Annotated in this window: 235 protein-coding genes, 4 tRNA genes, 1 pseudogene and 1 riboswitch (2 of these 241 cut by a window edge); of the genes and pseudogenes, 54 read left to right on the plus strand and 186 right to left on the minus strand. The window is 29.0% G+C overall.

Features of this window, described 5'->3' with window-relative positions:
* The 6 genes from prfA to VJI95_RS04105 all read right to left on the minus strand — a co-directional run.
* A protein-coding gene (gene prfA / locus VJI95_RS04080; protein WP_324010352.1) for a peptide chain release factor 1 crosses the window boundary here: on the minus strand, positions 1–127 show its 5' portion. 944 nt of this gene lie to the left of the window's left edge; 127 of the gene's 1,071 nt are visible here — the first part of the coding sequence; the start codon lies at positions 125–127; its stop codon lies beyond the left edge, outside the window.
* A 287-nt stretch (positions 128–414) separates the two neighbouring features.
* The gene (locus VJI95_RS04085; RefSeq protein WP_324010353.1) at positions 415–2,025 is read right to left on the minus strand and encodes an ABC transporter ATP-binding protein; all 1,611 of its coding nucleotides are present in this window, start codon (positions 2,023–2,025) and stop codon (positions 415–417) included.
* Between the two features lie 50 nt (positions 2,026–2,075).
* Positions 2,076–3,671: an ABC transporter ATP-binding protein gene (locus tag VJI95_RS04090; protein WP_324010354.1), complete on the minus strand. Its 1,596-nt coding sequence runs from the start codon at positions 3,669–3,671 to the stop codon at positions 2,076–2,078.
* Between the two features lie 379 nt (positions 3,672–4,050).
* Entirely contained in the window at positions 4,051–5,355 is a 1,305-nt protein-coding gene (gene grdH, locus VJI95_RS04095; protein WP_323999349.1) for a betaine reductase selenoprotein B, read from the minus strand.
* A gap of 11 nt (positions 5,356–5,366) precedes the next feature.
* Positions 5,367–6,692 (minus strand): glycine/sarcosine/betaine reductase component B subunit, encoded by a 1,326-nt coding sequence (locus VJI95_RS04100; RefSeq protein WP_324010355.1) that lies wholly within the window; start codon positions 6,690–6,692, stop codon positions 5,367–5,369.
* Between the two features lie 24 nt (positions 6,693–6,716).
* Complete coding sequence (locus VJI95_RS04105) at positions 6,717–8,213, minus strand: BCCT family transporter (RefSeq protein ID WP_324010356.1); 1,497 nt, start codon at positions 8,211–8,213, stop codon at positions 6,717–6,719.
* 415 nt (positions 8,214–8,628) lie between these two features.
* Here VJI95_RS04105 and VJI95_RS04110 point away from each other — a divergent pair, with 415 nt between their 5' ends.
* The 3 genes from VJI95_RS04110 to VJI95_RS04120 all read left to right on the plus strand — a co-directional run bounded on the left by VJI95_RS04110 (position 8,629) and on the right by VJI95_RS04120 (position 10,906).
* Positions 8,629–9,282: a TetR/AcrR family transcriptional regulator gene (locus tag VJI95_RS04110; protein ID WP_323999346.1), complete on the plus strand. Its 654-nt coding sequence runs from the start codon at positions 8,629–8,631 to the stop codon at positions 9,280–9,282.
* 116 nt (positions 9,283–9,398) lie between these two features.
* A complete protein-coding gene (locus VJI95_RS04115) occupies positions 9,399–10,004 on the plus strand; it encodes a TetR/AcrR family transcriptional regulator (RefSeq protein WP_323999345.1) in 606 nt (201 codons plus the stop codon).
* A complete protein-coding gene (locus VJI95_RS04120; RefSeq protein ID WP_324010357.1) occupies positions 10,004–10,906 on the plus strand; it encodes an alpha/beta fold hydrolase in 903 nt (300 codons plus the stop codon). The genes VJI95_RS04115 and VJI95_RS04120 overlap by 1 nt, the downstream gene beginning before the upstream one ends.
* Positions 10,907–10,960: 54 nt before the next feature.
* Here the strand turns inward: VJI95_RS04120 and VJI95_RS04125 are convergent, their stop codons facing one another.
* The 62 genes from VJI95_RS04125 to VJI95_RS04430 all read right to left on the minus strand — a co-directional run bounded on the left by VJI95_RS04125 (position 10,961) and on the right by VJI95_RS04430 (position 76,078).
* Entirely contained in the window at positions 10,961–11,341 is a 381-nt protein-coding gene (locus VJI95_RS04125; protein WP_324010358.1) for a hypothetical protein, read from the minus strand.
* 67 nt (positions 11,342–11,408) lie between these two features.
* A complete protein-coding gene (locus VJI95_RS04130; protein ID WP_323999342.1) occupies positions 11,409–12,494 on the minus strand; it encodes an MGDG synthase family glycosyltransferase in 1,086 nt (361 codons plus the stop codon).
* 49 nt (positions 12,495–12,543) lie between these two features.
* A complete protein-coding gene (gene rpoC, locus VJI95_RS04135) occupies positions 12,544–16,185 on the minus strand; it encodes a DNA-directed RNA polymerase subunit beta' (RefSeq protein ID WP_323999341.1) in 3,642 nt (1,213 codons plus the stop codon).
* A gap of 23 nt (positions 16,186–16,208) precedes the next feature.
* Positions 16,209–19,967, minus strand: a complete 3,759-nt coding sequence (gene rpoB / locus VJI95_RS04140; RefSeq protein ID WP_323999340.1) for a DNA-directed RNA polymerase subunit beta — start codon at positions 19,965–19,967, stop codon at positions 16,209–16,211.
* A gap of 488 nt (positions 19,968–20,455) precedes the next feature.
* Positions 20,456–20,632, minus strand: a complete 177-nt coding sequence (locus tag VJI95_RS04145) for a hypothetical protein (RefSeq protein ID WP_323999339.1) — start codon at positions 20,630–20,632, stop codon at positions 20,456–20,458.
* 98 nt (positions 20,633–20,730) lie between these two features.
* Entirely contained in the window at positions 20,731–20,910 is a 180-nt protein-coding gene (locus tag VJI95_RS04150; protein WP_324010359.1) for a hypothetical protein, read from the minus strand.
* Positions 20,911–21,049: 139 nt separating this feature from the next.
* A complete protein-coding gene (locus tag VJI95_RS04155) occupies positions 21,050–21,514 on the minus strand; it encodes a GNAT family N-acetyltransferase (protein ID WP_324010360.1) in 465 nt (154 codons plus the stop codon).
* 69 nt (positions 21,515–21,583) lie between these two features.
* The gene (locus VJI95_RS04160) at positions 21,584–21,904 is read right to left on the minus strand and encodes a DUF1294 domain-containing protein (RefSeq protein ID WP_324010361.1); all 321 of its coding nucleotides are present in this window, start codon (positions 21,902–21,904) and stop codon (positions 21,584–21,586) included.
* A gap of 49 nt (positions 21,905–21,953) precedes the next feature.
* Positions 21,954–22,379: a Fe-S cluster assembly sulfur transfer protein SufU gene (gene sufU, locus VJI95_RS04165; RefSeq protein ID WP_233056199.1), complete on the minus strand. Its 426-nt coding sequence runs from the start codon at positions 22,377–22,379 to the stop codon at positions 21,954–21,956.
* Positions 22,369–23,598 (minus strand): aminotransferase class V-fold PLP-dependent enzyme, encoded by a 1,230-nt coding sequence (locus tag VJI95_RS04170; RefSeq protein ID WP_324010362.1) that lies wholly within the window; start codon positions 23,596–23,598, stop codon positions 22,369–22,371. Before VJI95_RS04170 ends, sufU begins: the two co-directional genes overlap by 11 nt.
* Before the next feature lies 1 nt (position 23,599).
* Positions 23,600–24,631 carry a SufB/SufD family protein gene (locus VJI95_RS04175; RefSeq protein WP_324010363.1) on the minus strand — a complete coding sequence of 344 codons (1,032 nt, stop codon included), beginning with the start codon at positions 24,629–24,631 and terminating at the stop codon, positions 23,600–23,602.
* Positions 24,632–24,642: 11 nt separating this feature from the next.
* Positions 24,643–26,058: a Fe-S cluster assembly protein SufB gene (gene sufB, locus VJI95_RS04180; RefSeq protein ID WP_324010364.1), complete on the minus strand. Its 1,416-nt coding sequence runs from the start codon at positions 26,056–26,058 to the stop codon at positions 24,643–24,645.
* A gap of 2 nt (positions 26,059–26,060) precedes the next feature.
* Entirely contained in the window at positions 26,061–26,801 is a 741-nt protein-coding gene (gene sufC, locus VJI95_RS04185; protein ID WP_323999331.1) for a Fe-S cluster assembly ATPase SufC, read from the minus strand.
* Positions 26,802–26,897: 96 nt separating this feature from the next.
* On the minus strand, positions 26,898–27,257 hold the full coding sequence (locus tag VJI95_RS04190; RefSeq protein ID WP_324010365.1) for a hypothetical protein: 360 nt from the start codon (positions 27,255–27,257) through the stop codon (positions 26,898–26,900).
* Positions 27,254–28,537: a DUF1576 domain-containing protein gene (locus tag VJI95_RS04195; protein ID WP_324010366.1), complete on the minus strand. Its 1,284-nt coding sequence runs from the start codon at positions 28,535–28,537 to the stop codon at positions 27,254–27,256. Before VJI95_RS04195 ends, VJI95_RS04190 begins: the two co-directional genes overlap by 4 nt.
* 387 nt (positions 28,538–28,924) lie before the next feature.
* Positions 28,925–29,452, minus strand: a complete 528-nt coding sequence (locus VJI95_RS04200) for an isochorismatase family cysteine hydrolase (protein ID WP_324010367.1) — start codon at positions 29,450–29,452, stop codon at positions 28,925–28,927.
* Between the two features lie 21 nt (positions 29,453–29,473).
* Positions 29,474–30,562, minus strand: a complete 1,089-nt coding sequence (locus tag VJI95_RS04205; RefSeq protein WP_324010368.1) for a type II secretion system F family protein — start codon at positions 30,560–30,562, stop codon at positions 29,474–29,476.
* A 1-nt stretch (position 30,563) separates the two neighbouring features.
* Complete coding sequence (locus tag VJI95_RS04210; RefSeq protein ID WP_324010369.1) at positions 30,564–31,754, minus strand: GspE/PulE family protein; 1,191 nt, start codon at positions 31,752–31,754, stop codon at positions 30,564–30,566.
* An 8-nt stretch (positions 31,755–31,762) separates the two neighbouring features.
* Complete coding sequence (locus VJI95_RS04215) at positions 31,763–32,569, minus strand: HAD family hydrolase (protein WP_324010370.1); 807 nt, start codon at positions 32,567–32,569, stop codon at positions 31,763–31,765.
* A 47-nt stretch (positions 32,570–32,616) separates the two neighbouring features.
* Entirely contained in the window at positions 32,617–34,443 is a 1,827-nt protein-coding gene (gene glmS, locus VJI95_RS04220; RefSeq protein ID WP_324010371.1) for a glutamine--fructose-6-phosphate transaminase (isomerizing), read from the minus strand.
* A 188-nt stretch (positions 34,444–34,631) separates the two neighbouring features.
* A complete protein-coding gene (locus VJI95_RS04225; protein ID WP_324010372.1) occupies positions 34,632–35,081 on the minus strand; it encodes an ASCH domain-containing protein in 450 nt (149 codons plus the stop codon).
* Between the two features lie 24 nt (positions 35,082–35,105).
* Positions 35,106–35,642, minus strand: a complete 537-nt coding sequence (locus VJI95_RS04230; RefSeq protein ID WP_324010373.1) for a GNAT family N-acetyltransferase — start codon at positions 35,640–35,642, stop codon at positions 35,106–35,108.
* A gap of 355 nt (positions 35,643–35,997) precedes the next feature.
* Positions 35,998–36,282 carry a CC/Se motif family (seleno)protein gene (locus VJI95_RS04235; protein ID WP_323999317.1) on the minus strand — a complete coding sequence of 95 codons (285 nt, stop codon included), beginning with the start codon at positions 36,280–36,282 and terminating at the stop codon, positions 35,998–36,000.
* Positions 36,283–36,346: 64 nt separating this feature from the next.
* Positions 36,347–37,303: an RluA family pseudouridine synthase gene (locus VJI95_RS04240; RefSeq protein WP_324010374.1), complete on the minus strand. Its 957-nt coding sequence runs from the start codon at positions 37,301–37,303 to the stop codon at positions 36,347–36,349.
* Positions 37,304–37,410: 107 nt separating this feature from the next.
* Positions 37,411–37,995 carry a TetR/AcrR family transcriptional regulator gene (locus VJI95_RS04245; protein WP_324010375.1) on the minus strand — a complete coding sequence of 195 codons (585 nt, stop codon included), beginning with the start codon at positions 37,993–37,995 and terminating at the stop codon, positions 37,411–37,413.
* Between the two features lie 95 nt (positions 37,996–38,090).
* Positions 38,091–40,151, minus strand: coding sequence for an elongation factor G (gene fusA, locus VJI95_RS04250; protein WP_324010376.1), 2,061 nt, complete (start codon positions 40,149–40,151; stop codon positions 38,091–38,093).
* Positions 40,152–40,374: 223 nt separating this feature from the next.
* Positions 40,375–41,247, minus strand: a complete 873-nt coding sequence (locus VJI95_RS04255; RefSeq protein ID WP_324010377.1) for a hypothetical protein — start codon at positions 41,245–41,247, stop codon at positions 40,375–40,377.
* Between the two features lie 2 nt (positions 41,248–41,249).
* Positions 41,250–42,971, minus strand: a complete 1,722-nt coding sequence (locus VJI95_RS04260; RefSeq protein ID WP_324010378.1) for a T7SS effector LXG polymorphic toxin — start codon at positions 42,969–42,971, stop codon at positions 41,250–41,252.
* A gap of 247 nt (positions 42,972–43,218) precedes the next feature.
* Entirely contained in the window at positions 43,219–44,052 is an 834-nt protein-coding gene (locus VJI95_RS04265; RefSeq protein ID WP_324010379.1) for an RnfABCDGE type electron transport complex subunit B, read from the minus strand.
* A 10-nt stretch (positions 44,053–44,062) separates the two neighbouring features.
* Positions 44,063–44,638 (minus strand): electron transport complex subunit RsxA, encoded by a 576-nt coding sequence (rsxA, locus tag VJI95_RS04270; RefSeq protein WP_324010380.1) that lies wholly within the window; start codon positions 44,636–44,638, stop codon positions 44,063–44,065.
* Positions 44,638–45,252, minus strand: a complete 615-nt coding sequence (locus VJI95_RS04275; protein WP_324010381.1) for an electron transport complex subunit E — start codon at positions 45,250–45,252, stop codon at positions 44,638–44,640. Before VJI95_RS04275 ends, rsxA begins: the two co-directional genes overlap by 1 nt.
* 10 nt (positions 45,253–45,262) lie before the next feature.
* Entirely contained in the window at positions 45,263–45,841 is a 579-nt protein-coding gene (locus tag VJI95_RS04280; RefSeq protein ID WP_323999301.1) for an RnfABCDGE type electron transport complex subunit G, read from the minus strand.
* Positions 45,841–47,298: an RnfABCDGE type electron transport complex subunit D gene (locus VJI95_RS04285; RefSeq protein WP_324010382.1), complete on the minus strand. Its 1,458-nt coding sequence runs from the start codon at positions 47,296–47,298 to the stop codon at positions 45,841–45,843. The genes VJI95_RS04280 and VJI95_RS04285 overlap by 1 nt, the downstream gene beginning before the upstream one ends.
* A gap of 10 nt (positions 47,299–47,308) precedes the next feature.
* Positions 47,309–48,634 (minus strand): electron transport complex subunit RsxC, encoded by a 1,326-nt coding sequence (gene rsxC, locus VJI95_RS04290; protein WP_442953985.1) that lies wholly within the window; start codon positions 48,632–48,634, stop codon positions 47,309–47,311.
* A gap of 392 nt (positions 48,635–49,026) precedes the next feature.
* A complete protein-coding gene (locus VJI95_RS04295; protein WP_323999296.1) occupies positions 49,027–49,251 on the minus strand; it encodes a helix-turn-helix transcriptional regulator in 225 nt (74 codons plus the stop codon).
* A gap of 88 nt (positions 49,252–49,339) precedes the next feature.
* Positions 49,340–49,675 (minus strand): SdpI family protein, encoded by a 336-nt coding sequence (locus tag VJI95_RS04300; protein ID WP_323999295.1) that lies wholly within the window; start codon positions 49,673–49,675, stop codon positions 49,340–49,342.
* Between the two features lie 281 nt (positions 49,676–49,956).
* Positions 49,957–54,876: an Sgo0707 family adhesin gene (locus tag VJI95_RS04305; protein ID WP_324010384.1), complete on the minus strand. Its 4,920-nt coding sequence runs from the start codon at positions 54,874–54,876 to the stop codon at positions 49,957–49,959.
* A 321-nt stretch (positions 54,877–55,197) separates the two neighbouring features.
* A tRNA-Leu gene (locus tag VJI95_RS04310) sits at positions 55,198–55,283 on the minus strand.
* Positions 55,284–55,310: 27 nt separating this feature from the next.
* Complete coding sequence (gene sdaAA / locus VJI95_RS04315; protein ID WP_324010385.1) at positions 55,311–56,192, minus strand: L-serine ammonia-lyase, iron-sulfur-dependent, subunit alpha; 882 nt, start codon at positions 56,190–56,192, stop codon at positions 55,311–55,313.
* Between the two features lie 8 nt (positions 56,193–56,200).
* On the minus strand, positions 56,201–56,863 hold the full coding sequence (sdaAB, locus tag VJI95_RS04320) for an L-serine ammonia-lyase, iron-sulfur-dependent subunit beta (protein ID WP_324010386.1): 663 nt from the start codon (positions 56,861–56,863) through the stop codon (positions 56,201–56,203).
* The gene (locus tag VJI95_RS04325) at positions 56,863–57,810 is read right to left on the minus strand and encodes a TIGR01212 family radical SAM protein (RefSeq protein ID WP_324010387.1); all 948 of its coding nucleotides are present in this window, start codon (positions 57,808–57,810) and stop codon (positions 56,863–56,865) included. Before VJI95_RS04325 ends, sdaAB begins: the two co-directional genes overlap by 1 nt.
* Entirely contained in the window at positions 57,810–58,250 is a 441-nt protein-coding gene (locus VJI95_RS04330) for a peroxiredoxin (protein WP_323999131.1), read from the minus strand. The genes VJI95_RS04325 and VJI95_RS04330 overlap by 1 nt, the downstream gene beginning before the upstream one ends.
* On the minus strand, positions 58,240–59,100 hold the full coding sequence (locus VJI95_RS04335) for a Cof-type HAD-IIB family hydrolase (protein ID WP_323999133.1): 861 nt from the start codon (positions 59,098–59,100) through the stop codon (positions 58,240–58,242). The genes VJI95_RS04330 and VJI95_RS04335 overlap by 11 nt, the downstream gene beginning before the upstream one ends.
* Positions 59,101–59,154: 54 nt before the next feature.
* The gene (locus VJI95_RS04340) at positions 59,155–59,451 is read right to left on the minus strand and encodes a DUF1292 domain-containing protein (protein WP_323999134.1); all 297 of its coding nucleotides are present in this window, start codon (positions 59,449–59,451) and stop codon (positions 59,155–59,157) included.
* 643 nt (positions 59,452–60,094) lie between these two features.
* Entirely contained in the window at positions 60,095–60,817 is a 723-nt protein-coding gene (locus VJI95_RS04345; protein ID WP_324010388.1) for a hypothetical protein, read from the minus strand.
* Positions 60,818–60,957: 140 nt separating this feature from the next.
* Positions 60,958–61,593 (minus strand): V-type ATP synthase subunit D, encoded by a 636-nt coding sequence (locus tag VJI95_RS04350; protein ID WP_324010389.1) that lies wholly within the window; start codon positions 61,591–61,593, stop codon positions 60,958–60,960.
* 13 nt (positions 61,594–61,606) lie between these two features.
* A complete protein-coding gene (locus tag VJI95_RS04355) occupies positions 61,607–62,983 on the minus strand; it encodes a V-type ATP synthase subunit B (protein WP_323999139.1) in 1,377 nt (458 codons plus the stop codon).
* The gene (locus VJI95_RS04360; protein WP_323999141.1) at positions 62,976–64,745 is read right to left on the minus strand and encodes a V-type ATP synthase subunit A; all 1,770 of its coding nucleotides are present in this window, start codon (positions 64,743–64,745) and stop codon (positions 62,976–62,978) included. The genes VJI95_RS04355 and VJI95_RS04360 overlap by 8 nt, the downstream gene beginning before the upstream one ends.
* A gap of 16 nt (positions 64,746–64,761) precedes the next feature.
* Positions 64,762–65,070: a V-type ATP synthase subunit F gene (locus VJI95_RS04365; protein WP_004832801.1), complete on the minus strand. Its 309-nt coding sequence runs from the start codon at positions 65,068–65,070 to the stop codon at positions 64,762–64,764.
* On the minus strand, positions 65,063–66,049 hold the full coding sequence (locus VJI95_RS04370; protein WP_324010390.1) for a V-type ATP synthase subunit C: 987 nt from the start codon (positions 66,047–66,049) through the stop codon (positions 65,063–65,065). The genes VJI95_RS04365 and VJI95_RS04370 overlap by 8 nt, the downstream gene beginning before the upstream one ends.
* A gap of 13 nt (positions 66,050–66,062) precedes the next feature.
* Positions 66,063–66,614, minus strand: a complete 552-nt coding sequence (locus tag VJI95_RS04375) for a V-type ATP synthase subunit E (RefSeq protein WP_323999144.1) — start codon at positions 66,612–66,614, stop codon at positions 66,063–66,065.
* Positions 66,615–66,648: 34 nt separating this feature from the next.
* Positions 66,649–67,134, minus strand: a complete 486-nt coding sequence (locus VJI95_RS04380) for a V-type ATP synthase subunit K (RefSeq protein ID WP_323999145.1) — start codon at positions 67,132–67,134, stop codon at positions 66,649–66,651.
* Between the two features lie 41 nt (positions 67,135–67,175).
* On the minus strand, positions 67,176–69,119 hold the full coding sequence (locus tag VJI95_RS04385) for a V-type ATP synthase subunit I (RefSeq protein ID WP_324010391.1): 1,944 nt from the start codon (positions 69,117–69,119) through the stop codon (positions 67,176–67,178).
* Positions 69,106–69,432: a hypothetical protein gene (locus tag VJI95_RS04390; RefSeq protein ID WP_324010392.1), complete on the minus strand. Its 327-nt coding sequence runs from the start codon at positions 69,430–69,432 to the stop codon at positions 69,106–69,108. The genes VJI95_RS04385 and VJI95_RS04390 overlap by 14 nt, the downstream gene beginning before the upstream one ends.
* Before the next feature lie 413 nt (positions 69,433–69,845).
* A complete protein-coding gene (locus tag VJI95_RS04395) occupies positions 69,846–70,163 on the minus strand; it encodes a nitrous oxide-stimulated promoter family protein (protein WP_324010393.1) in 318 nt (105 codons plus the stop codon).
* Between the two features lie 4 nt (positions 70,164–70,167).
* Positions 70,168–71,199 carry a S66 family peptidase gene (locus VJI95_RS04400; protein WP_324010394.1) on the minus strand — a complete coding sequence of 344 codons (1,032 nt, stop codon included), beginning with the start codon at positions 71,197–71,199 and terminating at the stop codon, positions 70,168–70,170.
* A 60-nt stretch (positions 71,200–71,259) separates the two neighbouring features.
* Positions 71,260–71,730, minus strand: coding sequence for a metallophosphoesterase (locus VJI95_RS04405; protein WP_323999151.1), 471 nt, complete (start codon positions 71,728–71,730; stop codon positions 71,260–71,262).
* A complete protein-coding gene (gene rdgB, locus VJI95_RS04410; protein ID WP_323999152.1) occupies positions 71,711–72,313 on the minus strand; it encodes an RdgB/HAM1 family non-canonical purine NTP pyrophosphatase in 603 nt (200 codons plus the stop codon). The genes VJI95_RS04405 and rdgB overlap by 20 nt, the downstream gene beginning before the upstream one ends.
* Entirely contained in the window at positions 72,313–73,740 is a 1,428-nt protein-coding gene (gene gatB / locus VJI95_RS04415) for an Asp-tRNA(Asn)/Glu-tRNA(Gln) amidotransferase subunit GatB (RefSeq protein ID WP_324010395.1), read from the minus strand. The genes rdgB and gatB overlap by 1 nt, the downstream gene beginning before the upstream one ends.
* Before the next feature lies 1 nt (position 73,741).
* The gene (gene gatA / locus VJI95_RS04420) at positions 73,742–75,148 is read right to left on the minus strand and encodes an Asp-tRNA(Asn)/Glu-tRNA(Gln) amidotransferase subunit GatA (RefSeq protein WP_324010396.1); all 1,407 of its coding nucleotides are present in this window, start codon (positions 75,146–75,148) and stop codon (positions 73,742–73,744) included.
* A complete protein-coding gene (gene gatC, locus VJI95_RS04425) occupies positions 75,148–75,432 on the minus strand; it encodes an Asp-tRNA(Asn)/Glu-tRNA(Gln) amidotransferase subunit GatC (RefSeq protein ID WP_041954591.1) in 285 nt (94 codons plus the stop codon). Before gatC ends, gatA begins: the two co-directional genes overlap by 1 nt.
* A gap of 100 nt (positions 75,433–75,532) precedes the next feature.
* The gene (locus VJI95_RS04430; RefSeq protein ID WP_324010397.1) at positions 75,533–76,078 is read right to left on the minus strand and encodes a MarR family winged helix-turn-helix transcriptional regulator; all 546 of its coding nucleotides are present in this window, start codon (positions 76,076–76,078) and stop codon (positions 75,533–75,535) included.
* A gap of 106 nt (positions 76,079–76,184) precedes the next feature.
* Here VJI95_RS04430 and VJI95_RS04435 point away from each other — a divergent pair, with 106 nt between their 5' ends.
* Positions 76,185–76,955 carry a biotin--[acetyl-CoA-carboxylase] ligase gene (locus VJI95_RS04435; protein WP_118059118.1) on the plus strand — a complete coding sequence of 257 codons (771 nt, stop codon included), beginning with the start codon at positions 76,185–76,187 and terminating at the stop codon, positions 76,953–76,955.
* A 14-nt stretch (positions 76,956–76,969) separates the two neighbouring features.
* Here VJI95_RS04435 and fabZ read toward each other — a convergent pair whose 3' ends face one another.
* From fabZ to VJI95_RS04625, 38 genes are all read right to left on the minus strand, one after another.
* A complete protein-coding gene (gene fabZ, locus VJI95_RS04440) occupies positions 76,970–77,401 on the minus strand; it encodes a 3-hydroxyacyl-ACP dehydratase FabZ (RefSeq protein ID WP_324008434.1) in 432 nt (143 codons plus the stop codon).
* A gap of 1 nt (position 77,402) precedes the next feature.
* On the minus strand, positions 77,403–78,635 hold the full coding sequence (gene fabF / locus VJI95_RS04445) for a beta-ketoacyl-ACP synthase II (RefSeq protein WP_150263241.1): 1,233 nt from the start codon (positions 78,633–78,635) through the stop codon (positions 77,403–77,405).
* Positions 78,636–78,642: 7 nt separating this feature from the next.
* Positions 78,643–79,377: a 3-oxoacyl-[acyl-carrier-protein] reductase gene (fabG, locus tag VJI95_RS04450; RefSeq protein WP_150263242.1), complete on the minus strand. Its 735-nt coding sequence runs from the start codon at positions 79,375–79,377 to the stop codon at positions 78,643–78,645.
* Entirely contained in the window at positions 79,370–80,266 is an 897-nt protein-coding gene (locus VJI95_RS04455; protein WP_324010398.1) for an ACP S-malonyltransferase, read from the minus strand. Before VJI95_RS04455 ends, fabG begins: the two co-directional genes overlap by 8 nt.
* Positions 80,267–80,270: 4 nt before the next feature.
* Complete coding sequence (locus VJI95_RS04460; RefSeq protein ID WP_324010399.1) at positions 80,271–81,350, minus strand: NAD(P)H-dependent flavin oxidoreductase; 1,080 nt, start codon at positions 81,348–81,350, stop codon at positions 80,271–80,273.
* Positions 81,343–82,287, minus strand: a complete 945-nt coding sequence (locus tag VJI95_RS04465) for a DUF561 domain-containing protein (protein WP_324010400.1) — start codon at positions 82,285–82,287, stop codon at positions 81,343–81,345. The genes VJI95_RS04460 and VJI95_RS04465 overlap by 8 nt, the downstream gene beginning before the upstream one ends.
* A gap of 9 nt (positions 82,288–82,296) precedes the next feature.
* Positions 82,297–83,244, minus strand: a complete 948-nt coding sequence (locus VJI95_RS04470; protein WP_324010401.1) for a beta-ketoacyl-ACP synthase III — start codon at positions 83,242–83,244, stop codon at positions 82,297–82,299.
* Complete coding sequence (locus VJI95_RS04475) at positions 83,244–84,161, minus strand: acetyl-CoA carboxylase carboxyltransferase subunit alpha (protein ID WP_118059126.1); 918 nt, start codon at positions 84,159–84,161, stop codon at positions 83,244–83,246. The genes VJI95_RS04470 and VJI95_RS04475 overlap by 1 nt, the downstream gene beginning before the upstream one ends.
* Positions 84,161–85,027, minus strand: a complete 867-nt coding sequence (gene accD, locus VJI95_RS04480; protein ID WP_004832778.1) for an acetyl-CoA carboxylase, carboxyltransferase subunit beta — start codon at positions 85,025–85,027, stop codon at positions 84,161–84,163. The genes VJI95_RS04475 and accD overlap by 1 nt, the downstream gene beginning before the upstream one ends.
* Positions 85,011–86,378 (minus strand): acetyl-CoA carboxylase biotin carboxylase subunit, encoded by a 1,368-nt coding sequence (gene accC, locus VJI95_RS04485; RefSeq protein WP_324010402.1) that lies wholly within the window; start codon positions 86,376–86,378, stop codon positions 85,011–85,013. Before accC ends, accD begins: the two co-directional genes overlap by 17 nt.
* A gap of 1 nt (position 86,379) precedes the next feature.
* The gene (gene accB / locus VJI95_RS04490; RefSeq protein ID WP_324010403.1) at positions 86,380–86,817 is read right to left on the minus strand and encodes an acetyl-CoA carboxylase biotin carboxyl carrier protein; all 438 of its coding nucleotides are present in this window, start codon (positions 86,815–86,817) and stop codon (positions 86,380–86,382) included.
* A 42-nt stretch (positions 86,818–86,859) separates the two neighbouring features.
* Positions 86,860–87,087 carry an acyl carrier protein gene (gene acpP, locus VJI95_RS04495; RefSeq protein ID WP_004832775.1) on the minus strand — a complete coding sequence of 76 codons (228 nt, stop codon included), beginning with the start codon at positions 87,085–87,087 and terminating at the stop codon, positions 86,860–86,862.
* 199 nt (positions 87,088–87,286) lie between these two features.
* Positions 87,287–87,805 carry a biotin transporter BioY gene (locus VJI95_RS04500; protein WP_323999172.1) on the minus strand — a complete coding sequence of 173 codons (519 nt, stop codon included), beginning with the start codon at positions 87,803–87,805 and terminating at the stop codon, positions 87,287–87,289.
* A gap of 181 nt (positions 87,806–87,986) precedes the next feature.
* Positions 87,987–88,586, minus strand: a complete 600-nt coding sequence (locus tag VJI95_RS04505; RefSeq protein ID WP_324010404.1) for a hypothetical protein — start codon at positions 88,584–88,586, stop codon at positions 87,987–87,989.
* A 72-nt stretch (positions 88,587–88,658) separates the two neighbouring features.
* A complete protein-coding gene (locus VJI95_RS04510) occupies positions 88,659–89,105 on the minus strand; it encodes a hypothetical protein (protein WP_324010405.1) in 447 nt (148 codons plus the stop codon).
* Between the two features lie 18 nt (positions 89,106–89,123).
* Positions 89,124–89,708: a DUF3841 domain-containing protein gene (locus VJI95_RS04515; RefSeq protein ID WP_324010406.1), complete on the minus strand. Its 585-nt coding sequence runs from the start codon at positions 89,706–89,708 to the stop codon at positions 89,124–89,126.
* Positions 89,709–89,925: 217 nt separating this feature from the next.
* On the minus strand, positions 89,926–90,420 hold the full coding sequence (locus VJI95_RS04520; protein WP_324010407.1) for a D-glycero-alpha-D-manno-heptose-1,7-bisphosphate 7-phosphatase: 495 nt from the start codon (positions 90,418–90,420) through the stop codon (positions 89,926–89,928).
* A 57-nt stretch (positions 90,421–90,477) separates the two neighbouring features.
* Positions 90,478–91,587: a metal ABC transporter permease gene (locus VJI95_RS04525; protein ID WP_324010408.1), complete on the minus strand. Its 1,110-nt coding sequence runs from the start codon at positions 91,585–91,587 to the stop codon at positions 90,478–90,480.
* A complete protein-coding gene (locus VJI95_RS04530; RefSeq protein ID WP_324010409.1) occupies positions 91,584–92,468 on the minus strand; it encodes a metal ABC transporter permease in 885 nt (294 codons plus the stop codon). The genes VJI95_RS04525 and VJI95_RS04530 overlap by 4 nt, the downstream gene beginning before the upstream one ends.
* 3 nt (positions 92,469–92,471) lie before the next feature.
* Positions 92,472–93,182, minus strand: coding sequence for a metal ABC transporter ATP-binding protein (locus tag VJI95_RS04535; protein WP_323999179.1), 711 nt, complete (start codon positions 93,180–93,182; stop codon positions 92,472–92,474).
* Positions 93,183–93,247: 65 nt separating this feature from the next.
* A complete protein-coding gene (locus VJI95_RS04540; RefSeq protein WP_323999180.1) occupies positions 93,248–94,210 on the minus strand; it encodes a metal ABC transporter solute-binding protein, Zn/Mn family in 963 nt (320 codons plus the stop codon).
* A 399-nt stretch (positions 94,211–94,609) separates the two neighbouring features.
* Positions 94,610–95,095 (minus strand): DUF1307 domain-containing protein, encoded by a 486-nt coding sequence (locus VJI95_RS04545; protein WP_324010410.1) that lies wholly within the window; start codon positions 95,093–95,095, stop codon positions 94,610–94,612.
* A gap of 446 nt (positions 95,096–95,541) precedes the next feature.
* Positions 95,542–96,018 carry a YehR family lipoprotein gene (locus tag VJI95_RS04550; RefSeq protein WP_324010411.1) on the minus strand — a complete coding sequence of 159 codons (477 nt, stop codon included), beginning with the start codon at positions 96,016–96,018 and terminating at the stop codon, positions 95,542–95,544.
* 106 nt (positions 96,019–96,124) lie between these two features.
* Positions 96,125–96,598 (minus strand): YehR family lipoprotein, encoded by a 474-nt coding sequence (locus VJI95_RS04555; protein WP_324010412.1) that lies wholly within the window; start codon positions 96,596–96,598, stop codon positions 96,125–96,127.
* Between the two features lie 106 nt (positions 96,599–96,704).
* The gene (locus VJI95_RS04560; protein WP_324010413.1) at positions 96,705–97,199 is read right to left on the minus strand and encodes a YehR family lipoprotein; all 495 of its coding nucleotides are present in this window, start codon (positions 97,197–97,199) and stop codon (positions 96,705–96,707) included.
* Positions 97,200–97,347: 148 nt separating this feature from the next.
* Positions 97,348–97,821: a YehR family lipoprotein gene (locus VJI95_RS04565; protein ID WP_323999188.1), complete on the minus strand. Its 474-nt coding sequence runs from the start codon at positions 97,819–97,821 to the stop codon at positions 97,348–97,350.
* 139 nt (positions 97,822–97,960) lie between these two features.
* Positions 97,961–98,509 (minus strand): LemA family protein, encoded by a 549-nt coding sequence (locus tag VJI95_RS04570; RefSeq protein WP_324010414.1) that lies wholly within the window; start codon positions 98,507–98,509, stop codon positions 97,961–97,963.
* A gap of 47 nt (positions 98,510–98,556) precedes the next feature.
* Positions 98,557–100,272 (minus strand): DUF2207 family protein, encoded by a 1,716-nt coding sequence (locus tag VJI95_RS04575; RefSeq protein WP_324010415.1) that lies wholly within the window; start codon positions 100,270–100,272, stop codon positions 98,557–98,559.
* 53 nt (positions 100,273–100,325) lie between these two features.
* Complete coding sequence (locus VJI95_RS04580; protein WP_324010416.1) at positions 100,326–102,026, minus strand: DUF2207 domain-containing protein; 1,701 nt, start codon at positions 102,024–102,026, stop codon at positions 100,326–100,328.
* Between the two features lie 7 nt (positions 102,027–102,033).
* A complete protein-coding gene (gene gltX / locus VJI95_RS04585) occupies positions 102,034–103,482 on the minus strand; it encodes a glutamate--tRNA ligase (RefSeq protein ID WP_324010417.1) in 1,449 nt (482 codons plus the stop codon).
* A 170-nt stretch (positions 103,483–103,652) separates the two neighbouring features.
* Complete coding sequence (locus VJI95_RS04590; protein WP_324010418.1) at positions 103,653–103,982, minus strand: nuclear transport factor 2 family protein; 330 nt, start codon at positions 103,980–103,982, stop codon at positions 103,653–103,655.
* A gap of 49 nt (positions 103,983–104,031) precedes the next feature.
* Positions 104,032–104,946 carry an alpha/beta hydrolase fold domain-containing protein gene (locus tag VJI95_RS04595; RefSeq protein ID WP_324010419.1) on the minus strand — a complete coding sequence of 305 codons (915 nt, stop codon included), beginning with the start codon at positions 104,944–104,946 and terminating at the stop codon, positions 104,032–104,034.
* Positions 104,947–104,975: 29 nt separating this feature from the next.
* A complete protein-coding gene (locus VJI95_RS04600) occupies positions 104,976–105,707 on the minus strand; it encodes a class I SAM-dependent methyltransferase (protein ID WP_324010420.1) in 732 nt (243 codons plus the stop codon).
* A 57-nt stretch (positions 105,708–105,764) separates the two neighbouring features.
* Positions 105,765–106,124, minus strand: coding sequence for a DUF6176 family protein (locus VJI95_RS04605; RefSeq protein WP_324010421.1), 360 nt, complete (start codon positions 106,122–106,124; stop codon positions 105,765–105,767).
* Between the two features lie 54 nt (positions 106,125–106,178).
* Positions 106,179–107,036: a transglutaminase domain-containing protein gene (locus tag VJI95_RS04610; protein WP_324010422.1), complete on the minus strand. Its 858-nt coding sequence runs from the start codon at positions 107,034–107,036 to the stop codon at positions 106,179–106,181.
* A gap of 229 nt (positions 107,037–107,265) precedes the next feature.
* Positions 107,266–107,691, minus strand: coding sequence for a hypothetical protein (locus tag VJI95_RS04615; RefSeq protein WP_324010423.1), 426 nt, complete (start codon positions 107,689–107,691; stop codon positions 107,266–107,268).
* The gene (locus VJI95_RS04620) at positions 107,681–107,890 is read right to left on the minus strand and encodes a helix-turn-helix transcriptional regulator (protein ID WP_324010424.1); all 210 of its coding nucleotides are present in this window, start codon (positions 107,888–107,890) and stop codon (positions 107,681–107,683) included. Before VJI95_RS04620 ends, VJI95_RS04615 begins: the two co-directional genes overlap by 11 nt.
* 326 nt (positions 107,891–108,216) lie before the next feature.
* Positions 108,217–109,110, minus strand: coding sequence for a flavodoxin domain-containing protein (locus VJI95_RS04625; RefSeq protein WP_324010425.1), 894 nt, complete (start codon positions 109,108–109,110; stop codon positions 108,217–108,219).
* 417 nt (positions 109,111–109,527) lie between these two features.
* On the opposite strand from VJI95_RS04625, the gene VJI95_RS04630 reads away from it, so the two are divergent.
* Positions 109,528–111,012: an amino acid permease gene (locus VJI95_RS04630; protein ID WP_324010426.1), complete on the plus strand. Its 1,485-nt coding sequence runs from the start codon at positions 109,528–109,530 to the stop codon at positions 111,010–111,012.
* Positions 111,013–111,075: 63 nt separating this feature from the next.
* On the plus strand, positions 111,076–112,545 hold the full coding sequence (locus VJI95_RS04635) for a glutamate decarboxylase (protein ID WP_324010427.1): 1,470 nt from the start codon (positions 111,076–111,078) through the stop codon (positions 112,543–112,545).
* Between the two features lie 237 nt (positions 112,546–112,782).
* On the opposite strand, the gene VJI95_RS04640 is transcribed toward VJI95_RS04635, so the two are convergent.
* From VJI95_RS04640 to VJI95_RS04650, 3 genes are read right to left on the minus strand one after another with little or no spacing between them, the layout of a single operon-like run.
* Positions 112,783–113,259, minus strand: a complete 477-nt coding sequence (locus VJI95_RS04640; protein WP_324010428.1) for a GNAT family N-acetyltransferase — start codon at positions 113,257–113,259, stop codon at positions 112,783–112,785.
* Between the two features lie 21 nt (positions 113,260–113,280).
* Positions 113,281–116,502, minus strand: coding sequence for an FtsX-like permease family protein (locus tag VJI95_RS04645; RefSeq protein ID WP_324010429.1), 3,222 nt, complete (start codon positions 116,500–116,502; stop codon positions 113,281–113,283).
* 1 nt (position 116,503) lies between these two features.
* Positions 116,504–117,208 carry an ABC transporter ATP-binding protein gene (locus VJI95_RS04650; RefSeq protein WP_324010430.1) on the minus strand — a complete coding sequence of 235 codons (705 nt, stop codon included), beginning with the start codon at positions 117,206–117,208 and terminating at the stop codon, positions 116,504–116,506.
* Positions 117,209–117,525: 317 nt separating this feature from the next.
* Here VJI95_RS04650 and VJI95_RS04655 point away from each other — a divergent pair, with 317 nt between their 5' ends.
* Both VJI95_RS04655 and VJI95_RS04660 read left to right on the plus strand, forming a co-directional pair.
* The gene (locus VJI95_RS04655; RefSeq protein WP_323999207.1) at positions 117,526–117,951 is read left to right on the plus strand and encodes a hypothetical protein; all 426 of its coding nucleotides are present in this window, start codon (positions 117,526–117,528) and stop codon (positions 117,949–117,951) included.
* A gap of 36 nt (positions 117,952–117,987) precedes the next feature.
* Positions 117,988–118,533 (plus strand): DUF6648 family protein, encoded by a 546-nt coding sequence (locus VJI95_RS04660; RefSeq protein WP_323999208.1) that lies wholly within the window; start codon positions 117,988–117,990, stop codon positions 118,531–118,533.
* A gap of 41 nt (positions 118,534–118,574) precedes the next feature.
* On the opposite strand, the gene radA is transcribed toward VJI95_RS04660, so the two are convergent.
* A complete protein-coding gene (gene radA, locus VJI95_RS04665; RefSeq protein ID WP_324010431.1) occupies positions 118,575–119,942 on the minus strand; it encodes a DNA repair protein RadA in 1,368 nt (455 codons plus the stop codon).
* A 178-nt stretch (positions 119,943–120,120) separates the two neighbouring features.
* On the opposite strand from radA, the gene VJI95_RS04670 reads away from it, so the two are divergent.
* Positions 120,121–121,413 carry a 2-hydroxycarboxylate transporter family protein gene (locus VJI95_RS04670; protein ID WP_324010432.1) on the plus strand — a complete coding sequence of 431 codons (1,293 nt, stop codon included), beginning with the start codon at positions 120,121–120,123 and terminating at the stop codon, positions 121,411–121,413.
* Positions 121,414–121,615: 202 nt separating this feature from the next.
* On the plus strand, positions 121,616–122,770 hold the full coding sequence (locus VJI95_RS04675) for an NAD(P)-dependent malic enzyme (protein WP_323999211.1): 1,155 nt from the start codon (positions 121,616–121,618) through the stop codon (positions 122,768–122,770).
* A 129-nt stretch (positions 122,771–122,899) separates the two neighbouring features.
* On the opposite strand, the gene VJI95_RS04680 is transcribed toward VJI95_RS04675, so the two are convergent.
* Positions 122,900–124,078, minus strand: coding sequence for a M20 metallopeptidase family protein (locus VJI95_RS04680; RefSeq protein ID WP_324010433.1), 1,179 nt, complete (start codon positions 124,076–124,078; stop codon positions 122,900–122,902).
* 80 nt (positions 124,079–124,158) lie between these two features.
* Positions 124,159–124,839, minus strand: a complete 681-nt coding sequence (locus VJI95_RS04685) for a YczE/YyaS/YitT family protein (protein WP_324010434.1) — start codon at positions 124,837–124,839, stop codon at positions 124,159–124,161.
* 395 nt (positions 124,840–125,234) lie between these two features.
* On the opposite strand from VJI95_RS04685, the gene dnaX reads away from it, so the two are divergent.
* The 6 genes from dnaX to VJI95_RS04715 all read left to right on the plus strand — a co-directional run bounded on the left by dnaX (position 125,235) and on the right by VJI95_RS04715 (position 130,405).
* Complete coding sequence (gene dnaX / locus VJI95_RS04690) at positions 125,235–126,869, plus strand: DNA polymerase III subunit gamma/tau (protein WP_324010435.1); 1,635 nt, start codon at positions 125,235–125,237, stop codon at positions 126,867–126,869.
* A gap of 46 nt (positions 126,870–126,915) precedes the next feature.
* Positions 126,916–128,070, plus strand: a complete 1,155-nt coding sequence (locus VJI95_RS04695) for a serpin family protein (protein WP_324010436.1) — start codon at positions 126,916–126,918, stop codon at positions 128,068–128,070.
* Positions 128,071–128,374: 304 nt separating this feature from the next.
* A complete protein-coding gene (locus tag VJI95_RS04700) occupies positions 128,375–128,716 on the plus strand; it encodes a YbaB/EbfC family nucleoid-associated protein (protein ID WP_324010437.1) in 342 nt (113 codons plus the stop codon).
* A 2-nt stretch (positions 128,717–128,718) separates the two neighbouring features.
* Positions 128,719–129,327, plus strand: a complete 609-nt coding sequence (gene recR / locus VJI95_RS04705; protein WP_323999217.1) for a recombination mediator RecR — start codon at positions 128,719–128,721, stop codon at positions 129,325–129,327.
* A gap of 23 nt (positions 129,328–129,350) precedes the next feature.
* Positions 129,351–130,067 carry an AzlC family ABC transporter permease gene (locus VJI95_RS04710; RefSeq protein ID WP_323999218.1) on the plus strand — a complete coding sequence of 239 codons (717 nt, stop codon included), beginning with the start codon at positions 129,351–129,353 and terminating at the stop codon, positions 130,065–130,067.
* Positions 130,068–130,087: 20 nt separating this feature from the next.
* Positions 130,088–130,405, plus strand: a complete 318-nt coding sequence (locus VJI95_RS04715; protein ID WP_323999219.1) for an AzlD domain-containing protein — start codon at positions 130,088–130,090, stop codon at positions 130,403–130,405.
* 71 nt (positions 130,406–130,476) lie between these two features.
* Here VJI95_RS04715 and pepF read toward each other — a convergent pair whose 3' ends face one another.
* The 3 genes from pepF to VJI95_RS04730 all read right to left on the minus strand — a co-directional run bounded on the left by pepF (position 130,477) and on the right by VJI95_RS04730 (position 133,802).
* Positions 130,477–132,270 carry an oligoendopeptidase F gene (gene pepF / locus VJI95_RS04720; protein WP_324010438.1) on the minus strand — a complete coding sequence of 598 codons (1,794 nt, stop codon included), beginning with the start codon at positions 132,268–132,270 and terminating at the stop codon, positions 130,477–130,479.
* Between the two features lie 82 nt (positions 132,271–132,352).
* On the minus strand, positions 132,353–132,850 hold the full coding sequence (locus VJI95_RS04725) for a DNA-3-methyladenine glycosylase I (RefSeq protein WP_324010549.1): 498 nt from the start codon (positions 132,848–132,850) through the stop codon (positions 132,353–132,355).
* A 295-nt stretch (positions 132,851–133,145) separates the two neighbouring features.
* Complete coding sequence (locus VJI95_RS04730) at positions 133,146–133,802, minus strand: hypothetical protein (protein WP_324010439.1); 657 nt, start codon at positions 133,800–133,802, stop codon at positions 133,146–133,148.
* Positions 133,803–134,091: 289 nt separating this feature from the next.
* On the opposite strand from VJI95_RS04730, the gene brnQ reads away from it, so the two are divergent.
* The gene (gene brnQ / locus VJI95_RS04735; RefSeq protein ID WP_324010440.1) at positions 134,092–135,372 is read left to right on the plus strand and encodes a branched-chain amino acid transport system II carrier protein; all 1,281 of its coding nucleotides are present in this window, start codon (positions 134,092–134,094) and stop codon (positions 135,370–135,372) included.
* Positions 135,373–135,456: 84 nt separating this feature from the next.
* On the opposite strand, the gene rpsD is transcribed toward brnQ, so the two are convergent.
* Positions 135,457–136,056 carry a 30S ribosomal protein S4 gene (gene rpsD, locus VJI95_RS04740; RefSeq protein WP_029950238.1) on the minus strand — a complete coding sequence of 200 codons (600 nt, stop codon included), beginning with the start codon at positions 136,054–136,056 and terminating at the stop codon, positions 135,457–135,459.
* Between the two features lie 111 nt (positions 136,057–136,167).
* Positions 136,168–136,905, minus strand: coding sequence for an elongation factor P 5-aminopentanone reductase (gene ymfI, locus VJI95_RS04745; protein WP_324010441.1), 738 nt, complete (start codon positions 136,903–136,905; stop codon positions 136,168–136,170).
* Positions 136,906–137,141: 236 nt separating this feature from the next.
* Here ymfI and VJI95_RS04750 point away from each other — a divergent pair, with 236 nt between their 5' ends.
* Both VJI95_RS04750 and hpf read left to right on the plus strand, forming a co-directional pair.
* Positions 137,142–137,327, plus strand: a complete 186-nt coding sequence (locus tag VJI95_RS04750) for a hypothetical protein (RefSeq protein ID WP_323999225.1) — start codon at positions 137,142–137,144, stop codon at positions 137,325–137,327.
* Between the two features lie 251 nt (positions 137,328–137,578).
* Entirely contained in the window at positions 137,579–138,103 is a 525-nt protein-coding gene (gene hpf, locus VJI95_RS04755) for a ribosome hibernation-promoting factor, HPF/YfiA family (protein ID WP_323999226.1), read from the plus strand.
* A gap of 353 nt (positions 138,104–138,456) precedes the next feature.
* On the opposite strand, the gene VJI95_RS04760 is transcribed toward hpf, so the two are convergent.
* From VJI95_RS04760 to VJI95_RS04830, 15 genes are all read right to left on the minus strand, one after another.
* Positions 138,457–139,044 (minus strand): hypothetical protein, encoded by a 588-nt coding sequence (locus VJI95_RS04760; protein ID WP_323999227.1) that lies wholly within the window; start codon positions 139,042–139,044, stop codon positions 138,457–138,459.
* A gap of 101 nt (positions 139,045–139,145) precedes the next feature.
* Positions 139,146–139,967, minus strand: coding sequence for an undecaprenyl-diphosphate phosphatase (locus VJI95_RS04765; protein ID WP_323999228.1), 822 nt, complete (start codon positions 139,965–139,967; stop codon positions 139,146–139,148).
* A 148-nt stretch (positions 139,968–140,115) separates the two neighbouring features.
* Complete coding sequence (locus VJI95_RS04770) at positions 140,116–140,613, minus strand: QueT transporter family protein (RefSeq protein WP_323999229.1); 498 nt, start codon at positions 140,611–140,613, stop codon at positions 140,116–140,118.
* A gap of 264 nt (positions 140,614–140,877) precedes the next feature.
* Positions 140,878–141,213 (minus strand): carboxymuconolactone decarboxylase family protein, encoded by a 336-nt coding sequence (locus VJI95_RS04775; protein WP_323999230.1) that lies wholly within the window; start codon positions 141,211–141,213, stop codon positions 140,878–140,880.
* A 131-nt stretch (positions 141,214–141,344) separates the two neighbouring features.
* Positions 141,345–141,707, minus strand: coding sequence for a winged helix-turn-helix domain-containing protein (locus VJI95_RS04780; protein WP_323999231.1), 363 nt, complete (start codon positions 141,705–141,707; stop codon positions 141,345–141,347).
* An 11-nt stretch (positions 141,708–141,718) separates the two neighbouring features.
* A complete protein-coding gene (locus VJI95_RS04785) occupies positions 141,719–142,471 on the minus strand; it encodes a formate/nitrite transporter family protein (RefSeq protein ID WP_323999232.1) in 753 nt (250 codons plus the stop codon).
* A 58-nt stretch (positions 142,472–142,529) separates the two neighbouring features.
* Complete coding sequence (locus VJI95_RS04790) at positions 142,530–143,000, minus strand: hypothetical protein (protein ID WP_323999234.1); 471 nt, start codon at positions 142,998–143,000, stop codon at positions 142,530–142,532.
* A 10-nt stretch (positions 143,001–143,010) separates the two neighbouring features.
* Positions 143,011–143,388, minus strand: a complete 378-nt coding sequence (locus VJI95_RS04795) for a YtxH domain-containing protein (protein ID WP_323999235.1) — start codon at positions 143,386–143,388, stop codon at positions 143,011–143,013.
* A gap of 307 nt (positions 143,389–143,695) precedes the next feature.
* Positions 143,696–144,439 carry a hypothetical protein gene (locus VJI95_RS04800; RefSeq protein WP_324010442.1) on the minus strand — a complete coding sequence of 248 codons (744 nt, stop codon included), beginning with the start codon at positions 144,437–144,439 and terminating at the stop codon, positions 143,696–143,698.
* A 119-nt stretch (positions 144,440–144,558) separates the two neighbouring features.
* A complete protein-coding gene (locus tag VJI95_RS04805; RefSeq protein ID WP_323999237.1) occupies positions 144,559–145,128 on the minus strand; it encodes a TetR/AcrR family transcriptional regulator in 570 nt (189 codons plus the stop codon).
* Between the two features lie 145 nt (positions 145,129–145,273).
* The gene (locus VJI95_RS04810) at positions 145,274–146,389 is read right to left on the minus strand and encodes an ATP-NAD kinase family protein (protein WP_324010443.1); all 1,116 of its coding nucleotides are present in this window, start codon (positions 146,387–146,389) and stop codon (positions 145,274–145,276) included.
* 134 nt (positions 146,390–146,523) lie between these two features.
* Entirely contained in the window at positions 146,524–147,081 is a 558-nt protein-coding gene (locus VJI95_RS04815; protein WP_324010444.1) for a hypothetical protein, read from the minus strand.
* 13 nt (positions 147,082–147,094) lie between these two features.
* On the minus strand, positions 147,095–147,319 hold the full coding sequence (locus VJI95_RS04820; RefSeq protein ID WP_324010445.1) for a hypothetical protein: 225 nt from the start codon (positions 147,317–147,319) through the stop codon (positions 147,095–147,097).
* 20 nt (positions 147,320–147,339) lie between these two features.
* The gene (locus VJI95_RS04825) at positions 147,340–147,909 is read right to left on the minus strand and encodes a hypothetical protein (protein ID WP_324010446.1); all 570 of its coding nucleotides are present in this window, start codon (positions 147,907–147,909) and stop codon (positions 147,340–147,342) included.
* Positions 147,910–147,963: 54 nt separating this feature from the next.
* Positions 147,964–149,811 (minus strand): lipase family alpha/beta hydrolase, encoded by a 1,848-nt coding sequence (locus VJI95_RS04830; protein WP_324010447.1) that lies wholly within the window; start codon positions 149,809–149,811, stop codon positions 147,964–147,966.
* 975 nt (positions 149,812–150,786) lie between these two features.
* Here VJI95_RS04830 and gcvT point away from each other — a divergent pair.
* The 4 genes from gcvT (at position 150,787) to VJI95_RS04850 (ending at position 155,884) form a co-directional block, all read left to right on the plus strand.
* Complete coding sequence (gene gcvT / locus VJI95_RS04835) at positions 150,787–151,890, plus strand: glycine cleavage system aminomethyltransferase GcvT (protein ID WP_323999245.1); 1,104 nt, start codon at positions 150,787–150,789, stop codon at positions 151,888–151,890.
* 26 nt (positions 151,891–151,916) lie between these two features.
* Entirely contained in the window at positions 151,917–153,260 is a 1,344-nt protein-coding gene (gene gcvPA, locus VJI95_RS04840) for an aminomethyl-transferring glycine dehydrogenase subunit GcvPA (protein WP_324010448.1), read from the plus strand.
* Position 153,261: 1 nt separating this feature from the next.
* Positions 153,262–154,710: an aminomethyl-transferring glycine dehydrogenase subunit GcvPB gene (gene gcvPB / locus VJI95_RS04845; protein WP_323999247.1), complete on the plus strand. Its 1,449-nt coding sequence runs from the start codon at positions 153,262–153,264 to the stop codon at positions 154,708–154,710.
* Between the two features lie 154 nt (positions 154,711–154,864).
* Complete coding sequence (locus tag VJI95_RS04850; protein WP_324010449.1) at positions 154,865–155,884, plus strand: oxidoreductase; 1,020 nt, start codon at positions 154,865–154,867, stop codon at positions 155,882–155,884.
* 131 nt (positions 155,885–156,015) lie between these two features.
* On the opposite strand, the gene VJI95_RS04855 is transcribed toward VJI95_RS04850, so the two are convergent.
* Positions 156,016–156,714: a hypothetical protein gene (locus tag VJI95_RS04855; protein WP_324010450.1), complete on the minus strand. Its 699-nt coding sequence runs from the start codon at positions 156,712–156,714 to the stop codon at positions 156,016–156,018.
* Between the two features lie 179 nt (positions 156,715–156,893).
* Positions 156,894–157,163 (minus strand): hypothetical protein, encoded by a 270-nt coding sequence (locus VJI95_RS04860; protein ID WP_324010451.1) that lies wholly within the window; start codon positions 157,161–157,163, stop codon positions 156,894–156,896.
* A 358-nt stretch (positions 157,164–157,521) separates the two neighbouring features.
* On the opposite strand from VJI95_RS04860, the gene VJI95_RS04865 reads away from it, so the two are divergent.
* The gene (locus VJI95_RS04865; protein ID WP_324010452.1) at positions 157,522–158,895 is read left to right on the plus strand and encodes an alanine/glycine:cation symporter family protein; all 1,374 of its coding nucleotides are present in this window, start codon (positions 157,522–157,524) and stop codon (positions 158,893–158,895) included.
* A 71-nt stretch (positions 158,896–158,966) separates the two neighbouring features.
* Here VJI95_RS04865 and VJI95_RS04870 read toward each other — a convergent pair whose 3' ends face one another.
* The 9 genes from VJI95_RS04870 to VJI95_RS04910 all read right to left on the minus strand — a co-directional run bounded on the left by VJI95_RS04870 (position 158,967) and on the right by VJI95_RS04910 (position 168,047).
* Complete coding sequence (locus VJI95_RS04870) at positions 158,967–159,305, minus strand: hypothetical protein (protein ID WP_324010453.1); 339 nt, start codon at positions 159,303–159,305, stop codon at positions 158,967–158,969.
* 261 nt (positions 159,306–159,566) lie between these two features.
* Positions 159,567–161,159 carry an ABC-F family ATP-binding cassette domain-containing protein gene (locus tag VJI95_RS04875; RefSeq protein ID WP_324010454.1) on the minus strand — a complete coding sequence of 531 codons (1,593 nt, stop codon included), beginning with the start codon at positions 161,157–161,159 and terminating at the stop codon, positions 159,567–159,569.
* A gap of 124 nt (positions 161,160–161,283) precedes the next feature.
* Positions 161,284–162,594, minus strand: a complete 1,311-nt coding sequence (locus VJI95_RS04880; protein ID WP_324010455.1) for an NCS2 family permease — start codon at positions 162,592–162,594, stop codon at positions 161,284–161,286.
* A gap of 342 nt (positions 162,595–162,936) precedes the next feature.
* Positions 162,937–163,551, minus strand: a complete 615-nt coding sequence (locus VJI95_RS04885) for an SAP domain-containing protein (RefSeq protein WP_324010456.1) — start codon at positions 163,549–163,551, stop codon at positions 162,937–162,939.
* A gap of 35 nt (positions 163,552–163,586) precedes the next feature.
* Positions 163,587–164,516 carry an alpha/beta hydrolase gene (locus VJI95_RS04890; protein WP_324010457.1) on the minus strand — a complete coding sequence of 310 codons (930 nt, stop codon included), beginning with the start codon at positions 164,514–164,516 and terminating at the stop codon, positions 163,587–163,589.
* 106 nt (positions 164,517–164,622) lie between these two features.
* Positions 164,623–165,477 (minus strand): lipoyl synthase, encoded by an 855-nt coding sequence (lipA, locus tag VJI95_RS04895; protein ID WP_323999271.1) that lies wholly within the window; start codon positions 165,475–165,477, stop codon positions 164,623–164,625.
* 10 nt (positions 165,478–165,487) lie between these two features.
* Positions 165,488–166,474, minus strand: coding sequence for a lipoate--protein ligase (locus VJI95_RS04900; protein ID WP_324010458.1), 987 nt, complete (start codon positions 166,472–166,474; stop codon positions 165,488–165,490).
* A gap of 98 nt (positions 166,475–166,572) precedes the next feature.
* Positions 166,573–167,376, minus strand: coding sequence for a metal ABC transporter permease (locus tag VJI95_RS04905; RefSeq protein ID WP_323999273.1), 804 nt, complete (start codon positions 167,374–167,376; stop codon positions 166,573–166,575).
* Entirely contained in the window at positions 167,376–168,047 is a 672-nt protein-coding gene (locus VJI95_RS04910) for a metal ABC transporter ATP-binding protein (protein WP_323999274.1), read from the minus strand. Before VJI95_RS04910 ends, VJI95_RS04905 begins: the two co-directional genes overlap by 1 nt.
* 388 nt (positions 168,048–168,435) lie before the next feature.
* Here VJI95_RS04910 and VJI95_RS04915 point away from each other — a divergent pair, with 388 nt between their 5' ends.
* From VJI95_RS04915 to VJI95_RS04950, 8 genes are all read left to right on the plus strand, one after another.
* Positions 168,436–168,936 (plus strand): Fur family transcriptional regulator, encoded by a 501-nt coding sequence (locus VJI95_RS04915; protein WP_323999275.1) that lies wholly within the window; start codon positions 168,436–168,438, stop codon positions 168,934–168,936.
* Positions 168,937–169,023: 87 nt separating this feature from the next.
* Positions 169,024–169,100: transfer RNA gene (locus tag VJI95_RS04920), tRNA-His, on the plus strand.
* A 5-nt stretch (positions 169,101–169,105) separates the two neighbouring features.
* Positions 169,106–169,189 (plus strand) — tRNA-Leu (locus VJI95_RS04925).
* Positions 169,190–169,269: 80 nt separating this feature from the next.
* Positions 169,270–170,172 (plus strand): ribonuclease H-like domain-containing protein, encoded by a 903-nt coding sequence (locus VJI95_RS04930; RefSeq protein WP_324010459.1) that lies wholly within the window; start codon positions 169,270–169,272, stop codon positions 170,170–170,172.
* Positions 170,173–170,273: 101 nt separating this feature from the next.
* Complete coding sequence (locus VJI95_RS04935; RefSeq protein ID WP_324010460.1) at positions 170,274–170,753, plus strand: CarD family transcriptional regulator; 480 nt, start codon at positions 170,274–170,276, stop codon at positions 170,751–170,753.
* A gap of 9 nt (positions 170,754–170,762) precedes the next feature.
* On the plus strand, positions 170,763–171,833 hold the full coding sequence (locus VJI95_RS04940; protein WP_323999279.1) for a PIN/TRAM domain-containing protein: 1,071 nt from the start codon (positions 170,763–170,765) through the stop codon (positions 171,831–171,833).
* A 30-nt stretch (positions 171,834–171,863) separates the two neighbouring features.
* Positions 171,864–172,298 (plus strand): hypothetical protein, encoded by a 435-nt coding sequence (locus tag VJI95_RS04945; protein ID WP_323999281.1) that lies wholly within the window; start codon positions 171,864–171,866, stop codon positions 172,296–172,298.
* A 17-nt stretch (positions 172,299–172,315) separates the two neighbouring features.
* Entirely contained in the window at positions 172,316–172,768 is a 453-nt protein-coding gene (locus VJI95_RS04950; protein WP_323999282.1) for a hypothetical protein, read from the plus strand.
* A gap of 196 nt (positions 172,769–172,964) precedes the next feature.
* On the opposite strand, the gene VJI95_RS04955 is transcribed toward VJI95_RS04950, so the two are convergent.
* The 5 genes from VJI95_RS04955 to VJI95_RS04975 form a co-directional block, all read right to left on the minus strand.
* Positions 172,965–174,188 carry a hypothetical protein gene (locus VJI95_RS04955; protein ID WP_324010461.1) on the minus strand — a complete coding sequence of 408 codons (1,224 nt, stop codon included), beginning with the start codon at positions 174,186–174,188 and terminating at the stop codon, positions 172,965–172,967.
* A 3-nt stretch (positions 174,189–174,191) separates the two neighbouring features.
* Positions 174,192–174,578 (minus strand): hypothetical protein, encoded by a 387-nt coding sequence (locus VJI95_RS04960; protein ID WP_324010462.1) that lies wholly within the window; start codon positions 174,576–174,578, stop codon positions 174,192–174,194.
* 342 nt (positions 174,579–174,920) lie between these two features.
* Positions 174,921–175,175, minus strand: coding sequence for a DUF3343 domain-containing protein (locus VJI95_RS04965; RefSeq protein WP_324010463.1), 255 nt, complete (start codon positions 175,173–175,175; stop codon positions 174,921–174,923).
* Complete coding sequence (locus tag VJI95_RS04970) at positions 175,175–176,449, minus strand: double-cubane-cluster-containing anaerobic reductase (RefSeq protein WP_269720695.1); 1,275 nt, start codon at positions 176,447–176,449, stop codon at positions 175,175–175,177. Before VJI95_RS04970 ends, VJI95_RS04965 begins: the two co-directional genes overlap by 1 nt.
* Before the next feature lie 21 nt (positions 176,450–176,470).
* Positions 176,471–177,286: a 2-hydroxyacyl-CoA dehydratase family protein gene (locus VJI95_RS04975; RefSeq protein WP_324010464.1), complete on the minus strand. Its 816-nt coding sequence runs from the start codon at positions 177,284–177,286 to the stop codon at positions 176,471–176,473.
* A gap of 401 nt (positions 177,287–177,687) precedes the next feature.
* Positions 177,688–177,801: riboswitch (FMN riboswitch) on the plus strand.
* Between the two features lie 50 nt (positions 177,802–177,851).
* Here VJI95_RS04975 and VJI95_RS04980 point away from each other — a divergent pair.
* Positions 177,852–178,454: an ECF transporter S component gene (locus VJI95_RS04980; protein ID WP_323999995.1), complete on the plus strand. Its 603-nt coding sequence runs from the start codon at positions 177,852–177,854 to the stop codon at positions 178,452–178,454.
* Between the two features lie 71 nt (positions 178,455–178,525).
* Here the strand turns inward: VJI95_RS04980 and yjeM are convergent, their stop codons facing one another.
* Together yjeM and VJI95_RS04990 are read right to left on the minus strand one after the other, a co-directional pair.
* The gene (gene yjeM, locus VJI95_RS04985) at positions 178,526–180,022 is read right to left on the minus strand and encodes a glutamate/gamma-aminobutyrate family transporter YjeM (protein ID WP_323999997.1); all 1,497 of its coding nucleotides are present in this window, start codon (positions 180,020–180,022) and stop codon (positions 178,526–178,528) included.
* Positions 180,023–180,530: 508 nt separating this feature from the next.
* On the minus strand, positions 180,531–182,123 hold the full coding sequence (locus tag VJI95_RS04990) for an ABC transporter ATP-binding protein (protein WP_324010465.1): 1,593 nt from the start codon (positions 182,121–182,123) through the stop codon (positions 180,531–180,533).
* Positions 182,124–182,310: 187 nt separating this feature from the next.
* On the opposite strand from VJI95_RS04990, the gene VJI95_RS04995 reads away from it, so the two are divergent.
* Complete coding sequence (locus tag VJI95_RS04995) at positions 182,311–182,436, plus strand: hypothetical protein (RefSeq protein WP_302050446.1); 126 nt, start codon at positions 182,311–182,313, stop codon at positions 182,434–182,436.
* A 62-nt stretch (positions 182,437–182,498) separates the two neighbouring features.
* Complete coding sequence (gene uraA, locus VJI95_RS05000) at positions 182,499–183,764, plus strand: uracil permease (RefSeq protein WP_324010466.1); 1,266 nt, start codon at positions 182,499–182,501, stop codon at positions 183,762–183,764.
* Between the two features lie 698 nt (positions 183,765–184,462).
* On the opposite strand, the gene VJI95_RS05005 is transcribed toward uraA, so the two are convergent.
* From VJI95_RS05005 to VJI95_RS05025, 5 genes are all read right to left on the minus strand, one after another.
* Complete coding sequence (locus VJI95_RS05005) at positions 184,463–184,924, minus strand: flavodoxin (RefSeq protein ID WP_324010467.1); 462 nt, start codon at positions 184,922–184,924, stop codon at positions 184,463–184,465.
* Between the two features lie 37 nt (positions 184,925–184,961).
* Positions 184,962–186,272, minus strand: a complete 1,311-nt coding sequence (gene rho / locus VJI95_RS05010; RefSeq protein WP_324010468.1) for a transcription termination factor Rho — start codon at positions 186,270–186,272, stop codon at positions 184,962–184,964.
* A 1-nt stretch (position 186,273) separates the two neighbouring features.
* Positions 186,274–187,254 carry a class II fructose-bisphosphatase gene (glpX, locus tag VJI95_RS05015; RefSeq protein WP_324010469.1) on the minus strand — a complete coding sequence of 327 codons (981 nt, stop codon included), beginning with the start codon at positions 187,252–187,254 and terminating at the stop codon, positions 186,274–186,276.
* 12 nt (positions 187,255–187,266) lie between these two features.
* Complete coding sequence (gene fsa / locus VJI95_RS05020) at positions 187,267–187,908, minus strand: fructose-6-phosphate aldolase (RefSeq protein WP_324000010.1); 642 nt, start codon at positions 187,906–187,908, stop codon at positions 187,267–187,269.
* A 111-nt stretch (positions 187,909–188,019) separates the two neighbouring features.
* The gene (locus VJI95_RS05025; RefSeq protein WP_324000012.1) at positions 188,020–188,298 is read right to left on the minus strand and encodes a DUF1648 domain-containing protein; all 279 of its coding nucleotides are present in this window, start codon (positions 188,296–188,298) and stop codon (positions 188,020–188,022) included.
* A gap of 141 nt (positions 188,299–188,439) precedes the next feature.
* Here VJI95_RS05025 and VJI95_RS05030 point away from each other — a divergent pair, with 141 nt between their 5' ends.
* The gene (locus tag VJI95_RS05030) at positions 188,440–189,132 is read left to right on the plus strand and encodes a class I SAM-dependent methyltransferase (RefSeq protein ID WP_324010470.1); all 693 of its coding nucleotides are present in this window, start codon (positions 188,440–188,442) and stop codon (positions 189,130–189,132) included.
* 115 nt (positions 189,133–189,247) lie between these two features.
* Here the strand turns inward: VJI95_RS05030 and VJI95_RS05035 are convergent, their stop codons facing one another.
* The 25 genes and pseudogenes from VJI95_RS05035 to VJI95_RS05155 all read right to left on the minus strand — a co-directional run bounded on the left by VJI95_RS05035 (position 189,248) and on the right by VJI95_RS05155 (position 208,859).
* A complete protein-coding gene (locus VJI95_RS05035; protein WP_324000015.1) occupies positions 189,248–190,510 on the minus strand; it encodes a hypothetical protein in 1,263 nt (420 codons plus the stop codon).
* A gap of 32 nt (positions 190,511–190,542) precedes the next feature.
* A complete protein-coding gene (locus VJI95_RS05040) occupies positions 190,543–191,382 on the minus strand; it encodes a KilA-N domain-containing protein (protein WP_324010471.1) in 840 nt (279 codons plus the stop codon).
* Positions 191,383–191,528: 146 nt separating this feature from the next.
* Complete coding sequence (locus tag VJI95_RS05045; protein WP_324010472.1) at positions 191,529–192,761, minus strand: MFS transporter; 1,233 nt, start codon at positions 192,759–192,761, stop codon at positions 191,529–191,531.
* Positions 192,762–192,772: 11 nt separating this feature from the next.
* Complete coding sequence (locus VJI95_RS05050; RefSeq protein ID WP_324010473.1) at positions 192,773–193,603, minus strand: CPBP family intramembrane glutamic endopeptidase; 831 nt, start codon at positions 193,601–193,603, stop codon at positions 192,773–192,775.
* A 2-nt stretch (positions 193,604–193,605) separates the two neighbouring features.
* Complete coding sequence (locus tag VJI95_RS05055; RefSeq protein WP_324010474.1) at positions 193,606–194,211, minus strand: TetR/AcrR family transcriptional regulator; 606 nt, start codon at positions 194,209–194,211, stop codon at positions 193,606–193,608.
* Between the two features lie 182 nt (positions 194,212–194,393).
* Positions 194,394–195,026: a DUF421 domain-containing protein gene (locus tag VJI95_RS05060; RefSeq protein ID WP_324010475.1), complete on the minus strand. Its 633-nt coding sequence runs from the start codon at positions 195,024–195,026 to the stop codon at positions 194,394–194,396.
* A 17-nt stretch (positions 195,027–195,043) separates the two neighbouring features.
* Positions 195,044–195,301 (minus strand): SemiSWEET family transporter, encoded by a 258-nt coding sequence (locus VJI95_RS05065; RefSeq protein WP_324010476.1) that lies wholly within the window; start codon positions 195,299–195,301, stop codon positions 195,044–195,046.
* A gap of 452 nt (positions 195,302–195,753) precedes the next feature.
* Entirely contained in the window at positions 195,754–197,091 is a 1,338-nt protein-coding gene (locus VJI95_RS05070) for an MATE family efflux transporter (RefSeq protein ID WP_324010477.1), read from the minus strand.
* 4 nt (positions 197,092–197,095) lie between these two features.
* Positions 197,096–197,689, minus strand: a complete 594-nt coding sequence (locus tag VJI95_RS05075; RefSeq protein WP_324010478.1) for a TetR/AcrR family transcriptional regulator — start codon at positions 197,687–197,689, stop codon at positions 197,096–197,098.
* 461 nt (positions 197,690–198,150) lie between these two features.
* Positions 198,151–198,753, minus strand: coding sequence for an alpha/beta hydrolase (locus tag VJI95_RS05080; protein WP_324010479.1), 603 nt, complete (start codon positions 198,751–198,753; stop codon positions 198,151–198,153).
* Positions 198,754–198,763: 10 nt separating this feature from the next.
* A complete protein-coding gene (locus VJI95_RS05085; RefSeq protein WP_004832651.1) occupies positions 198,764–199,540 on the minus strand; it encodes a hypothetical protein in 777 nt (258 codons plus the stop codon).
* Positions 199,541–200,063: 523 nt separating this feature from the next.
* On the minus strand, positions 200,064–200,555 hold the full coding sequence (locus VJI95_RS05090) for an SF0329 family protein (protein ID WP_324010480.1): 492 nt from the start codon (positions 200,553–200,555) through the stop codon (positions 200,064–200,066).
* Between the two features lie 26 nt (positions 200,556–200,581).
* A pseudogene (locus VJI95_RS05095) lies at positions 200,582–200,956 on the minus strand (DUF6608 family protein); the annotation flags it as partial.
* A gap of 175 nt (positions 200,957–201,131) precedes the next feature.
* Entirely contained in the window at positions 201,132–202,370 is a 1,239-nt protein-coding gene (locus tag VJI95_RS05100) for an acyl-CoA thioesterase/bile acid-CoA:amino acid N-acyltransferase family protein (RefSeq protein WP_324010481.1), read from the minus strand.
* On the minus strand, positions 202,360–202,794 hold the full coding sequence (locus VJI95_RS05105) for a MarR family transcriptional regulator (RefSeq protein WP_324000037.1): 435 nt from the start codon (positions 202,792–202,794) through the stop codon (positions 202,360–202,362). Before VJI95_RS05105 ends, VJI95_RS05100 begins: the two co-directional genes overlap by 11 nt.
* 254 nt (positions 202,795–203,048) lie before the next feature.
* Entirely contained in the window at positions 203,049–203,333 is a 285-nt protein-coding gene (locus tag VJI95_RS05110; protein WP_324000039.1) for a hypothetical protein, read from the minus strand.
* Positions 203,334–203,471: 138 nt separating this feature from the next.
* On the minus strand, positions 203,472–203,915 hold the full coding sequence (locus VJI95_RS05115; RefSeq protein ID WP_324000041.1) for a GNAT family N-acetyltransferase: 444 nt from the start codon (positions 203,913–203,915) through the stop codon (positions 203,472–203,474).
* Positions 203,916–204,014: 99 nt separating this feature from the next.
* Positions 204,015–204,773: an EFR1 family ferrodoxin gene (locus VJI95_RS05120; protein ID WP_324010482.1), complete on the minus strand. Its 759-nt coding sequence runs from the start codon at positions 204,771–204,773 to the stop codon at positions 204,015–204,017.
* A 31-nt stretch (positions 204,774–204,804) separates the two neighbouring features.
* On the minus strand, positions 204,805–205,938 hold the full coding sequence (locus VJI95_RS05125) for an alpha/beta hydrolase (protein ID WP_324000045.1): 1,134 nt from the start codon (positions 205,936–205,938) through the stop codon (positions 204,805–204,807).
* Positions 205,925–206,146 (minus strand): AbrB/MazE/SpoVT family DNA-binding domain-containing protein, encoded by a 222-nt coding sequence (locus VJI95_RS05130; protein WP_314939215.1) that lies wholly within the window; start codon positions 206,144–206,146, stop codon positions 205,925–205,927. The genes VJI95_RS05125 and VJI95_RS05130 overlap by 14 nt, the downstream gene beginning before the upstream one ends.
* A 96-nt stretch (positions 206,147–206,242) precedes the next feature.
* On the minus strand, positions 206,243–206,770 hold the full coding sequence (locus VJI95_RS05135; RefSeq protein WP_324010483.1) for a hypothetical protein: 528 nt from the start codon (positions 206,768–206,770) through the stop codon (positions 206,243–206,245).
* A 132-nt stretch (positions 206,771–206,902) separates the two neighbouring features.
* On the minus strand, positions 206,903–207,790 hold the full coding sequence (locus tag VJI95_RS05140) for a fructose bisphosphate aldolase (protein WP_324010484.1): 888 nt from the start codon (positions 207,788–207,790) through the stop codon (positions 206,903–206,905).
* Positions 207,791–207,944: 154 nt separating this feature from the next.
* Positions 207,945–208,328: a HicB family protein gene (locus VJI95_RS05145; protein ID WP_324010485.1), complete on the minus strand. Its 384-nt coding sequence runs from the start codon at positions 208,326–208,328 to the stop codon at positions 207,945–207,947.
* A 31-nt stretch (positions 208,329–208,359) separates the two neighbouring features.
* Positions 208,360–208,548 (minus strand): type II toxin-antitoxin system HicA family toxin, encoded by a 189-nt coding sequence (locus VJI95_RS05150; RefSeq protein WP_324010486.1) that lies wholly within the window; start codon positions 208,546–208,548, stop codon positions 208,360–208,362.
* A 71-nt stretch (positions 208,549–208,619) separates the two neighbouring features.
* Complete coding sequence (locus VJI95_RS05155; protein WP_324010487.1) at positions 208,620–208,859, minus strand: SemiSWEET transporter; 240 nt, start codon at positions 208,857–208,859, stop codon at positions 208,620–208,622.
* A gap of 119 nt (positions 208,860–208,978) precedes the next feature.
* Here VJI95_RS05155 and pip point away from each other — a divergent pair, with 119 nt between their 5' ends.
* The 17 genes from pip to VJI95_RS05240 all read left to right on the plus strand — a co-directional run bounded on the left by pip (position 208,979) and on the right by VJI95_RS05240 (position 219,147).
* Complete coding sequence (gene pip, locus VJI95_RS05160; RefSeq protein ID WP_324010488.1) at positions 208,979–209,920, plus strand: prolyl aminopeptidase; 942 nt, start codon at positions 208,979–208,981, stop codon at positions 209,918–209,920.
* A gap of 25 nt (positions 209,921–209,945) precedes the next feature.
* Positions 209,946–210,224 (plus strand): hypothetical protein, encoded by a 279-nt coding sequence (locus VJI95_RS05165; protein ID WP_324010489.1) that lies wholly within the window; start codon positions 209,946–209,948, stop codon positions 210,222–210,224.
* Positions 210,221–210,496 carry a hypothetical protein gene (locus tag VJI95_RS05170; protein ID WP_324010490.1) on the plus strand — a complete coding sequence of 92 codons (276 nt, stop codon included), beginning with the start codon at positions 210,221–210,223 and terminating at the stop codon, positions 210,494–210,496. The genes VJI95_RS05165 and VJI95_RS05170 overlap by 4 nt, the downstream gene beginning before the upstream one ends.
* An 8-nt stretch (positions 210,497–210,504) precedes the next feature.
* Positions 210,505–210,876, plus strand: a complete 372-nt coding sequence (locus VJI95_RS05175) for a DUF6483 family protein (RefSeq protein ID WP_324010491.1) — start codon at positions 210,505–210,507, stop codon at positions 210,874–210,876.
* Between the two features lie 109 nt (positions 210,877–210,985).
* A complete protein-coding gene (locus VJI95_RS05180; protein ID WP_324010492.1) occupies positions 210,986–211,369 on the plus strand; it encodes a hypothetical protein in 384 nt (127 codons plus the stop codon).
* A 612-nt stretch (positions 211,370–211,981) separates the two neighbouring features.
* Positions 211,982–212,314: a hypothetical protein gene (locus VJI95_RS05185; RefSeq protein WP_324010493.1), complete on the plus strand. Its 333-nt coding sequence runs from the start codon at positions 211,982–211,984 to the stop codon at positions 212,312–212,314.
* Positions 212,315–212,317: 3 nt separating this feature from the next.
* Entirely contained in the window at positions 212,318–213,532 is a 1,215-nt protein-coding gene (locus VJI95_RS05190) for an Mbeg1-like protein (RefSeq protein ID WP_324010494.1), read from the plus strand.
* Between the two features lie 649 nt (positions 213,533–214,181).
* Positions 214,182–214,568 (plus strand): hypothetical protein, encoded by a 387-nt coding sequence (locus tag VJI95_RS05195; RefSeq protein WP_324010495.1) that lies wholly within the window; start codon positions 214,182–214,184, stop codon positions 214,566–214,568.
* Positions 214,569–214,571: 3 nt separating this feature from the next.
* A complete protein-coding gene (locus VJI95_RS05200; protein WP_324010496.1) occupies positions 214,572–214,958 on the plus strand; it encodes a hypothetical protein in 387 nt (128 codons plus the stop codon).
* Positions 214,959–215,075: 117 nt separating this feature from the next.
* Entirely contained in the window at positions 215,076–215,411 is a 336-nt protein-coding gene (locus VJI95_RS05205; RefSeq protein WP_324010497.1) for a hypothetical protein, read from the plus strand.
* 3 nt (positions 215,412–215,414) lie between these two features.
* Positions 215,415–216,632 (plus strand): hypothetical protein, encoded by a 1,218-nt coding sequence (locus tag VJI95_RS05210; RefSeq protein WP_324010498.1) that lies wholly within the window; start codon positions 215,415–215,417, stop codon positions 216,630–216,632.
* Entirely contained in the window at positions 216,608–216,979 is a 372-nt protein-coding gene (locus VJI95_RS05215; protein WP_324010499.1) for a hypothetical protein, read from the plus strand. The genes VJI95_RS05210 and VJI95_RS05215 overlap by 25 nt, the downstream gene beginning before the upstream one ends.
* A gap of 14 nt (positions 216,980–216,993) precedes the next feature.
* Entirely contained in the window at positions 216,994–217,311 is a 318-nt protein-coding gene (locus tag VJI95_RS05220; RefSeq protein WP_324010500.1) for a hypothetical protein, read from the plus strand.
* Positions 217,312–217,430: 119 nt separating this feature from the next.
* On the plus strand, positions 217,431–217,916 hold the full coding sequence (locus tag VJI95_RS05225) for a GAF domain-containing protein (protein WP_324010501.1): 486 nt from the start codon (positions 217,431–217,433) through the stop codon (positions 217,914–217,916).
* 10 nt (positions 217,917–217,926) lie between these two features.
* Positions 217,927–218,529, plus strand: coding sequence for a YdcF family protein (locus tag VJI95_RS05230; protein ID WP_324010502.1), 603 nt, complete (start codon positions 217,927–217,929; stop codon positions 218,527–218,529).
* A 118-nt stretch (positions 218,530–218,647) separates the two neighbouring features.
* Positions 218,648–218,724 (plus strand) — tRNA-Pro (locus VJI95_RS05235).
* A 204-nt stretch (positions 218,725–218,928) separates the two neighbouring features.
* Positions 218,929–219,147: a DUF1858 domain-containing protein gene (locus VJI95_RS05240; RefSeq protein ID WP_313961343.1), complete on the plus strand. Its 219-nt coding sequence runs from the start codon at positions 218,929–218,931 to the stop codon at positions 219,145–219,147.
* Positions 219,148–219,668: 521 nt separating this feature from the next.
* Here the strand turns inward: VJI95_RS05240 and VJI95_RS05245 are convergent.
* The 6 genes from VJI95_RS05245 to VJI95_RS05270 form a co-directional block, all read right to left on the minus strand.
* Complete coding sequence (locus VJI95_RS05245; RefSeq protein WP_324010503.1) at positions 219,669–220,373, minus strand: TrmH family RNA methyltransferase; 705 nt, start codon at positions 220,371–220,373, stop codon at positions 219,669–219,671.
* Between the two features lie 13 nt (positions 220,374–220,386).
* The gene (locus tag VJI95_RS05250; protein ID WP_324010504.1) at positions 220,387–222,126 is read right to left on the minus strand and encodes a DEAD/DEAH box helicase; all 1,740 of its coding nucleotides are present in this window, start codon (positions 222,124–222,126) and stop codon (positions 220,387–220,389) included.
* Positions 222,127–222,445: 319 nt separating this feature from the next.
* On the minus strand, positions 222,446–224,023 hold the full coding sequence (locus VJI95_RS05255) for a S1C family serine protease (RefSeq protein ID WP_323999472.1): 1,578 nt from the start codon (positions 224,021–224,023) through the stop codon (positions 222,446–222,448).
* Positions 224,024–224,310: 287 nt separating this feature from the next.
* Positions 224,311–225,495: a glycine C-acetyltransferase gene (locus tag VJI95_RS05260; protein ID WP_324010505.1), complete on the minus strand. Its 1,185-nt coding sequence runs from the start codon at positions 225,493–225,495 to the stop codon at positions 224,311–224,313.
* Between the two features lie 24 nt (positions 225,496–225,519).
* A complete protein-coding gene (locus VJI95_RS05265; RefSeq protein ID WP_323999468.1) occupies positions 225,520–226,467 on the minus strand; it encodes an NAD-dependent epimerase/dehydratase family protein in 948 nt (315 codons plus the stop codon).
* Positions 226,468–226,791: 324 nt separating this feature from the next.
* Complete coding sequence (locus VJI95_RS05270) at positions 226,792–230,190, minus strand: ABC transporter ATP-binding protein/permease (RefSeq protein WP_324010506.1); 3,399 nt, start codon at positions 230,188–230,190, stop codon at positions 226,792–226,794.
* Positions 230,191–230,554: 364 nt separating this feature from the next.
* Between VJI95_RS05270 and purD the strand changes: the two genes are divergently transcribed.
* Positions 230,555–230,686 carry the 5' portion of a phosphoribosylamine--glycine ligase gene (gene purD, locus VJI95_RS05275; protein ID WP_324010507.1) on the plus strand. 1,095 nt of this gene lie beyond the right edge of the window, so only the first 132 of its 1,227 coding nucleotides appear in the window; its start codon is at positions 230,555–230,557; its stop codon lies beyond the right edge, outside the window.

Consider the following 230,686-nt stretch of genomic DNA (forward strand, 5'->3'; position numbering starts at 1 on the left):
GCTTCATATCGCCATGTTCTTTAGCAAGTTTTTGCCAAACATTCATATCTTTCATAATTTCAGGATCTATGATTTTCTTTTCAAGTTCCTCAAATTTTTCCACTAATAATTCTAATTTATCAAACAAAGTATATCTCTCCTTTTGTAACTACAATCAACTTTAATTTATCTTAACAATTTATTTTTATCTAAAATATGTAGCTTTATCAACAAGTGTAAAGCTAATAATTAAATCACAAATCCTTTTTGATTATTTTTTATGCTTGTTATGATGAAATATAAGTAGCTTTGCCATTGGGCGCAAAGCTACCTATATTATATCACATATATACACATATTGTAAATTTTTTTCACTAAAAAATCTGCTATAAAACAACCCGACACATAAGTATCGGGAATGAAATTCTTTTATCTTTATTTAGAAAGTTCTAAATTTTTGTTATTTATAGTATAAATTTCATCAGCAATTTCTTCATAAAGCAAATCGTGAGCTATTAAAATCATTATGCTTTTTCTCTTTTCTTCTTCTAGAAAATCTCTTAAAATAGCTTTTGATTCAACATCTAAATTTGCTGAAGGTTCATCAAGTAAAATAATACTCTTTTCTTGCATAAATGTTCTTATCAAAAATAGTTTTTGCTGTTCTCCAAGTGAAAGATTTGCAGGATTTGTTTTAACTTCATAATTTTCATCTTTTGCATTAAATCTTTTCAAAAGATTTCGCATCTTTGAAATTTGTTCTTCCCTTTCTATCTCAGTTAAAACTATATTTTCTCTAACAGTTCCGTTAAACAACATTGCAGGATTATATAAGTAGGAAATATCCTCTTTTTTATCCTCGGATATTCTAAAATATCCACCTTTTTCCTTAATTTGTTTTATGGAATAAACTCCTGCAAGTAAATTTAAAAGCGTAGTTTTTCCTGTTCCATTATCACCTTTTAGAATATAAAGCCCATTTTTAGAAATTGTAAAATCATCTATTTTAAATAATAACTCATCTTTTGCATTTGTAATTTCGACATTTTTAATTTCTATAGAATTTTCTTGTTTTACAAAAAGTTTTGAATAATTATTTTCTTCATTTTCATAGTTTAAAAAGTTTCTAATTCTTTCAAAACTTGCTACTGAAGAATTTGCATTTGCCTTTAAATTTGCAATGGACGTTATCGGAGTATAAATCATTTGAGCATATTGTAAAAACATAATCAATGTTCCAATAGTAAAAATTCCTCTACGAACAAAACTTGCCCCCAAGATTAACACTATAAAAGGACTAAGAGTTGAAATAAATTTTGGAAATTCCATATTTAAAATTAAAAATTTATGTTTTGTACCTGTAATATTCCAACGTTTTTCTGCTATATAATTAAATTTCTTAAAAAACAAGCCCCAAGCCTTAAACAACTCAATACTTGTTTTTTTATAAACAACATCTTCTTCTTGCTCAAAAATTTTGTCATTTAATTTCATCTCTTCACTTGCAAGTTTTTCCATTCGATTTTTATTAAAATAATTTCCAAGATAATAAATCGGTATTAATACAAAAGTTATTATTGCAAGTATGTAATTAATTTTTATCAGTATAAGAGCTACTAATAAAATCTTTATAGAATCCACTACTAAATCTATTTTTAAATTAATATATGTATAAATTACAGCTATATCATAATTCAAAAGATTCAATACCTTAGCCTTGCTCATCCCCTCATAGTCCGGTGTATTTATCTTAGAAATCTTTTTTACAATTTGTTTTTGATATTTTAAAGCAGTTTTATTACAAAATATCTGATTTAGATAATCACATAAATAGCTAATTCCATGAACAAAAACTGCAAATACAATTATCCCAAATATGTATAAATATAACTTTCCACTGTCCATATTCCCTACATTATCAAGAATACTCTTAAAAATATAAGGAAAAATAAGTGAAATAAAATAAACTCCCAGCGAAAAAATACATAGAAAAATAACACTGGATTTTTTTAACTTAATCGGCAAATAGAATTTTGAATTTTTCATTAGAAAACAACTCCTCCTTAGGAAATATATATTTAACTTAGATACATTTATCAGTTTTTTATTATATTAATTTTTTCTCCTGTAAATTCTAAAATATAGTCATACATTATTAAATTTTCTTCTGAATAATTGTGAGAAATATTAATAAACCCTAAGTTTTTATCACTTAAAATCATTTTTTCAATTATTGAAATTGAATTTTTATCAATATTGCTCATGTCCTCATCAAATACCAAAAAATTACTATTTCTAAGTAAAGCTCTAGCAATTATAATTTTTTGTTTTTCACCACCGGAAATTGAAAGATTCAATTCATTCAAATTTTCGTTTCTATTTTCTATAAGTTTTTTATCCAAATTCACTTTATTTAAAATATCATAAATCAAATTATCCGCAAATTTTTTAAATAAAGTTATATTTGAAACTATATTTTCATTGAATAGGAAAGAATTTTGTTCAACATAGACAAGATTTTTTGAAATATTAGGATAATCCTTTATATTTTTACCATTTATCTTTATATTTCCACTATAATTTTCAAACTCCCCAAACAATAATTTCAAAATTGTACTCTTACCGGATCCATTTTGACCTCTTATGAGATACTTTTTCCCACTTTCAAAAACATTTGAAAAATTATCAATAATATATTTATTCTCATTATAAGAGAAACTTACATTTTCAAATTCAATTTTCTCAACTCTCTCTTGCTTATTTTCTTCAAACTCACAATCGGATAAGGTATTAAATAAATCATTTTTAACTTTCTTTATAGAAAATACAGTTATCAAATAGCTGGAAATGGTATTAATCGGATAGATTAACAACTCTGATAATTGCAATATGGCAATAAAAGCACCTATTGTTTCTTTTCCGCTGACAATAGAGCTGATTACAACATAATAAATTAGAAACTGGGATATAAACGAAATTGCTCCCATGCTAATTTCTAGAACTGCATTTTTTATGCTATATCTATAAGCATATTTTTGTTCATCAGATGAGATAGACTCCATTTTATCATTTATATTTTTTTCTACGGAATATCTTTTTATAGTGCCTATTCCCTCAACAATATCGTAAAAAGCTGTATTTAATCGTCTTAGTCCTAAAATGCTCTTTTCCCTTATTCTTTGCATATCTATTTCAAAAAAATAAGGAATTAGAATTGATATAATATTTGTTCCTAGAATAATAAATGATGCAATAATATTTAATGAAAACAGCAAATACATATACCAAATAATAGATACTGCTTGAAATATAATATGTGGTATTGTTAAATAGTATTCTTCTACAACAGATTCTATCTCATTATTATAAATAGAATAAAGCTCTTGAGGATTTTCTCCCTTTTTACCTTTAAACAAAATTCCTCTGACAAAAAGATTTCTAAGCTTCATGTATAATAATCTTCTATACTTAGCATTCAACAATTTACCAACAAATTCAGAACACAATACTAAAACTATTAGTAGTGCATATTTTACAAAATATCCAAAAATTTTATCAAATTGTTTTTCTGTAATACTATCAGTAATTTCCTTAATTATCATTGGCATATTAGCATTTGAATAAACTGTAAAAATACTAAAAATAACAATTAATATAGAATATAAATAAATATTTTTCTTTAATTTTTTCATAATAACTAATACTCCATAAATTTCAATTATACAAAATAATTTTTCAATATTTTACATAATCATTGTATCATAGTAAATGAGTTTTTTCAACGATTTAATAGTTTCTTATCTTTGTCTATAATATAGCTCTTGAATAAAAAAATAGCTATGCAAAAATTTTACATAGCTTATTTTCTATAAATTTTAAGTGTGGTATTTACATCCTAATAATATGATTGTGATTAGTGTGTTTATATTTGTTATTTTAAATCTATTCAAAATAATTATTACTTAAGAAGTAAATGTATTTTCAATATACCCTTTCTTAATAAAAAATATTTATTTTATAAAGATTTCTTCTAAAAATATTAAATCTTAAATCTATTCTTTATCATACTACTTAAATTTTAAATACAGTTTGTTCTTTAATATCAGTTGTTAATGCTTCTAAAGCTAATTTTGTTCTTGAGTAACGTAACTTATATTGTTCTTCTTTACTTGTACTAGGATCTCCTAGTGGATAAGGAATTGATATTGTAGGAACAATTCTATTTGTTCCTACTGTAATAGCAACTGGAACCAAATTACACATTTGTACGATTGGAATTCCTGCCTTTTCAATTTCTTTTACTATCGTTGCTCCGCAACGTGTACAGGTACCTCAAGTAGAAACCATAATACATGCATCAACTCCTGCCTCTTGAAGTTTAGCTAGCATTTCATGTCCCATTCTCTTTGCTTCTGCTTGTGTAGTTCCAGTTCCTACTGTTGAATAAAAATATTCATGTAACTCGCCGAATACACCTTCCTTTTTAAGCTCAACCAGCACATCCCAAGGAACAATTACATTAGGATTAGCATCTGCTGCCGCAGGGTCAAATCCGGCATGAATTGTTTTAAATTCTCCACCTTTTAATCTTTCCATTGATGAACAGTTATAACGTCCCCATCTTGTTGCTGATGCAGATTGAATCCTATCAGGATTGTCAACAGGAACAATACCTCCTGTGTTTAATACGGCAATTTTAGCTTTTTTCAAATCTTTTATAGGACTTGCTATTGGTACTAAATCTTTTTTAGGGATTGGAAGTTCTGTAATATATTCTTCTCCTGCAATCTTCTTAAGAAGCATATCAACTCCACGTCTTGCTGCTGAAACAGGTTCTTCCAACCAAACTTGATGTCTAATTCCCCTTTCGAAATATCCTTCAACTTTTGCACCTTTTGTTTCTTTTCCTAACAATATTTTATTTACATAAAGAGCCATTTTTTCTGTATCCTTTTTAACAAAAGCGGCTGAATTTCCTCCTTCAAAAATGGGCATCTTAAGTTTAAACATTTCTACACCTGGATTTTCAACATGCATTGAAGTTACAACAGGAACGTTAAATTTTTCTTTTACTGCTTCACAGATGTTTCCACAAGCAACACCATAACGTCCAGCTTGAAATGCAGGTCCTGCTATAAATACATCAAACTCAATTTTTTCCAACATTCCTAAAATTTCATTGATAGCATCTTGAGTATTAGAACCCATGTAGTTATCTCCACAAACAACTGTATGAGTTATTTCAGCATCCAATTTTGATTGTAGCGCAATACCGGGACCAATTTTTCCCTCTTTTAATTCAGGTTTGTAATCAGCCTTATCTTCTCCACCAATACCAGCAAAGAATTGATTTATATAATGAACAACTTTTTTCATATTAACACCCCTTAAAATTCTTTCATAGTTTTTATAGACCATCCTGCAATAGCGTCTCCACAGAACATTGCATTATTTTCCATAATTATAGAACCATCTTCTTTTACTGATGAACCTAGAATTTCATCAAAAGGCCAACCACCTGATAATCCATCTCTCGCAAGAGCTTCAAGTTCTCCAATAACTTTCTTTCTTGGTGGCAACTTAATTAATTCAGAAACATTTCCTGAAGAAACTAATGCATTAGCTTTTTCATCCAAAACTACAAGCGGTTGAGATGCTCCATCACGACCTGTACATTCATTACTGATACCTACAGTTTTAACTCCAATATCTTCTAAAGCTACTATACATCTAATATAATCAGTATCAGGATTACCATATCCCTCTTCCGTGACTATTGCAGCTTCAGCTCCCAAATATTTTGCTATATTAGACATTATAATTGCTGATCTTTCTTTTTGATCTAAAGCAACATTTAAGTTAGACATTATAACTCCTACAAAGTTAATTGTTTTTCCGTGTTCTTTATATAGTTCTCTGATTGTTGGGAAATTTTGAAAATCATAAGTTGACCATTTTGATGAACAAGGCATAAAACTTCCTGAAATTATAGCTCCATCAAGCACTTCACATGGATTCATAAATGTAGGTACAAAATGATTCATATCCCATCCATAAATTAAATCATTATATCCCATTTCTTCCATTTGTGATTGAGGTTGCATTACCAAAACAACTTTAGGTAAACTATTTATTTTTTCACTTCTATTCAAGACTGGATCAAATTCAAAAACTTCTGTCTCTTCTGGATTTAATTCTTTTACTGTTTTTCCTAAATATTCCGCAAATTTGTGAGTTGCCCATCTAATTGCATGATTTTTCTTTTGTTGTTCATGTCTTTCAAATTCTTCATCAGTATCTGCAACAATGCAAATGTTAATTAACTGCCCAAATATAGTGTATTTTTGCCCTTCTCCGCACATATCAATCAATCCGTCTCCAAAACTTCCCCAGTGCATACCTACACCAAGAACACTTACACCTTTAAGAGCATGAAGTTTACCTTCTCCACAAGGAACTATATCTCCTGTTACACCCGGAAATAAGGTTCTTCCATCAACTCTAACTCGAGGTTCAACTGCTTCTTTTATAGGAACAATTCTAACATCTTCTCCCGGTTTTGCAATTTCTATATCAACTTCTGTGATATGTTCGTCTTGTAAAATAAATTTACAAGCCTCTTTTTTGTTAATTGTTAAAATTCCGTTTTCAAAGAAAGTTTTATCTCCAAAAACAACATCTTTAACATGAAATTTACCTATTTCTAATTTCATAGAAAACCTCCTTATTTTAAATTACTATATTTTATTATCTATTACAAACTCATCTGTTTTCAATGCTTTCACAAGGGAATACATACTTAACAACATTATAAATGCAAACGGAAATGCAGCTATAATTGAGATAGTTTGTAACATTTTTAACCCATTTGTTGAACCTATCATAAGTGATAATGCAAGAGCTGACTGAACAACTCCCCAAATTGTTTTCTTTGTATTTGTAGGATTCAAATCTCCTTCTTGCGATAACATCCCTAAAACAAAAGTTGCAGAATTTGCTGACGTTATAAAGAATGTGAACAAAAGGATTATAGCAACAAATGATAGAATAGCCCCAAAAGGAATTTCACTCATTACTATAAAGAATGCAGTTGCTGAGCTTTTACTTGCTTCAAGTAAAACTTTTCCAGCAGTAGAAAAGTCAATTCCTGCAAAAATTGAAAACCAAATAAATGAAACTATTGTAGGAACCAACATAACTCCTGCAATAAACTCTTTTATGGTTCTTCCTTTAGAAATTCTTGCAATGAAAATACCTGTAAATGGTGCCCATGCAATCCACCAAGCCCAATAAAACACTGTCCAATCTCCAAACCATGAACTTTTTCCAAAAGCACCAACTTCCAATGAATTTTGAACAAAATTTTGAATATAAAGTCCTGTTCCCTCAACGAAAGTTCTTAATATTTTAACAGTTGGTCCGAGAAGAAATGATCCAGCTAACAAAACTACAACCAAAATTAAATTCAAATCCGAAACAGCTTTAATTCCTTTTTCAACACCTGAAATAGCTGTCCAAGTATAAATTAAAGTAATTGAAATAACTAAAATTATCTGAACAATAGGAGTTTCAGGAACTTTGAACATATAATTCAATCCACTGTTGATTTGTTGGGTTCCAAGTCCTAAAGAAGTTGCCATTCCTGCAGCAGTAGCAAATACAGCCAAAATATCAATTATTTTCCCTAATGGACCTCTAACTCCTTTTTCCCCTAATATAGGAATAAATATACTACTTATTAAACCTGGTTTTCCTTTTCTAAATTGCATATAAGCAAGTCCTAACCCTAATATACAATAATTCGCCCAAGGATGAAGTCCCCAGTGTAAAAATGATTTTGTAATTGCAAACTTAGCTGCTTCTTCTGTCATTCCTTTCCCATTTATTGGATTTAGATAATGACTTAAGGGTTCAGATATTCCAAAGAATACTAATCCAATTCCCATACCAGCAGAAAATAACATTGCAAACCAAGATGCATTTGAAAATTCCGGTTTTGAATCATCTCCACCTAACTTTATGTTTTTATACTTACTAAAGAATCCAATCCAAATTGCAAACACAATGAACGAAGTCATAGTAAAAGTGTAAAACCAGTTAAAATTTGTAGATAAAAATTTAAAAGATGCATTACCAGCCGTTTCAAAAGATGACGGACTTAAAAAGCCCCAAAAAACGATTGCTAATGTCAATACTATTGAAGCATAAAACACGGTATTACTTTTTTTGTTCATTTTTTCCTCCTTTTTTCTTTTTTAAATTCTTTTTTCTATCCTTTAAAATATAAAAAAACCACAAAAATTTCAAACTCTTAATTTTAATCACAGCAAATCTTTTTAAATTAATTTATTTTATAATCATGATTATTTTTTAACCTATAATAAATATATCATAAATTTTAATCGTTTGCAATAGATTTTTATAAAAAAGTAATTTTATTTTTCTATTATTTTATTTTAAGTTGATATTAGATTATCAATTTTTTTCTAATTGAATTACTTTAAACGATATATAACAATTCAAAAAATATATTTTAACAAAAAAATACAAAGTTGGTTAATATTAATATATTTTTTAAATACTAAAATTGTTATATTTGATATTATCTCAATTTTATGTTAGAATAGTACGGTATATAGGAGAGTTGATATGAATGCTTTAGATAAAAAAATGATACAAAAATCTCGAATGGTAAAATATTTTGTTGATGCCACGATAGATATAATAGAAAAAGATGGCTATGATGCTGTTACAATACGAAAAGTTGCCGATATAGCCGGATATAACAGTGCAACCATTTATAATTATTTTGACAACTTAGAACATTTATTATTTTTTGCATCAATGCATTATTTACAAGAATATATAGATGAACTGCCAAGTTATGTAAAATCAGCAAATGATTCTAGGGATATATATTTACTTGTTTGGCAATGTTACACAGATTGTGCTTTTAGAAGACCTGAAATTTATTATACTATTTTCTTTTCAAACTTAAAACAAAATTTAGAACAGTATGTTGAAAGTTATTACAGTTACTTTCCTTTAGATATTAAACAATATCCAAAAGCAGTTAGAGAAATGCTTTTGTCTAAATCTATAAAAACAAGAAGCTTTTATTTGATGCAAGATTGTATTGAAGAAAATATAGTTTCAGAAGAGAGAGCTGAAATTATTGATAATTTAGTAATTTGTGTATTTGAAAGTATGCTATTAAAAGTTTATAGTGAAAGTATAAGTGCTTCTGTCGCAAAAGAACTTGTAAATAATTATATAATTGAAATATTTGATAAAATGAGATAAGTATTTATCTCGTTTTTTTATAGGAAAATTTAGAATTATTTTGAATATAATATATTTGTAAAATAAAAACTCTTAAAACTTGACAGCTAATCATAATTAGCTCGAGAGGAGAATTTATGAATACTAAAGATAAAATAATGTATGAAGCCTTAAAACTTTTTGCTCAAAAAGGATACTCTGATGTTTATGTAAAGGACATTGCAATGATGGTTGGTATTAAGGCTCCTAGCTTATATAAACATTTTAAAAGTAAACAAGAAATTTTTGAGAGCTGTATAGAAATATTTTATAAAAAAATGAATGAGAAACGAGATATACTTTTATTGCCTAGAAATTCTAACAACAGTGATATGTATCTTAATAAAAAAAGAGAAGATATTATTGAAATTTCAAAGGAATTATTTGAGTTTTATATTTTAGATGAAATCGCTTCAAATTTTAGAAAAATGTTAATAATAGATCGTTATAGAGAAAGTCAAATCAATGATTTGTATGAAAAAATCTTTTTAAATGAACCCATAAAATATCAAACACAAGTGTTTTCTCAATTAATCCCACCTAAAAAACTGAAATCTACCAGTGCAGAAGATATAGCTAAAATATTTTATTCCCAAATCTATTTTTTACTTCAAAAATATGATTGTAAAAAAGAAAGTTTAGAAGATGGAAAAAAAGAGCTTGAACACTTTATAAACCTATTTTGTAATACTTTGGAGTTGTGATGAAAAATTTAAAACTATTATTTGTTATTATAATTATATCTATATCATTTTATACTATAATTATGAGTATTAAGCTGACTATTGATTTAAAAGACGCTAAAGAACAATTAAAAAGCTATCAACCGAGTCAAATGATTCTATCTTATGGAAATATAGAATATCTCGACAGAGGAGATGGAGAAGTTTTACTAGTCTGCCATGTTATCTTTGGAGGTTTTGATCAGGGTTATGAAAGTTTAAAAGATTTAACTAAAGATTTTAGAATATTGTCCCCATCACGTTTTGGATACCTAAACAGTCATGTATTAGGAAAAGGAACTCCTGAAGAACAATGTAAAGCATATATTGAGCTTTTAGATAAATTAAATATCGATAAAGTATTTATTGTAGGGACTTCAGCAGGAGGAACTGTAGCAATTCGTTTTGCACTGGACTATCCAAATAGATGTAAAGGACTTATTCTATACAGTTCTGCAATGCCTGAGACAGAAAAACCTAAGAAAATAAATTTATATCAAGCACCTCCTAATTTTTTATGTAATAATCTTCCTATGTACTTGATTAGTCCTTTCTTTAAAACTATTATGGGTATGGAAAGGAATGTAGTCAAAACAATGTTACCAATTGATAAAAGAAAAAAAGGAGTAAAAATAGATGGAGAAATTACTAATCCAGATATGGCAGTGAATTATGATAATTATATTATTGAAGAAATTGAAATCCCAACATTAATTTTTCAATCAAAAGATGACAAAATAACAAAATATGAAAAATTTATTACTTCAGTAAAAAGATTTAAAAATAGCACTTTGAAAATATTTGAAACTGGTGGTCATCTTTTAGTAGGGCATGAAAAAGAAATTAATGACACAGTAAAAAATTTTATTAATGCTCATAAGTAAGTAATAAACAACAAAAAATGAGAGTTAACAAACTCTCATTAAAAATATATAATATTATTTTTGGGATCCTCCACTTTTTGATTCTTTTACATTCTTAATATAATTTTCAGCAGCCTTTCCTAATTTAATTACTTCTTCTTTATCAATTTTGTCTTCTTTAACTTGAGCAATTAAATTTTCATATTTTTTTTCAATGCTTTCTTTGTCAGAATCCTTTAAATTAGGAATTATCAATTCAAGTGCTTTTTGTTCTTCTAAAGCCTTAATAGTTTTATTCTTTTCTTCTTCAGAAGCCTTTTCCTTCTTAGGTTCTTCTTTTTTTTCTTCCTTCTTTTCTTCTGCTTTCTTGTTTTCAGCTGGTTTTGATTGACAAGCAACCATTGATCCCATTAGGAATATAGCCATAGCAGAAATTAAATATTTTTTAATTTTCATATAAAACCTCCTAAAAATCTTTGTCCACAATGGATTATACTATAAGAAAACATTTTTGTCAATGAATTTAACTAATTTTTTCAACTAATTCTGCAATTTTATCTACAGAAAATCCATCTGCAATATCTTTCATATTCAAAGCCATATATTCTACTCTTCTTCGATTTTTGTAAAACTTTTTTATTTCCTTTATAACAGCATCAACACTATTTGCATAAACACCTATTTCTTCCTCGACAATAAAATTTTTATTTTCTTCTTCATGTCCTGGAATAAAAAATGGGATTATAAGAGGAATATTTTTAATAATTGCCTCTGAAACTGTAAGTCCACCAGGTTTTGTAATCAAAATTTGATTTTCTTCCATCAGTCTTGCTATTTCATTTGTATAACCTAAAATTTCAAGTCTATTTTCATCTACGAACAGACTGTATTTTTTCTCAAGTTTTTCTTTTAATTCCTCATTTTTACCACAAACCATAGTAAGTTTGATATCATTTGAAATATCAAGTATCGGCATTATATATTCTGAAAAATCATTCATTCCCAAAGTTCCAAATATAGTTAAAATATTAAAGCCATCCTTTTTTTCAAAATGTCTTTCCTTAAAACTATCACTTATAGGAATTCCAAAAGCACAAATCCTATCTTGTTTTATTCCGTCGTCAATCATTCTATTTTTCGTGAATTCACTTGCTACAACATAATAATCCACATAGTCACTAAAATACATCTTATGTGTTATAAAATCTGTAATTACAGAAATGAAAGGAACATCATAATATTTTTTTTGCTTTATATGTTCCATTACCCCGATTGCAAAAACATGAGTACCTATAACTACATTAGGTTTTCTTTCTTCTAAAATAGGTAATATTTTATTGCTTAACATATTTAAAATCGGTTTTGAAAAAATATTTTGCGACTGTGTTATATTCGTTCCTTTGTATATAAGTCCGAAAATTTCGGGAGTTTTTGTTACTATTCCCAAATATCCACCAACAAGTAAACTATCTAACTTTTCAGAAATTCCTTTTAATAAATCTATTTCTTCTACATCAAAATCTCTTTGTTCGAGCTTTTCTCTTATATTATTAGCTGCCTTATTATGTCCACCACCAAAAGATGCTGTCAAAATTAAAGCTTTTTTCATCTTAATCCTCACTTTATAGAAAGAGTCGGAAAATTTCCGACTCTAAATATTATTCTTCAACTTTTTCCACGATTTCAACTTCTTCAGTTTCAACTTCTGTTTCAGTTTTTTCTTCTAATTCTTCTTCGATTGAATCGTCAACTTCTTGAATTTCTTCAGAATCACTATGTTCAAGAGTTTCTTCTCTAGCAAGTCTTTCTTCTTCCTCTAGTGTTTCATAATCAATTTCGATAGATTTATAGACTTTCATACCAGTTCCGGCAGGGATAAGTTTACCTAAGATTACATTTTCTTTTAATCCTATTAGTCCATCTGCTTTTCCTTTAATAGAAGCATCAGTTAAAACTCTAGTTGTTTCTTGGAATGATGCTGCTGATAAGAAACTTTCAGTAGCAAGCGATGCCTTAGTAATACCTAACAATACATTATCAAAAGTAGCTGGCATCTTGTCTTCTTCAAGCATTTTTCCATTAACAGCTTCTACTTCTCTGAAAGGAACTAAGCTTCCTTCTAAGAAATTAGTATCTCCTGAAGTATCGATTTTAACTTTAGAAAGCATTTGTTTTATAATGATTTCGATATGTCTATCATCGATGTCTACCCCTTGATTACGATAAACTTTTTGAACTTCTTTAGTGATATATTCTTGAACTCCTGTTGGACCTTTAATGGCTAAAATGTCATGTGGATTTATAGAACCCTCAGTAAGCATATCGCCTGCCTTGATTTCTTCTCCATCTTTAACTTTAATTCTAGCTCCATAAGGTATAGCATAAATTCTTTCATCACCATCGTCGGCAGTTACAACTATATCATATCTCTTCTTATTATCAACTAATTTTACAGTACCATCAATTTCAGTTATATAAGCAAGTCCTTTTGGTTTTCTCGCTTCGAAAAGTTCTTCAACACGCGGAAGACCTTGAGTGATTCCAACACCGGCAACCCCACCAGAGTGGAATGTTCTCATTGTAAGCTGAGTACCAGGTTCACCGATTGATTGAGCAGCTATAATTCCTACAGCTTCCCCAATGTTAACTGGATTTCCTGTTGCAAGGTTACGTCCGTAACATTTTGCACAAACGCCATGTTTGGATTTACAACCTAGAACAGAACGAACTTTTATTTCTGTAATTCCAAGTTTTTCAACTTTTTCTGCTAGACTTTCAGTAATCATTTCATTCTTATGAATTAAAATTTCTCCTGTAGTAGGATTTAATACGTCTTCGAATGAATGTCTACCTACAATTCTATCAGCAAGTTTTTCAACTATAGCATTTCCATCTTTAAAGTCTGTAGCTAATACATATTCATCTGTACAACAATCATCTTCTCTAACAATAACATCTTGAGAAACATCTACAAGTCTTCTTGTTAAATATCCAGAGTCAGCCGTTCTAAGAGCAGTATCTGAAAGTCCTTTTCTTGAACCATGAGTTGAAATAAAGAACTCTTGTACAGAAAGACCTTCTCTAAAGTTTGCTTTGATAGGAATTTCTACGATTCTACCAGTAGCAGAACTCATAAGTCCACGCATTCCCGCTAACTGTCTAATTTGATTAATATTACCTCTGGCTCCTGAGTCAGCCATGATTGAAATACTATTTGTAGGATCTTGCTTTTCAACAAGAATCTTTGTAATATCTTCTGTGGCTTTTGTCCAAACAGAGATTACATATTCATATCTTTCTTGCTCAGAAACTAAACCATCTCTAAACAATTCTTCATAAACTGCAATCTTTTGTTCTGCTTCTTTAAGAATTTCCCATTTTTCTTCCGGAACTATTACATCATTCATTGAAATTGAAATAGCTCCAACAGTTGAATATTTATATCCTGTAGATTTTATATAGTCTAAAACTTCAGCAGTTTTTATATTTCCATGTTTTCTAAAACATTTATCTACAATTTTACCAAGCATTTTTTTATCTACAAGTCTATCAACTTCTAATGAGTATTTATCTTTATTTCTATCAACAAATCCTAAATCTTGTGGAAGATGTTCATTAAATATAAATCTACCAACAGTTGATTTTACGATTTGACTTTCACCTGTTTCTTCATCTCTATATAACACATTAACAGTATCATGAATTTTAACATTATTTGTAGAATAAGCCTTAAACATTTCATCATAATCCATAAATGAACGAAGAGCTTGTTCTTCAACAGTTCCACTTGTTAAATAATATGACCCCAATACCATATCCTGAGTAGGAGTTGTAATAGGCTTACCATCTTTTGGTGCCAAAATATTATTTGTAGAAAGCATTAAAAGTCTTGCTTCAGCTTGTGCTTCAGTTGATAAAGGTAAATGCACAGCCATTTGGTCGCCGTCAAAGTCGGCATTATATGCAGTACAAACCAATGGATGTAATTTTATTGCCTTTCCTTCAACTAAAACTGGTTCAAATGCTTGAATACCAAGTCTATGAAGAGTCGGTGCTCTGTTTAGAAGTACAGGATGATCTTTGATAACTTTATCCAAAATATCCCAAACATTTGAATTTAATCTTTCTACATATTTTTTCGCACTCTTAATATTATGAACAATTCCGTCTTCCACTAATTGTTTCATAATGAAAGGTTTGAATAATTCAAGAGCCATTTTTTTAGGAAGTCCACATTGGTGGAATTTTAAATCCGGACCTACTACGATTACAGAACGTCCTGAATAGTCAACACGCTTTCCGAGTAAGTTTTGTCTGAATCTTCCTGTCTTTCCCTTTAACATATCTGATAAAGATTTAAGCTCTCTATTTCCCGCCCCTGTTACAGCTTTTCCATGTCTACCATTATCAATTAATGTATCAACAGCTTCTTGTAACATTCTCTTTTCATTTCTCATAATGATTTCCGGAGCATGAATTTCTATAAGTTTTTTCAATCTGTTATTTCTATTTATAACACGTCTATACAAATCATTTAAGTCTGAAGTTGCAAATCTACCACCTTCAAGTTGAACCATAGGTCTTAAATCAGGTGGAATAACAGGGACAACATCAATAATCATCCATTCAGGTCTATTTCCTGATTTTCTGAAAGCTTCACAAACTTCAAGTCTTCTTGAAAGTCTAATTTTCTTTTGACCAGTTGCATCAACAAGACCCTTTTTCAATTCATTTGAAAGCTCATCTAAATTTATATTTTCCAAAAGCTCTTTAATAGATTCAGCACCCATTCCAACTCTGAAATTTTCTGCACCGAATTTTTCACAAGCTTCTCCGTATTCGCCTTCAGTTAGCAATTGTTTAACATAAAGGTCAGTATCTTTTGCATCAAGAACAACATAATTTGCAAAATATAGGATTTTTTCAAGAGCTCTTGGGCTCATATCCAATATAAGACCCATTCTTGAAGGTATTCCCTTAAAATACCATATATGAGAAACTGGAGCAACAAGTTCAATATGTCCCATTCTTTCGCGTCTTACTTTAGCCTTTGTGATTTCAACTCCACATTTTTCACATACGTTTCCCTTGTATTTTATTCTTTTATATTTACCACAATTACATTCCCAGTCTTTTACCGGTCCAAAAATCTTTTCACAGAAAAGTCCATCTTTTTCCGGTTTTAAAGTTCTGTAATTTATAGTTTCTGGTTTTTTAACTTCTCCTCTTGACCAACTTCTTATCTTATCAGGTGAAGCTAAGCCAATTTTCATTGCATCAAAATTATTTAATTCCAACAAGGAGTCCACTCCCTTCCTCTATGTTATTGATCAATATCTTCTTCTATAAATATTTCGTCTTGTTCTACTTCTTCTGAACTACTTTTTCCTTTTTCATCTTTATCCTCTAAGAAACTAAGGTCAAAACCGTCAAAATCTTCTTCCTTATTTCCAGACTGATCATAGAATGAATCAAAGTCAAAATCTTCTTCCTCTTCTTCGTTGGCATACTCTTCATTTAAAACAAGTTGAGCCTTGATTTCATCGGAATTTTCTCTAAGTTTGATTTCTTCTCCTTCTTCATCAATCAATTTAACATCTAAGCATAATGATTGTAATTCTTTCATAAGAACTTTGAAGGATTCAGGAATACCCGGTTCAGGAATATTTACACCCTTAACAATTGATTCATAAGTCTTAACTCTACCTACAATATCATCACTCTTAACAGTCAACATTTCTTGTAAAGTATGACTCGCACCATATGCTTCCAATGCCCAAACTTCCATTTCCCCAAATCTTTGTCCACCAAATTGTGCCTTACCACCAAGTGGTTGTTGTGTAACTAAAGAATAAGGTCCGATAGATCTTGCATGAATCTTTTCATCTACCAAATGGTGAAGTTTTAACATATACATATAACCAACAGTTACAGGATTGTCAAATTCATCTCCAGTTCTTCCGTCTCTAAGTTTTATTTTTCCTGATTCAGGACAACCAGCAAGCTTTAATGCATCAAGAACATCAATATCACTTGCTCCGTCAAATACAGGTGTTGCAACTTTCCAACCAAGTCTTTTAGCTGCAAGTCCTAAATGCACTTCAAGTACTTGTCCGATGTTCATACGAGAAGGTACCCCTAATGGATTAAGAACGATTTGTAAAGGAGTTCCATCTGGTAAGAATGGCATATCTTCTTGAGGCATTATTCTTGAAATAACCCCTTTGTTACCATGTCTACCACACATTTTATCCCCTACATTAATCTTTCTCTTAGTGGCTACATAAACTCTAACTACTTCATTAACTCCTGGTGGTAATTCATCTCCATTTTTTCTACTGTAACATTTAACATCTACAACAATACCAGTTTCTCCATGAGGAACTCTTAAAGAAGTATCTCTTACTTCTCTAGCTTTTTCTCCGAAAATAGCTCTTAAAAGTCTTTCTTCAGCACTTAACTCAGTTTCTCCCTTAGGTGATACTTTACCAACTAAGATATCTCCCGAATTAACTTCAGCACCGATTCTTATAATACCATTTTCGTCCAAGTTTTTTCTCATATCTTCACCGATATTTATAACATCTCTTGTGATTTCTTCAGAACCTAATTTAATTTCTCTAGCTTCACATTCATGTTCTTCAATGTGTAGTGAAGTTAAAACGTCATCTATAACAAGTTGTTCATTTAACAACATCGCATCTTCATAGTTATAGCCTTCCCAGTTCATAAATGCCATTAAAATATTTTTACCTAATGCGATTTCTCCATTTTCAGTTGAAGGACCGTCGGCAATAATATCTCCGGCATTAATTCTGTCATTTTCACTAACTATAGGTCTTTGATTGATTGTTGTTCCTTGGTTTGAACGTTTAAATTTAAGTAATCTATATTTATCAACTACATTATCTAAATCTCTTTTGATATGAATTTCATCACTATCAACTCTAGTAACAATTCCTGAATTTTTCGCAACAATAACAACACCACTATCTCTTGCTGCCTTATGTTCTATACCAGTTCCTACAATAGGAGCTTCAGTAACAAGTAGAGGCACCGCCTGTCTTTGCATGTTTGAACCCATCAATGCACGAGTAGCATCGTCGTTTTCAAGGAAAGGAATCATCGCTGTACCAACTGATACAATTTGTTGTGGAGAAACGTCCATAAGTTGAATTGTATCTCTTGGATAAATATCATTTTCGCCATTAATACCACGACCACTTACTCTTTCGTTTACAAAACGTCCATTTTCATCAAGTGGTTCATTGGCTTGAGCAATAATAACTTCATCTTCTTCATCGGCTGTTAAATAAACAATATCCTTTGTAGCAATTCCGTTATTTACAACACGATATGGTGTTTCAATAAATCCATATTGATCAACTCTTGCATAAGTTGTAAGAGAAGTAATAAGACCAATGTTTGGACCTTCTGGAGTTTCTATCGGACAAATTCTTCCGTAGTGACTTTCATGAACGTCTCTTACTTCGTATCCTGCTCTATCTCTACTAAGACCACCAGGTCCTAAAGCTGATAATCTTCTCTTATGAGTAAGTTCTGCAAGTGGATTGTTTTGATCCATGAATTGTGATAATTGTGAAGAACCGAAGAATTCTTTTAAAGATGCAACAAGAGGTCTTATATTAATAAGTCCTTGTGGCGTAGCAAGATCTGGATCTTGAGTTGACATTCTTTCTCTAACAACTCTTTCCATTCTTGATAAACCAATTCTAAATTGATTTTGTAAAAGTTCTCCAACGGCTCTAACTCTTCTATTTCCTAAATGGTCAATGTCATCACAAATTCCAAGACCATAGAATAAGTTAAATTCATAACTTACAGTAGCTTCAATATCATCACGAATAATATGAGTAGGAGAAAGCTCTTTAACCCTATTTCTTACAGCTCTCTTAACTTGTGTTTCATATTCTTCGCCTTCATATTCTGATGCAGCTTCTAAAATTTCCATCATAACCGGATAGTAAATTTTTTCTGAAAGTCCGTTGCATGAAATATCAAATCCCAATTCAAACGCACTAATATCAACAAAGTGGTTGCCAACAACGATAATCTCTTTGTCTTCAACTTTTACATGAACTCTCTTATATCCTGCATTTTCAATTTTTTCAGCAAGTTCTTCTGAAATATAATCTCCAACACTTGCGATTTTTTCCATTTCACCGAATTTATCAGTCTTGAAAATATCTTCAGCTAAAATTGTTCCTATTAATCTATTTCTTAAAGCTAATTTCTTATTAAATTTATATCTACCAACTTTTGCAAGATCATATCTTCTTGGATCGAAAAGTAAATTATGTAATAAACTTTCCCCACTTTCAACAGTAGCAGGATCCCCCGGTTTTAATTTTCTATAAATTTCAAGAATAGCTTCTTGATAACTCTTTGTTATATCTTTTTCCAAAGTAGTATGAAGTTCTTTAATATCTCCGAAATTTTCAACCATTTCTTCATTTGTTTCATATAACAACGCCCTAATCATAGTTGTTATAGGCAATTTTCTTGTTCGGTCAATACGAACACTTACAACTCCGTTTGTGTCGGTATCATATTCTAACCAAGCACCTCTGTTCGGAATTACTGTTGAAGAAAATAACTTATTACCTGACTTGTCAATTTCTTCTCCATAATATACACCCGGACTTCTAACAAGCTGACTTACGATAACTCTTTCAGCACCATTAATAATAAAAGTCCCATTGTCAGTCATCAAAGGAATTTCTCCCATAAACACTTCTTGTTCTTTAACTTCACCAGTATTGTTGTTTGTTAAACGAACATCTACTTTTAGAAGTGTTGAATAGTTCATATCCCTATCCTTACATTCTTGTTCTGAATACTTTGGAGCATTTTCTAAACGATAATTTAAAAATTCCAACTTCATCGCTTCGGAATAGTCCCTAATTGGACTAATATCGTCAAAAACATCTCTAATTCCTTGCTTAATAAACCAATCATAACTATCAGTTTGAATGGCAATTAGGTTTGGAAGATCCAAAACATTTTGAATTTTTGAATAACTAACCCTTTCTGTGATTCCATACTTTTCAGTATGTGTCATAAAGCTTCACCCCTTTGAAAAATTAAAAAAAGATAAAAATACATATTATCCCACTATTACATTATTATCTTTAAATTCTAACAGATTTTTTATAAAATGTAAAGTCTTTTTTTGGAATTTTTTTACTTTTTTACACAAAAATTTACCCTTGAACCTGATAATTTTAATTTCACATTATGAATACTTTAATTAAATACTATATTGTGGTATAATACAGTTGTAAATATATTGTTTTGATAGTTCAATAAACTACTATTTAATATTAATCTAAAGGAGGCAATTATGAGAAAAAAATGGATGAATTATTTAACAATCACTATAATAGTATTTTTAATTATATTTCATTTCAAAGAGCTTTCCACTATAACATTTGTCTGCTTTGGAATAGTATTAGCCTCTCATTTATACGATCTATTTAAAGATAAATTTTAATTTAATTTCAGAATCAAAAAAGGAAGTAATTTTTATCACTTCCTTTAAATAATTTTTTATTTCTTTTCTAACTTTGACTCCAGTTCTTTTATTGTATTATTTAATTCATCCATTTTAGATATCATTTTTTTATTATTTTTCTTAATTGTTCTCTCTACACTGTAAATTGAAAATACTATCACAGTACATTGTATAGATAATAATGTAATCTGTAATCCATCTAAATTACTCATATTAAACCCTCCTATTAAGCCAATAATCTTTAAAATTCATATTTGATTTCATATTCTATAAATAAGTTTTAAAATAAATATAAATCAGAAAACGATTTCTAACTAACATTATTTTTTTGAAATTCTAATTCCAAGATATTTTTATTTAATTCATCTATTTTAGACAACATTTCTTCTTTGCTTTTCTTAATTGCTTTTTCCACACTATAAATAGAAAATACAATTGCACAACATTGCACTGATATTAACCCCAATATTATTATTACTGAATCGGACATATAAACACCTCCACATACTATATTTATATAATTAGATTAATAAGAGTATAAATAAACCATCGCTCTACTCTTACAACTTAATTGTATACTTGTAAATGAAAATTGTCAATACTGATTACTGTGTTTTGAAAAAATATTTTTATAATTTTTTCCTAAATTCATATGCTGAATATTTTATATCAGTTCCTGATTTAATAAATTCAGTTTCTTTAAAAATTTCAAATCCATTCTTAAAACAAATCTTCAAAGATGAAATATTATCTTTTGCAATTAATGTGTTTATAATTTCTGCATTATGTAATTTTAAAAATTTACACAAACCATTAACGAGTTCCGCCCCATATCCTTTATTCCATTCGGTTCGCTTTATCGAATATCCAATACCCCATATTCTCTTACTCTTTTCAACTTCAAAAGCACAAGCTGTTCCAATTATTTCATCATTTTCTTTTTTAAAAACAGAAAAATAGAAATCGTCAGTCCATTTTTCTGAATTTTCCAACTCATCTTTCAATATATCTCTAAGTTCATCTCCATTTTTGTAAAATGGATTACATATATTTCCCGGATATTTCATTTCCCCATTCTTTTGCTGCGTAGTCACAATCAGAAAACCTCATATCCGCTATATTCAATCTTTCTGTATAAAATCTAATATTCCTCATAACATCACCTAAAATATGTATTTATATAAATAATATAAAATCAATACTTTCACGACAAAAAACAGTGGTACTAAAATCCTAAATTTCAGCTTTTTAGTTTTATGTCTAAATATTTGCATGGATAGAAAAGCTCCGATAGAGCCGAACAAAAAAGCTGATAATAATAAATTATTCTCTGAAATTCTATTCTTGCCTTTTATAGCTTTTCTTTTATCAATATAAAATATTGTAAAAGATATTAAATTCATTATAAAAATTATAGAAATCAATAATTTATAGTTGTTTAACAAACTGCCCAAAAGCAAATATAAGATGAAAAAAATTCTCATATACCCTCCTAAACAAAAAAGTCGCAACTCAAAAGAGCTACGACCTTATTTAATTAGCTTCGATTATATTTTTTAATGTATGCCAAGCAAGAACTGCACATTTAACTCTTGCAGGCATTGTAGAAATATTTTGAAGAGCTATAGCATCCTTAAGTTTTTTAAGCTCATCTCCCTCAAGCCCTTCTGTAATCATTGCCAAAAATGTTTCACAAAGTTCTTTTGCTTCATCTAAAGTTTTTCCCTTTATTAAATCAATCATAAGTGATGTTGAAGCTTGAGAAATAGCACAACCTACACCAACATAAGAGGCATCTTTGATAATACCGTCTTCAATATCCAATTGTAATGTAATTTCATCTCCACAACTTGGATTATGACCTTTTTCTTCGTGTGTCGGATGATTTAAGTATCTTTTGTTTTTTGTATTTCTACTTTCTTCTGTTATTATCTCAGTATAAATTTCTCTAATGTCCAAGATGTAATATTCTCCTTACTTCTTTTAGTTTTTCAATGAAATATTCTACTTCTTCTTTAGTGTTATAGAAAGAAAAACTTACTCTACAAGTTGCATTTTCTTTTAAATATCTATGCAAAGGCTCTGCACAATGATGTCCACTTCTTATTGCAATTCCAAAGCTATCAAGTATTGAAGATACATCATGTGGATGTACTTCTTTTACATTAAAAGCTATTACAGGACATCTATTTTCGTCCTCCGTAGTATAAGTCTTTACGAAATCTAACTTTTTCATTTCTTCAAAAGCAAAATTCATAAGTTCTCTTTCCAATTTTTCTATATAATCAAATCCCAATTCTTCAAGATAGTCAATAGCGGCTCCAAGAGAAGCAACAGCTCCTACATTTTGTGTCCCTGCTTCAAAACGTCCTGCAGGTAAAAGATATGTTGAATAATCTTCATATACATATTCAATCATATCTCCTCCATAAAGGAATGGATCCATTTCTTTTAGAAGTTCAAACTTTCCATAAAGCACGCCTACACCCATTGCACTTAACATTTTATGTCCTGAAAAAACTAAGAAATCAATATCTAAATCTTGAACATCCAATTTTTTATGTGCAACAATTTGTGATGCATCAACTAAAACTTTTGCCCCATTTTTATGTGCAATTTCAATAATCTTTTTGATGTCAGGCATTGTTGCTACCACATTTGATGCAGCAGTTATACAAACTAATTTTACCTTTTCAGAAATTTTTTCTTCAAAAGATTTCATATCCAATTGAAAATTATCATCAAGATAAATATACTTAAGTTTAGCACCTGTCTTTTCTTTTAAAAATTGCCAAGTACATAAATTACTATGATGTTCCATAATACTAAGTATTATTTCATCATCTTTTTTCAATTTATTAAGATGACAATGAGCGACTAAGTTAAGTGCCTCACTTGCATTTTTTGTAAAAATTATTTCAGTAGTTCTCTTTGCATTAAGAAAATTTTTAACTTTCTTTCTTGTTCCCTCATAAATATCAGTCGCAGACATACTAAGGTAATGACTACCTCTATGTGGACTTCCATTTTGATAAGAATAATAATTTGTTATAGTTTCAATAACAGCTTGTGGCTTTTGGCTTGTAGCTGCATTGTCTAAATATATAACTTTTTTACCAACTTTTTCTTCATTCAAATATGGAAAATCTTTTCTAATATCAAGAATAGTTTTAGTCATATTATACCTCCGAAAGTTTTTTGGATAAAGTTGTATAAACTCTCTTTCTTATTTCTTCATTTTCTATCAGATCAATAGTTTCAGCAAATTTTGATTCTAATATCAATCTCTTTGCTTCAGATTCGCTAAAACCACGACTCATAATGTAGAACAATATATTATCATCAATTTCCCCTGCACTTGCTGCATGAAGTCCTTCAACATCATCTTCAGTACAAAGCAAAATTGGAACTGCAACATTTTTTATATCATCTGAAAGCAATGTTACATATTCTTGCTCAGATCCTTTTGAAGTAGATGACCCACGTTTAAAGTCGATGGTAACTTTACAAGTCTTTTGAGCTCTATCAGCTAATGCTCCCTTAATTGCCAAATCATAATTTGTAGCACGTCCTCTTTGAATTGCCACATAGTTATAATCTAGTTTTTGTTCGTTTTTACCGAAATAAATAGAATTTACATTAACATTTGAATTATTGTCAACAAGATCACCAATATAGGATAGATAATTTTCTTTTCCTCCTAAATCAACTTGAACAAATTCAACATTCGCATTTTCTTTAACTTTGTAATAAACACTTTGAATACTCAAAATATCTAAAGAAAATCTTTGAGAAATGTAAATTTTAACATCACTATTTTTTTCAGCTTCAACTTCTATGATAGAATGTCTAAAACCTTTAATATTTTCTTTTGAAAAATAATCCAAAGTTAAATTTAAAGTTGAATTTTCTTCGGCTCTTATTTTTATAATATCAATTAATTGATTATTTTCGTCGTTTAACTCTAATGAAACCACTTGATTTAAAGAATTATCTTCTGTTGAAATAAAATCCAATTCAAGATTTGTAAATTTTTTTAATTTTTCAGTTAATTCATTTGAAAATGAAAATTTTTCATAAGAAAAATCAAGATTTTTGTTTTCACCCTTAATTAAAGAATATTCTTTTGAATTTAGATTAGGCAATAGCACTTCTGTATTATTAACTCTTGTTGCATTCCAAGTGTTACTTGGTATAAAATTTCCTCTCATACAGACACCCCCTAACCAATAGTTCCTTCAAGTTCAAGATTAATCAGTGCATTCATTTCAACAGCATATTCTAAAGGCAATTCCTTTGCTATCGGTTCAGCAAAACCTCTTACAATCATAGCTTTTGCTTCTTCTTCAGGAATGCCACGAGTCATAAGGTAGAAAATTACATCATCATTAATCCTACCTATTTTTGCTTCATGTCCTAAATCAATGTCTGATGTTTGAATATCTATAACAGGAATTGTATCTGATTGAGATTCTTGATCCAACATTAAGGATTCACAAGTTACAGTTGATTTACAACCATGACAATTAGGTTTTACACTTACAAGTCCTCTGTAAATTGCAACTCCATTACCCTTAGATATGGATTTTGAATTTATTGATGAGCTTGTTCTTGGAGCTGCATGAATTACTTTTGCTCCAGTATCTAAGTACTGATCATTCCCTGCAAAAGTGATTCCTGTAAATTCACTCTTTGCTCCTTCTCCTCTCAATACACTCATCGGATATAACAAACTTACCTTTGAACCAAAAGATCCTGAAACCCATTCAATAGTTCCATTTTCATCAACCATAGCTCTTTTTGTATTTAAGTTATACATATTTCTTGACCAGTTTTCTATTGTAGAATATCTTAAGGTTGCATTTTTCTTTACGAAAAGTTCAACCGCTCCTGCATGAACATTTAAAACATTGTATTTTGGAGCTGAACAGCCCTCAATAAAATGGCAATAAGCTCCCTCTTCAATAATAATTAAAGTATGTTCAAATTGCCCTGCACCCGGTGCATTAAGTCTGAAATATGATTGTAGTGGAATGCTTACATTGACTCCCTTTGGAACATAAACAAAAGAACCACCACTCCAAACTGCATAATGTAATGCAGCATATCTATGATCTTCAGGTTTTATACAAGTCATAAAATATTCTTTTATTATATCAGGATATTCTCTTACAGCAGTTTCAAAATCAGTGTAAATTACACCTTGATTTTTCATTTTTTCAGTCAAATTGTGATAAACAACTTCACTGTCGTATTGAGCTCCAACTCCTGAAAGTGCACTTTTATATTCTGCTTCTGGGATTCCAAGCGCATCAAATGTTCCCTTAATATCCTCAGGTAACTCATTCCAATCTTCACTCATCTTTGCATCTGGACGAATGTAAGTTGTAATCTCATTTATATCAACAGGAGATAAATCGGGTCCCCAGTTTGGATTTTTAGAATTTTCAAAAACTTCCAATGCTTTAAGTCTTAATTCCAACATCCAGTCAGGTTCATTTTTCTCCTTAGAAATTTGCATAACAATATCACGAGTTAAGCCTTTTTCAGTTTTTGAAAAATACCTTACTTCGTTTTTTATATCATAGACACCTCTGTCCATTTCTTCTACTTGTGTTTTTTTTCTTTCTGATGTCATAACTACACCTCTTGCTCAACCCAAGAATAACCTTCTTTTTGGATTTTATCAATCAAAGAAGCGTCTGATGTTTTTACAATTTTGCCATCATATAAAACATGAACATAATCCGGTTTAATTCTTGATAATATTGCTCTATGATGCGTTATAATCAAAATTGATTTATTCTCACTTTTAAATTTTTCAACATTTTCAGAAACAACTTTAACTGCATCAATATCAAGTCCAGAGTCTGTTTCATCCAACATTACAAGTGAGGGATTTAACATAACCATTTGCAAAATTTCAGTCTTCTTCTTTTCTCCACCAGAAAAACCAACATTCAAATATCTTTGGGCATAAGAAGTATCCATTGTTAAATTTTCCATTTTTCCTTCAAGCTCTCTTTGAAATTCAATAACACTTTCTTTTTCTCCTGTTATTGACATTCTTGAAGCTCTAATGAAATTTGAAACGGTAACTCCAGGAACTTCTTCCGGATTTTGAAAAGACATAAACATTCCAAGTTTTGCTCTTTCATCTGCCCTTAATTCATTTATATTTTCACCCTTAAAAAGTATATCTCCAGATGTAACTTCATAATTAGGATGAGCCATAATAGAATTGGTAAGTGTAGATTTACCAGCTCCATTAGGTCCCATAATAACATGAACCTTTCCTTCAAAAATATCTAAATTGATACCTTTTAAAATTTCTTTATCTCCAACATTAACATGGAGATTTTTTACCTCTAATATTTTCATATATGTTACTCCTTATAGTAGTTTTATTTAGCATAATTGTAGTACCCAAAGAGTAAGACAATAAACTAATATGTATAACTCAACAAATATTAAAGGCTAGAATTTTCTAACTAACAAAATAGTCAAAAGACCATCGTCAGAATAAGAAACTATTGCTTCGTCAACCATAGATCCCAATGCATCTATATTTGATATATCACTTGAATTACTTCCCAAGCCTATTAAATTATCATAATAATTTTCAAACTCTGGAAGTCTTGCAGAATTCGAAATTCTATTTAATTCGTCCAAATCTTTCGGTTTTATTTTAACATTTCCCTCAGCAATAACTCTTAGAGAATTTTTTTCTATTTTAAAATCTATTTTTAAATCTTGAACTCTTTTACTAAAATAATAATGAACGAGTCCACTAACAATTAACTTAGCACAATTTTCTTCATTTTTTATTGTATTCAAAACCATTCCTCCCCTGTTTTATCAAAAAATCTCGAATTTCTAATTGACTCAAAAATTGGAACTAAAGTTGCAGCAACAAATCCACCTGAAAATCCGTTGTTATAAAGATTTAATCCCCCATGTAAAAGCCCTACGCTAGAAACAATAGAAACATGACAGAAACCTGCAAACATTCCAGCAATAAATCCATACTCTCCAGCAACTGGAGCTAAATTTGTTGCAAATAAAATAGTAACTGTTGCAGAAACACTATGTGGATCATAAATATTTAAAAAGTATGCAATTAATGTTCCTACAAGAATTGGTAATACATTCCTTATGTGCTTTCCAAATATTCCAAAGCCAAAAATTGTAAATATCCCACCAAGAATAGGTCCGTTTAAAGGTTGATTCATAATCAAAACATAAGTAGTATATAAAATTGCCAGTGCAGACATATTAATCATGCTGACCCCTCTACCATAAATATTCCCAAAATCAGAAGGTGCCCTACCACTATTTTTTAATAAATTTCCTAAATTTTTAAAACTAAATCCATTCAGATAAAATCCTAAAGCAAAAACTATAACAAAAAAAACATACATTATAATTGCAATCCGTAAATTTCCATCACTTACAACATTTACATTTTTAACTTCTAAATTAAAAGATTTAAAAACCCCTTGAATAAAAAGTCCAATAACTCCACATGTAAACCCAATATTATATAGACTGTAACCTTGATGAAAACGTAAAAATGAAGATGAAAGTGCCGGAATAATAATTCCAATTAAAATACCGACTGCATAAGAAATAAATAGTCCTTTAAAAAACGGAAGTCCAATTCCAAAACAGAGATAACTTACAACAGGGCCAAGAGCAGTACCAAATAGACTATTCATTGTCAATGTATTAAATTTTAAACCTTCGATTTTACCATAAAGGTAAACTCCAAAAGTTATTGGAATTGTATTAAATAGATTTTTTCCAAAAAGGGAAAAACCAAAAAGCGTAAAAAGCGCAGCTATAATGGGGCCTGTCAATAATTGTTTTCTTCTCCACAACACAAAAGATGCAAGTAACATAAGAAACCCAGCATTTAAAAAGGTTGCTCCTATTCCTCCTACTGCCATATAGTCAGTAAGTAAATGACTTGGAGATTTTAAAATATTAATATATCCGTATAAAATTTCTTTAGGACTGTCAAAAAGAAATCCTACAGACATCGATAAAATAGAAAATATAAATATCGCATCATATCTATAATGGTTTTTTACATATATTTTTTCTCTACTCAACACATTTCCTCCAAAATTTTCTCACATATATTGTAACATATTAAAAAAGAAATGTGAATAACTAAAGTACTTAAATATAAAAAAGATTATAAAATTTAGTCGCTACACAAAAATTATTTATTTTCTTATCGATATTTATTATTAATAACAAGTTTTAAAAATATTTTTCTCCTCTAGTCGTATTAAATAAAGACGTTCTCGTCGCTAACTAAATTATACAACTTATATTAATAATTTTCAAGAATAATACTGGACTTAATTATATTTATAATAAAGTTATATATAGCAAAAAAGCAAGTTAGTTTTAAAATAACTTGCTTTTTATTGTGAAACAACGAGGTTCCCGGCTACCCATCCGATGTGAATAATCGTGGAAGGGTGGGGTTCTTATTAAATAAATTCTTCCTTATATTCATCTAAATACAAAACATTTACCATATTTGACCAATTTAGTATTGACCCTATAAAATCTTGAATATCTAATCCAGGCATTTCATAAGTATTTTCATCACAAACCGTTCCAGTTGCATCTTCTATAAAATAGACCTTAAAATTTTTATCAGCAGCAACTATAGACGTAAACAAACAACAATATTCAGTATTAAATCCACAAATTACCAATTCTGTGATGCCTTCATTTTTTAAAATTTTTTCAAGATTAGTATTAAAAAATGAGTCTGGCATACTTTTCTCAACTATATATTTTGCATTTATATCCAAATTATCTATTATTTCAATACCTTCACAATTTTTGTATAAAGGGCTTTCAACACTTTCATCCAGATGTTTTGTAAAAACAATTGGCATATTTTTACATTTAAAATCCTTAATCAACCACTTAATTTTATTTATTTCATTACTACAATCTCTTTGACTTATTATCCCCTTCTGTAAATCAATTACAAGTAATGCTCTCATATATTCCCTCCATTAAAATAATTATTCTATACTTATTCCGTTTGATAAATCAAAAATCGGTATTGCTATTGCAAATACTATAAATGCAACAAATAGAGAGATTAAAATAATTATTACGGGTTGTAAATATTGTAAAATTTTATCAACTGAATAATTTATCTTTGAGTCATAATATTCCGTTGCACTTTCCAGTATTTCAACTAAATTTTCACTACTTTCTCCTATTGCAAGCATATTAATAAATGCCGGATTAAAAATTAAATCATTCTCTAGTGCCTTTGAAATTAAATTACCACTTTTTATTTCTATTATTGCATTTTCCAAATGTTCTTTTATAAATAAATTTCCTGTAGAGTTTTTAATTATCTCTAAACTGTCAACTATATTTATATTTCCATTTAACAAAATGGTAAAGTTTTTTGCGATTATGGATGTGATATAGTTTTGATAATGCGACTTTATATATGGGATTTTAAAAAGTAATTTCCCAAAAAATCTTCTAACTTTATACTTTTTTAAAATTAATTTTAAAAATACAATAAAAATCAAAATCCCTAAAATTACAAATAGATAATTATTTTTTATAAAATCCATACTTTTAATTAAAAATTTTGTAATAGCCGGTAATTCAATATTACTGTCATTAAAAATATCTAAAAACACAGGTATTACATTATTTAAAAGGAAAATTAAAACTACAACGGTAACAGACAACAAAATAATCGGATAAGTTAATATACTTATAAGTTTTTGTTTTAATTTATACTTTTTCTCATAATAAGATGAAAGATATAAAAAAACTTCTGAAAGCCTTTCAGAACTTTCTCCGGACTTTATTAAAGCTAAAAATAAATTGTCAAATTTATTGACCTTTAAAAAGGAATTATACAAATCATTACCACGCAATAAATTTTCATAAACTTCTGAAAAAATTCTCTTTAAATTCTTATTAGGAGAAGTTTTTGAAAGTAAGTTTATCGTTTCGGCAGTATTAATATTTGATTTTAAGAGAAGTCCCGCCTCTTTTAAAGAAATGCTTAAATCCAATAAATTGTGTTTATTTCCTATTTCCATATTCAAAATATTAGAAACTTTTTCTTTAAAGCCCATTTTAAAATTCTCCCAATGAAAATAAAATCTTATTTACTTCTTCAAAACTCGTTATCCCATCTGCAATTTTTCTTAACCCGTTTTTATATAAACTTTCATTTCCATTTTTCCTAAAATATTCATAAAGTCTTACACTATTACAATTTCCATTTATTATTTCTTTTATCTCATCATCTAAAATTAAAGATTCCAAAATTAAAGTTCTACCAATATATCCTCTATTGCAATGTTCACAACCACATTTTTCATAAATATATTCAGGTATTTCAAGATTGTTTTTCTTAAAAATCTCTTTTTCAAAATCTGTTAATCCCTTTTTAATTTTACATTTTGGACAAAGTTTTCTGACAAGTCTTTGAGAAAGAATTGCTATTACCCCTGATGAAATAACATAATTTTCTATTCCTAAATTTAAAAGTCTGATTATTGCTGAAACTGTATCTGCAGTATGCAAAGTTGTAAAGATAAGATGCCCTGTTATTCCCGCCCTTAGAGCTATATTTGCAGTTTCTCTATCTCTCATTTCTCCAACTAATCCAACTTCGAAATCTTGTCTTAACATTGCCCTAAGACCTGTTGCAAAATCAAGTCCCAGAGCCGAATTTATATTTATCTGATTTATTCCACTAATCCTAACTTCAACAGGATCTTCTAAAGTAATTATGTTGATATTTTCATTTTGTAATTTTTTTACAAATGAATACAATGTAGATGACTTTCCACTTCCCGTAGGACCACTTATGATTAGAACTCCATTTGGACTTTTTATTATATTTTCAATCAATTGTCTTTCTTCATCATATAATCCTAAATTTTCTATATCGATTTTAAAATTTCCAGCATTTAAAATTCTCATTACAATTTTTTCGCCCAAAATTACAGGAACTGAAGCAATTCTAATGTCAACTAAATTTCCATTATAATCAAAATCTAGCCTACCATCTTGTGTCATTCTCTTAATTGTAATATCCATTTTTGAAATAATCTTTATACGAGAAATAATAATTGGAGCATTTAAACTATTTATTTGATAAATGTCAATTAGCTCTCCGTCTATTCTAAATCTTATATAAAAATTGTCTTCTCTAGGCTCAAAATGTATATCTGAAGCATTATTCTTTATTGCATTTAAAATAACTTCATTTACAAAATTTTCTACATTCTCAATTTTTTCAACAAAATTCTTTTCCATAATTTCCTCTAAACAAATTTTCTTATAGCTTTTGCAACCCCATCATTTTTATTCGTGTCAGTTATATAATCAACATTTTTCTTAACATTTTCCATTGCATTTCCCATTGCAATAGAAAGCCCACAAATATTGAGCATTGGTATATCATTTTCTCCATCACCCATTGCAATAGTTTCAGATATATCAATATTGTTAAGTCGACATATTTCTCTTAAACAAGAGCCCTTATCCGTATCTTTTGCCATTAACTCAAGAAAAAATGGAAGAGAAAAAGAAATGGTGTATTCATTCTTTATGGTATTGGTAAATTTATCGTCCAATTCTTTTAATACATCATATTCTTGACATATTCCTATTTTCAAAACTTTTTCTTCCAATTTATTATCTTTAATATATTGTTTTACATCTTTAACTCTAGCTATTTTTGGATTTATAAATTTTGAAATAATTTCAACATATTCATCTTTTGAATCTTTTGTAAAAATAAAGTCCTTTAAGAAAACTATAGGTGAAAAACTATTATCTTCAATAATATCTAAAATATCGAAAAGATACTTTTTTTCCAAGCTCTTTACGAATTTTGGGACTTCACTATAAGTTGTAGAGATTAAACTACCATTTAAGGCTCCATAGTAAGTATCTAAATTTAAACTTTTTAAAATTTCCTTGATTGTAAATTCTTCTCTACCTGAAATAAAAGCGATTTTAACACCTTTGTTCATCGCATAAAATAAGCTGTCTTTAACTTCTTCAGATATTTCGTGATCCTCGTTAAAAGTAGTGCCATCCATATCAAGTGCTATTAACTTATACATAATCCTCTCCTTTATATAAAAAAAGGGACTTCCCAGTCCCTTTAAATCTATTCAACCGTAACAGATTTTGCTAAATTTCTTGGCTTGTCAACATCATTTCCCTTTGCTAATGATGCATAGTAAGCAATAAGTTGACTTGCGACAACTGAAATTATAGGCATTAAAATTTCGATAGTACCAGGAATTAATATTCTTTCATCAGAAACATCAAGATTGTTATCTAAATGAGTTATTTCAAAAACTTTAGCTCCTCTAGCTTTCACTTCTTTTACATTTGAAATAATCTTTTCATATAATCTTTCTTGAGTTGCAATTACAAAAACAGGCGTTCCGTCCTCAATCAATGCAATAGTTCCATGCTTTAACTCTCCAGCTGCAAAGCTTTCAGTGTAAATATATGAAATTTCTTTTAATTTCAATGCACTTTCCATAGCAGTATAGTAGTCAAGACCTCTTCCTAAATAAAAACAAGTAGTCTTATCCTTTAATTCTAATGCAATTTTTTTATAAATTTCTGTATCTTTTAATAATAATTCTATTTTGCTTGGTAATTCCTTTAAATGATTAATTATTTTCTTATATTCATCGTCAGAAATTGTTCCTAAAATTTCTGCAAATTTTAAAGCAATCATATAAAGAGCTGTAACTTGTGTTGTATATCCTTTAGTACTTGCAACAGCAATTTCTGGACCTGCCCAAGTATAGAATACATTGTCAGATTCTCTAGCTATTGAAGAACCTACAACATTTGTAACACTCAAGATAGTTGCTCCTTTAGCTTTAGCTTCTCTTAGAGCAGCCAAAGTATCAGCAGTTTCTCCAGATTGACTTATTATTATAACTAAAGTTTTATCATCAATCATTCTGTCAGAATATCTAAATTCAGAAGCAACATCAACAATTACTGGAAATCCCAAAGCCTTTTCTAAAATTTCTCTACTTACAAGACCTGAATGGTAAGCTGTACCACAGGCAACAACATAACATTTATTGAACTTTTTCAAATTTCCTTCTAAAAGATTTTCCATTCCATCTAGGATTAATTTATCATTTTCATTTAATCTTCTACAGAAAGTTTCTTCTATTACTTTTGGTTGTTCGTAAATTTCTTTTAACATAAAATGATCATATCCGTCCTTAGTAGCTGATTCAACAGACCAATCAATATGTTTAATTTCTCTAGTTACAACATTATTTTTTTCGTCATAAATAGTATATTTTCCATCTTTAAAATGAATTAAATCACCATTTTCAAGATAGATAACATCTCTTGTATATTTTAAAACTGCAATAACATCTGATGCAATATAAAATTCGCCATCTCCAATACCTACAATCAATGGACTTTCTTTTCTTGTTCCGATAAGTTCATTAGTATCTTGTCTTAAAATACCAAAGGCATAACTACCCTTAACCTTTTCTCTCATTTTAAAAACAGTGCTTAAGAAATCTCCATCATCCAAGTCTTCCAATAATTGTGGAATAACTTCTGTATCAGTTTCAGATTTAAAAACAAAATTTTTCTTTAAAAGTTCTTCTTTTAAAAGCAAATAATTTTCTATTATTCCATTATGAACAACTGCAAATTTTGAATTCATACTCAAATGCGGATGTGAATTTTCATTTGATGGAACTCCATGTGTAGCCCATCTTGTATGACCTACTCCAATATTTGAAATTTTATTTTTATATTCACTTTCTAATTTTTCTCTTAAATTACTAATTCTTCCAACAGTTTTAACAACATCTATCTTATTATTTTCTAAAAATGCAATTCCTGATGAATCATATCCTCTGTATTCTAAAGTTTCCAGTCCATTTAAAATTATATCAATGGAATTTGAACTGCCAATATATCCAACAATACCGCACATAAAATTTCCTCCTAACAATAATTTTACTGCTACTTATTGACATATTTTATCATATTTTACAATTATTTTCAAGTGACCAACTAGCCTAGATTGATAAATCCAGTAGTCTACTATTTTGATATTATAAATTTTTAACAAGTTCAGCAAACAAAAAAACAGTAAATCATCTAATTTACTGTTTTCATTAATTAATACACTTTTTCAAATACTTCACATACCATTGGAGCTTGTTCATAAAATTCTTTACCTACATTTTTAAATTCTTCCTTAAAAAATTCATCATGAACTCTTTTCCAATACTCATAACTCCTATCACCCTCACCTTCAAGAAAAGCATGATTAGATGATATTACATTATATTCTAAAATATATACCTCTCTTGTAACGGTAATACATATAGGCTCATCTGAACCATTTAAAATAATATTGTATTCACCAACTTTTGGAATTTCTTCATCTTCTTCGTATAAATCATAAGCTCCTGTTGTGGCAGTTTTAATCCCCTTATTGACTAAATCAGCTAACTCATCAGCCATTTCTTTAGTATTTCCAAAACTCCATGCTTCATATTTTGTATCTAACGGAATATTCTTTTCCTTACAAAAACTTTTCCAATATTCTTTAATTTTATCATTCATAAATCTAATCCCTAAAAATACCTATTATTCAAACAAATCTATCCAATATCTTTCTAAATAAACTTTATCTTTTAGCTCATAAACAGTAGATTCATAAATTCCTCCATTGTTTATAATTACTCTTTTACTCGCTTCGTTTTCCTTTAAACAGGTTATTAATATTTTTTCAAATCCCATTTCTTTACATATGGGTAAAATTTCTTTTAACATTAGAGTTGTATAACCTTTTTTTCTTTCAGAATGACATACTGAATATCCAATATGGCCACCATATTTTTCAAAAAAGTCATTTAGATAATGCCTTATTTGAATAACACCTATAATTTTTTTGTCATCTTCCCTAATAAAAATAAATTGAGTTTGTGGTACATATTCTTTTGGACAGGTATTCTCGGATGAAAAATCTTCAATCTGTTTTATCCAGTCAGAAATATTTTCCGTTTTCCTTAAAGATAGGCAACCATCCATATCTCCACCATTTGTTAAAAATTCCTGTCTAAAATTTTTTATTTCGTTTTCGTATTCCATTGTAGGAATAATCAATTTAAAACCTTTAGCCATATTATCATCCCTATATCTAAAATCTGTCATACATAACAATTATTTTATAATTGCTATTAAATATTTCAAACCGTAAAAATTTGTAGAAGAAATTTCAACAAATGCATCTTTTGGAATTTTCCTACTTACATATACATTATATTCATCTACCTTAAAAAAGTCAAAAGCATTAGTATTCTTTGGTATACCAATCGAAACCGATGGTTTTAATTCAGTTGAACAGTTTCAGTTACTCCAACCCTTAAGTTCAACAATTATATCTCTTTGATTTTCTTTTAAAAGTTTGTTTGCTTCTTTATTTATAACAACTTTAATAAAAACCACCCCTAACAAAAAAGACTGAATTAACAGCCTTTTAAACAATTATTCCATTAACTACTAAATTTTCAATAAAAAGAAAACTCATAGTTGAAACATTAACAGTATCATTAACTGCATTTATTCCATTCATAACATACACATCTATACCATCTACATTTTCTAATGTGTATTTTTCTAAATCTAAAGGTCTACCTAATGAAGCCATTGGTTTTAAAACAACACCACTTCAAGAACTACAACCTTTAACATCAATGGTAATGATATTATTATTTTTTTTGTTCAAAAATCTTTTAGCTTTTTCATCAATTAAAATTTTCATAATACTCTCCTATAATGTTCTGATATGAAGAATATACCCATCACAAAAGTTATATAACTTTCTATCAAAATATTTTTCGAATTATATTTTTATAAATATCATCCATTGGAGCAAAAAATTCTTTATTATTAAGATAACTCAAATCTCCAACAATATCTTTAAAAATTATTGTTTCCGCATGTAAAAATTGGCTTCTTAAATCAAAATTATCTCTAAAAAACTTATTTATCTCTGATTTCCCATATTTAATATCACCTATAATAAAGAATCCCTTACTACTTAAATGACTTCTAATCTGATGTGTTCTTCCGGTAATAAGTTTTATTTTAAGCAGACTAAAATCATCATTATTTTTTTCTACATAAACTTCTGTTATTGAGTCTTTCCCATTTTTAGAAATAGTTGATTTATTTTTTTCTTCGTTTTTTTCAAGTCTTTCATTAATTACAAAATTTTTCTTAACTTTTCCAATCACAATAGTTTTATAATACTTTTCAATTGACTTTTCTTTTATCCTATTTAACTCTCTAAGTGCCATTGAATTTTTAGCACCTATAACAAGACCTGAAGTATTTCTATCCAATCTGTTAATTATTGCGGGAACAAAAGTTTTTTCAGCTCTAGGATTATACTCTCCATTTTCAAGCAAATATCCAATCATAAAATCAACCAGATTATTCCCATAATCTTCCTTAGAAGATGCATGAGATAATAAATTTTTAGGCTTGTTCATAACTATAATATTTTCATCTTCATAAACAATATCTAGCTTTTTTGAATATGAATATTTCTTTAACTTTGAAACAATCAACTTTTCTAATTCTTCCTCGTAAATAAAAATATTGATTACATCATTTTCAGCTAAAATATAGCTTGAATCAACCTTTTTTCTATTAACTTTTATCTTTTTTGTTCTTAAAAATTTTTGAATCATAGAAGTACTTGCATTATTCAAATATTTTTTTAAAAATCTGTCAATTCTTTGTCCCGAATCATTTACATTAACTTCAATATCTCTCATAAATCTCTCACTTATCTAAAATTTCAAATCAATAAAACAAATTATAAACCATAAATTTTTTTATGTCAACAAAAAATCTCAAAGCAAAACTTTGAAAACATCTTAATCTACTCCTCTGAATTCTCTAAATATTCTCGAATAAATTTTTTAAGAAGTAATCTATTCTTTAAAAACGAATTTTTAGCACTTAGTATTTCTCTTCCCAAAACTAAACTGTTCATAAAATCTGTTAAAAAGTCATATTCATAATAATTAAAGGAAAAACCAAACTTTTCATAAATTTTTTTTAACTCAATGAAAGTTTCTTCTTTCAATTTCAAGAATAATTTTTCTAAATTTTCATCGTATTGCTTCTCTTGAAGAAACATAACATAAACTTTAGATAGTTCATTATCATCTAAAATTTTATCCGTCATCATTTCTGCAACAGCATCATATTTATTCAAATTTTTATTACTTGTCAAAAAATTATCTACTATATTATATCTATATTCACAACCATCTTCCATTAAATCAAAGAGCATGTCAGAAATGCTTTTATAATATCTATAAACTCCACCCTTGCTCATTCCACTCTCTGAAATAACATCCTCCATAGTTGTGTTATGAAATCCCTTACGAAGAAAAACATTTTTAGCTGCATATCTTATCTGCCATTTTCTCTCCTCTGCAGGTAATCTTTCATTACGCATATACTCTCTCCTTTAGTTCTTCATATGTAAAAAAATCCACCCTTACGTAATGTGTTATATAGTAGAAGGGTGGATTTATATAATTATCTACTTATCTATTTTTCTGCTTTTGATTCTTCAATAATCTTTTCCGCAATATTTGCAGGAACTTCTTCATACCTATCAAATTCCATTGTAAAGTCTCCTCTTGCTTGAGTCATTGATCTTAAATCTATAGCATATTCAAAAAGTTCTGAATGTGGTGCTTCTCCAATAACAAGTTGAGTTCCATCTTCAAGCATTTCCATACCTAAAACTTTTCCTCTTCTCTTATTTAAGTCGCCCATTACATCTCCCATATAACTTTCTGGAATTCTAACTTCCACTTTCATTATAGGCTCAAGTAAAACAGGATGTGCTTGTTCCATACCTTTTTTAAATGCTAGAGAAGCAGCAATTTTAAATGCCATTTCATTTGAGTCAACAGGGTGATATGAACCATCATAAAGAGTTGCCTTAACATTTACAACAGGATATCCTGCTAAAATTCCTTTTTCAAGACTATCTCTAATACCTTTTTCAACAGCAGGGAAGTAATTTCTAGGAACAGCTCCTCCAAAAACTTCTTCAGTGAATTCAAATTCTTCTGTTGAAGGTTCAAATCTCACAAATACATCTCCGTATTGACCTGCACCACCTGATTGTTTTTTATGTTTTCCTTGAACATCCGATTTTCCTTTAATAGTTTCTCTATAAGCAATTCTCAAAGGAATAATATTTGTTTCTACACCATAAACATTTTTAAGTTTATCTAAAACTATTTGAAGTTGAACATTTCCTTGTCCACCTATTAAATGCTGTTTAGTTTCTATATTTCTTTCAGATACAAAGCTTGGATCTTCTTCATGTAATTTATGAAGAGCTTGTGATATCTTATCTTCATCATTTTTAGATTTAGGTTCTATTGCAAAATAAAGATTTGGTTTTGGATATTTAATCTTCTTATAAAGAGTTTTATTTTGCTTATCACAAATAGTATCTCCTGTTTCAGTTAAATTAAGTTTTGAAACAGCTCCAATATCTCCTGCAACAATTTCTGATGTTTCTATTTGAGTTTTTCCTCTTAGGAAGAAAAGACCAGCAGCCTTATCCAATTCATCTTTAGTTGAATTGAAAATTTCAGTATCTTTAGTGATTTTTCCACTCATAACTTTAAAAATAGAAATTCTTCCAACGAATGGGTCAACAATAGTTTTGAAAATAACCGCTGAGAAAGGTTCATCTACACAAATCTTTCTAACGTTATCATCTTCATTTCTAAAGCCTCTTTTTGCTCTTTCGTCGTTTGGAGCAGGCATATAATCTGTTATAACATCAAGTAACATATCAATTCCAGCACCTGTTGTCGCTGAACCACAAATCAAAGGAACAGCTGAACCGTTCAACAATGCGCTTGTAACGCCCTTCATAAATTCTTCATGGCTAAATTCTTCTCCATCAAAAAACTTTTCCATAAGTTCATCATCGGTTTCTGCAACAACTTCCACTATTGTATCATAAACATGATTTACTTCTTCAATTCTTATTTCAGGAATTTCAACTTCTTTTCTTTCAAATCCATCATATTCATAAGCTTTTTTATTTAAAACATCAATAATACCTTTAAAATTTTCACCTTCACCTAATGCAAGTGTAAATGGAATAACTTTTTTACCAAAAGTTATATGTAAATCACTAACCACTTTTGCGAAGTTTACATTTTCCTTATCCATTTTATTTACAAAAATGATTCTTGGCAACTCAATACTTTCAGTATATTTCAAGACCTTTTCAGCCCCTACTTCTATACCATTTTGTGCATCCAAAATAACTAAAGCAGCTTCTGATGCTCTAAGAGAGCTATAAACTTCCCCACTAAAATCAAAATATCCCGGAGTGTCAATTAAATTTATCTTAAAGTCTCTCCATTCAACTGGTGCAATTGCAGTTGAAATAGAAACTCCTCTTGAAATTTCTTCTTTATCAAAGTCAGTTACGGTGTTTCCGTCCTCAATCTTACCAAGTCTTTTCAAATTGCCCGTTTTATAAAGTAAAGCCTCACAAACTGAAGTCTTACCACTGGCACTATGTCCAACTAATGCAAGATTTCTAATCTTTTCTGTCGAATATGATTTCATATCTAATTCCCCCTAACATATTGTAAAATAGATAAATTAATACCTTAAAGATATTATAATATGGAAATGTTTTCAAGTCAAGTTTTTTTATAAAAAAACTATAACTCATTTCTCGTCTAATTAAATTCATTATTTTAAAATATACACTTTTACTCTTGTTCTTTCCAAAAGATTTAACCACAAACTAATTTTGTAAATGCAAAAAAATATTAATAGTAAATAATTAAACTACTTTAACTGACTTAACAAATTTTTTAAAATCTTTCTTTATTTTTTCTTGTAATTCTAGTGGAGTATTTACTAAATCAATTTCAAATGTAAGCTCTAGTACTTCTTCTCCATCTTTATATAAGTATGAATGTTTTTCTATCTTTTTATTTTTTCCAGAAATTTCTACATAGTATTCTTTGTCGTCAATCTCTTTATACTTAAAAGATTTTAAATCCCCATGCCATCTTGTCCATGTTTTCTTTATATCTTCACTTGAAAAACTTTCATATGCAGTATCTATCATAAATCCTATATAGTTATTTTCATATTCTTCATGAATATATATTTGATAAGCATCTGTATGTCCATCTTCTATATCAATGTATTCATCCGGCAGAAGTTTATAACTAACTTTTGAATCATCTGCAGTTTCAAATCCACCACATTCAAAATCTATATCCTTAGAATTTAATGCTAAATTACGTACAGTTTCTCCCAAAACTTCCGGATTGACTGGTAACAATAACTCTACAATATTATTAGGATTCTTACTTCCAATATATCCTTTCCCAATACTAACCCAAAGTTCAACCTTAATCCTATCATCATATTTTAAAATCTGTATGAATTTATATTTTTTACAAAATGTATTATAAGATTTTATTCCTGTTACTGTCCAAAAATCTTTTTTAGAATTTTTATGTTTTGAATTTTCTGAATACTCTAATTTAGTTAATATCTCATTTCCAAATTCTGTATTAGTCATTGAATATGAATAAATTTTATCTTGATATTGCCTTACCCATAATCCTCTTTCATCCCTAAGACTGTGAACTATTAATATATTATCACTTACATATACTGATGTGCTTGCTTTTGATATCATTTTTAATTTCCCCCAACTATTATTTTTACTATTATATTGTTTAGTTTCCCATATTCAATAGCATTGTTAATACAATTTATTTGGCTTTCGTTAAGCGTTACATTTGGAACTACTACTTCTAAGCATTTAAATGAATAATCTTCAGGAGTAACATCTATATTATTCTTACTACCTCTTTCAAAATCAATTAACTTATTAATATCACTTTTAATGGTATATTCCAATCTTTTTCCAGTTAAATAAGATTCTGCCGATAAATCTCTACTTTTTATACTTGTTATTACCCTATTTTCTAGTCTATCAATAACAGGAAAATTATGTCCTAAATTGTTATTACCCTCCATGCGATCAATAATTATTCCTCTTGATGTAGGCAATTCATTCCAAGTTTCGTCACTAACTATAATTTTCTTTATTTTTACATCAATTTTTGAAAATGAGTCGTCTAATTTAAAAGTCCTATTCAAAGTAAAATCACTAGCAATTTTTGAACCTGCATATGCTCCTAGCATGGAAGCTATAAACTGTCCAATTCTTGCATTTTCTTCTGAAAATCCAAGTTGTTTCAGTCCATAATAGCCAACCTTTCCTCCAACCCATGCTCCTGCACTTCCTGCTAAAAATTGAATACTTCCTTTAACAATACTATTTGTTTTTCCTATTGGTATAAGTATTGATGAACCTGTTGTAAAAATCTGTCCTAATCCATGGTACAATTTATCATTTCCTAAAAATACAGTATCTCTTATAGGATTAATAGCACCTGTTTTGTTATCTCCTAAAGAGCCATAAATTACATCTTGACCAGCTTCTGTCATATTAGATACTGAATATGCTACTGTTCCTGTTCCACATATTTTCCCAGCAAAAGCTACTAATGGTATTGCTGATCCTCCCGTTGCTACTATTGCTGCTGTTCCAACTAAAAGTATAAGTCCTCCAACAATTAAGTTTTTTATCCCTTTATTTCTTCTCTCTTTTGCGAAAATTTGTTCCCATCTAACTTTATCTCTTTTGTCTGCCTCTTCTATTATATTTTTCCTATTGGAAAGATATCTATTAGAATTATCTAAAGCAACAGCTAATTCTTTTGCAAAGTCTATTTTAGCTAAGTCTCCTGATTGGTAGGTGCTTATATCACGAGCTTTATTGCTATAGTTTCCCATGAAATTTCTTGTAGATACCAATAACTCCTTGAAAAGTTTTAAATCTTGCGATTGATGCAATTTCTCATATGAAACTATTCTGCTATTAAGAGTGTCTAACCCACTAATTAAAAAATTATAGTTAGAAATCATAGTATCATGACTATTTCCACTGTAACTTATTAAGTCAGAAACTTTATTTTTTGTTGCTACTAGTAAATCTATCTGATTTGCAAAATTACTTCTAGAATAGGACAATTCATTCCTTAAGTTTACAAAAGTTTGTTCAGAGAGCTTTGCTTTAGAATCACTATCTATATTATAGTATCCATCTTTATATAACAAGTAAGAATAAGCATAATCCTGAATTAAATTTTGCATCGAAACTAACAAAGTTCCGTGAACTTCACATAGATATACTTTAATGCTATCCATTGTCTCTCCCTTAAGAGAAGAGTCATCAGAAAAATTTTTAATTGCTTTTAAAAGATTATTTATTGAATTATTCCAAATTGCTATGGAATTGGAGAGTTCTCTTTGAACATTGGTTATATCTTCAAAATGAATTTTATATTCCACTTCAATATCCCCCTATCTATCATAAACTAAAAATCCTTTTCAACTTACTATGTAAACATATTAGTTAAATTAAGTTTTGAAACTAACATACATTTATTATATCATTAATATAATATAATATTATCTATTATGTAAATTTAATATGTACACTCATTAAACAGCATTTCTATATCTTATATTATTATATCATTAATATAAAAATAATACAAAAAGAGAAGAAATCATTAAATTTCTTCTCTAATTAAGTTTATGCTACTTCATTTACTTTTTCAGCCATTTTCTTTATTAATCCTGGATGAATTGCATTTGTAGGACATTTATCTGCAGCTTGTAAAAGTAAATCTTCCTCTAAACCTTGTTTATAATTTACAACAGCCAAATTGTTTTCAATTACAAATGCTTCAGGATATACTCTTGCACACATTTTACAACCGATACATCCAACTTTACAAGCATTTTTAACAACATTTCCAGCTGCAAAGCTCTTACATTTTACCATAACTGTTTGTTCATAAGGAACTAAATCAATTAAGTTCTTTGGACAAATTTCTATACATTTGTTACATGCTGTACAATTTTCTTTATTTACAACTGCAAGTCCATTTATCATATCTATTGCATTGAATCCACAAACATCTTGACAAGTACCACAGCCCAAACATCCATAAGCACAAGTCTTACTTCCTCCTTGCATTGAGTTGTTTACTCTACAATCTCTAATGCCAGTATATATGTATTTTTCTTTCGCGAAATCCTTGTCACCTTGACACATTACACAAGCTACCATTCTTTGAACATCGCCAGCTTCAGTTCCTAAAAGTTTTGCAAGCCTTGCAACTAAGTCAGCTCCACCAACAGGACAAGCATTTATTCCTGCTGATCCTTCAGCAATAGCCTTCGCAAGACCATCACAACCCGGAAAGCCACAAGCACCACAGTTTGCGCCTGGTAATTCGTTTCTAACTTGTATAACTTTTTCATCAACTTTTACAAAAAATACTTTTGATGCAAATCCGAGTATCAATGCAAATAAAATACCTAAAACACCAAGTAACAAAACCGGTATCATTATATCATTCATAATCTCACCTCTATACTAATCCCGCAAATCCATAAAATGCCAAAGACATAAGTCCAATGGTAATTAATGTAAGAGGAACTCCTTCAAGATTTTTAGGAACTTCTGTCAATTCCAACTTTTCTCTTATAGAAGCCAAGCACACAATGGCTAATAAAAATCCAAGTGATGCCCCCATACCATTAAATATTGTTTCTAACAAATTATATTCTTTTTGTATATTTGTAATTGCAACTCCTAAAACTACACAGTTTGTAGTTATAAGTGGAAGGAAAACTCCCAATGCATTATAAAGATTTGGACTCATCTTTTTGAGTACCATTTCAACAAATTGTACTAAAGTCGCTATTACAAGTATAAACACAATTGTTTGTAAATATTCAAGTCCTAAAGTATCCAATAATGTTTTTTGAATTACCCAAGTTACAGCACTTGAAATTGTAATTACGAATGTAACTGCCATACCCATACCAAATGCAGTTTCAACTTTATTTGATACACCAATCAATGGACAAATTCCCAAGAATTGTCCTAAAACATAGTTATTTACTAAAATTGATGCAACTAAAATTTTTAATATTGTACCCATTAGTTACCTCCTTCTTTTTTAGCATTAACTTTTCTACTTATCATATTAAATCCTGCTACTAAAAGTCCAAGAATAATAAAGGCTCCTGGAGCTTGTGTGATAACACCTATACTTACATAATTTTTCCCAAGAATTGGAAATCCTAACCAAGTCCCATTACCTAAAATTTCACGAACACTTGCCAGTACAATCAATGCACAAGTAAAACCAACTCCTTGTCCTATTCCGTCTATCATTGATGAAAAAACCGAATTCTTTGATGCAAAAGATTCTGCTCTTGCTAAGATTAAACAGTTTACTACTATTAGTGGTATAAAAAGTCCCAAACTATCATATAGTGCAGGTATGTATGCTGATAAGAACATTTGTACTAATGTTACGAATGTCGCTATAATTACAACATACGCAGGTATTCTAACTTTATCCGGAATAAACTTTCTAAGGATTGAAATTACAATATTTGAACAAGTTACTACAAATATTACTGATGAACCCATCCCTATTGCATTTACAACGCTTGTTGTTACGGCTAATACTGAACACATCCCAACAAGTTGAACAAGTACAGGGTTATTTGAAAATATACCATCAAAGAAAATCTTTTTTAATTTCATATCATCCCTCCTACTTTTCAAGTTCTTGTAATGCGTCTATTGCAGCATTTAACCCATTTAGAACGGCATTAACACTTATTGTTGTTCCTGTTATTGCTTGAATATCATTATCTGCATCTGGATTTAAATTTTTAACTAAATGCTCAGTAACTTTATTTCCAACAACACTTTTAGCATATTCGTCAGTTGTTACTCTACTTCCAAGTCCAGGTGTTTCACTATGTTTTAAAACTTTGAAACCAACTATAGTTTTATTTTCAATATTTACAGCCATAAGCATTGAAATATCTCCACCATAACCATTTTTCCCCAATGTTTTAAAAACATATCCAACTGTTTTATCTGATTTCTTCGCAACTTCTATCTTTTCTATGTTTTTTATCTTTGTTTTTATTGTATTAAGTTTTGCTTCTTCTAAAGTTTCAAACTTATCTGCATCGGCAAAAACTTCTTTTAAAGCTGCCTCATATTGAGCCTTTTCTCTTGCTTTAATCACCGGAGAAGTAAAACTATTTGCAAATGCAAGAACGAAACCTGCAATTGCAGTAATTAAAAACAATCTGACTGTCAATTTAATAGTTTCTTTCATTACTTTTTAACTCTCCCTTCTCCAAAAACTTTAGGGACACAATATTTTTCTAAAAGTGGTGTTAAAATATTCATAAATAGGATAGAATAACTTACACCTTCAGGTAAATTACCAAAGTTTCTTATAAGTGCGGTAATTATACCACAACCCATAGCGAAAAATACTTGAGCCTTTCTATTAACGGGAGCTGATACATAATCAGTAGCCATAAAGAATGCCCCTAATATTAGTCCACCCATTAAAAGTTGAACTGGTAAATTTGCTACAGGAGTTCCTGTAAGAGCTAAAACAACTGCTGTTGTAGATATAAATACTAATGGAATTCTAAGTTGAATAACTCCTCTATACAATAAATATCCAGCTCCAATCAATAAGCATATAGTTGAAACTTCACCAATACAACCTCCTCTAACACCTATGAATGCTTCAAGAAAATTTACTTGAGTTCCCTTTGATAAAGGTGTCGCAAAAGTTGTAGCATCTAGTGAAGAATAAGTTGAGGAATTTATTAAATTTGAAATCCCTGAGTTAGGTGCAACGTAATTTGCCATCGCCGTTGGGAATGATGCCATTAATGCAGCTCTTGCAGCAAGTGCAGGGTTCATAAAGTTCATTCCAAGTCCCCCGTATAATTGCTTAACGATTATAATGGCAAATATACTTCCAAGTGCAACCATCCAGTAAGGAATAGTAACCGGAACATTGAAAGCTAAAAGCATTCCAGTAATTACTGCTGAATAATCTTTTATAGTAATTGATTTATGTGTTAATTTTTCGTAAAGATATTCAGAACCTACAGCAAAAACTACTGACACTAATGTAACCAATAAGGCTCTAAGCCCAAAGAAATAAATTCCAGCAAGTAATGTTGGTATTAAAGCTATAACAACATCTCTCATAACAGTACTTACTGTTGCTTCACTTCTCAAATGAGGAGATGATCCTACAAATAATTTGATTTGAGGTTCTTCATTACGTCCACCTCTTGCAGGTCTTTCTCTTCTTTCTCTTGCAGGTTTTTCTTCTGAAGCTTCACCACTTTCTGCTGACCTCTCTCTTCTTTCTCTTGTAGGTCTTTCAGATCTCTCTCTAGGTTCTCTAGGAGTTCTTTCGCGTCTTTCTCTAACTGGTCTTTCGCTTTTTGCCTCTTCTCCTGATTCTGAATTTTCTGTTGTTTCAGAACTTGTTGATACCTCATCAGAGGCAACCCTTGAGCTTCTTTCTCTTGCAGGACGTTCCACTCTTTCTCTAGGCTCTCTAGGAGTTCTTTCACGTCTTTCTCTAACTGGTCTTTCAGTTTTTGTTTCTTCTGAAGTAGAAGTTTCTTCAACATTTTCAGTTGCAACCTGTTTTACTTCTTCAACTTTTTCAGACACGATTTCAGTTTCTCTTGTATCTATATCTGTTCCCTTTTCCAATTCAGAAGGGGCTTCAACTTTTAAATCTTTTTCGTCCATAGTACCCTCCTTATGCTCTCTTTCCTTTACCTTGTTTTCTAACTTCGGCTTTTCCAAGTCTAATAGTTTCAACTAAAGGTCTGTTTGATGGACAAATATATGAGCAGGAACCGCATTCAATACAATCCATTAAATGTAATTTTTCCGCATCTTCAACTCTATGTTTCAAAGTATAAAGCTGTAAATATAAAGGCTGTAAGTACACAGGACATATATCAACACATCTACCACATCTTATGCAAGGACTTACAGCTTTAGGAGCGCTTTCTTCCTGAGTCATAAAAAGTAGTCCACCCATAGCTTTACCTGTAGTAACATTAGGAGTATATTGTGTTTCACCCATCATCGGTCCACCTGAAATAATTTTTCCAGGTTCACTTTCATATCCTCCAATAAATTCTACAATATCAGAAACTTTTGATCCTACTCTAACCATAACATTTTGTGGTTCTTTTAGTGCATGTCCTGTCATAGTAACCAATTTTTCATATAGAGGTTTCCCATGCAAAACAGCATCTTTAATTGCAATTGCAGTATTAGCATTTATTACTCTTATACCAACCGCAGAAGTAGAAGCTCCTGAAGGTACAACTATTCCAGTTGTAGCTTGAATAAGTCTTTTTTGATCTCCTTGAGGATATTTAGTCTTTACAACACTTACAGTTACCTCAGGATAAGACTTTGACGCTTCTTTTAACTTGTCAATAGCAAGTGGCTTATTGTCTTCGATACCTAAAATACCTTTTTTTGCCCCCATTGCCTTCATTGCAAGTAAAAGTCCCATAACAACTTTTTCAGGATATAATTCCATCATAAGTTGATCACTTGTTAAATATGGCTCACATTCAGCGCAGTTTATTATTATGTAATCTGTAATTTGTCCTTCTCTAGCTGTCAACTTTACATGAGTAGGAAATCCTGCGCCCCCAAGTCCGACAATGCCGGCTTCTTTTATGGCGTCTATTATGTCTGTCGCGCTTACTTCGTCAATAGTTAAATTCTTTTCTTCATATCCCAATTCGTCCAAACCGTCATTTTCGATAGTTACTCCTTGACACATAACACCTGTTGCAGTCATAATCTCATCAATAGACTTAACTTTCCCACTAACGCTTGAATGTACATTTGCAGAAATAAAAGCTGATGCTTCTCCAATTTTTTGTCCAACTTTTACCAAATCATTTTTGCTAACCAAACAAGTAGCGGGTGCTCCTGAGTGTTGTAATAGAGGTATTGTTACTATCTTAGGAACAAAACCAAAATTGACAGGTTTCGAATTAGTCAACTCTTTAAAGTCGTGGATATGCTTTCCACCTTTAAAAGTGTTCACACTCACTTTATTCACCTCTTTTTATTATCACAATTTTTAAAACCTCTGTATAAACAAAATTAACAATATCAATAATTGCTAGTACAGAAAAACAAAATTTTAAAAACTTGTATTCATAATTATTTTACAACATTTTTACTTCAATGTCAATTTAAAATTAGGTAGTAAAGCGATTTAATTGTTATGATACAATTGATGTGAGACCAAGGGTACAAAAAAAGATTGGGATTTTATTTCCCAATCTCCAGAGTGCAGACAAAGCATAAGTTTTGTCTGTGCTTTTTTTACAAATTAAAAGGCTGAAGATCTTTTACTCCCAAACCCTATACTGAACCTTAATAAAAAAAGAAGCAATATTAATGAAACTGCTTCTTCAAAAATATATTCATCACAGAATATCATTCGCAACCTTTATGGCAATAAGTCTCGTTCCCATCCAAATCAAATATTTTATAAATACACTCCCCCAGTACTTCTGATATATCATTGGCTAGTTTCAAGCTCGGAACAACTTTACCAGTTTCTATTTTATTTATGCTCACTCTCGAAACTCCTACCTTTTTAGCCAAACGATGTTGTGATAGCCCTAATGGTTTTCTATATTCTTTAATTCTATTTCTCACTATTTAACAATCACCTTCCATATAATAATTTAATATAAAATCCTATTAATTATCTTCAAAAATCAATAATATCACATTGAATACAAAACTACACTTCTTTAATCTTTTTATTTACGAATAAGGTTAACGCAATCATACTGATAATACTAATAGATGTAACAATTAAAGAATTCCATTCCATTGAAACTATTTTAATATATCTCATTATAGCGACAAAAATAAATAAAACTATCCCTACTCTAAAACAATATTTCCCACATAACAAATTTGCTTTCTTCCAATTTTCTTCATTTTTCATTGATAAAGAAGTCCTCATTCCCGAATAACGATTAATATCACCATTAGCAATTTTTTTCCACCATGGATATGAAACAATCATTAGAACCGGTATGATATAATCTATGACCATAAAGAAATATTTCATGCTAAATCACCTCCACTTGTCTAATTACTACTAATTGTTCTAACTTGCTACATGTATCCAATATTGAACAAATAAACACTGCTTTCTTGTATTTCAAATATTTTTCATCATTCTTATGTAGCATTTTCAACATCTTCTTTTATATTATTATACTACTTTTTCCTTATTTTCTCCACTAAAAAAGTGCCAATGTTTTATCATTGACACCTTTGTCATCAGTCTGAAGATTGGGATTTTTATTCCCAATCTCTTCTCTATCAAATATTTACTTTTTCAAGAATTTATTTCTTTTTCTTTCTTCTATATCTGATCTTCATCGCACCTAGTGCTCCTGTTGATAATCCCAATAATACTGTATACAATGCTGTGTTTACTCCGTATCCTGTTTTTGGTATTGCTGGCTTCGGTCTTAATGGTGTTAGATTTGTTGTTTCATTTGTATCAAATTTATTACTTCCATCTGCTACATTTGCCTTATTTAAGATTCTTTCTCCATTTACATTTGCGTTTACTTTTACCTTGAATGTAACTTCTACTGTTTCTCCATCTGCTACTTTTTCCTTTGTCCAAGTAATTTCTCCATCTTTGTAAATTCCACCATTATCTGCTGATCCTTCTACATATCTCGTATGTTCTGGTATCATATCCTTTATTACAACCTTTTGGACTTTTCCTGTTGTATTCTTGTAAGTTATCTTGTAAAGTAGTTCATCTTTTCCCCTTACTCTCTTACCATCAATACTTGTCTTATCATCTTGACTATTGAATACATCCTTAAAAGGTCTTGTTGCTGTTGGATTTGTTGTTTCATTTGTATTGAAATTATTATTTCCATCAACTACATTTGCCTTATTTAGAATCTTTTCTCCACTTACATTGTCATCTACTTTTACCTTAAATGTAACTTCTACTGTTTCTCCATCTGCTACATTTTCTTTTGTCCAAGTGATTTCTCTGTCTTTGTATACTCCAGCATTATCTGCTGAATCTTTTACATAAGTTGTATGTTCTGGTATTCTATCTTTTATTACAACTTTTTGTACTTTTCCTGTAGTATTCTTGTAAGTTATTTTGTAAAGTAATTCTTGCCCTGCTTTTACTTCCTTACCGTCTATACTTGTATTTGTATCTTTACTATCAAAAACATCTTTTAATGGTTTTGTAGAAGTTGGATTTGTTGTTTCATTTGTGTCAAATGTATTACTTCCATCTGCTACTTTTGCCTTATTTAAGATTCTTTCTCCATTTACATTGTCGTCTACTTTTACCTTAAATGTAACTTCTACTGTTTCTCCGTCTGCTACATTTTCCTTAGTCCAAGTAATTTCTCCGTCTTTATAAATTCCTTTGTTATCTGCTGAATCTTTTACATATGTTGTATGAGCTGGAATCTTATCTTTTATTACAACCTTTTGTACCTTTCCTGTTGTATTTTTGTAAGTTATTTTGTAAAGTAGTTCTTGGCCTGCTTTTACTTCATTACTATCTATACTTGTCTTATCATCTTTACTATCAAAGACATCTTTTACAGGTTTTGTCGCTGTTGGATTTGTTGTTTCGTTTGTATCGAAATTATTATTTCCATCAACTACATTTGCTTTATTTAAGATTTTTTCTCCATTTACATTGTCATCTACTTTTACCTTAAATGTAACTACTACTGTTTCTCCGTCTGCTACATTTTCTTTTGTCCAAGTGATTTCTCCATTTGCAAAAGTTCCACCATTATCTGCAGAATTTTCTACATAACTTGTATGTTCTGGGATTCTATCTTTTATTACGACCTTTTGAGCTTTTCCTGTTGTATTCTTGTAAGTTATCTTGTAAAGTAGTTCATCTTTTGCCTTTACTTCCTTACCATCTATACTCTTTGTAGTATCTTGACTATTAAATACAGACTTAACAGGTTTTGTCGCTGTTGGATTTGTTGTTTCATTTGTATCAAATTTATTACTTCCATCAGCCACTTTTGCTTTATTTAAGATTTTTTCTCCATTTACATTGTCATCTACTTTTACCTTAAATGTAACTTCTACTGTTTCTCCATCTGCTACATTTTCTTTTGTCCAAGTGATTTCTCCGTCTTTGTAAATTCCTTTGTTATCTGCTGAATCTTTTACATATGTTGTATGAGCTGGAATCTTATCCTTTATTACAACCTTTTGTACCTTTCCTGTAGTATTCTTGTAAGTTATCTTGTAAAGTAGTTCTTGGCCTGCTTTTACTTCATTACTATCTATACTTGTCTTATCATCTTTACTATCAAAGACATCTTTTACAGGTTTTGTCGCTGTTGGATTTGTTGTTTCATTTGTATCAAATGTATTACTTCCATCAACTACATTTGCTTTATTTACAATCTTATCCCCATTTACATTGTCATCTACTTTTACTTTAAATGTAACTACTACTGTTTCTCCATTTGCTACATTTTCCTTTGTCCAAGTAATTTCTCCGTCCTTGAAGACTCCATTATTATTAGCTGATCCTTCTACATAAGTTGTATGAGCTGGAATCTTATCCTTTATTACAACCTTTTGTTCTTTTCCTGTAGTATTCTTGTAAGTTATCTTGTAAAGTAGCTCATCTTTTGCTTTTGCTTCTTTACCATCTATACTTGTTTTACTATCCTTAGGATTAAAGACATCCTTAACTGGTTTTGTTGCTGTTGGATTTGTTGTTTCATTTGTATCAAAATCATTACTTCCATCTACTACATTTGCCTTATTTAGAATCTTTTGTCCATTTACATTGTCATCTACTTTTACTTTAAATGTAACTACTACTGTTTCTCCATCTGCTACATTTTCTTTTGTCCAAGTGATTTCTCCATTTGCAAAAGTTCCACCATTATCTGCAGAATTTTCTACATAAGTTGTATGAGCTGGAATCTTATCCTTTATTACAACTTTTTGAACTTGACCAGTTGTATTCTTGTAAGTTATCTTGTAAAGTAATTCATCTTTTGCTTTTACTTCCTTACCGTCTATACTTGTATTTGTATCTTGACTATTAAATACAGACTTAACTGGTTTTGTCGCTGTTGGATTTGTTGTTTCATTTGTATCGAAATTATTATTTCCATCTGCTACATTAGCTTTATTTAATATTTTATCTCCATTTACATTATCATCTACTTTTACCTTAAATGTAACAACTACTGTTTCTCCATTTGCTACATTTTCTTTTGTCCAAGTGATTTCTCCGTCTTTGAAGACTCCATTATTTGTTGCTGAACCCTTTACAAAAGTTGTATGTGCAGGTATTTTATCCTTTATTACAACCTTTTGTACTTGTCCTGTAGTATTCTTGTAAGTTATCTTGTAAAGTAGTTCATCTTTTGCCTTTACTTCCTTACCATCTATACTTGTATTTGTATCTTGACTATTAAATACGTCCTTAACTGGTTTTGTTGCTGTTGGGTTTGTTGTTTCATTTGTATCGTAACTATTTTCACCATCATTTACAGTTGCATGGTTTTTAATTACTTCTCCATTAACCTCTTTATCAATCTTAACTTTAAATGTAACTGTCCATGTTTCTCCAGGTGCAATCTTCTTATTCCATTTTACAGTTCCATTTTCAAAAGTTCCATTATTATCTGCAGATACAAAGCTTGTATGATTAGGAAGTTTATCTGTAATTGTTGCATCAACTTCTGTATACTTGGTATTTGTATATTTTATTGCATAAGTAAGCTCTTGTTCTGGATTAACAGTTTTACCATCTATATTTACTGTAGACTCACCTGTATAAACTTCTTTTTGAGGTTTAGTAGGAGTTGGTGGTATTAATTTTGTTTCAACAGTATTGGCAAACGCAGGAATCCCATCAAAATACATTCTTGCAGTGGAGTTAATTACCTTGTCATCACCATTTACTAAAGCTTTTTCATTTGTCTCAGTATTATAAACAATTTCATAAACTTTTCCAGCTTTATCTCTACTAAATAAAGATTTATTAATAATATCTATTTCTATAGTGGGTGGCACCCCTTGAGCTTCAACCTTTGTTAATTTATAATCAACATTCTCAGTTAAAATTTTTCCGTCTAATTTTACTTGTGCAGATTTAAAATCTACTTTCTTATCAAATTGATCAGTAAATTTTAATGTCTTTATATCGTCAATTATATCAACTCCAGGTCTTGGAACAGTATAAGTAACTGTATAGTTTATTGGTTCGCCAATTCTCTTAGGAGCTTCTTGCCTGTCAACAACTTTTTTAGGAGTTTTTTCTGGATTGTTATAGTAAGGTACTTCTGCAAAGAATTTGAAAAGTCCTCCACTAGTAGCTGCCGTATTAAAACCGAAAGATACTTTGTTGTTTACAGAACGCATAACGAATCCGGTTTTATTAAATTCGTCAGGACCTGATGTTCCTTGAGAAGATATTGTTGATTTTGGACGCCAGTAATGCCAAGCTCCTTCGTCATACTCTATTAAATCATACTGTTCATTATATACTAATTTATCAATTGTTTGAGTATAATTTTCTACTAACATACATTCATAAAATGTAGTCTTATGATTATTTGCTATAGTATTACCAGGTTTTACGTCTATGTCTGTAGGTACCATTGTTAGTTTAACATCACAAGGTGTTCCATCATCATATTCTAATGTAACAGTACAATTTGTTTTTGTATTGAAACCTTGTTCATTGTTATCATTGAAATTAGGATGATCAGGATAAACATAGTCCATCAACTGAATACCACTATCTCCCCAGTTTTGGTCGACTGTTAAAAATGGCACTCCAGCATTCTCATTATTAAAATTATCTTGTTTCCCATAATATTGAGTAGGATTTAATTGTAAACGATTAACCTTAACTCTTACATTTACCTTTTTCCCATTAATTCTTCCAGCGTCTGTAAATAGCAATTCTAAAACATCGTTGAAATTTTGTTGGTGTGGAGTTCTATTAAATTTGTGCATAAACACAGTACTCTCCTTCCAATTGCCATTTGGAACGACATGCTTTTTCAATACGCTTTGACTCATATGAATAACTTTCATATTTTCTTGTCTACATTTAAACTCATACAAATCTAGTTTTGATAAGTCTAAATCGGTATGAGAGACTTCAGGTTTAGCTCCAGGTGCCGCTTCTGTAGTAACACTTGAAATAAAAACCTGAAAAACCATACAAATCATCATAAATAATGACATAATTCGTTTTGAAATTTTCTGTTTCATTATTTCTTGTTCCTTCCATAATAAATACTAAACTTTCAAGTAAAATTTCCTTAAATCTCACTTGAATAAAAGTTAACTACTAAATTTACATTTTAAATAAATACAGGCTATTATTTCAATGTAAACCGATATAAAAGACTCCCCATCTTGTGTAGAAAAGCCTAAAATCTACACAAGAAGTCCCTTTTGAAGATTATAACATAATTTCAGCTTAATGTCCACAATTATTGAAATAGGTTCAGTAACTAAGGCTGAGGATCTTTTACTCCCCAACCTTAGTTACTGAACCTAAAAAAACTCCATTAGTTTAACTAACGGAGTTGGTGCAGAAAAAGGGATTCGAACCCTCACAAGCTTTGCTCACTACCCCCTCAAGATAGCGTGTCTACCAGTTCCACCATTTCTGCATAAATAGGACTTAAAAAAGTCCGTTATTAACTTAATCTGTTTGGAAATACTTTACATTCCATTTTTTTTGCAGATGGACAAGCTGCACATCCACCTAAAGCTGTTTCTCTCAATGTTTCAGGTAAGGCATTTCCAACTTCATACATTGCTTGAACTACTTCATCGAAAGGCACTATACATTCAACCCCCGCAAGCGCAATATCACTTGCAACTAGAGCATTAATAGTTCCTGTTCCATTTCTTAAAGCACAAGGAAATTCTACAAGGCCTGCTACCGGATCACAAACCAATCCCAATACTGAAAGCATTGCAAATGATGATGCTGTCAAAGATTGTTCAGCAGTTCCTCCATGCAATTCTACTATTGCTGCTGCACTCATTGCTGCCGCAGCTCCACATTCAGCTTGACAACCACCTTCAGCTCCAGAGATTGTTGCATTTGTTGCAATAATTCTTCCAATAGTTCCAGAAACTAAAAGTGCCATTAGCATTTCATCATCTGTAAAATTATATTTATCTTGAATCCAAGAGAGACTTCCAGGTAAAATTCCAGCACCTCCAGCTGTAGGTGCAGCTACGATTTTTCCCATCCCTGCGTTTACTTCAGAAGTTGAAAAACCTCTAGCAATTGCAGTAACCATAGACTCTCCTAAGATGCTTTTTCCACTTTGTGCATATCTTAAAATTTTCTTTGCATTCCCACCAGTTATCTTGAATGGATTGATTTTATCATTCGTTATAACATCAGATGCTGAAGCCTTCATTACCTCATAGGTTTCCCTAAGCATCCCTAAAAGTTCTTCTTCTGTTATACCCATTTCTTCTAGTTGATGTTCTAATGCAATTTCACTGATTTTTTTATTTTTTTCTTTACATAAATTTAATAATTGTGCTCCTGAAGAAATCATATAACCTCCTATAATGGTTTTAAAATCATACATTCTAACATATCTGGTAATTTACTTATTCTATAAATAGCCATTTCATCAATTCCACCATCAATTTCCATAACCGCAGATGCAACTCCCTCTTCTCTATTCATAATCAAACTACCTATATTTATCTTGTTCTCAGCTAAAATCGTACTAACTTGTGCAATCATTCCGTATCTATCATTATATTTAAGGATTATTGTATTATAGACTCCTCCAAATTTAACATCAACCCCATTAATATTTGTTATTTCAATGGCTCCACCACCAATTGAAGAGCCTATTACATAAAAGCTCTCTCCGTTTGGATCAATAAATTCAGTTTTAACAGTATTTGGATGTGCATATAACAAATCCATAGGAACGAAAGAAAATTCTATCCCTCTACTTTTTGCAATAGTTAAAGAGTCCCTTATTCTTTCATCATCAGTATCATATCCCAATATTCCACCAACCAAGGCTCTATCCGTACCATGTCCTTGATATGTATTTTTAAAACTTCCATGTAAATGAAAAATTACTTTCTTTATATCTCTTGCATAAATAATTTTTGCAATTCGTCCAAGCCTACAAGCTCCTGCAGTATGAGAACTTGAAGGTCCAATCATTATAGGACCAATAACGTCAAAAAGTCCATAGTTTTTCATTATTTTTTCACTACTCCTTCAAAATTATTAAACAAATCTCCCTGTTTAAAATTATTCCTTTCCATTTTTTCTAAAATTTCATCTCTAATTTTCCACCAACTCGTACTCCAATTACAAAACAAACTATTTTCTTCAGGAACACGACCAAGTAGTCTTTGTAAAACTATTTTTTCATCTAAATTTCTTAAAAAAGAAATAACTAAATCAATAAATTTTTCCTTACTTATTAATTCTATTTCACCATTTGAATACATTTCTCCCAAGACCGTATTTTTTACGATATAGAGTGAATGTAATTTTACCTCTTCAACTTTTAGAGCGGATAAAATCTTTGCAGACTCCACCATATCCAATTCATCATCCCAAGGAAGCCCAACTATTATATGACTACAAACTCTAAATTCAAATTTGTGAATTAAATTAACAGCATTTATAAATTCAGCCAATGTATGTCCTCTATTTAGTTTTATTAAAGTTCTATAATTTACAGTCTGTAATCCAAGCTCAAAGTCTATTTCTAACTTTCTGTTCTTTTGAAAATTCTTTAAAAATAACAATTGTTCTTCTAAAATACAATCAGGTCTTGTTGATAGAGAAACCCCAATTATGTCCTCATCAACAATACTATCTGCAATCATCTTTTTAAAATCTTCTATTCCAAGATATGTATTAGTAAAATTTTGAAAATAGACAATAAATTTTTTTGCATTATATTTTTTTGATATATAAGCCTTATTTCTCAAAACCTGTTCTCTTACGGGCATAGAAATATTACAATTTTCAAAAGAACCGCCTTCTTCTCCACAAAAAATACAACCACCTGTTGCAATATTACCGTCTCTATTTGGACAGCTCAAATTTAATTTAACAGGCAGTTTATAAACTTTTTCTCCATAAATGTCTTTAAGATATTTTGAATATGTTCTGTAAAAATCTTCCTCTAACATTATAATTCCTTCAATGCTTCTAAAACTTTTATAGCATGATCCTTAGCCTTTACATTTCTAAACTCTTTTAAAATATTTCCTTTATCATCTAGAATAAAAGTGGATCTAACAGTTCCCATATACTCTTTACCACACATTTTTTTAAGTTTCCAAACATCAAAATGCTCTTGAATAGAAATATCTTCATCAGATACTAATTCAACACTTAAATTATGTTTTTCAATAAATTTCTTGTGGCTAGCTAAAGAATCTTTACTAACACCGATTATAACGGCATTTAACTTTTCAAATTCACTTTTAAGTTCACTAAATTGGATAGCTTCCAGAGTACAACCTGAAGTATTATCCTTTGGATAAAAATACAATACTATCTTTTTTCCTCTATACTTATCTAAAGAAAATTCTCCATTTATTCCATTAAACTTTAAATTACAAGCCATTTTTTTCTCCTAAAACATCTTTAAATAATTTCTTCAACTCAAAATATACCCCATCTTCATTATTTGTAAATTCAGTAATATTATTTGTCAAAGATTTTAATTCATCAATCCCGTTTTTCATTGCAAAACCAATTCCTGAATTTTTAATCATAGACTTATCATTAAATTCGTCACCAAAAGATACAACATCTGAAAGACTAATATTCTTGCTCTTAAGATAATTAGTTATAGCAACCCATTTATCAGCTTTTTCAGATTGAAATTCCAAAACTTTTTTTCCATTTGGAATCATATATCTATTTTTAACCAAATTATGTTCATCCTTGAATAATCCATAAAATTCATCAATCTTTTCTTTTTGATCTAAGAAAGCTATACATAAGACAGTTTCTAGAGACTTTATATCAACCTGACTAAAATATCTGATGCTGTCTGTGGCAATCTTTTTATCTGCAATATTTTCTTCGAAATGACTTTTCTTAGGTTGTCCGTCTTTTATGGCTAAATGATAACCATCAACAAAAGAATCTACATAAACATAAGGATTCATTCCACAATCCAGAGCCTTATTATAAACTTCTAAAAATTTAGAATTATTTACATATTCAACATTAACTAATTTACTAGATTCCTTAAATCTGCTCATCGCTCCATTATTTGCACAGACCATAATATCTCTTTTTAAAGGTTGTAAAAAGCCTGATGCCATATAAAAATGTCTTCCTGTAGCGATTACAACTTCTATCCCATTTCCTATTAAATTATCCAATAAAGCAAAGCTCCGAGAAGATATTTTTTTGTCATCATCTAACAGAGTTCCATCTAAATCTAAACAAATTGCTTTTAACATAAAAACCTCTTTCAAAAAAATAAAGTGCCGATAACGGCACCTTATAGACTAATTCTATTCGTCGTCTTCTTCAACTAAAGCGTCAAACGCATCAGAAACCTTGTTGAATTCTTCATCATCCTCGATTTCTTCAACTTCAAATTCTCCGTCTTCTTTTTCTATATATTTGCAAAGTAATATACTTCCATCTTCTTGACTTTGAAGAGCCATATATTCTTTTTCTTCAACTTCAAAAACTCCTATAACTTCAAAAGTTTCTTCTTTTCCATCTTCATTTTCAAAAACTAATAATTCAGCTTCCATTTCTTCTTCGCAACCACAACCACAGCCGCAGCCTTTGTTTTCTTCCATTTTGTATGTCCTCCTTAAAATTTTTAAAATCTTAAATTTTAAATCGATAAAAGATATTTCTCACAAAATTATGAAATATTTATCTACAATAATAATACCACATTTTTTAAAAAAAGCATAGCTTTTTAAAATATTTTTTAAAAAATATTTTATTCACAATTTTTTTATTGCGAAGCAACAAGGTTCTCGGGCACCCACCCGATGCAAAGCATCGTGGAAGGGTGAGGTTCTTATTGATAATGTTAAAATAACCAATTTTTTCCCGATTTCCTACCTAAAACAAAAAGTTATCCCACATTTTTATAAAAGTTATCCACAAAATAAAGGTCAAAATATCCACTTATCCACAAGTTATTCAACTTATCCACAATTTTATAAAAAACTCTTTACTTTTTTTATTATCATTTAATCACTTATAATATCATTTTTAAGTGCTAAATTTATAAAAGAATAAAAATACAAATAAACTTGATTTATAATATTACGAACTGGAATATTTTTCACTAGACTATTATTAACAACAATAAAAAAGTTTATCAAATATAAATCTGATAAACTAATTTATTAAACTATTTAATTTTATAGAATTTAATCTATATCTTACTAGTAGATAGAAAAATTCACAATTTTTCAACTCACTTTATTATTTATTTTTAAATAATCTTAAATAAAGAGTATAAACTATATAACCAAATCCTGCAATTGATGCTAAATAAACTAGAATAGATATATATAGCATAACTGTTGATAAATGATTAAAAGTTGACTTTAAAAGCAAACTAGCTACTACAACAATAATATTTACTCCTATAAAGTATAAATTCTTAGTAAGTTTAAAAAAGTCTTTTTTCTTATCAAGAACTGTACTTTTGTAAAACATAATTGCAATTAATACTATTGATAGGAAAACTAAAAAGTGAGAAAAATCTCTAAGATTAGCAATTGTCTTTATAGAATTTGCTCTAGAAGCAACTTTTGTTAATCCAGATAAAGCATCATCTGACTTATTTCCTGTAGCATTAAAACCTCCCAAACTTATAAGCTTAATAATCATATAAACTAAATCAAGTATGAAAACTACTGAAATACCACACATAATATATTCTAATAAATTTTTCTTAGAAACAAATTTATCAAAACTTTCTTTAATGTCAACTTGACTTTCTTCAATTTCATCAGATTTAGTATTAGATTCAACAACTTTTTCTTCAACTGCCTTTTCTTCAATTACCTTTTCTTCAATATCTTTTTTTTCGATATTTTCGTTAACAGTCTCTTCTTTTTTAATTTCTTCAGCTGAACCTTCTTCATGTTTTTCTTCTAAGTTTTCTTTAGCATCAAAATCATCATTTTTTAAATTATCCATAATATCACTCCTTAAAAATAATTTATATAATTGCATTTATTATACTATTTTATTATACTATTATATAAAAACTTTTGCAAGTGATTTAATCATAGTATATAAAGATTTAAAAAAGCTGTTGCAAATCGCAACAGCCTTTTTTATACTTGTTTAGCTATTATATCCTTAACTTTCATAAGTCTTGTAATAGTAGCTCTTTCGTTTTCATCTAGTTTCATTCTGATGAATTTAATAGTTTCTTCCAAATCCGGAATTGTTCTGTACTCAAGAGCATTTACTCTTCTACGAGTCTTTTCAATTTCATCTGCCATTAATTGACAAGCTTTTTCAACTTCTGCAAGTTCTAAAAGCTTATCCATTACTGAATGTAATTCTAAAATTGCATCATCTAGTTCAGAGGAGGTTTGAGCATAACCATAAGGAAATATTGCTCCACTTGATCCTGTTCTGTCAAATTCCATTTTAGGAATATTTACACTCATTACATTTTTTGTTTCAATAGCAACGGATACTTGTTCTTTCGGAAAGGCCACAGCTTGTTCCAAAAATTCGGGACTCATAACAGCACTTGCTAAAAGAAAAGATTTAAATGAATTCGAAAGTTCTTCTTCAACTTCAAGACGAAGTTTTTTATTCTTTCTAATCATTTCTATAAATCTTCTCATAAGTTCATCTTGTTTATCTTTAAGAAGTTTATGACCTCTTTTAGCAGTTACAAGTCTTCCTTTGAGATTAGAAAGAGCCATACGTGTAGGATTTACATTTAGCTTTGCCATCTATATCTCCCCTTTATTCTGTCTTTCCTAAATATTTATCAATATATTCCTCTCTAATTCTCTTAAGTTCTATTCTTGGAACTATACTTAATAATTCCCAACCTAAGTTTAAAGTTTCTTCTATCGTTCTGTTTGTTTCATATCCTTGGTCAACATATTTCTTGTCAAAAGCATCTGCAAATTTTGCAAAAGCTTTATCTGCTTCTGATAATGCAGATTCACCTAAGATTACTGCCAATTCACGAGCCTCTCTACCAGAAGCATAACCTGCATAGATTTGGTTCATTGTATCAGCATGATCTTCTCTTGTCTTTCCTTTCCCGATACCTTTATCTTTAAGTCTTGATAATGAAGGAATTACAAAAATTGGTGGTTGAATACCTTGTTTATATAATTCTCTTGAAAGAATAATTTGTCCTTCTGTGATATATCCTGTAAGGTCAGGTATTGGGTGAGTAATATCATCTTCTGGCATTGTTAAAATAGGAATTTGTGTAATGGAACCAGGTCTACCTTTAAGTCTTCCTGCTCTTTCATAAATTGTTGAAAGGTCAGTATATAAATAACCTGGATAACCACGACGACCTGGAACTTCTTTTCTAGCTGCAGAAACTTCACGAAGTGCTTCTGCATAATTTGTAAGGTCAGTTAAGATTACCAAAACATGCATTCCCTTTTCAAATGCTAAATATTCTGCACAAGTAAGAGCCATACGAGGAGTTGCAATTCTTTCAATCGCAGGGTCATTTGCTAGGTTCATAAACAACACTGCTCTATCTATCGCACCTGTTTTCGTAAAGTCGTCAATAAAGAATTGAGCTTCTTCAAAAGTAATTCCCATTGCTCCAAATACTACGGCAAATTTTTCTCCACCACCAAGCACCTTAGCTTGTCTTGCAATTTGTGCTGCTACATTGTTATGTGGAAGACCTGAACCTGAGAAAATAGGTAATTTTTGTCCTCTAACCAATGTATTAAGTCCATCTATTGTAGAAATACCTGTTTGAATAAATTCTGAAGGATAGTCTCTTGATACGGGATTGATTGGAGAACCGTTAATATCTATCTTCATTTCAGGAATAATCTTTGGCCCCTTATCAATAGGATTACCAAGACCGTCAAAAATTCTTCCAATCATATCTTCAGAAACACCAAGTTCAAGAGGATGGCCTAAAAATCTACAAGAAGTATCTCTTAAGTTAATTCCTGAAGAGCCTTCAAACAATTGCACCATTGCCTTATCTCCATCAATTTCAAGAACTTTTCCTCTTCTCTTTTCTCCATTTTGAACTCTAACTTCAACTAATTCTTCGTATTTTACACCTTCAACACCTTCAACAACCATCAAAGGTCCTACTACTTCTTTTACTGTCTTATACTCTTTAAGCATTAGAGTTACCTCCTTCGCTTATTAATTTTTCTATATCAGCCTTAACTGTTTCAAATAATTCATCAAACTTTTCCAATTCATTTTCAGAAATATTTTTACTTCTTGTTATTCCTTCACGTGATTCAATCTTCAAAATTTCGTCAAGATATACTCCTGAATCCAAAGCTTTTTTAGCTTCATCATAGAAACCTAAAATAAGATTTAACATTTTGAATTGTTTTGGAAGAGAACAATAAGTATCAACTTCATGGAAAGCATTTTGTTGTAAGAAATCTTCTCTTAAGGACTTAGCAACTTCAAGCTTTAATTGATCTGCTTCTGAAAGTGAATCTCTACCTACAAGACGAACTACTTCTTGCAAATTGGATTCTTCTTGTAAAAGTGCCATTGATTGTATTCTATGTGCAGAGAATTTTCTATCAATACTTTCATCCATAAACTTATCCATCTTATCTTGATATAATGAATAAGAATTCAACCAGTTAATAGCTGGGAAATGTCTTCTATAAGATAATGCATAGTCAAGTCCCCAGAATACTTTTACAATTCTAAGAGTGGCTTGTGAAACTGGTTCAGAAATATCTCCACCTGGAGGAGAAACCGCTCCAATTACTGTTAAAGCACCTTCTCTATCTTCGCCTAAACATTTTACAAAACCAGCTCTTTCATAAAAGTCTGCAACTCTTGATGCAAGATATGCTGGATAACCTTCATCACCAGGCATTTCTTCAAGACGACCAGACATTTCACGGAGCGCTTCCGCCCAACGAGAAGTTGAGTCAGCCATAAGTGCTACTGAATAGCCCATGTCTCTAAAGTATTCTCCAATAGTAATACCTGTATAGATTGAAGCTTCACGAGCAGCTACCGGCATATTTGAAGTATTTGCTATAAGTACTGTTCTTTTCATAAGTGATTGACCAGTCTTAGGGTCAAGAATTTCAGGGAATTCCATAAGAACGTCTGTCATTTCATTTCCACGTTCTCCACAACCTACATAAACTACAATTTCTGCGTCAGCCCATTTAGCAAGTTGGTGTTGAACTACTGTTTTTCCTGAACCAAAAGGTCCTGGTATCGCTGCAGCTCCACCCTTTGCAACTGGGAAAAATGTATCAATGATTCTTTGACCTGTTACAAGTGGCCTAACCGGATCCAATTTTCTAGAATATGGACGGCCACGACGCACTGGCCATTTTTGAATCATATTTAATTCTTTAATTCCATCTTCAGTTTCTATTTTGCAAATTATTTCATCAACTGTATGATAACCAGGTAAAATTTCAACAATCTTTCCATTTATTCCTGGTGGTACCATAATCTTATGTGAAACAACTGTTGTTTCTTGTACTGTTCCGATGATATTCCCTTCTGAAACTTCATCTCCAACATCTACTGTAGAAACAAAATCCCATCTTTTTTCTCTATCCAACGGTGATACACTTATTCCTCTTAAAAGAAAATCACCCGCTTTTGCTTGTAAAGCTTCTAGAGGTCTTTGTATCCCGTCAAACATTTGTTCTAACATTCCAGGTCCAAGTTCAATAGAAAGTGGACTACCTGTTGAATAAACATCATCTCCCGGTCCTATACCGGTAGTTTCTTCATAAACTTGAATTGAGGCTCTATCACCTCTCATTTCTATAATTTCTCCAATGAGCTTATTATCAGAAACTTCAACAACATCATATACGTTCGCATCTTCCATTCCTTCTGCAACTACAAGAGGTCCGGAAACTTTAATAACTTTACCGACTTTCAATATAAGCCCTCGCTTTCTATAATATATTTGATCCAACAGCTTTTTCAACATTCTTGTTGATATTTTCTAAGCCTATATTCAAACTACCTCTGTTGCTAGGTATTAAAATTACTGCTGGAATAACTTCGTTGTTATATCTTTGAATAGTTTCGGGAATATCTTTTGCTAATTGTTCAGTAATATAAATAATCCCATATCCTTCTTTTGCTAGTTTGTCAATAATTCTTCTGGCATCATTTCCTTCGATTGCAGTAAAAACATGAACTCCAAGAGCTCTAAAGGCAAGAACAGAATCCTTATCGCCAATTACAGCTATCTTATACATAAACTTCACGCAACCTTTCTTTTATAAAATCAGCAGATAAATCATTGACTTTTCCTACTAATATAAGTCTTAAATTTTTAATTTCCAATTCTTTAGCAAAAAGAAAACTAAAAATAACTTCTGCTCCATAATGGATTGATTTAGTTTTTCTTACTATTTCAACTAAATAATCATCCATCTTTTTTTCAAAACTATTAAGAGAATTAGTATTTTTATATTCTTCTATGATTTTTGCTAAAACTCTACCAATCTTATAAGCTTTAAGCTTAATAGGTAAAATTTCTATATCATCATAGAACATCTCTAAAATCCTTTCAGTTTCGACATCTCCACCTTCGATTAAAACTTTTTTCAAAGTTTCTTTTACTTGATTTTGTTTTCTACATCTTATAAAAGTTCTAAGATTAATAAAATCAATCATAGCTCTAAAATACTCAGAAATCATATCAAGTTTAAATTCCTCAGCTAGGCTCAAAACTTTCTCAAAATATTTTTTATCTATAAAAATGTCAATGTCTTGAGGATCTTTTGTTGTCTCATAAAATTCTAAACTTTCTTTAAAATCTTTTGATAATCCCTCATCATCCTTCAAGGCTAATTCTCTGAATGTTTCAATTCCATTTTCATCTAACATACAGTACATTGAGTTAAACTTTTCTTTTAAAATATACTCTTTTACCAAAACTTTTAAGTTATGATAATTGTATTTGCAAGAAAGTATCTCAACTAAAGATTTATCAGGAGAAATTTCCATAACATCTCTGTATGTCTTATTCAAAACATCAGATAAAACTGCTTCATAGTTTTCAGGTCTGTCTAATTTTGAAAGTTCACTTGAATAAGAAGTTTCATTAAGTAGCTTAATAGCATCTTCAAGACTTTTTGCATCAGCAAGTCTATAAAGTTGTTGTTTAGTAAGGAGTTTTTTCTCAGCATAACGAATTCTAACACTTGATTGGATAAAATCTTCTCTATCCATAATACACCTCCTATTAGCTAAATAATCTAATTGCAACTTCTTTCTCCAAGTCTTCCTTTTGTAAATCTATTAGACTTGAAAATTCATTATTTAAAATTATTTTTCCATTCTTTAATGAAAATCCACTTTCAACAGTTTCATCTGCAACTTTAATGCCAAATAATTTTTCCCCTGCAAGTTTCTTTTCACTTTCAGTAAGAATAATCTCACTATCTTCTTTAACCTCTAAAGTTTTTAGTGAATTTTCAACAAATTTCAAATAATCTTCATGATTTAGTGTTTTTAATCTTTCTTTAGTTAATTCAAAAACTTTATTTATCATTTCTTGTTTTGCAACCAAAATCATATCTCTTGCTGTTAAACTAGAGTTTGAAATTATTCTGTCTTTTGATTGCACGCCCTCTACTTTTGCTTTTTCAATGATCTTATCAGCTTTTTTTTGAGCTTCACTTTCTGTTTTTCCAACAAGATCCGCAACTTCACTTTTAGCATCTTCTACTATTTTTTTAGATTCATTTTTAGCATCTTGAAGGATTTCATCTATAATATTGTCCAAATTAGACATTCAATCACATCCTTTTTAAATTATTTAATGCTTATTAACTGAATGAAATGCTTGAAAGTAATAAGAATGACATTGCAAATGCTAAGATAGCGTAAGTTTCAACCATTACTGCAAGGATAATACCTTTTGTTTGATGTTCTTCATTTTTAGCTAAGATATTAATACCAGCAACAGCAACTCTTGCTTGATAATAAGCTGATTTTAATCCTACGATACCAACAGGTAGAGAAACCATAACATAATATAAACCTTCAACTAAGTTCATATCAACTCTTAATTTGAACATTATGAAAAGTCCAATTACGAATCCGTAAAGTCCTTGTGTACCTGGCAATAATTGTAATACCATTGCTTTACCAAATTTTTCAGGTTCATCAATAACTAATCCAGCAGCAGCTTCCCCTGCCATTTGAACACCTCTTGCAGAACCAATTCCCGCTAATAATACAGCAAGCGCTGCTCCTAATATACCAAATACTACTCCACCATTTTGTGCTAACACAGCCATAAAATCTTTCATTACAAAATCTCCTTTTCATTTTTTTATTTTTTATTTTAGAATTATTTTACTTCTATATATTTCTTATCACTTCTAAATTTCTTAAATGCTTTTCCGCCACCTTCATAGAATTTACTAAAGAATTCTACATACATAAGTCTTGAAGTGTGAACATAAGCTGATAAGAAACTTAAGAATATATTAAACATTTGAGCAAATACAAAAATTATTACTCCGAAAATTATTCCTAGTATGCCTCCATTTACAAGCATTTTTACAATTATATTGATTGCTACTGCAATAAAACCACCCGCAAGTCCAAGAGCCATAAGTCTAAGATATGATACAAAATCTCCGATATATGATGTTATTCCATAAAGTGAATACAATCCCCCAGCAATTCTTCCAGCTATGCTTTTTGAATCTCTGGCTCCAAATGCAATGATTCCCAACATTCCAACTATCATTCCATAAAATGCTATTGTATTTACAATACTTGGTAAAGTTACCACCTTACCAACAATAACTAAAATAACAGTTGTCAAAGTTAGGTACCAAAGGAATACATCGTAGAATGCATCCATAGGCTTTCCATTTTTAATTAAGACATAAGCTTTCATTCCTAAACCAAAAGCTAAATGTACTCCACCAAATGCTAAAGACAACATCAGAACTGTCATAAAATCTTTTGATGAGTCCAATATTTGAGTTGGTAAAGTAATCAAATCTCCGAAAGCTGAACCGTAAATTAATCCCCATATCATAGTTGAAAAACTAAGTGCAAAGAAAAATTTTAAAAATTTTTTTGTTGAATCATTAAACTTTAATGTCTTTAAAGCTATTCCTGAACCTATGAATAGAATTAACCCATAAGCAAAGTCCGCGACCATCATTCCAAAGAAAATCCAATAAAATATTGATAATATAAATGTTGGATCTACTTCATCATACTTTGGAAGAGCATACATACTTGTAACCGATTCAAAAAGTGATGCTATTTTATTATTCTTCAAAATGATTGGAACATCAGGATCATCTTTTTTAGCGTCCTCTATTTCCAAATAAAGCTTAGAGACTGAAACACTTTCAAGTAAAGCCTTGAAATTAGTCTCCTTATCAGCAGGTATATATCCTTGAATGATATCCAACTTATCAGTAGCTTTAAAATTTGAAACCACTGTATTTCTAAGTACTAAATTTTGATAATACTCATAAATGCTTTGCATTTTTTGAATATTTCCAGTAAAAGCTTTAATTTTATCAGTCAATTTGTAATTTTCTTCTTCCAAAATTTTCTTTTCAGCTTCTAGCTTTTCAATTTCTTCAGAAACCACACCTTTGATTTCAAGATTAACTTCAGAAAAACCGTTTACTCTTAAATTTTCAAGTACCGTTTCATTCTCTTTCTCATTTGTAAAGATAATACAATATGAATTTCTTCCGACTATTTCTACTTCCTCAAAATAAGTTAATTTTAAATCAACTGTAGATTCTTTGAACTTTTCAAGATTCTTAGTCGGTATATACCCCATAATAAATTTTAATTTTCTAAATGAATTTAAGTCCTTAATAGGTTCCTTAATAGAGTTCCATGGTGATATTTCCTTTATGGAATTGTCTATAGCTGTCAATCTTTGATTGTTTGAATCTATTTTTTTACTTATTTCACTCAAATTATTAAAATCTGGAATGTAATCATAAGAATTAGCCTCTTTTTCAAGTTCACTAAATGTATAAACAACGGGACCTTTTTTCAGAGTGGATAAACCTTTCTCCTTTTCAATAAATCTTCCTACATAATCAATCATCCATTTAATTCTAGTAGATTCCTCAACATAGTTATTATCTACTGTCGAGATTTCTACATCTTTAAGATAATCAAATTGTTCAATAGGATCAGATTTTGAAAAGTTTACGTAACCGAATCTCTGAAGCTCTTCTAACAATCGCTTTCTTTCAGCTTCAAAAGCAAACAAAGTGAATTTCTTCATCTTAACTATTGCCATTTACACTCACAATCCTCTCTACTATTGAATTAACCACAGATTCTAATTTCTTTTCATCAACAGATTTGATGTGTTCAACTTCTCTTTTAGCTTTTTCAATAACAGGTTTTGCCAACATTTCTCCTTCATTGATTAAGCCGAATTTGATTTCTTCAGCTTTTTTATTCGCTTCGCTAAGGACTTTTTCAGAAATATTTTCACATTCGTTCTTTGAATTTTTCCTCAAAGTCGTAGCTTCAAGTTTTGCTACATCTATTAAAGATTTTGCTTCCAATTCAACATCTTTAACTCTGTTTATAGCATCAGTAGTCATTTCATCACCTCCTAATTTTAAATAGAATTTTAAATCAAATTTCAGAAATAACATTTTTATAATAAATGCATAAAATTCATGTAATTTAAAACCTATTTTGTTTGTTACGTTAAAATAAAGTTGTAATTTTTTCAAAAACAAAAAACTCTCCCCCATTTTAATCGTAAGATTATTATAAACTTTTTTATTGCTTTTTTCAAGGGATTTTTTTAATAGTTTATAATAAATTATTTTTATTTTACCCCTGAATTTATTAAATTAAATATATTACAAAAACAAATTAAAGTCAATGATAATTATAAAAGAAATATGTTAAATAAATATTAAAAATTCAATAAAAAACAACTTTTACGACAATATTTCACTTTATATACTTTATATTAAAATTTTTTATGTTGAAAAATATATATTATCTATTTTTTTAACTTGCTTAACATGTGAGAAATAACTAATAATGGATGATGAAGTAACATTCTTGGTCCCGAAAATTTCATAATCTTTTTTACTTTTTCTTTCATTTCAGGACTATAGCAAGAATTTTTACAATTCGAGCAAAAAGTTTTTGTCTCCATATATTTACAATTATCAATTCTTTTTAAAGAATAATTTAAAACCCCCCTACATTCATCACATAATTCACCCTTTTTATGATTTTTTCTGCAATAGAGTTTTACCATTTCAGTTATTACTTTTTTCTCTCTATCTCTTTTCTTTTCAACGCTTTTTTTCATATCTTTATTCTTTGAATTCTATAATTTGCCTTTCAATATCCACTTTTGCATTTACTCCAAAAGGAATGATACATCTTGGAGTGCTATGCCCAATATTGATATTATATACAATTGACAACTCTTTATTTCTTATTTCATCAAGAATAATTTTTTTATACTCATTATAATATTCTTCATTTTGTGGTTTTCCAACAATCAAACCTGAAATAACATCAAATATTCCATATTCTTGAAGTTTAAGAATCATCTTTCTAAATAGCTCAGGTTTAGGTCTTTCTTCGCTAGTTTCTAGAAGCAAGATTTTATTCTTCCACTCATTTAAACTTGGAAATAAACTATATTTTTTACAAAGATATACTGTATCTTCATGTCTTGAATTATCAAAAATATCAAATATCGTTTCAAGACATCCTCCCAATATTTGACCTTCAAATTTTGCTTCTCCTCTTATCAATTCAAATCCGCTATTATGATGTTCTTCCATAGAAATTCCTATAGCTTTTTCACTAAAATCTTCCCTCTCTGTATACCAAACATCGCTAGGATATATTTCTTTAATTTTTCCGGTATTAATTAATTCTTCAAAGAAATGCTTTGAATATGGTAGCATTTCATTTGACAATTCACAGACATCAGGTAAAAATGCTTGTCCATAGAATGTTTTTATTCCCACTTTGTTAAGCATAAAATGATTCATTGTAGTATCGGAAAAACCTAAAAATATTTTCTGCTTTACTGCCTTTTTTAATTCATTATTTTCGAATAGATAAGGCAATAATCTATAAGTATCGTCCCCACCTATTGCACATAATATCATATCAATTGAATCATCTTTAAAAGCATTTATTAAATCTTTTGCCCTTTCCTTAGGATTATTTTTTATAAAATCAATGCCTTTTTTAGAATTTGGTAAAAATTCAACTTCAATTCCATATTTTTTAAGTCTTTCAATTCCTAATTCAACTTCATGAGCAACAAAATCTTCACCCAATATTCCACTGGATAAACTTACTATTCCTATTTTCTTTACTTTCATATATTCCTCCATAGAAAAAATCAGCTAAAGAACCGACCAAATGGTCGGTTATAAAGCCGATTATTTTAAATTTATTCTATTTACACTTTTTTCGATTAAGTTTACGATATAATATCCCTTTGTATCTCCCTGTCTTGGCATTGTTGTACTACCAGGATTTAAAACTGTTATTCCTTCAACTTTTTCTCTTAAATGAACATGAGTATGCCCGAAAAGAGCATAATCCACCCCTAATTTTTTAGCTTTCTCAACTATTTTATCAATTCCATTGTTAACATCATAATTATGTCCATGTGTCAAAAAGAATTTTTTTCTTCTAATCTCTAAAACTAAATCTTCTGGAGTATCTTTGGAATTTTCATCACAATTTCCAGCAACCACATAAACTTCCATACCTGTTATCTGTTCTATTTTTCTTGCATCTTCTACATTATCCCCAAGATGAAGAACAACATCTACCTTATTTCTTTGCAAACTGTATGCAACAGGAAGTACAATTCCATGAGTATCACTAACAACTGCTACTATCATATCTATCACCTAAAATATTTTTTAAATCTTCTAAAGCTCTTTTTCTATGACTAAATTTATTTTTTTCTTCTGCACTTATTTCTGCCAAAGTTTTTTCCATATTTTCAGGAATAAAAATCTTATCATATCCAAAGCCATTTTCGCCTCTTTCATCTTCTGAAATAGTTCCCTTTAAAATTCCCTTTGCGACAAATTCTTCTCCATTTTCATTAACAAAGACAATTACAGTTTTAAAATAAGCACTTCTATCAGGCTTTCCTTCAAGATTTTTTAAAAGTTTCTCTCTATTTGCTTCACTATTTCCATGTTCTCCTGAATATCTTGCAGATAAAACTCCAGGTTCTCCGTTTAAAGCATTTACAAAAAGTCCTGTATCGTCAGCTAAAACAGCAAAGGAACAATATTCTCTTAACTTTTCAGCTTTTAGCTTTGAATTTTCCTCAAGTGTATCATAAATTTCTTCAAATTCTTCATTTACACCCAATTCGCTTTTAGTTACTATTTCAAAATTGAATTTACTTAAAATTGCAAGCATTTCCTTGACTTTATTTTTGTTATCCGTAGATAATGCTACCTTTTTCATTAAACTAACCTTTCTAAAATTAATTCATTGAATTTTTGAGGATTTCCCTTGCCTTTTGAAGCCTTCATACATTGTCCCATCAAAAAGCCTAATGCTCTGTCTTTTCCGTTTTTATAGTCTTCAATTGAAGACGGATTATTTTTTAAAACCTCTTCAACTATTTCAATCAATGCACTGTCATCTGAAATTTGGATTAGTCCTCTTTCTTCAACAACTTTTAGCGGATCAAAATCTCCCTCTTCAAATAATTCTCTAAGAAGTTTTTTGCCAACATTTGCATTAATCTTGTTTTCTTTAACTAATTTTAAAAGACTTGCAAAAGATTCAATATTTAAAGGAATTTCTTCAAATTCAATTTCCAAATCTTTAACTCTTCTTAAAACATCAGAAAGCAACCAGTTTGAAACAAGAGTTGCATCGTCAACCTTTTTAACTGCTCTTTCAAAATATTCAGATAAATATTTATTTTGAGTTAATACATTTGCATCATATTCTGAAAGTTTGTATTCAGTTAAAAATCTATTTTTCTTATTCTTTGGAAGCTCTGGCATTTTTTCCTTAATAGCTTCAACAAAGTCTTCTTCAAGTTTGATATAAGGAATATCAGGCTCAACACTAAATCTATAATCATTTCCCTCTTCTTTATGACGCATAATTATAGTTTCAAGCTTTGATTCATCCCAACGTCTTGTTTCTTTTTCGCCTGCTATTTTATTTTTAACATTTTCTATATGTCTTTTTTGTTCATATTCCATAGCACGAAGAGCAGCTTTGAATGAATTTAAATTTTTAATTTCAGTAATTTTTGTCTTAAATCCACTTTCTTCATCAACTACATTTAAGTTTACATCACAACGAAGTGATCCTTCTTCCATTTTAACATCTGAAATTCCAAGATATTTTATAGTTTCTTTTAGATTTGTTAAAAAGGCAATTGCCTCTTCAGGACTATTCATATCAGGTTCAGATACAATTTCAATTAATGGAACTCCTGCTCTGTTATAGTCCATTAGAGTATGTCCGTTTTCGTTGTGGATTGACTTTCCTGTATCCTCTTCAATATGAATTCTCTGTAATCTAAGTTTTTTTACTCCATTTTCGGTATCAACTTCTATATATCCATTTTTACAAATAGGAGTTCTCTCTTGAGTTATTTGATAACCCTTTACTAAATCAGGATAAAAATATTTTTTTCTATCCATTTTCATATCCATAGAAATTTCACAATTAAAGGCATTACCCGCCATTATTGCATATTGAATCGCTCTTTTATTTATTCTTGGAAGAGTTCCCGGATGACCTAAACAAATAGGACAAACATTTGTGTTTGGAGGACAACCATATTCATTTTTACAACCACAGAACATTTTTGTATCAGTTTGTAACTCAACGTGAATTTCAAGTCCTATTATTGTCTTTAAACTCATATTAAAGCCCCCTTTCAAAATTCATTGCAAGATTTAATAGTCTTTCATCATCAAATCTCTTACCTATAAATTGAACACTTCCACCGATTTTTTTAAGATTTAAGGGAATGGAAATAGCAGGAAGCCCAGCAAAATTCACAGGCACGTTAAAAGTATCACCTGCATAAGATTTTAAAGCATCGTCCTTTTCTGCTCCAATCTTGCTTGGTAGACAAGTTGTTGTAGGAGTTAAAATAAAATCATATTCTGAAAGAACTTTATTAACTTCTTTACTTATCAAATCTCTAACTTCCAAGCCTTTTTTGTAAAGTGCTTGATTATTTGAACTTGCAAGGTAGAAAGTTCCCATTGCAATTCTTCTCTTAACTTCTTCTCCAAAACCTTCGCTTCTAGTATTTGTGAAAAGTTCTCTTGTTGAGTCGTAATTTTCAGTTCTATATCCATATCTGATACCGTCAAATCTTGACATATTACTTGAAACTTCAGAACTCATAACAACATTATACACATTTGTAGAATGTTTAATATATTTAAAATCTACTTCTTCAATTATAACTCCTTGATTTTTTAAATTTTCAATCGCCTTTTTATAATCTTTTAAAATAATTTCATCAATTTCATAGCTTTCAATATTAGAAACTGTTGCAATTTTAATACCTTTTAAAGTAAAATCTTTATCTTCCTTAATATCTACTGCATCTCTCATTGTAACAACATCCATTTTATCAAAACCACCAATAGCATTTAAAACAGGTAGAATTGATTTAACGTCATTTGATAAAATTCCTACTTGATCCAAACTACTTGCCATAGAAACAACTCCATATCTTGAAATCATTCCATAAGTAGGTTTATATCCTACACAAGCACAAAATGATGCAGGATTTCTAACAGAACCACCTGTATCGGATCCTAAACTAATCATAGCTAAATCTGCACTTACACTACTTGCAGAACCTGAAGATGATCCACCAGGAATTAAGCTTTCATCAAGAGGGTTTTTTGTAGGTCCAAAATAAGAAGTCTCTCCTGAACCCCCCATTGCAAATTCATCCATATTAACTTTTCCTAGAATAACAGCGTCTTCTTTCAAAAGTCTATCAATAATTGTAGCATTAAAAATCGGATTATAATTTTCCAAAATTTTTGAACCACAAGTACTCTTATATCCTTTAACTAAAATATTATCCTTAATAGAAACTGAAACTCCAAAAAGAGAGCCCAATTTTTCTTTATTTTTTAATTTGTTATTTAAAAATTCAACTCTTTCCATAATTTTTTCTTTAGAAAAATCAAGAAAAATATTCAAATCTTTTTTATCTTCAATTCTCTTTATAACATCAGTATAAAATGAAATCAAATCCACCTTACCACTGATAAAATCTTCTCTTATACTTAAAATATCCATTATTTCACAACCCTTTGCAATCTAAAATATCCATACTCTTTGTCACTTGCATTCAAAAGTGCATCTTCCCTTGAAATACTTTCTTCAACAACATCTTCTCTCAAAGGACTGTTATGTTCAACAACAATTTCTAGAGCTTCACAATCTGAAGTATCAAGTTCCATAATTTCATTGGCAAAAACTAGAACATCATCGAACTTTTTAGCAATAATATCAAGTTCTTCTTCTTTTACATTCAAGTTTGCAAGATAATAAATTTTCTTTACTTCTTCCTTACTAACCATAAAAATCTCCTATCTGAAATATTAATTATCATGTATTATTTTAACATATTTTGACTAAAAAAACAAAAGAGGCTGTAACGAAACAACCTCTATTTTTCATCTAAATATTATCCTTAATCTTTCCTTTTATCCTATTTAATTTCTTAATCTTTTTAAATTTTGTCTCCTTAACTTTAGGCTCATCATTTTTTTGCGTCATTTTCTTATATTCTGTTTTAAAATAATTCAAAATGGATTCAAAACTTTTATTTAAAATTTCATTATCTGATAAATTTAAGTCCTCTAATGCACGATCAATTAAATTTTCATGGAATTCATCATGTATTTTCAAAACTTCTCTAGCCTTATCTGTTATTTCAACTCTAACAACTCTTCTATCATCTTTATCAACATATTTTGTTAGGTATCCCTTTTTTATAAGTCTGCTGGCATTAACCGAAAGAGTTCCCTTTGTAACCAACATAGCATCTGCGATATTACCTATTGTGTTATTTTTAATCTTTGAAACATTTTCAAGCAAATGAACTTCATACATTGTCAAAGGCACACCTTTTTCTTTCATATATTTTTCCTGTATATATAATATAAAATTAAACAAATCTACTAATAATTCATTTAACGTTTGTCTTGTGTTACTTTCAGCCATTTTTACCCTCCTAACTTATATTAAAAGTATATAACAGTATTTTACTTTAGTCAATATAAAAACTCAGTATAGTTGTTTTTTTCTAAAATTTATGTATAATTAATATATGAAAAATTTACAGAACAACTTAAATATACAAGAAATTCAAAAAAATCTAAAGTATAAACATAATATTGAAATTTTTGATAGTATTGATTCAACAAATAAGTATTTAAAATCAAAGATAAACGAAAAAAATTATGGTACTATTGTAATAAGTAATGAACAGACTAATGGTTACGGAAAAAATGATAGGCAATTTATATCTAATAAAGATACTGGAATATATATGTCTATTTTAATTAATCCGAATTGTTTAATTGAAGAGTCTTTAAAAATAACAATTTTAACCAGCGTTGCTGTTCTTTCAGCAATAAAATCCGTCTATAATTTAGATGTAAAACTAAAATGGGTCAATGATATAATTTTAAATGATTTAAAGGTTGGAGGAATTCTTTGCGAAAGTCAAATCAACCTAAATAACAATATAATTGACAATATGATTGTTGGAATAGGAATAAATGTAAAAAATTTTGAGTTCCCTCCAAGTTTAAAAAACATCGCTACATCTATTGAAAATAATACAAATATTAAAATTTCAAGAAATGAATTAATTTCTGAAATAATCAACTTTTTTGATTTATATTTTATAGATAATAAAAACTATCTCGACCTTTACAAAGAAAATTCTTATGTTCTTGGAAAAGACATTACCGTAATTCAAAATGATAGACAATTCTTTGCAAAAGCGATAGATATTGAGGACAACGGTGCATTAATAGTCCAAGAACAAGAAAAAATCATCAAATTAATAAGTTCTGATATAAGTATAAGATAACTTATACTTATTTTTTAATTCCCAACTGAACAGATTATTTCCCCACTACAAACAGTTTTATTTTCAACCATTGCACAAACTTCTGCAATGTAAATATTTGCTTTGTTATTCACAAGTTTTACTTTTAAAGTTAGTACATCTCCAGGTAAAACCATTTGTTTAAATCTCATTTTATTAATACCTGCAAAATAACCAATTTTATTTTTGTTTTCTTCTTTACTAAGCAATAAAACACAGCCTGTTTGTGCCAAAGCTTCGACAATTAAAACACCCGGCATAACATGTTTATTTGGAAAATGTCCCATAAATTGCATTTCATTTGCGCTGACACATTTTGTCCCAACTATTTCTGTCTTTTCTTCATTTATATAGTCAATTCTATCTACTAGTAAAAACGGATATCTATGTGGTATTATTTCTTGAATTTCATTTGAATTATAAACCATATTAATCCTCCCATTTCTTTAAAATTATACTCGCATTATGTCCACCAAAACCCAAAGAATTACTCATTGCATATTTTATATTTTTTTCTAATCCTTTATTTTTTACGATATTCAGATCACATTCTTCATCAATTTCATTTGTATTCAATGTTGCAGGAATATAAGAATTTTTTAATGATAAAGTTGTGATTAATGCTTCAACAGCACCACTTGCACCAAGCAAATGTCCTGTTGCAGATTTTGTAGAACTAACTAATACATCTTTATAATTTTCTCCAAAAGCATATTTTATTGCTAAAGTTTCTGACTTATCATTTAAAGGTGTACTAGTACCATGAGCATTAATATATTCTATATCTTTTGGATTCAATCCCGCATCATTAATCGCATTTAACATTGCCTTTCCTGCTCCACTTCCATCACTTAAAGGAGCTGTTATATGATTAGCATCACAAGAGTTTCCATATCCTACAACTTCAGCATAAATTTTAGCATTACGTTTTAGGGCATGTTCCAACTCTTCAAGAACTAGTACTGCACTTCCTTCTCCCATTACAAATCCATTTCTTTCTTTATCAAAAGGAATACTCGCTCTATTTTTATCAGTACTTTCACTTAAAGCTCTCATACTTGCAAATCCTGCTACAGAAAGTGAAGTTATAGAAGCTTCACTTCCTCCTGTAAAAACAATATCCAAATATCCATCTCTAATTTTTAAAAATCCCTCACCTATTGCATTTGTAGCGGCTGCACAAGCCGTAACAACACTACTGCAATATCCTCTTGCATCTAAATCAATAGCCACAGTTCCAGCTCCTATATTTATCAATGCCATAGGAATAAAATATGGAGAAACTCTACTTGGTCCTTTTTCATTCAATACATTTTCACAATTTGAAATAGTTTCTATTCCACCTATTCCACTTGCTAAAATAACTCCAGTTCTATCTCTATCAAAATCTTTAAGATTTGAATCTTCAAAGGCTTGTTTAGTAGCAATCCTTGCGAATTTTACAAAACGATCATTAAATTTTAAATCACGCTTGTTATAATACTTGTCAAAATCTAAATCTTTAACTTCCGCTGCAAGTTTTACCTTATGTTCACTTGTATCAAATAATGAAATTTCATCGATTCCACATTTTCCATTTTCTATAGAACTCCAAAGTTCTTCCTTATCATTTCCGATTGGCGAAACAACTCCCAATCCACTTATAACAACTCTTCTTTTCATATCACACCTACATTATCATTCCACCGTCAACATTAATTACTTGACCCGTTATATATTTTGATTCATCACTAACTAAAAATTTAACCACATTTGCTACATCTTCAGGACTTCCCATCTTATTCATAGGGATTGATTTTAATATCCCTTCTTTTACATTTTCAGAAAGAACATCCGTCATTTCTGTTTCTATAAAACCGGGAGCAATGGCATTACATCTTACATTTAGTGAAACTAATTCTCTTGCAACAGATTTTGTAATTCCTAAAATTCCAGCTTTACTTGCTGCATAATTAACTTGTCCAATATTTCCAGAAAGTCCAACTACACTTGAAATATTAATTATAACACCTGATTTTTGTTTCATCATAATTCTTGAAACATTTTTTATGCAGTTAAAACATCCCTTTAAATTTACATCTATTACCTTATCAAAATCTTCTTCACTCATTCTTAAAATTAAAGTATCCCTAGTGATTCCTGAGTTGTTAACTAAAACATCAACTCTTCCCATTTCTTTTACAACTTCTTTAAACATAATTTCAACTTCTTCAAATTTTGAAATATTACATTTATATAACATAACTTTAACATTATATTCTTCACAAACTTTTTTTACTTCTAATGCTTTTTCATAATCGGAATGATAGTTGATAACTACATCATATCCTTCTTCGGCAAGTTTGATTGAAATAGCTCTGCCTATTCCTCCACTTCCTCCTGTAATCAATGCAACTTTATTCATGTAATAACTCAACCACCTTTCTTATAGACTCAAGACTTTCTACCGGATAAATATTTACATCCGGATTAATTTGTTTAACCAATCCACTCAAAACTTTTCCAGGTCCTATTTCAACAAAAGTATCAACGCCATTTTCAATCATAAACTCAACACTTTGCATAAATTTTACACTTGATTTTATCTGATTTTTCAAAAGTATTTTAATATCCTCATCAGAAGTCTTTCCAATAGTATTAAAAACTATTTTTTTATTTGGTTCTTTAAATTCAACTTCTTTTAATACAGAAAATAATTCATCACTAGCATTTTTTAAATAACTTGAATGAAAAGCCCCACTTACATTTAATTTTTTTGACTTATATCCCAAATCTTTTAATTTCAAAATAGCTTCGTCAATACCATTCATACTGCCTGTAATTACAATCTGTTTAGGACTATTGTAATTTGCTATCTCTACATTTTCTATATCTTTAATTACATTTTCAATTGCTTTTGCCTCACAATTAAAAATTGCAGCCATTCCCGTATTTTCAGGCATAGCGTTCGACATAATCTCACTACGTTTTCTAACAAGCTCTAAAACATCTTCTACAGAAATTACTTCACTATATGCCAAAGCTGTATATTCTCCTAAACTCAAACCTGCCACATATTCACAGTCTATCCCATAGCTATTTAAAACTTTTGCTATTCCTAAGGAAACTGCCACTATACAAGGTTGGGCATTTAAAGTATTATTTAAGTCTTCTGCAGGACCTTCAAAACAAATCTTTTGTAGATTTGAAGGCAAATATTCAAATACTTCTTTAAATACCGAACTATCAGACAATTCTTGTCCCATTCCTACATATTGAGCACCTTGACCGGCAAATAAAAATGCTATCTTCATGTAATCACCTCAATTCATTATTTGCTTCAGAAACCAATTCTGAAATTAATTCTTTAACAGTTGTTATTTTATCTATTCTATAAGCATTAGTTCCTGAAAATACTAATCCATTTTCCACATCTCCTTTTACTGCTCTTATTAAAGCATCAGTTATACAATAAACTGTGTTTTTAGGATTACATGGTAAAATACAATCAACACAATATTTTACAGGAATTCTTCCATCTTTATTCAATCTTTCTGTAAATTTATTTCTTATAGCCCTTCCGGGAAACCCCGCTGGACTTTTAACTATAATGATGTCTTCTCTTTTAGCTTTTACGAACATCTCTTTATATTTTTCGTGAGCATCACATTCTTCTGTCGCAATAAATCTAGTTCCTATTTGAACTCCACTCGCTCCCTGTTTCACATATTTTGCAATATCCCTTCCTGTAAAAATTCCACCAGCTACAAAAATTGGAATTTTTTGATTATATTTTTCTTCATAATCAACAACTAATTTCAAGCATTGTTCCAAAATTTCATCTATACTTTCACAAGTATCATTTAAAACATCATCTTTTTTAAAGCCTAGATGTCCTCCAGCTTCACTTCCCTCAATTACAACAAAATCGGGGATTTTATTGTGATGTTGATCCCATCTTCTAAGAATAAGATTTAAAGCCTTTGCACTTGAAACTATGGGGGCAATAAGAACATCACTTCCTTTAGTCAATTCAGGTAAATTGAGTGGAAGTCCTGCTCCTGAAATTATTGCATCAACACCGAGCTTTACACATTCTTTAACATAAAGTGCATATTCAGATGTCGCAACCATTATATTGACTCCGAGTAGTCCTTTCCCATTAGAAATTTTTCTTGCATTCTTAACTTCCTCTTTCATTGCAATAAAATTATCTTCCGATGTATTTTTTAAAAATGTGTTGCGGTTATATCCGGGGTGAGCGAAACTTAAAACTCCCATAGCATTTTCACTCATAACATTACCTACTAAATTTGACAATGAAATTCCAACTCCCATACCTCCTTGAATGATTGGTACTTTTAAAATTTTATTTTTTAATTTAATAGAATTAAGCATTGTCTCCCCCTATTAAATTTTTTAATCTTTTAAATTCTATTTTGCTTTCTTCCATAATATTTTCAAAAATTTCTTTCAATGTTTTTTCTTCTTTTATCATACCTGAAATTTGTCCAAGCATCACAGAACCATTTTTAACATCACCCTCAATTACAGCTCTTTTTAAAGAACCTAAAGTCAACTTTTCTAATTCTTCCCTTGATGAAACTTCTTTTTCTAATTGTAAAAATTTCCTACTCATATCATTTTTTAAAATTCTAACCGGTGTATTTATACTACGACCAGTAACAACAGTGTCTATATCTTTTGCTTTAATTACAGCATTTTTATAATTTTGATGAACTGGACATTCTTTAGCAACTAGTAGACAAGTCCCTACTTGCACACCAATTGCTCCCAAACTTATAGCAGCATTAAAACCTCTGCCGTCAGCAATTCCTCCTGCAGCAATTACTGGAATATTTATCGCATCGACTACCTGTGGAACGAGAGCCATTGTTGAAAGTTCTCCAACATGCCCTCCAGATTCGGTTCCCTCAACTATAACTGCATCAACACCGACACTTTCCATTCTTCTTGCAAGAGCAACACTTGGAACAACTGGAATAACTTTTATTCCTTGAGCTTTTAATTTTTCAACATAAACTCCCGGGTTTCCTGCTCCTGTAGTAACAACTGCAACTTTTTCATCTAAAATAACCTCAATTATTTCATCGCAATAGGGATTCATAAGCATTACATTAACCCCAAAAGGTTTATCAGTAAGTTCTTTACATTTTTTTATAGACTCCTTTACCATTTTGGCATCCATTGCACCAGTTCCGATAATTCCAAGAGCACCCGAATTACTAACATCTGCTGCAAATTCTGCAGTTGAAATATTTGCCATCGCACCTTGAAAAATCGGATATTTTATTCCTAATATTTCATTTATCATTATCTTCTCCTATATTTCAATAATTGTAGAACCCCAAGTTAATCCTCCACCAAAGCCAACTAAAATTACTTTATCTCCTTTTGTAATTTTTTTCGATTCAAAGGCTTCACAAAGAGCCATTGGGATACTTGCAGCACTTGTATTGCCGTATTTTTCTAAATTAACGAAAAACTTATCACTACTTATATTAAATTTTTTAGCAACATTACTTATTATTCTCTGATTTGCTTGATGTGGAATAATCAAATTAATATCTTCAATTTTTAAATTATTCATATCTAAAATTTTATTTATAGATTTTTCTACAACATTTATAGCAAATTTAAATACTTCTTTACCATCCATCTTTAAAAAGCCAGATTTAAGAACTTTATTTTTCATTTCAAAATTCATTCCTACATTTTCAGCAATGAGATCTTTGTCATTTCCAAAACTACAAGTATAAAATTCCTCATTTTTCCCGTCTTTTTCTACAACAATTGCTCCAGCTCCATCTCCAAATAAAACACATGTATTTCTATCTTCAAAATTTATTATTTTACTAAGTGTTTCACAGCCTATTATTAATGCTTTTTTATGATATGTATTAAGCATAGAAGCTACAATTTTTAAGGCATACACAAAACCTGTACATGCAGCATTTACATCAAATGCAGTAACATTATCTCCAAGTCCTAACTTTTCTTGTACCATACATGCTACTGATGGAGTAAAATTATCCGGAGTCATTGTTGCACAAACAATTAGGTCGATTTCATTTTTATCAATATTTGAATTTTTTATCGCATCAACAGCTGATCTATATGCCAATTCACTTGTGTTTTCATCGGAAATTCTACGTTCTCTTATTCCTGTTCTCTGAAAAATCCACTCATCACTTGTTTCTACAAATTTTGAAAGATCATCATTTGTAACAATTTTTCTAGGAACAGCTTTCCCAAAACCTAAAATTTTCATTAATAAACTCCAATATTCCTATATTTTTTATATCTATTAGAAAGCAAACTACTTTTACTAACTTTTCTCAATTCTTTGATTTTTTTATAGATACATTCATCTAAAAGTTTTATCACTTCGGAAAAATTATTTTGTGCTCCACCAAAAGGTTCTCTTATTATTTCATCAACTATATTTTTATCTTTAAGGTCTGAAGCTGTAAGTTTCATCATTTCACTAGCTTCTTTGCATTTCGTTTCATCTTTCCATAAAATTGATGAAAAGCCTTCAGGTGATAAAATCGAATAAATTGAATTTTCAAGCATTATAATGCTATCTCCAACACTTAAAGCAAGAGCTCCACCACTTCCACCTTCTCCAATTACAACACAGATTATAGGTGTTTCAATTGTCGAAAATTCATATAGACATTTAGCAATTGCCTCTGCTTGCCCTCTTTCTTCGGCGTCTTTTCCGGGATAAGCTCCGGCAGTATCAACAAAAGTTATTATTGGTCTGTTAAATTTTTCAGCCTGTTTTGCAAGTCTAATCGCTTTGCGATATCCTTCTGGATTACTCATTCCAAAGTTTCTTTCAATATTTTCTTCTGTAGTCTTTCCCTTTGCTTGTGCTATTATAGTAACTGGAATGTCATGAAATATTCCGATTCCTGATATTATAGCCTTATCATCTCCATAATAGCGATCTCCATGCAATTCAATGAAATTTGAAAATAATCTTTTTATATAATCTTCTGCTTTAGGATGTGATTTATTTCTTGCAATACAAACTCTATCCCATGAAGTTAAATTTTGATTTGCTTCATAACAGATTTTTCTTATTTTATTTCTTATAATTTCTTTTTCTTTTTCATCTATTGCATTATTCTTTTTATCTATAAGATCCCTTATTAATAGTTCATAATCTTTATATTCCATTACTTCACTCCATGTAAAATTAAAAGTTTATGTATTGTATCTTTTAATTTATTTCTACTTACTATAAAATCTACAAAGCCTTTTTTTAATAAAAATTCACTTCTTTGAAACTCTTCAGGCAAACTTTCATTTATAGTTTTTTCAATAACTCTCTTTCCTGCAAATCCGATAAGAGCATTGGGTTCCGCAATAATTATATCTCCTAGCATTGCAAAACTGGCACTCACTCCTCCTGTAGTTGGATCTGTTAAAATAGTTATATATAATAAGCCTTTATCATTATGTTTTTTCAAAGCCGAACTCGTTTTTGCCATTTGCATTAAAGAAATAATTCCCTCCTGCATTCTGGCACCACCACTTGCAGTTGCTATAATTAAAGGTAATTTTTTTAATGTCGCATATTCAATTGAACGTGTAATCTTTTCTCCTACAACTTTTCCCATGCTTCCCATCATAAAATTACTATCCATAGCACAAATAACGACTTTTTTTCCTGAAATTTCTCCAATTCCACAAACCACAGCCTCATTTATTCCACTATTTGCTTTAGCTTTTTCAAGCTTTTCATCATATTGATAAAAATTTTCTTCATTAAAGGTAGTAATTTCAGCATCAAATTCATCAAAGGAGTTAATATCACAAAGCTCTCTAATTCTCTCTGGAGCTCCAATTCTCAAATGATGTCCACATTTACTACAAACATATAAATTGGACTCCCACTCTTCATTAGTGATATTCTCATTACAATTTGGACAAGCTTTGAAAAGATCATCAGGAATTTCCTTTGGTAAAAATGTAGTATTATTTTTTCTATAAATTTTAAGTTTACTTATTTTATTTTTTCTAGTATTAAATATATTCTGCATTTTCACTTAACTCCTTTATATATTTTGCAACATATCCAGTATCATATCTACCACTAATAAAATCCGGACTGTGTAATAACAAATATTGAAACTCTATATTTGTACTTATTCCATCAACAAATAATTCCTCAAGAGCAACTCTCATCTTCTTAATGCAAGCTAATCTTGTAGGAGCATAAGCTATCACTTTCATAATCATAGAATCATAAAAAGGTGGAATTGTATAACCATTATAAACTGCAGTTTCAATACGAACTCCATTCCCACAAGGTAGATTCAAAAATTCAATCTTACCTGGAGAAGGTGCAAAATTATTCTTAGTATCTTCAGCAGTTATCCTACATTCAATAGAATATCCTTTGATTTTTATATCCTTTTGCTTGATATTTAGCTTTAATCCTGATGCAACACGTATTTGTTGTCTTACTATATCAACTCCCGTAAGCATCTCTGTAATAGGATGTTCTACTTGAATTCTGGTATTCATTTCCATAAAATAATAATTGCCTGACTTATCAACTAAAAACTCAATAGTTCCAGCTGAATAATATTTTAAATGCTTACAAATTTTAACAGCGTCTGTAATCAACTTTTCTCGAATTTTTTTATCAAGAACATGACAAGGCGCCTCTTCCAAAATTTTTTGATTTTTCCTTTGCATTGAACAATCACGTTCATATAGATGAATTACATTTCCAAACATATCCCCTAAAATTTGTACTTCAATATGTTTTGGTAATTCAATATATTTTTCAATATAAACTCTATCATCATTAAAACTAACTTTTGCCTCAGATTTTGCAGTATTAAAATTTTCAATAAAATCAGAACTATCCCAAACTATTCTCATTCCTTTACCACCACCACCACTAGAGGCTTTGATGATAACTGGATATCCAATTTTTTCTGCTTCTAAAAGTCCTTCCTCAACATTTTCAATGACATTTTTTGTTCCAGGAATAACTGGAACTCCAATATTTATCATTTGTAATCTGGCTTCATTTTTATCCCCTAACATACTTATCAATTCATGATTAGGCCCTACAAAAATTAAACCACATTCTTCAACTAATTTTGCAAATTTTGGATTCTCACTTAAAAATCCAAATCCTGGATGAATTGCATCACATCCGCTACTACAAGCAGCTTGAATAATATTATTCATATTAAGATATGATTGTAAAGGATTATCAGGACCTATACATATTGCTTCATCTGCCAAATTAACATGCAACGCTTCCTTATCTCCAACCGAATGAACTGCAACAGAGGTTATCCCCATTTCTTTGCAAGTTCTAATTATTCTTACTGCTATTTCACCACGATTAGCAACTAGTAACTTTCTAATCATCTTAATCTCCTATCAAGATAAGCTCCTCATTAAATTCAACCATATTTCCATTTTGTGCTTTAATTTCAAGCACAGTTCCACTCTTATTGGATTTTATTTCGTTCATAACTTTCATAGCTTCCAAAATACAAATAATATCACCTTCTTTTATCTTTTGACCAACTTTTACATAAGGTGATTCATTAGCACTTGGTGCAGCATAAAAAGTTCCAACAAAAGGAGCTTTAATCCATTCACCGTTAATATCATCAACTTGTTTCTCTTCTTTTACAGGTTTTACAGAATTACTTTTCTCTACAACATTTACTACATCTTTAGTAACATATTCAACTTTATTATTTTTCAAATTGATCTTAAAATCTTTAAGTTCTAAAGTCATTTCATCTAAACCTGAATTTTTAAACAATTCAATAATACTATTTATCTTGTCAATATCCATAAATTTCTCCTAAAAATTTAGTAAGCTAGTTTTGATAGCTTACTACTTCGTCTTTGAGTTAATAATATCTATTACATCTTGTACAGTTTGTAATTTCATTAATTCCTCATCTTCAATTTTTATATCGAATTCTGATTCAATTTCCAATGCAAGTTCAATAGATGATAAAGAATCAATTCCTAAATCTTCATTTAATCTTGCAGTAGGAACTACCTCACTTCCTTCGATATTTAATGATTCTACTAAAATTTCTCTAACTTTTTCTAACATAATTTTATCTCCTTTTTTATTTTGATTATCAAATATTTGACAGTCAAAGTTTTGACAGTCAAATTATATATTATTTGTTTTATAATGTCAAGTATTTTTTAAAAAACTTAAATTTTTATAAAAACACAAAAAAACAACACCCCCTTAATTTGATAAAAAATCAAAAAGAGTATTGTTTCTAAAAAATTATTAAAAAATTCTATTTCTTTAATCTAAGTATCTTTCTATATCCAATGATTGCAACTACACAAGAAAGTATATCTCCAGGTAAAAAAACTAAAAATAAATTATAAAATAAATAACTTATTAAATACACTTTCCCATTAAGTACATATTGTATAAATACAAAATATATCATTCCTAGAGCATAAATAATTAACATTCCAATAGCAGTACTTATATAAATATTTTTTTCCTTAAAGCTAGCAATAAAATAAGTTGCAAATATAAATGATACCAAGTATCCAAAAGTTGGACTAAAAATATAATTTATTCCACCACCATTTGCAAATATAGGAAATCCTACAAGCCCAATCATTATATATACAATTACACTTAATACAGCTAATTTACGTTCCAACACCAATGCTGACAGAACAATAAATAGCGTTTGTAATGTAATCGGAACAAGCAAAAATGGAATCTTTATAAATGCTCCAACGGCAATTAATGCACTGAACAATGCTACAAAAGTAAGTTCTTTAGTACTTATCTTCATAATATCTCCTTTCTTTAAAATTTTTACTTAAAAATTAGAACATAAAAAAAATTTTTTGTCAATATTGTAAGTAAATTTTTCCCTAAAGTAAAAAAATCAAATTATAAAAGTTAAGGATATTTTTCACAAAAAAGCAGTGTGTAAAAACCACTCAACAGACTGCATTCAAAATTTTTTATCACTACTTTTCAATATATTTTTTTATCGCTTCTTCTCTTATTCTATCTTCATTTTCAAATTCTTCCAAATACTCATTTGCTTTTTCCATTTCTAATCGCAAATCTCCTTTTTTACCTGAAAGTGAAATTTTACCAAATTTCAATCCTGATATCATATACCATGAATCAGTTTCCGAATGTCTTAAAAACAGTAAATATTTCTCATCCTTTTCCATAAACTCATATCCTGCAATATGATAAATCTTCCCTGTTTCCTCATCTATTCCGGCACTTTCAAAAATATCTATAACATCTCCCGCTTTGAAATTACCCTTTATAACCTTTTCGATTTTAAAATTCGAGATTGTATATACACCATTAACATATCCGTTGTTTTTTTGTATTTTTGACGGATTTTGCTTTGTTTTTTTACCTACAACAATTACTTCCGTTTCCTTTTCAACATCATTCAAATTTCCATAATAATCTAGCTTAGCATCTGCAATAACGTGATTCCCAAATTTGTTTTTTTCACTGGTATTTTCTGTCTCTTTAACATTTCCTTTACTACAAGAAGTCAATAAAATGCAAAATATAACTAAAATTTTAAATTTATTTTTCATAATATCCTTACTTCTTATTTTAAAAAACAACTAATGGCAAAAACCATTAGTCGTTTAATTCATTCCACATATTTATTTAGGGTCGCCCTTTTTATATTCCGTATTCGTTTCAACATCAACAATGGTTTTTTCGTCTTTTATCCAAAACTTCTTTTCAGGGAAAAAATCAGCTGTTAAATACTTTTTTCCATCTTCTTCATAAATTTTCGGATCTAAAAAATTTCCATCATCCGTAAAATCCCCACGAAGTTTTTTAACAGATTCTTTCGAACATTTGTCAAAGTCTATAGATTTAGCCTTATAATACATACAAGGCACACCATAATATTCACCATCATCTACAACAATTTGTGAATCATAGGCATAATAATGTCCACAAATTTTTGTAACTTCTTTACTTGCCTTTCTAACTACTTGCTTTTTTGTATTCTTGTCATCAACTTTGGAACTTTTAGAACAACCGGATAAAGCAATAAAAACAGGCAAAATTAAAACCAATTTCCTAAAAAATTTTTTCATAATATCCCCCTGTTAAACTTAAGGAATAATATCTCCTTTTTTTACCATAGCAAAAATCCATTCTTTTTTTATTTTCCAAATATTTGCTTGAACTCTGTAAATATCCCATTCATCAATATCGAATATTCTAGTCCAACTATCTATAACTATTTGTCTTTCTTCGGGATAAAAATTCTTATACTTTCCTTCAAAAAATTCAAAACCATTATCTATACCTTTATCTTTTAATCTTTTTTTATACTTTTTATCATCTTCTTCATCTAATGGAATATAATGATGATTGAGTACATAATCCCATTTAACTCCGTCAAAGTAGATTACTTCTTCTTTAGGAACATCCAAAACATATAGAATTGAATTTTCAATTGGAGGCATACAATTTTTATTACTTACTCCACACCAAACCGGCATTTCAACCTCATCCGGTTTTGGAACTCTTTTACTCGCTTCTTTTACAAAATAATTATAACAATTTAAAATATAGTCGGAAATTATTCCGAAATTTTCTTTTACATAAGAAATTTTATTCGTAAAATATCCTTTTTCTTCAATTTCTTTTAAAGATCTAATATCTTGTCTAGTATATAATCTAACCGTTTCCATATATTTCACTCCCCTTCATATCTCTATAATTCATTATATTACATTAAACCGAAAAAATCAATCTGAATATAGGACACAAAAAAGCTATTGAAAAAATTCAATAGCTAAGAGTCCAGACAAAACACAATTTTTGTCTATGCTTTTTTGTTTTTTATTTAAAATTATCTCTCTTTTAATTTTTTATTAAATTTTTGAAATAATTATATTCTAAATTACTTTATTTTACAAAAATAGATATATCAGACAAGTTTTTTATTCTATTTTCTCCAAAATTAATACCATAAAATTTCAAACCTATAGTCTTCGCACATTCAAAATCACTTATGGAATCCCCACACATAATTGATTGCGATAAATCTATATTTGGATATTTTTCAATAGCTTGTAAAATCAAGCCTATTTTAGGTTTACAACATTTACAAGAGTCAGTTCTTGAATGAGGACAAATAAAACTATCTAATACAATTATATTGTTAATAGCTAATATCTCTAAAAGCTGATTATGAAAACTGTTAAATTGTTCGACTGTAATAACTCCTTCCCCTATTATATACTGATTACTTACAATAATTATTTCAAACCCTCGTTCATTAAGATATTTCATTCCTCGTATTGCTCCATCTAACAAAACAGGTCTTTGAATATATTTCCAGTCTTTATCAGGATAATCTAAATTAATAGTCCCATCTCTGTCTAAAAATGCAATTTTCATATAAACCTCGAAAAATATATTAAAGTTAAAAAAATTTTTCCCAATTTCAAATATATCTTACTTCATCCATTCATTAAATTTATCCAAAGTTTTTTCTCTACCGATATCAGTAACTTTTATAATATCATTTTCTATATATGCAAATTTTTTATTTACTATGTTCTTTAAAACTTTTTCAAATTTATTCTTTGCATAACATAAATGCTCATTTATTTTTACAACATTACACTCGATGTCAGCTCTTTCAGTATTTTCATGATTTATTATATGGAGCATCATAGTAACTTCAGCAAATTCAACTCTCTTTCTATTTTCATTTAATATTTTTTTGATTATTCCGTTTCTTGGTTCAAACACAAAAACTAATAAAAATATCAATCCATTAACTATGGCTATCGTTCCTGCAATAGAAAGGTCATAAACATGTGCTGTATAAAATCCTAAGATACTACTTAACACACCTGTAAAAACACTTATAAATATCATTTTCTTTAAATCATGGGTTAAAAGATATGCCGTTGCAGATGGAACAACCATATATGAAATTACAAGTATTGAACCTACTGCATTAAATGCTCCTACAGTTGTTATAGAAACTAAGCTCATTAGTGCATAATAAATAACAACTGGTGCAAATCCGGAAATCAGACTTAAATTTTTGTCGAATGTAGAAATTTTTAATTCTTTAAAGAAGAACCAAATAAAAATTAAATCAATTAAAAATATCACTGCCATTACAAAAATAACCTTTGACATTTCATACCCAAAAAATTCAATTCTAGGAATTATTGAAAATGCAACTTCTCCAACTAAAACGGAGTCAATACAAAGATGTACTCCTCTTAAAAATTTTGAAATCAATATTATAGCAATACTGAACAAAAACGGAAATACAAGTCCTATTGATGCATCTTCATGCAAAGTTGTCTTTTGATTTATAAGTTCTGTCAAAAATACAGTAAGTATTCCAACCAATCCGGCACCGACAATCAGCAAAGGGCTTGTTAAATCTTTTGTAATGAAAAAAGCAATTACGATTCCAAGTAAAATTGTATGAGTTATAGAGTCTATCATCATAGCCATTTTTCTAAGAATTAAAAATGGTCCCAATAGTGAACATGCAGCTGAAACTAAACTTACAGCTATTAAAATTTCTAATTGTCTCATTTAGCCCCTCCTTGCATAGTCCTCTTTTTACTAAATAAAATTCCTTTTTTAGGTGAAAATAAAATACTTAAAAATACAATCAAACTTGCAACTATAGTTATAACCGGTCCTGTTGAAAGACCTTTATAATACATACTTATAAATGAACCGGTAATTCCTGAGAAAGCTCCAAAAATTCCTGATAGAATCATCATAACATTAAATCTATCCGTCCATTGTCTTGCAGCAACAGGTGGTGCAATTAACATTGTACTCATAAGAATTACTCCAACTGATTGGATTCCCATAACTATTGAAATTACAAGTAAAACTATTAATATTCCAGTCATTAAATTTATAGAGAATCCCTTTGTTTGTGCAAATTCCGGATCAAATGAAAAAAGTTTTAATTCTTTCCAAAACAGTAAAATTACAAACAATACCAAGATAATTATTCCAATTAAAAAATATATATCTTTTTTCAAAAAGGCGGCTGCTTGTCCAAATATAAATTTATCAAGACCTGCTTGATTTGTATTTGCTTTTCTTTGGATAAGTGCAAGTAAAACGACACCAAGACCAAAAAATGTTGACAAAACTATCGCCAATGCACTATCAAATTTTACTTTTGATTTCAAATCAATTCCAAAAATAAGAAGTGCAGCTATAACTCCTGCAATAAAAGCTCCAAGAAGTAAAAATTCTAAATTTTTTATTCCAAGCACCATAAAAGCAATACAAACACCAGGAAGTGTTGAATGACTAATTGCATCACAAATAAGCCCCTCTTTTTTTACTGTAACATATACTCCCATAATTCCACTTAAAAGTCCCAAAAGTCCTGAACCTAAAGCTATCATCAAAAAAGTATAGTCAGTAAGCAAATCTAAAACTCCATTCATAATCTACACCCTATATGCCTTATTTATATTTTCTTCTGTAAAAACATCCTTAACAGAACCTGAAGCAATAACCAACTTATTTAAAAGTACAACCTCATCAAAATATTCCTCAACAGTTCTTAAATCATGATGAACAACTATAATCGTCTTTCCATTGTCTCTGAGTTCCTTTAAAATTTTCATAATTTCTTTTTCCGTTTTAGCATCAACCCCTTTAAGAGGTTCATCTAAAAAGTAAATCTCACTATCTTGAACTAATGCTCTTGCCAAAAAAACTCTTTGTTGTTGTCCACCTGAAAGATCGCTTATTTGTCTATCGACAAAATCTTCCATCCCAAGCTTTTTTAAAGATTCTAAAGACAGTTCTCTTTCCTTTTTCCCTGCTCTTTTTATCCAACCGAGCTTTCCATAAGTTCCCATCATAACAACATCTAAAACATCTGTTGGAAAATCCCAATCCACAGATTCACTTTGTGGAACATAAGAAATATCTTTTCTAAATTCTTTATAAGATTTTCCGAAAAATGAAATTTTTCCAGATGAAATGGGAATTAAATTTAGCATTGCCTTTAACAAAGTTGATTTACCAGCACCATTTGGTCCTAAAATTGCAGTAAGTTTACCCTTTTTAATATCCAAGTCCACATCCCAAACTACAGGTTTAAGATAATAAGCAATAGTTAAATCTTCAACTTTTACAGCTATTTCATCCATTTTATTCCTCCAAAACAAAAAATCTCCACAATATAAGTATATATTTAGGAGATTTTTTTCAAGTATTATTTTAAAGCATCAACAATTGTATCGACATTGTATTTATACATTGAGATAAAAGTATTTTCTTTTGTATTTTCATCTCCCAATGAATCAGAATATAATTCTCCACCTATTTTAACATTATGCCCTTTAGCTTTACAAGATTCAACTAAAGACTCAATAGTCTTCTTAGGAACTGAAGATTCAACAAAAACCGCTTTTATTTTTGTTTTAACCAAGAAATCTGAAAGTTTCTTTATATCAGCTGCACTTGCTTCTGATTCTGTACTGATTCCTTGAATAGCTTCTACCTTAAATCCAAACTCTTTTGCAAAATAATTAAAAGCATCATGTGCAGTAACTAAAATTCTTTGATCTTTTGGCAATTCTGCTACTCTTTTCTTTATATAATCAGAAAGTTCATCAAGTTCTTTTTCATATTTAGCAAGATTTTTATCTATTTCTTCAGCTTTTGAACTATCAGCTTTCTTTAGACCTTCCGCAACATTTTTTGCGGCTATCTTCCAATTTTTAATACTGAACCACATATGTGGATCATTAGGACCTGCTCCTTCTTCATCCCAAGGAAGTAAATTTTCTGATGGAATATTCTTAGATGCAGTTACAACATTTTTATTTTGCTTTTCTAGACTCTGTAAAACCTCTCCCATTTGTCCTTCCAAATGTAATCCGTTTACAACGACAACATCAGCTTTTTCAAGTTTTTCAACATCTCCTGCTGTTGGTTTATACAAATGAGGGTCAACTCCCGCTTTCATCATTCCTTCAACTTCAAAATTATCTCCACCTATTTGCTTTACCAAATCTGTAAGCATTGTACTTGTAGCGATAACTTTCTTCTTTGTAGTCTTTTGCTCAGTTTTCTTTTCCCCCTCTTTATTTTTACTATCATCTTTTTTGGTACAAGCTCCTAAAATCCCCACAGAAAGTACCAATGCAAGTAATAATATTATTTTTTTTCTCATTTTTTTCCTCCTAAAAAAATTCTATAAAGAGTTTATTTCCTCTTACCAGTATATATTACCACAATTTTTAAATAATATCAATAATTATTATTTATTTATGAGAAAAAAATTTTTAGTATTGAATCTAAACTGTCAAATGATATTTTGAATTTAATTTTTATAATAAGTACTAACAAACAATTCAAATATATTTCATCAGAATATAGATAGAGCATATGTCTATACTTTTTTTATATATTTTGTTTTAATTCAAAATTATTTGAAAATTCATGTCTATATTATAATTATTATACTACTTATTCTATCTTTTCTCCACAAAAAAGTGTCGATGATTGCTCATCGACACTTTTTTGCCAGTCTAATAGTATAAATATATTACTTTTTTGTTATACTTTCATATTATTTTTCTTTAAATCCAGCTTTCAAAAGAGTCTCTTTAAGCTCTTTAAAACTTTTTACTTTTTTTGATACTTCATCAACATTTTCTGTAATGCTTTTAGGAACTTTTTCTCCTAACAAACTTATAAACCCTTTAACTTTATTAACATCAACTTTATTAACATCAACATTAACTTTTAATTTAAAATCTTTTTCAGCATAATCAACCTCAAATTTAATTCCTTCAAGTTTTGTACTCATACTCTTTACCAAAGAAAATAAAACTTTCGCCTGTTCTTGATTTTGAACCATCAACAATCCATAAGAAAGTCTAGCCTCTATATCAATCTCATTTACATTATCATCTTTATGTTTCACCTTCACTGTAATTTCTCTTCCGTCTTTTTCAATATAATAAGTTTTACTTTTTACTCCACCACAAGCTGATAATAATAAAATTGAAAAAACTAAGATAAAACTTGTTATAATTCTTTTAATATTTTTCATATCTAACCTCCTTATTATTTAAATGGAAAAATAAGATTATTTTTCTTCTGTACATCCACATTTAATCATTTGTTTTTCAGTTTTTTTTATACTAATAGGTACTTTTGAAAGGTCTATAAATTCTTTCTAAATTAATCTCTTTGCTTTTCCTTTTTCAACGTCAAGATTAGTATAATCAATTTCTAAAATATCTATAAATTCGTCTTATTGATATTCCACTGAATGTTTTATTCCTCTAATGCCTTCAAATTTTTTCTGTATAGATTTAATAGCTTTTTTACCTTTTCTTTATTTTTCATACTATCCCATAACTTATAGTTAATTTTATCATATTAAAAACTTTTTATCAATATTTTTCAACACTATATACTCTTATTAATTACCTTAGTATTTCCAAATAAAAAAATAGTATAAAAACTATACTACCTTTTTATTCTAAAATCTTCTTATTTTTGTTCTTCAAATCCATTTTGTGTTAATAATTCTGCACTTTTTTGCATACTTACTTTAGTTTTTGTTGGATCTCCAGAAAATTTCATTCCAGGAAGACTTTTAGCTTTTTCATAGTCGAAGTCTGTATAATCAACTTCTAATGATTCAATAAACTTATCATCTTGATATTCAATAGATTCTTTTAATCCTCTAATTCCTTGGAATTTTTGAGAAATTGGATCCAAAATTTTTTGAGCATCCTCTTTTGTCTCTGCATTGGGCAACTGATTATACATAATTTCATTTGTAGTTGTTTGTTTTACAACTTTGTCCTCACTTTCAATATAAGTGTATACCATAGTAATTTTAGAACCATTTTTCTCCATTACAAAAGTTCTTGTAGCAGTAGCTTCTTTACTTGAACAAGCTGTTGACAATACCACAACTAATAGCATTGCTACTGACAATAGAATATTTCTTAGTTTTTTCATATCTTTCCTCCGTATTAAAATTCTTCGACTAATTCTACCATAAAAAAGTGCTTTTGACAACAAAAAAGCAGTACAAAATTGTACTGCTAATTGTTCTAAAATCATATTATTTTACTTCAGTATATCCCTGTCCTGACATCATTTCTTCTGTTTTCTTCATACTAATCTTAGTTTTTGCAGGATCTTGGAAATTCTTTCCTAGAACTGTTTTTGACTTTTCATAATCAAGGTTTTCATAATCAATTTCAGTTTCTTCCACGAATTTATCATCTTGATAATCAATGGAATGCTTTATTCCCTTAATTCCTTTATACTTTTCAGCAATCGGATCTAATACTTTTTGAACTGCTTCCTTTGTCTTTGTAGATGGTAATTTAGCATATTCTCCAACTAATTTAGTTGTTTGTTTTATAACTTTGTCTTCACTTTCAATATAAGTGTAAGTTACTGTTGTTTTCATACCATTTTTTTCTTTTTCAAAAGTTTTTGTAGCATTAGAACCTTTACCTGAACATGCCGTTGACAATATAACAACTAGCATCATAGCTACTGATAATAGAATATTTTTTAATTTTCTCATAATCTACCTCCATATAAAAAATTTTACAACTCATTTTACCACATAATAAAAATTTTTTCAAACACAAAGGCAGTATATATACACTGCCTTTAAATTCAAAATTCTATTATTTTTGTTCTTTGAATCCTTGATTTGTTAGCAATTCTTCAGTTTTTTTCATACTAATCTTCGTTTTTGATGGATCTGCAAAATCTTTTCCAAGTATTTCTTTTGCTTTTTCATAATCAATATTTTCATAGTCAATTTCCAAATTTTCAACAAATTTATCTTCTTGATAGTCAATAGAATGTTTTATTCCTTTGATTCCTTGATACTTTTTAGCAATAGGATCTAATACTTTTTGAACTGCTTCCTTAGTTTTTGCATTTGGTAATTCAGCATATACACCTTCATTTACAGTTGTTTGCTTTAAAACCTTATCTTCATTTTCAATATAAGTATAAGTAACAGTTGATTTCACGCTATTTTGTTTTTTTACAAAAGTTTTTGTAGCATTAGTATCTTTTTTTGTGGTAGTAGTATCTTTATTTGTACATGCTGTTGACAATATTACAACCAGTATCATAGCTACTGACAATAGAATATTTCTTAATTTTTTCATAACCCTTCTCCTTATAAATAATTTACACTTCATTTTACCATATTAAAAGAGTTTTTTCAATCTAACTGTATATCTATACTGGCTATATTACAAATAAATTTAAGCACAAAAAGACCCCAATCATACAGTCTTTAAAATCATCCAAATATTATTTTTGTTCTTCAAATCCATGTGTCATTAACATTTTTTCACTTTTTTCCATACTAACTTTAGTTTTTGTAGGATCTCCTGAGAAAATCATTCCAGGAAGATTTTTTGCCTTTTCATAATCAAGCTCTGAATAATCTACTTCCACTTCTTCAATGAATTTATCTTCTTGAATATCAACGGTTTCTTTTATCCCTTTAATTCCTTGAAATTTAGCAGAAATATCTTGTAATTGTTTTTTTACTTGCTCTATATCTCTACCTTTAAATGCAGAGAATAAAGCCTCTGTTTTACTTGTTTGTTTAACAACTTTGTCTTCACTTTCAATATAAGTATAGACAAGGGTTACCTTAACACCATTTTGTTCTTTTACAAAAGTTTTTGTAGCAGTAGCTTCTTTGCTTGAGCAAGCAGTTGACAATACCACAACAAAAATCATTGCTAAAGATAACAAAAAACTTCTTAATTTTTTCATAATTTTCCTCCGTATAAATAATGCATGAGTAATTTTATCATATAAAAACTATTTTTTCAATATTTATTGTAAATAAATTCTCTATAAAAACTCAACTAAAAAAAGTACCCTTTCGAGTACTTTTAATACTGTAATATCCTTAATCCCAGCTAGGTGGATTAGTTTTTGATTCTGTATTTTTGAAATATTCGTATTCGCTGAATCCTAACATTCTTGAAATTAATACCATTGGAAATACTAACACAACTCTATTAAATTTAGTAACCATATCATTATAAATCATTCTTGAGTTCTTTACATCCTGTTCATATTCATCGATTTTATCCATTGTATTTAGATACAAGTCATTGGCTTTTAAATCAGGATATGCTTCAACTACAACAGCAAGTCTTGATAGAGCTTGAGTAAACATATTATCATCAGCTTCAATATCTTTTACAGTACTGCTACTGTTTACACTTCCTCTTGCTTGAACAACTTTTTCCAATGTTTCAGCTTCATGTTCAGAGTATTTTTTAGTTGCATCAATTAAAGATTTTAAAGCATCCCATCTTGATTCAACATTTGCAGCTATTTGTCCCATAGCATTTTTTACCATTTCTCTTAGTCTCACTAATTTATTGTAGCTTGTCATAAGCCATAATAATAGTAAAACAACAACTCCTAAAATTACATATAATACTACCATAATTTTCTCCTTTCTATATTTATATATTTCATTGAATATATACCCAATTATCTAGTTCCGCCACCGGAACCACCACCGAAGGAGCCTCCTCCTCCGCCGATACTTGAAAAGCCTCCGCCGCCACCGGAAGAGCTTTGAACACTTTTCGTATAAGCATCTAAAAAGTTACTAGAAAATACATGAGAATAAACCATTGCAGTATGCAATGAATAAACATCTACATCGTAACTTTCCAAAAATTCTGGAGATAGTTTCTTCATTTGTTTTTCAACTTCTTCAGCCACATCATAAAGTGTCGCATAAATCAATAAATCTTTCCAAACTTTTATTTCAGAAACTTCTCTTTCACTTAATAAAGAAAAATCTTTTAAATAATTATAATACTTTACTAGATGCATTGTAAAGTCTTTCCCGTTATCGTTGTAAGTATATGTCGACTTCCCTCTACTATTCTTAACAAGAAAGTCATTATTTTGAGCATAAGTAACGGATGCTTGTTTTAAAGTCTCTTGAATTGATTTAAACGCATTTTGATTTTTTGTCTTTTTTAAGTAAGTAGAAAATTCATTTTCTTGTAAAATTTCATCATCTCTAGCAGCAGCTCTAACCATATCAAATAATTTTCTTTCTGTAGAAGTCTCAAACTCATAATTTGATTTATTATTTATTTGTAAGGATAAGACCTCTTTTTTAAAAATAAATCCCTTTTCTTCAGTCATAGGTAGCAAAAGTTTCCCTTGAATCCATTTTAGAAAATATGCTCTAATAATTGCCTCCGCTCCACTAAAACCTGCACTTTGTAAAATGAGAGATAATTTCCACCACTCTTTTTCAGGAATATCTCTATAGTATTCTCCCTTGAACTCTCCTTTTTTATGTCCACCTTTAAATTTCTTGTTTGATACAACTGCAGCAGTCGCTCCAGAAATAGCAACAACTAAAAATATTATAGCTCTAATAATTGTTCTATAAGGAACTTTTGATTTATTTTTTGTTGTATTCTTCTTATAACTCGAACCTTTAAATGCCATATCTTTATAATATGAAAAGTTTTTATTAATGGTTTCCCCAGAAGCAAAGTCTCCTTTATTTATCTGAGTTAAAATAGTTACATAATTAGACTTAGAAAGTCCTGCTAAACTAGTAAAAACTATATTTCCATTTGAAAATTCAATCTTCCCTTTATTACCAAAAGCCCAAATTTTAGCATTGGTATTGTCAAATTTCCCTCCTACTTTTGAAATGGTAATCTTTACTTCTTTTGGAGGAGCATTTAGCCTATCATTTACAAATTTCCAAAAAACCATATCAGAGTCATTCAAAAGTTTTACAAAATTTGTAACCCTATATCTTAAAACAAAAGTTTTTCTCTTATATTCTCCAAAACCAAAACAAAGTTCATAACCATTTTTAGTCTTTACAATTCCTGATTTTTTAGCTTTTTGTTCTCTAGTTTGTTTTACGTTCCAAGTTTTCAAACTCTCGTAAGGAACTTCTTTCCCGTTTTGAATTTCTGAAACTTTAAAATTTAGAATTTCACTTTTTCCTAAATTTTCTATTGGAATATAGTATTCAGTCCCATTTGTTGGTTGAAAATCCATAATACTTTCGATGTCAGCACTCCCGTCTTTATTAATTTTAACTTTAATTTCATTCTTATAGAAAGTGTCTGCGAAAGAATTATTGGAAGGTACTATAAAAAAACCTAGTAATATAAAAGAGAATATAAAAAGCCTTTTTATAACATTTCTAAAATTTTTCATAAGCCTCCTTAATAAATCTTTTTAAATTTTGTTATATAATATCTATTTCTATGTTAACGAGTTCCACCACCGTCGCCACCGCCGAAGGAGTCATCCCCTCCACCAGTGCTTGTGTATCCACCATCTCCACCAAAAAAGCTTGATACATTACTAGAATAAGCATCTACAAAATTATTAGAGAAAGTATCAGAATAAATAACTCCCGTATGGAATGAGTCTAAATCTACATTTATATTATTTAATACTTCTGGAGATAATTTTCTTAATTGTTCTTCAACAACATCTGTAACATCATAAAGTGTAGCATAAATTAGTAGTTCTTTCCAAACTTTTATCTCAGAAATTTCTCTTTCACTCAACAACGAAAAATCTTTTAAATAATTATAATATTTTATTAAATTAGCGACAAAGCCCTTACCTTTTTCATTATACTTTTTCGTCCATTCACCGTTTGTTTTTTTATCAAAAAGATTGTTTTCTCTTGCATAGTCAAGAGATAAAAACTCTAACTCTTCTGATAATTCTTGAAATCTATGTTGCTTAATTTCATCTTTTAAATATTTTGAGAATTCATCTTCTTGTAAAATTCCATCTCCCATAGATGCTTCTACAACCATAGTGTAAAATTTTTCTTCTATTTTCGTATCAAATTCTTTAGGAGCATCTTCATTTATTTTTAAAGCTAAAACATCCTTTTTAAAAACAACTCCCTTTTCTTCTGTTATAGGTATTAATAGCTTAGCTTGAATCCATTTTAGAAAATATGCTCTAAATATTGCCTCATTACCGTCAAAACCTGCATTTTTTAATATATAAGACAATTTCCACCATTCTTTTTCAGGAATATCTCTATAATATTCTCCTTTAAAATCACCCTTACTATATCCTTTCTTTTTAACTAAGAATAATACAGTAAGAAAAGAAGCGAATACAACTATCGGTGCTACAACGAAGAGCATAACATCCTTAAGTAACTTACTTTTAGAATCAGATTTTTTATAATCTGACCCCTTAAAAGCTAAATCTTGATAATATGAAAAATCTTTATTTATACTTTCCCCAGAGGTAAAGTTTCCTTTATTTATCTTTGTTAAAATAGTTACATAATTAGAACTAGAAAGCCCTGTTAAACTATTAAAAACTATATTTCCATTTGAAAACTCAATATTACCCTTGTTTCCAAAAGCCCAGATTTTAGAATTAGTATTGTCAAATTTCCCATCAGTTCTTGAAATAGTAACTTTAACCTCTTTTGGAGCTGAATTTAACCCCTTATTTACAAATTGCCAATAAATCATATCGGAATCTTTTAGAAGTTTTACAAAATTTGTAACCCTATATCTTAAAACAAAAGTTTTTCTTTGATATTCGCCAAACCCAAAACAGAGTTCATAGCCGTTTTTAGTCTTTACAACTCCAGCTTTCTTTGCTTTTTGTTCTCTCGTTTGTTTTACATTCCAAGTTTTTAAAGTTTCATAAGGAACTTCTTTCTCTTCTATGATTTCAGAAACATTATAATTTAAAATTTCACTTTTCCCTAAATTTTCTATAGGAATATAGTATTCAGTTCCTTTTGAAGGTTCAAAATCCATAATGCTTTCGATATCAGCACTTCCGTCTTTATTAATTTTAACATTTATTGTGTTTTTGTAAAAAGTATCTGCAAAAGAATTATTTGAAGGTACTATAAAAAAAACAATTAATATGAAAGAGAATATAAAAAGTCTCTTTATAATATTTTTAAAATTTTTCATAAGCCAGCTATACCAATCTTCTTAAAATTTCTTCTTTTCCTAAAATTTCTAAAATATTTGAAAGTTCAGGTCCATGAACTTGACCAGTAAGCAATGCTCTAACCGGCATATACAAGTCTTTTCCCTTAAATCCTGATGCCTTTTGAACTTTTTTCATAAAGCCCTTAGCAATCTCTTCATCAATTTCATCGATTTGAGATAATTCTTCCTCTATTTTTTCCTTTAAAATTCCTATATGTTCAACATTTCTCATTTCCAAAGCATCAGACTCAACTTCAACTTCTTCAAATAAGAATCTTGATTGATCAACAATTTCAGGAAGTCTTGAAATAGATTCTTGGAAAGTCTTTGTGATAAGCTCAAGTCTTTTTTCACAAACATCTTCTTCTACAAAACCTGCTTCAACTAAATAAGGTTTAACAAGTTTTGCAAGTTCTGAAACTTCCATCTTTCTTATATATTGAGCATTAACCCAATCTAATTTATCTACATCAAAAACTCCACCGGATTTTGAAACTCTATCAAAAGAGAATTGTTTAACCATTTCATCTAAAGATAAAATTTCTTCATTGCTTTCAGGGCTCCAACCTACAAGAGCAAGATAATTTATAAGTGCTTCTGGTAAATATCCTTTTAATCTAAAATCTTCAACAGACGCATCATCATTTCTCTTAGATAATTTCTTTCCACTCTTATTCAAAACTGTTGGTAAATGAACAAAAGTAGGCTTTTCAAAGCCAAGAGCTTCATAAAGATAAATATGTTTAGGAGTTGATGAAATCCATTCATCTCCCCTTACAATATGAGTAATTCCCATTAAATGGTCATCAACAACTACTGCAAAATGATAAGTTGGAAAACCATCAGCCTTAATTAAAACTTGGTCATCCATATCATTTGTATTTATTGTAATTTTACCTTTGATAACATCTTCAAAAACAATATCTCTATTTTCCGGTAACTTTAATCTAATTACATAACTTTCGCCATTCGCAATTCTCTTCTTAGCATCTTCAATGCTAACTCCTCTACAAAGTCCATCATATCTTGGAATTTTTCCATCAGCTTTTTGTTGATTTTTTATATCATCAAGTCTTTCCTTGCTACAAAAACAATAATAAGCATAACCCTTTTCAATAAGTTCCTCTGCATATTTATTGTAAATCCCTTTTTCAACTCTTTCAGATTGAATATATGGACCACATTCACCAACTTCTGTAATCTTATCATTTTCATCAAGACAAACACCTTCATCTGCCTCAACTCCTGCCCATTTAAGTTCGTGAATCAAATTTTCAATAGCTCCTTCAACATATCTTGTTCTATCAGTATCTTCAATTCTAAGCAAAAACTTTCCTCCATTTTGCTTAGCATATAAATAATTATATAAAGCAGTCCTAAGTCCTCCTATATGTAAATATCCTGTTGGACTTGGTGCAAAACGCAATCTAACCATTCCTTTTTCCCTCCTAAAGAATAAACATAAACTTACAATAATTATATATCAATTGCATTATTTTGTAAAGAATTAGTACAAAAAACATAATTAATTTCATACACAAAAAAAGACGTTATCTCTACCGTCAAAAATTCTATAAATTTTTTATATTTAACAATTTTAATTTATCAATCTAAAATAAACTCATATTCTCTATATATTTTTCCATCTTTAAAATCAAAAATATCCAAAGAACGAACACCAAAATTATTTACTAAATAAGTGATTATTCTATTTCCGCTTTTAGAAATCTGCATATCTATACACGAAAATTTAGAATCCGTATTTAGATATGCATTTTTTATAGTTTTTATATAATTTTCTATTCCAACAATTTTTTTCTTTTCTTTGCTGAACAATTCCCAACATACTTCTGGATGTAAAAACTGTTTGTACAATTCCCAATTACGCTCATTTTCAGTTTTAAAAAAAGTATATAAAATATCTCTATTATCCATAATTTCTCTGCTTTCATTAAATTCTAAATTATCTAAATACCAAATATACTTATTCATTAATTTTGTGATATTGCAACATATTTTTCCACCCAGACTTAGTTTCCTTCACAATAGGAAAGAATGGATAACAGTGAAACAAATTTTCTCCTATTTCTGAAATCACCTTAACTCCATCATTCTCAAGTTTATCTTTTATCGTATCATATGCAGCATAAAGCACTTCATCACTTCCATAAGAAAGATAGACTTCCTCTACTCCGTGATAATCGCCCTTTTCAAGATTTAGCATATACTCTGGCACATCTTTTCCATGAGCCATAATTTTACCAAAAATTTTAACAAATGATAAAGTCAATAAAATATCTTTTTTATCAAGCATTTCTCCCTTTTTTATCAAATCTTCATCTTTAAAACATTCTCCTGGAGATGATGCATATATTCTCTTTGGAACTTCAACATCTTTCTTTGAAATATTTATATATGATACAAGTCCTAATGCAAGAGTTGCACCGGAAGAACTTCCTGTAACGAGAATATCTGAAACATTATATTCATTAAGCATTGACTTATATAAACTATACATCCATTCATATACTTCGTCGATTGTATGATTTATGCACAGCGGATAATATGGAATAACCATATTGCGACCACTTTCAAGAGCCACTCTTAAAGCTGTTTTAATAGAATTCTTACTTGGATGCATAATCATCCCTCCTCCTATTATAAATAGACAGGCTTTTTTTGTTGGCTTTTTATGTGTTATATACACAACCTTTGCTCCATTAAACTCTTTGATTTCATAGTTGATTTCATTATGAGAAAGAACTGGAATTTTTGTCTTTTTCATTCTCTTTCTAGCGTTTGAAATAATTTCTGATTCACTTTTATTAAAATACCTTTTAACCCCAATAAGCTTAATAATTAATTTAAAAAAACGATATTTAAAAGATAACTTAGACATTTTTCATTCCTCCTAAAAATGTAATTTCTTTATTTCTTTCTTGCAACAAAATAATATCTGTGAATTCTCCCTTTAATTACTCCTTCTTTTTCAAGAATTTCCTGTGCTTTAAAAAGATTTTCTTTATACTTTTCAACTTCAAAATAAGGAAATTCCCAATCTATAATCCTTGCAAACCAAACTAGAGCCCCAACATCATAAAACTCTATCGGTCTATAAGCTTCTACTTCTTCAATAATCTCAAAACCATTTTCTATAAATTCTTCTTTTGAAATATTCAGATAAGCTTTAGGAAATGGAATATCAACATCTCCTATTAAAAGTTCCACTAATTCTCTGTCATTTTCTGCACCAACCTGTTGTGTAAGGAATAATCCTCCGCTTTTAAGAACTCTTTTAAGTTCATTAATATTATATTCACCATGTCTATTTGTAATAATATCAAAATAATTATCCTTAAAAGGAAGTTCATCACCACCATCGGCTGGTTTAAAATCTATTCCTAAAGGAATAAGTCTCTCCTCACATATCTTAATATTTGGCCCATAACCTTCAATTGCTGAAGTATATTTAGGATTTAATAGAAAAGATAAAAGAAATTCTCCACCACCAGTTTCCATATCCAACAAATAATCACTTTCTCTTAAATAAGATTTTATAATACTCTCAAAATCCCATGGAAGATCATCTTCTTCTCTATATCTTCCTCTAATATGAGAAAAATCCCAACCCTTAATATGAGCAATTTTCTGCTCATGCAACCATTACTTTAAAAGTGTCTTTTTATCCATATTTTTCTCCTTAAATATCTATTTTATTTATCTAACAATTGAATTATCCGTCATCAAATTAGCTATATGATGAGGAATCATAGAAACTTGCATTGACATTTCAACATGATAATTTTTATCTATACATTCATCCCAATACTCAAGATGCTTTTTATCTATCCACGAATCAGACTCTTCCACTCTTATTCCGTTTTCTCCTTGAATTGAATACCAATAAAGATACTCTTCATCATCACATTTTTCTCTAAAAATAGTTTCGACATACATTCTCTCTCCGTCCAAAGTAAGTAATACTTCCTCTATATTTTCATTTAAAAAATTCATCCACTTATCTACTACTTCCGACTTCCCCTTTCTGACACGAAATCGTGATAATTCTATATTCATACTTTCCCTCCAAAAATATTATATTTAATTAAACAAATAAGCATTTGTTAAACTCTATAAATTAAACAAAACTTTGTCAATATCTAATAAGACCTTTGATATACAATTTTTTAATTCATATAATGTATCTGTGTTAAATTTGCTTGGAATATCTGATTCGAGATATTCTTCACTCCATTGCTCATTATCCCATATATTAGTAGAAGTTTTACAAGAAAAACGGTATTTTTGTGTGCCATTAGATATAATACACATTACAGGAATTGTTCCAGATTCCTTTGTATATTTTTTATAGTATGCATATATCGTTTTATTTTTTTGCTCATCTAATATAAGTAGAAAAAATACACTTTCTAATATGCTATCTGATTGCTTGATAATTTCTTCGTGAATCCACGGAGCATATAACAAACCAGCAAGCAACTCATTACCATATTTGTTTGCTACACTCATCCAGTAGACCTCTTCTTTTTTCATCTTATCTTCAAAATCATCTGGTGATAACAATTCATATTCTTGATGTTGACACTTAAAACCATGCCATTTTCTATATGGTAATGTTGCTTCTATTAGAATCCATTCATTATTATCTCGAATAGCAACGCATATATGGTCTTGTTCATCTCCATAACAATCTTTATGTATATATGCATATTTTGCTTCATATCCTAATTTTTGAAATACTGAAACCAATAAATTTGAATAATCACCGCAAGTTCCAGCCTGCATTGAAATAACATCTAAATCACTTCTTTGCAGAGGAAAAAAAGGAGCGTTTAATCTACTGTATTTTACATTTTTATCAAACCAAATAAATAATTCATCACATACAGTTTTAATACTACTTCTATCCTTAATATTTTTTTGTATAAACTCATCTATCACTTTATCATCAAAATGAATATATGTCATTTTACCTCTCCAACACAAATCCTTAATTATAATTTTACAATGCCAATATTTTATATATTACTTACATTCTTACAAATTTAATTATATTATACCACTTGTTACAATTCTAATCTATATAAATTTAAAAGAGAGCGACTTCTCACTCTCTCAAATAGTTTTTTACTTACAAATTAGAAAAATTTATACAAAAAAGAACCTTAATCTTATATATTATCTTTCAACCACTCTTCTACATTTTCTTTCTTAAATTATTTGCAACAATCACAGCATAAATATTTACAATTCCATATAAACTTATCATTACCAAAAGATACTTAAGCTCAACTTTCATTAATATAAAAGTTAAAAATACCCCTCCATACAAAAAATTCATCAAAGTAAAAGCTCGTGATTTTGCCTCTTGAGCTATAGCTATATTTCTCTCATCATTTTCTTCTATCCTAATACTTTTCGCTACTTCTGGATTTTTTAAAGTTGAAAACTCCTTAATAAGACTTCCTACACCACTTCCGAATAGCCCAGAGCCTAGTCCAATAGCTAAATAAGAAATTATCTCTAAAGTCTCTGTGAGTTCAAAGTGCTTAACAGAATATCCTCCAAAAATTATAAGCAATACTCCAAGAACAGTGATAAATATATATTTTTTATTTTTCATATTCTGCCTCCTCATAAATGAAAATATCTTCAATCTGTAATTCAAAAAATTTTGCAATCTTAAATGCCAATATAATTGATGGATTATATCTTCCATTTTCTAATGACCCAACTGTCTGCCTTGACACTTCTAGTACACTAGCTAACTCTTCCTGCGTTATTCCTTTTTCTTTTCTTATTTGCTCTAGATTGTTTCTCACATAATATCCCCTCTTTTACGGAAAGTTTACTTTACATTATTATATTATCAAAATTCTTATATAATGTCAAGTTAACTTTACATTTTAATAAAAAAGACGATATCTTCATCGTCTCAGACTGATGACAAAAGTGTCAATGAGCAATTGTTGACACTTTTTTAACGGATAAAAAGAGAATAAGTAGTATAATAATTAGACTATAGTCAAATAATTTAATAAAAATAAAAATGTACAAAAAAAGCACAGACAAAAATTATACTTTGTCTGTGCTCTGAGACGATATCTTCATCGTCTTTCTTATAATTGAAACACAAAATTTACTAATTTTAAAAAACAATAAATTTTGATTCGTTTTTATTTCTATTAATTTTTTTCAATCCTATTTTTATCAATGGATTTTTTGCTTTGCTTATTCGAGCATTATTATGACAAGCCTTTACACAAGCCATGCATACAATACAAGCATTCTTGTCAGTTACAATGTTATTATCAATACAAGCTTTAGGACATTTTTTTATACAAACCCCACAATTATCACAAAGCTCGTAATCAGTTTTGGGAATAGTAAATATTCTTCTTCCGGTATGTACAGGTTTTATATCAGCAACTTTGCCGATAAATCTATCAAATAAGCTTAAGCTTTTATTCTTTTCTATATTATTTTTTAATTCCTCTCTTATAGCCTTTCCAAATGAAATTGCCATATTAATATCTTCTTCATTCGGTCTATTTATAGCAACAGGTAGTTCTTTTGTTGAATAAGAATGTTCTCCTATAAACTCTCCATATCCCACAACATTGCCATTATTCTTTTTAACAATAGAAATAATCTCTCTTTTTGAAAACATAATAGTAGCATTTCCATATAGTAAAACTATAGCGACAGCTTTATTATTAAAATAAATATTCTTAATATAATTTCTAAAATCTTTATACAAAAATCCACCATAAACCGGGGCCCCTAAAATAATTAGATCAGCTTTGCTCGTATCGATGTTTTCTGTTTTAGAAATTCTATTTTCCTCTGTTAAATCAACATAATATACTTCCTTTGACTCAATTCCTTTAATTACATTTTTAATTGTTTTTTTAGTAGTTCCCGTAGGTGAAAAATAAATTACCTTAACTTTTGGAGAAAAAGATTCTTTATCGTACAAAATATTATCATCTAAAGAAAGCTCTAAATTTTTATTACTCTTATATTCCATAGTACTACTCATATCTGTTCGCCTCTGATAAATATTTTTAAATAATTTATAACCCAAATTATAACTTCCAAAAAATTATTATTCTACTATTTCAAATATACCCTTTGCCTAATTTAGCTAACAAAAATGAAATCATTGATAATAACTTATTTTAATAAATATAGTCAATTATAATTTACATTATTTTACCAATCAAACTAAATATAAATTTTAAAATTATCGATATAATAATCTGCATAGGGGTATCACTATAATGTAAGTAGTTTTTTTGAATAATATATTACATATATATAATTTACATAAAAGTATTATAAATTTACTTCGATTTTTTGAATTAAATTTTGATACTTTTAATATTTTAAAAAATAGGAATGGTATAAATTAGCACCAAAAGATATTTTGATTATGATGAATGAAAGGAGGAATTTTATGACTAATAATAAGACAACATCATCAGTAAAATCAAATAACAAATCAGCACATAAGCTAGGATTTTTTGGTTTTTTTGCTATTACAGCATCTATGGTAATGACGGTATATGAATATCCGTCTTTTGCTAGTTCTGGATTTCAACTTGTATTCTTTCTAATTGTAGGTGGAATTTTTTGGTTCTTGCCTGTTGCATTATGCTCTGCAGAAATGGCAACAGTAGAAGGATGGGAATCTGGAGGTATTTACTCATGGGTTGGAAATACTCTAGGTAAACGATGGGGATTTTCAGCTCTATTCTTTCAATGGTTTCAAATAACAGTAGGATTTGTTACTATGTCATTTTTTATACTTGCAGCATTGGCATACGTATTTAAATTTGATGCACTTTACAATAATCCCATAGTTATGTTTTTTGGAGTTGCAATCATTGTGTGGGTCCTAACATTTGCACAATTAGGTGGAACAAAATATACAGAAAGAATTTCTAAGATTGGTTTTCTTGGAGGAATAGTTCTTCCTGTTATTATACTTTTCATAGGATTAATTGCATACTTTAGTACTGGTGGTGTTTCTCAAATTAAGATGACAACAGAAACACTAATTCCTAATTTCAAAGAAACAGGTACTTTAGTAATTTTTGCTTCTTTCATTCTTGGTTACATGGGTGTAGAAGCATCAGCATCTCACGTTAATGAGCTTAAGAATCCGACAAGAACATATCCTTTAGTTATGATTGTATTAACTATACTTACAATTTTACTTGATGCTCTTGGCGGACTTGCCATAGCAACAACACTTCCTGACAAAATATTAAATGGTAATCTATCTTATGGAGTAATTGAAGCCTTTGAAACAATCTTTATAGAACATTTTGGTTCACAATATAATTGGCTTGTTTTAATTGTTGCTATTCTATTAGCTCTTGGTGTATTAGCAGAAATATCTTCTTGGATCGTTGGCCCATCCAGAGCGCTTTTAGAAGCTGCAAATGATAAGATTCTCCCTCCATCTTTTGCAAAAACTAATAAAAATGGAGTGTCAGTAAAAACAGTTATACTTCAAGCAATTATAGTAACAATTTGGGATGCAGTTCTATGTGGTTCTATAGCATTGGCAGGAGGTTCTGATTCATCAGTTGGTTATTTAACAGCAATAGGACTTACAGTTGTAATCTATTTGGTTGGATATATATTATTCTTCTTAGGATATTTCGTTTTAATATTCAAAAAATCTAATTTAAAACGTACATTCCAAGTTCCTGGTGGAAAAGTATTTAAAATAATTGTTGCTACAGTAGGATTGCTTATTACAATAGCAACTTTAATTATTTCATTTTTCCCATCATCAAAACTAACAGCTGCTGACAATCAAGTATATCAAATTGTGCTAATTATATGCTTTATTATCTCTTTAATAGTTCCTATAATTATTTATTCAAATAAACATAGATGGGCAACAAAATATGATGATAAAAGTAAGTAGTTATTATAAATTATTAAATACATTGATATAGTTCAAATTTTATTTAAAGAAAGGAAAATTAATATGAGTAAAAAAATATCAAAATCAAGTAGAAAAAGTACTAATCATATCAGTGATATTCTTGAATCAATGAATCAAGAAACTAGATATCTTACACCAATTTTCGGTACAGAAGCTAGCGATATTGAAATGCCAAACAAAAAAATAAATGAAAATCCTGTATCACCTCAAGTCGCAGCAGAAATTATTAGAGAATATTTAAAAACAGAAGGAAATGCAACACAAAACCTTGCAACTTTCTGTCAAACTTATATGGAACCGACTGCAACAGCATTAATGGCAGAGAATTTTGAAAAAAATGCAATTGATAAAGATGAATATCCAATGACTGCAGACCTTGAAAACAGATGTGTTGATATTATTGGAAACCTATGGAATATGAATCCAAAAGAAGAACCTATAGGAACATCTACAGTTGGTTCATCAGAAGCTTGTATGCTAGGTGGACTTGCTATGCTTTTCAGATGGAAACATCTTGCAGATAAAGCAGGAGTTGATAGATTCACAAAAAAAAGACCTAATCTTGTAATTTCTTCAGGATATCAAGTATGTTGGGAAAAATTCTGTCGCTACTGGGATATTGAAATGAGAACTGTACCACTAGATATGGAACATTTATCCCTTAATATGGATACAGTAATGGATTATGTTGATGATTACACAATAGGTATAGTTGCTGTTTTAGGTATTACTTATACAGGAAAATATGATGATGTAAAAACTCTTGACAAACTAGTTGAACAATATAATAAAAAGAAACCTGATTTACCTATTAGAATACATGTTGATGGTGCTTCTGGAGGTATGGTTGCTCCTTTTATAGAACCTGAATTAAAATGGGACTTCAGATTAAAAAATGTATGGTCAATTAGTACTTCAGGTCATAAATATGGTCTTGTATATCCGGGAGTAGGCTGGGTAATTTGGCGTAGCAAAAAAGCTCTTCCAGAAGAATTAATTTTCTGGGTTAGTTACTTAGGAGGAGAAGAAGCTACTATGGCAATCAACTTCTCACGTAGTGCATCTCAAATTGTCGGTCAATACTATATGCTTATGAGAAACGGGTTTAAAGGCTATAAAGAAATTCATCAAAGAACAATAGATGTAGCAAGATACATGGCAGATGAAATCAAAAAAATGGGAATATTTGAACTGCTTGAAGAAGCAAATCAAATCCCAATCGTATGCTGGAGACTAAAAGAAAATGCAAATGTACAATGGACATTATATGACCTTGAAGATAGACTACGTATGCATGGTTGGATGATTCCTGCATATCCTATGCCTGAAAATATTAAAGATGTAGATGTACAAAGACTTGTTCTTCGTCAAGACTTCGGTATGCCTTTAGCAATTCTTTGTATAAACGAAATGAAAAAACAAATTGAAATATTAAACAGTTCAAGAGTTGTTCTTCATGACAATGAAAAGAATGCAAAACCTGATAAGGGATTTGACCATAGTGGTAGATAATTAAATTAAAACACTAAAAGGGGGCTGGTAACAGTCCCTATTTTAATGTATATTTAATAATAAAAATCTCATCTAAAAAATATTTTTAAGTTTTTTACTCTTAACGTCTTGTTCTTAATCGGAGTATCTTCCCTAACATGTCATTTCGACTGGAGCGTTAGCAAAACTAATCTAGTCCTAACTTTGCTTGTTTACAAGCAAAAGTAAATGTATCGTAGATACATAACCCACACATATTTACTCTAAAACCAATTCATAAACAAGCAAATTCTCGCTACTTATTAGCTTAAAATTGTTATTTGTTGCGATTTTTTGTGTTGCTAATTGTTTTTTATCGCATTCGATAATGAGTGAATGGATATTTTTAGTTTTTGCATAGTCAATTAGTGATTTTGTTATTTCGTCTGCTATGCCCTGTCCCCAATAGTATGAATTTAAGATAAAGCCAATTTCGTAGCTTTCTTTATCGTATTCGTGAAAAATAATATGTCCAATTAGTTTTTTGTTTTGTTTATATTCCAAAGCAAATACTCGGGGAGGATAAGACAGTGCATTTTTGTTTAAAAAGTCTTTTGTGTCTTCCAAAGTGAAAGGTTCTTCAATGTATTCCATCACTTTAGGATTACTTAATATCAGATATAGGTCATCTACATCTGATTGTTTAAATTGTCTTATCCTACCCCTTTTTGTATCTATATTCATAATATCTTCCAAGATTATCACTCCTGATTATTTCTATTCCACATCTTTTAATGATTCTATCATCGGAACTTTGCTAAGCATTATTTTTACTACAAAGTAAACTACAAATGTGAATAGTAGTGTTACTAGTGCTGAATAAATGTAGCTTATGAGTTTTACTTTGTTGAAAAATCTGATTGAGTCCATCGCAAGTTGTTCCATTATGTTTATGTGTAGACTATGGCCTACAAAGACTCCAAGACCTATTCCTAACATTGTTAGTATTACAGTTTCTTTGTAGATGTAGTTGTCAATTTCCAAAGGATAGAATCCCAAGACTTTAAGTGTTGCAATTTCTCTTTTTCTTTCAGAGATATTTATATTACTTAAGTTGTATAAAACTACGATTGACAAGAAGCCTGAACAAACCACAATTAGCAAGATTATTGAGTTTATGCTGTAAGATGCATCGTCAATTATTCTTTTCAAGGAATGTATGTTTGTGCCTTTTACGGCAACAGGATTTTTTTCTAATTCATTTATTACTTTTTCAATATTACTCTTGCTTCCATCATTTAAAATTAGTAGCTTTGTATTTTTTATAGGTTTTCTGAAAAAAGTTTGTTCATAAGTTTTTTCGTTCATTATAAAGAAATTGCCAACATGATTTTCAAAGATTCCTGCAACGACTCCTTTATATTCCTTGTTGTTATTTATAAATCTTATTTCATCTCCAACTGAAAGTGAAAATTTTTCAGCTAATTTTCTATTTATATAGATTCCGTCATCTAATTTTTCGATTTTTTTATCTCCATTGTATAGACCAAAGAATTTAGAAAAATCGCTTAAATTATCAGTTGTAAAGACCCCTATTTTTTCATCAAAACTTTTTTTTGATTTTATATTTACAGATAATAAAGATAAATCAAGACTTTCTTTAATATCCTTGTTTGATTTTATATCTTCGTTGAATTTATCTAAATCTTTTGACAATGCCATTGGATTATAGATAACTGATGAATGATATTTTGTGTATTTTGAGTATTGTATTTCAGAAACTCCGTCCAAGCTGTCTTTTATTCCAAATCCTAGCACTAAAAGTCCCATACAACCCATTACACCTATAATTGTCATTGACAATCTAAGTTTGTATCTAAAGACATTTCTTAGAGTTGCTTTTTGTAAAAATGAAAGTTCTTTCCATATATAAGGTATTTTTTCAAGAAAAACAAAGTTTCCTGACTTTGGAGCCTTTGCTCTCATAAGTGATGAAATTTTTTCTTTTAAAGTTCTTATACATGTTACATAGGACACAAAAGCTGTGCAGAAAATTGCAATTAATATTCCTACAATAATTATTTGTGGATAGTAATTGTCAAAAACTTTTGTAAATATAAAGGCTTTTAAATAAGATCTGTAAACAAGTGGAGAAATCACTTTGAATCCTAGGATAGTTCCTATTATTCCTCCAATGATACTCGCTAAAAGTCCATAGTAAAAGTATTGTTTTGCTATATCGATATTGCTATATCCCAAAGCCTTTAAAGTTCCTATTTGGATTCTGTTTTCATCTACCATTCTAGTCATTGTTGTAAGTGATACTAAAAGAGCTATGAAATAGAAAAATATTGAGAATACATTTGAAACACCATAGATTCCATTAGATGCAAAATAAACTTTTGACATTGCAGATGAAACAAATCCTTCTTCAATATTGTAATTTGGTTCTATCAATTTGGATAAAACTTCATCGCCGTCAGAAATTTTACTATTTGCATCAAGAACTTTTTCTTTAGCATCCTCCAATTCATCTTTACCTTTATTCAATTTTAAGTTATTTTCTTCAACTTCGGCTTTTTTTTGAACTAATTTTGCATGGTATTCGTCAAATTTTAAAACTCCTTGTTTAACTTGTTTTTCCAACTGTTGCATTTGACTTTCCATTTTTTTTATTTCTAAACTTAGTTTCTGTTCGGCTTCCGATAATTCTTTAATTTTAGCAGAAATACTGAATATATTTGAATTAATCGAGTCCAAATTTCCTTGAATCGTTTGTAAAGTCGTATTTAATTCAGTTAATTTTTTATTTAATTCTCCTTTTTTTACCTTATATTCACTTTCTTCAATTAGTTTTGCCTTATAGTTTTCTTCAAGCAATCTTAATTCTTCATTTACTGTTTTTATTCCTAAATCAACTTCTGATTTAGTTTTTTCCAATTCTTCTTTATTTAATACTAAAGAATTGTTTTTATCTATTAAACCATCTTTATTTTTATTTAACTCAGTTTTTTTAGACTTCAAGTCGTTTAGAGCATTTACCAATTTCCCTTTGTTTTCATTTACATGTTTAATAAATTGATTTTTTTGATAATCCAAATCCGCAAATGCTCTTCTTAAATCCTTTCTTCCGCTTTGTACTTTTTCAAGATTTTGTTGTAATTTCTTTTCACTTTCTTCAATATCAAATTTATTTTTGTTAACCTCTTCTTTACTATCATCTAAAGTTTCTCTTTTTTGAGCATAAATAACATTATATACTTCTCCAGCTCTACCTTTAAACAATCCTTGTAATTCTGTTTTTCTTTCGCTTGATAGCTTTTTGTATTCTTTACTATTTCTATTCAAGTCGTTAAGGTCAGAAAAGGTAATTTTTGCATAAGAAAAATAGCTAAAATCAAAAGTATTTTTTGAGATTATTGCCAAATATCCATTTTCAGTAGTTCCAGCTAGCAATGTAGCTAAAACTTCTGAACTTTTGATAAAGCCTTTTACAGTAAATTTATTTTGTTTTAATTTTTTTACTTCATCTTTAAAAATTCCAAATTTTTCAACATTTTTAAAGTCTATTTCATCTCCAATTTTATATTTATCTCTTAGTCTTTCATCCAACAAAATATCAGAGTCAGATTCAATGTCTTTTCCCTCTACTACTTGAACAGTACTTATTTTTTCAGCCTTACTTTCAATAGTAAAATCAACTTCTCGTTCTTCGTCTTTAAGATTAATACTATAACCATATTCAACATCTTTTAGATTTTTTAAATTGGAAATTATATCCTCATCTTCTTTTTGCAAGCCAAAATTAGAAGAAATTTTATAGTCGTATAAATTTCCTTCTTTTACACGTTCATCTACACTTCTTCTCATGATATATGGAGTTATTTTAAGTCCGACAAAGACCATTACTCCAAGAGCAATCATAAAAACAATAGAAATAAATTTCGGAAATGTTCTAAAGATCGTTCTGTAAAAATTTTTAAACAATGATTTTTTCATACTACCACTCAATTTCCTTTATGTTCTTTGGCTTTTTATTTAATATCACATTTTTTACAGTACTATCATTAATTTCGATAACTCTGTCTGCCATTGGCGCAATTGCTTGATTGTGAGTTATTAAAATTACAGTTGTATTTGTACTTTTACATCTTTGGTGTAAAAGTTCTAAAATTCTCTTTCCAGTATGATAATCCAAAGCTCCTGTAGGTTCATCACATAGAAGCAGTTTAGGATTTTTACAAAGAGCTCTAGCAATCGCAACTCTTTGCTGTTCTCCACCTGATAATTGACTTGGAAAGTTTTTTAATCTGTGAGATAATTCAACAGATTCTAAAACCCCTGCTGGATTTAAACTTTCCTTTACGATTTGCCCTGCAAGTTCAACATTTTCCAAAACTGTTAAATTAGAAATTAAATTGTAAAACTGAAAAACAAAACCTACATCGAATCTTCTATAATCATTAAGTTGTCTTTTATTAAATTTACAAATATCTTTTCCGTCTATAAAGATGTCTCCACTTGTCGCATTGTCCATTCCTCCTAAGATATTTAGGATTGTCGATTTTCCCGCTCCTGATGGTCCGACGATAATGCAAAATTCTCCATGTTCTATTTCAAAAGAAACATCTCTATTTGCAACAATTTCTGAACTTTTTCCTTCATTATATTTTTTATAAACGTTTTTAAATTCAACAAAAGCCATAATTCCACCTTCTTTATATCTTTAAAATGAATAATAAATTGGTAAAATAATTCAAAATTACCTGATTCTACTTTAGCACAAAAATGATAAAAAATCAAGATTTCTAATCATAGTAAAGTATGTTAGTATGCTTATTAAAATTTATTCTTAAAACTTATATTTAATATATTATTAATATCGTTTGCAGTCATATTGTAGAAATTTAATCAAAAATATTTATTTTTCAATAGTTTTTATTAATTTTTTTTGTAAAAAAACACTTGTTTTATTTATTACAAAATGGTATAATGAAAAAAAGAATTTAAGGGGTGGTTTAAATGTTAAATTTTGTACTTGGTCCATCAGGATCTGGAAAAACTAAATGGTTGATAGATAAAGCGAATGAAGAAGTGAGAAAAGGAAACGGAAATATAATTTTTATTGATGCTGATGATTCTCATATTTTCAGCTTAGACCACAGTGTTAGGTTGACAAATGCTAAAGAATATGGCATTGTAAATCTTGACAAATTATTCGGATTTATCTTCGGAATTGTTTCAAGAGACTACGATGTAGAAAAAATTTACATCGACGGAATCTATTCAATAATTAAAATGGATAGCGATATGCTTTGCAAATTTAAAAAGGATGTCGAAACATTTTGCGAAAAGCACAATCTTGAAGTTTTCATGGGAGTTGATATTCCTAAAGAAGAACTTTGCGAAGGGGCTCAAGCAACTTGTGTCGAATTAAAGTTAGACTAAATTTAAAAAGCATCGTTAAGGTGCTTTTTTTGTGATATGAATATTCCAACAAAACAACTTGAAACTTTTTTCAAAAAAAGAAATGATTTGATTTTTGAACTATCAGATGGAAAAATTGATAAAATATCTTTTTTGGAAAAAAATTATGAATTGATACAAAACTTAAATATGAAACCACTTTTAAATATATCTACGCTGGAAGAAGGAATGTATAATTATCAGTACTATAATATTCTGGCGAAATTTTTTAAACAAAAATCAATTTTGTATTCAAACAACAAGAAAAAACAAAAAAAATATAATGAAAATCTTATGAAATCTAATAATTATTATGCAGAAAAAGATAAATATCTTTTAAGGATGATTGATTTTTTAGATGAAAATTCTACAGAAGCATATTTTATAGATATGAATTCAAAGAGGCTCAATAATTCTCTTTTTGAAATTGTTGTAAAAGATGTTGAATTTGCAATTTTTCATTCTATGAATATTGAAATTTTACAGAAATTAAAAGAAAAAAATATATTTGTAAATGAGATTAGAATTTCAAAGATTGATGACTATGTTAATACAAATATTTAAAAGGTTGTGTAGCACATACACAACCTTATTTTTTTATAATATTAAGAGTTTCTAAAAACTTTGTCAATCACTTCTTTTAGAGTTTTGGATTTTTCAACTTTTAATGTTTTTAAATTCTTTATATCCACAACTTCATTTGAAATATAGACCTTTTTGTATCCCATCCTATCAAGTTCCGTTAGTCTTTCACTTAAATTTGGAACTTTTTTAAGCTCTCCAGTAAGTCCAACTTCTGCAATAAAAACATTATCTCTTGGAACTGATTTATTTAAAATTGAAGATGCAACGGAAATAATTACAGCTAAATTTACAGATTGCTCAGAAATTTTTAGTCCTCCCGTAGTCTTTAAAATTACATTTTTATTGTATAAATTAAATCCAGCCCTTTCTTCTAAAATGGAAAGCAATGTATTTAATTGATCTTTTTTAAGACTATCTCCAATTCTTGCAGGATAACTTGTAAAAGATTGAGAAACTAGACTTTCAACTTCAACAACTAACATTCTGCTCCCCTCTTTTACAACGGATAATACACTTCCACAAATGTCCTTTTCCCTTTGAGTTACAAAAAATTCTGATGGATTTTTAATTTCTAAAAGCCCATACTCCTCCATTTTAAAAAGTCCAATTTCTCCAGTTCTTCCAAATCTGTTTTTTGTACTTGTAAGAGTTCTTAAACTTTCATCAGACTCTCCCTCTAGGAGTAAAACTGAATCCACCATATGTTCTAAAGTTCTAAGTCCTGCCATTTCATCTTGCTTTGTCATATGACAAACTATAAAAATCGCTCTAGGCTTTTTATTATTTTTTGCAACTCGAACTAATTCATTTATACATTCGACAGTCTGTGTTGGAGAACCTGCTCTTGACGGAATTGAACTTAACATAACAGTTTGAATACTATCTAAAATTACAATTTCTGCATCAACCTCTTCGATTGAATTCAAAGCCTCGTCCATACTTTGTGTAGATTGTATCCAAATATTTTCAGGAATTTCTTTTACAATTCTATTTGCTCTTGACTTTATCTGTGAGGAACTTTCCTCTGCAGAAATATAGATAGATTTTACATTTTTACTTGCAAAGTCTAATGCAAGCTGTAAAAGCAATGTGCTTTTACCACAGCCGGGTCTTGCAGTTAAGATATTTACACTATCCCTTACAATCCCACCACCTAAAACACGATTTAACTCATCAATTCCGGTTATAAGTCTATCATTTTCATTTATATTTACATTTTTTAGTTTTTCAACTTTTCCCTTTGCAACAATTTTGTCAGTCGAGCTTTTTACATCGGAAACTTCAATCTCTTCTATCGTTCCCCAGCTACCACAAAAACTGCATTTTCCTTGCCAACCCAAGGATTCTTTTTTGCAATTTGAACATATATATTTTTTCTTTGTTTTCATTTTAATCACCAACTATATTTTAATGTAAAAATTTTCAAAAAGCAACCTTGGTTCCACTATTTTTTAAATCAGATTTAATTTCATAATAAAATTTTTTAGTAAAGATATTCATTATTGATATATAAAAAAATTTAATATATAATATGTACTGAAGATAATTTTTAGAAAGGAGTCTTTTATGAAAGATTTAAAAATTTCAGGACTAAAACTTCCAATGTATATGATAGCTTTAGTTCTAAGTATAATTTCAATTTATACTGATACATTACCATCCGGTATGATTGGGGCTTTCCTTGTATTGATGATTTTTGGAGAACTATTTAATCTAATTGGAAATCACACTCCAATAATCAATACTTTTTTCGGTGGTGGTGCAATTATTTGTATTTTTGGTGGAGCTGCTATTGTTTATTTTAAAGTTGCTCCGGAAAGTGTTATAAAAAATACTACAACATTTATGAAATCAGCCGGTTTCTTGGATTTTTATATTGCTGCACTGATAACGGGTTCTATTTTAGGTATGAATAGAAAACTTTTAATTAAGGCTTGTTTAAGATATTTGCCTTGTATCTTAGGTGCTGTTTTTCTTTCGCTACTTTTTGTTGCACTTGGCGGAATGCTCTTTGGAATGAGTTTTAAAGAAACTACTGCTTATATAGGTATTCCTATTATGGGTGGAGGAATGGGTGCCGGTGCTGTTCCAATTTCAAAAGTTTTTGCCCCTACTCTAGGTGTTAAAACTGAAGTTATTTTGGCTAAATTAGTCCCTGCCGTTGCACTTGGAAATGCTCTTGCAATTGTATCCGGTGGACTTTTGAATAAATTGGGAAAAACATTCCCTAAATTAACAGGAAATGGTATGTTAGTTAGAAATACTGGAGATACTTTCAAAGTAGAAAAACTTGAAGACAATTCTCAAACAACTGTAATTGATTATGGTGCGGGAATTATAGTTGCAACAAGTTTCTTTGCTCTAGGTTCTTTAATTTCAGCAGGAATGAAAATGTTAGGGATAAACATTCATACTTATGCTTGGATGATTATTTCAGTTGCAATCGTAAAAATGTTGGATTTACTTCCAAAAGAAGTTGTTAAACCGGCAGAAATTTGGTATTCATTTGTTGCTAAAAACTTTACAAGTGCTCTTATGCTAGGTATCGGTATTGCATATACAGATTTAGGGCAAATAATCAGTTCTTTCTCATTCCAATACCTAATTCTTTGTGCATTGGTTGTACTTGGAGCAATAATAGGAGCTGGTGTAGTAGGACATCTTGTAGGTTTTTACTTTGTAGAATCAGCAATAACTGCAGGACTTTGTATGGCAAATATGGGAGGAACCGGAGATGTTGCAGTTCTAACTGCATCGGATAGAATGGAACTTATGCCTTTTGCACAAATTTCATCAAGACTTGGAGGCGCTTTTATAATTTTATTAGCATCATTCCTGGTTCCAATATTTTTTGGATAGATAAGAAACCCACTCTTCCTCGATGCTTCTCATCGGGCAGGTGCCTTGACGCAATAAGAATTTTATATCTTACTAAAATTTTTAAATGTTATACACTAAAAACTTAAAAAGAAAAATTTTTGAAATTATATACTTGTATTGACTTTTAGAAATCTTTGTAGTATATTAACAACGAATATTTTATTATAAAGGAGAGAAAAAAATGGATGTTTACGAAAAAGCCTTGTTGCTTCACGAACAATGGCAAGGAAAATTATCAACAGAATTAAAGGCAAAATTGGAGAACGCTGAGGATTTAACTTATGCATATACTCCAGGTGTTGCAAGACCTTGTATGGAAATAAGCAAAGACCCTTCTTTAGCTTATAAATATACAAGCAAAGCTAATACAATTGCTGTTATTTCAGACGGTACTGCTGTTTTAGGTCTTGGGGATATTGGTCCTGAAGCTGCTATGCCTGTTATGGAAGGAAAATGCTGTTTATTTAAAAAATTTGGTGGAGTTAATGCTGTTCCTATAGTTTTAGATACAAAAGACCCTAAGGAAATTATTTCAATTGTAAAAGCTCTTGCTCCTACATTTGGCGGAATTAATCTTGAAGATATTTCTTCTCCAAGATGTGTTGAAATTGAAAGAACATTAATAGATGAACTTGATATTCCAGTATTCCACGATGACCAACATGGTACTGCAATAGTTGTTACAGCGGCATTAATTAATGCATTAAAATTAGTTAAAAAAGAAGCTAAGGATATTAAAGTTGTCGTTTCAGGAGCTGGTGCTGCTGGATATTCAATCATCAAATTAATTATGATGTTGGGTGTTCAAAATGTAATAGCATTTGACTCAAAGGGTGCAATAAACAAAAAACATTCAGAAAATTATAACTTTGTAAAGAAAGAACTTGCAGAAATTACAAATAAAGAACAAAAAGATATGACTATGAAAGAAGCTTTTGTTGGTGCTGACGTATTCATTGGTGTAAGTCAAAAAGATTTAGTTACTAAAGAAATGGTCGCTTCAATGAATAAGGATGCAATTGTATTTGCAATGGCAAATCCACAACCTGAAATTCTTTATGCAGATGCAAAAGAAGCTGGAGCAAGAGTTGCTGCAACAGGAAGATCAGATATGCCTAACCAAATTAACAATGTAGTTGCTTTCCCTGGAATTTTTAAAGGTGCTTTAGAAGCAAAGGCTAAGAAAATTACTGATGAAATGAAATTAGCTGCCTCAATCGGACTTGCAAGTATGATTCCTGATGATAAAATCAGAGAAGATTATGTAATAGTTTCCGCTTTTGAAGAAAATGTAGCTAATACAGTTGCAAAAGCAGTTGCAGAAAAAGTTAAATAGTAAGAAATTAAAGCAAATCCTCAACATTGTTGGGGATTTTTTGTTTGTTATTTTTTGATGTATCTTCGATACATAAAAAAATAAATTTGAGAATACAAAATGGATTGTCGTTTTCGACAATCCATTTTTCTAGCTTAAATATTTAAAAACAGTTCCCAAAACTGCACACATTCCTTTGTAAAATAAACTTTCTTCAACATCGAATTTGCTATGATGATGAGGATATATTTTATCTCCCTCGTGAAGCTTCGGATTTGAAAGCATAAAGTAAGTTCCTTTTGCTCTTTGTAGGAAATAAGCAACATCTTCTCCACCCATGCTCGGATTTTTTATAATCTCGACTGAATCTTCTCCTAAGACTTCTTTTGTATTTTCTATAAAAAATTCAGTAAATTTTTCGTCATTAATTACTACAGGATACATAAAGTGATAAACTGTTTCAGCTTCACAATTATAAGTCTTTGCAATTCCACCTGCAATTTCTTCAATTCGCTTTGCAATAAATTCTCTTACTTTTTCGTCTAAAGTTCTAACTGTTCCTTTGATGTAAACAGATTCAGGAATTACATTATGAGCAGTTCCCCCTCTTATTATTCCGATAGTCAAAACTGCATTTGAAATCGGATTTATTTCTCTTGAAATTATCTTTTGAAGTCCAAGTACAATTTCTGATGAAACTACAATTGGATCAGCTGAAAGATGAGGTGTTGCGGCGTGCGAGGATTTTCCTTTTACATAGATTTCAAAAATATCTGCTGATGCCATTATAGCTCCTGCTTTTACTCCTATCTTTCCATATTCAATAGGAATCAAACAGCCTTCATGAAGTCCAATTACTGCATCAACTTTTGGATTTTCCATACAGCCTTCTTCAATCATTGGTAAAGCGCCTCCTGGTGTTTCTTCACCAGGTTGGAAAAATATTTTAACCGTTCCCTTAAGTTTATTTCTATTTTCATTTAATATCATACAAGCTCCAAGTGCCATTGCAGTATGTCCGTCATGTCCACAAGCATGCATATTTCCATTTGTGGAAGCAAAAGAAAGTCCTGTTTCTTCAATAACTGGAAGTGCATCACTATCGGCTCTTATCGCAATACATTTACCCTCTTGTTCTCCGTCAATTTGAACAACAATTGCATTCCCATTTAATAATTTTTTATAATTTACACCAATTTCATCTAAAACTTTTGAAATATATTCCATAGTTTTGGGAAGTTCCAATTCTAACTCAGGAATTTGATGTAAATCTCGTCTTATTTTTATAACTTTTTCTTCTTTTTCTTTAACCAATTTTAGAATATCCATAAAAACCTCCTTGATTTTAATTGAACACTATAAACATATAATACCACTTTTCGCAACAAAAAAATAGGGTTCCCCCTATTTTATGCAATAACTTCTTTTTCAAATTTTTCATCATCTTGGTTTACGCTATCAACCAATTCTGCACCCAATATTTTTTTGAGAAAAGGAGCAAGTAATTTTCTTGTAAACTGAATAAAAGGTCCTGCAAAGAATGTTATAATCAAAGTTCCAATTCCAACAACTCCACCCATTAAATATCCGATAATAACAAGTAGAAAATCAGAAATAACTCTTACGGTTCTGTAAGAAAATTTTGTCTTATCACTTATTAATTCAGAAATTCCGTCGGTTGCCCCAACTCCTAAATCTGTAAAAATGTAAATTGTAACACCGATAGCTATAATAAAAGTTCCTATAATACAAATTATGATTTTATAAATCAAACCCAAATCTTGCAAATTAATCCAACCAAAAATCAAATTCATTGCTTCAACTGTATAACCTATCGTAAAAATAGCTAAAATTGATGATATATTTATATATTTTTTATCCACAAAAAATATTATAGTCAAAAATACTATATTAAAAATTACTGCACAAGTTCCATAACTTAATCCCAATTGTTTTGACATCCCAAGATCAACTGTACTTGCAGGGTCAACCCCTAAATTAACTTTAATTGTAAAAAATACTCCTATACCCAATATAATCATACCGATTATAGACATGGCAATTCTAATAAATAATTTATCTTTTTTCATCTTTCTCTCCCCTACCTGAATATTTTATAAAAAATAGAAATAGTTGTCAATGTTTAAAAATGGACTTATAAAGAACTTTGTTAATTTTTTTATAAATATTGGACTTTTGCAATTTAGAAAGCTTAGTTTTAAATATCTCTTTTTTATTTATGATATTCAATTATTTTTATGATATAATATGAATATACTTATGCATTATAATAAGTATATTCATATTTCACCATAGTTACATAAATTTAGTTATCAAAAGGAAACTATGGTATAATATTAATAGCTTTATGCCTAATGATAAAGCTGTTAATATTTCATCATAGTTACAATAATTTAGTTTTTAAAAGGCAACTATGATATAATATATATATATATATATTAATTAAAATATTAGAGGTGTAATTTTGAAACAAGCTATTTATAGAGAGTTTAGACCTAAGGATTTTACAAGAGTAGTTGGTCAAGAACATATTATTGAGATTTTAAAAAATCAAATAAGAACGGGAAATCTAGGACATGCCTATCTTTTTTCTGGAATAAGAGGAACTGGAAAGACAAGTTGTGCTAAAATTTTCGCTCGTGCAGTTAATTGTTTAAATCCAATTGATGGAAATCCATGCAATGAATGTGAAAATTGTAAAATGATTTTAGAAGACAAGGCTCTTGAAGTTGTAGAGATGGATGCTGCAAGTAATAGACGTATTGATGATATAAGGGAATTAAAAGAAAAAGTAATCTATCCCCCACAAATCGTAAAATATAAAGTTTATATTATAGACGAAGCCCATATGATTACAAATGAAGGCTTCAATGCTCTTTTAAAGATTTTAGAAGAGCCACCTAAACATTTAATTTTTATTCTTGCGACAACAGAAATTGATAAACTTCCTGATACAATTATTTCAAGATGTCAAAGATTTGAGTTTAAAAGAATTGGTAATTCAGATATAGTTGAAAATATAAACTATGTTTTAAATAATCTAAATGTTAAGATAGAAGAAGACGGTGTCAATTTGATTTCCGAGCTTTCTTCAGGCGCAATGAGAGATGCTTTAAGTCTTTTGGATCAAGTTGTTGCAACAGGAAAAGAAAAAATTACTATTGAAGATATAAATGAATGTTTGGGACTTGTGAACTTAAATATGCTCTTTGAGCTTTCAAAGTCAATTTTAAATTCATCCAAAAACGAAACTATTGAAACTTTTAGAAATTTGGTGAAAAATGGAAAGACTCCACATAATATAATCATTGATTTAATCAAACATTTTAGAAATATAATTTTAGTAAAGAGCATAAAAAAAGAGCTTACAACTTTAAATGATGTTGAATATAAGAGATATTTAGAACATTCAAATAAATTTGAAATGGATGAACTTATTTTCATTTTAGAAAATCTTTTAGATGTTGAAGATAAGATGAAAAAAAGTGATATGCAAAATGCTCTATCCGAACTTTTAATTATAAAAATCTGTTCATTTAAGAAAGAAAAATCAGAAATGGAAAAGAGAATTGAAACTCTTGAAAAAATTATAAAGAGCGGAAATTTAAAGGTCGATTTTGTAGAAAAAGAAAAAATTTCTACTGAAGTAGAAGAAGAAAAAATCATTGAAACTGTTCAAAACACGGAAATTATAGAAGATATAGAAAGTACTGAAAGTGTAGAAAATACAGAAGATAATAATACCGAAGACATAACAAATGAAGTGAACACTAAAAATGTTGAACAACCTACAGAAGAAAAAAATGAAATTCACGAAAAAATTGAGTTAACTTCTTTTAAAGATGTTTTAAAAGAAACTATTTTCAAGAAAACTGTTTCTAAACTTTTTGATGAGAGTGTAAAAGAAATTTTCTATTTTCCAAAAGAAAATTTCTTACATATCGATTGTAAAGAATATTTATTTAAGTTTGGAAGTTATAAATTAGATGAGAATAATTGTTTTGTTTTAAAAGAAAATGATGTTTTGAATGATTTCTTTACAAGAGTTAATATGCCTGTTCAAAACTCGTTGACGATTTATGCAAATTTTATTGGTTAGAATGTTTATTTTTAAGTTATTGTAGTATTAAGAACGGAGGTATGCTATGAAAAAACTTGTTAAAACTATTCTTTTACTGTTCATTTCAGTTTCTTTATTATCTTGCTCAAAGTCAGAAAAGTTGTTTCCTGAAAACAGAGAAAATCTCACTTATGACTCTTCAAAATCAAATATGACGAATAAAGTGAATTTAGATATTTTTTCTACCTTGGTAAAAAATAATAAAATTGATGAAAATTTTGTTTTGTCTCCTCTATCAATACAAAGATGTCTGGATTTAATCTCTCTTTGTACAGAAGATAGAAAAGATTTAGACTTTTTAAAAATGTATGATGATGCACATCTTCAAAATTTGAATTTTAAAAATACAAGTTTAGCAAGTCTAATTTTGATAAATTTGCAAAATGTAGAAGGCAAAACTAAAAATCTTAATTACGGCAATATCAAAACTGTTAAATCATCAAAAGAAGGCACAAAAACCTATCAAGATTTTCAAAAATCTAATTTAAAAGAAATTTTGGACAAAGATGAATTAGGTTCTGACTTAGTAGCAGCTTTTATTGATACAGTCAATTATGAAGTAAAATGGGAAAAACCATTTATCGAGAAGAAGACTGAAAAACGAGATTTTACAAAGCTTGATGGTTCAAAGATACAAGTAAATACAATGTATAATGTTTATGATAATAAATCTGCAATATCAGATGATGAAAAGGAAGTATTTTCTATTTCATCAAATGAGTCAACTATTTATTTCATAAAGCCTAAAAAGAATAAATACTATTCTTCAAATGAATTACTTGGATTTATGAAAGAAATTGATGAAAGTAACGAAAGATACACGGTTAATTTCTTTTTACCAAAAATAGATACGAAGTCTGATGTTGATTTCAAGGATTTATTTGAAAAAATCGGTCTTGGTAAAATGTTAAATTCTTTTAAATTAGAGAAGTTATTGCCTGATATGAGTCTTAAAGTAAGCGATGCTAAGCAGAACTCTACCCTTAAAATTGATGAAAAAGGCGCAAAGGCAAAATCTGTAACAAAAATAGGAATGAAATCTACAAGTGCCCCTAGCAAAGGTGATAAGATAGATATAAAAATGGATAGTTCTTTCTATGTAATTATTACAGACTATGACGAAAATAGCAAAGCAAATTTAATTACTTTTACTGCATTTATTACAGATCCAAGTAGATAAGAACCTCACCCTTCCACGATGCTTCGCATCGGGTGGGTACCCGAGAACCTTGTTGCTTCGCAATAAAAAACATAAAAATTTATAAAGACAATATAGAAAAAATATTTATTCATATATTGTCTTTTTTATATAAAAAATTTTTATAATTACTTTATCTTGTTATTGTAAATTATTGATTTCTACTCAAAAAAATGCTATTATAAAGTATAATTTTTAAAGTTTTATGTTATTAGATTAACAAAAACTTTTTAGTAAAATGTTGTGAAATTAATATTAAATAATTTTATTTTTTAGGAGGTAGTTTATGGCTAAAGGCGGTTTCCCTAAATTCGGTGGTGGAATGAATATGGGTAATATGATGAAACAAATGCAAAAAATGCAAAAAGATCTTGAAAATACGCAAAAAATGTTAGATGAAGAAGAAGTTTCTGCTACTTCAGGTGGTGGAGCAGTTGAAGTAACTGTAAATGGAAAAAAGGAAGTTTTAAGTATTAAACTTAATCCTGAAGTTGTTGATCCAGACGACATTGAAATGTTACAAGATTTAATTATAACTGCTATAAATGAAGCTAATAGAAAAGCTCAAGAAAAACACGATTCAGAAATCAATAAAATAACAGCTGGAATTAATATTCCAGGATTATAAAAATGAATAATTATACTAAATCTATAGATGAAGTTATTCATTATTTGTCAAAACTTCCATCTATTGGGAGAAAATCAGCGACTAAAATGGCTTTGAAAATTTTAGAAATGGATGATGATTATACTATTGAATTTGCTAAAAGTCTTATAAATATGAAAAAAAATACTCATCATTGTAAAATTTGTGGAAATTTAACAGAAAATGAAATTTGTAATATTTGTGCAGATGAAAAAAGAGATAAGTCAATTATTACTGTTGTAGAAGATATGCAAGGTGTTATAAGTTTAGAAAAAACTAAAGTTTATAAGGGAACTTATCATATTTTAAATGGCCTTGTTACTCCAAGAGAGGGAATAACTTTAGATGACCTAAATGTGGATTCTCTTTTGGAGAGAATTGAAAAAGATAATGTAAAGGAAGTTATATTTGCTATCAGTCAAACAATTGACGGCGAATTAACTGAGCTTTATATTGTCGATTTACTAAAAAAATTCAAAGACCTAAAAATTTCAAAAATTGCTAATGGAATTCCAATAGGTAGAAGCATAGACAATTATGATGAATTAACATTTTTAAAAGCATTAGAAGATAGGAGAGAGATAGAATATTAGGTTCTAATATTTATGGGGGAAATATGAAATCGACAAATAATAACTTTTTATCAGGCGTTCGACATTCAATACCTATATGGATAGGTTATATCCCATCAGCAATTACTTTGGGAATTCTATGCAATGCTAAATCGCTGGGTTTATTACATGCTTTTTTAAGTTCTTTTGTTTTATATTCGGGTGCTGCCCAATTTATGTTGGTAGGTTTTTTAATATCAGGTGTTCCACTTTTTGGAATTGCAGTTTCCGTATTCTTATTAAATACAAGACTATTCCTTATGTCCGCTACTCTTGGAGCAACTGTAGATAAGGTAAATCATAAGGCATTCCCTATAGTAGGATGGTTATTAACAGATGAAAGTTTTTCTATACTTTCATTTAACAAAGAAAAAGTAAATACATCATTTACACTTGGAGTACAAATTCCACCCTATTTTATTTGGGGAATTTTTACAATAGTAGGTTATTTTTTGGGAGATTTTTTACCAAAAGATATAAGAACTGCTTTTAGTGTTGGTCTTCTTGGACTTTTCATAGCTCTACTTGTTCCAAATGTAAAAAAACATTTTATAACTATAAGAATTGTTATAGTAACAGCAATAATATATGCTATTATCTATTATACTAAGGTATTTCCACTAGGTTGGGATATTGTTTTTTCAATAATACTTTCTTCAATAGTAGGAATATTTTTAATAGGTGATGAAACTTTAGAAGATAAAGAAGAAATAAAAGAATAAGGAGAGAATAAGAAGAAATTATGGGCAAATATTACTATTATATCGTCGGCACATTAATTGCCGCTGCTGTAACAATTATTCCAAAAGTTCTTCCATTATTCTTTCTTAAAGGAAAAACTTTTAATAAAAAATTGATGACTTTCTTTAAAATAGTACCTTATACTTCAATGTCTGTACTGATTTTAAGAGAAGTCTTAGTTGCAGAGTCAGCTAACAAATTAATGTATGTAGTTACAATTGGGGTTGCTTCAGTAGTTTCATATATAACTAGAAATATGGTACTTACTGTGTTTGCATCAATACTAACAACATTTCTTTATATGAATATTTTTATATAAGCATTTAGGGAGCTTTAAGCTCCTATTTTTGTACAAAAAAAGATACTGATTTAATCAGTACCTTTTGTAAATTATTCTTTTTCTATCTTATCAGTTAATCTTTCCATTTCGTCAATTAGACTTCCAATGTACTCTATTGTATTAAGAAGTGGCTTATCTGTTGTAATATCAACATCTGCCATTTTTGCAAGATCTACTGGATTTTTGCTTCCACCAGCTTTTAGAACTTCAATCCATCTTTTTGCCTTTGAATTATCCTTTAAAATATTTAGGCACATTTGTGTTCCAATTGTTAAACCTGCACTGTAAGTATATGAATAAAGTCCCATGTAGTAATGAGGTTGTCTCATCCATGTTCTTTCAACTCCATCTACAAGTTCTACATCTTCTCCAAAGAATTTTTCCATAGTTTCTTTAAAGATTGTATTTAAAGTTTCAGCGTCAACTGCTCCACCTTTATCTATAATTTTATAAACTTCTCTTTGATAATAAGCTTCTAAGAAATGTGTTACGAAATTATGATAATATGTTTTTGAGATTATTTCAGAAATAATCCATCTTCTTTCCCTATCAGTCTTTGCATTTTCAAGTAAATAATGAGCCATAATCAATTCATTTGTTGTTGATGGTGCTTCTACAAAATAAGTTGAACAATCAACATTTAAAATATTTTGATTTTGATGGCAAAGTGAAAAATGACCACCATGTCCAAGTTCATGAGCGATTGTAAGAATATCGGACATATTTCCTGACCAAGTTAAAAGGACATAAGGATGAACTTTATAAGGACTTGCACAGAAAGCCCCTGAAGCCTTTCCTTCATTGTCAACATAGTCTATATATCTATTATCAAAAGCTCTTTCCAAATAAGCCTTATAATCATTTCCTAAAACAGATAGTCCTTCAATAACCATATTTTTACATTCATCAATGCTGTAAACTTTTTGAAATTCTGAGTCTAGAGGCATTTTCATATCAGAAAAAGTCATTTTATCTAATTTATTTACTCTCTTTAAAAGTCTTGCATATTTTCTAATATGAGGTGCAAGTTTTTCCATAATAACATCACATTGTCTATTGTACATATCCATTGTAACTTCTTGTGAAGATAGAAGATAATCAAAAACACTATCGTATTTTCTAACTTTAGACATTGCCTTATCTTGTTGAACATTGCTATAATATGCACTTGCAAAAGTATTTTCATATTTTTCTAAAGTCTTATAGAACTTTTTAAAAGCATCCCTTCTGAACTCAGTATTTGAATCCACTTCAAAGCTTCCTTCAAAAACATTGTAAGTCATTGGAGTTTTTACTCCATTTACTTCAACATCTTCAAAAGATAAATCTTGCATTTTTGATTGTTGATAAACTCTGTAAGGAGTTTCAAAACTTCCTGATAAAGCTGAAAGTGTACTTTCTACTTCTTTTGATAAAGTATGATCTTTTCTATCTAAAAGTTTTTCTAAAAACCTTCTGTTTTCAGAATTTTCTTCCATTGCTTTTTCTATAATTTTCTTATCATTTGCTAGAATTTCAGTTTCAACAAAGCTAAGTTTTGCATAAACCGGAGCTATTGTATTTTCAAAATCTACCATTCTTTCGAATTCTTCTTTTCCACCTAAATCAGTTTCATAATCCAAACTTGCATAACTTGCAGTTAAATCAATCAATACATAAATAGGTTTTAAATCTTCCAAACAGCTATTTATAGTACAATAACAGTCAAGTTTTCCTTCATAAGTCTTTACAAGTTCTTCTGTTTTTTCAACAATTTCCTTAAGAGCTTTTTTGTAATCTTCTTCTGTTTTAAAAAGATCACTCAAATTCCAAGTTAAACTTTTATCAACTTCATTTCTTTTCATATCATACCTCCAAAAATGTTTTCTTCTACAATATCTATTCTACCATATTTAAAAAGTTTTTTCATTAGTTTATTATAAAAATCTATTCTTTATCCACTCTTCTAAAATCACAATCTAAAAGGTGATCATTAACCATTCCTACAGCTTGCATAAAAGCATATACAATAGTAGAGCCAACAAACTTAAAGCCTCTTTTTTTCAAATCTTTGCTTATTTTTTCAGAAAGCTCCGTTTTTGCAGGAACTTCTTCAATTAATTTCCAATAATTTATAATAGGCTTATGATTTACAAAGCCCCATAAATAGTTACTAAATGAACCGAACTCCTCACATACCTTAAAGTAAGCTTTTGCATTGATTGCAACAGATTTCACTTTCAAACGATTGCGTATGATTCCTTCGTTTTGAAGAAGCTCTTCTTCCTTTTTTTCATTATAGTTTACAACTATTTCAGGGTCAAAATCATCATAGGATTCACATAACGCTCGCATTTTATTTAGTATGGTAACCAAGCTAAGCCCCGCTTGCATTCCCTCTAAACAAAGCATCTTAAATAGTTCTTTATCGTTAAATTCAGGGATTCCCTATTTCTCATCGTGGTATTTCTGTTCAAGTTGATTATAATTCGCCCAACTACATCTCTTAATTTTCTTTTCCATGACTACTCCTTAATTTAATTGGTATTTTATAATAAAAGAACTGTTCAAGAGTATTTTCTTTTACATTACCTATTCTAACATATTTACAAAGTTTTTTCATTAAATTATTATATAATATTAATAACATTATTTATGTAAAAAAATCGAGATAAAATGATAATTAATCATCTTAATCCCGATTTTAATACAAATATCTTAAATTTAGCTTAAAATTTTATTAATCAAAAACTGCAATAATTCTGTAAAAGTCTAATCCAAAATAATCCTTTGATTTTTCCAAATCTTTCTTCGCTTCTTCAAAATTTTCATTTAACCATTTATCTACATCTTCGTTTTTAGAAAGCATATCATAGAATTTTGCTTCATTAACTTCAGAATGAATACTTTGGTAACATCTTGTAATCTTTAAATTACCTTCTTTATCTTTAAAAACAGTAAATTCTAAAACTAAAGAATTACCACTAATTTCATCCGATTTAGAATAAGTAAATTTAGTAATAACCTGCAATTTAAAGTTAAAAATATTTCCATCTTGTTTCCACTTTTCAACTTCAACAGGTTTTACTGTAACTTCGTATCTATAATAATAATTGTCCAATTCTTTACTCTTTAAATTATTATACTTAATTTTATAATTCATAAGTTTTAGGACATCCTTTGAAAAATAGGACTCTAAATTATTTTTTTCCCCCAAATCTCTATTGTTATAAAATTTTGCAATGGCATCAGAAGCAAAATCTACTTCTTTTGACAATGCCTTCTCTTTATCATGAATTTCATCTTGAACATCTTTAGCTATGGATTTATTTGTACTAAAAGACCATAATACCAATATGGAGAAAAAGCTAAATATTATAATTCTTTTTATTTTCATAAAAATCCTCCTACAATCAATCAAATACTAAAATATTCCACCCCAACTAAATTATACCATATAGCATTTCTGATTTCAAGTGATATCAAATTAAATTATTATGTTGTAAATTGCAATAACTTACTTTAAGATTATAAAAATTAATAAAATATATTTAAAAAAATTTTTACAAACAGCACTTTTAGTATTGAGTTTTTTCTGAATTTCTTGTAAAATATTGTTATGCAAAATACAAAATTTTGTAAGTTTTGATATTTTAGTTTTTTTATTTTTAAGGAGAGAGAATGTAATGAACAAAAAAAATAGCATAATTGATATGTTAACGTTTGGTTTTGCACTTTTTGCAATGTTTTTTGGAGCAGGAAATCTGATTTTTCCCCCATATTTGGGAGTTCTTTCCGGTAGTTCATGGTTTATAACATTTTTGGGTTTTACAGTTACAGCTGTAGGTCTTGCTCTTGTGGCTTTAATGGCAGTTACATGCTATGAATGTGATATAATGAAATTTTTTAGCCCAATTGGAAAAACACCAGCATTAGTTTTAAGTTTTATGGTTATTATGTGTGTAGGACCTCTTCTTGTAATTCCAAGAACGGGTGCAACAGCTTATGAAATGGGAATCAAACCGATATTGGGATTTCATAACATATATACTATAACAGCCGTAGCTGTAATATTCTTTACGCTAACTTATTTTTTAACTGTTAGACCATCAAAGGTTGTTGATATTATTGGAAAATTTTTAACTCCTTTTTTAATTCTTGCACTTGTTGTAATAATTGTTAAAGGAATTATTTCTCCACTTGGAGCCCCTGCAGAAACAGCTAAAATAAACAGTGTTTTAGGAAAAGGGTTGATTGACGGTTATCAAACAATGGACTGTTTTGTATCTTTGGCAGTAGGATCAGTTTTAATGCTAACACTAAAAAATAAAGGCTACAGTGAACCAAAACAACAAATAAAAATGTTGTTTAAATCAGGTCTTATCGCTTGCACTACTTTAGGATTAATTTATGGTGGACTTACATATCTAGGAGCAACTGTTTCTACAAAATATGGAATTGATGTTGAACAATCACAAATAATTGTAAATGTAACACAAAACCTTTTAGGAAATGCAGGAAAAATCGCCTTAGGTTTGGCATCATTCCTTGCTTGTTTAACAACTTCAATAGGACTTACATCTGCATCTGGAGAATATTTAGTAAATATTACAAAAGGAAAAATAAAATATTCTACATTTATACTTTGTATATGTTTATTTGGAACTGTAACTGCCATAATTGGAGTTAAAGGAATTGTAAAAATAGGTGCTCCAATACTCGCAGTTGTTTATCCGCCAACAATTATTTTAATAATACTTGCGTTTTTTAAAGACAGAATTAAAAATGATTTAATCTTTAAACTTCCAACATTTACAGCAGTTACAATAAGTTTTATTCAAGTGCTTTATGAACAATCTGGACTTTTTGAATTTATAACTATCTTACCATTAAGTAGTGTAGGTTTTAACTGGATAATTCCAAGCTTTATAGCATTTGTGATAGCATTGTTTATTAAAAAGAAGTAATAATTTAAGACAAAAGGTGATATTCTAATATAATATCACCTTTTTTTACAAACAAAAAAGCACGATAATTCGTGCTTTGTTTTGTTAAATTAATCTTGAGTAGAATTCTACTACTAATGAGTCTTGAATTTCAATAGGAACTTCGTCTCTTTCAGGCATTCTTGTTAAAGTTGCTTTTAATCCTTCTTTCTTTTCGATGTAAGGAACAACTCCTAAGAATGTAGATTCAAAGTTTTCTTTGAACATTTCAACTTTTTGTGATTTTTCTCTTAAAGTGATTTCATCTCCAACTTGTACTGCGTATGAAGGTATATCAACTTTCTTTCCATTAACAAGCATATGTCCATGAACTACCATTTGTCTTGCTTGTCTAATTGAAGAAGCAAAACCCATTCTGTAAACAAGATTATCTAATCTTGTTTCTAACATCATAACAAGAGCATCCCCTGTTATACGTTCTTTTTGTCTAAGTGCTTTTTCTACATAAGTTCTGAATTGTTTTTCCATAACTCCATAGTAAGCTCTTAATCTTTGCTTTTCAAGTAATTGTAAACCATATTCTGTTAATTTTTTGTCGTTTCTTGCAAGACCTTTACCCATTCTTTTGTTAGCTTTTGGGTGTCCGCATACATTTAAGCCTAGTCTTCTTGATTGTTTAAATCTAGGTCCCATCATTTTTGCCATATTTTCATACTCCCCATAAATTATTTGCCGCGATAATTTATAGCCACGTGTAAATTATACAACTTTTTTTATCTTTTGTAAATAGCTTTTTTATGTTTTTTTCAATATTTTTTAAATAAAAGCTCCCCCATTTACATTTAAAACATGTCCTGTTATATAAGAGGCTTCTTTGGAAATCAAAAATTTTACCACATCTGCAATCTCTTCAGGTTTTGCAAGTCTTTGTAAAGGAAATTCAGAGCAATAAGCCTCAATACTTTCCTTTGGAACATCCTTTAACATATCAGTATCAACTCCACCGGGTGCAACTGTATTTACAGTTATTCCAGAATACCCTAACTCCTTTGCAAGAGCCTTATTCATAGAAATAATCGCTCCTTTAGTAGCTGAATAATGTGCCTCAAGTGCTCCCCCTGTAACTCCCCATATTGAACTTATTCCAATTATTTTCCCATATTTATTATTAATCATTGAAGGAATAGCTCTCTTTATGCAACGATATGAACCATGAACATTTACGTTAAAAATATCTTCCCATTCCTCTTCTGTAATATCTTGAAAAAATCTTACACTTGCAATTCCAGCATTATTTATCAAAATATCAACACTTTTAAATACTTTTTCTATTTCATTAAACATATTTTCAACTTCATTAGTTTTTCTTATATCAGCTTTTATTATCAAGACATTTGGATTATATGTTTTTATCTCTTCAAAAACTTTTTTAGCTTCTACTTCATTTTCTTTATAATTTATAACGATATTATAATTTTCTTTTGCCAAAGCCTTTGCAATCGCAGAGCCAATTCCCCTTGATGAGCCAGTTATAAGTACAGTATCTCTTTTCATAATATCTCCTTTAAACACATCCTTGAAACAATATTATATCATAAAAATATTTTTAATATAAGACTTTTATAAATTTATATTCTGTGATATAATAATTCTATAAATTACAAAAAAAATATGATTATAATTTATCAATTTAAAGATTGTTTAATTAAATAACAAAGAACTTGAGAACAAAAATAGTGCAATTATATAATATGTACTCACTAAAAAATATTTAAAGGGGGGGATTTAAAATGGATGCTAATTTAATCTTACGTATATTATTTGTAATAGCGATAGCAAGACTTGCGTATGTAGAAACTAAATTATATAAAATGGATAAATCTGCAAGACCGACTAAATATTTTGTTTGTATCGGGTATATCCTATTAGCTTTAGTATTACTATTTGCTATATATAAAGTATTTTTTATGCGTTAAATTTCTTTTAAAAATATCTTTATAAAATATATCTATAAAATCCATTTTTACTTTGTTTACATCGTATTTATGGATTTTTTTACTTTCAATAAAATATCATTTTATAATAGATATTAATTAAGTATATTAAAAAAATATAAAACAAAAATTTTAGTTTCAATTTAGGTATTTAATGAAAAAATATGGTATAATATAAGTAACATTATATTTACATTTTATGTAATTATAAAAAATGTTAGGGAGGTATTTGTATGAAGTTAAAATTTATAGGTAAAAACATTGAAGTTACTGATGCTTTGAGAGAAATTACTGCTAAAAAATTTGAAAAATTGGATAAATTTTTCTCTAAAGATATCGAAGGTAAAGTTACTTACAGTGCAGTTAAAAATGATAAAATTTTTGAAGCTACAATTTATTTACCAAACAGTACAATACTTAGAGCAGAAGAAAGTACAAATGATATGTACACTTCAATAGATATAGTTTTGGATAATCTTGAAAGACAAATAAGGAAAAACAAAACTAAATTACAGAAGAAATATCAAGCATTAGAAACTATAAGATTTGAGAAAATAGCTGAACCTTTGGAAGAAGAAGAATCAAAAATTGTAAGAGTTAAAAACTTTGACGTAGCTACAATGTCTGAAGAAGAAGCCATTTTACAAATAGAACTTTTAAACCATGACTTTTTCATTTTCAAAAATGCAAAAGATTATAAAACAAATGTTCTTTATAAAAGAAAAGATGGACATTATGGTTTAATAATAGCTGATTAAGTAATAAGATAAGTTTTAATAAGAACCCCCACCCTTCCACGATGCTTCGCATCGGGTGGGTGCCCGGGAACCTTGTTGTTTCACAATAAAAATCGCAGATTAGATTCTGCGATTTTTTTGTAGAATTTTCATTCTTAAAAAGTATTTTTCTATACAAAGCTTCTTGATATCCTAGGGGCTTTAGGAGATTTCACTACTACACTCAGCAACGCTTCGTTTCGGTAGAAATGGCGTGTTGGGAGCATTACTTTGCAAATTATTATGACTTGAAATTTTTTTGCTTTTTAGACAATTTTTTACTTTTTAAAAGTTATAAAAAAGTCAACAATCTCTCAGTTGTTGACCTTTTTAACCTAGTTTTTACTTAATATTTTTTCCAAAGACTCTAAATCTTTTTCTCTTGTAAAATACATATCTTCATCTCCATCAACAGTATTGTATTTTACAATAGAATAATCTTTATATCTATATATTATAGTACCACCATCTTTATAAATTTCAGTCGTGCATTTTTTGTCTTCTTTATCTTTTTCGAGTTTTTCAATAAGTTTATCCTCATCAAAAATTCCTTTTGAAATAGCATCTTCTGCAGAATACTCTTTTCCATCTAATTTTATCGTAAAATTCATTCCAACAGTATAGATATCAAAGGACATTTTATCTCCTTTAGATACAACTTTTTTCACATCGTTATTTCCCAAATCTTTTGCAATAAAATTCAAACCCTTTTCTTCTTTTTTTTCTTCAGGTTTTTCTTTTGGTTTTTCTTCAGGCTTTTTTTCTGAATTATCTTCTTTGGTGTTTTCTTTAACTTTTTTCTCTTTTACATTTACTTGACTATTATCTTTCGATTTTTCTTCAGATTGTTCCTTTGGCTTACAAGAAACAAGAGCTCCACAAAAACAAATCGCTAATGCTGTAATTAGAAATCTTTTTTTCATAGATATCCTCCTTTATTATGTTAACTCAGTTTACCAAATATAACAAAAAAAGTCAAATAGAAATCTTCTACTTAACTTTTTATATCAATTTTTAAATTATATTAGTGGATAATATAATATAGAATTAAAATTACACCAAGTACTATTCTATAATATCCAAAGACTTTGAAGTCATGCTTTTTAATGTATTTCATCAACATTTTGATTGCCATAACAGAAACCACAAATGCCACTAACATTCCAAGTAATAAGATGAAAAATTGGAAAAAGTTAAATGCAAAGCCAAATTTTCTAAGTTTTAATAAACTTGCTCCAAACATAACTGGAATTGACATAAAAAATGAAAATTCTGCAGCCAAACTTCTTGAAAGTCCAAGAATCAACGCACCAATAATCGTAGCTCCTGATCTTGAAGTTCCCGGAATTAAACTTAAAACTTGAAAACATCCTACATAAAAAGCTAGTGAATAACTTAAATCTTCAAATCTTTTTACATTTTGTTTCTTTAAATTTGGATTGTTCTCAACAACTATAAATAAAATACCATATAAAACTAAAGTAAACGCAACTGTAGGGAAATTATAAAAATATTTTTCCAAAGTTTTATCAAAAAGCACTCCCAACACTCCGGCAGGAATAACTCCGACAATAACCTTTAACCACATATTAATTGTATCTTTTTGTTGTTCCTTAGTTTTCTTTTTAGAAAAAGGATTCAACTTATTAAAATACATAATTACTACTGCAAGAATCGCCCCAAGTTGAATAACAACTAAAAACATCTCCTTAAATTCAGCAGACTGATTTAATTTCAAAAATTCGTCAACTAAAATCATATGACCCGTACTGCTGACAGGTAACCATTCTGTAATTCCTTCAACAATACCTAAAATAATGACTTTAATTATATCAAAAAACCACATAATATTTCTCCTTAATAATAAATATACAATCAAAGTTTACCACATTTTGCTAAATTTGAAAAGGTCTTTTAGTATATTTATTTATTTTTACAGTTAACTTAATTTTTAGGATAAAAAAATTGGCATGAACAAGCACACCAATTTCTACTTATCTAATTTTTCTTTTAAATTCTAAAGCTTTTGTCAAAGCTTTATTTTTACATAAAATATAAAAAACAGGAACTCCTACTGCGTAGATAACTAAAGCCTCTGAAAGCATTAGTTCCCCTAATATACCCCAAAATCCTACCGGGTTTGGCAACATAAGATATATTTCCAATGCTATTGGAACCATTCCTACAATTACAGGAACTAAACAAGCTAAATAGAAGTTTTTGATTTTAGTCATAATCAATGCAACTACAAAAGTTGCCAAAGTTCCGACAACCATATCGACAATTCCTACTGTACTTGCAATATTTGCTAAAAAACAACCTAATGTTACCCCTATTGTGTATTCCGGATTAAAAAATGGCAAAATTGCTAAAGTTTCTGAAAGTCTAAATTGTAAACTTCCATATCCCAATCCAAAAGATTCTGAAATAATTGTTAAAACAACATAAATTGCTGCAACCATTCCCTGTCTTGTAATTTTTTTTACGTCCATATTTCCTCCTTTTTGGAGTGCTTTGTTCAACAAAAAAAGGGCACAGTGCCCCAGCACTTGATTTTTAAAGTGGGTGCCAAGCAAAACACTAATCTTTTAAATTTAATTTCTATAAAAATTACCGTATAATTTTAACATAAAAAAAATATTTTTTCAACAAAAAAAGTGGTGATATTACCACTTTTTATAATTTATTTTTATTGCAAAGCAACAAGGTTCCCGGGCACCCACCCGATGCAAAAGTATCGTGGGAGGGTGAGGTTCTTATTTAGATAATTGGTCAAATGCTTCTAAAGCCTTTGCTCCATAGACCGTTGAAGGTCCACCGCCCATAACAACTGCAACTGAAATAATTTCTGCAATTTCTTCTCTCGTAACTTTTAAATTAATAAGATTTCTTACATGGGCTTCAATACAGCCTTCACAACGAACAGCAATTGCAATTCCAAGTGTTATAAATTCTTTTTCTTTTACAGTTAATGCCCCATCTTTGAAAACTTCTCCAGAAAAATTTCTAAAAGCTTTTATTTCATTAGGTAGAGCTCCTGCTAAATTCTTTGAATTTTCAACTACATTTTCTAATCCTTTTACATGATCCATCTTAAAAGACCTCCTTATATATTTTTGTATAATATAACATACCCAGCTTTAATTAAATTTAATTACTAATAAGTTATAATGTTTTCTTATGGATATATGTAAAATTATTTTATTCAAAAAAACGGAGATTTTTAACTCTCCGTTTCATCAATTTTCTTTTCAAAATTTGCAATTTCTTTTGCTACAAATTCTTTTGTCTTTAGATTTAATTTTTCATATAAATCTAGTAATTCTCTCGCTTCTGGTGTGAGTGTTGATCCACCGCCACCTTTTCCCCCGATTTTTCCAACAAGAAGTTTACAGTTTAAATCTTTTTCAGAGCGAACTATCATTTTGTAAGCTTTAGAATATGCCATTCGCATTTCTTTACATGCCCTATTAACTGACTTATATTCATCAATCAACAAAAGTAGTCTGTATAACCCATTTCCAAACGAATAATCTTCATTATACAAAGTTAATTTTACATTAATTTTTTTTGGAAATTCCAACATAATTACAACTCCTATTCTTTATAAGCAAGATAATAACTAATAGCTACTATACTTCCTCCAATTATATTTCCTATTGTAACAGGAATTAAATCATATATAACTGCACCGGCACTTATATCTGATATTATAAAAGAATATGAAAGATAGAACATATTCGCAATGCTATGCTCAAATCCACAAATCAAAAATAATATAACAGATATTGCACAGGCACAGAATTTTGAAACTCCATCTTTACATGCATAGGACATCCAAACACCCAAGCAAACAAAAATATTACATCCTATTCCCTTGAATAAAAGAACTGTAAAACTTTCTGTAGTTTTTGCAACAGTAATTTTATGTAAAAACGCAAGCATTTCCGGTGTCATAACACTTGCGAAATAAACAACTAGTGATACAAAAATTGAACCGACAAAGTTAAATAGGTAAACAAATACCCAATTTCTAAACATCTTTGGAAATGTAATTCTCTTTCCTAATGCAGGAGCTAACATCAAAACATTTCCTGTAAATAAATCAGCACCAGCAACAACTACAGCAAAAAGCCCAAAAGAGAAACAAATCCCTGAAATAAATTTTCCATAAGTTGCGTTTAAACTCGCCATTCCCGTATTAACAACTACATAAGAAAGTCCGCTCAATGCAATAAACAATCCTGCTAAAAATGCTAAAACCAGCATTTTATATAACTTATAACTAGCCTTTCCCTCTCCAATTTTATACAATGATTCCAACAATTCTGATTTTCCTATAACTCCCATAATGTCCTCCTATCTTTATAAAAAAACAGAAATCTATCAAAAGTCGATAGTATAAAAATTATTTTTTCTTAAAATAAGATTTAATAGTTTCTATAATATTCATAATCATATCTACTTTGTCGACCATCATATCGACATTTTCTCTAATGTCTAGTGTAGTATCAACAACTTGTTCTGCAACAAATCTAGTAGATGTTGTAACATCATCAGTAATATCTCTTACATTTTCAAGAGTTAAATTGATGTTTTCGACACTCTCAGTTATATTATCCTTTGTATCGGCTAAAATTTCATCTGTCTTTTCAAGAATTTCATTAGCATTAGCAATAGCCTTATCAGCATTTTCAACTAAACTTGGCAATTTTTCGGCACTTGAAACTAATCCTTCTTCGCTCTTTTCCAAAATCGTATTTATTTTTCCAAAAACCTTTATCAATTTAATAAAGAAACAAATACATGCTAACAAGCAAACTATCGCTACTAAATAAAGAATAACTCTTAAAGTTAAATCTAAATCAATAGTTACCATTTTTCCCTCACTATTCTTCTGTTGTTTCAGCTATCTCTGTAACATCTATTTCGTCAACTTCAGGAGATATTTCAGTCATATTTCTATTAGCGAAATTATCATATTTTTCTCCAACAGCTTCTTTAACTTCTCTAGCTTTTTCAGCTACAGCCTTAACTGCACAATTCACATTTTCACTTACATATCCAACGCCCTCTTTAGTTGCTTTGACAATATCTTCTCTTGTTTCTTTTCCTGACTTAGGAGCAAACAAGATTCCAACTCCTGCACCAACAGCAACTCCTGCAGCAATTTTTGCAGCACTTGTTAATTTTTCTTTTCTTATTTTTCTTCTAACTTCTCTTTCTTTTTCTAAACGTCTTTGTTCAATATACTTTACTAAGCTCATAAAAAACCTCCTAATTATTATTTATTAATAAAGTCTTTTGGTCCCTGTCATTATATAAACCTTCATATTTGAAGGTGGGCAAACTGTCTTAAATCTCACGGTTTCTCCATAACAGAGCTGCCATCAAAGTAAGAACTCCGTAATCCCTTATAAATTCTGTAGGCATAATCAGACAGGAACCTTAGACAATATTATTATAACACACTTTAGTTCAAAAAGGTAGTACTAAATAAAAATGAATAAAAAATAATGGAGAATTAAACCTCCATTATTTTAAAAATTTTCTAAAAAATTAGATTAAAAAAATTTATTTTAAACCTCTAAACTTATCTATTTTAATTTGCTTATTATCAATTCCTTTTTCTTTTAGATATTTACTCATTGATTCAACATCATCTGGCTGTCCAGTTAAAATATAAATTGCTTTATTTCCATATTTGTTTACAGCCTCTTCTAGTTTTTCCTTACTTTGTTCAAGGCTATTACTTCTACTATAATTTAACTTTTCATTTTTTGAAGATAAATCTGACAGTTCGTTATCAAAAGCCAAAACATTTTTATCAAAATGATTTAAAATAATTTCCCTCTTCCCTGCCCACTCTTTTACAATAGGCCTTATAGTAGCAATACCTACATCTGATCCAAAAAGTACAAGTGGTGAATTTTCATCTTTAATTTTTAATTTAGAGCCTATCCAACTTATTTTTACTTCTGAACCTTGTGATAAACTTGTTAAATTTTTCTTAAAAGCACTTCCGCTATTTTTTGTTAGTAATACAAGTTCATCTTCATTATCTAAACTTGTAATAGTTAACCAACGTGTTCTTTTATCTTTCTTTTCAACTTCTGGCAAAGTAATCTTTGCATAAGAGCCTGCTTTCCAACCCTTCTTTTGAGGTTTTGTTAAACGAATTAGATATACATTTCCACCAGTATTTTCAATTGATTTTACTTGTAATATTTCTGTACTACCAAGATATGATATTATTCCCCAAGTAATAAAGCAAGCAATAGTACCAATTACTAAGATTGATATTAAAATTTTTAACATTTTTGAACGTCCTTTCATAATTTTTCCTTTCATTTTATAATAATAGAATTTATTTTATAAATGAATGAACAAAAGCAAAAATTCATTCATTTAGTTTCTTAAAAAAAGAACTCTACTCATTATTTTTCAAGTCCTTTTACAAAATAAGTTGCCAAAAGTTCTATTGTTTTACTTATTTCTGGAAATTCATTTTCAGTGATATGTGTATCCATATAGTAAAAAAGTTTATAAACTTTAAGAACTTCTTGAATTTTTTCCTCTGAATAATTTTCAGCCAACATACGATTAGTAAAAGTATCCACTAAAAATTTATGGAATGGATTCCTATCTTGTCCATCTTTGGAATAATAGTAATTATGCAATTCAGTAGAAATAATTGGATTATACCATTCTCTAAGAATTTTATTTGAAGAAACGAATTTTCGGCTCAAAGCAAAAATTTGAACTACAAGCTCTCCCATATCTCCTTTCCAGTCAATTTCATCAATCATAACTTGTCGTACACGATTATTTTCATCAACATAGACATCTAAAAATATTTCTTCCTTGCTATCATAATAATTATAAAAAGAACCCACAGCCATTCCAGCTTTTTTTGCTATTTCAGAAATGCCCGTAGCTTTATAGCCTTTTTTTGAAAAAACATTATATGCTGATTTTTTCAAAAGAATTTTTTTATCCTCTGACATAGGTTTATCTCCTTTCTTTAAAATATGATATGAATGAATTTATTTTTATATTCATTCATATCATATCAATTTATTTCATTTATGTCAATAGAAAATTATAAAAATATTTTTAATAAAAAAGACGATATTCCTATCGCCTAATTTTTTATTCATTATCCACTAACATCATTTTTTCTCTTTCATATCCGATTTTAACTCTATAATAGCCTTTTAATTTTTTATCCACTTCTTCATCCATTGTATAAGCTACTAGATGCCCTGATGTTATACTCTCCAATTTCCCATTTGTCGCAATTATTATAATGTCTTTTTTGTCTATCTTTCTTAAAACATTTGCACTTAATTGTTGATTTCCACGACCGAAAACATATCCTTGACCACCCATTGGGGTTACAATCAAAATAGCTCTTTCATCTCCAATTACTTCAAGTATGTCTTTTTCGCTACAATCTTTTTTTACAAGTTTTTTATTTTTTATTATATCGACACCCAATACAGTGTATGGTAAGTCCAATTCTTTCATAATGTACATAGGAGTTGTTCCTGATCCAATTATATAAAAGATATCATCTTTCATATCATCAATTATATCACATGCAATTGAAACTTGAGCATCGCTATCTGATTGAGGAGTTTGTGATTTTTTGTTTTGTAAATATCTTTGATCAAAAGGTACTTTTAAATAACCGTAAAGTCTAACTTCTACTCTATCCTCTCTAAATGCATCTTCGTCAATATCCACAACATCTTTTTCAATTACAGGTAGTTCAACACCATTTATAACTTCAAAAAGCAGACTTCCAGCTTGTTCAGGAGTATTTCCATAAACAGGTGAATGAATTTTTACTCCTGCAGGAACCCCAATTACTGCAATTTTATCTTCGATAACGGAATAAACATCTCTTGCGGTTCCATCTCCACCTACAAAGAAAATCAACTCAATACCATTTTCTAAAAAGTATTTCAAAAGCTCTCTTGAATCTGTAACTGAAGATTTTTCAGCTGAATTATAGACAACTTCATAATTTAATCCAAGCTCTTTACATTCTTCTTCTCCCATTAGACCACTTGCAGTATAAATTTTAAACTTATCTTTTAATTCAACAACTTTAGCTAAAGCTTTTTTTGCCTTTTCAGGAGCTTCTTGAACAGCACCAAGAGAAATTGCTTTTTCTAAAATATCTGCTCCATCAGTTCCTTTAAGTCCCACTCTACCACCCATTCCAGCAATAGGATTTACCAAAAGTCCAATTTTTTTCATAATGTCCTCCTCTATTTGCTCATCTAATTATTTATTATGTAATTATTTTATAAAAATTTTATACCCTAAAAACATCAAATGTAAAAATACCTTCATTCATAGTTTTATACACTTTCTAATTAGTCATATATGAATTAGCTTGTAGTTAAGAAAAATATATATGGTGCTGTAAATATTGCTATGGATAATGCTAATTTTTTCTTATTTTCTTCTTCTATATCAAGTTTTGAAAATGTAAATCTTTTATTTAATTGATAATTTATAATCCTTACCAATAGGATTATAGAACTCAAGAATAGCAATGAAAATACATTCGAAAAAGGATTTCTTTGTAAAGCATTTAGAAATATATTTTTATACCAATGATAAAATTCTGGATTGGTACTAGTAATACTCTCTATTCCAAAACCTCCTAAATATATAAATACAATAACAATTAAATCACATAAAAAGTTAAAACAAGTTAGTTTTATTATTGTTTTTACGAAGATTGAAAAGCAATCATTTATTTTCAAACGATACATAGATATATAAATTACTATTGAGCATAAGATAGCAGTTATTGGTATAATAGCAATCCAAGAAACAGGGAATACCCAAAAAAACCATATCGGTATATCAAGATCAAGATCTATTATACCACCTTTAAAAAATAGAATTGAAAAAAAACTATATATAGATAATATATTCATTTTTACCTCCTTTTTAAGAAGTGAGAGAATTTACTTCTCCCACTTCATTTTTTCTATTTTTTGATGCAGAAATTTTTTCATCAACTTTTCCATATTTATTTTTATCTATTTGCAAAACTGTATCTTTATCTTTGTTTATTCCGGTTCTAATTACCATATCCTTTGTAACAGATATTTCAAAAGTTCTTTCATCCAATAATTTATCATTTCTATCAAAATATCTTATTGTATAACTCATATTCTCTATATCTTTTATGATTAGTCATATATGAATAGTTCTATAGGAAAAAGAAATATATATGGTGCTGTAAATATTGCTGTGGCTAGTGCTAATTTTTTCTTATTTTCTTCTTCTATATCAAGTTTTGAAAATGTAAATTTTTTATTCAACTTATAATTTATAATCATTAATAATAGGATAATAGAACACAACACTAATAATGCAAATATATTCGAAAATGGATTTCTTTCTAATGCTCTTAGAAATACATTTTTATACCAATGATAAAAATCTGATTTTGGATTAATAAAATCTTGTCTTGTTTCAAGTAAGAGTAAAAATCCAACAACAATTAAATCGCATAATACTCTAAAAAAAATTACTTTTATTATTGTTTTTCCAAGTATTTTCAAACGATTATTTATTTTCAAACGTAACATAGATATATACATTACTATTGAACATAATACAGCAGTAATTGGTATAATAGCAATCCAACAAACAGGAAATAACCAAAAAGCCCATAATGGTATGACAAGATCAAGATCTATTATACCACCTTTAAAAAATAGAATTGAAAAAAAACTATATATAGATAATATATTCATTTTTACCTCCCTTTTTAAGAAGTGAGAGAATTTAATTCTCCCACTTGATTTTTTCTATTTTTTAATATTTTCATTTTTTGATGCAGAAATCTTTTCATCAACTTTTCCATCTTTGTTTTTATCTATTTGTAAAACTGTATCTTTATCTTTGTTTATTCCGGTTCTAATTACCATATCTTTTGTAACAGATATTTCAAAAGTTCTTTCATCCAATAACTTATCATTTCTATCAAAATATCTTATTGTGTACCTCATAGTTCCTGTGTCTTTTCCGATTAATTTTATATTTATATCTGAATTTTCATCTAAACATAGCATCTTTGTATCTCTTTTTCTACCTAAAAGATCTAATCTTCCATATTTTGATTTTAGTTTTAAATTATTTTTATCTGAAGATAGCACTTCATTACCCTTCGTTGTTGTTATATCTACCGGACCGGATACTCTTATTACGGCATAGTATTGTTCAGCAAGACTTTCCTCTGACAAATCAACAGTGGATTTGTCATTTTGAAGACTCCACTTTTCCAATGACCTTTTATCTGAATTACCTGATAATACATCTAATATCCAATCTATACATTCTTTCTTTTCTACAACATCTCCATGATTTGCATTTGCAACTTTCGTTCTTGAATAATATTGAGATTTATCTAATTGCTCTGAGATACTTGCTGAATAATATGGTACCGTTCCATCTCCCAATGTACTGTAATTCAAATCAGTTTCATAGTATCTTCTATCCACCCCATCATAATTTTCTTCTAATCTAGAATATTGAAATTTTATTGAGGTAATAGTCTTTTGATTTGTTCCTATAAGAAAATATGATTTATCATAGTTAAGTAATTTATTGTGTCCATTTTCTAAAATACTATTTTGAAAATTTACGGCAGATGAATATCTTTCTTTTCCAAATATTCTATTGCAGTGTCTCTTTACATATTCTTTATAGCTTAAATCATAATCTCCAATATTGAAAGGTAGCCAAGAGTCTTGTTTCATAGGGAATTTACTTACATAATTTTTAGTAGGCATAAGCTCAACAACTCCATCAAATGAAGATTTTATTTTTCTTGTCATTCCTCCTAAAGTTCCAAGCACTAAATCGTAAAAATCTCTTTTTCCTATATTATCTTGAGGTTTGCCTAAAACATCCCAGTTCATAACTGCATTAATAAGACTAGGAGCCCCTTCATAAGGTGTACCACAGGTAATTATTTTATCCACTTTTCCACTGCCGTATTTTGAATAATATGATGAAGCAACGAGTCCACCCATAGAGTGTGCAACTATATCAACTTTCGTTTTTCCTGTTTCTTGTAAAATTTTTTGAATTTCTTTGTTCAGTTTTTCAGCACTTATTGAGTTACTTTTTCTCCAGTCATAGCTAAAAACATAGACTTCTCTGTTTGGAAATTTTTTACAAATACTATCTACCAATGTTTTATATGTACCATCAGCTCCATATTCACGTTCATAACCACCTTTAGCTCCTTCACTATATTTTTGTTGATTTTCACATGAACGTACAAATAAATGATTTTCTGCTTTTAATCTTTTTCTCAACATTATAATATCATAAAGGAACCACCCCGCATTAGGCTCCCAAGCCTTTGTATTATCATTACAGTCTTCACTTGTAAACAATCTGCTTCCCATAATTCCCGGAATTATTATAATTGGATTTGTGCCCTCTGTGCTATAATTAGAATTTTCATTATTGTTATTTTGAGCACTGTTATTATTTTCTTGATTAATCCCATTATTTTTTTGGACTTTTTCATTAGCTTTTTCTTCTAATTTGATATTATAATCCTTTGCATACAAATACTGTGGTGCAATTGGAAGTACCAAACATAATGCTAATAAAAATCCTAATATTTTTCTCGTTCTTTTCATATTTCCCTCCATATTTTTGATAATTTTTAATTTTTTATAAAACATATACTACATAATTAATTATGTAATTTTTCTTATCTCTATTTTTTGTTTTTAAGAATCCAGATAATATTTCATTTCGAAAACCACTTTTAACTTTATAACAAATATTGTGGCTATTATATCATATGAAGTTTCAGAGTTCAATAATAAATGAAAACTTTTTAGTAGTTTTTCTATTAGACTTTAATATGATATATCACTTTCTGTATCAATCTTTTGATGTAAAATATCAAATTTAAACATCTTTCATTATAAACATCTAACATTCTATCCTCATTTATGAAAGTATCAATCAAATATATTTTAGTGTTAATTTATTTTTCAGCTAATAATATTAAATTTTTAAGGGTGTAGTCGTAATTTCAATCTGCTTTTATAAAGTACAATCTTTTTATATTTTTCTCAAGCCAATTTTTAGTTAGTTATATATTAATTATTTCAAATAGAAAAATTTGACATTAAGTCATTATTTTTTGATTATTTTAACTTTTGTAACATATTTTCTGTAAAATTAAAAAAAATTTATAAAAAAATTTGATTTTATTTTAATTTTTTAAAAATCTTTTAAAAAAATTAGTTTTTTTTATTTTTTTACCAATAGTTATACTACTTCTTATCAATTATATGATTATAGATAAAGTATTTGAAGGAAATTATAAAAAACTTCTCTATTTTTATATAATTTTCTAACTTTTAATGTTATATTTTTTATATATTACAAATCTATAAGTTAAAATAAAAACGTTTTTCTTTTTTTGTAACTCTTTTTTGTTAATTTTTTAAACAAAAAATTTACTTTGATAAAAAACTTGTTATGTTTTTATGAAAAGACTATTGTATTTTTTATTTTTTTATACTATAATTACATTAAAGGAAAGGAGTTATCTTATGAGAGGTAATTGATTTCTATTAAAATTTAAGGAGGAATTTGATATGGCTGCACAAAAAACACCATTGTACGAAAAACACGTTTCATATGGAGGAGAAGTTGTTGATTATGCAGGTTGGTTACTACCTGTAAAATACGAAGGATTAGCTCCAGAACATCATGCGGTTAGAAATAACGCCGGATTATTTGATGTTTCCCATATGGGAGAAGTTACTGTTAAAGGTAAAGATGCTTTTGACTATGTAAATCATTTAATCACTAATGATTTAACAACTATTGGTGATGGACAAGTTATTTACTCTTTATTATGTAATGAAAAGGGTGGAGTTGTAGATGATTTACTAGTTTACAGAAAAGGTCAAGATGATATGTATATTGTAGTTAATGCTGCAAATACAGATAAGGACTTTGCTTGGTTTTTAGCACAAAAAGGAAACTATGATGTAGAAATTAAAAATATCTCATCAGAAACTGCACAAATTGCATTACAAGGTCCAAAGGCTGAAAAAGTTTTACAAAAATTAGCTAAAAATGTTAATTTGGCAAACGAAATAAAATTCTTCACTTTTAAAGAAAATGTTGAACTTGGAGATTGCGGAAAATTCTTGGTTTCACGTACAGGATATACAGGCGAAGATGGATTTGAAGTATATGGTTCTGGTGAAAATATGAATAAATTATGGGATGAAATCCTAAAAATCGGTAAAGAAGATGGAGTTATGCCTTGTGGTTTAGGTTGTAGAGATACTTTAAGATTTGAAGCAGCTCTTCCACTTTACGGAAATGAAATGGACGACGTTATCACTCCTCTTGAGGCAGGTCTTGGTTATTTTGTAAAATTAAAACAAGAAGCTGACTTCATAGGTAAGGCTCCTTTAACAAAAATGAAAGAAGCTGGAGTTCCTAGAAAATTAATCGGTCTCGAATTAACTGGTAAAGGTATTGCAAGACATGGAGCGAAAGTATTTAAAGGCGATAAAGAAATTGGATTTGTAACAACTGGTTATATGTCCCCTACATTAGGCAAAACTATTGCGAATGTAATTGTTGATGCTGATCAAGCTGAAATAGGAAATGAAGTTCAAGTTGAAATCAGAAATAAAAAAGTTCCTGCTGTATTAATCAGCAAAAAGTTTCTTAAAAAATAATTAAATTATTAGGAGGTAAATTCTATATGTATCCTTATATTTCTCTAACAGAACAAGATGTTAAAGATATGTTAGATAGCCTTGGGGTTAATTCTGTTGAAGATTTATTCTCAGATATTCCTGAAGAATTGAAATTAAAGAGAGAATTGAATATTCCAAAAGCAAAGAGCGAGTTGGAAGTATATAACTATCTAACTAAGTTAGCAAATAAAAATGCATCTTCAAGTGAATATACAACATTTTTAGGTGCCGGTGCTTATGATCATTATATTCCTGCTGTTATTCCAACAATTATTAGCAGAAGTGAATTTTTAACTTCATATACTCCATATCAACCAGAAATCAGTCAAGGTACTTTACAATACATTTTTGAATTCCAAACTATGATTTCAAATTTGACAGGTATGGAATATTCAAACGCATCACTTTATGATCAAGGAACAGCTTTAGCTGAGGCAGCAATTATGACTGCTCATCATGCTAAAAAGAAAAAAGTTTTAGTTTCTGAAACTATTGCACCTTGGTCAAGAGAAGTTTTACAAACTTACCTTCATGCTCAACATATTGAAATGGAAGTTGTTAAAACTTGTAATGGTGTAACTTGCGTTGATGATTTAAAAGCAAAATTAAATGATGAAGTTGGTGCTGTTCTAGTTCAAAATCCAAACTTCTTCGGTAATATTGAAGATGTAACTAAAATTTCAGAACTTGCACATGGTTTTAAAAAATGTTACTCAGTAGTTTCTGTTGACCCATCTTCTTTGGGAACTTTAAAGAAACCATCTGACTGTAATGTTGACGTAGTTGTAGGTGAAGCTCAATCATTAGGTATCCCTATTTCATTTGGTGGACCATACTTAGGATTTATGGCTGTTAATAAAGAATTCTTAAGAAAGATTCCTGGAAGAATAGTTGGACAAACTGTTGATAGAGATGGAAAGAGATGTTGGGTTCTTACTCTATCAGCCAGAGAACAACATATTAAGAGAGATAAAGCTACTTCAAATATCTGTTCCAACCAAGGTATCAACGCTTTAACTGCAGCAATTTATATGGAACTTTTGGGTAAAGAAGGACTTAAAGAACTTTCAAAACAATGTATAAAGAAATCTCATTATCTTTACAAGAAACTTCTAGAAACAGGTAAGTTCGAAAAAGTTTTTGATGCTCCATTCTACAAAGAATTTGCATTAAAAGCTAAAAAACCGATTTGTGAATTAAATAAGAAGTTATTTGAAAATGGAATAATCGGTGGTTTCGATCTTGGAAAGTATTATCCCGAATTAGAAAATGTTATTATGTTTGCAGTTACTGAAAAACGTACTAAGGAAGAAATTGACAAACTATGTAAGGTATTGGAGGAAGCATAATATGAAATACGATAAATTAATATTTGAACTATCAAAACCTGGTAAGATTGGTTATAGATTACCGGAATTGGATGTTGAAGATGTATGTATTAAAGAGCTAATTCCTGCTGAACTTTTAAATGATGGCGAAATTGATTTACCAGAAGTTTCTGAACCTGAAGTTGTTAGACATTTTGTAAATCTTTCAAATAAAAACTTTGGTGTTGATACTGGATTTTATCCTTTAGGATCTTGTACAATGAAATACAATCCAAAAATCAATGAAGTTATGTGTGCTCTTCCAGGTTTTGCAACACTTCATCCAAATATTCCTGAATGTGGAGCTCAAGGTGCTTTGCAATTGATGTATGAACTTGGAGAAGCCTTAAATGAAACTTCAGGTATGGATGCTTGCACATTACAACCTGCAGCTGGAGCTCATGGTGAAATAACAGGCATTATGTTATTTAAAGCATATCATGAAGACAATAAAGATTTTCAAAGAGATAAGATTATAATTCCTGACTCAGCTCATGGAACTAACCCTGCAACAGCTACAATGGCGGGATATAAAATAATTGAAATTAAATCTTGTGAAAGTGGATTAGTTGATATTGAAGCTTTAAAGGCAGCTGTTGGCGACGATACTGCTGGATTAATGCTTACTAACCCTAATACATTGGGACTATTTGAAAAAGAAATTCAAGAAATTACAAAAATCGTTCATGAAGCTGGCGGTTTAGTATATTATGATGGAGCAAATGCAAATGCAATTTTAGGACATGTTAGACCTGGAGATATGGGATTTGATGCAATTCACTACAATCTTCATAAGACATTCTCTACTCCTCATGGTGGTGGAGGTCCTGGTGCAGGATATGTTGGATGTAAAGATTTCCTAAAAGACTTTTTACCTGTTCCTATTGTAGTTAAAAATGGAGAAAGATATAGCTTATCTTATGATGTTCCAAAGACATTAGGTAAGATGAAAGATTTCTATGGACACTTTGGTGTATTAGTAAGAACATATGCTTATGTTTTATCAATGGGATCTGATGGATTGAAGAAAGTAAGTGATTATGCAGTATTGAACTCTAATTACTTAGCAAATCAACTAAGAGATTACTACAATCTTCCTGAAAATGTAAAATTCAAACATGAATTTGTACTTGGCGGATTGAAAAATCCTAATGGATTAGTAACTCTTGATGTAGCTAAGAGATTAATGGATATGGGATATCACCCACCAACTGTATACTTCCCATTAATTGTTCATGAAGCTTTGATGGTTGAACCTACTGAAAGTGAATCAAAAGAAACTCTTGACGGATTTGCAGAATCTTTGATTAGAATTGCTAAAGAAGCAGAAACAAATCCTGAAATAGTTCATGCAGCACCTCATGACACAGAAATTAAACGTCCTGATGAAACATTGGCTGCTAAAGATTTAATCTTAAAATATACAAAATAGTATAGATTTCTAAAAAGCTGTTATGAAAATAACGGCTTTTTTGTTGTGCATTTTTAAGCTATATTTATGATTAATATGAAATAATTTAATAAAGAATCATTATCTAAAAAATTAGGGTATAAATTAGCTATAAATATTTAGGAGGTATTTTAAAATGAGTAAACTTTTAAGTCCTATGGAAATAGGTAGAAATAAATTTAAAAATAGAGTTGTTATGGCTCCAATGTGTATGTTTCATACAAAAACTGTAGATGGAGTTTTAACTAAGGAGCATTTTGATCACTATGTGGCAAGAGCTTTAGGTGGTGTTGCAGGAATAATTGTTGAAGCAACAATGGTTAATCCTACAGGTGGAATAAGAAAAGTAGATTTAGGATTATATAATGAAACTCAAATGAAAGCTTTTAAAGAGCTTGTTGATAGAGTTCATAATTACGATTGTAAAATTGGAATTCAGTTAAGCCATGCAGGAAGAAAAGCAGATTCATCTTATGATTATATTATTGCTCCAAGTGCTATTCCTTTTTCAGATGAAAAAGCTCCAAGAGAATTAAGTAAAGATGAAATTATATCTTTACAAGATGATTTTGTAAATTCTGTAAAACTTGCAAAACAAGCAGGATTTGACTTTGTAGAAATTCACTCTGCACATGGATATTTAATCAATCAATTTTTATCTCCCCTATCCAATCAAAGAAATGATGAATATGGTGGTAGTTTAGAAAAAAGATATAAATTTTTAGGAGATATTTTAAAAGAAATTAAAAATATTGACATAGATGTTCATATTAGAGTTTCTGCTAATGAATATGATGAAAAAGGTAATTCTTTAGAAGACATTATAAAGATTCTAAAACTTGCAAAAGAAGACGGAGTTGTTTTCAATAGTATTTCAAGTGGTGGTGTTGTTCCAAAAAGTCCTTTAGTATATCCGGGATATCAAGCAGAATTAAGTAGAGAAATTAGAAAAGCAAATCTTTCTGTATCTGCTGTTGGTCTTTTGGAAGACTATGGTTTATGTGAATACTTACTTCAAAGCGATGCCTGTGATATGATTTACCAAGGAAGGACACTTTTAAAAAATCCTAACTGGGTTTACGTTGCAGGAGCATATTTTAACGAATCAAAAGAAATAGAATATCCTCTATATTCATATTCTGCAATTAAATTTTAAGAAAATTGCAAACAAGAACCCCACCCTTCCACGTTGCTTCACATCGGGTGGGTGCCCGGGAACCTTGTTGTTTCACAATAAAAAGTAGTTTACAATAGTAGGCTACTTTTTTAAATACTATGCGGTAATACTTAAATATGAATTACTTTTGATGCATTTTTGTTATATGCGTTATCATGAAATAAGTATTGTCCATGTATTTTGTTTTCGTACATAACCATTATTAATGGTACTATCAAGCTCTTAATAGCATAAATACTAATATATATTAAAAATACTTTTATATCTATAAATTTCAATTTTCTATAAAAAACATAATAAAGTATCCCCAAATTAACTGCTATGTTAAAAATAGTAGCCAATGTAGCAACAATAATGTTGGTCTTAATGCTGGATTTTAAAATTTTTATCGTGTATAAAGCTAATAAAGAAATATTATAAATGCAAATAGGTTTATAGTCTTTTCTGTAAATTACCAATGATTTTCTATTATACAAATATTGTCTCCCATGAGGTTTTCTACTCCATTCATTAATCCAAACATGGCTTACAGCATCAACATCTTCCCAAGGAATAAATAAATCTATTTTTCTTAGGTATATTCCTCCTTTACAGACATAAAATTTCCAACCAACAAAAGTAAAAATTATTGTAATGGCAATAAAAATTCCAAAAAAAATATAATTTAATTGCCATAGTTCTAGATAAAAATTATAGAATTGTATTATTGCGTTTTTATCAGCTATTATCATATTTATAACGAGAATGGTAAAAGTAATTATAAATAATATAAATCTATAATAAATACTATGAAATTTTATATTTTTCATATTCTCTCCTTACTTTAACTAATCAAACAAATATGTATGAATTTTGATATTATGCTTTTTAGTATCTTTTTTTAAGTTTTTTACTAACTCATCATTGGCTTTATCTCTGCCGAATATAATACCTCTACTCTTCCCGTTTTTTAATTCAAGAGTTAGCATATATCTTTTTCCACTATATTTTACCCTCTAAATCTTTTCACATCAATTGATTTTACCTCATTTAAAGGTATAACTCTATCAAAAATATAGAGAGCATTGTGTATATAAAAATTTTCACCTGAAATATGATAAGGTCTAAAAACACTTCCCCCACTTCGAAGTGCTATTGAAATTCTACGAAATATTATAATAAAAAAAGCGATAGAAAAAAATATCATAGCATTTCTTGTAATACTATATTGCCATATATCTTTAAATCCTATCCAAAAATACCTAAAAAAATCAGACATAACAAAAGACCTCTCTATTATATAATCTATACATTATTATACTATACGTCTTAATTGTATTCAACATCTGCTCTTTGACTTATGTCTTAAAGATGTATAATCTACTAACTATTCTTACTAAAGGAAATTATTATATAATTTTAGTGTAAAATCAATTCAACTAATCAATATAACAAAATGATTTTTATTAATGAATTTTCAGTTTTTTATTAAAATTTACCTTTTTAATTTACCAATTTTTACAAAACTAGACTGGTTTTATGTCCCTATTCTTTAGAATTAAAGTTGTATAATATAATTAAGGAAAACATTATTTCAGCATAGTGTTTTTCGAAAATTGAATAAGGAGGAATTTTTTATGGATTCATTAATTTCAGTATTGTCCAAATTTGCCGAATGGCTTTGGGGACCTCCACTATTGATTTTGTTAGTGGGTGGCGGGATTTTTTTAACTATAAGGTTGGGATTTTTTCAAATCCGCTATTTTCCTTATATCATGAAACAAACTTTCGGAAAAATGTTTAGCAAAAACAAATCCGGAGAAGGAACTGTTTCACCTTTCCAAGCCGCAACAGCAGCACTCGCATCATCAATCGGAGCTGCAAACATAGTAGTTGTACCTTCAATTATTTTTATAGCAGGTCCAGGTTCTATACTTTGGATGTGGATTACTGCTATAGTAGGCCAAGCAACAAAATTTGGTGAAATTGTACTCGGTATTCTTTATAGACAAAAAAATGAAGAAGGCGAATATGTTGGTGGAGCTTGTTACTATTTACAACATGGTATCGGTGGAAAAGCAGGAAAAATTTTAGGTTCTCTTGTAGCATTTTTCTTTATGATTGAAATTTTACCTTCAATTACTGTTCAAACTCTTGCTGCAACAGGCCCTTTAGAACAACTGGGAGTTCACAGATATATTGCTATAGGACTTGTATTCTTCTTAGTAATATTAGTAGTTTATGGTGGAATTAAAAGAATTGGTCAAGTAACTGAGATGTTGGTTCCATTTATGGCATTAATTTATTTAATCTTCGGATTTATAGTTCTTGCTATTAATATCGATAAAGTTCCTGAAGCCTTTAGAATGATTTTTGTTGGTGCTTTTAACCCTAAAGCAATTGCCGGTGGTACTGCAGGTTGGGCTGTAAAGAAAGCAATAACAAACGGAGTTGCTCGTGGTGTTTACTCTAATGAATCAGGAATGGGCTCTGCACCTTATGCACATTCAACTGCTATTACAGATCATCCTGCAAGACAAGGAATGTGGGGAGTTTTTGAAGTATTTGTTGATACAATAATTGTTTGTACAATGTCTGCACTTATAGTTTTAACAACAGGAATATGGAAAAATCCAAAATATCAATCTATAGCTGTTGAAAGAGCATTTAATTCAATTTTTGGAAATATCGGTAGTATAGTAGTTTCAATTTCTTTGTTCTTATTTGTTCTTTCTACAATAATCGTAATAGTATTCTATGTTGAAAAACTTGCAGAATATTTATTTGGAACAAAAGTTGGAAAAATTATGAGATTTGTTGCAACTATAATGATAATTGTAGCAGCTGTTCTTTCTTTCAAACATGCAGGAGTTTTCCTAGACTTAACATTAGGTCTTGTAGTTATTCCTAATATGATAGGACTAATATTTATGAGTGGAAAGATTAAAAAAGCAAAAGATGAATTTTTCCATACCGAAGGACAATTTTACTTAAAAGATAAGGCTAAATAGCCTTCTATAAAATTTATTAAAAAGAAAATCCGAGTTTTCATACTCGGATTTTTTCATACTATAAAAATTTTCTACTTTTTATCAGGTGTTTTTATAATTATATAAAGTATAACTATAAGTGGAACAGCAATCCATATTATTGGAGTTGCATAGTATACAAAAGTTGTAACTGCTAATAAAACAGGTGCTTTTTCACGAAATTCAATTGAATCATAAGGCAATCCGGCTACAACACTCCATGCTCGTAAAAAAAGACAAAATATTGACCAAACTATAAATAAAAAAATATAACCTAAAGTTTTTAAAAAAGTAGATTTATTATTAGATTTAGTTCCCACTTCATTATTTTGACTAGTTTTATCTTCTTTATTCTCTACTTTATTTTCATTTATAATATTTTCTGTAGACATTCTATCTCCTCCTTAAATAATAGTTTTAATTGGATTACGGTATTAGTAATGAAACAAAATTTTGAGTAGTTTTTCTAATATTCATATAAAATAAAACTCTAATTTAAATGACCTTTAGTATAGCATTTTAGAAAAATTATTACAAATATTTCTATAAAATTTCAGAATTTTTTAGAAAATATTACATTTTTGTATTAATTTCAAAGCAAAAATCCGAGCATATACTCGGATTTTCCTCTAAAGTTATTTAATTTTTAATAATTATTGACCTTCTACAAATCTATCAATATATTCTTGATAAGTCATAAGTCTATCTTCAAATACATTTTCTTCAATATGAATAATTCTATTTGCGATTGTATTCATGAATTCAGTATCATGACTTGCAAATAAGATATTTCCCTTAAATGCTTTAAGCCCATTATTCAAACTAATAATACTTTCAAGATCCAAATGATTTGTCGGTTGATCAAGGATCAAAACATTAGAATTTTTAAGCATCATATATGATAACATCATTCTAACTTTTTCTCCCCCTGAAAGTTTTTGAGCAGGTTTTAAAGCCTCATCTCCTGAAAACAACATTCTTCCCAAAAATCCTCTAATATAAATTTCAGATTGCTCTGTCGAATATTGTCTTAACCAGTCAATCAAATTATAAGGAGTGTCTTTAAAGAATTCTGTATTGTCCTTTGGAAAATAAGATCTTGAAGTAGTAACTCCCCATTTAAAACTTCCACTATCAGCTTCCATCTTTCCTGCTAAAATTTTAAAAAGAGTTGTAATTGCAAGCTCATCTCCAATAAAACCAATTTTATCATTTTTATTTACCATAAATGAAACTTTGTCCAAAACAAGTCTTCCCTCAACTGTCTTTGAAATTTCATTAACTTCTAAAATTTGATTTCCAACTTCTCTTTCCATTTCAAAACCAACAAAAGGATAACGTCTTGTTGAAGGTTGAATATCTTCAATTTGAATTTTATCAAGTAATTTCTTACGGCTTGTAGCTTGTTTTGACTTACTCTTATTTGCAGAGAATCTTGCAATAAAGTTTTGTAATTCCTTAATTTTATCTTCTTTTTTCTTATTTTGGTCTTTTAACATCTGTGCTGCAAGTTGACTTGATTCATACCAGAAATCGTAATTACCAACAAAAATTTTAATCTTTCTAAAATCAATATCAACCATATGAGTACAAATATTATTTAAAAAATATCTATCGTGGCTAACTACAATTACAGTTCCCTCATAGTCCATAAGGAAATTTTCAAGCCATAAAATACTCTTGATATCCAAGTCGTTTGTAGGTTCGTCAAGGATTAAAATTTCAGGATTTCCAAAAAGTGCCTTTGCAAGTAAAACTTTTACTTTTTCCTTACCTGAAAGCTCACTCATCTTTTTCTCGTGTAATTCAGTTCCAATACCGAGACCTTGTAAAAGAGAAGAAGCATTTGCCTCTGCACTCCAGCCGTCCATATCTGCAAACTCTGCTTCAAGCTCTGAAGCTAAAATTCCGTCTTCATCTGAAAAATCTTCTTTCGCATAAATGACTTCTTTTTCTCTAATGATTTCCATTAAACGAGCATTACCCATTATTACAACATCAATTACTTTTTCATCTTCAAACTTAAAGTGATCCTGTTCCAAAAAACTCATACGAGTATTCGGTTTTATAGCAACACTTCCGGTATCCGGTTCAAGTCTTCCCTCTAAAATCTTAAGAAAAGTTGACTTTCCTGCTCCATTTGCTCCAATTACTCCATAACAATTTCCCGGAGTAAAAGATAAATTTACATCATCAAAAAGTTTTTGTCCTTGAAAACTCAAACTTAAATCTATTACACTAATCATTCTTCCACCTCATAATAATATTACTTAATTCAATTAAACATAAGTTAAATTATACTATATTTCATTTAAATAATCAACTAAAAATGAGCCTTAAAGACTCATTTTATAAGATATTATTTTATTATTACATAAATGCTTCTGCTACAAATTTTGATATAAACAATAAAGCTAAAATATATACCACTGGAGAAACTTCTTTTCCTCTGCCTGAAACCAATTTTAATACTGCGTATGAAACTATACCAAAAACAATACCATTTGCTATTGAGTATGTTAGAGGCATCATAATAATAGTTAAAAATGCCGGCAGAGCTTCTGTATAATCCTCAAAATCAATTTTCTTAATTACTGTAATCATAAATAATCCTACTACAATTAATGCAGAAGATGTTGCATAAGTCGGAATGACTGCAAAAATAGGTTGGAAAATTAAAGCCAATAAGAAAAGAAGAGCCGTAACTATTGAAGTAAGTCCTGTTCTTCCTCCTTCAGCAACACCAGATGCACTTTCAACAAATGTAGTTACTGTTGATGTCCCAAGCATTGCACCTACTGTTGTTCCTATTGAGTCAGCAAAAAGAGCCTGTCTTGCTCTAGGTAAATTTCCATCTTTGTCTAACATATCAGCTTTTGATGCAACTCCTACAAGAGTTCCTACTGTATCGAACAAGTCGACGAATAGGAAGGCAAAAAGAGCTACAAACATTTCAGTTGATAAAACTTTGCTGAAATCAAATTTCATAAAAATAGGAGCTATACTTGATGGTTTACCTATAATTGCATTTGGAAGTTCAGAAACTCCACAAATTATTGACACCGCTGTTGTAGCTAACATGCCAAATAAAATTGCACCCGGAACTTTTTTTACAAGTAAGAAAATTGTAAATAAAATACCAAAAATTGTAATTAATGAAGTAGTACTTGTAATTGTTCCTAAGTCAAGAGGTATGCCCTTCCCTTGTTTAACAAGTCCTGCCTGATACAGTCCTAAAAATGCGATAAAAATACCAATACCCGCACTAACCGCTTGTTTAAGTGAATATGGCATGGCATTTACAATCATTTCTCTAACTTTTGTAAAAGTTAAAATTAAAAATATAATCCCTTCCAATAAAACAGCTGTTAATGCAAATTGCCAGCTATATCCTTTACCAATTACAATTGTATAAGTAAAGTAAGCATTTAAACCCATACCAGGTGCTAATGCAAAAGGATAATTTGCAAGAAGCGCCATTATAACTGTTCCTATGAATGAAGCAATAGCTGTTGTTGTAAATACAGCACCCTTATCCATTCCAGCTTGAGATAAAACTGTAGGATTTACAACTAATATGTACGCCATAGTCATAAATGTAGTAATACCTGCTAAAACCTCTGTTCTAACAGTTGTTTTGTGTTCCTTGAGTTTGAAAAAGTTTTCAAAAAATGTGCTCATACTTCCTCCTAAAAATTTTTTTACAAAAACAAAAATAACTCTTAAAAAATAACCACTAAAAAAATAAATGCCCAAAAAGTAGGCTTCAAGCGAAACCTACCTTCTGGGCTTTTCTCCCTTAGGTGTAGTGCATAGCACCTGCACAGCTTGGACCTGCAAGAAAAATCTTCGGAACCCTATGTGCTCTTTCTCTTTGAGTTATCAATATTACATCAATATAATAACAGTAAATAATTCTTTTGTCAATATCTATTTATTAGCTAATATTCTCATTTTAATTTTAAAAAAGAATAATAAGTCTTTCCGAATTAATATTCCTTTATTATGCCGATTAGTAGGTATTTATTTTCGATATTCCTTTACTTTATGAGAATATTTATCCAACAATTTTCTCGAATATTTTTTTTCGTTTTTCGAATCTCTAACCTCTTTCCAAAGAATAGAAGCAACTTTTAACTTATTCGAATAATCTAAACTAGATTTATCAGAGCAAAAGTCTTTTAAAAATTGATTCCATTCACATACTGAATTATCATACTTTGCATAATCCGATTTTCCATAATACACATTTAACATATCCTGAATTGTAAAATTCAAATCTTTATCTTTTTTTACTTTCCTCCAAGATGTCGCCATATCAGCATTAAATTTAAATGGTGAAATTCCTGTTAAACTAGAAAAGTATTCTCTAAACTTTGTATTAAAGGAAAAACCACACTCAAGTAATGGCGTATCTAAAGTAATATTTCCCACTTTCTTCTTTTCTTTTTTTATTATTACCTTTTTAATGATATTTCCTCTAAAATACTCCTCAATAGTACAATTGAGTTCTTGTTTTGTACCTCTATATTCTAAACCTAGTAATTTACATATTTTAGAAAGTTCTTCACGATACCAATAATATTTACAAAATTCTTCAAATGTTTTAATTTCTTGAAACTCTGGTCTTTTTGTCAATGTTTTTCCTCCTTAAAAATCATCTTTATTCTCTCTTAGTTATTTTCATATATATTTTCTAAAAATTTATAGATATCAAGATAAACTTTATCTTTATCAATTTCATTTAAAACTTCATGACGCATTTGTGCATAAAGTTTTATTTTTACATTTTTTAAGCCAGCTTTTTTATACATTCTATATCCTTTTAAAACTCCCTTTCCATAAGCTCCTACAGGGTCTGCTTTCCCAGAAATAAAGAATATAGGTAAATCTTTATTTATATTTTCAAGATTCTTTTTATCTGAGGCTTCTCTTATCAAAGTTATCAAATCTAAGAAAAAAGCATTCGTGCAAAGAAAACCACAATCCTTATCTAAAATATAGTTATCAACAACTTTTTCATCTCTTGTTAGCCAATCAAAATCGGTGTTTCTATTTTTAATTCTGGAATTATATCCTTTAAAACCAAGTCTATTTACAAAATTACTTCTTTTATTCCCATTTCTTTTCGTTAAAATTCTAGCTAATAACATTGCAACTCTGTGTTTCATTCCATATTGTTCAGTTGTACCACAAATTATAGCACCATCAACACAATCAGAATATTCAATTAAAAAATTTCTAACTATAACTGATCCCATGCTATGTCCAAATATTACAACTTTTTTATTAGGAAATTGCTCTTTTATATATTTATTAAGGTCGTAAACATCTTCAATAAGTTTTATATCCCCTTCTTCGTCGGCAATATGACCTCTTTCTTCTTCAGCTTCACAAGTTTTTCCATGTCCTCTATTATCCATTCCAAAAACTCTAATTCCCTGTTTTTCCAAAAATAGCGCAAAGTCTTTATATCTTCTTATATGTTCAGCCATTCCATGACAAATTTGCAGAACTATTTTCGGATTTTTTAAATTTTCAGAAAAATCAATACAACTCAACTTCTTGTTGTCAAGACTTGAATACATATAAAATTCTTTCATAAAACACCCCGTAACCACAATATATATTTATTTTACCACAAATTGCTTAATAAATATAGTTTTTAAAAAAACTCATTTTCACAATTGTAAAAATGAGTTTTAAAAATTAAATCGCTTCTGCATGATATGAACTTCTTACCAATGGACCTGAATTTACTCTCAAAAACCCCATTTTAAAAGCTATATCTCTATATCTGTCAAATTGTTGAGGATGTACATATTCCTTAACAGCAATGTGGAATTTTGTCGGCTGTAAATATTGTCCTACAGTTACCATATCGCATCCTACATCTCTAAGAGCCTTGAAAACTTCAACAACTTGTTCTTCAGTTTCTCCAAAACCTACCATAAGTCCTGATTTTGTTTTAAGTCCACATTCTTTTGCATATTTTAAAACCTCTAAACTTCTTTGAAAGTTTGCAGCAGGTCTAACTTTTGGATAGAATGCAGGAATTGTTTCAACATTATGGTTTAAAACATCCGGTTTTGTTTCATAAATTATATCCATTAGTTCTTTTCGTCCTGACATATCAGGAATTAAAAGTTCTATTGTAGTTTCAGGATTGTACTTCCTAACTTGTCTTACAACTTCTGCAAATTGATTTGCCCCTTCATCTGGTAAATCATCTCTTGTTACCGATGTTACTACAGCATGTTTTAATCCTAAAATTTGAACTGCTTTAGCAAGATTTTCAGGTTCATCCAAATCTACAGGGTCTGGTGTATGTCTTGTTACGTTACAAAAAGTACAATTTCTTGTACAGTTTCTTCCAAGAATCATGAAAGTTGCAGTCCTTCTTGAATAACATTCCATTTTATTAGGACAATTTGCTTCATGACAAACAGTATGTAATTTCAACCCTTCGATCATACTTTCAACATCAGTTGTATTTTTATCTCCCTGAATTTTTAATTTTAACCATTCAGGCTTTCTCATTATTTCTGCTTTTTTCCTCAGCATATTACACCTCTTAAAATAATTTAGTTATATCATCAATAAAAACTTCTTTATCCATTGACTTGATATATCTGTCAATTTCAATATCTTTAAGAGCCTCTTCAATTGACTTTTTCGAACATTGAACTCCTTTTAATATACCACACAATCTATCTATACCCAATTCACTAAAGAAATCTCCTTCAATGGAAATGTCTTTAATCCTCCCGTTTTCAATATCAAGACCTATTTCTACAACCCCACAAGAATATTTTTCAGCTTTTCTATTTTTTTTCAAAGAGCCATTTCCATAATTCCAGTTTTTTGTTGCAAAAAGAGAATCTCTAATTTCATAAATTTTTTTCATCTCTTCCGTGCTTAAAGTTGTAATATTGGTAATTTTGTATTCATCTTTTATATATGCAATAGCCTTATCCATAAAAGTTTCAACATCCATATCAATCATATCTCCTATAAATCCTACTCTGGATCTTACAGATTGTACAGCTTTCCCTTTAAATTTTATATCTCTTGATTTTAAAGAATTGCTTAGATTATATAAATTTGCTTTAAATAAAAAAGTACCATGATGTAAAATCTTTTCTTTATTTTGATATTGGGCATTTCCACTGACCTTTGCTCCGTCTATCTGAATGTCATTTCTTCCCGTAAATTCTGCATTAAGCCCCAAAGACTTCAGAAAATTAACAACTGGCTTTGCAAATTTTTTAAAAGATGAATCCACGTCATCTCCGGTTTTTTTAGTTATAAAACTATATTGCATATTTTCCGTATCACAATATATTGCACCACCACCGGATAATCTTCTGATTACATCCATATTATTTGCATTTGTAAAATCCAAATTGACTTCCAAATCAATATTTTGATATCTTCCAATCAAAATACAAGGCCTATTTCTCCAAAGCATAAAAATATCTTCATCATAATTTTCCATTAAATAAAGTTCTATTGCATGATTTAAAGCCGGATCAAAATTTTTATTTTCAACAAAAATCATATTATATCTCCATAAATTAATTTTAACTTAAATATATTTTACCACAAATCAAGCTATAAAAATAGTACCACAAAAAAAGAAAACCAAAATGATTTTCTTTAAATTTTTAAAAACTTTCTTAAATTCTGTAAAATTACTATTGTCATTAACATAACAATTCCTGTTAAAACCATTGTTCCACCCGGCTTTAATCCTTTGTAGTACGAAATAACAATGCCTGCAATCGTAAATAACATTCCAAACAAAATAGAATAAACCACTGTCTGAAAATACGATTTTGAAACTCTTAAAGCACAGGCGACAGGAATAACCATAAGAGATGAAACCATTAAAACTCCAACAGTTCTTGAAGCGATTGAAATTGATAGAGAAATTAGAAATGTAAAAATTATATTTACGGTTTGAACTCTAATTCCTGCAAGTCTTGCTCCAACTTCATCAAATGAAACATATAACAGAGCTTTATACAATACAACGAAAACAGCAATTACAATAAAAAACACCATTGTAACTAAAATAACTTCAAAATCACTTATGGCAACAATACTTCCAAACAAAAAACTGTTGAAATTGGCTGCCCCTTTTACGAAATCTGAAAGAACAGCAGCAAGTCCAATCCCCATACTCATAATTATTGCTGTTGATATATCCGAATTTTTTGGAAAATATCTCCTCATAATTTCAATGGAAAAACTTGCAATCGCACAGGAAACTATCGCCGTTATAATTGGATTTACTCTAAAAATAAGTCCAATTGTAACTCCGGCAAGAGAAACATGAGATAATGCCTCCCCAATCATAGAATTTCTCTTATTTACCATAACAACCCCAATGCAAGGTATAACAATGGATAACATAATTCCAACTAAAAAAGCTCTCCTCATAAATTCAAATTGAAACATTATCTTACCACCACTTTCTTATCTCTTATTTCCACAACCCTTGTAAGATTATCTTTCATAATTTCAAGCTCATGAGTTACAAGCAAAATTGTAATTCCATGCACTCTGTTAAGATGAGTTAAAATCTTAAAAAGTTGATTTTTACTTTCTTTGTCAATTCCTGTTGTAGGCTCATCAAAAAGTAAAATCTTAGGACTATTTATTAAAGATTTTGCAATCATAATCCTTTGTTGTTGTCCACCACTCATTTTATTCAGAGGTGTATTTGCAAACTCAAGCATATTAACTTGTGATAATGCCCTTTTTGCAAGTTCAAGATGACTTTTTCTTGAAAATTTGAAAAATCCCATTTTATCATAAAGATTTAAGGTTACAATCTCCAAGGCGGTTATGGGAAAACTAGGTATATTATTAGCATTTATCTGTGGAACATATCCTATAATCTTCCATTCTTTAAAATTTCTAATATTTGTATTTGATATAAATATTTCTCCACTTGATGGGTTAAATTCTCTTAAAATTAATTTGAGCAAAGTAGATTTTCCACTACCATTTGCTCCAATTATAGCTATAAAATCTTTCTCTTGAATATCAAAAGAAAGATTTTCTAAAACATTTGCGCCCCCACTGTAAGAAAAAGACACATTTTTTATTGAAATAATATTTTCCAAAACATTCTCCTATCTTGTAATTTCAACTATCTTCAAATCTTTGATAGTTGATTTTTCTATCTAAGTTTTTAATTTACTTCTCTTAACTAAAATTAGTCTATTTTATATAAATCATCTATATATTAAGCTGTGATAAATTCTTTATAAATTTAAAATTAAATTTGTAACTTTTATTTTATCCTATTTATCTATAATCATTTTTATATTATCTTTGCCATAAGCCAAAAAAAGTGATATAATAATGGCAAAGGAAATGATTTTAGTTATGATTTTTTCACAATCACTCCTTTTAGTTAATTAAGAGTGATTATATTTGCAAATAGCACTCATTTACATATACAGTATTATATACCTATTCTAGTTAAAAATCAAGCAAAGGAGAGTATTTATGAAAAAAGTTTTTTTGAATATTTTAAAAGAAAATGACTTAAAAATTACAAAAAACAGATTAGCAATCCTTAATGAATTGGACAAAAGAGAAATTCCTACAACAGCAGAAGATATTTACAATGCAATCTCAACAAAAGGAGAAAAATATAGTATCTCAAGTATATATAGAGCATTAAATCAATTCTGTGAAAAAAATATTGCAAAGAGAACTGCAGAAATAGATGGAACTACATATTTTCAATTGAATAATGGACATATTCACAGTCTAATTTGTGAAAAATGTAAAAAAATAATACCGATAAATCATTGTCCAATACATAGCTTAATTGATGACATAGAAAATAAAACCGAATTTATTGTAACCGGACATTATTTAGAAATTAAAGGACTTTGTAAAAATTGTCAGAAAAAACTTTCAAAAGAAGAACTGGATTATATAAAAAATTCCAGTAAAGAACTGCACAGTAATCATAAATGTAAAAATGAAAATTGTATCTAAATACCTTTGAAAACTTTTTTAAAAAGTATTGACAAATATTTAATAAATTGATATAATAAACAAGCATTCGTATGAGTGTGAAGTTTGGTGGGTGTGGCCTAGCTGGTTAGGGCGTCAGATTGTGGCTCTGAAGGTCATGGGTTCGAATCCCATCATCCACCCCATATATGCAGGAATGGCGGAACTGGCAGACGCGCTAGACTTAGGATCTAGTGTCATTGACGTGGGGGTTCAAGTCCTCTTTCCTGCACCATGTTTTCCCGTGTAGTAGTTAAAAAGTAGAGTTTTTTGGACTCTACTTTTTTCTTTACAAAATTTAAGAGAGGAGCTATTATGAAAAAAGTTATAAATATTGAAAAAACAGACTCTAATTTTGAAGATTATATTTTATTTGATATAGAAACAACAGGTCTTAGTAGGACTAAAGACTTTATGTATATGTTTGGTATTTGTGAAAAAAAAGAAAAAGAATTAATCTATTCTCAATATTACATAGAGAATGAAAGGGAAGAAAAAGACTTGATTTTAAAGATAAAGGAGCTTTTAAATTCAAAACAAGTAATCTCATATAATGGCGACAGATTTGATTTTCCATTTATAAGAAAAAAGATGGAAAAATATAATATAACAAAAATAGATTTTCAAAATATTGACATTTACAGGCAATTCCAAAAACTTAATTTTTTCCTTGATGAACCTAGCCTAAAAGCTATAAATCTAGGAAAAAGACTTGGTTTTGATGTTCATGACCATGTTAATCAACAAGAAATGCCTAAAATTTTTAAGATGTATCAAGAACTTAAGGATAAGGAGATGTTGTCAAAACTTATTTACCATAACTATATTGATCTGCAAATTCTAAGCTATATTTATGAATATAAGGAAAGTGTTTTAAATAAAATTTTGACTATTAATAATAAAAAATTTACAGGAATTTTAAAAAATATTTATATTCAAAAAAATTATCTGATAACGAGACTTTCTAATACGGAAAAAGCAGAAATAAATTTTCATCAAAATAATTACAGTATAACAAGCAATAAAGATGAACTCAAAATAGCTTTAGAATTGGAAGACGGATTAATTGAAAATAATATAAAAGCTAAAGTTTTTAAATCAAAATATGAAAATAAAATCTTCAAAGAGTCCCAAAATTTAACTGAAAACTTTATTCTGATAATAAAAAATAATAAAATAATTAAAGAAAATTTACTCCTTTTACTAAATTTAATTTAATATAGGTAAAACGGTAAAAAATCCTTTAATTTTTTCGGTTTTTGGTGTATAATAATACTGGAGGTAGTTATGTAGTTGTTGATAAAATTTAGGAGTTTACTATGGATGTCGGTGACAAAATTTTTTATCCTATGCATGGAGCAGGATTGATTAAAAGCATAGAAAATAAGTGCTTAGGCGATGATTGTGAACGATTTTATGTGATTGAACTTCCTATGGAACAAAATTTGCATATATTTATTAAAGAGGACGATATTGATAAGTTTGAATTTAGACAACTTGTAAATGAAGATACCCTCGATAAAGTTTACAATTACCTTAATGATGTAGATTGCCCTATGCCTAATAATTGGGTACAAAGATACAAGGAAAATACACAAAGGCTTAAGTCTTCGGATATTTTCAATATAGCATATGTTTTTAAGGGATTGGTTGTTAGAAATGGGAAAGGTAAACTTTCTTTAAAAGAATTATTTATGTTAAACCTTGCTAGACGAATTTTAATTTCAGAATTTGTTATGGTTAGTGGTTTTTCAAAGAACAAAATCAACAAAATAATAGATTATTCTATGGAACATTAGGAGGAAAGTATGTTTAAAGTTTTAAGATACTTGACCTTTGTTTTTGGTGGACTTTTAGGAATTTTAGCTGCCTATGGAATTGGTCAAGTAATAGAATTAGAGGTAAGTAAATCTATTGTAGTTTCGATTTATACCGTATGTGCAATTATTTTTGGTATCATTTTTTATTTATTATTTCCGGTAATTTTTAAGAAACTTACAGAAAATTTTGAAAATGTAATTAAAAAGGCACAAAAGACTCCAACTTCAGATATTGTTATCGCGATAGCAGGGCTTATAGTTGGATTAGTTATAGCTTTTTTAATCTCTTTACCTATTTCCAATATAAATTTTCCTGTTATAGGAAATTTATTAAGTGCAACCATTACCATTTTTATATATTGTGCACTTGGATTTATTGGAATTAAAATTGCAGTAGATAAAAAAGACGAAATCTTGAAACTTAAGATTTTTTCAAGAGAAAAAACTATTAAAAAAGGACAGTCTTATCCTAAAATTTTAGATACTTCTGTAATAATTGACGGAAGAATTTACGATATAATTAAGACTGGATTTTTAGAAGGTCCAATTATTATTGCCATGTTTATGGTTAAAGAATTGCAATACATCGCCGATTCTGAAGACCCAAACAGAAGACAAAGAGGTAGACGAGGACTTGATATTTTAGATTTACTTCAAAATGAAAAAAATGTTGAGATAAAAATTGTAGATAAGGATTATAAGAATATCAAAGAAGTGGATCATAAATTGTTAAAACTAACAGAAGATTATCACGGAAAACTTATTACAAATGACTATAATTTGAATAAAGTTGCATCTCTTCAAAAAATTTCTATACTTAATATAAATGAGCTTGCACTTGCAGTGAAACCTGTCGTAATTCAAGGCGAAAAACTTATTGTTGAAGTCATAAATCGTGGTAAGGAACCTGAACAAGGTCTTGGTTATCTTTCCGATGGAACCATGATTGTAGTTGAAGACGGAAAAGATTATATTGGCCAAACAATAGAAACAACTGTAACAAGTATATTGCAAACTCCTGCGGGTAAGATGATATTTACTAGAAAAAACTTAAAATAGATATATTATGTAATTTAAAGGAAGGATTTCATGAATGAGAGAATTTATAAATCAACATCTTTTCAATTTGTAAAAGAATTAGTATTATTATTTGTTGCCTGTGCCTTTTTAACTTTTATTCTACGTTTTTTTCTTCAAATATATGATAATGTAATCATTGTGGCGATTGTAGGCATTGTTTCATTATTATTTACACTTAGTGACAGAAAATTATATGTTAAAGTTACTGATGACACTCTTACATTAGTAAAAGGTAAAAAAATTGATGAATACAAAATAGAAGAATGTGCCTTAAAAGCTAGAATAAAAAATAATGATATTCTAACTTTATATGTTACTGATTCAAATGGTAATACAAAAAGTTATGATTTATCATTATTAGGCCACAAGCAATTCGAAAAACTTATTGAAGATCTTCGTATAGTAGGAGACAAATCAGAATCAATTACGCTTAAAGCGGAATAGATATATAGGAGGATATTATGGATAGTATTTCACAAATGATAAAAAATATGGGAATCTTGGCTTATATCATTCCTGCTGTTTTTATCATTTACATTATTGGAATTGTAATTTGGATGAAAAAAAGAAAACAAGGATATGAAAAATGGCTTTCAGAGCATCCTGATGCAGTTAAAATTTATTTGACTACAGGTTTTAACGCCATTACTTCAAAAACACTTTCCGGAAGAATTTTAAGTCCAAATGCTTATCCAAAAATTGCATATGAAGGAACTAAGTCTGTAATTTATGCATTACCTGGAACTGTTGATGTAGAACTTACTTACAGTTATACAAGACCTGGAGTTCTACATAAAAATGTAACTACAACTTGGGGACCTACAAAACTTTCACTTGAAGTTGAAAAAGGAAAAACTTATTCTTTAACTTTTGATAAAGATGAAGAAACTTTCAAATTCAGCGTTGAAAGATAATTAGAAAAAGGAAAAACTTCGACAATTTATGTCGAAGTCAGAGTGCAGACAAAGCATAAGTTTTGTCTGTGCTTTTTTTAATTCTAATTTTTATCAATTTTAACTAAAAGCTGACCATAATAGTCAGCTCCTAGTTAAATCAATTTTGATAAATTATTCATATTAAATTCTTTTAATAAGTCTTTTATTCCTGTTTTTATTTCATCTCTTTCGTCCATAAATCATAATCCCTTTTTAATTCTTCATCTTTTTCCAGCATTTCATCAATAGTTTTATTTACCTTTTCATCTAACTCTATAAAATTTTCATTTATTTCTTTTGCCTTTTCTACTTTTGGATCAAGCTCTCTTTTTGTTTGTCCTACTGTAGTATCATAAGTTACTCCACCTTCCATATATGCTGCCCTTACTTCTTGTGGTGATAAAATAAATCCAAACGGGACTTCTAATGTACTATCCCATATTTCTTCTGCTCCTGCAACTGCTTTATCTCTTATATTTTTTATATTTTCATATGCTGTTGTCGATATTTCTTTTACTCCTTTTGATATTATTCTTGCTTGTTCGCTATCTAAAAATATTTCCTCGTTCTTCGTATAGCCTCCTTGTGCTAAATTTTCTTTAAAACTTTTTAGATTTTCTAGTTCACTAAACATTTCTTGTTTTATTTTTAGATGTTTTTCTGCTACTTCCCCTTCTTTATTTATAAGTTCTCCATTTTCATTAAATTTCCAATTCGATAAACTATGAGGTATAAATCCACTGCCATAATCTAAATATATTGCTGTTTGTGTTTCGTTTCCTGTAATATTTCCTATAAGATCACGATTATTTCTATAATTCATAAATTGCTCAGGATGTTCTCTCATATATTCTATCTCGTCTCCATATATCATCTTATGTATATCCGGTCCATTAAATCCTACATTATAAAAGCCCTTTTTTAAAGCAACATACATAGCTAGAGATTGACCTAATGAATGCCCCGTTGTAGTTATTATAGAATCTGGATATTCTGCTCTTATTTTATCTGCGAATTCTAATGCTGTATTCGATTGAGCTTTAGATATTTTTAAGTCTAGCGACAAAAGGCGATTGCTCTCACTAGACAGCTTATACTTTGTACTTCCAAGGTAAATCGTTTGAATGTCTGTTAAGATATCATTCCATTCATCAGTTCCTGCATAAGCTATTACAATATGCTTTGTATCCACTTTTCCATTTATAATTGGAGCAACTGCCATTACTTGCATTCCATTTTCATGGTCTAGTACTTCTAAGACTTTAAATCTATTATTAGATTTTTCAAAATCATCACCTTTTTTTAAAGGGTAATCAATTCCTGGTTTATTTTTTCTAACTTTATAAACTTCATTTGAAATCCATCTATAATCTAAATCTGTAATCTTTACATCACTCATAATCTAATCCTCAAAATACTCTATATTTGCTTCTAATTTTGTATTGTTTTTTGGAGGTTTTACTCTTTTAAATTCTTCACCATGATATCTAGCACCAGCTATTTCTTTTGTTTCGTAAATTTCTGAAACATCAGCATAATATTTTCCGTTTATTAAAAGAATGCAATCCCATATACCTGTCATATAATTTTTTCTGTAATTTGTAATTTTTATTTCTTTTATTTTCTCACCATTTGTTAATTCATAATTATTTACAAAATATAGGGCAATTCTATCTTGCCTTTCTCTAAATTCTTCTTTATGCTTTGCTCTGTTTCCATTTAAACTAAAAGCCATAAAAACACCTCCTATTAAAATTATAACTAAGCCTATAATATATATCTTTTTCATTTTATATCTCCCTATTTTGAAATAAATCTAAAATACATCTGTAATTATTATATCATAGATAAACTAATCCTCAAAGCATTTTATCTTTCTTTGGGATTTAGTACTTTTTTAAGTTTATTTACTGTTCACGTCAAGCTATTAAACAACTATTCTTTATATATCAACTCAAGCAAAGCCAATCTATCTATAGCTTTATTTACTTGTAACCAATAGTAAGTCTGATGTGGCAATTGTATTATTTGATAAAAATATTCTGAAAAGCTCATGTCCTCTAAACAATGAAATTCCCATAGACAAAAGAAAAACCCTTAACTTGTAATAATCCAAGCAGGGTTTTTCTTTTTAACAAAATTTCATTCGATTAGGATTTATATCTTTCTCTTTTTCGTAAAATTTTAAAATCTCAATACCATTTTCTAAAATCAACTTTTCAATTAATGGTTTATCTTCAATATTATAGAATAAAATGCTTATTCCACAACAGTGATCTTCCGTTTTAGGAGTTGGTGCTATTGTACATTTTATTCCATTTTGTTTCATTAATTTATAAAGTTCTTGACCGTTTTTTGTATCTTTAAAAAAAATATAATATAGCATTAGCTTAACATCTCGATAAATGCACCAATTCTTGTTTTTAATTGTTCACTGTCTGAGTCCGTATAGTCAGTTTCGATTCCAAGAACAGGAATTTTAGCTTCTTTTAAAGCTTTTTCAACTATTGTTCCCTCTGTATCATAAAGTGTACAGAACTTCAAGTTTACATCAATAACTCCGTCTATATTATATTCTTTAACCAATCTGATTATGTCTTCAACTCTTTCAGTATTTGGAGTAAAGCATGCACAGTTTATACTTCCTAAATATCTACGAGTTAGATTTTCAACCATTTCATCCATTGTCTTTCCATTTTCATCTACTAGATGTTCAGAATATCTATTACCTGTACACATTTCTTCACAGACAATCATTCCTCCTATATTTTCAACTATTTGATGAATCTTCCAGTTTGGAATTGAAAGCGGAGTTCCGGTTAACAATATTCTCTTTGTACCTTTTTTAAATACACTTACATTATTCTTTGCTCTTTCTTCAAGTTCATCACAAAGTCTATTTACTTGTGCAGTAAATCTTACAGGGTCATCATAAAATGCTATTTGTGTGATAAGAAGTACATCTCTTCCTGAAATAGGTACATTGTCAAGTTTTCTAAAACTATTTAATCTTTTTAAAGCCTTTCTCTTATTGTTCAAGGTTACAATCGCATTTTTTAAGCTTTCTTCTGTAATTTTATTTCCTGTCAATTTTTCCAATTCAGCCATATAGCCTTTTATTTCTTCTTTCCATTTTACAAAATCTTTTTCTCTCTTCATTTGTGGAATATCCATTATATACATTGGAGCATCTTTCGCTAAAATTTCCCATGCCTTTTTCTTACCGTCACAAGTTGTTTCTCCAACAAAAAGATCAGCAATTCTAAAGAATGGACAAGTTCTATCAAATCTTGCACCCAAAGATGCCTTTATCAACGGGCAAGTAGATGTTGGAAGTACTTTTTCTCCACCCGGAACCCAAAATTGAGATCCGCTACACAAACCTGTTGCAATAGCTCCTGCTGCAACTACAACTTCATCAGGAACATGGATACAAAAAGAGCCTACAACTTTTCCACCCTTCTTTTGAAATTCAATAAGTTCTGCAGGTCTAATTCCATGAATTTCTGCAACTACCATATTGAAATAGTCCATACTCTCAGGTCTATTTTCTTGACTTAAAAAAACATCTCCGAATGCGACAGGTAAAACTTCACATAAAATATCATGAGTATCGACATCCATATTCAAATCTTCCCACATTTTTCTGTAATCAGCCATTTTATTGCCTCCTATAAAATTTTATTTATTATCATAGGGACAATCTTGATACAAAATATCTAATTTTTTTGTTTTCTTATTATTATACTTTTCTTTCAAAAACTCATAACCACTACTTTTATAAGTCTTAAAAATTTCTCCAAGACAAAAATTTTCTATGATTTGATAATCCTCATATTTTTTATCAATATCGTCCAAAATTTGAATTGCTCTTGGAACGTATATCTTTTGTCTTTTTTTATTTACATCTTTAAAATTAGACAGTACTCTATCAATCATATTATTTTTTTCTTCCAAAGAAAAAATAAATTGAGTATAAAATTCAACCTCATATAAAAATCTGGATTCAATATCGGTTTTAGAAAGTTTTTCCAATTTTGAAGAAATATTTTTAGATAATTCAACGGCTTTTAAGAAATTTGTTTCAGAAAAATCTCGATTATAGACTTCCTCTACTCTGTTTTTTAAATTTTCAAGATTACCATCGTAGAAAAAAACTTTGTCCTTTAAATTATCTTTCAATACTTTTAAAAGCAGAGGGCAAGAATTATCTACAACAAGTAATTTTGCATTGTAAAGCAAAGGGCATTTTTTAGTCATAGCATAAGTAAGAGTTGAATCAATTATGCTACACAAATCTTTTTCATTCGAATATTCCAATATGTATTTATCTACTCCGTCCAAAGGTAGAGGCACCAAGTCAAAACCGTAAAATATTTCTTTCGGAATGGTTCTCCCCAAGTATCCTATTATGTATTTTTCACTATCTAAACCCATTATCGTCTCTACAAAAGCATTTCGCCTAAGCTCTAAAATTTCTTCTCTCAAATTTTCCATAATCTTTTTTGATATTTAATCATATCTCCTTATTTTTTCTTTTAATATTTTAGATATTTTTCAAGAAATTCTATGATAAAATAACTTTTTAACTATGTATCTGACTGTTTTCAGCTTCACCTCCAATATAATTAGAATTTTTAATTATCATTTAGTCAAATACATTAACTTGTGTTTCATATTTGTATTATATCACATATTTTTTTACTAGTAAAATTAGAAATATTAATTGAAAGTCCTTATTCATAACGAAAATTTATAATAAAACATTGAATTTATATTATTTATTAGCCAATTGAATAAAAAATCTTTTTTTATAAAATAATATAATCCTATTTTAAGGATATATCTTTAAATAATTATTCTTTTATTGACAATGCTTATTATTTATGATATACTCAATCTATCTTCAGGGCGAGGGTAGTTTCCTCACCGGCAGTAAAGTCTGCGAGCATTATGCTGAATTGGTGAAATTCCAATACCGACAGTTAAAGTCTGGATGAAAGAAGAAAAATTTTTGCCCTAAAGATGGCATTTTTTTTTGCTAAATTTTTAGGAGGTTATTATGAATAACAAAAAATTCGGTATTTCAGAGATTACAAAAATTGCAATTCTTGCATCAATATCTGTGCTTTTAATGTTAATTAAAGTTCCTCTACCTTTTTCACCTACATTTTTGGAATTGGATATTGCAGAGCTTCCTGCATTAATCGGAGGATTTGCAATGGGACCATTAGCAGGATTCTTAATTGTTTGCATAAAAATATTATTAAACATTGTAATTAATGGGACAAAAACTTTTTATGTTGGAGAACTTTCAAATTTAATTGTTTCATCAGCATTCGTATTGACAACTGCACTTATCTATAAACATAACAAAAGTAAAAAGTCAGCTCTATTAGGACTTGCTATAGGAAGCATTTCAATGTCTATAGTTGCAACTTTGAGCAATTATTTTATAATTTTCCCACTTTATGCAAAATTATTAAAAATTGACTTGAACACTTTTGTCAGTGCGATTTCTAAAATAAATCCACTTGTAAAAAGTTATTTTACATTAATGGTATTTTCAGTACTACCTTTTAACTTAGTTAAAACAGCCGTTACTTCAATAGTAACATCCTTATTATATAAAAGAATATCACCTATTTTAAAGAAAAAAGCATAGAATTCTATGCTTTTTAATAAATACATCAAAAAACGACAAATTTTCATTTGCCGTTTTTTATATTTCATATTTTATTTTTCTATTTCCTTTGAATTTTCCATTCTTCTATAAAGATATAATGCAATTAAAGTAAATAACAATGGCCCTGCAATTGACATTATAGTTGTTTTAAAATCACCCTTGGAGATAGCTGGTTCAATAACTGTAAATAAGTTTGCGAAACCAACTATAAAACAAGTAATAGCAACAACAACTTTAACTGTTGAATAAGTTTTAAATTTTACAAAAGGTCTTTCTATATTCTCATTTTTTCTAAATGCTAAGAATGAATAAGCGATAAAGAAATAAGGTAAAGTCAAAGAAACATTTGTCATGGAAACTAAAATTTGGAAAAATTGTTGTGCGCTATCCCCACCAAATGATACTACTGCAATCATTATTATTACACAAATTGCTTGGTAAATCATAGGTTTAGTATATACTCCATTCTTTTGTTCAGTCCATGATTCTGGCCATAATTCTTTAGGAGTTCCTCCAATTAACTGTTTTAATGGAGAATAAATAAGAGTAAAGAACGCTCCAGTCAAAGCAAGGAACATTGATATCCCCATATAACGAGAAACCCAAAGTCCTACATTCCTTGCAGCAGATTCGGCAAGACCAAAAGCAAGTCCTAATTGATATCCCATATGGTTCATAGCAATATATGATACATTACCTAAAGTTATTTTTTGTGCTGAAAATTGTGTAAATGCAAATGACCATTTAGTAAATGTACCAAAAATCAAAATACCTAGTGAATATCCTAAAGATACTACAATTGCTGAAATAACAATACCTTTTGGAAAGTTCTTTTCAGGATTTTCAGTTTGGTCAACAAGTCCCCCTACAACTTCCAAACCACCATAAGCAAATATAGCATAAACTATAAATGATAAAACTTGCAAACCACCAGCATAATCAGGATTTGGTGAATGAGCTAAAGCGTTAGCAGTTATTGAATCTCCTACTCCACCTTTGTTTAAAATCAACATCAAAATTCCACCAACAAATAAAAATACATTAATTAATGCTACAGCACTACCACCAAAAGATGTAAATTTCTTAATTTTATCAATACCCTTTGTAGATATAAATGTTAAAGTGATAATCCATAAAATAGCAAGAATTCCTAATGTTTTTACAGAACCCAATCCTAATAAAGACCAACTTTGAGTTTTATCAATCCCATAAATTGCATTTGATAAAACAATCCAAATACCTGAACCAACGTTTACCATCCATACTATGTATGATGCATACCACATAAACGTTACCACAAATGCATATTTACTTCCTGAACTTTTTTCCATCCAAGAGTAAATCCCCCCTGCAGAATCTTTGAAAGCAGAACCATACTCTGCAATCATAAATGCAAATGGCAAGAAGAAAGCCAAACAAGAAATAATATACCAAGGAATAGCTGCGTATCCCATAAGATAGTATGATCTTGTAACATTAGTAAAACCAAAAACAGAAGTGAACACCATTAAAACGAGTGCTCTTAAACTCAATTTTTTCTTAGACATAACATCCCTCCAATATTTATTTTTTTCATTTTGAATTTTAACACAAAATAAGAGACATGTCAACATAGTATAAATAAATTTTATACTTTGCAATCAAAGTATTTTTTTTGAAATCAATGATAAATTATAAAAAATAAAAATATCAACTAAAAAAAGTTGATTACTACTGAAAAAATAATGCATCACAAAAATTATTTAATGCTTTTAAGCGGATTTAATATATAACAAAAAAATTTAATGAAAATTTATTTATAAGTAAATTTAATAAAATAAATAGATATAATTTTATTATTGACGCAAACTTACATTTTTAAATAATATTTCCTCAAAAATTAGACATTTCTCTTTTTGAATATTTATTCTTATGATAAACTTCAATGTAATATATTTTTCATACTTAAATTTTAAAAAAATATATTTTTTATATTTTTACATTGTTTAAATCATTTTCCATAATTTAATTACATAAAAAAACGGCTTTTAATTTAGCCATTTTTATAAAACTTTTTTAATCTATATCCTCAATAAACACTTTTCCGTTTACAACTCTAATTACCTTATCAAATTTTTTAAGATGTTCCATTGATGTATTATGTGTTACAATCAAAACTGTTTGATCTGATTTCAATAAAATATCCTCTAATTTTAAAACACTTTCAGCATCAACACCTGTAAAAGGTTCATCCAAAACCAGTATTTCTCCTTTTCTACACAATATACGAAGTAATGCAAGAACTCTTTTTTCACCACCACTAAAGTTTGAACAGTCATCAGTATTTCTACCAAGAATATCCTTGATTATTGCAACTTCATTAGCATTATCCGGAATATAATCATAGGAATATGAATCAAAGACAGTTACATTTTCTTTTACAGATGCACGATAAATATGCTCATGTTGACTCATATAAAGCAATGTACTTGATAAATTAAGCTCTGTTACATTTTCTCCGTCAATACTTACTTCCCCATTATTTGGCTTATGTATTCCAAGTAATAAATTTAAAAATGTTGACTTTCCAGCTCCTGATTTACCAACAATTGCATATTTTTTACCTTTTTCTATTTTTAAGTTTATATCTTCTAGTTGTAATTTATCAACTGTGAAATTTACATTATCAAAAATTAATTCATTTTTGAAATTTTCCAATTCTCTTTTGTTTTCTGTTTCTGATTTTTGATTTAAAAATGAAAGTATATTTTGTTTTGTAGAATTTACTGAACGGATAGCCGTAATGTCATATAGCAAGCTATCAATAGGGTCGATGAATGCAGAAGAATAGCTTAGTGTTGCTATTGCCACACCTACAGTTATCTCTTTTTTATAGAATAAATATCCTACAATCGCAAAAGTAAAAGCCCTAACCATTTTGGTCATTAAATCACTTAATCCAAGTACCAGTGCTTTTTTCTTTCCAAATTCATATCTTTTATCCGCTGTTTTATGTAGAATTTCATTATGTCTATTTTTTATATTTTCAATTGTTTTAGAATTTATTAAGCCAAAACCTTCAAGCAAATCGGAAATAGTTGAAGTATATTTTCCAAGATGCCTTTGGTATTTGCTTCTGCTATTATCCAACATTTTTCCAAATATTTTTGGGATAAAAATCGCAAAAATAGAAGATAAAACTACAACCATACCAATTTTGTAGTTGATATTCATAAAGATAATAACTCCATAAATTAACATCATATTTACCGAACGAATTACATCTACAATAGGTTGTAAATAATCTTGTTCTAATGCAGTAATATCGTTGGATTGAATAGAAATATATTCCCCTATCGGCTTCTCTTGAAAAACTTTACTATTCATATTAAAAATTTTATCAAAAAAATTCTTTTTAAGTCTTGTTTCAAACGAAATTCCTGATTTAAATGCTACTAAAACGCAAAAATATTGCATTAGTGAATAAATTCCAAGTAACAAAGCATATAATAGAATGGCTAAAATGATTTGACTTGAGGTGCTTTGTAATCCATAATCAAATAACCACTTTTGAATCAATGGAGTTAATGCTAAACAAATAACTCCTATAAAATCCAATACTACTTGAAGAATAATATATTTTTTAACTTTAGATACATAATCTTTCATCCTTTACTCCTAAATAATTTATAGTAAAATAAAACTCTATTTTTAAAACTAGATATAATCAATTAAATTATATCATATTAAAAGTCAAAATGAAATCTTTAATTTTTAATAAATTTATGCAATTTAAGACTTTACTTTTTATATTATATGCTGTATAATTGTGAAGATAAATTTAAGGAGGTCCGTTATGACAAATTTAGTTAAGTTTTTTAAAACAAATATATTTGATTTTTATAACTTTGTTTTGGCGACACTCTTTTTCAATTTTAATAATAGATTTGTTGGCTTTAAAAATATTTTAATTAATTATTAATGAAATAACTGTTGTTATTTCATTTTTTTTATATTTTTAAGACTTGAGTAAAAGGAGGATTTATGAATAATAAAGAAATTATTGGCGTAAGGGACAAAGTTCCTGTTACAATGCTTATACCTTTGAGTTTACAACATACTTTTGCTATGTTTGGAGCTTCAGTTTTAGTTCCGATTTTATTTAATGTAAACCCCGGTATTGTTCTTTTGATGAATGGTATAGGTACATTATTGTTTATTTTTATAACAAAAGGAAAGGCCCCCGCCTATTTAGGTTCAAGTTTTGCCTTTTTGGGAGTAGGTACCGTTATTATAAATACTATGGGTTATAGATATGCACTCGGTGCTTTTGCTACAACAGGATTTTTAGGTTGTATCTTAGCGTATTTAATCTATAAATTCAGAACAGATTGGATAAATATTGTGCTTCCACCTGCAGCAATGGGTGCTGTTGTTTCTCTTATTGGTCTTGAACTTGCAGGAAATACAATAAGAGGCGGAAAAATAGGTGCAAATATATTGACTGAAACTTCAACTAATGCTGATGTTTATGTATTTTTAATCACTCTTTCAGTTGCGATTTTAGGTTCAGTTGTATTTAGAAAATTTTTAGGAACAATTCCAATCCTTATTGCTATCATCTGTGGATATATTGCAGCTTTAGCTTTTGGAATGATTGACTTTTCTACAGTTACATCTTCAACATTATTTACAATACCGGAATTTCAATTTCCAATTTTTGACTTCAAAGCAAGTTTGATAATGCTTCCTGCATTACTCGTAATAACTTCAGAACATATAAGTCATCAAGTTGTAACAAGTAATATAATAGGTCAAAATCTTTTAGAAGACCCGGGATTACATAGAAGTATCTTTGCCGATAACTTTTCAACTATGTTATCTGCTCTTGTAGGCGGAGTTCCAACAACAACTTATGGAGAAAACATCGGCGTAATGGCAGTTACTAAAGTTTATTCAGTTTATGTAATTGCAGGGGCTGCAATAATCTCAATATGTATGGCATTTATCGCCCCTTTAAGTATGTTAATTCAAAGCATACCAGGAAATGTAATTGGTGGAATAACATTCTTACTTTACGGAATGATTGGTACTTCTGGAATAAGACTCTTAGTTGATTCAAAAGTTGATTATTCAAATAGCCAAAATTTGATTTTAACTTCAGTTGTATTTGTAACAGGACTTAGTGGAATTTCAATTAATTTCTTTGGAATGCAATTAAAAGGAATGGTTCTTGCAAGTATGGTTGCAGTGGTACTAAGTTTAATATTCCATTTCTTAAACAAATTCGGACTTTCAAATCATAAATAATAGTAAGTCCTGTAGAGGACTTATTAAAGAATATAACATTTTTATAATTCGTATGAAATTATTCTAAAGACTTTTAATGAATAAGCCTTTTTCATTGTATGTATCTTCGATACATTTACTTTTGCTAAAGCAAAAGTATGAGATCTTTCGACTACACTACGTTTCGCTCAAGATGACGGATAAGGAATAAACCTTTATTAAGGGCTTAACGTTAAAAGTAGATAATCATCAAATACTATTTAAAAAAATGAATTAAAAAAATTTCATAAAAATAAAATAATTCACGTGACGATATTAAGCAAAACAAATCTCCCCAACACGTCATCTCGACCGAAATGAGTGAAACGAATGAAGCGGAGAGATCTCATTACTATTATTTGTTTACAAATAATAGTAAGTCCTGTACAGGACTTATAAAAAACAAAACAGCCATATATAATTACAACGAAGTTATCCTAAAGACTTTTTGTTAATATATTTTTTATCCGATGTATCTTCGATACGTTTACTTTTGCCATTACAAAAGTATGAGATCTCTCCGCTACGTCTCGCTCTGCTCAACTTCGGTCGAGATGACGTGCAAATAGAAAACTTCGATTAAGAGCTTAACGTGAACAGTAAATAAATTCTAAATACTATTTGAAAAAAGTAAAAACTCAACCTTTCGCAAAGTTGAGTTTTTCTAAAAATACATAATTTTATAAATTATTTTCTAACCATTTTTGTAATTCATCAAAATCGTAAAATCCACTTAAGGCTAATCCGTCTTTTACTATAGAATTTTTACATTCTTTCTTTATATCATCAATCATCATTCCAAACCCTCCACCACCATGAGTGCAGAAAGGAATAATTATTTTGCCATCCAAATTTGCAGAACGTAAAAAAGTAAGAACCGGTGGTGCAAAAGTCTTAAGCCAATTAGGTGAGCCTATAAAAACTACATCTACATCATCAATATTTCCTATTTCTTCAGTTAAAGGTGGACAGTATCCCTTATCAATTTCAATTCTAGCTTCTTTTACAGCTGTGTTATATGAAAATGAATAAGGTCTTAGCGGTTTTAATTCCAACAAATCTCCATCTGTAATTAAAGCGATATCTTCCGCTAATCTTCTAGTTATTCCTGAATAGGAATAATACACAACTAAAATTTTCATCAAAATCTCCTTAAAGTTTCAAATTGAAACTAAATTTTTAATTATTTTTTAAGATTGCTTTAAAAAATTCCTTGTTGTTTTCAGTTTTCTTTATGTTTTTTACTAAATTTTCCATAATTTCATTAGTATTTGTATTTGAAAGTTTTCTACGAATTAAATTTGCAGATTGCATTTCTTCTTCTGTCAAAAGTAAATCGTCTTTTCTCGTACCTGATTTATAAATATCTATAGCAGGGAAAATTCTAAGTTCTGAAAGTTTTCTACTCAAATGAATTTCCATATTTCCCGTTCCCTTAAATTCTTCATAAATCATATCGTCCATTTTACTTCCCGTATCTACAAGAGTTGTCGCAATTATGGTTAAACTTCCACCATTTTCAACATTTCTCGCAGAACCGAAAAATCTTTTAGGCTTATGCAATGCAAAAGGATCAAGTCCTCCTGTAAGAGTTTTCCCAGAGGACGGTGTATTTACATTGTAGGCTCTTGAGAGTCTTGTTATGCTGTCAACCAAAATAACTACATCTTCTCCAAGTTCTACAAGTCTTTTTGCTCTTTCAAGTACAAATTCTGCAAGTCTTATATGATTTTGAGGCAATTCATCAAAAGTTGAAGCTATTACTTCAGCTTTTGTAAATCTCTTCATTTCCGTAACTTCTTCAGGTCTTTCCCCAATAAGTAAAACAAAAATCTTGCTCTTTGGATTATTGATTTCTATGCCTTTTAAAATCGAACGAAGCAAGCTTGTCTTTCCAGCCTTTGGAGGAGCGACTATCAAAGCTCTCTGTCCCTTTCCAATAGGTACTAAAAAGTCAATTATTCTAGTTGAAACTTCGTTCTTTTCAGTTTCTAAAGTATATTTTTCATTCGGATAAATCGGAATTAAATCGTCAAAATCTTTTCTAGTTTTTAATTCTGAAACCTTAATATCATTTATTTCATTTATATAGATAAGTGGAGAAAATTTTTCGCTTTCTTTACTTTCTCTAGTTAAACCTAAAATTTTATCTCCTTTTTTAAGTCTGAATCTTCTTATCTGAGTTGGTGAGACATAAATATCTTCTTCCCCTGAGTCATAGCCATTTGAACGCAAAAAACCATAACCGTCAGCAGTAATATCAATAAGCCCACAAACTGTTTTTTTATTAGTCTTTGAGTCATTTTCATTTTCAAAAGGCTCGTTTATATTTACTCTTTCAGGCTCTTCACTTTCAAATCCATTATCCGCCTTTAAAATTTCAGATATTAATTCATCCTTTTTATACTTTGAAACATTTGCAATTCCATAAGACTTTGCAATAGTTTTTAATTCATCAAGATATTTTCCTTTTAAAAGTTCTATATTCATACTATCTCTTTATCTTTGCATATTCAGGTTTTTTAGAAATTCTATGAGTTGCCTCAATTCTTCTAATTGTTCCTGTTTCTGCTCTCATTACAACTGAATAAGTCTTAACTCTATCATTACCAATATGTCTAACTCCGTCTAAAAGTTCTCCGTCAGTTACACCAGTAGCTGCAAATAAAACTTCATCGCCCTTTACTAAATCATTCATTTCTAAAACTTTTAGTGGGTCTTCAAGTCCCATAGCTTCACATCTCCTAAATTCTTCTTCATCAGCAGGAACAAGTCTTCCTTGGAAAACTCCGCCTAAGGCTTTAATGGCTGCAGCAGCTAAAACACCTTCAGGTGCTCCACCAATTCCAACCATTAAATCACAACCGCTATTTTCAATACAAGTTGCAATGGCTTGAGCAATATCTCCAGCTTCAAAAAGTTTTATTCTTGCACCAAGTTTTCTAACTCTATCTATAATATCTTGATGTCTTTCTCTATTTAAAATACTAACTGTAACTTCTCCAATTTCTTTTCCCAAAGCTCTTGCAAGTCTTCTTATATTCATTTCAATAGGTAAATCAATGTGTATGCAATCAACAGCTAAAGGACCCGCTGCAATCTTATCCATATACATATCAGGAGCATGTAATAAACAACCCGCAGGTGCACAAGCTGCAACTGCAATCGCATTTGGCAATCCATTTGCTACAAGAGAAGTTCCGTCTACTGGGTCAACTGCAATATCAACCTTTGCAACTCCTTCTTGTCCATTTCCTACAACTTCGCCGATATATAACATAGGAGCTTCATCCATTTCTCCTTCTCCGATAACAACAGTACCTTCCATTGGAAGTTCGTTGAACATTGATCTCATGGCTTCAACAGCAGCTCCGTCAGCACCGTTTTTATCGCCTTTTCCTAAAAAATATGAAGAACGAATTGCTGCAGCTTCTGTAACTCTGACTAAATTTAAACTTAAATTTCTATCCATAGTTTCCTCCTATTATTTAACACTTTCCCAATCTTTTAAAAACTTTTCAATTCCTATATCAGTTAGTGGGTGTTTTAACATTTGTTTGAACACCTTATAAGGTACTGTTGCAATATCTGCTCCACTCTTTGCAATTTGAAGAACATGCATTGGAGTTCTTACAGAAGCGGCAATTATTTCAGTTGTAATTGCATAATTATTGAAAACTTCAAAAATATCTTCAATTAAAATCATTCCTTCAGAGCTGATATCATCAAGTCTACCTAAAAATGGACTTACATAAGTAGCTCCTGCCTTTGCTGCAAGAAGTGCTTGAGTAGCTGAAAAAATCAAAGTAACATTTGTCTTTATTCCATCTTTACTCAAAACATTAACTGCCTTTAATCCCTCTTCAGTCATAGGAATTTTTATTACAATATTTTTATTTATCTTACAAAGTTCTCTAGCTTCTTTTACCATTCCTTCTGCTTCAAGGCTGATAACCTCCGCTGAAATAGGTCCGTCAACGATTGAAGTTATTTCAGTTATAACTTCAACAAAATCTCTTCCCTCTTTCGCTATCAAAGACGGATTAGTAGTAACACCGTCAAGAATACCCCATTTACTAATCTCTCTTATCTCATCAACATTCGCTGTGTCAATAAAAAATTTCATCAATTGCCTCCTAAATATAATTAATCTATTCGAATATATTTTACCACAAAACAATGCAAAATGCTAATAAACAAAAAGTTGTTTTAAATAAAATTAAAACAACTTTAAAACTTATATATTAAATAATATGGTAATAACAGAAAGGATTATTCCAATAAGAGAAATGGACAAAAACTTAAATCCTTTTTCCTCCGAGAAATAGTAAAATATTGCTCCAATAACTGAAATAGCAAAAGTTGTACCAATCCCTAGTAATTTTGATTCCACATTCGAAGGATTCCCTTTTAAATCAATCTGTACAGTTATAACATCAGGTAAAACTATATATCCATATATTGCTAATCCAACAGATAGTAACAAAACAATTCCAAATATTATTTTCTTGTTCATAATCAATCACCCTCCTCTTAAGATGATTATATCAAAAAAAAAAAAAAAATAAACAAGTTTTTAGGTATTTTTCGATATAAATAATGAAAGTTTTTGGGTATAATCGATTATAACATTATATTTTTTAAAATGGAGGTTTATATGAATAAATTTTATAAAGAAATATGCAAATACTACGAAGATATTTTCCCAACAAATGAAGCACAATTAAATTTTTTAAATAATATTTCAGATGGAAAAGACTATTTAGACATAGGCTGTGCAACAGGACTCGTTGCAAAAAACTTGGAAAACTTAGGAAAAAATGTAATATGTATCGACTTGGAAGAAAATATGGTAGATGAAACAAGAAAAAAAGGGCTTAAAGTATTTCAAAAAGATATGTTGGAATTGGACTTTGAAGAAAAATTTGACGTCTGCTATTGCATTGGAACAACTATTGCACATTTGGAAGACATAAACCAAATCTGTAGCTTCATCCTAAAAACTATGGACTTACTAAAAGAAAACGGAAACCTAGTCTTAAGCTGGGTAAACTTCAAACCTTTCATTCTTAAAAATGACCTATTTCTAGGAGCCTTACCAACTCTTGGAACAAAAGTTAAATTTACAAGAAACTATTACAGAGAAAATAGCAAAATCCGTTTCAACACGGTACTTACAACAGAAAACGAAAAATTTGAAAACACGCAACTCCTAGTTCCACTATTAGTTGATGACTTAATTTCATTCGTAAACAGGCTCGGACTAAAATACGAAATCTACGGAAACTTCAAAAAAGACAAATTCGATGAAGAAAACTCCCCGTCAGTAGTATTTGTAGTGAGTAAATAAAGAAAAAACAACCTACTCGTTGGGAGTAGGGTTGTTTTTTATAACCACTCGAATTCGAGGGAGTTATAATCAGAATTATATATTAATTTTTTTATTTAAATACTTCTATTGTTATTTATAATCCATGTCTATAAATATGCTTACGAACAATTAAATTATTTAACTTTTCACTGTGCTCAAAAGAAGATATGTTTTTAAAATCTTCATAATTTTTTTGTTCATAAAAATATTGAAATAATGAATAAACAACTAAAGGTATATCATCATATGTTCCAACATGTGTAGTCCAATAAATTTTAGATCTATTATTAAAAAACTCTCCTATTTTTCTATAACAATCAAATGCTTCTTCATCCAAATTAAACCACTCTTCATCTAAAAAAATTTTTTTATTAAAATTAGAATTTTCTTCAATCTTTCTTCGCTTATCAGTACATTCATCGTCAATTACTTTTATAAATCTTCCAATTAGGTTAGAAATAAAATCGGATATCCTTATTCCTAAATTATCTTTTGACTCAAATCTTTCTATAGTCGCATTTGGAAACATAGATATTGCAGTGTCATAAATTTTTTGTGTGCGATTTCCTTTTCCATCTATATCTAAATAAATATTCTCACTGTTTATATCTAATTCATTAAGTAAATTTTTAAACCCATCAAAACTAAAATAATAATCCCATTTATATTTCTCTTCAATATTTAAATTTTTTTCGATATTATTAATTTGCTGATTAAGTAAGCAAGCAAAATTACACTCTCTATTTTTCAGTTCAAAATTTAATCTTGTTTCAAGTACATAATTTATAATTTTTTTTATTTCCAAAAGTAATTTTTTTGAATTATATTCATCAGAATGCATTAGTTTAACTAATTTTTCTGTCTTATGTTGTTCTAAAAATTTGACTGTACCATAAATAAGATTATATACTTCTTTATCGTCATAAAAATCACCTAACTCTATTATATATTTTATAAAAATTCTACTTACTACAATTTCAAACTTACTTATAGTTGAAATATTAATTATAACTGAATACTCGTCTAATAAATCAAATAATTTAGTGTAAAATCTAATAAATACTTTCCTCATTGATGAAAATCCTTTATTATAATTTTTACTATTTATTATTGTTCCTTTAAACTCATGATCTTCTTTTTGACCTATTAAATTTTTATATTCTTGTTCTAAAACTTGATATTTGTTTAAAAAATCATTCGTCTTATTTTCTTCGACTCCTACAAAGGAAACAACAAAATATGTTGAAGTATTTTCTGTATTTATATTTTGAATCCCATCTTTTTGTGTAATTGATAAATCATGATATGATTCATCATAATAAAAATGTTTCTTTTCATTTTTATTAATTTTTGTCAATGTATTATCCTCCATTATGAAATTATATTTTATTATTTGTTCAATTCTTTAATACTTATGTCGTTTAGTTTTTCAAGTGACATCATTTGAGTTCTTGCAAGTTTTCTAAGTTCAATCATTCTTTCTTTTTGTGGCAGTCCTTTTTCAATTAGAACAGCATTGTAGCTTTCCATATTTGCTAGAACTAAAAGTTCATTTAGACTTGCATAGTCTCTCATATTTCCTTTTAAGTTTGGATTTTCTTCTCTCCATTGTTTTGCAGTTTTATTAAATAATGCTACATTTAACATATCAGCTTCACCTGCATATTTAAAGGCTAATTGACTTTCAGTTAAATCATTTAGTAAATATGTTTTGATAGCATCTGTATGAATCTTATAATTAATTTTAGAAATTTCTCTATTCAAATTCCAATCAAGCGACAATCTTGAATTTTCATCTGACTTAAGTCTCTTATAATCTTGAATAATATACAGCTTAAACTCTGCAGAAATCCAAGAAGCAAATTCCATCGCAATACCATAATGTGCATATGTTCCTCCATATTTTCCCGCTTTAGATATAATTCCTATTGCATTGGTAGAATTAATCCATTTTTGTGGAGTCATTATAAATCTATTTAGTCCTGCTTCATTTCTATACGTGTCGAATTGCACACGGTTAAAATTTTCATTATTAAGCACTTCCCACAATCCAATGAACTCTAATGTATTTCTATTTCGCATCCAATTTTGAATAACAAATCTGGGATCATCATTATTTTTATACTTTGCAATATCTGTCAGACTTATGTAGTCGTTTTTAAAGTCTTCTGTATAGATTTGAATTGCAAATCCTTTTGCTGAAATTTGCTCTTTAGTTACTTTTGCCACAATGGAATCTCCTTATCTATAATATATACTTACATATCATAATTCTATCATATATCTTAAAATTTTTCCATACGAGTTGAGTTTCACACGGATAAAATTAATTTATCCATTTTTACAACAAAAAAGATAGCATTTCTGCTATCCTTCTAAATATTATTTTCTAATTCATTTATTCTTTTTATCATTGGAATACAAAGAGAGATTACTACAAGGCATATGCCTGAGATTATTATTAATAATGCTGAGCCTCTTCCTACTCCTTTTTCTGTTATTATTCCCAAGTAATCGGCTATTTTTCCTGAGATGGAATATGCAACAACATATCCAAGTTGTGAGAGAAATCCAATCAGTCCCCAAGCTCTTCCTTGATATTCATCGGGAATGTTAGTTCTTGAGAGATAGTCTAGGCAATTATTAGCAAAGGGCAATGTTAAGAAGAAGAAAAATCCGAATATACACATTATTAGTACATTTTCAAAGATTCCAAATGCTAATATAAAAATTCCTGAAAATGTAAGAGATATGCTTAAGACTTTTACAAAGTTTCTTTTTATTCCTCGAATTCCTAAAAATATACCTGAAACCAACATACCACTTGCACAAATTGTTTCCACAATTCCTAAAGTTTTTGAGTCTGTGATAGACAAGAATATCGGAACGGCTAATACTTGAAATACTCCCATAAACATTGTTATAACTCCAGCAAGTATTACTAGAAAAAATACTCCTCTATTGCCATATACTACTTTCCAGCCATCTTTTAATCCGCTTAAAAAGTGATCTGATGTGCTGATATTTTTGTTTTTGATACTTTTTCTGATAATTAAGGTACATATTACAGTCAATATAAAAGTACATATATCTATTATTAAAAGCAATTTTACATCACTTATAGTTAGGAGTACTCCTGCAATTATTGGAGAAAGTAAATATTTAGCACTTCCTGCTAGAGAGAGTAGTCCACTTGCCTTGGAGAATTCATCTTTTGTTAGTAAGTCATTGATTGTGGCTCTAAAAGAAGGTTCAAGTAATGATGAAAAAACGGAACTTATAAAAACTCCTATACAAATCTGCGAAAGTGTAGCACCTCCATTCATCATACACCATAGAATATAAACTATTCCCATTCCTGAGCATCCATCTCCAATTACCATTAAAAGTCTTCTATCGTGTTTATCTGCCAGCACTCCAGCAGGAACACTTAATATAATAGTTGGCAAAAAGCCAATTAGAGTAATAAGTGCCATATCAGATGCTCGCCCTATTTTTTGAAAAATATACACTCCAAGTCCGAAGCTTGTAAGTCCTCCACCGACTTGAGAAATCAGTTCCCCAGACCATAATAATAAAAATTTTTTGAAATTATATCCTATTTTCATATTTATCCCTTTTAATCATTTTGAATTTCAAGAAGTTTACCAACATGTTCTGTTTCAAAAAACATTTTTTTGTTAGTCAAAACAACAATTACAGCAGCAATTGTAATAAAAATAGTTTCTATACATTTTGTTTCAGGCGTCATTGCTATTTTTTCTTGCATAAAGTTTAGAAACATATGAAAAATAATTGTCGCAAACATACTTCTATTATTTTTAACATACACCCATTCTTGTATAAAAGTCATAGGTATAGCACTAATAAGGAAGTTCATTACATAAAGAATTCCCATTTCCTTAAGTCCATAATGATATGTTCCTTCTGCCCAAAATAGAGGAATATGCCAAGATGACCAAGTGAATCCAAATATAAGTGAAGCTTTAAACCAGTTATATTTTGATCCTAAAGCATCTGCACCATATCCTCTCCATCCAATTTCTTCTATTACTGAAGCTAAAAAGATAGTAAGAAGTGCTGATGTTCCAGCGATTGAAAACGAAAAATCATCATTAAAACCAAACTGTTTTGGAGAGCCTCCAAATAATACAGATGTTCCAATTGATAGACAAACAGCTATTCCAAAAACAATTACTGGAAGTAAAATATAAAGTGGCTTTATTCTATAAAATCCTATAACCTTTCTTTTAAAATCTTTTTTTAGCATCTCATTTTTTGACGTAAAAACAGTTATAATCGCTGTTAAAGCAGGTGCAATTAGTCCCAAAAATAAAAGTGGAAATAGTAATTTACTATTATTTAATAAAATAGCTAATAACCAACAGCCCCAAGTTGAAGCAAAAACTATAAAGAAAAATCTTTTTGGTTTATATACATATTTATCCATAATTAAATATCCTCCTGTTTTTGTATTAATTTATTAAGGAATATCAAAAATCCAGGTTGTGCACCCAGTATTTTTTCTACTATATCAATAAATACATCGACATCTGTATTAGAATATTCCATATCATCAAACAGTTCACTACTCAAAATCATTATTATTCTAATTCTTTGTGGAATATTCTCACATTTTAGTATCCCTAATTGAACTCCTTCTTCAACAATCTTAGATAACATCGGAACAACTCTTTCAATAACTTGACGATTAATCTTGTTATGCATAATTAAATTGTCTTGACGGTTAAGAGTCTCAACGATTTGAAATTCATCGTTATTAGGCCTAAAAGATGTTATTATCCCAATCATTTTTTCAGGTAAATCTAAATCTGAATTTAATATTTCATTCGCTCTCATCTCATACTCATCAATCATCATTTGTATTACTTCTTCAAGCATTTGTTCTTTACTTTTAAAATGATAGTAGTATGTTCCCTTCGCTATTTTAGCTTCCTCTATAATTTCATCTATACTTGTATTTTCGTAACCCTTTGAAAGAAACATTCTATATGCTATTTTTAACAACTCGTGTTTCGTCTTTTCACCTTTTTTCATAACAACCTCCTTATTCGACTGCTAGTCGGTTTTTTATTATTATAACAACTTTAAAAAACTTTGTCAAGAGTTTTTCGACTAATAGTCGATTTTTTGAAAAAATTTTTTACATATTGTAGAAAAGGAATATTTTTACACAAAAAAAGATAGCATTATCGCTATCTATTTTACTTCTGTAACTATTAATTATAAGGAGCTAGAATTAACTTTCCATCTACATATTCTCCCAAAAATACATCACTATATTTTTCTAATCCTTGTTTTTTAATTTCTTCAATCAACCAATCTTCATCTTTTCCTATTACTTCTAAAATATCAGTTTGCAAATGTCCGTCTGTTATCAATGGGAACTTTGGATTTTCTTCTCCATAATGAATAATTATAAGTTGACCATTTTGTTCAACAATGGCTCTTTTTACATCTTTCATTGAATAAACATTATTAGTTCTAAGTTTAAAAGATACATCATGAGCAGATAGGCCTACTTTTCTACAATTTTCTATATTAATTTTACCTTCATCAATAATTATCAATGCTTTTCCAACTATAACTTGTTTTACTTTTACAACATGTTGTTTAAGCCATTTTAAGCCTAACACAAGAGCACACCAAATGCATAGAATACCGATGAAGTCAAGTATCTTAATACTATTATTATAAATTACACCACCAATTATTCCCCCAAGTACATAATTTTGAACTTGATCACTTGCTGAATTCGGTGCTAAGTTTCCTTTTCCTGAGATATTTATTATAGTTATTAAAGCTAAAAATCCAATTAATAATTTTATAGCTACTAAAAGAAATGGATTCATTATTCCCCCCTAAATTTTTATAAAGCTGTTAAAGCTGCTATTGTTCCAAAGATTACACCAGGTATATTTGCAACAATAATAGGCCAATCTTTTTTCTCCTGGAAAAATCCATAGCTAACCCATAAAGTACAGTTTATTGCGGCAACCATAGGTTGTAAAAAACCACTTTTATTTCCGTGTAAGTTATTAATAATTTGTGGAAAATAGGATATATACATTAACATTGCAGTACAAGTTGCTATCCATCCTAAAATTTTAAGTGTTTTTTGATTCATAAATTTTCCTTCTTTCTAATATAATCCTATTATTTTAAACTAAATCATATTATTGTAAAATATGATGAAATTAAAATCTCTTTTTAATAGATTTAAAGTAATTTTAATTATACCACTTTTTTTATTTATAACAACTATTTTAGTGAAATTATTTTACTCATTTTTTATAAATTTCTTAAACCAATTATCCAAGAAATTCATTTGTTCTTCGGTATGAAAATAATGCTCTCCATTCTTCATAATAGTAATACTCGAATTAGTTTTTTATCTTTTTTTGGGCTTTTTCAATTTTTCGACTAATTTTTTCAATTACATAATATATTATCTTTTATTTTCATCAATAAGAACCCTACCCTTCCACGATGCTTCGCATCGGGTGGGTTCCTGGGAACCTTGTTGTTTCACAATAAAAAACAGTAAATCATTCACAATTTACCGTTTTTCTATATAATCTATTTTTTCTCCATTTTTTTTACTGCCATAAAATATCTCTGAATTCCCAGTAACACAACGACTCCATCAATTATTGGCAAAACGTACCAAAGGCTCTGTGCTCCAATCATACGAGGTAATAAAATTACAGCTGGAATAAACAAAATTATCTGTCTTAACATAACTAAAATACCGGATGTTTTACCATCTCCAATCGCTTGAAAAAATGTTATAGTCATAATCATTACCCCATAAGCAATGAAAATACTGTACATTATGCGGAAATTCGGAATAGCTAAAAATAGTGTTTCATCGGATAATCCAAATAATCCAAGAATTGGTTTAGCAAAAATTTCTGAAGGTATCCAAAAACAAGCAGCTAATATAATAGAACTGATAGTGAAAACATTGAATATTTTTTTGACCCTGTCATACTGCTCTGCTCCAAAATTGGCACCAATAGCAGGTTGTAATCCTTGACTCATTCCCCAAAGTGGAATGAATGAAAAAGCCTGTATTCTTAAGATAGCCGCCATAATAGCTGCGGATGTTTCTCCACCATAACGAAAAGCTTGACTATAAAGAAAACTCTGCTGAATAATAGTTAACACCTGCATAAGCATAGCAGAAACCCCTACGGAAAACATATCTACGGTTATATCCCCTTCTTTTCTAATTATCCCAATTTTTACAACTTTACTTTTTTTCTTAAAATACCAAAGAGTAAAAATTGCCTGAACAAATTGTGCTGTTATCGTAGCGACAGCAGCACCTTCAATACCACGCTCTATAAATAGTATCATAAGAATCGGATCCAACAATATATTTATACCTGCACCAATTCCCATAATAAGCATTGCTCGTTTCATCAACCCCTCGCCACGCATAACCATATTTGCTGCCTGCGCGAAATTTACAAAAATAGACCCTATAAAAATAATTCGTAAATAACGAGTAGAAAGATTTAAAAGTTCTCCTTTTGCACCAAATACACTAAGTAATTGTTGGCAAAATAAGATCCCTAAAACAGTAACAATTGTTGACAATGTTAGAATCCAAAAACAAAGATTTCCCATAACTTTATCTATTATTTTTTGATTTCCTTCTCCAATGGCTCTGGATAATAGTGACGCTGAACCTACCCCAATTAAAGTTGCGATACCCGTATTGATATATGTGAACGGAGTAGCAATTCCTACAGCGGTCATAGCTTTCTCTCCAAGTATCTGGCCGGCAAAAATCCCATCCATTAGCGGATATAAGCCGATAACAATCATCCCTAATATTGCCGGCAATGAAAGTTTAATTAATATTTGTAACGGTTTAGCTGTTAAGAGCTCTTTACTATCTTTATTCATCTAATTACACCCCTTCTCTATTTATCATTAAAACATCAATTATCATTTTCTCAAGAACTTGACGTTGTGAAACTAAATGTTCCCTAATTCCCAATGTCTCACAACTCAAGATAATAGTATTAAGTAAATCATTGAGTAATTTCAAAGATTCTTCACAAATTTCTCCATAGTCATATTCATCCAGCATTCGTTTAAAATTTTTGATATAACTGTCCTGTAATTTTTTATAAAGTTCCTGTAAGTCTTCATCTTCCTTCATTGACTGCAAAAACATAACATATATTGGAATAAATATATTAGTAGAAAGTGCCCTATCAACAGTAATTTCAGCTAATAACTCTACACTTAAAGGCTTAGAAATTTCACATATCTTTTTTTCAATAATGTCTTCTCGATATTTACAACCTCTTAACATCAAATCGTATAGAATTTCAGTTGTACTTTTATAATAGTGGTACAAACCTCCTGTGGACAGTCCAGTAGCTTGTACTAAATCATACATACTTGTGTTTTTATATCCTTTTCTTGTAAAAACATCTAATGCAATATTTTGTATTTTCAATTTTCTTTCTCTTGATGTTAGTCGTTCTCTAGTCATTTTGTCCTCCTTACCGACATAACTATCGGTAATAATAGATTAACACTAACTAACTTAATTGTCAATACCTTAATATTACAAAAATCATAATAAACAAATAAATAATAACTTTTTGTTCACACAAAAAAGACTACTTATCTACTTCTGATAAATAGTCTTCTCGTCCAATTTTTAGATTTTTCCATTTAAGAGTTTCTTAGTTTTTCTAAAATTCTATCTCTCTTCATTTTCAAAACATTCATATCTTTAAATTTATAATTTCGTATTAACATAACATTAATTTTGTTTAAATTTTGTTAAACCATATCATAATAACATATTCTATTCAATATATTCAGCATTTACTTTATATTATTTTAAAACAAAAACCTACTAATTAATATCTTAGTAACATTTTTGTAAATTTATTATACACAACTTCTCACTTAATCCTCTCAAATTCGACCAAACTTAAGCTAATACTATATAAATTCACTAAACCAATTATCCAAGAAATTCATTTGTTCTTCAGTATAAAAATAATGCTCTCCATTTTTCATAATGGTAAGACTCGAATTGGTTTTATTCGCAAAATTCGTCATAGTCTCCAAAGAAGTTAGAAGGTCATTTTCTGCATAGAGAATATCTGTTGGTACATTCCATTCTATTGGATTATTCCTAACATAAGTAAGATATTCCCAAGACAAAGTTTCACCAAAGGATGTTGCAATTTCTTTTTTATTATATAATTCTTCCTCTGAAACATTAGACATTTTCATCATATTTAAAATTATTTTTTCCATATCTACAACTGGTGAAATAAACATAGCTTTTTTAATTTTTTTATCCGATAATGCAAGCATCGAATAATAAGCTCCCAAACTATTTGCTATTAAGTAAATATCATCATATTCAGAGACTATGGAATCAAAAAATTTTGAAAATTCTATTTTAGCATCCCAAGGAAGTTCAGATTTGTAATCAAAGCCAATAATTTCATATTCATCACTAAAAAATTTTTTATAATGTTCTGCTTCAACAGAATTCCCGCCTTTCCCATGTATGTATATAACTGCATTTTTCATTATAACACCTCTATTTTTTATAAAATTCGGGATTAAATACAATTGTTCCATATTTTAATTTAGGTAATTTAATTATCTCATCATATAATTTATTAACTTCTTTAAACGGCTTAATAGATAAATGTTCTATATTTTCAAGACTTAAAAGTGGAGTATAATCCTTACTTTTTACAATACTTGTAAAAAATCTAAAAAATCTTAATTGCTTCATATCTTTCAAAAAATCAATAGAATCTATATGAATATTTTTCGGAGCAAAGCAATCCCCCTCAATTGTAAGACTTTCCAATTTTTTAAGTTTTGTAAGTGGACTATAATCGTCAATTTTTTGAAAATTTTCAACTGTTAAAGCTACTAAATTTTCTAATTTCGAAATTGGTTCAATACTTCCTACACTTGAACCTGAACCTAAATGAAGGAATTCAAGATTTACAAGATTTGAAATCTTTGAAATATCTGGATAAACTCCCCATTTTATATATAATTTTTTAAGATTTTGTTGTGAACAAACCGCATTAAACAACTCTTGTGGCATTCTTGTACAAAATGTAAGTTCTGTAAAAGCCGTTGGATTTTTAATTAAAAAATCACACCATTCATTTACAACATTTTTTCTTGCCTTTGCAGTTTTGTACTTTGAATTAGAACTATCATCCAATTGAGTACAATTTATTATAATTGCACTTTCTCCATTATATTCAGAAACCTCAACAATACTTCTAGGTCTATTTTCATTTTTGAAGTAATAATCATAACCGTATATTAATTGTTTTTCATTTAAAACCATTTTTTACTCCTTCCTATTTAAGAAGATTATATCTAAATTTTCATTGCTAATACTTTATTATGATTATATCATATGTATATATTTCATTCAATTTGAGTTGATATGCTTGTGGGCTTATGAGATTTACATATTTTATGTATCTTCGATACATTTACTTTTGCTAAAGCAAAAGTATGAGATCTTTCGACTACACTACGTTTCGCTCAAGATGACGTATAAGGAATAAACTTTGATTACGGGCTTAACGTTAAAAGTAAATAAACATCAAACTATATTTATAACCTTATACAACGATATGTTTAACGTTATAGCAACTTGCAAAACAACGCCCCTAACACGTCATCTCGACCGAAGTTGAGCAAAGCGAAACGAAGCGGAGAGATCTCATATGTTTACTTATAAACAAAAGTAGGTCTGATGGGGTAATTGTATCTTTAGATACAATTACTCTGCAGATATCATTTTTCGCACAAAAAAGACGATATTTCTATCGCCTTTTAAGTGTATATTTATTTTTATAAACTTAAACCATTCCTTCAGCATTCATACGAATTGCATAGAACTCCTGAAATGTATCCGGCTCATTTTCTATTGTTTCTTTCATTTGAATTAACTTTCTTTTTCCAACTCGTCTATCTAATATCGCAAAAATTCTTACGAGTAAATTTTCACTTTTTAGGCTCATTTCTATACTTTGATTATCAAATTCTGCAAAGGAATTGTAAAAACAACGTTGGTCAAATACTCCCAATTTTAAGGCTGTATCGTCTATAAATGCATTTTCTTTTTTCATTCTTTCTTCGTATTTTTCATCTCTAGGGAATAAATTAGCTTTAAACCAGTTATTCCAAAAGCAACCTTTGATGACTTCTTTTCCGTCATATCTTATTGCTGCTCGTCCCTCATGGTCCGGACTTTTGCTATAAGTTGTAGCAAAATATTGAATATGCCCTTGTAGGCTTTCAGCAAGATATTCTTTTTCAAGTTTTTTCCTTATACCACTCCAACTAGCCAATATTATATCCCCCTTTTAAATGAATTTTATTTATTTTCTGTATTCTTTGGCTTGAAAAAAGTTTTTCCCCAACCAATTAGCGAAGCCCCAAGATATCCTATTGTGTAATTTATAAAGATATCTCTATAAGCAGATTTTGCCAAAGGCTCTCTAAGTCCAGTTAGCCAAATATATCCAAACACTAATAAAAGAGTTGGAATGTAGATTATGATAGCCTTTAGCCAATAATTTTTAAGTTTCAAATTTTTAATCAATATATATGCAAGAACTATTATAAATACAATAATCGCTCTATCAATTTCATGCCAATTTCCATTTGGGTCTTCATACTTTCCATTCAAAAGATACAGCACACTATTAAAAATAGTCGCAATGGTATATAGCACCGAGTAAAGAAAAGTAGCCTGTTTTAATCAATTATTCCATATATATTTCATAATTCTACCTCCATAAATTTAAATTTATTTTCATAAGAATTAAAGAACTTTAACAACCATGATGCAGTTTTCTCCTTTTACTAGTAAAATTATGTCAATTATATCATATATATTTTATAACATCAATTTTATATTAAAACTATACTTTTTCTTTTTTTAAATATTTAACAAACCAAGATATTGTATTTTCCCATGATATAACCGTTTCATAATATATATCATCTGTTTTATTCTTTTTATAACGGAGATTTGGAAGATATGGAATTGTATTCATATGTCCTAACGCTGTAGTTAATACAATATTCTTTTCGCTAGATCTTATATTTTTCATAATGTTGATTGAAGCTCTATAAGAATCCCATATTTCATCTTTTGTAGATGTAATTAATAGAAGAGGGCAAGTGATGTTTTTTATATCTATAACTCCAGAATTATCAGTACTTGATTTTTTTATTAACATATTCATAATAAAATCCTTTATCTTAAATGGTTTATATTCTATTTCTTCACCACCATATGTCCAAGAAGAATGCTTAGAATTTCTTTTTCCTTTTAATCCTTCATAAACCCTGTCACTTGGAGAATTTAAAACTGCACATCTAATAGCATTGTATTTAGATAGAAACATTAATCCATACTCAGCACCCTTTGACCTACCATAAATTCCAATTTTGGAAGAATCAACAAAAGATAGCTTTTGTAGATACTTTAATGCCTCATCAATATTTTCAAGTGGTATTCTATCTAAATTTGAATTTTGGTTATTCATCCCAAAATAACTTATAGCTAATGTTGTAAAGCCATGATTAGCTAATAACATCGCAATGTTTTGTGCTTTTTCAATTCCTCCATCACTACCTGATAATACTATAATAGCTGGCTTTTTGTTATTATCATTTTTATAAAACATTCTTCCTTGCCAATTTTTTCTGATTATATCATAATAATCTATATTAAAATCTTTATAAAATCTATTAAAGGTTGTTTTAGCAAGTAATTTTTCATCCGACATAATTGAAATTTGATAAGTAACAACATCATTTAAAGGTAATTTTTTTAAGTCTCTAATACGTTTTTTATTAGTAATTGATACAGCTTTGAGAGATTCAAATAATCCCATATTTCTAAAACCTATATAATCTCCACCTTTAGACGGTGAATTTTTAAGAGATACAGTACCATTTGAATCACTGAGAAAAACAGCCTCAGCCCTCCAAAGCGTATTTTCTGACCAACTCATAGGAGCATTGATATTGTAAAAACAACTTGTTTCTAAAATAATTTTAACTTCTTCAAATCTTTTTAGTCCCTGAATACATATATTAATCTTTGAATCCATAATTTTATTACTATCTTCGATTATTATTTTACAGCTCATCATATCCCTCCCAAACAATTACAATATCAGACATTAACTCACTTAATTGTTCAAAAAAATAATCATCATATTTACTAAAAATTATCTTCAAATTTTTTTCAATTTTTTTATGCTCTTCATCGTGTTTAGCACATACTATTTGTCCCTTTGTGGTTAGCTCAAGCACAATACTTTTCTTATTAATCTTATTTTTTTTGACACATTCTTTTTTTTCCAATATATTAACTACTTGCGAAATTGCACTTCGGCTTATATTTAATTTTTCAGCATATTCAACAAGTGTATAATTAGGATTATGTTCAGCCATTTTTAATAAATGTACTTCTGATAAATTTAAGTCAAAAATTTTATGTTGTTTGTATTCTAAACTATGATATAACCTTATGAAATTTTGAAAATCATATAAAAATTTTTCATAATTCATTTTATCATCTCCTTTTGTTAACCTACTTAACAAAATAACATAATTATCCAAAAATGTCAACTACATATTAATATTATATTATTATTTTCATGCTATTTTTTCTAATCATCCAAATATTTTATGATTTTTACCTATTATATTATATTATATTATATTACTTTCCTACTTTAGATTATATTATAAAAAAAGAAGGATTCTCAAAATTTATACAAAGAGATCCTCTATAAATTCAAATTTATTTTATTATATTTTGACTATTTTCTAAAAATAGAAATCGGAACAAAATTTATAAAAATAGATATAACTATACAAATCAATACATTCTTAGCATTACTTTGCATAAACTCTAAAAACATACTCCAATTTCCGTTGGTAAAATAAAATTTATAAATTATGGCAGAATGAATAAAATTTATAGAGCATACTGCTGCTAGTAATAAACTTAACCTTTTAAAACCTATGAAATTTTCATCTTTATATTCCTTAATACGACCTATTATTGCAACAATAACTCCTACAATTGCGATTATTAACCACATAACTACCTCCTTAAATTCTATTTTCCTTAATATTCTATATTTTACCTTATATTTATTGATATTTCAAATATAAAAAAAACAGTAAATCATATTGACTTACTGTTAAACTGCTATATTTTAGCTTAAACAAAATCAAATTTATAAATCTCTACGCAAATAAATCATATCAACCAATTGGATACCATCTTCATATATTGGGTGATTATAATTTTCCGTAAAAAAATTTTTGACAGTATGGGAGCGAAAAAATCCACATTTTACATAAAAATCAATAGTTTTAGGACTATCTCCCGTGCCAACTTGTAATGTAGAAAATTGATTTTTATATTTAGTAACAACAAAATCAATCAGAATTTTTCCATAACCCATTCTTTGAAAATTAGGGTTTGTAGCAATGTTCTTTATTTCAAGAACTCCATTTCCCTCATCAGTAACTACACATTCAGATTTAACACCATTATCATCTAAAACAAACATTATTCCTCTATCAATATATTTATCAATCATATCTTCTTGTTCATCAGCAAGAAGCAGAAGTTCCATATACTGCTTTTTATTTTTTCTAATTTCCAATATCTTCATAAATTTATCCTACAATCTCAACTTATTTTATCTATTATATTCATCATCAAATGATTATATATCCTTAGAGCAATCATATTGTATTTTTTGTAATTTTAATTATATATATTTTTCAAACCTCGATTGTTCAATTACCTTATCTCCAAGTAAAGTAATTGCTTTTTGTGGACATAGACTTATACATCTGTAACACATTGTACATTTATTTTCAGGGATAGCTTTTTTATCTTTGATGTGAATATTTTTCATCGGACAAACCCTACTACATAAACCACAACCATTACAATCATCGCTTATTTTTAATTTATCGGTATATCCCATAGTTTTTCGATAAAACCATAGCCTTTGCCCAAAAAGTCCCTTCATATGTGCAATGAAAGATAGTCCTTCTCTTGGATATCTTCCCTGCTTAATCTGTTCTGCAACTTCTTCTAATCTTTCATCAGCATTTTTTACGATTTGTCTGTTTTCTTTAATATCTTTTTTCAACAGCTTACTGTCGCAAACGGAATCGGGCATTTTTATCTGTATGCCTCCCAGAATTTCTGCTCCATATTTTTTAAAAATTCTTGCAGTACATCCCGTTCCATCCCCACTGAAAAGTCCCATTGTATTTATACAAAAAACATTTTTCCCTTCCCAAAGCGAACAATTTTTCATAATAAAATCTCGTACCATAAAAGGCGCATTAGAAAATTGAGTTGGATAGCCTAAAAAAATTACATCCTCTTTCTTTAATAAATCTATAATCTGTGGATTTTCCAAAGGAAGACATTTTGATTTATCATCTATCAAATATACAAGTTTTTCAACACAATGTTTAGTATTTCCAGTTCCACTTAGATAAATGCCTATCATATATTCCTCCTTTAAATCCAATCTATCAATTCTACTTTTCTATATTAGCTAAAAATTCTTCCACTTTTTCCAAATATTCTTTCGGCTTATCTCCGTGAATATTATGCATAGAATCAAATCCTTCAACTAAAATACTACCTTTAATCAATTCTTTAACACGCTTTGCATCTTTTTCATCCATTGCAGAAATCAGAAGTCCATCTTCATTATAATAAGAAGGAGCTGTATTTTTTGGTGGTTTTACATGTAATATACAAGTAGGAACAGTAATTTCTTTCAACAATTCTTCTTGTTTTATTCCCTTAAAGAAACTGAAATCATAAAATGCATCTCCAAATCTTAAGTCATAATCACCAGTTTTATCTTGTAAATTCGCTGTTAATTGAAGTAAGGTATTTACTCCTAACTTTGGCGGATAATACCAAATAATTGGTATTTTAGTATTATCCTTTTGAAATCTTTTCATTGCAGGTTTAGCCACAATTTTATCCCAATTATCTTTTCCGCCCTCATTAAACAATTTTCGCATCGGATCATTTTTTAGATAATGTTCAAAATAAGTAGTATTAGGTTTTTCAGTTAAATAATTGTGAATATTTTCGAAAGTTTTATAAGAAAATGTGTTTTCAGCACGTCCTTTTTCTGTTGCAAAAAATGGTCCGTCTTCCAAAATAATCGCCTTTACATTTTGTGGAAATTTAGCACCGATATATGCAGTAATTAAGGCACCTGAAGAATGCCCCGAAATAATTGTTTTTTCTCCAATTTTTTCTTGAATAAATGATGCAATATCATTTCCTATGCTTTCAATATTATATAAATCAGGATTTTTACTTGACTTTCCATGTCCATAATAATCAAGTGCAAATACATGATACTTTTTTACTAATTCAGGAAACACAGTACGATAATCTTTCCAATCTACCATTTGTCCATGTAATAATAAAATAGCCGGACCATTATTTGGACCTTCAACATAATTTATTACATTTCCATTTTTTAGATTAAATTGTTTTTCTTCCAAGCCTAAACTTGAAGCCTTGTTCTTCCTGAACTTTTCACCTGAATAGTCATAATTTAGATTATAAATTGCATATATTACAATAAAAACAACTACAACTAAAACTAATATCACTATAAATTTTAATATCTTAATCTTCTTCACTTAAATCACCTTGAATATTCATCAAAACTTTTGTTGCAACATCTCCATTCATAATGGCTAACCCTCTTCTTTCATCTCCAAGAATTAACAAATTATCTCCAGTTTCTATGGAGAAAATTTTTCTTGCCTCTTTTGGAATAACAATCTGTCCCTTAGTTCCTACCTTCGCAGTCCATGCATGTAGTTTTCCATCTTTTTTACTTTTCATATCCGCCTCCGTATAATAAGTATGTTTATTCATACTTATTATACTACTTTAAGATTTATAAATCAAATTTAAACAAAAAACAGTAGATTTTAATTTCTACTGTTTAAATAAATTTATCTTCTTTAAATATTTTCTCTTTTTATAAGCAGATAGCTCTTTTATTGCAATGTTTAAAGATAGCTTTGATTTTCCTTTTTCTTTTAAAGAACCTACTAAGACGATTTTTTGTTCAGGTAATTTTAGTATATATGTAGTATATAAAATTGCCTGTGGTTGTGGAAATTTAATCTCCAATTCTCCCTTTTGGATTTTAATTTTTTCATTTCTCATTTTTAAAATTGCATAATCATCGTATAGCTCAAGCTCTGCATCTTCATCTTCTCTACTCCAAAATTTAAAGACAATCCAAAAAGGTACTAACATTGAAATCGGAATTAATCCAAAAATCAAATATACTGCATGCTTAGGATGGTCTTTAAAATATTGTGGCTCATTTGTACTTGCAAATCCTAAATAAATAAGAAACTCATAACAAAGAAGAATTCCTATCACCATTCCTATAATAACCATAATATGTAGCAAAGTTGGAGTGTTTTTGTTATATCTAAAATTTATTTTTCTCATTTTAAAACCTCTTCTCTTTTATGATATAAACTATTTTCAATTTATATTTTACATTATATGAGCCAATATTTCAATTAATTCCACAAAAAATAGGACTATGAAATCAAATTCATAGTCCTTTGTTTTAAAAAATTATTTTCTTGATGCTTCAAATATACTTTGAATTGAGCTGTCTAACATTTTATCAAACTCTTCCCCAGTTTGATTTACATTAAGTCCTTCTGACAAAGCTCTTGAGAAACTTGCGATAACTCCGTGATTTTTAGCAAGAATTTCATTTGATTCTTCTCTTGAGTATCCGCCAGAAAGAGCAACAACTCTTAAAACTCTTTTATGGTCAACTAATTCTTTGTAGAAGTTAGGAACAGTTGGCAATGTAAGTTTTAACATTACTTCTTGTCCTTCTTCTAATTTATCAAGTTCTTTTAAAATTTCTCTTTTTAAGATTTCTTCACATTTTTCTTTTTCTGCTGAATTTATATCAACTTCAGGTTCAACAATTGGAACAAGTCCACCTGCGATAATTTGTTTTGCAAAGTCGAATTGTTGAGCAACTACTTCTTTGATAGCTTCTTCATTTGCTTTTTTAATTACTGAACGCATTTTTGTTCCGAAAACTCCATATTCAACACCTTTTTTTACAATTTCAGCTAAATTTGGAATTTCTTTCATAAGTTGAACACCATTTTTTTCTTCTGCTAAGCCCTTATCAACTTTTAAAAATGAAACAATGCCTTTTTCATTCCATAAATAATCCGGAGTGAATTTACCGTTAACTTTTCTTTCCATTGTCATTTCAAATAAAATCGCCCCTAATATACGTTCTTTAGTAAAAGCCTTTGAAGTAACAATTCTTGTACGCATTTCGTGAATTAAATCGAACATTTCAGCTTCATTTGTATAAGCATCTTCATTTACACCATATAATCTTAATGCTTTCGGTGTACTTCCACCACTTTGATCCAAAGCCGCTATAAAACCTTCATCGTTTTTGATTCTGTTAAATTTTTGTAAATCCATATCTTCGCTCCTTAAAAATTATTAAGTAAATTTTACTCTAGCTATATTTTATCATATTTAAGGTAATTTAACAAACTTATAAATCATTTATTTTTTAATATTTTTTTACTTAATTGGTATAAAACATCTTGATAATTGCCTTTTAATAATTTATTTACATTTTTAATATACTCTCAGTTAAAACTTTTGAAAAATTTATACCCAACCTTGTTCCTTTATCATTCGCCCATTTAGGTATTGATAAAGTCTTTTTAACTAAAGATGTATCTTTTAAAAATTTTTCTAAATCTACCTTTATTAAAGTAACAAATTCATCATTCTTTGTCTTTACATTTTTTATTGGAGTGGCTTTTGGTAGCTCAATTCCTCTTTCTACATATTCAGATAAAACAAGTCCTAATACTTCTTCTGCCATTGAAATACCAAAAGAAATATCCTCGGTATTTATTCCTGTATAAGCTTCTTTTATATCTATACTCTCAATAAAATAACCTTGTGGACTTTCTTTTTTAAATACAAATGGATAAACTACAAACATAAAATCACTCCTTAAATTTTCAAATACAAGACTATTTCTTTAGTCCTGTATCTTTTAAGATTCTCTGCTCAAGACCTTTTCCTAAATCTTGGTTCCCATGAACTGGCACTACAATTATTGCACCATCTTTTTCTAAAATATGATGCGAGCCCTCTTGCCTTAATTCTTTCCAACCATTTTTCTTTAGGAGCTTAAGCATTTCTTTCCCAGTAAGTGGCATGTGCACTCTACCTCCTTACGTAATATATTGTAACACGTATTATTACGTAAGTCAAGTTTTTGTATATAAATCTATTTATATTTAATTTTATGTAAAAGTATTATTAAAACTAACACAAACGAAATGCTGTTTGCAAAAATAAGTGCAAAATCTTTTATCATTAAACCATGAACAAGCCAAAGGAAAATTCCCGTTGTTTGCATAATACACATAATCAAAGAAATTGATTTTGTGTTTTTATCTTTTATTATCTTTATAACTTGCGGTGCAAATGCAAAAGTTGTAAGACAAGCAGCCACTATTCCTATCATATTACCTCCTAATATTTCATTTTAAAATTTTACCACATTTTGAACATAAATTACAACTTGACAAAAGATTTTATTTATTATAGTATAGACTAGATAATTAGTATTTTTTGGAGGTTAATATGGAATATAAAACACTTTTTCCCGAATTTGAATCATTCGACAAAGGACATCTAAAGGTTGATGATGTTCATGAAGTATATTATGAACAATCAGGAAATCCAAATGGAGCTCCTGTAGTATTTGTTCACGGTGGACCAGGTTGTGGTTGTGGCGACAAATCTAAAAGATTTTTAGATCCATCTTTTTATAGAATAGTAACAATTGACCAAAGAGGTTGCGGTAAAAGTAAACCATTTTTGGAATTAAAAGATAATAATACACAAAATCTTGCAAAGGATATGGAAAAGATAAGAGAACATTTGAAGATTGATAAATGGCTTGTTTATGGCGGTTCTTGGGGTACTACTCTTTCCTTATACTATGCAGAAAATTATCCACAAAGTGTTGTAGGTTTAATTCTTAGAGGAATTTTCTTAGGAAGAGATGAGGATATTAAGTGGTTGTATCAAGGTGGAGCAGGAATGTTCTTCCCTGAAGCCTTTGAAATCTTTAAATCTCCTTTTAACGAAGAAGAGAGAAAAGATTATGTTCAAAGTTATTACAAATACTTAACTTCAGATGACTATGAAACAAAGAAAAAATACGGAAAATCTTTTAGTGCATTTGAAAATTCAGTTGTTGCTCTTGAACCGAGAGTTATTTCAGAAGAAATCACTGATGAAGATATTTCAATGGCAATTATGGAATGCCATTACTTTGTAAATCATTGTTTCTTTGAAGAAAATTACATTTTAAATAATGTTGAAAAAATAAAAGATATTCCTACAATAATTATTCATGGCAGATATGATGTAGATTGCAGACCTGTTGGGGCTTATTTATTGCACGAAAAACTAAATAATTCAAAATTGATTTTCCCTATCTCAGGTCATACTTCTTTCGATCCTGCAATGACCCACGAGCTTATTTTAGCACAAGAGGAATTTAAGAAACTTTTTTAGATTTCTCTAAATAAAGGAGGTCAATATGGTATCCAATAAAAATTTACCAAAAATAGTTTTCTCACTATCTTTGATTTCATTTTGTATTACATTATTCTGGGGTGTTACTGTTCACTTTTCAAACTTAAATGTAAAAATTTTATTGGCTTTACAACCTATAACTTTAGTTTTGCTTGGATTTTCAATGTATTTTTCAAGAAATTCAAGAAAGATTTACTCTATAATGAGTATAATTCTTTTCTTGATTACATTTAATCTTGAACATATAATGTATTTTATATTGGTTTATGGAGTTTTAATATGAAAAAAGAAAATTTATCAATAATACTATTTTTAATTGGTGCTATAGTAGAAATAATTTTGTTACTATATGTAAAATCCTTTAAAACAGGACAAGGAATTCACCTGCCACATTATATTGGATATTTAGGATTCTTTTTCCCACAAATAGTCGGGGCAATAGCCTCTTATTTTTCAAGATATTCAAAAAAAGTCGGATTGTGGTTGTTTTTAAATTTGGGATTAATATGCTCAACTGTATACTTCCACATATCCTATCTTGAAGTAATTGATTAGGAGATAATATGTTAAAAAATGATTATATAATGAGAAAAATTGAAGAATGGATAAGTATGATTTTAGAATTTGTCTTTAAAATCGACAAAAATTCTTCACCTGAAAAACTATTAAAACTAGAAGCAAGTAAGGAAATTTTAAAAGACTTAAAATTAAAAATCGACAATGGAAATATAAATGAAGCTGAAGATGCTTTATTTGAAATGTTGAAATACAAAACACAAGATAGTTTGTTAATTGGACTCCTTTTTTATTCATATCTCAATGGAAAAGATTCAAAATTTTTAAATGAACATGATTTTGAAAGAGATGAAATAAAAACAGGAATAAAAGACTTGCTAAACGAGTTTAATATGAATAATTTATCAGATTTAATTTAACTAGGAGCTGACTACTATAGTCAGCTTTTAGTTAGATTAGTAAAAACTGGAGTATAAAAAGATTTCTATTTTTAATATTAATATAATTTAATGCAAGTAAGGAGATAAAATGAAAAAGAAATACATTTTTGGGTTAATAATAATTTTAATATTTGGTGTTTTTATGGCATTTCGTATAAATAAAGATTGGACTAAATATAAAGAAGAATTTAGACAAAGACAAGAGAAAATCGTCCTATATTTTGTAAATCATTTTGAATTAGAAAATGGCGAAGAAATTAAAGAAATAAAAGTTTTAAGTTTTAGAAAACATCATATGACTGGTTATTGGAATTGTTCCCTTTTAATAAATGGAAAATATCATGCTAATGTTTCTGAAAATGACAGAACAAGAGAAATTGATGGTGCATCTTACGACAAAGAAATTGAATCAATAAAGCCCCCAAAAAATATTACAAAATTAGAAATAAAAGTAGAATATTTAGAGGATTAGATTATGAAAAAATATATTTTTGGGTTGATTGTTTAATGCAAACAGCAAAAAAGCTTCAAAAATTTTATAGAAAATAAAAAGCTTCACGTCATAATACTTAGCAAATAAAATTTTCCAACACGTCATTTCGACCGAAACGGAACGTAGTGAAGTGAAGCGAATCTAGCCCTAACTTTGTTTACTTGTAAGCAAAAATAGGTCTGACGTGGTAATTGTATCTTTAGATACAATTATACTGGAAATCTCATAAAGCCCTATTAAACATAGTATTTCTATATTCATTTTTACTCAAATTAAAGTATGATATTTCGACCTAGTATGTATCTACGATACATTTACTTTTGATTGTATACAATCAAAAGTATGAGATCTCTCCGCGTTGGTCGAGATGACGTTTAAGGAAATAACTTAGATTAACAGCTAGACGTTAAAGGTAAATAAACTTAAAAAAGTACTACATCCCAAAGGAAGATAAAATGCTTTGAGGATTAGTTTATCTATGATATAATAATTACGGATGTATTTTAGATTTATTTTTAAATAGGAAGGTATAAAATGAAAAAAATATATATTTTTATTGGAGTAGTGATAATTTTAATAGGAGGTGTTTTTATGGCTTTTAGTTTAAATGGAAACAGAGCAAAGCATAAAGAAGAATTTAGAGAAAGACAAGAGAGACTTGCTCTATATTTTGTAAATAATTATGAATTAGCAAATGGTGAAGAAATAAAAGAAATAAAAATTTTAGATTTTTCAAAAGATTTTATGACAGGGTATTGGAATTTTAGTTTTTTAGTAAATGGAAAATATTATGCTGATATTTTAGAAAGCTACGAAAAAAAACAAATACTAAGTGTAGAATATCAAAAAGGAGAATTTAAAGAAATATCACCTCCAAAAAATAATACAAAATTAGAAGCAAAGATAGGGTATTTTGAGGATTAGATTATGGATAAAATAAAAATTACAGATTTAGATTATAACGTAATTTCATCTAAAGTTTATTGGGTTCGAAAAAACAAGAAAAATAATAAAAAGCCATTAGTAAAAGGAAGAACATTTAAGAGTTCTAATACTTGGTATGAAGTCCTAGAAGTATTAGACCATGAAAATGGAATGCAAGCAATGGCAGTAGCTCCAATTATAAATGGAAAAGTCGATACAAGTCGTATAGTAATTGCTTATGCTGGAACTGATGAATGGAAAGACGTTGAAACAGATGCTCAAATGATAGGACTTGGAGATACAGAAAAATTAACTCATGCTGATTCTCCAGAAGATGATATTATAGAATATGATGCTCAATCAAAGACAGCGTTAGATTTTGCAAAGAAAATAAGAGCAGAATATCCTGATTCTATAATAACTACAACTGGACATTCATTAGGCGAATCAACAGCTATGTATGTTGCTTTAAAAATGAGATTTAATAATACAGGATTTAACGGACCGGATATACATAATATGATAAGCAAAGATGAAATAGAATATATGAGAAAACATCCAGAGCAATTTATAAACTATAGAAATTATTATGACTATGTGGGAAATATCACTGGAAACAAAACACAAACAGCAATATATTTAAATTATGGATTTGGAATTTATACTCATAGTTTATCAGATTGGGAATTTAACGAAGAAGGAAAACTTATTGATAATTATGGAGAAGCAGTAAAAACTAGTCTAAAACTAAAACAAGAAATGTTCGATAAACTAGACAATCTACAAAATATCAAAACAAAGTTAGCACAAGGAGGCTATACAGAAAATGAGGAAATATTTTTAGATAGCGAACAAGCAAGAATAATATCAAAAGGAGTAAAAGAAATATCGACAACAGCATATGAAAATATAAAAAATATAAGAGATAAAGCAGTTGCAGGAGCAGAAGAAATATGGGATAGTACATTAGAAGTCCCGTTTGGATTTATTTTATCACCACAAGAAGTAAGGGCAGCATATATGGAAGGTGGAGTAACTTATGATACTACAGTAGGACAAACAAAAAGAGAGCTTGATCCAAAAGTAGAAAAGGCAAAAGAAATAAATGAAAATTTTATAGAGTTAGATGAAAAGGTAAATAAAACTATTGATGAAATGCTGGAAAAAGATGAAGAATTAAAAAAGGATTTTGATTTATGGACGAAAGAGATGAAATAAAAACAGGAATAAAAGACTTATTAAAAGAATTTAATATGAATAATTTATCAAAATTGATTTAACAAAGAGCCGACTTTTGTAGTCAGCTCTTTGTTAAAATTGATAAAAAAATTTATAAAATTTAATATAGTATTATTAATACAATAAAATACTATTCTCTCTTTAGCTAGGTAAAAATATGAAAAAGAAATATATTTTTAGTTTGATAGTTTTATGTTATTAGTAAAAAATTATATAGAAAATAAAAAGCTTCACGTCATAATACTTAACAAAAAAAGTCTCTCAACACGTCATCTTGAGCGAAGTGAAACGAAGTCGAAAGATCTCAACTATTGCTTGTTTGTAAGCAATAGTATTTCTGAAAGAAATCCTAATAAATTATTGATGTATCTTCGATACATTTACTTTTGATTGTATACAATCAAAAGTATGAGATTTCCAGAGTCATTGTATCAAAAGATACAACGACCCCGTCAGACCTACTATTGCTTGTAAACAAGCAAAGTTAGGGCTAGATTCATTTCTCTATCGCTACAGTCGAGATGACGTTTAAGGAAATAACTTAGATTAATAGCTTAACGTTAATAGTAAATAAACTCTAGAAATTAATATTATTTGAGGAAAAAATAAATATATAAAGGATTAGATTATGAAAAAGAAATACATTTTTGGGTTGATTGCAATTTTAATATTTGGTGTTTTTATGGCTTTTAGTTTAAATGGAAACAGAGAAAAACACAAGGAAGAATTTAGAGAAAGACAAGAGAGAATTGCCCTATATTTTGTAAATAATTATGAATTAACGAATGGCGAAGAAATTAAAGAAATAAAAATTACAAGTTTTAGAAAAAATCATATGACGGGATCATGGCGTTGTTCTTTTTTAATAAACGGAAAATATTCTGCTAATGTTTCGGAAATTTATGAAAAAAAACAAATTCTCGGTGCTGGATATCATGGCGACGATTTTAAAGAAATAGTCCCACCAAAAAACAATACTAAATTAGAAGCAAATATAGAATATTTTGAGGATTAGATTATGAAAAAGAAATACATTTTTGGGTTAATTGTAATTTTAATATTTGCTGTTTTTATGGCTTTTAGTTTAAATGGAAACAGAGAAAAACACAAGGAAGAATTTAGAGAAAGGCAAGATAGAATTGCTCTATATTTTGTAAATAATTATGAATTAGCAAATGGCGATGAAATTAAAGAAATAAAAATTTTAAGTTTAACAAAAAGTAATATGACAGGATATTGGGATTGTGATTTTTTGATAAATGGGAAATATTATGCTAATGTTTCGGAAAGTGTCAGAACAAAAGAAATTGATGGTGCTAGCTATCAAGATGGAGATTTTAAAAAAATAAAACCACCAAAAAACAATACAAAATTAGAAGCAAAGATAGAATATTTTGAGGATTAGTTTATCTATGATATAATAATTATAGATGTATTTTAGATTTATTTTGAAACAGGAAGGTATAAAATGAAAAAGATATATATTATAGGCTTAGTTATAATTTTAATAGGAGGTGTTTTTATGGCTTTTAGTTTAAATGGAAACAGAGCAAAGCATAAAGAGGAATTTAGAGAAAAACAAGAAAAAATTGCTCTATATTTTGTAAATAATTATGAATTATCAAATGGTGAAGAAATTAAAAAAATAAAGGTTTTAAGTTTAACAAAACATCATATGACTGGTATATGGGGCTGTGAACTTTTAATAAATGATAAATTCAACATTTCTCTTGCTTTAGAAAATTATGAAATAGTAAAAATTGGTTCTGCTACCTATCAAGGTGAAGAGATTAAAAGAATAAAACCGCCAAAAAATAGTACAAAATTAGAAGTAAAAATAGAATATTTAGAGGATTAGAATATGAGTGAAGTAAAAATTACAGATTTAGATTATAAATGGATTTCATATGAGGTTTACAAAGTTCGAAAAAATAAACCAAATAATGATAAACCACTAAAAAAAGGAAGAACAGTGGAATCATTTGATAAGGAATTCAAAGTCTTAGAAGTACTAGACCATGAAAATGGAATGCAAGCAATGGCAGTAGCTCCAATTATAAATGGAAAAGTCGATACAAGTCGTATAGTAATTGCTTATGCGGGAACTGATGAATGGAAAGACGTTGAAACAGATGCTCAAATGATAGGACTTGGAGATACAGAAAAATTAACTCATGCTGATTCTCCAGAAGATGATATTACAGAATATGATGCTCAATCAAAGACAGCATTAGATTTTGCAAAGAAAATAAGAGCAGAATATCCAGATTCTATAATAACTACAACTGGACATTCATTAGGCGAATCAACAGCTATGTATGTTGCTTTAAAAATGAGATTTAATAATACAGGATTTAACGGACCGGATATACATAATATGATAAGCAAAGATGAAATAGAATATATGAGGAAACATCCAGAGCAATTTATAAACTATAGAAATTATTATGACTATGTGGGAAATGTCACTGGAAACAAAACACAAACAGTAATATATTTAAATTATGGATTTGGAATTTATACTCATAGTTTATCAGATTGGGAATTTAACAAAGAAGGAAAACTTATTGATGATTATGGAGAAGCAGTAAAAACTAGTCTAAAACTAAAACAAGAAATGTTCGATAAACTAGACAATCTACAAAATATCAAAACAAAGTTAGCGCAAGGAGGCTATACAGAAAACGAGGAAATATTTTTAGATAGTGAACAAGCAAGAATAATATCAAAAGGAGTAAAAGAAATATCGACAACAGCATATGAAAATATAAAAAATATAAGAGATAAAGCAGTTGCAGGAGCAGAAGAAATATGGGATAGTACATTAGAAGTCCCGTTTGGATTTATTTTATCACCACAAGAAGTAAGGGCAGCATATATGGAAGGTGGAGTAACTTATGATACTACAGTAGGACAAACAAAAAGAGAGCTTGATCCAAAAGTAGAAAAGGCAAAAGAAATAAATGAAAATTTTGTAGAGTTGGATGAAAAGGTAAATAAAACTATTGATGAAATGTTGGAAAAAGATGAAGAATTAAAAAGGGATTTTGATTTATGGACGAAAGAGATGAATACCTAAAAAAGAAAAATATAGAACTAGAAAATTTACAAGAAGAATATAATAACATAAAAAAGAATTACGAAGAAAAAATCAATGATTTAAAAGATAAAAAGAAAAAACTTATTGAAATGATTGATAAGAAAAGAGAATATACTATTAATTATCTTCGCAGTAATGAAAATTATAATAATGAATTAAGTAATTTAAATATTATTTTTAGACAGTATTATGATAATGTAGATATTATTTATATCGAAAATGTAAAAAAAATTAATAAAAAATTTAGAAATGATGAAGATGAATATCAAAGTAAAATAAAAAGATTAAAAATATATATAGATGAAAATTATAAAAATAATAAATAGAATAAGGAGGTTTTATGCTTGTTATAGATTTAGGTAAACTTCGACAGGGTGTTCAAGATTTTTTTGATGGGTGTAAAGACAGTTTAATATCTACAGAAAAATCTTTAGAAAAATCTGTTATTAGAAATTTTTTAAGTGGTCGAAAAAGATATACTACAAGTGCAGGAATAGCAACAGGAGATACAATGATTTCAGATGAATCAAAAAGCACAAAAAATTTAATAAAAAATTCTGAAGAAGGTATTGATGAAGCCATTAGAGGACAATGTTCCAATGAAATAAAAAAATATATAGAGCGCGAAAATGAAAAGTATAACTTTATGATTAAGTAAAATAAATAGCTTAAAAGCTCTATTAAACGAGTTGAATCAGCTTCTTGTATGTAACCACTACTAAAATATAGCCTTATAAAAATTTTATGTTGATAGTAAATAGTATTAAGGAGGTTTTTATGTTTAATCCAGTCAAATATGAAGGTAATCTAGGAGAACAATACTCTTCTTTAATAAAAGATTTGTATTTATTATGTTGTAATGAAGATAATATGATAGCTAATTTGGCAAATGCATCTGCCCTATTAAACTTCTTTTTAGAAAAAATAAATTGGGTAGGTTTTTATCTTTTAGATGAAAAGACAAATACTTTAGTTCTTGGACCTTTTCAGGGGCTTCCTGCCTGTGTTAGAATTCAAAACGGAGAAGGAGTTTGTGGAACGAGTGTAAATCTAAAAAAAACTTTGAATATTGATAATGTTCATAATTTTGAAGGCCATATCGCCTGTGATGTTAAGAGCAATTCAGAGATTGTTATTCCGATTTTTAAAAATAATAGAATTATTGGTGTATTAGATATAGACTCTCCAATTTTTAATAGATTTTCAAAGGAAGAAGAAACTTACCTAGAAGCATTTGTTAAACAATTGGAAACTCACATTTAAGGAGGTCAATATGAAAAAACTTTTTAAATTTATTTTATTCATCTGTTTGTGTTTAGTCGTCTTAATTCAATCTTTAATTTATCATTCTCAAAAAAACGAAATGGATACTTTTGAAAATTATGTATTAGTGCTTGGGGCTAAGGCAAATAATGGAAATCTTTCAAAAACATTGATTAATAGATTAGATACTACTGTTGAATATTTAAATAAACACAAAAAGGCAAAAGCTATTTTATGTGGTGGAAAAGAAAATAATAATGAGCTTTCTCAAGCTGAATATATGCAAAAATACCTTATTGAAAAAGGAATTGCAAAAGAAAGACTTATTACTGAAACTGGTAGTAAAAATACCTACGAGAATATAAAATTCGCTCTAGAAAAGCTTGATAAAAAGCCATCTGAAATAATGGTGATATCATCTAGTTATCATCTATTTAGAGCAAAACTTATTCTCTACAGATTTGGAATTTTAGCAAGGACTGTTCCAGCAAAGACTCCAATGAGTGCACTTATTCCATCATATGTAAGAGAAACTTTTGCAGTTGTAAAGACTTTTCTGTATGATAAACCTACAGAAGAAGATATAAAAAATTTACATTCAAAGAATAAATAATTTTACGATTGACCCTACATGATGTAATAATCAGCTATAAATGACTTGTTAGCATGAAAAATTAAAAAAAGTGTTGACAAAATAAAATAAAAGTTATATAATATGTAGGTAATCGTATCGGGGTGTAGCGCAGTTTGGTAGCGCACGTGGTTTGGGACCATGGGGCCGGGAGTTCGAATCTTCTCACCCCGACCAATTCCTATGAGTTTTACTCATAGGAATTTTTTTATGTAAATTTATATTTACATATTTTTTCAAAAATCCAAAAAAATTAAAGAAATTTTTTCTTTTGTTTCAAATGCAACAGATTTTCAATACAAATAAGGTTATAATATTATTAAAATAAATAATAAATCATATAAAGAGTAATTAAATTGATTAGAGAAAAGGAGAAATACTATGAAATTAGAAAAAAGCACAAAAATTGGTGAATTATTAGAACAACATCCAGAAGTTAAGGACTTTTTAAAAACTTTAAGCCCAGAATATTCAAATCTTGATAACCCGGAATTATTTGCAATGATGAAAGACATTGCAACTCTTGAAATGATTGCTATTAAAGGTGGATTTGAATTTGACGAATTAAAAGAAAAGTTAGAAAACTTTATTAATGCTTAAATGCATTTTTACTAGGACAAAAAAACAGGGTTGCCCCTGTTTTTTTATTGTGAAACAACAAGGTTTATAGCATTCTTATCAATGATGTATCTACGATACATTCAGAGCATAGACAAAGTATAATTTTTATCTGTACCTTTTTTGTATATTTTTGTTTTTATTAAATTATTTGACTATAGTCTAATTATTATACCACTTATTCTCTTTTTCTCCGTTAAAAAAGTGTCAACAATTGCTCATTGACACTTTGTCATCAGTCTGGATGTATCTACGATACATTTACTTTTGCTAAAGCAAAAGTATGAGATCTTCAAACCTACTTTTGTTTACAAGTAAACAAAGTTAGGGATAGATTGAATGACGTTTAAAGAAATAACTTCGATTAACAGCTAGACGTTAATAGTAAATAAACTTTAAATATTTTTATAAAAAATTATATTAAAAAAACGAAAAATTTTATTAATGTTTAAATTCATCCATACTAAAAAAGCAGGGATTGCCCCTGCTTTTTACTTTATTTCTTATTCTTTTCCCGTAAATTTATACATTGCTATTGAACTTGCAATTGGTAAATTAAAGCTGTCTATGTCTTCACTTTGTTCTATGAATACAGGAGTTGTTCCACTTAAGTCAAAGTTCTCAAGACCATGTGATTCGTTTCCGAACATCAATGTAAAAGGCTTTTTAATCTCTACATTTTTTAGAGACACTGAATCCTTATTTAAAATGAAAGAGTAAATATTATTTTCTTCAAAAGTTTTTTCGTAGTCTTCAAAATTTTTAAAAATTTCTACATTCATTTTAAAGATTGCTCCCATTGAAGCTCTAATAGTTTTAGGATCAAAAACGTCACAACCATCGATTATCGCGATATTTTTAAAACCGAAACCCAATGCAGTTCGTAAAATTGTACCTAAATTTCCTTTATCTCTCGGCTCACATAAAAGTATGTGATTGTCTTTTTTTATCTTTGCAAAGTTTTTTTCAAAAACTCCAATAACAAATGTATTTTCTTTGCTTTGAAGTTTATTTACAATTTTATCATTATAGATTAAATTAATTCCTTTTTCATCACAAATTTTTTCAAGACCTGCTTTGTCGTCATATTTTGAATGTACCAAAACTGATATAGTCTTGTAATTTTTTGACTGTAAAAGCTCAATCGTTGGGAAAGCTCCCATTGTGTATGAAAAATTTAAATCTTTTTTATATTTACAAAATTCCATAATTTACCTTAGATTATCTTCTCTTTTTATCACGTTTAGACTTTTCGCCCTTTTTGTCTTTTTTATCCTTTTTATTTTTCTTATCTTTTGGTTTTGCAGAAAATTTTGAAGAATCTTCTTTTTTATTTGCAAGTTCAACTAAAACCTTAAATCCCTTAATATGAGCATTGTTTAAGTTGTTTACTGCATCTTTAAGTGCATTTTTATGGATATTTACAAAGCTGAACTTTTCAAAAATTTCAATATCTCCAATATCTCTTGAACTTATATTAGCATCGTTACAAAGCGCAGAAACAATATGTCTTTGAGAAACTCCCTTCCTTGAACCTATGTTGATATAAATTCTTCCGGAATTTTTTTCAGTAACATTTGACTTACCACCCTTGTTAGAAATAGAAGTCTTGTCATTTCCCTTTTTCTTATTCTTCTTGATATCCACATCCATAAGTTCTTCATGGTTATTAAGTTTATTATTTTCATTATAATGCTTTAAAAGACAAGCTGCAATATCAATCGGAGAATAATCTTCACTCATTAGAATATTTATTAGATTTAATTCTTTTGTATGTTCATTTTTATTGATTTCTTCCTTGATGTCCTCCATAAATCTTTCTTCATGTCTTTTAATCAAGTCTTTAAGAGTTGGCATATCTCTTTTTTCTATTTTAGTTTTTGTGTATTTTTGAATTTGGGATAAAGTATTCATTTCTCTTGGAGAAACAAAACTTATTGCAGTTCCCTCTCTGCCCGCTCTTGCAGTTCTACCTATTCTGTGAACATAGTATTCCACATCTTGAGGCATATCGTAATTTATAACTAAATCTACATCGTCAACGTCGATTCCACGGGCTGCAACATCTGTCGCAACCAAGATATCAATTGTAGAATTTCTAAATTTATTCATTACCCCATCTCTTTGGATTTGTTTTAAATCCCCATGAAGTCCATCTGCAAAATATCCACGGGATTGAAGTCCTGCAGTTAAATCATCAACCATTTTTTTAGTATTACAAAAAACTACAGTAAGTTTAGGATTTTGAACATCTAAAATACGGGATAAGATTTCAAGTTTCATATTGTGCTTAAGTGCAAAATAGTATTGAGTTACCTTTGGAACTGTCAATTCCTTTGGTACGACTTTTATAAGTCTTGGTTCGCTTTGGTATCTTGCAGCAAAGTCCATCATTTCTTGATCCATTGTAGCAGAGAAGAAAGTTGTTTGTCTTTCATAAGGTAAAAAGCCTATAATTTTTTCAATATCTTCTCTAAAGCCCATATCAAACATTTCATCCGCTTCATCTAATACAAAAGTTCTTATATTTTCAGTTTTTAAAGTTTTTCTCTTAATATGGTCTATAACACGTCCTGGAGTTCCAACAATAACTTGAACTCCCATTTTTAGAGAACGGATTTGTCTTTCTATAGGTTGTCCTCCGTAAATCGGAACAACTGTTACTCCCTTATATTTTGCAAGTTTCGAAATTTCTTCTGCAACTTGAATTGACAATTCTCTTGTTGGACAAAGTACCATAGCCTGAGTTGTCTTACTGTTTTTATTTACTTTTTCTACTATTGGAATTCCAAAAGACGCTGTCTTTCCTGTTCCCGTTTGTGCTTGCCCGATAATGTCTTCATTGTTTAACATAGTCGGAATTGCTTGTTTTTGAATTGGAGAAGGTTCTTCAAAGCCCATTTCAATAACGGCTTTTAAAACTTCCTTCGACAAATTAAAATCATTAAAATTTTCTATCATGTTTTTTCCTTTCTTTTTTTCGTGAACCTTAACGTTAGTTCCGAAAGAAAAAGACAAAAACAAACTATACATTAAACATCACGACATATTATGAGTTATATTTTAACTTTTTTATAACTCAACAGTATATTATATCATAAATACAGTTAAAATTTCAACTTTAATCCACAATTTACTATAGTTATCCACAAAAATTGTGGATAAATAGGTAATTATAACAATTTTATGCACAAAAAAAGTTATGAATTGATTCATAACTTTTTTTGCATTTATTTATTTTTACGGAGGATTTATAAAAAAATCTCTACTAATATGCTAATTAATTATTGTTGTCATTATCATCGTTATTTCCATCAAAATCATCTTCGTTTCTATCATAATTATCATTATTACGATTACGATTACGATTTGGATTTAGATTTGGATTAAATTTATTTTGATTTTGATTTGCTTTGTTCTCAGCTTTATTTAAATCAAATTTTGATAATTTAACTTCTATTGTAGTTGTCTTTCCATCTCTATAAACCTCAATCTTAACCTTATCGCCTATCTTATAGTTCAATAAAGCTGCTTTTAAACTTGAGTTAGATGTAACTTTAGTATCTCCAACTTTAGTAATAATATCTTTAGGTTTTAATCCTGCAGACTCTGCTGGAGAACCTGAAAGGACTTCATGAATATATACACCTGAGTCTACAGGTAATTTTTGTTGTCCTAAGACATTATATCTTGAAACATCTATACCTCTTATACCCAATGTAACACTTTCAAACTTACCATTTTTAATTATTTGTTCCAAAATAGGTTTTGCAAGATTAGAAGGAATTGCAAATCCGATTCCATCACTATTTCCAGCTTTAGCTGTATTAATTCCGATAAGTTGTCCTTTATCATTAAATAATCCACCACCACTATTTCCTGGATTTATTGCCGCATCAGTTTGGAATAAACCTTCCATAGTAGAACCATCTCTTAAAGTTATTACTCTATCTTTTCCTGAAATATATCCAGAAGTCAAAGTTGATTTTAAATTTATACCAAGCGGATTACCGATTGCTATAGCTTTATCACCTATTGAAACTTTTGAACTATCACCAAATTCAACAGGTTTTAAATCAAGTCCCTTAGGATCTATCTTGATAACTGCTAAATCTAAAGTTTTATCACTCCATAAAACTTTTGCTTCTCTTTTTGTACCATCACTCATTATTACAGTTACGGATTTTGTTTTTGAAGGGTCAACAACATGGTTATTAGTTAAAATATAACCTTCTTTACTTACTATAACCCCTGAACCAAGTCCGCTTGTTTGTTTTTGAGTGGAAAACATATCTTCAGAAACCCCAACAGTTGTTATACCTACAACAGATTGCATCGCCTTTTGAGCAACTGATTTTTCTACTGTTGTGTTTCCTGATGTATCTGCATTTGTCGTATTCGCGTTTTGATCAGTTGGTGCTTGATTTAAAGCAGATTTTCCGCTATTATTATTTTTTAGATAATAACTTGTTCCAGCCATACTTATTGAACTAGCTAGAATAATAGCTAATAAGAATTTTGAAAAAGATTTAAATCTATTAGCTTTTTTTCTTTTTTCAAATTCTTTTTGAACAATACCGTCAACATAGGATTCAAAATTTTTATTATCATCTTTTGATTCATCTACATAGTCTTCATACTCTGACTCTGATTGTTTGATATAATCATCAGATGGTTCTTCAAAAAATTTGCCATAAGTTTCATCTGCTTTATCAACTTTATCATTCATTTCTTCTGTATTTTCACTATTATATAATTTTTGAGTTTCACTAAATGAATCTTCGTTTTTGTTTGAAGTTTCATTTATATGTTCTTCATTTTTGTTTTCATCAAAGATATTATCTCTTTTATCGTCCATAATAAATCACCTCATATTTTTAATATCATTTATTATCTTGAACATATTTTAAACTGTCAACCTTAAAGTAAGCTTAAAGAAAAAAGTTTTTTAAAAATTTTTTTATTTTTTAAAAATATATTCAAAAAATAAATTTTGAAGTCAATAGTAAAATAATGTATTTTCGTATTGTCTTATCTATCAACTGCTAACATTATATCGATAAAAACTTAAATGGACTTAAAAAAGAGGAGAAATTTTCTCCTCTTTAATATTTTTTGTTTGTTTCTCTATTTTTAAGCTTAATCTTAAAGAATTCCCATGTCTTTCCCAGCTGATTCAAATGCTTTTACAGCTTTATCTAATTCTTCTTTACTATGAGCTGCAGAAATCATACAACGAATTCTTCCTGTTCCTCTTGGTACAGTTGGGAATACTATTGCGGAACCGAATACTCCGTATTCTCTTAATTTTTTAGAAAATTCCATAGTCTTAGCTTCATCTCCTATAATTACTGGAGTAATTGGAGTTTCTGAATGACCAGTGTTAAATCCTAATTTTCCTAATTGTTCTTTGAAGTATTTAGCATTGTCCCAAAGTTTCTTTTGTAATTCATCTGTTTCGATTAAAGTTTCAACAGAAGCAATACAAGCAGCAGTATCTCCAGGAGATAAAGTTGTACTAAATAGAACTGGTCTTGCTCTGTGGTTTAACCATTCGTAAGCAACTTCGTTACAAGCAACATATCCACCTTTAACTCCGATAGCTTTTGAAAGAGTTCCGATAACAAAGTCAACTTTGTCATGTAATCCGAAATGATCTACAGTTCCTCTTCCGTGGCTTCCCATAACTCCTGAACCGTGAGCGTCATCAACATAAGTTAATGCATTATATTTTTCAGCTAATTCTACGATTTCAGGTAATTTTGCAAGGTCTCCGTCCATTGAGAAAACACCGTCAGTAATAATTAAGATTGTTTTATATTTTCCTTGAGCTTCAACTAAAACTCTTTCAAGGTCTTCCATATCACTGTGTTTGAAAACTGCTTTATCAGCTTTAGTCATTCTAATTCCGTCTATAATTGAAGCGTGATTTAATTCATCAGAGATAATTAAGTCGCCTTTTTCTGTAATTGCTTGGATAGTTCCTATATTACAATCATAACCTGATTGGAATATAAATGCTCTTGGAGATTTTTTGAAAGTAGCTAATTTCTTTTCCAATTCTTCGTGTAAATCCATATTTCCAATGATAGTTCTTACAGCACCAGCACCTACACCATATTTTTCAATAGCTTCTTGAGCTTTTTTCTTTAAAACAGGATTATTTGCAAGTCCTAAATAGTTGTTTGCAGATAAGTTTACCATTTCTTTTCCGTCAAGAATAATTGTTGATGAATTCTTTCCGTTTAGTACAGGTAATGTACGATAAACTCCATCTTCTTTTAATTTATTAACTTTTTCTTGTAAAAATTTTAAATCATGAATACTCATATCTTTTTCTCCTATTCTATATAACTATTTTAATTTTTTGCTTAAATTGTCTAACATATCTACTGTCATCTTGTCTAAATCAAAACTTGGTTTCCAACCCCATTGTTCTCTTGCTGCAGAGTCATCCAATGAATTTGGCCAGCTTTCAGCTATAGCTTGTCTGATTGGATCTACATCGTAGCTTAATTTAAATTCAGGCATATGTTTTTTAATGCTTTCTTCTAAAATTTCTGGTGTTAAACTCATAGCTGTGATATTGAAAGCATTTCTGTCCTTAAGTTTTGAAGGATCAGCTTCCATTAAATCAACAACTGCTTTAAGTGCATCAGGCATATAAAGCATATCCATTTGAGTTCCTTTACCTATATAAGAAGTGTAAGCTTTGTTTTTAATTGCTTCATAATAAATATGAACTGCATAGTCAGTTGTTCCTGCACCAGGTAATGTCTTATAAGAAATAATTCCTGGATAACGAACTCCTCTTACATCAACGCCAAATTTATTATAATAGTAATCACATAAAAGTTCTCCTGAAACTTTTGTTACTCCATACATAGTGTTAGGTCTTTGAATAGTAACTTGCGGTGTATTATCAAGTGGAGTTCCAACTCCAAATGCTGCTATTGATGAAGGTACAAATACTTTTGCATTTAATTCTCTTGCAACTTCTAAAGTATTTACAACTCCGTCAACATTAACCTTCCAAGTTAATTGTGGCATACTTTCTCCTCTAGCAGAAAGTATTGCTGCTAAATTTACTATTGTATCAGCTTTAAATTCTTTCGCCAATTCAAACATTCTTTTTGGATCAGTAACGTCTAATGTTTCAAAACGAATATCTTCGATAGCCGCTTTGTTTGCATCTGAGCAATCTGTAGCTAAGATATTTTCTCTTCCATAAATGTCCCCCAAATAAAGAGCCAATTCAGTACCGATTTGTCCAAGTGCTCCTGTCATTAAAATCCTTTTCATTATTCAATCTCCTTTCAAAATAACTGAGTAAAATTTTTACTATCCAGATGTATTATACATCAATTTTAATTACTTTACAACACCTTATATTAAAAAAATTAATATTTTTATATAGAATAAGTGAATAAATGATTCAATTAAATATAAATTAATAAAGCAAACAATAGTGAATTCCATTTAAAAACTATAAAACTTTTATTCACATATTAATTTTATTTATCGTTAAAAACATCATTTTTCTTAATTTTTTAAGAACAATTTTTAAAAAACGAAATAAAAAGCAAAAAGCTAAGGAAATACTCTCTAGCTTTTATACTAATTTTATTATTCTGTTCTTAAGGCTTCAACAGGATTTTGTTTTGCAGCACTCTTTGAAGGAATAAATCCACCAATTAAAGTTAAAATCATACTGATTAAGATTAAGGTTATCGCCTGTGAAACGGATAAATAAGCCGTTATATTAGGCATTTCAGTAACTTTTCTAATTACAATATTTATCGGTATTAGTAATAAATATGTTATTCCAACTCCAAGAAGCCCTGCAAACAAACCAATTATTCCAGTTTCTGCATTAAAAACTTGTGATATATTTTTCTTTGAAGCTCCAATTGATCTTAAAATTCCAATCTCTTTCTTTCTTTCGAGTACACTTATATAGGTTATAACTCCAATCATTATGGAAGAAACAATTAAAGATATGGATACAAAAGCAATCAATACATAACTAATTACATTTATAATTGTAGTTACGGAAGAAAGTATCGCTCCAACCAAATCCGTATAAGTTATCATTTTATCCTCTTCGGAGTTATTTTTTCTCATCTCATTATAATTATCAAGTAAAGAAATTATTGATTTTTTAGATTCAAAATCTTTAGGATAAATACTGATTTTAGAAATATCATTATCTTCCCTATAGTTAAATAATTTCATATTGTTCTCATATGAACTTTCATTACTATTAGCCATAGCCATAATAAATGATTTTATTTCTTCTTCATTTAAATTCATTGAAAAGGCTTTGCCGAATTTACTTGAATCTATAGATATTGCCTGTGGCAAATTTTTTATAGAAGATGTTAGAACATTTTTAATATTATCGGCTATTGCAGTTGATATGTTTTTCATCAAATTTTCTATAAAACTTTTAGAAGAACCATTTTTTCCTTGCAAACTGCCTTTTATTAAATCATTCACTCCTGAAGAAATCATATTTTTCGCTTCATCTGATGCAAGATAAGAATTAAAAGAATCTTTTAATTTAGACGGATCAGGCTTATTGTTTTCTTTGGCATATTTCAAATATCCATTTGAAAGATTATTTGCTAATTCCGATATATCCTTATTATCAAGTTTTAAATTTTCTCCCAATGATTTTAATAAATTTTTAGTTTCAGCTGAAACTTTTGCTCTCGCTTCAGGAGTTTGAAAATACTCTAGTAAATATTGATTGAATTTACTAGGATCAGTGTAATTATTCTTTTTTGCAAATTCCGGATAGCCTGACATAATGGATTTCATTATATCGGTTATCTTTTCATTTGTAATTAAAGTCCCACTATTTTTAGCAATCATCTTCGAGAAAAAATCCTTTAAAATATTTTTTGCAGAATCTGTTTTCATATATTCATATATTGAGTTTGACAATTCTCTATAGTTAGTTGAAGGGTCTTTTGAAGAATAATCTAAATATCCTTTTAGAATATTGCTGACTAATCCAATTAACTTATCCGATTCAAGTTTAATATCTAAATTTTTTAAAAAATCCATATCCAAATTACTACTCAAATATTTTGAAAAATCAATATTTTTCATTGAATTTGCATTAAAATTTAATTTAGAAGTATCTATTTTAAAAGCTTCAAATAGCTTTTTCTGATCTATTGAAAATAACTTTGCAAAGTCTAAATTCTGTTTAATTTTTTCTCCAAAAGGAGTATTTGTCAAAATATTGGTATCTGGATTTTCTTTTTGTGCCTTTACAACTTCGCTTTCTTTTGATATTTTTCTTAAATTTGTTTCTAAGTCATCAGTATACCAAATACCAGGTTTTAAAATGAGTGAACTTTCATCACTATTTGGTGAAGCTATTCCAACTATTTTTAATTTTTTTGAATTATTTTTCAAAAGATTTTCAACAAATGGACTATCTGTAGAATTTTCTATATATACTTTATTTTTAGAGTCATAAGAATAAAGCTGTGAACTACTTAAAACTTTAAATTCTCTACCCACAATATCTTCGTACTTCCAAGAGATGTTATCCTCTTCAACATCTGTTTTTTCTCTATTTGCAAATTTTTTTACCATTTTTGAAAGCTCGTCATTATCACGAAGCCCCAGTGAATAAAAAATAAAATCAGATAGAGAACCTTTTGAGTTAGTTATTACTATCGCTTCATTTTCGTTACTTGGCCAAGAGCCATATTTTAAAGTATATTTATCCTTATACAGACTATCATTCTTAGGTAATTTATTAAATGCTTTCATAGAATTACTTGAAAAAAGAAAATTATTTGAAGAAAAACCCATTGATTTCATTGCCCCATTAGGATTTACTTTAACATATTTTTCTTTATTTAAAGTATAAATCATAGGTGTAATATCATATTTGTATTCTATTGTCTTAGCATAATTATTGATTGATTTTCCATCATTTTCAAAATATTCTTTTAAAGAAGATAAATCATTTTTATTAATTGCAGATAGCATCTTTTGAATAGTTTTAACTTCTGCTATATCTCCATCATTATTTTCATCACTCGAATTTTCAAACATTCTACCCATTGAAAAGCTACTTTTATCAATCTCTATTGGATAAGAAATCATTGTTTCCTCTTCCGTATCTTTAATAAACTGATTTACACCATTGGATAATCCTAAAATTAAAGCTATACCGATTATTCCAATTGAACCTGCGATTGCAACCATAAGAGTTCTCTTAAATTTCGTTTTTAAGTTATTAAAACTTAAAGCTATGCTTGTAAGATAGGACATTGAAGACTTCCCAAAATTTTTATGAACTCCTTCACTCTCATTTTCTAAAATAAAAGGGGTGGTGTCAGAGACAATTCGTCCATCATTTAATTCAACAATTCTAGTTGAATATGCATTTGCCAACTTAGGATTATGAGTAACCATTATTACAAGTCTATCTTTTGCAACTTCTTTAAGTAACTCCATAACTTGAACACTTGTTTCCGAATCGAGCGCACCTGTAGGTTCATCCGCAAGTACAATGCTAGGATTATTTACAAGTGCCCTTGCTATGGCAACTCTTTGCATTTGCCCACCAGATAATTGATTAGGTTTTTTATGAATTTGACTTTTAAGCCCAACCTTATCCAGTACATCTATAGCCATTTGTTCTCTTTCAGCCTTAGATATTCCAGAAATAGTTAAAGCCAATTCTACATTTGATAAAATAGTCTGATGAGAAATTAAATTATAACTTTGAAAAACAAAACCTATTGTATGATTTCTATAGCTATCCCAATCTTCATTTTTATATTTTTTAGTTGATATTCCATCAATTAAAAGCTCACCTTGTTCATATTTATCCAATCCCCCTATTATATTTAATAGAGTAGATTTTCCACTACCACTTGGACCAAGAATAGATACAAATTCATTATCTCTAAAATTAAGAGATACATTATCTAATGCTTTTTGAAATAAATCTCCGGTTTTATAACTTTTACTGATATTCTTTAACTGTAACATTCCCGTCCTCCTTTACTAATATAGAATTTCTAATCTAAATCTAATATACCCCTCTATCTAAAAAATTAAATAAATACAATAAAATTACCAACTTTCAACTCAAAATTTGTACAAAATTTTATCATTTCTTATTAATACGAAAAAATAAAATTGAAAAAATTTCTTTGTAATGATATAATTAATATAATTTAACTTTGTTAAATTATATTAATTTCATCGTGTTTACCTTAAAAATATTATCAAAATGGAAACACGATATAATAATTTTAACTAAATTATCAAAAATAGAAAATAATATGAATTAAATCTAATAAATATTTTATAATTTATATATAATACCAAAAATAGATAAAGAGGTGATTTTATGAAAATACTAATTATAGGAAAAGGTGGACGTGAACATGCAATGTTAAAGGCATGTCAAAAAAGCAAATTAGCGGAAAAAATTTACGTTTTACCTGGAAATTGCAAAATGGATGGTGCTACAAAAGTAGAT

Source organism: Parvimonas sp. C2, assembly GCF_035282405.1.
GTDB lineage: Bacteria > Bacillota > Clostridia > Tissierellales > Peptoniphilaceae > Parvimonas.

Excerpts from the sequence above, each read along its gene's own strand:
- VJI95_RS05240 (WP_313961343.1), top strand. The coding sequence starts at position 218,929 with ATGAAATTAGAAAAAAGCACAAAAATTGGTGAATTATTAGAACAACAT.
- VJI95_RS04105 (WP_324010356.1), bottom strand. The coding sequence starts at position 8,213 with ATGAACAAAAAAAGTAATACCGTGTTTTATGCTTCAATAGTATTGACA.
- VJI95_RS04470 (WP_324010401.1), bottom strand. The coding sequence starts at position 83,244 with ATGAAAATTTTAGGTTTTGGGAAAGCTGTTCCTAGAAAAATTGTTACA.
- fabZ (WP_324008434.1), bottom strand. The coding sequence starts at position 77,401 with ATGGTTTATAATTCAAATGAAATTCAAGAAATAATACCACATAGATAT.
- VJI95_RS04590 (WP_324010418.1), bottom strand. The coding sequence starts at position 103,982 with ATGGATAATAGAGATATTTTATATACTTTTTTTAAAACTGAAAATGAG.
- rho (WP_324010468.1), bottom strand. The coding sequence starts at position 186,272 with ATGAATATAGAACTTTTAAAAGGAAAATATCTTGATGAATTAAAAACT.
- VJI95_RS04395 (WP_324010393.1), bottom strand. The coding sequence starts at position 70,163 with ATGAAAAAAAGCGTTGAAAAGAAAAGAGATAGAGAGAAAAAAGTAATA.
- VJI95_RS04130 (WP_323999342.1), bottom strand. The coding sequence starts at position 12,494 with ATGAAAAAAGCTTTAATTTTGACAGCATCTTTTGGTGGTGGACATAAT.
- VJI95_RS04170 (WP_324010362.1), bottom strand. The coding sequence starts at position 23,598 with ATGACTAAAACTATTCTTGATATTAGAAAAGATTTTCCATATTTGAAT.
- VJI95_RS05050 (WP_324010473.1), bottom strand. The coding sequence starts at position 193,603 with ATGGATAAATATGTATATAAACCAAAAAGATTTTTCTTTATAGTTTTT.
- VJI95_RS04780 (WP_323999231.1), bottom strand. The coding sequence starts at position 141,707 with ATGTTGGAATTTCCAAAAAAAATTAATGTAAAATTAACTTTGTATAAT.
- VJI95_RS04830 (WP_324010447.1), bottom strand. The coding sequence starts at position 149,811 with ATGAAAAGAACGAGAAAAATATTAGGATTTTTATTAGCATTATGTTTG.
- VJI95_RS04330 (WP_323999131.1), bottom strand. The coding sequence starts at position 58,250 with ATGGCTTGTAATTTAAAGTTTAATGGAATAAATGGAGAATTTTCTTTA.
- VJI95_RS04810 (WP_324010443.1), bottom strand. The coding sequence starts at position 146,389 with ATGAAAAAAATTGGACTTTTGGTAAATCCTATTGCTGGAATGGGTGGT.
- VJI95_RS04160 (WP_324010361.1), bottom strand. The coding sequence starts at position 21,904 with ATGAGAATTTTTTTCATCTTATATTTGCTTTTGGGCAGTTTGTTAAAC.
- VJI95_RS04915 (WP_323999275.1), top strand. The coding sequence starts at position 168,436 with ATGAAAAAAGTTTTTTTGAATATTTTAAAAGAAAATGACTTAAAAATT.
- VJI95_RS04510 (WP_324010405.1), bottom strand. The coding sequence starts at position 89,105 with ATGAAAAAATTTTTTAGGAAATTGGTTTTAATTTTGCCTGTTTTTATT.
- VJI95_RS05145 (WP_324010485.1), bottom strand. The coding sequence starts at position 208,328 with ATGTTTGTAGTTTATCCATTTGTATTTAAAAAAGAAAGTCCACAAGGT.
- VJI95_RS04350 (WP_324010389.1), bottom strand. The coding sequence starts at position 61,593 with ATGGCAAAGCTAAATGTAAATCCTACACGTATGGCTCTTTCTAATCTC.
- VJI95_RS04865 (WP_324010452.1), top strand. The coding sequence starts at position 157,522 with ATGGATTCATTAATTTCAGTATTGTCCAAATTTGCCGAATGGCTTTGG.
- VJI95_RS05115 (WP_324000041.1), bottom strand. The coding sequence starts at position 203,915 with ATGAAGATATTGGAAATTAGAAAAAATAAAAAGCAGTATATGGAACTT.
- VJI95_RS04560 (WP_324010413.1), bottom strand. The coding sequence starts at position 97,199 with ATGAAAAAATTAAGAAATATTCTATTGTCAGTAGCTATGATACTGGTT.
- VJI95_RS04570 (WP_324010414.1), bottom strand. The coding sequence starts at position 98,509 with ATGGTAGTATTATATGTAATTTTAGGAGTTGTTGTTTTACTATTATTA.
- VJI95_RS05025 (WP_324000012.1), bottom strand. The coding sequence starts at position 188,298 with ATGAACAAGAAAATAATATTTGGAATTGTTTTGTTACTATCTGTTGGA.
- VJI95_RS04795 (WP_323999235.1), bottom strand. The coding sequence starts at position 143,388 with ATGAGCTTAGTAAAGTATATTGAACAAAGACGTTTAGAAAAAGAAAGA.
- VJI95_RS04940 (WP_323999279.1), top strand. The coding sequence starts at position 170,763 with ATGTTTAAAGTTTTAAGATACTTGACCTTTGTTTTTGGTGGACTTTTA.
- VJI95_RS04525 (WP_324010408.1), bottom strand. The coding sequence starts at position 91,587 with ATGAGACAATTAGAAATTTTAATAGCTGTAAGTTTAGTTTCAGCTGCA.
- VJI95_RS04770 (WP_323999229.1), bottom strand. The coding sequence starts at position 140,613 with ATGGACGTAAAAAAAATTACAAGACAGGGAATGGTTGCAGCAATTTAT.
- VJI95_RS04255 (WP_324010377.1), bottom strand. The coding sequence starts at position 41,247 with ATGATATCAAAAGCAAGCACATCAGTATATGTAAGTGATAATATATTA.
- VJI95_RS05175 (WP_324010491.1), top strand. The coding sequence starts at position 210,505 with ATGTTAAAAAATGATTATATAATGAGAAAAATTGAAGAATGGATAAGT.
- fsa (WP_324000010.1), bottom strand. The coding sequence starts at position 187,908 with ATGAAATTTTTTATTGACACAGCGAATGTTGATGAGATAAGAGAGATT.
- VJI95_RS04240 (WP_324010374.1), bottom strand. The coding sequence starts at position 37,303 with ATGAGAGATATTGAAGTTAATGTAAATGATTCGGGACAAAGAATTGAC.
- VJI95_RS04730 (WP_324010439.1), bottom strand. The coding sequence starts at position 133,802 with ATGAAAATAAAAAGAATTATAATATTTAGCTTTTTCTCCATATTGGTA.
- VJI95_RS04150 (WP_324010359.1), bottom strand. The coding sequence starts at position 20,910 with ATGTCCGATTCAGTAATAATAATATTGGGGTTAATATCAGTGCAATGT.
- VJI95_RS04890 (WP_324010457.1), bottom strand. The coding sequence starts at position 164,516 with ATGAAAGAATTTTATATGTATTCAAGTCTTGACAACAAGAAGTTGAGT.
- VJI95_RS04145 (WP_323999339.1), bottom strand. The coding sequence starts at position 20,632 with ATGAGTAATTTAGATGGATTACAGATTACATTATTATCTATACAATGT.
- VJI95_RS05215 (WP_324010499.1), top strand. The coding sequence starts at position 216,608 with ATGGACGAAAGAGATGAATACCTAAAAAAGAAAAATATAGAACTAGAA.
- VJI95_RS05130 (WP_314939215.1), bottom strand. The coding sequence starts at position 206,146 with ATGAAAAGTAAAAAAGATGGAAAACTACATGCATGGACTGCGAAGGTA.
- accC (WP_324010402.1), bottom strand. The coding sequence starts at position 86,378 with ATGATTAGAAAGTTACTAGTTGCTAATCGTGGTGAAATAGCAGTAAGA.
- VJI95_RS04645 (WP_324010429.1), bottom strand. The coding sequence starts at position 116,502 with ATGAAAAAATCATTGTTTAAAAATTTTTACAGAACGATCTTTAGAACA.
- VJI95_RS04500 (WP_323999172.1), bottom strand. The coding sequence starts at position 87,805 with ATGAAGATAAGTACTAAAGAACTTACTTTTGTAGCATTGTTCAGTGCA.
- VJI95_RS04390 (WP_324010392.1), bottom strand. The coding sequence starts at position 69,432 with ATGACTACTGATGCTATAAACAGAGTTAAAGATGTTGAATTGGAAGCA.
- VJI95_RS04980 (WP_323999995.1), top strand. The coding sequence starts at position 177,852 with ATGAATAACAAAAAATTCGGTATTTCAGAGATTACAAAAATTGCAATT.
- VJI95_RS04760 (WP_323999227.1), bottom strand. The coding sequence starts at position 139,044 with ATGAAAAAAAGATTTCTAATTACAGCATTAGCGATTTGTTTTTGTGGA.
- glmS (WP_324010371.1), bottom strand. The coding sequence starts at position 34,443 with ATGTGCGGTATTGTTGGATATATTGGCAGTTCAAATTCCATTGATATA.
- VJI95_RS04265 (WP_324010379.1), bottom strand. The coding sequence starts at position 44,052 with ATGAATGATATAATGATACCGGTTTTGTTACTTGGTGTTTTAGGTATT.
- VJI95_RS05250 (WP_324010504.1), bottom strand. The coding sequence starts at position 222,126 with ATGATAGAAAATTTTAATGATTTTAATTTGTCGAAGGAAGTTTTAAAA.
- VJI95_RS04995 (WP_302050446.1), top strand. The coding sequence starts at position 182,311 with ATGACAAATTTAGTTAAGTTTTTTAAAACAAATATATTTGATTTTTAT.
- VJI95_RS04175 (WP_324010363.1), bottom strand. The coding sequence starts at position 24,631 with ATGAGAGGAAATTTTATACCAAGTAACACTTGGAATGCAACAAGAGTT.
- VJI95_RS04800 (WP_324010442.1), bottom strand. The coding sequence starts at position 144,439 with ATGTTAAAAATTTTAATATCAATCTTAGTAATTGGTACTATTGCTTGC.
- VJI95_RS04875 (WP_324010454.1), bottom strand. The coding sequence starts at position 161,159 with ATGATTAGTGTAATAGATTTAAGTTTGAGTTTTCAAGGACAAAAACTT.
- VJI95_RS04765 (WP_323999228.1), bottom strand. The coding sequence starts at position 139,967 with ATGTGGTTTTTTGATATAATTAAAGTCATTATTTTAGGTATTGTTGAA.
- VJI95_RS04695 (WP_324010436.1), top strand. The coding sequence starts at position 126,916 with ATGAAAAAACTTGTTAAAACTATTCTTTTACTGTTCATTTCAGTTTCT.
- VJI95_RS05135 (WP_324010483.1), bottom strand. The coding sequence starts at position 206,770 with ATGAGAAAAATAAATTTTAGATATAACAAAAACACTCCAACTTTGCTA.
- VJI95_RS04530 (WP_324010409.1), bottom strand. The coding sequence starts at position 92,468 with ATGAATGGAGTTTTAGATTTGCTTACTGACTATACTTTTTTGATGATA.
- VJI95_RS04660 (WP_323999208.1), top strand. The coding sequence starts at position 117,988 with ATGAATATTCCAACAAAACAACTTGAAACTTTTTTCAAAAAAAGAAAT.
- VJI95_RS05210 (WP_324010498.1), top strand. The coding sequence starts at position 215,415 with ATGAGTGAAGTAAAAATTACAGATTTAGATTATAAATGGATTTCATAT.
- VJI95_RS04325 (WP_324010387.1), bottom strand. The coding sequence starts at position 57,810 with ATGTTAGAGGAAGATTTTTACAGAACATATTCAAAATATCTTAAAGAC.
- gcvT (WP_323999245.1), top strand. The coding sequence starts at position 150,787 with ATGGCTGCACAAAAAACACCATTGTACGAAAAACACGTTTCATATGGA.
- VJI95_RS05260 (WP_324010505.1), bottom strand. The coding sequence starts at position 225,495 with ATGAGTATTCATGATTTAAAATTTTTACAAGAAAAAGTTAATAAATTA.
- brnQ (WP_324010440.1), top strand. The coding sequence starts at position 134,092 with ATGAACAAAAAAAATAGCATAATTGATATGTTAACGTTTGGTTTTGCA.
- VJI95_RS04855 (WP_324010450.1), bottom strand. The coding sequence starts at position 156,714 with ATGAAAAATATAAAATTTCATAGTATTTATTATAGATTTATATTATTT.
- VJI95_RS04355 (WP_323999139.1), bottom strand. The coding sequence starts at position 62,983 with ATGCTTAAAGAGTATAAGACAGTAAAAGAAGTAGTAGGACCTTTGATG.
- VJI95_RS04945 (WP_323999281.1), top strand. The coding sequence starts at position 171,864 with ATGAATGAGAGAATTTATAAATCAACATCTTTTCAATTTGTAAAAGAA.
- VJI95_RS04120 (WP_324010357.1), top strand. The coding sequence starts at position 10,004 with ATGAAAAATTTAAAACTATTATTTGTTATTATAATTATATCTATATCA.
- VJI95_RS04335 (WP_323999133.1), bottom strand. The coding sequence starts at position 59,100 with ATGTTAAAAGCAATTTGTTTAGATTTAGATGGAACTCTGTTAGATGAT.
- VJI95_RS05225 (WP_324010501.1), top strand. The coding sequence starts at position 217,431 with ATGTTTAATCCAGTCAAATATGAAGGTAATCTAGGAGAACAATACTCT.
- VJI95_RS04545 (WP_324010410.1), bottom strand. The coding sequence starts at position 95,095 with ATGAAAAATATTAAAAGAATTATAACAAGTTTTATCTTAGTTTTTTCA.
- VJI95_RS04850 (WP_324010449.1), top strand. The coding sequence starts at position 154,865 with ATGAGTAAACTTTTAAGTCCTATGGAAATAGGTAGAAATAAATTTAAA.
- VJI95_RS04100 (WP_324010355.1), bottom strand. The coding sequence starts at position 6,692 with ATGAAATTAGAAATAGGTAAATTTCATGTTAAAGATGTTGTTTTTGGA.
- VJI95_RS04700 (WP_324010437.1), top strand. The coding sequence starts at position 128,375 with ATGGCTAAAGGCGGTTTCCCTAAATTCGGTGGTGGAATGAATATGGGT.
- VJI95_RS05005 (WP_324010467.1), bottom strand. The coding sequence starts at position 184,924 with ATGAAAATTTTAGTTGTGTATTATTCCTATTCAGGAATAACTAGAAGA.
- VJI95_RS05185 (WP_324010493.1), top strand. The coding sequence starts at position 211,982 with ATGGCTTTTAGTTTAAATGGAAACAGAGCAAAGCATAAAGAAGAATTT.
- fabF (WP_150263241.1), bottom strand. The coding sequence starts at position 78,635 with ATGAAAAGAAGAGTTGTTATAAGTGGATTGGGAGTTGTTTCGCCAATC.
- VJI95_RS05245 (WP_324010503.1), bottom strand. The coding sequence starts at position 220,373 with ATGGAATTTTGTAAATATAAAAAAGATTTAAATTTTTCATACACAATG.
- VJI95_RS04110 (WP_323999346.1), top strand. The coding sequence starts at position 8,629 with ATGAATGCTTTAGATAAAAAAATGATACAAAAATCTCGAATGGTAAAA.
- VJI95_RS04610 (WP_324010422.1), bottom strand. The coding sequence starts at position 107,036 with ATGACATATATTCATTTTGATGATAAAGTGATAGATGAGTTTATACAA.
- VJI95_RS04685 (WP_324010434.1), bottom strand. The coding sequence starts at position 124,839 with ATGAAAAAAGATAAATTATTTATTAGAATTGCCATGTCTATAATCGGT.
- VJI95_RS04550 (WP_324010411.1), bottom strand. The coding sequence starts at position 96,018 with ATGAAAAAACTAAGAAATATTCTATTGTCAGTAGCAATGCTATTAGTT.
- yjeM (WP_323999997.1), bottom strand. The coding sequence starts at position 180,022 with ATGTCTAAGAAAAAATTGAGTTTAAGAGCACTCGTTTTAATGGTGTTC.
- rdgB (WP_323999152.1), bottom strand. The coding sequence starts at position 72,313 with ATGAAAAAGGTAGCATTATCTACGGATAACAAAAATAAAGTCAAGGAA.
- VJI95_RS04905 (WP_323999273.1), bottom strand. The coding sequence starts at position 167,376 with ATGTTTCAATTTGAATTTATGAGGAGAGCTTTTTTAGTTGGAATTATG.
- VJI95_RS04950 (WP_323999282.1), top strand. The coding sequence starts at position 172,316 with ATGGATAGTATTTCACAAATGATAAAAAATATGGGAATCTTGGCTTAT.
- VJI95_RS04200 (WP_324010367.1), bottom strand. The coding sequence starts at position 29,452 with ATGAGAGCATTACTTGTAATTGATTTACAGAAGGGGATAATAAGTCAA.
- lipA (WP_323999271.1), bottom strand. The coding sequence starts at position 165,477 with ATGCTGAGGAAAAAAGCAGAAATAATGAGAAAGCCTGAATGGTTAAAA.
- VJI95_RS04380 (WP_323999145.1), bottom strand. The coding sequence starts at position 67,134 with ATGAAAGATTTTATGGCTGTGTTAGCACAAAATGGTGGAGTAGTATTT.
- VJI95_RS05195 (WP_324010495.1), top strand. The coding sequence starts at position 214,182 with ATGAAAAAGAAATACATTTTTGGGTTGATTGCAATTTTAATATTTGGT.
- VJI95_RS04505 (WP_324010404.1), bottom strand. The coding sequence starts at position 88,586 with ATGAAAAATAAATTTAAAATTTTAGTTATATTTTGCATTTTATTGACT.
- VJI95_RS04825 (WP_324010446.1), bottom strand. The coding sequence starts at position 147,909 with ATGAATATATTATCTATATATAGTTTTTTTTCAATTCTATTTTTTAAA.
- VJI95_RS04385 (WP_324010391.1), bottom strand. The coding sequence starts at position 69,119 with ATGGCAATAGTTAAGATGAAGAAATTCACTTTGTTTGCTTTTGAAGCT.
- VJI95_RS04300 (WP_323999295.1), bottom strand. The coding sequence starts at position 49,675 with ATGAAATATTTCTTTATGGTCATAGATTATATCATACCGGTTCTAATG.
- VJI95_RS04455 (WP_324010398.1), bottom strand. The coding sequence starts at position 80,266 with ATGAAGATAGCATTTTTATTTGCCGGTCAAGGTGCTCAATATGTAGGA.
- VJI95_RS04860 (WP_324010451.1), bottom strand. The coding sequence starts at position 157,163 with ATGTCTGATTTTTTTAGGTATTTTTGGATAGGATTTAAAGATATATGG.
- VJI95_RS04210 (WP_324010369.1), bottom strand. The coding sequence starts at position 31,754 with ATGGAAAAGAATTTTGTTGAAAAAATTGAGAATGTAGAAAATTTTGTA.
- pip (WP_324010488.1), top strand. The coding sequence starts at position 208,979 with ATGGAATATAAAACACTTTTTCCCGAATTTGAATCATTCGACAAAGGA.
- VJI95_RS04540 (WP_323999180.1), bottom strand. The coding sequence starts at position 94,210 with ATGAGAAAAAAAATAATATTATTACTTGCATTGGTACTTTCTGTGGGG.
- VJI95_RS04785 (WP_323999232.1), bottom strand. The coding sequence starts at position 142,471 with ATGGGAGTTATAGGAAAATCAGAATTGTTGGAATCATTGTATAAAATT.
- VJI95_RS04655 (WP_323999207.1), top strand. The coding sequence starts at position 117,526 with ATGTTAAATTTTGTACTTGGTCCATCAGGATCTGGAAAAACTAAATGG.
- accB (WP_324010403.1), bottom strand. The coding sequence starts at position 86,817 with ATGGATATTGACAAGATAAATAGTATTATTGAATTGTTTAAAAATTCA.
- gcvPA (WP_324010448.1), top strand. The coding sequence starts at position 151,917 with ATGTATCCTTATATTTCTCTAACAGAACAAGATGTTAAAGATATGTTA.
- VJI95_RS04280 (WP_323999301.1), bottom strand. The coding sequence starts at position 45,841 with ATGAAAGAAACTATTAAATTGACAGTCAGATTGTTTTTAATTACTGCA.
- rpoB (WP_323999340.1), bottom strand. The coding sequence starts at position 19,967 with ATGACACATACTGAAAAGTATGGAATCACAGAAAGGGTTAGTTATTCA.
- VJI95_RS04575 (WP_324010415.1), bottom strand. The coding sequence starts at position 100,272 with ATGAAAAATTTTAGAAATGTTATAAAAAGGCTTTTTATATTCTCTTTT.
- VJI95_RS04935 (WP_324010460.1), top strand. The coding sequence starts at position 170,274 with ATGGATGTCGGTGACAAAATTTTTTATCCTATGCATGGAGCAGGATTG.
- VJI95_RS04125 (WP_324010358.1), bottom strand. The coding sequence starts at position 11,341 with ATGAAAATTAAAAAATATTTAATTTCTGCTATGGCTATATTCCTAATG.
- VJI95_RS04630 (WP_324010426.1), top strand. The coding sequence starts at position 109,528 with ATGACTAATAATAAGACAACATCATCAGTAAAATCAAATAACAAATCA.
- VJI95_RS04815 (WP_324010444.1), bottom strand. The coding sequence starts at position 147,081 with ATGAATATATTATCTATATATAGTTTTTTTTCAATTCTATTTTTTAAA.
- pepF (WP_324010438.1), bottom strand. The coding sequence starts at position 132,270 with ATGAAAAGAAATGAAGTTGATAAAAGTTTAACTTGGAATTTGAGTGAT.
- gatC (WP_041954591.1), bottom strand. The coding sequence starts at position 75,432 with ATGGTTAGTAAGGAAGAAGTAAAGAAAATTTATTATCTTGCAAACTTG.
- VJI95_RS05205 (WP_324010497.1), top strand. The coding sequence starts at position 215,076 with ATGGCTTTTAGTTTAAATGGAAACAGAGCAAAGCATAAAGAGGAATTT.
- VJI95_RS04465 (WP_324010400.1), bottom strand. The coding sequence starts at position 82,287 with ATGATAAATGAAATATTAGGAATAAAATATCCGATTTTTCAAGGTGCG.
- VJI95_RS04365 (WP_004832801.1), bottom strand. The coding sequence starts at position 65,070 with ATGTATAAGATAGCTGTAATTGGCGATAAGGATTCTGTTCTTGCCTTT.
- VJI95_RS05150 (WP_324010486.1), bottom strand. The coding sequence starts at position 208,548 with ATGCCACTTACTGGGAAAGAAATGCTTAAGCTCCTAAAGAAAAATGGT.
- ymfI (WP_324010441.1), bottom strand. The coding sequence starts at position 136,905 with ATGAAAAGAGATACTGTACTTATAACTGGCTCATCAAGGGGAATTGGC.
- sufC (WP_323999331.1), bottom strand. The coding sequence starts at position 26,801 with ATGAAAATATTAGAGGTAAAAAATCTCCATGTTAATGTTGGAGATAAA.
- VJI95_RS04900 (WP_324010458.1), bottom strand. The coding sequence starts at position 166,474 with ATGATTTTTGTTGAAAATAAAAATTTTGATCCGGCTTTAAATCATGCA.
- gatB (WP_324010395.1), bottom strand. The coding sequence starts at position 73,740 with ATGAGTTTAAAGACAATAATAGGACTTGAAATTCACGTTGAGTTACAA.
- uraA (WP_324010466.1), top strand. The coding sequence starts at position 182,499 with ATGAATAATAAAGAAATTATTGGCGTAAGGGACAAAGTTCCTGTTACA.
- VJI95_RS05190 (WP_324010494.1), top strand. The coding sequence starts at position 212,318 with ATGGATAAAATAAAAATTACAGATTTAGATTATAACGTAATTTCATCT.
- gatA (WP_324010396.1), bottom strand. The coding sequence starts at position 75,148 with ATGGATATTTTAAGTATAAGAGAAGATTTTATCAGTGGTAAGGTGGAT.
- VJI95_RS04930 (WP_324010459.1), top strand. The coding sequence starts at position 169,270 with ATGAAAAAAGTTATAAATATTGAAAAAACAGACTCTAATTTTGAAGAT.
- VJI95_RS04435 (WP_118059118.1), top strand. The coding sequence starts at position 76,185 with ATGAAAAATTTACAGAACAACTTAAATATACAAGAAATTCAAAAAAAT.
- VJI95_RS04430 (WP_324010397.1), bottom strand. The coding sequence starts at position 76,078 with ATGGCTGAAAGTAACACAAGACAAACGTTAAATGAATTATTAGTAGAT.
- VJI95_RS05265 (WP_323999468.1), bottom strand. The coding sequence starts at position 226,467 with ATGAAAAGGATTTTAATGACAGGAGCACTTGGACAAATCGGTACTGAA.
- gcvPB (WP_323999247.1), top strand. The coding sequence starts at position 153,262 with ATGAAATACGATAAATTAATATTTGAACTATCAAAACCTGGTAAGATT.
- VJI95_RS04205 (WP_324010368.1), bottom strand. The coding sequence starts at position 30,562 with ATGGGCTTTAAAGAAAAAGTTTCTAATATTTTGAATATGGAAATAGGA.
- VJI95_RS04375 (WP_323999144.1), bottom strand. The coding sequence starts at position 66,614 with ATGTCTAATTTGGACAATATTATAGATGAAATCCTTCAAGATGCTAAA.
- VJI95_RS04115 (WP_323999345.1), top strand. The coding sequence starts at position 9,399 with ATGAATACTAAAGATAAAATAATGTATGAAGCCTTAAAACTTTTTGCT.
- VJI95_RS05055 (WP_324010474.1), bottom strand. The coding sequence starts at position 194,211 with ATGAAAAAAGGTGAAAAGACGAAACACGAGTTGTTAAAAATAGCATAT.
- VJI95_RS04340 (WP_323999134.1), bottom strand. The coding sequence starts at position 59,451 with ATGGAAGAAAACAAAGGCTGCGGCTGTGGTTGTGGTTGCGAAGAAGAA.
- VJI95_RS04870 (WP_324010453.1), bottom strand. The coding sequence starts at position 159,305 with ATGTCTACAGAAAATATTATAAATGAAAATAAAGTAGAGAATAAAGAA.
- VJI95_RS04565 (WP_323999188.1), bottom strand. The coding sequence starts at position 97,821 with ATGAAAAAATTAAGAAGTTTTTTGTTATCTTTAGCAATGATTTTTGTT.
- VJI95_RS04405 (WP_323999151.1), bottom strand. The coding sequence starts at position 71,730 with ATGATAGTAGCAGTTGTTAGTGATACTCATGGAATTGTACTTCCTGTT.
- VJI95_RS05085 (WP_004832651.1), bottom strand. The coding sequence starts at position 199,540 with ATGGTTTTAAATGAAAAACAATTAATATACGGTTATGATTATTACTTC.
- VJI95_RS05155 (WP_324010487.1), bottom strand. The coding sequence starts at position 208,859 with ATGATAGGAATAGTGGCTGCTTGTCTTACAACTTTTGCATTTGCACCG.
- recR (WP_323999217.1), top strand. The coding sequence starts at position 128,719 with ATGAATAATTATACTAAATCTATAGATGAAGTTATTCATTATTTGTCA.
- rsxA (WP_324010380.1), bottom strand. The coding sequence starts at position 44,638 with ATGGGTACAATATTAAAAATTTTAGTTGCATCAATTTTAGTAAATAAC.
- VJI95_RS04775 (WP_323999230.1), bottom strand. The coding sequence starts at position 141,213 with ATGGATCATGTAAAAGGATTAGAAAATGTAGTTGAAAATTCAAAGAAT.
- VJI95_RS05220 (WP_324010500.1), top strand. The coding sequence starts at position 216,994 with ATGCTTGTTATAGATTTAGGTAAACTTCGACAGGGTGTTCAAGATTTT.
- VJI95_RS04820 (WP_324010445.1), bottom strand. The coding sequence starts at position 147,319 with ATGAGTTATACAATAAGATATTTTGATAGAAATGATAAATTATTGGAT.
- VJI95_RS04245 (WP_324010375.1), bottom strand. The coding sequence starts at position 37,995 with ATGCGTAATGAAAGATTACCTGCAGAGGAGAGAAAATGGCAGATAAGA.
- VJI95_RS05070 (WP_324010477.1), bottom strand. The coding sequence starts at position 197,091 with ATGAATAAAGATAGTAAAGAGCTCTTAACAGCTAAACCGTTACAAATA.
- VJI95_RS05165 (WP_324010489.1), top strand. The coding sequence starts at position 209,946 with ATGGTATCCAATAAAAATTTACCAAAAATAGTTTTCTCACTATCTTTG.
- VJI95_RS04225 (WP_324010372.1), bottom strand. The coding sequence starts at position 35,081 with ATGAATGATAAAATTAAAGAATATTGGAAAAGTTTTTGTAAGGAAAAG.
- VJI95_RS04520 (WP_324010407.1), bottom strand. The coding sequence starts at position 90,420 with ATGAAAATTGCATTTTTAGACAGAGATGGGACTATTAATTTAGATTAT.
- hpf (WP_323999226.1), top strand. The coding sequence starts at position 137,579 with ATGAAGTTAAAATTTATAGGTAAAAACATTGAAGTTACTGATGCTTTG.
- VJI95_RS04790 (WP_323999234.1), bottom strand. The coding sequence starts at position 143,000 with ATGGTAACTATTGATTTAGATTTAACTTTAAGAGTTATTCTTTATTTA.
- VJI95_RS05100 (WP_324010481.1), bottom strand. The coding sequence starts at position 202,370 with ATGAGCTGTAAAATAATAATCGAAGATAGTAATAAAATTATGGATTCA.
- VJI95_RS04715 (WP_323999219.1), top strand. The coding sequence starts at position 130,088 with ATGGGCAAATATTACTATTATATCGTCGGCACATTAATTGCCGCTGCT.
- VJI95_RS04990 (WP_324010465.1), bottom strand. The coding sequence starts at position 182,123 with ATGAAAGATTATGTATCTAAAGTTAAAAAATATATTATTCTTCAAGTA.
- VJI95_RS05180 (WP_324010492.1), top strand. The coding sequence starts at position 210,986 with ATGAAAAAGAAATACATTTTTGGGTTAATAATAATTTTAATATTTGGT.
- VJI95_RS04625 (WP_324010425.1), bottom strand. The coding sequence starts at position 109,110 with ATGAGTAGTACTATGGAATATAAGAGTAATAAAAATTTAGAGCTTTCT.
- VJI95_RS04710 (WP_323999218.1), top strand. The coding sequence starts at position 129,351 with ATGAAATCGACAAATAATAACTTTTTATCAGGCGTTCGACATTCAATA.
- VJI95_RS04965 (WP_324010463.1), bottom strand. The coding sequence starts at position 175,175 with ATGCTATATTATATTTTTTTTAAAGATACAAAAAACGGTCAAGAACTT.
- sdaAB (WP_324010386.1), bottom strand. The coding sequence starts at position 56,863 with ATGAAAAACTATGGACTTTTTGACGTTATTGGTCCTATAATGATTGGA.
- gltX (WP_324010417.1), bottom strand. The coding sequence starts at position 103,482 with ATGGTTAGATTGCGTTTTGCACCAAGTCCAACAGGATATTTACATATA.
- VJI95_RS04215 (WP_324010370.1), bottom strand. The coding sequence starts at position 32,569 with ATGTATAAGTTAATAGCACTTGATATGGATGGCACTACTTTTAACGAG.
- VJI95_RS04635 (WP_324010427.1), top strand. The coding sequence starts at position 111,076 with ATGAGTAAAAAAATATCAAAATCAAGTAGAAAAAGTACTAATCATATC.
- VJI95_RS04650 (WP_324010430.1), bottom strand. The coding sequence starts at position 117,208 with ATGGCTTTTGTTGAATTTAAAAACGTTTATAAAAAATATAATGAAGGA.
- VJI95_RS04580 (WP_324010416.1), bottom strand. The coding sequence starts at position 102,026 with ATGAAAAATTTTAAAAATATTATAAAGAGACTTTTTATATTCTCTTTC.
- VJI95_RS05065 (WP_324010476.1), bottom strand. The coding sequence starts at position 195,301 with ATGAATCAAAAAACACTTAAAATTTTAGGATGGATAGCAACTTGTACT.
- VJI95_RS04955 (WP_324010461.1), bottom strand. The coding sequence starts at position 174,188 with ATGAGTGATGTAAAGATTACAGATTTAGATTATAGATGGATTTCAAAT.
- VJI95_RS04805 (WP_323999237.1), bottom strand. The coding sequence starts at position 145,128 with ATGTCAGAGGATAAAAAAATTCTTTTGAAAAAATCAGCATATAATGTT.
- rpsD (WP_029950238.1), bottom strand. The coding sequence starts at position 136,056 with ATGGCAAAAATGATGGGACCTAGATTTAAACAATCAAGAAGACTAGGC.
- radA (WP_324010431.1), bottom strand. The coding sequence starts at position 119,942 with ATGAAAACAAAGAAAAAATATATATGTTCAAATTGCAAAAAAGAATCC.
- VJI95_RS04675 (WP_323999211.1), top strand. The coding sequence starts at position 121,616 with ATGGATGTTTACGAAAAAGCCTTGTTGCTTCACGAACAATGGCAAGGA.
- VJI95_RS04090 (WP_324010354.1), bottom strand. The coding sequence starts at position 3,671 with ATGAAAAAATTAAAGAAAAATATTTATTTATATTCTATATTAATTGTT.
- VJI95_RS05270 (WP_324010506.1), bottom strand. The coding sequence starts at position 230,190 with ATGTTACAGTTAAAGAATATCAGTAAAAGTTATAAAACCGGAGATTTA.
- VJI95_RS04670 (WP_324010432.1), top strand. The coding sequence starts at position 120,121 with ATGAAAGATTTAAAAATTTCAGGACTAAAACTTCCAATGTATATGATA.
- VJI95_RS05030 (WP_324010470.1), top strand. The coding sequence starts at position 188,440 with ATGAATAAATTTTATAAAGAAATATGCAAATACTACGAAGATATTTTC.
- VJI95_RS05110 (WP_324000039.1), bottom strand. The coding sequence starts at position 203,333 with ATGTGGTTAATAATCGCAATTGTAGGAGTTATTGTTGCAATAATAGGT.
- VJI95_RS04605 (WP_324010421.1), bottom strand. The coding sequence starts at position 106,124 with ATGAATATAGAATTATCACGATTTCGTGTCAGAAAGGGGAAGTCGGAA.
- VJI95_RS04515 (WP_324010406.1), bottom strand. The coding sequence starts at position 89,708 with ATGGAAACGGTTAGATTATATACTAGACAAGATATTAGATCTTTAAAA.
- sufB (WP_324010364.1), bottom strand. The coding sequence starts at position 26,058 with ATGACATCAGAAAGAAAAAAAACACAAGTAGAAGAAATGGACAGAGGT.
- VJI95_RS04975 (WP_324010464.1), bottom strand. The coding sequence starts at position 177,286 with ATGGAAAATTTGAGAGAAGAAATTTTAGAGCTTAGGCGAAATGCTTTT.
- VJI95_RS05170 (WP_324010490.1), top strand. The coding sequence starts at position 210,221 with ATGAAAAAAGAAAATTTATCAATAATACTATTTTTAATTGGTGCTATA.
- sdaAA (WP_324010385.1), bottom strand. The coding sequence starts at position 56,192 with ATGATTTCTTCAGGAGCACAATTATTAAATTTATGTAAAGAAAAAAAT.
- VJI95_RS04305 (WP_324010384.1), bottom strand. The coding sequence starts at position 54,876 with ATGAAACAGAAAATTTCAAAACGAATTATGTCATTATTTATGATGATT.
- VJI95_RS04085 (WP_324010353.1), bottom strand. The coding sequence starts at position 2,025 with ATGAAAAATTCAAAATTCTATTTGCCGATTAAGTTAAAAAAATCCAGT.
- VJI95_RS04275 (WP_324010381.1), bottom strand. The coding sequence starts at position 45,252 with ATGAAATTAAAAAAGATTTTCTTTGATGGTATATTTTCAAATAACCCT.
- VJI95_RS04750 (WP_323999225.1), top strand. The coding sequence starts at position 137,142 with ATGGATGCTAATTTAATCTTACGTATATTATTTGTAATAGCGATAGCA.
- accD (WP_004832778.1), bottom strand. The coding sequence starts at position 85,027 with ATGCAGAATATATTTAATACTAGAAAAAATAAAATAAGTAAACTTAAA.
- VJI95_RS05140 (WP_324010484.1), bottom strand. The coding sequence starts at position 207,790 with ATGGATTTACAAAAATTTAACAGAATCAAAAACGATGAAGGTTTTATA.
- VJI95_RS04370 (WP_324010390.1), bottom strand. The coding sequence starts at position 66,049 with ATGGATAGAGAAGATTTTATCCAATCAAGTGTTAGAATTCGTTATGCT.
- fabG (WP_150263242.1), bottom strand. The coding sequence starts at position 79,377 with ATGAATAAAGTTGCATTGATTACAGGAGGAAGTGGAGGAATAGGCAGA.
- VJI95_RS04555 (WP_324010412.1), bottom strand. The coding sequence starts at position 96,598 with ATGAGAAAATTAAAAAATATTCTATTATCAGTAGCTATGATGCTAGTT.
- VJI95_RS04400 (WP_324010394.1), bottom strand. The coding sequence starts at position 71,199 with ATGAAAGTAAAGAAAATAGGAATAGTAAGTTTATCCAGTGGAATATTG.
- acpP (WP_004832775.1), bottom strand. The coding sequence starts at position 87,087 with ATGTTAGAAAAAGTTAGAGAAATTTTAGTAGAATCATTAAATATCGAA.
- VJI95_RS05105 (WP_324000037.1), bottom strand. The coding sequence starts at position 202,794 with ATGAATTATGAAAAATTTTTATATGATTTTCAAAATTTCATAAGGTTA.
- VJI95_RS05045 (WP_324010472.1), bottom strand. The coding sequence starts at position 192,761 with ATGAAAATAGGATATAATTTCAAAAAATTTTTATTATTATGGTCTGGG.
- VJI95_RS04615 (WP_324010423.1), bottom strand. The coding sequence starts at position 107,691 with ATGAAAAATAAAAAATATATATTTATCACTGTTCTTGGAGTATTGCTT.
- VJI95_RS04285 (WP_324010382.1), bottom strand. The coding sequence starts at position 47,298 with ATGGACGAAAAAGATTTAAAAGTTGAAGCCCCTTCTGAATTGGAAAAG.
- VJI95_RS05060 (WP_324010475.1), bottom strand. The coding sequence starts at position 195,026 with ATGAATCCATTTCTTTTAGTAGCTATAAAATTATTAATTGGATTTTTA.
- VJI95_RS04475 (WP_118059126.1), bottom strand. The coding sequence starts at position 84,161 with ATGGAATATAAAGATTATGAACTATTAATAAGGGATCTTATAGATAAA.
- VJI95_RS04595 (WP_324010419.1), bottom strand. The coding sequence starts at position 104,946 with ATGTCTAAGTTATCTTTTAAATATCGTTTTTTTAAATTAATTATTAAG.
- VJI95_RS04535 (WP_323999179.1), bottom strand. The coding sequence starts at position 93,182 with ATGGATGAAATAGCTGTAAAAGTTGAAGATTTAACTATTGCTTATTAT.
- VJI95_RS04960 (WP_324010462.1), bottom strand. The coding sequence starts at position 174,578 with ATGAAAAAGATATATATTATAGGCTTAGTTATAATTTTAATAGGAGGT.
- VJI95_RS04970 (WP_269720695.1), bottom strand. The coding sequence starts at position 176,449 with ATGGCTGATTACAGAAAAATGTGGGAAGATTTGAATATGGATGTCGAT.
- VJI95_RS05080 (WP_324010479.1), bottom strand. The coding sequence starts at position 198,753 with ATGAAAAATGCAGTTATATACATACATGGGAAAGGCGGGAATTCTGTT.
- glpX (WP_324010469.1), bottom strand. The coding sequence starts at position 187,254 with ATGGATAGAAATTTAAGTTTAAATTTAGTCAGAGTTACAGAAGCTGCA.
- VJI95_RS05120 (WP_324010482.1), bottom strand. The coding sequence starts at position 204,773 with ATGATAGGCATTTATCTAAGTGGAACTGGAAATACTAAACATTGTGTT.
- VJI95_RS05230 (WP_324010502.1), top strand. The coding sequence starts at position 217,927 with ATGAAAAAACTTTTTAAATTTATTTTATTCATCTGTTTGTGTTTAGTC.
- VJI95_RS04345 (WP_324010388.1), bottom strand. The coding sequence starts at position 60,817 with ATGGATAATTTAAAAAATGATGATTTTGATGCTAAAGAAAACTTAGAA.
- VJI95_RS05255 (WP_323999472.1), bottom strand. The coding sequence starts at position 224,023 with ATGGACGATAAAAGAGATAATATCTTTGATGAAAACAAAAATGAAGAA.
- VJI95_RS04880 (WP_324010455.1), bottom strand. The coding sequence starts at position 162,594 with ATGAGCACATTTTTTGAAAACTTTTTCAAACTCAAGGAACACAAAACA.
- VJI95_RS04680 (WP_324010433.1), bottom strand. The coding sequence starts at position 124,078 with ATGGATATTCTAAAATTGGTTAAAGAAAAAGAAGAAAAAGTTATAAAA.
- VJI95_RS05200 (WP_324010496.1), top strand. The coding sequence starts at position 214,572 with ATGAAAAAGAAATACATTTTTGGGTTAATTGTAATTTTAATATTTGCT.
- VJI95_RS04460 (WP_324010399.1), bottom strand. The coding sequence starts at position 81,350 with ATGCTTAATTCTATTAAATTAAAAAATAAAATTTTAAAAGTACCAATC.
- VJI95_RS04230 (WP_324010373.1), bottom strand. The coding sequence starts at position 35,642 with ATGGCTAAAGGTTTTAAATTGATTATTCCTACAATGGAATACGAAAAC.
- VJI95_RS05075 (WP_324010478.1), bottom strand. The coding sequence starts at position 197,689 with ATGACTAGAGAACGACTAACATCAAGAGAAAGAAAATTGAAAATACAA.
- fusA (WP_324010376.1), bottom strand. The coding sequence starts at position 40,151 with ATGAAATCATATTCGACAGAAAAGATTAGAAATCTTGCATTAGTTGGA.